Raw genomic sequence first — 230686 nt, 5'->3', positions numbered from 1 at the left:
GCGCCGGTACCAGTTGCTGGCCCCCGATGTCGTCGACCGCGACGAGTTCAGCCCGTTCTGGAAGCCCGGTGCCCATCACAGCTCCCGCCGGGCGGCCGAACGAAAGGCCAAGCGCCGCCTGCAGTTCGACATCGACCTCGAGTTCGGTCTGCAGTCCCGCACGGGCCGCACCCTCGAGCTCACCGGCAGCGTCGTCGCCGAGGTCTACCTCGGTCCCCCCGGACGCGCCGCCACCCTGGGCCGGCTTGCCGCCGCGCAGACCGAGCACCTGCAGTTGAGGCTCACCGACAGTTTCGGCGCACCGGCGCAGTCCGCGATGTTCGACGACCCACGGGGAGGGGACCAGCTCAGCTTCGCCGACGACCCCGACCTGCCGGCGGTCGACAGCCGGGCACTCCCCCGGTGGGTGCGCGGCACGGTCGAACGGATCCGCACCCAGGGCGGCATCCACCACGAGTGGCTGCGGCGCTACCTCGAGAAGAACGCCAACCGCTACCACGTCTGGGGTGGCCGGCCGCGCGGCGAGGGCATGCCCGCCTTCCCGAAAGGCCGATCCGCGCCTGCGTTTCCCGCGTCGGGCTCCGGATCCCGGTCGCTGCCGGAGGGGTTCGACACCGTCACGTCGCCGTCGTCCTGGTACGCGCGGTGGGCGTCGCGCTGCCTGGACGTCTCACCCTACGACGGGGCGTTTCTCACCAAGGCGCTGTTCGCGGTGTTGACCGAACAGCGGGTGCTCGAGACCGTCACCACGGAAACCGGAACCACGGTCTACGGGCTGCAGCCCACCACCGTGCAGGTCTCCGCCCCGAACCTCGAGGACCTCGAGGCGCGGCGGCATCTGCTGGTGTGCGAGGTGTGCCAGACGCCGGTCCCGGGCAGCGCCACCGTCGTCGGAGAGATGGAGGGCGCGCCGTGCCTGCTGGTGCGGTGCCCCGGCACGCTGCGCCGCGCGCCACGCCACGAGAACTTCTACCGTCGCCTGTACGACTCGTCGGAGATGAAACGCGTGGTGGCGCGCGAGCACACGTCGCTGCTGCCGACCGAGACCCGGCTGAAGTACGAGACGGCCTTCAAGACCGCCGGCACCGATCCGCAGGCACCGAACGTGCTGGTGGCGACCCCGACCCTGGAGATGGGCATCGACATCGGCGATCTGTCGACCGTCATGCTCGGCTCCCTCCCCCGTTCGGTGGCGTCGTACCTGCAGCGGGTCGGCCGCGCCGGACGCCTCACCGGCAACTCGCTGGTCCTCGCCTATGTGCGCGGTCGCGGCGAGCACCTACCCAAGCTGTTCGATCCGCTGTCTGTTATCCAGGGTGACGTGCGACCCCCGGCGACCTTCCTCAATGCCGAGGAGATCCTGCAGCGACAGTACGTCGCGCACATCGTGGACCGGTTCGCCCGCGATCCGGAGCGCACCGCGCCGAGGGACGCGCGCGCCGCGCTCGCCGGCTTCGACGACGGCACCTGGATGGCGGACCTCATCGCCTACGCCGATGCCCACGCCACCGCCCTGAGCAGCGCATTCCTGGACCAGTTCGGCGGGCTGCTCAGCAAGGACGCCGAGGCGGCGCTCACCGGGTGGGTCTCCCCGGGTGAGGACGAGCAGCCGAGCGGGCTCGCCCGACACCTGCGCGACACCGTGCATCGGTGGAACCGTGATCTCGCGGAACTCACATCCCGGCGCAGCGCCGTCGAGGATCGGATTCCCGAGTTGGAGCAGAAGGCGTCGTCCCCGGCGGCCACCGACGACGACCGGCGGGCGCTGCGCACCGCTCACGGTTCCCGGAAACTCCTCGGCGCACAGATCCGTTCGATCACGGACTCGTACTGGATTTCGGTCCTCGAGGCCTACGGGGTGCTGCCCAACTACACCCTGCTCGACGACTCGGTGACCCTCGACGTCGGTGTGTCGTGGATCGATCCCGACAGCTCCGCCTACATGGGCGAGTCGATGAGCTATCAGCGTGGCTCGCGCGTCGCCCTCACCGAACTCGCGCCCGGCGCCACCTTCTACGCGCAGGGCCTGGCGGTGAAGATCGACGCCGTCGACCTGGGCACCGGAGAGTCGAACGTTCAGACGTGGCAGGTGTGCCCCCAGTGCGGCTGGGTGGCCGTCACTCCGGCGGGTGCCCAGCCGAAGCCGGTCTCGACCTGCCTTCGCTGCCACAACGCGGCCATCGCCGACGTCAGTCAGCTACTGCACGTCGTCGAGATGCAGCGTGTGTCGGCGGAGGTCCGCCGGGACGAGGCCACCATCAACGACAGCCGCGACGACCGGCACCGGGAACAGTTCACCGTCGCGGTCGCCGCGGACGTCGACCCCGCCCATGTCGGCCGGGCGTGGTTCGCGCAGGGACGGGATTTCGGGGTGGAGTACCTGCGACGCCTCGACATTCGCTGGCTCAACCTCGGCAAACGCGCCTCGCAGGGCCGCAAGCGGGTCGTCGCGGGCCAGGAATCGGCCACCGGGCTCTTCCGGGTCTGCGCGTCGTGCGGTCAGCTCGACACCGCTGCGGGGCACAACAACGCCCACGAGCACCGCACGTGGTGCCGGCTGCGCACTGCCGATGCCGAGGACGTGCGGGAGATCGCCCTCGCCCGCACCCTGCGCACCCAGGGCGTCCTGCTGCATCTGCCGCCGGCCCTCGAGTACGACAACTTCGCCCACCCCAGCCTCAGCGCCGCGATCCTGCTCGGATTGCGGCAGGTGATCGGGGGTTCGCCCGAGCACCTCGACGTCGCCACCATCAGTGACGCCCTGCACGCCCCGGACCGTCGGGCCCTGCTGATCCACGACACCGTGCCCGGCGGCACCGGCTACCTCGCCGAGTTCGCCGACCCGGGCAAAGTGTGGGAGATGCTCGCCGCGGCCCGCAAGGTGGTGCGCGAATGCCCGTGCCGCGAGGAGGAGCGGCTGGCCTGCCACCGCTGTCTGCTGCCGTTCGCGCCGCCGCACGAGCTGGACAAGGTCTCCCGCACGACCGCGCTGAAGATTCTCAACGACATCCTCGACGCCGGCGCGCACTCCGAGCCCGACCTCGACGACTGGACGGCCGCGATCGTCGAGGACGCCCCGCCGCCCCCTCCGGGCAGCGACGAGTCGTTTCTCGAGAAGGACTTCTACACCGCGTTCGTCGGACGGCTGCGCGGGATGGGCGCGGCGGTGGTGGAGAAGCCGGGGACGTACGGCCCGTCCGCGACGATCACCCTGCCGGGCAAGAAGGTCCGCCGGTGGTCGGTGCTCCCCCAGGTGCTGGTGAACAACGTCAAGCCCGACTTCGTCGTCCAAACCACGGACAGTGCGATTCCACCGATCGCCGTCTTCGCCGACGGCCGCGCCTTCCACGCCTCACCGGAGTGCAACCGGGTGGCCGACGACGCCCGCAAACGCGAGGGTCTCCGCGAATCCGGGTACCTGGTGTGGTCGTTCGGGCACGAGGACCTCCAACGGTTCAAGAACGGCGACGAGCAGAACCCACCCTGGTTCGACGAGTCCGCGTCGCGGGTGGTGACCACCAACTTCCACGTCCGGCCCGGACTGCTGAAGTTGCTCGTCAAGGACCCGGTGACGCAGCTGCTCGAGTTCATGGTCGAACCCGATGTCGACGGGTGGGAGGCGTTCAGCCGGGCCATGCCGTACCTGTTCGTCCGCCGCGACAATCGGGCCAAGTCCGTCGCCGAGACCGTGCTCGAATCCGCGCTGGCGGCGCTCGACGGCTCCCCGCCGTTCGCCCGCGCCGGCTCGGACGTCTGCTGGAGCCTGGTCGACGGACCCCTCGTGGTGACCGCGGCGGTGACGTCGCCTGCGGACCGGTCCGCCACCGCCGTCCTCGCCGTCGACGACCGGGACGAAGCACTCGACAGCCCGGACGGGCGTGCCTGGAAGGAGTGGTTGCGTCTGTCGAACTGGCTCGGAATCGCGGGGCGCCATCGGATCACCACCCGCACGTTGCTCGCGGAGGCGGCGACCGCACCGGCGGGTCCGATCGCCCCGAAGGCCGAGCAGCCGCTGGCTCCGCAATGGCAGGCGGTGCTCGACGACACCGTCTCCGATGCCGAGCGGACGCTGGTGCAGGCGCTCGCCACCGAGCCGAACCTGCCCGTTCCCCGACTCGGTTACGAGACCGACGACGGCGACGTGCTCGACTTCGCATGGGAGAGTGCGCGCGTCGGAGTGGTTCTGGATGTAACCGAAACCGAGGCACATACGATGGCCGACAGGGGGTGGACATTGTGCCCGCCCGACGTGACGGAGATTGTCGCGGCGTTGAGGAAGAACGGGGTGCTGTAGGTGGCGAATCTGGTCATCGCGTCGAACAACAAGGCGATGCGCAAGCTCGACCGGTCCGTCAAGAACAAGGTGATGGACTTCTTCGAGAAGCTCAGCGCCGACGACACCGCCCCGGGCCTGCACATCGAGCCGCTCAGGGCCGCCGTCGATCCGCGGGTCCGCACCGGGCGGGTGGACCTGCACTACCGGGCCATCCTGTTCAAGGTCGAGGATCGGTTCGGTGATCCCACCTACATCTACATGGGCACCTGGCCGCACGACGAAGCCAACAGCCTTGCGGAACGTTCGACCCTGCGCGTCAACCCGATCAACGGTGCGCTCGAAGGCATCATCGGCGAGCTCGACGGCAGCGGCGACCGCACCAAGCGCGTCGTCGTGCGCGATCCGAGCGGTGAGCTCGACCGCACATTGAAGGCGTCCCCGGCCGAGGCCCAGCCCTTCCTCGTCGGCCTGGGCTTCACGCTCGAGGACCTCACCGGCAAGCTCGGTATCGACCCCGCGATCGCGGAACTTGCCATGGCAGCCCCCGACGATCAGGCGATCCTGCAGGTGGCCGAAAAGGCGCTCGAGTGGGAGGGCAGCGCCCTGCTCGAGCTGGCCACCGGGATCAGCATCGACGACATCCGCGCCCGACACGGATTCAGCGACACCCCCGTCGACACCAGCAAGGACGAGGACGCGCAGATCCTCGAAGCGCTGGAACGCCCGGCCTCGAAGATGCAGTTCGCCTACATCGAAGACAACGACGAACTGCGCCGCGTCATCGAGAGCGGGGATTTCGGTGCCTGGCGCACCTTCCTGCACCCCGAACAGCGCGAATACGTGGAGAAGGACTTCAGCGGTTCGTTCCGGCTGTCCGGTGGCGCCGGCACCGGCAAGACCGTCGTCGCGATCCACCGGGCGCGGCACCTCGCCCGGCAGAATCCCGGCGCCCGCATCGTCCTGACGACCTTCAACAAGACTCTCGCACTCGGTCTCGAAGCCGACCTGCGTTCGCTCGACCCGACGGCACCGCTCACCTCGAAACCCGGGGAGCCGGGCATCTACGTCCGCGGCATCGACGCGCTGGCCAAGGCGGTGCTGGACCAGGCCGAGGATCCCGGCCCGGCGTGCGAAGCGGTGCTCGGCGCCGCCTACCAGTTCGGCCACGCCCGTACCCGCACCGACGCTGTGTGGCGCGAGGTGATCGGTACGGTCGACAGCGGACTCGACGCGAAGCTGGCCACCCCGAACTTCCTGGACAACGAGTACGTCGCGGTCGTCCTCGCCCACAAGGTCACCACGCTCGAGCAGTACGCGAAGGTGGCACGGCCGGGACGTGGAGTGCGGTTGAGCCGTCCCCAGCGCATCGCCGTGTGGAAACTGATCGAGGCGTATCGGCGGCACAGCCGGATGGACGGCACGCTGAGCTTCGCGGAGGTCCTCGCGGTCGCGGCCGAACACCTGCGTTTGCGGAACGAGTCCGGTTCGGGGCCGCTCGTCGACCATGTCGTCGTGGACGAGGCGCAGGACCTGCATGCCACGCACTGGGCGCTGCTGCGTGCCCTGGTCGCCGAGGGGCCGAACGATCTGTTCATCGCCGAGGACTCGCACCAGCGGATCTACGGTCAGCCCGTCGTGCTCGGCCGGCTCGGCATCAAGATCGTCGGTCGGTCCCGGCGCCTGACCCTGAACTACCGCACCACCGCCCAGAATCTGCACTTCGCCGTCGGCATCCTCTCCGGCGCCGAGTACAAGGACCTCGAGCAGGGCGAGGAGTCCACCGCCGAGTACCGGTCGGCCCGCAGCGGCCCGAACCCGCGACTGGTCGAGTGCCGGGATCAGGCCGACGAGCTCGACAAGGTGACCGCCGAGGTGCGCCGGTGGATCGAAACGGACAGGGTCGCACCGGAGGCTGTCGCCGTCCTCACCCGCAGCATCGACGACCGCAGCCGGTTCGTGCGGGCCCTCGGCGAGCGTGGGATCGAGGCTCGCGCCCTCGACGACAACCCGCCCTCACCCGGTCACGTGCAAGTGCTGACCATGCATCGGGCGAAGGGCATGGAGTTCTCGCGCGTGGTTCTCGCCGGCGTCGACGAGGCGCACGTTCCGTCGATCGCGGCGCTGCGGGCCGTTCCGGACGAGGAGAAGGACCAGGCGATGCTGCAGGAGCGGTCGCTGCTGTACGTCGCGGCGAGCCGGGCGCGCGACGAGCTGGTGGTGACGTGGAGCGGTAGACGCACGTCGCTGATTCCGGCTGCGACGGGATCCTAGAGCGGCAAGGCGTCGATCGCCGACGTGCCGACCGCGAGGACGCGGTACTGCCGCATGCGCTCCGCTACTCGATCGCCGATTTCGCGACGGATCGGTCGGAAGCCCACGTGGAGTGCGCCATCCGGAAACCGAGCCTCCTTGCCAGATCGGGGTATTTCTTCTTGATCTTGGTGTAGGCCGGCTTCATCGAGACCGACCGGACGAGTTGGGTGATGAGGAGCAGTTCGAACGCAGCCGCCTCGAACCAATCCACATCGCGGGTGTAGCCGACGATCGCTTTGGCACCGGTCTTCTTACAGAAGGACTTCAGGTGCTCGCCGGGAGCCGCGAGCACCTTACACGCCGCGAAGTACAAGACCTTCCCAACGCACCGACCGGCCAAGAGCTCGGCAAGTTGGTCGAGGCTCATCTCGTCCTGCCCGAGAAGAATCGTCTCGCAACTACCGTGGAAGCCGAAGTAGCACAGGTCGTATCCGGCCGTGCCGTTCCCCTTGCCGAGCCACTTGTCCAGGTAGTACTCGAGTTCGGCGCGGGTGGCCACGTCACGGTGTGCGACCCGGACGATGCTGTTGAACTCGAGCAGACGCAACGCCGGTTCGATGCTCAGCCGGGCGCCGATCGACGGGGTCCACTCGCCCTCGAGACACAACACACCAGGAGGCGGCTTCTTGGCTGTCATCCGCGCATCATGACTGAACTCGTGTCGCCTCTGCCGTAGATCTCGATCCACGGCGGTCTTTCCATCCCCGGAGCCGACGGCCCGGAAACGGACCGGCAGCTCTATCCCGGGAGGTGGCGCCCGACCCGGGACACGTCAGTCCCGGGCAGACCCGGACTCGACCGAACCGGTGGCTACGCCCGCCAACCACAATGCGATGCACTCCGGCGAGAAGCGATCCCACTTGCACATGAAGGCGCGATCAGGAGGCGGCAGGACGCCATCTGCGGCAGCGGTACCCGCCGAACCGATTCCGAATGCGGCAGTCACCGCGGTGACGACGAGGAGCTTGCGCAGCATGAGACACCCTTCCCGAAATGCACGAATTACCCGATCTGCTACTTCGGATATCGAAGCGCCACCGTTACCGGCCACTACGCGCATACGGCGAGCGAAGGCAATGTCGAGGTGCCGTGACTGTCGCGCCCCGTCTCACCACCAGCTCGCCTTTCGGTACTGCGACAACGCCTCAGGGCATTGATCCTCGAATCCGCCAGTGCCGCCACCTCGTCGACCGCGAGCGTTGTGTCACAGGGACTTCCGCAACGTTCAGCCTCGCCGGACCCCGTAACGCCGGACCGGCCCTTCCCGATCATGAAACGAGCCGGATCGGTACCGAGCGAAGGAGACCCTGCAGTGATCGGACGAATTCTGACAGTCACGGTCGCGGCCGTGGCCGCCACCATGGCGATCGCGCCTGCGGTCGCCCTCGCTCAGGACGGCGCTCCGCGCTACGACGCGACCGAATTCTTCGTCACCCCGTTCGATCCCGGGGCGTTCGGCGAGAACGCGCACAAGGCACTGACTCTCAGCCCGTACGGCACCGGACACCGGATCGAATGCCAGTCCTTCCACGGGCAGACCGCCAACTGCATCCAGCACATCCCGGGCGGGCAGACGAACCCGCTGATCCGGCTCAGTCCCCTTCCTGCCCCCGGCCAGAGCATCCGCCAGGTATGGGCGTACAACCCCATCGCTACCGGCAGCGCCGGCTGACCCAGGACGCGCGGCGAAGTGACGATGCGCCAACACGCCCATCCGGTCTCGAGCACACCTCGAGCCGCCTCGACGCCGTACCCGCTTGTTCCGGCCTCCGGATACCCGCCGCCAAGACAGGACCGCACCATGCTGACACGATCTCCGCTGCGCACGTCGCTGCGCCGCCTTGCCACCGTCACCGCGACCGTCGCCGCCGCGACCGGGCTGACGGTGCTCACCGCCCCGACCGCGTCCGCGTCGACGTTCACCCGCACCGTCGGCGTGCACGACATTCCGGGCATCTTCATCGGAAACACCGGCTCGGTCGGCAATATCACTCCCTTCATCAACGCGGCGGTATACATGCGCACCGATCCGAGTACTCCGCCGCTGCACGGGTGGACCATGGACTTCGACTACTGCCCGTGCACGGTGCACTGGCGCAACGAGACGACCGGCGTCACTGGCACCGCCGACCCCTTCACCGACCTGCTGCCGGCACAGACCGGAGCGGGCACCATCACGGCCACGGTCACCATCGACGGAGCAAGCATCACCGTGCAGTCGGGCACCGCGACCTGGCACGCCGCGTGAACGAGCCGTGACCCCAGGGCCGGACAGCCCACGCACAGTTCCGATTCCACACACGGCGGATGTGACCGAGGGGGATGCTCCCGCCGGCGAGCGTGCCCCTTGACCTTCACACTGTGACAAGCGCTCGAATGGTCTGCGAAGGAGGTGCTTCCCATGAACACAGCCAGCTACGGCGAGCCGGATGCTCGCCTCGTCGATGCCCTCACCGGTGACGATCCGGCGACTCGTCTGCGGGCGGCGCTCGAGGCCGGCACCGTCGCCGACGAGCGGCTCACGACCATCCTCGTCGACCGGTGCGGCGTCGAACCGGACTTCTTCGTCCGCGACATGTTGACGTGGGCACTGTGCCGGCTCCCGGCCGACGTCACCGTGCCGAGACTCCTCGAGGAACTCGACTCCGGCACCGCGCAGGCCCGCAGCCAGGCCCTGCACACGCTGTCCAAGATCGGCGACCGGAAGGCCTGGCCTGCGGTGTCGACGATGCTGCACGACGGAGACGACGACGTCGCCCGCAGCGCATGGCGGGCCGCTGTCGCGCTCGTGCCGGCCGGCAGCGAGGGCCGGCTCGCCGCGGCTCTGGGGATCGCACTCGGACGAGGCGACCACGACCTGCAGCTCAGCCTCAGCCGTGCACTGGCGATGCTCGACGAGGCGGCCGTGCCGGTCCTGGAAGCTGCCACCGCGAGCTCCGACCCCGGCATCCGGGCGCATGCGGAAGCCACCGAACGGCTCCGCCTCGATCCCGACAGCGGGTTCACGCTGTCGCTGGAGCTGGCGAAACGGGTCGCCGCCACCGCACCGGACCGAGCCGGCAGGTGATGGGATGTTGATCGGTGAGGTCTCGCGGCGTTCCGGCGTGAGCACTCGCATGCTGCGCCACTACGACGGCCTGGGTCTGGTGACGCCGACGGGCCGCACGTCCGGCGGCTACCGCGAGTACACCACCGACGACATCCGCCGCCTCTTCCATGTGGAGAGTCTCAGGAGTCTGGGCTTGTCACTGCACGAAACCAAGCGCGCGCTGGACGAACTCGACTTCGCGCCGGCCGAGTTGGTGCACGACCTGATCCGGCACACCCGGGCGCGGATCGCCGCCGAGACGGAACTGCTCGCGCGACTCGAGCGGGTCGATTCGGCCGCGCCGGAGGCGTGGGAGGACGTCCTGCGCATCGTCACACTGCTGCACGCGTTCGACTCCGAGTCGGGGTCCCACCGTCAGCAGGCCGTCCTGTCGCAGCACGAGAACGCCGCGCTGCCCGTCGAAGCCCTGGCCGAGGCAGTGCTCGCAGAGGACGACCCGAACGTCGCCGGGGCGCTGCGCTGGTCGTTGGCGAGGGCCGGGGCTGCCGGGCTGGCTGAGTTGGCCGCCGGGCTGGACTCGGCAGACGCCGACGTCCGGCGGCGGGCGATCGTCGCTGTCGCGGAGATGCACCTCCCGGACGCGACCGCACTGCTGAAGAAGGCACTCGACGACAGCGACACCACCGTGCGCGACCGTGCCGCCGTGGCCCTCGGCTCCCGGGGCGCCGGGGAGGCCGTGCCGATCCTGCTGGAGATGGTCGTCGAGGGCCGGGCCGACGTCGAAGCCGCCGAGGTTCTGGGCATACTGGCCGCCGCATCGGCGTCCACGGTCGACGTCGTCCGAGCCGTGCAGGAGGTGCTCGACGGCACGCTCGACGCAGCCGCACGCTTGCGCGTCACGCAGGCGCTCGCCGAGATTCCCGGACCTGCGGCGCGGGACGTCCTCGTCGCACTGACCGGCCACCAGGACCGGGTGATCGCAACGACCGCGTCCGTGATCCTGGACAGGCGCGCGTCACCGTGAACGATGCGGGCGAGCGGTGACCGCCGGGGTGTTGCTCGATCGCTCTGTACCGGTAGGTGTCCTGATCGGCGACCCGTTCCCGGTCGAGGGTGACGGTGGCCCCGGCGGTCGGTGCTCGGTCGGCGTCCAGGAAAGCCCATGCCACCCGCGCTCGTCGAACGCCGCGAAGCGACGGCCCCCTACGAGTCGTGCCTCGACTCCCACAACCCGATCACGTTTCCCTCGGTGTCGGAGAAGTACGCCGCGAATCCCATGTCGCCGACGGGCATTCGGGCGGAGATCGTCTTCCCGCCGAGCGATTCGATCTTCTGCAGCGCGGCGTCGATGTCCTCGACGTCGACGGTCACGACGGGACTTCTCAGTTCGTCGCGCCGGAACATGCCGCCGTTGATGTACCCGGGTTCGGTGGAGGAGCCGGTCTCGTCGACGGGCCCCGTGGTGACGAGGGTGTAGTCCATGCCGGGAACGTCCGAGAGCGACCAGCCGAACGCGTCGCGGTAGAAGGACCGGGCGCGGTCACCGTCGTCGTAGGGCAGCTCGAAGTGCACGATACGTCCTGCCATGGCGTTCGCCTCCTGTGCGACCGGACGGCTTTCAGCGTAGTCCCCGCGAACGGGTGTACCCGCCCGATCGTGGCCGATCCGCGCTAAGCCGCAGCTAAGCGCCACCGGGTTTGCTCGACGGTGACGATACGGGCGAGCGAGGAAGAACGATGGACGAGAGCACGTTGGCCACGCATTTTCGGGCGGTGCTGCAGTTGACGCGGACGCAGGTCGAGGTACTGGAGGCGCGTCGTCGACGCACCTGCGACCCGGTGGAGCTCGGTGGGCTTCGCCACCGACTGGAGTACGCGCTCGGCTACCGGGACGCCCTGGAACAGGCCCTCCGGGAGGGCGGCGCGCCGCCCGAGCGCGCGTCGGTGCGGGCTGCGCGCCTGAGTCGCTGCGTGGAGCAGATCGCGACGTCCGGCGACCGGCGCCAGGTGGCGATCCTGGAACGGGTACTGCACGAGCAGCTGGTGGACCGCACCCGCGCCCTCGCCCGGCTCACCGCGGCCGGCGACCATCGCTCGGTGCACTACTGGGCACGGCGCTACCTGGCGCACTGCCGGAGCCTGGGCGACCCGCACCCGGCCGGGGTCGACGAGCGGTGGTCCGTCAGGTCACGGTGACGGTCATGCTCCGCTCGTCCGCCGACATGTGCTCGGCCCGCTGCAGCTGCAGCGACACCGGCCAGGTCCCGGCCCGCTTGGCGCGCAGGTAGAGGATGCGCTCGCTGCCGGCTCCGGGCAGCGGATTCCGGGACGGCACGAATCGCACGTCGCTGAGCAGCAGCCCCTTGCCGATGTGGGTCGGGCACCAGGTGTAGTCGCGGGAGGTGTTCTCCGGCAGGTGCAGTTCGATGGTGTCGCCCACGGCGACCTGCAGGTCCCGGGGTCCGGTGGTCACGTGCCTCATTGGACCAGCGTACGGCGGTTTTGTGATCTATGTCACTATCGAGAGCGATTCGGGGGACTCGTTCGTCGGAACACGTGTCGTGGGTCCGCGAGGCGGGTATCCGGAACACCGGCATGGGAATCGACCAGGAAGTGGGAAGGCATATGGCCGCATCGGTGTCAGACGAGTTCGAGATCGAGGCGACGCCCGAGCAGGTGATGCGCGCATTGACCGACATCGAGCGCATCCCGGAATGGTCGTCCTCTCACAAGGACGTGCAGGTCGAATCCCGACACGACGACGGCCGGCCCCGCGTCGTGCGCATGACGCTCGCCCTGTTCGGCATCTCGGACACACAGGTGATCGAGCACGAGTGGACCGAGGAGTCCACCTCGTGGACGCTGCTCGAGAGCGAGATGCAGCACTCCCAGGACGGCGAGTATCTCCTGACGCGCACCGAGCGCGGGACGTGCGTGCGGGTGACGATGTCCACCGACCCGAAGATCCCGGTGCCGGGCTTCATGCTCAGGCAGGGACAGAAGCACGCGATCAAGACCATCCGCAAGGGCCTGACCGAGTTCGTCCTGCGGCACTACGCCTGACCCGGCACAGGCCCCGGCACGCCGAGCCGCCGGCGCGTCGTGCGCGCCGGCGGCTCGTCGCTTCCCGGGATCAGCTCAGGTGGTGGACCTCCTGAAGCCCGTACACCGGCGTCGGGATCCCCTCGTGCCGGGCTTTGAGCTGCAGCGCCAGGTACAGCGAGTAGTGCCGCGACTGGTGCAGGTTGCCACCGTGGAACCACAGCCCTTCCTGCCGGGTGGGCTTCCACATGTTGCGCTGCTCACCCTCCCACGGGCCGGGGTCCTTGGTGGTGTCCGAGCCCAGGCCCCAGCACTTGCCGACCTTGTCGGCGACGTCCTGGCCGATCAGATCCGCCGCCCAGCCGTTCATCGAGCCGTAGCCGGTCGCGTAGACCACCAGGTCGGCCTCGAGCTCGGTGCCGTCCTCGAGGATCACGCTGTTCTCGGTGAGCTCGCGGACGCCGCCGTGGGCCAGCTTGATCTCGCCGTCGGCGACGAGTTCGGCGGCGCCGACGTCGATGTAGTAGCCGGACCCGCGGCGCAGGTACTTCATGAACAGCCCGGAGCCGTCGTCACCGAAGTCGAGCATGAACCCGGCCTTCTCGAGCCGGGCGTAGAAGTCGGCGTCGCGCTCACGGATCGCGTTGTAGACCGGGATCTGGAACTCGTGCATGATCCGGTACGGCAGGGACGCGAACGTCAGGTCGGCCTTGGCCGTCGTCATCCCCGCGGCCAGGGCCCGCTCGGAGTACAGATCGCCGAGGCCGAGGTCCATCAGTGAGTCGGACTTGACGATGTGCGTCGACGAGCGCTGCACCATCGTCACGTCGGCGCCGACCTCCCACAGCGCGGCGCAGATGTCGTGCGCCGAGTTGTTCGCGCCGATCACCACGGCCTTCTTGCCCGCATACGCGTCCGGTCCGGGGTGGTGACTGGAGTGGTGCTGGTCGCCGCGGAACCTGTCCATGCCGGGGAAGGTCGGGATGTTGGGCTTGCCGGACATGCCGGTGGCGAGTACCAGTTGCTTCGGCCTCAGCACGAGGGGTTCGCCGTCGCGGACCACGTTCACGGTCCACTCGCCGGTCGTCTCGTCGTAGGACGCCGAGGTGCACGTGGTCTTGGACCAGTAGGGCACCTCCATGACCTTGGTGTACATCTCGAGCCAGTCACCGATCTTGTCCTTGGGCGCGAACACCGGCCAGTTCTCGGGGAACGGCATGTACGGCAGGTGGTCGTACCAGACGGGATCGTGCAGGCACAGCGACTTGTAGCGGCCGCGCCACTGGTCGCCGGGCCGGTCGTGCTTGTCGAGCACGAGCGCGGGCACGCCCAGCTGGCGCAGACGGGCGCCGAGAGCGATGCCGCCCTGGCCGCCGCCGACGATCACGACGTACGGCTGGGTGGTGTAACCGAGTTCGCGCTCCTCGGCCTCGCGCTTCTCGGACCAGGTGACGCGGTTGCGGTCGGCGCCGTGCTGCACACCCTTGGGCCGGCGGACACCCTTGCTCTCCTCGTGCCCCTTCAGCTCCTGCATCGTGGTCAGCAGGGTCCAGGCACCCTCGTCCTTCAGCCGCAGGTGCCCGACGCCGCGGCCGACCGCGGTCTCGAAGGCGATCCAGGCGCTGACGACCCCGCCGTCCTCGGTGGGCGGCTCGGTGGTGCGGAACCCGCTCGGGTCGGTGTCGTGCAGCCGCGCGTGGAGCATGTCGGCGACGCCTTCCCGGCCCTCGACGGTCTTGAGGTTCCAGGTGAAGGCGACCAGGTCGCGCCAGAAGCTGTCGGTGGCGAACATGCCCGCGGCGGCCTCGACGTCCCGCGCGGCCAGCGCGGCCTCGAAGTCGGCCAGCCAGGCGTCGACCCGTTCCTGCGGTCCGGCGAGCGCGGCGTCGGGTGGGGTCAGTGTGTCGGTCATTGCGTGCTCCTCGTCCTGAACGGCTTGTGACTCAGAGCACACCGCACGGGGGGTGGGTGCGGCCAGCGTTGCATCGTGTTGCACACGGCCGACGGATCCGGGAACCCCGCATCGACGCGAGTCGTCTCGCATCGAGAAGCCGCAAACCCGGCGGCGGTTCGTCCGGGATGCGAGGGTGGAACGGTGAGAAGCGGACATGCTCGCCCGGCGTCGGTCGCGGCGGGTCTCGCCGTCGCGGTGTCGGCGGCCGTGGGATGCGCGCCGGCCGTCGACTGCGGCGCCGTGGTCACGCCGCTGCACGAGCCGGTGGGCGCGTGCCTGCGATTCGGTGTGAGTACGCCCGGCGGCCCGACCGCCGTCGACGAGTTCGAACGGGTCGCCGAGATCGCGGGCACTCCCCCGACCGTGGTGCTGTCGTTCTCCGACTTCGCCTCACCGCCGCCCGTCGCCGGACTCGCCGCGGTACGGCGGCTGGGCGCCGACCCGATCGTCACGTGGGAGCCGTGGCGCTGGCTCGGCGACGGACGGTACGAGCGCAGCGAGTTCACGATGGCGTCGATCGTGGCGGGCGTGCACGACGACTACCTCTACCGCTGGGCCGACGAGCTCGCCGCGTGGGGTTCGACCGTCTACCTGCGTTTCGCGCACGAGCCGAACGGCACCTGGTACCCCTGGAGTCCGACCGGGGGGACACCGCCGCACGTCTACGTCGCAGCGTGGCGTCACGTGCACGAGTTGTTCGCGTCGAAAGGGGTGGCCAACGTGAAATGGGTGTGGGCTCCGAACGTCTCGTTCGAGGGCAGCAGCGCGATCGCGGACCTGTACCCGGGGGCGGAGTACGTCGACGTGGTCGGGGTCGACGGGTACAACTGGGGCGCCACGCAGCCGTGGAGCCGCTGGACGTCGCCGCGGGAGCTGTTCGAGGAGACCCTCGACGAACTCGGCCGGATCGCGCCGGGCAAGCCGATCGCGGTCACCGAGGTGGGCAGCACCGACGTGGGCGGGTCGAAGCCGGACTGGGTCGCCGACCTGATCTCGTTTCTCGACGATCGAGCGGACGTCGCGGCGTTCGTCTGGTTCGATCACGACAAGGAGACCGACTGGCGGCTGGCGAGTACCCCGGAATCGGCGGCGGCGCTGGCGGAGGCCCTGCAGCGGAGGCAGCGCTGACATGACGACCGACACCTCGCACATCCCCGACGACCTCGAGGACGAGCGCGTGCGCGACCTCGAACGGCTCGAGGTCCTCGACACGCCGCCGGAGGACCGGTTCGACCACATCACCCGCATGGCCCGGCACGTGTTCGGGGTGCCCATGGCGAGTGTCGCGCTGCTCGACCGGGACCGGCTCTGGTTCAAGTCCCTCCAGGGGCTCGACCTCGTGCAGGTGCCGCGCGAGGAGAGCATGTGCAAGACCACGATTGCGCGCATCTACCGTCACCCCGGTGATCCGACGCTGATCGTAGAGGACGCCGCCGCCGATCCCCGGTTCGCCGGCATTCCCGGGGTCGGCGGCGACGACGGCGTCCGCTTCTACGCGGGTTACCCGTTGTACGGTCCGGCGGGTCATCCCGTCGGCACGTTCTGCATCTACGACACCGAGCCGCGGACACTCGGACCCGACCAGCTCGACGCGTTCGCCGAACTCGCCGAATGGGCGCAGCGGGAACTGCAGCGCGCCGACGAACTCGATCGCGCCGCCGCGATGCAGTCCCAGCTGCTGCCGCGACCGTTGACCGGGCTGCCCGGATACGAGGTGCAGGCTGTGTGCATTCCGGCGTTCGTGGTCGGCGGCGACTTCTACGACCACTATCTGTTGCGCGGCGGACTGGTCGTCACCGTCGCCGACGTGATGGGCAAGGGCCTCGGCGCGGCGATCCTGTCCTCGGCGGTGCGCTCCACGTTCCGCGGCGCGTCCCGGGTGATGGAGCGGTTCAGCCACGCCGAGGCATGCAGCGTCCTGGACACGGGCGCCGCGTTGAGCGCCGCGGCCGAGAACCTCACGGACGACTGCGAGCACACCGGCACCTTCGTCACCGTGTTCCATGCCGCCGTCGAGTTCGCGAGCGGGTCGGTGGACTACGTCGACGCCGGGCACGGCTTGGCCGCGATCCGCCGCACGGACGGCTCCGTGGCGCCGCTGGCGGGCACCGGGCTACCCGTCGGCGTGCTCCGCGAGACATCGTGGCAGGCGCAGTGCACGCGCCTCGAACCCGGTGACACGCTGGTGATCTGCTCCGACGGGCTGCTCGACCTGCTCGACGAGCACAGCGACCGGGCGGCCCTGTACCGGTTCGTGGCCGAACATGCGACGCCGCACGACCTGACCCGGGCGGCGCGGGCACTGGCCGAGGGGAACGCACCGATGGACGACGTCACCGTCGTCGCCGTGCGTCGCTGCGAGGACGCGTGAGTGCGGCCGGCGCGGACCGCTACCCGTCGCCGGGCCTGCGGATCCTGATCGCCGCGACGGTACTGCTCGGCCTGAACTACGTGGTGTGGCGCTGGCTGTTCTCCGTCAACTGGTCCGCGTGGTGGATCGCGGTGCCTCTCGTCGTCGCCGAGACGTACAGCCTGATCGACTCGATGCTGTTCGGGCTCACGATGTGGCGGTGGCGACGGCGCGCCGCGCCGCCGGCCGCACCGGACGGGCTGACCGTCGACGTCTTCATCACCACCTACAACGAGCCGGTCGACCTGGTGACACGGACCGCCGAGGCCGCGGCGCGCATCCGCTACCCGCACGAGACCTGGATCCTGGACGACGGTGAGCGACCCGAATTACAAAGTGCAGCAGCCGAACTCGGCGTCCGATACATGACGCGGGCGGCCAGCTGGACGAACAAGCCCCGCCACGCCAAGGCGGGCAACCTCAACAACGCCCTGCTGCACACACACGGCGAGTTCATCCTCGTCCTCGACGCAGATCAGGTGCCGGACCCGGAGATCCTGCACCGCACCCTGGGCTATTTCCAGGACGAGCGCACGGCCCTGGTGCAGACGCCGCAGTACTTCGTCAACGTGCCGGAGTCCGATCCGCTGGGCAGCCAGGCCCCGCTGTTCTACGGCCCGATCCAGCAGGGCAAGGACGGCTGGAATGCCGCATTCTTCTGCGGTTCGAACGCGATCCTGCGCCGCGAGGCGCTGATGCAGCTGGGCATCACCGGCTACGTCCGTGCCGTCGAGGAGGGCGTGGTGCGGGCGCTGCGCACGGCCGGCAAGGTGCTCGACCGGGCGCGATCCGAGCTCGGCGCGAACCAGCCGGAGGTTCTCGCCGCCCTCGATTCGGTGCGGGTGGCCGTGCGCACAGCCCGCGCGGCGGTCCGGCAGGGACAGCCGCTCGCCGAGGTGACCTACCGGTTCCAGCAGAGCGTGGACGAGGCCGCACGTGCCGTGGTCGACGCGGACGCCGGATCGATCCGCGCAGACCTGGAGGCGATCGCCGCCCTGACCGCCACCCCCGGGTCCGACGCCGACGGAGTTCTGCTCGACGAGACGACGTTGTCGCGCCTCGCCGACCGCGAGTGGTCGCCGCTCGGGGCGCTCGAGTCGATTCGCACGATGATCCGCGCCGTCGACGTCAGCCGCGACGACGAGGCGGAGCCGACGCTGGCGCTGGCGACGATCTCGGTGACCGAGGACATGGCCACGTCGATGCGCCTGCACGGGATGGGCTGGAAGTCGGTCTATCACCACGAGGTGCTGGCGCACGGTCTCGCGCCCGAGGACGTGGGCACGATGCTCACCCAGCGGCTGCGCTGGGCGCAGGGCACGATCCAGGTGATGTTGCGTGAGAATCCGCTCGTGCAGCGGGGATTGACGATCGCGCAGCGTCTGATGTACTGGGCGACGATGTGGAGCTACCTCGCGGGATTCGCGGCCCTCGCCTACATCGCCGCGCCGGTGATCTACCTGATCTTCGGAGTCCTGCCCGTGCAGGCCTACAGCTGGGACTTCTTCGGCCGGCTCGTCCCGTTCCTGCTGTTGAACCAGGTGCTGTTCGTCGTCGTCAGTCGTGGCACCCCGACCTGGCGGGGGCAGCAGTACAGTCTGGCGCTGTTCCCGGTGTGGATCCAGGCGTGCTGGACGGCGTTTCGCAACGTGTATCTGCACAAGCCCCTCGACTTCGCGGTGACCCCGAAGACGCGGCAGCGCCGTGCCGGGCCGCCCTGGGGCAAGGTGCGCTACCAGATCGCGGCGATGGTGCTGCTGGTGCTCGCGTCGGCGGTGGGCGTGGTGCGCCTGTATCTGGGTGCGAGCTCGGTGCTGGGCGTCGGCGTCAACCTGTTCTGGGTGCTGTTCGACCTGGCGATCCTCAGTGTGGTGATACCGGCGGTCCGCTACCGCGGGCCCGACACGGAAGGAAACGGATGACGCACTTCGCAACCCGCACCACCGGCTCGGACGTGGTGGTGGTGCGGCCCGAGGGCCGACTGAACATGGTCGCCGCACCACGGCTGCGGGAACAGCTGCGCGACCTCGTCGACAGCGGGTCCGCCCGGGTGGTCGTCGACCTCGCCGCCACGGAGTTCATCGACTCCTCGGGGCTCGGGGCACTGGTGTCCGGGCTCAAGGCCGCCCGGCAGGCCGGCGGTGATCTTCGGCTGGCGTCGCCTACGGCCCAGGTGCGCAGCGTGCTGTCGCTGACGAGCCTGGACCGGGTGCTGCGCACCTACGACTCCGCGGACGCCGCGTTCGATGGCGACTGACGACGGCACACGCTCCTGGACCCTGACGACCGTCACGGACGCCGACACGCTCACCCGGGTGCACGCACTGATCGAGGAGATGATGTCCGCGGGGCGTGTCGAGGACGCGGATCGCTTCCCGTTCGAGATCGCCGTCGCCGAGATCGCGGCGAACATCATCGAGCACGCCGCCCTCGGGCAGGCTGTGTCGATGAGCCTGCAGCTGCGTGCGCTCCCCGAGCGCCTCGAGGCCGAATTCACCGACGAGGGGCGGCCGGCCCGGGTGGATCTCGAGGCCGTCGAACTGCCGGATGCGCTGGCCGAGCGGGGGCGCGGGTTGGCGATCGCCATGGCGGCGCTGGACGAGTTGTCGTACCGGAGGCGCGGCGGTGTCAACCGGTGGATCCTGGTGCGGGAGCGAGCCGAGCCGCGGTAGCCGTGCGGCGGTACGGCCGCCGGGCGAAATGCCGACTTTGCCCGGACGGCGTCCGTTAACTTCCCGTTAAGTCGGCCCGCGCGCGGCCCTCCGGACCGCCGGAAAACCCCAGGCCGTGGGCGCTCATCTGCCGTTTCGTCGAGCCTCGGACCCCTCGGCTCGCCGATGTGTCCATTACGGCGCCGGACGCGGAACCTCAGACTCAGGCAGTCGAGAGGTGCATCACACTCGATACCGAACCTGGTTGTGAAGGGGATCCCATGTCGAACAGTGCCGAACCCGGACTGAGGCACACGCTCCAGAAGCGACATCTGTCGATGATCGCGATCGCGGGAGTCATCGGTGCAGGCTTGTTCGTCGGCTCGGGCGCTGCGATCCGGGAGACCGGCCCCGGCGTGCTGGTCGCCTACGCACTCGCCGGGGTCGTCGTCGTGCTCGTGATGCGCATGCTCGGCGAGATGGCGGCGGCCAATCCGCAGACCGGGTCGTTCTCGGCGTACGCCGACCGCGCCATCGGGCGGTGGGCCGGCTTCTCCATCGGATGGCTCTACGCCTGGTTCTGGATCATCGTGCTGGGCATCGAGGCGACCGCCGGCGCGGTCATCATGAACCGCTGGATGCCCGGCGTGCCCCAGTGGACGTGGGCGCTGGCGCTCATGATCGTGCTGACGCTGACCAACATCGCGTCGGTCAAATCGTTCGGCGAGTTCGAGTTCTGGTTCGCCGCGATCAAGGTGACGGCGATCGTCGCATTCCTCGTGCTCGGCGTCCTCGCGATCTGCGGCCTGCTGCCCGGCGTCGACGCGCCCGGAATGAGCAATCTCACCGGTCACGGCGGCTTCTTCCCCAACGGGACGGGTGCCGTGCTCGCCGGCGTCCTCGTCGTGGTGTTCTCGTTCTTCGGAGCCGAGATCGCGACCATCGCCGCCGGCGAGTCCGCCAACCCCGCCGAGGCGGTGCGCAAGGCGGTGCGGTCGGTCGTGTGGCGGATCCTGATCTTCTACATCGGCTCGATCGCCGTCGTCGTCACCCTGCTGCCGTGGGACGACGCCTCGGTGGCGCTGAGCCCGTACGTGGCGGTCATCGACTCCTACGGCATCCCCGCGGCCGCCACCATCATGGACGTCATCGTGCTGACGTCGGTGCTCTCGTGCCTGAATTCGGGCCTGTACACCGCCAGCCGCATGATCTTCTCCCTGTCGCGCCGCGGGGACGCCCCGCCGTCGATGGCCCGCATCGGGCGGTCCGGGGTGCCGCGCAACGCGGTTCTCGTCTCCACCGTGGTCGGATTCCTCACCGTGGGCCTGAACTACCTCTACCCCGAGACGGTGTTCCTGTTCCTGGTCAATTCCTCCGGCGCAATCGCGCTGTTCGTGTGGCTCGTCATCGCGGCATCGCAGCTGCGTATGCGGCGGTCCCTCGAGGCCCAGGGCCGGGAGCTGTCACCGAAGATGTGGCTGTTCCCCTACCTCACCTGGGTCACCATTGCCGCGATCGTCGCGCTGTGCGTGGGCATGGTCGCCCTGGAGAGCACGCGCAGTCAGATGCTGACGTCCTCGGCCCTCGCCGCCGTCGTCGTCGGTGTCGGGATCTACCGCCAGCGCCGTCGTCCCGCGCCGTCGGTGGAAGCGAACGCCGACGTCGCCGTCCGGGTCCCGGAAACCACCTGATTCAGAACAGCGTGGGATCCGCCGGTACGGTGCCCGGCCGCGGGGATGCCGCGGCCGGGCGCCGGTGCTCGGTCACGCGTGCGCCGAGTCCGTAGCGGGCCACCAGGGGATCGACGCGGCCCTTCAGCCACGTCCTGTACTCCGGCGAGACGTACGCGCCGCGGCCGTAGATCTGCCGATACCGCCGGATCAGGGCCGGATGTTCCCGGCCCAGCCACGACAGGAACCAGCCGCGGGTGGCGCCGCGCAGGTGCATCGGCAGCACCGTCACGCCGGTGGCCCCGGCGGCGGAGAGCGCGCCGAGCAGGTCGTCGAGGTGCCGGCTCGAGTCGGTGAGGCACGGGATGACGGGGGCGACCATGACGTGGCAGGGCAGGCCGGCGTCGCTGATCGCGCGGATCAGGTCCAGCCGCGCCTTCGGTGTGGGCGTGCCGGGCTCGATCTGCTGTTGCAGTTCGGGGTCGCCGATCGCGAGCGACACCGCGACCCCGACGTCGACCTGCCCGGCGGCCAGGGTGAGCAACGGCAGGTCGCGGCGCAACAGCGTGCCCTTGGTGAGGATGGAGAACGGGGTGCCGGACTCGGCGAGGGCACGGATGACACCGGGCATGAGCCGGTAGCGGCCCTCGGCCCGCTGGTACGGGTCGGTGTTGGTGCCGAGGGCGACGTGCTCGCGCTTCCACGACCGTCGGGCGAGTTCGCGGCGCAGGACCGCGGCGACATTGGTCTTGACGACGATCTGGCTGTCGAAGTCGCGGCCCGCATCGAGGTCGAGGTACTCGTGGGTCGGCCGGGCGAAGCAGTACCGGCAGGCGTGCGAGCACCCGCGAAAGGTGTTGACGGTGAAGCGGAACGGAAGCTGTGAGGCCTCGGGCGTCTTGTTCAGCGCGCTCTTGCACAGCACCTCGTGGAAGGTGATTCCGTCGAATTCGGGGGTCCGGACGCTGCGGACGAGCCCGGCCCGTTCGAGACCCGGGAGCGCGCCGTCGTCGACGTCGAGAGTCTGTGCCGCCCACCGCATGCAGACAGTCGAACATACGTGCTAATCGCAGTCAAGCGCAGGCGGCTGCGCCGCCGGTGTGCCCTTTGGGCTGTCCCAGCAGCCCAAAGGGCACACCGGCGCTATGCGCCTCCGGCCTCCCAGCGGGCACGTTCGGCGCCGAACGCCACCGACTGCACCCGCCGGAACGCGTCGATCGACGCGGCGTGGTCCGCGAGGAACCGCTCGTGCTCGGCGAGCGAGAAGGTGCCGTCGACGATCTCGACTCCCCCGCCCCGGCCGGCGGCGAGGTCGGCGCGCAGGTCCAGCAGTTCCTCCGGCTCGACGGGATACCAGGAGATCCGGTCGAAGAAGCGCAGCAACCAGGGCGTTCCCGCCTCGAACGGCCCAGCCGGCTGCGGATGCCGGTGGTTCCACACCTGCGTCGTGCGGCCGACGAACTGGTAGCCGCCCGGACCCTCCATCCCGTAGATGCACAGGTACGCCCCACCGATGCCGACGGCGTTCTCCGGCGTCCACGTCCGCGCCGGGTTGTACTTGGTCGTCACCAGCCGGTGCCGCGGGTCGAGCGGCGTCGCGACGGGCGCCCCGAGGTACACGTCACCGAGGCCGAGCACCATGTAGTCGGCGGCGAAGACGGTGTCGAACACGTCGTTCACCGAGGCGAGGCCGTTCATCCGCCGGATGAACTCGATGTTCCACGGGCACCACGGCGCATCCGCCCGCACCCCGTGCATGTACCGCTGGATGGCCTCACGAGTGGCCGGGTCGTCCCACGAGAGCGGCAGCCGCACCTGCCGGCTCGGCACCACGAGCTCGTCGCTCGCCGGGAGCTGCCCCTCCACGTCGGCGAGCAGGTCGAGCAGCGCCGGCACCGGCAGCACGTCGGGATCGACCTTGACCTGCAGCGACCGGATGCCGGGGGTGAGCTCGAGCAGACCCGCGGGGCGTTCGGCGTCGAGCCGCTGGTGCAGGGCGTGCACCCGGGCGCGCAACGCGAGATCGAGGGTCATGTCGCCGTACTCGACGAGGACGTTGTCGTCCCCGCTGCGCCGATAGGTCACCGGGGTGTCGCCGTCGCGACGGGCGAGCACGCCGTCGTCGCCGTCCCCACCGGGCGAGACCACCAGCGACAGCCCCGCCCGGCGGGCCACCCCCAGCGCCCGCCGCGACGCGGCGTGCTCGGCCCGGACCGGGACGAACCGCACCCGGTGCCCGGGGGCGAGCTGACCCAGCTTCCACCGCTCGGCCGCGACGACGGTGACGGGACAGACGAATCCGCCCAGACTCGGCCCGTCGGGCCCGAGCAGGATGGGGGTGTCGCCGGTGAAGTCGAGGGCGCCGACGGAGTAGGCGTTGTCGTGGATGTTCGACGGGTGCAGCCCCGCCTCCCCGCCGTCGGGCCGGGCCCACCGCGGCTTCGGCCCGACGAGCCGCACACCGGTGCGGTCGGAGTTGAAGTGCACCTCGTACTCGGTGGCGTAGATCGTGTCGATGTCGGTGCGGGTGAAGAACTCCGGGGCACCGTGCGGACCTTCGGTGACGGCGATGTCCCAGCGGGTGGTCATGGCCGGGACGTGCTCGGCGGGAACCGGGACCGCCGGGCCGCTCGCCGACTCCCCCACGACGAGCACGTCCCCCTCGGCGAGCGTCCTCCCCTCGTGACCACCGAACCGCCCGAGCGTGAACGTCGCTGCGCTGCCGAGGAACTCGGGGACGTCGAGACCACCCTGCACGAGTACGTACACGCGCAGCCCGGGGCCGGCGAGGGCTCCGACGTCGAGCACGCCACCGGCGGGGACGGTGACGGGGCGCCACTGCGGGACCACCGTGCCGTCCACCCGCACGGTCGCCGGGGCACCCGTGACGCACACCCGCGTGGCGTCGGTGAAGCGCAGTGCCGGCCCGGCCATGACGGATTCGAGACCGGGCGCCCCGTCGGGGTTGCCGAGCGAGGCGTTGCCGAGGCGGAACGACAGGTCGTCCATGGGGCCGGACGGCGGGACCCCGATCTGCCAGTAGCCGGTGCGTCCGGGGTAGTCCTGGACGGTGGTGAGCATGCCGGGCCGGTCGACGGTGATCTTGGTGGTCATGACGGGCAAGCCTCCGGTCGGGTGACGATCATCCGCACCTCGGTCGGGTCGAAACCGTTGCACGGGTTGTTGATCTGCGGACAGTTGGAGACGAGGACGAGCACGTCGCGGTCGGCGCGCAGTGCGAGGCGCTTGCCGGGGGCGGACAGGCCGTCGACGATGCCGAGGGTGCCGTCGGGGTCGACGGGCACGTTCATGAAGAAGTTGATGTTGGAGACGAGGTCGCGTTTGCCCAGGCCCCACCGGGCGCCTTCGGCGAGGAAGTTCTCGACGCACGCGTGCTGATGCTTCGTGTGGTGGCCGTAGCGCAGGGTGTTCGATTCCTGCGAGCAGGCGCCGCCGACGGTGTCGTGATTGCCGACCTCGTCGGCGACGAGGGTCATGAGGGCCTCGCCGTCGCCGGCGCGCAGCACGGATCCCGTGGTGAGGAACAGGTGTTGCTGGGCAGCGATCGTGGCGGGTGCGCTGTAGCGGACGGCGGTGTCGTGCGCGTCGTAGATCAGGGTGTCGACGGCCTGGTTGCCGTGCAGGTCGACGACGGTGAGCACGTCGCCGGCGGCGACGACGGCCGACCAGGGTCCGCGGGCGCCGGCGATCTCGTCGCGGATCACCGTCCCGGGCACGAGGGCGGGCAGGTCGAGGGTCGAGGTCATGATCAGTGCTCCGTTCCGGTGGCGGCGATCCAGGCGTCCTCGGTGTTGAGGACGGCGCGCCGGTATTCGGGGTCCGTGTTCGGCAGGGCGTCGAGGTCGCGCGGGGCGTGCCAGGCGAGCACTTCGAGGGTCGTGGTGGAGAAACGTGGCGCCGGGTCGAGGGGGTGGGCGGTGTTGGCGATCAGCGCGATGACCGGCAGGTGGATCAGCAGCTCGACGCAGGCTCCGGCCCCGGCGCTGCCGGTGCTGGTCAGCGCGCCGTCGCCGCCGACGTGCACGCCGTGGAAGAACGACAGCGACGGCGGGAGGTCGCGGGGGGCCAGGCCGTGCTTCGCCGCGGCGACGGTGAACAGCTCCCGACCCGCGGGCGCGTGCGAATGCAGGCTGCCCGCACCGTATTTCGTGGTGTTCCCGGCCAGGTGGGTGGTGCCGCACAGCGCGTCGTGCCGGCCGGAGGTGTCGGCGACGACGGTGGCGAGCACCCGGCCCTGGTCCGACAGCAGCGGATGTCCGACTCCGAGGTAGGCCTGCCACGGCACCTTGACGGTGTCGGCGACGTTGAGGCGCTCGTGCGGGGCGTCGGCGCGGAAGAGCAGCAGGTGGGCGCAGGCGGCGCCGTCGAGGTCGCGCAGGCGCAGCCGGGTGCCGCGGGCGAGGACCTTGGTGGTGTAGCGGCCGCCGGTCACGGTCTCGGCCCAGGTCATGGGGGCCGTGCGGCCGCCGGGTGGGGTCGGGTGCGCCGAGGCGGGGACGGTGGGCATGCCGGCGGTGACGGTGCCGGCCTGCGCTCGGGCGTGTGCCTTCGCGGCGCGGGTGGTCGCGGTGTCGGTCATGCTCGGGCTCCGATCGTGACGGGGTTCGGGTGCGCGGTGCGGCGCGGGAAGCACAGGGCGCCCAGGGCGACGACGGCGGCGACGGTGAGCGGCGCGGCCCACTGCAGCAGCGGCATGGTGCCGTCCGGGTCGAAGATCTCGGCGCGCGGCCAGGACAGGTTGATCACCATCAGCAGGCCGTACGCGACGGCGAGGACGTTGACGGGAAGACCCCATCGGCCGAGGGAGAACAGCGGGTTGCCGTCGGCGTCGGTCGTCGCGGCGTCGTGCGGCCGGCCGCGCAGCCGGCGCAGCAGCAGCGGGACGGTGACCATCAGGTAGGCGAGGTAGATGAGCACGATGCACACGCTCGACAGGGTGGCGAAGATCGCGCTGTTGCCCATGTTCACCGCGAGGATGCCGATGCACACCACACCGATCAGCACGGCCGGCGCGATGGGAGTGCCGGTACGGGCGTTGACGTGCGACAGGACCTTCGAGGCGGGCAGGCGCTCGTCACGGGCCATCGAGAAGATCAGGCGCGACGCGGCGGTCTGGATGGCCAGGGTGCAGATGAACACGGCGATGGCCACGTCGACGAGGAGCAGCGTGCCCCACGGCGAGGACAGGATGGCGCCGAGCACGTAGGGCAGGCCCTCGGCGGCGAGGCGACCGTCGGTGAGACTGGGGGCGGCCATGAGGGCGCCGAGGATCATCAGGCCACCGCCGATCGCGGAGACGGACAGGGCGAGGCGGATGGTGCGGGGGGCGACCCGCCGCGGGTTGCGGGTCTCCTCGGCGAGTTCGCCGGCCGAGCCGAAACCGACCATGACGTAGGCGGCCATGAGACCCGAGACGATCCAGGCCCAGCCGTACCCGGGGCTCGCCCCGGGCACGCCGGTGTCGAGGACGACCTGCGGGCCGCGGACGGCATGGGTGAAGAACATGCCGATCACGGCGACGACGCCGACGATCTCGCAGGTGACGCCGATGCTGTTGATCCGCGACATCCAGTTCACGCCGATGCTGTTGATGATCGTGGTGAGCACGAGCAGCACCGACCCGAGCAGGACGGCGTTGGCGGCCCCGGACGAGGAGGTCAGCGACGGGTCGTCGCCGATGATCTGGAATCCACTCCAGACGGCCGGGAGAACCACCTGCAGGGCGATCGCGGCGGCCGCGGCGGTCACCATCTGCGCGAGGATCATGAACCAGCCGGCGAACCAGCCGACCACCTCGCCGCCCATCCGGCGGGACCACTGGTAGATCGCCCCGGAGATCGGGTAGCGCGCCGCGAGTTCGGCGAAGTTCAGGGCGACCGTGAACTGGCCGGCGAACACCACCACCCACGTCCAGAAGAAGGCGGGGCCGCCGAAGCCGAAGCCGAGGCCGAACAGCTGGAAGATGGTCGTGAGGATGGAGACGAACGAGAAGCCGGCGGCGAAGGAGGCGAACCTGCCGAGGTTGCGGTGCAGCTGTTGCTGGTAGCCGAATTCGCCCAGGTCGCCCGCGTCCTGGTGCGGGGCGGCCGGTGCAGCGGCAGCCGGCCGGGTGAGCGTCAGGCTCATGGCGGTGTCCGTTTCTGTGCGCGGTGCGGCGGCCGGATGACCGTCGAAAAACTGTCGAGTGACAGTTTTCGCGAGGCCACGTCTTGTCCGAATGACCGCGGCGTAACGAGTTCGTGACCGACGTTTCCACCGTGTGACGGTCTGCTCACCGCGCGCCCGCTCGGCCGCGGTCGCCGGATCTGTGCCATCGTCGACGGCGTGACCCATGCCCGCCCCGGACGCCCTCGACTGCACGGGCCACGCCGACCCGGTGCCACCGCACGCGCCGAGATCCTCGACGCCGCAGCGGAACTGTTCACCACCCGCGGATTCGCATCCACCTCGACGCGACTCGTCGCCGAGGCCGTCGGCGTCCGGCAGGCCTCCCTGTACAACCACTTCGCCACCAAGGACGACATCCTCGCGGCGCTGCTCGAGCAGACCGTCGCCCCCACCCTGTCGTTCTGCGAGCAGCTCGGCGACGACGCGCCGGCCGAGGCACGGCTGTACGCCCTGGCACTGTTCGACACCGCACAACTCGTCACGGGACGGTGGAATCTCGGTGCGCTGTATCTGCTCCCGGAGGTCCGCACCGACCGGTTCGCACAGTTCCACGCCGCCCGGGCCGGTCTGCGCGCGTGCTACCGCCGGCTCGCGGTCACCGTCCTCGGCCCTCGCGCCGCCGGAGCCGAGGCCGACGATCCCCGGGCCGACCTGCCGTTCCGGTTGGTCGAATCCGCCATCAACACCCGGGCGGACGGGGGCAGGGACGACGTCGCCGACCTGCCGGAGGTGCTGGCGGAGGCGGCCCTGCGCGTGCTCGGGTTCACCGGCCCCACAGAGCCCGTGCGCGACGTCGCCCGCGCGCTCGTCGCCCGTGTCGCCCCCTCGAGTTAGAGTGCTGCGCACGCGAATCTGATTGGGGGGTCATCATGAGCGGTTTGTTCGACGCTGCCGGCTCGTTCTCGACGGGGGGCGGCGTCCGTGTCGTGCCCGACGGGGTGCGGGCGTTCGGCAGCACGTCCCTGCGCGCCGCGGAGGAGGTCGCCCGTGCGGGCGGAGTGGATCTGCAGGCGAATGTCTCGTCGCTGAGCCCGGCCATGGGCCTGATCGGTGCGGACTTCGTCGCCGCGTTCGCCGTCGCGCAGGGTGCACACACTCGCGCCGTCGCCCAGCTGGCGTACGTCTACGCGTCCGGCGGTGTCGCCGCGCACGACGCCGCCGCCCGGTACGAGGCGCTCGACGCGGCGACCGCCGCGGGTCTCGGCGCGGCCGTCGCGGGAATCGGGGGCGCGCGATGACGGCGCAGGGGGCGCCGGTCGCCTCGCCCACCGTCCTCGACGCGCTCCGCGCGTCCCCTGCCGGCCCGGTCCTCGACCTGCCCCTGCCCGCGCCGGCCCCGGCCCCGCCGACGTGGTCGCCGGAATCCGGGCTCGATGCACTATCCGAGGTGCTGCAGTCGATTCCGGTTCCACCGGTGCCGGGAATCGACGAATTGCTGCGTCCCCTGCGCGATCTGGGCGACCTGTTCGGCACCGGGATCGTCGAGGCGCTCGACCCGTCTGCGGTGCTGCAGCAGTCGTCGCGGGTGCTCGAGGGCGCGGCGTCGCTGACGCGCACGGCACTGCATGCACTGCCGGACTCGTGGGAGGGGGCACCCGCCGAGGCCGCGCTCGACAAGGGTCGCCAGGCACAGCTGAGCGCGGTCGAGCTGGGCGAGCGGGGCGACGAGATCGGAGCGGTCACCCGCGCCGCGACCGCCAGTGTCGAGCGCGGCAACGTCGAACTCGGCGGAATCGCGCAGTCCTTCCTGGCGTTCGCCGCGGCGACGGCGCCCGTCGCGCTGACACCACCGGGACAGGTCGCGCTGCTCACCGCCGCCGCCGAGCACGTGTCCGCGGCGCTGGCGGTGGTCGCGCGTACCCGCGGCGAACTGCTCGGCCACACCGCGGCGATGAACGCGCTCGCCACGCCGATCACCGTGCCTGCGCCCGTCGCCACGCCCGGCCTGCCCGCTCCGTCGGACGTCGCCGCGACCGCCACGAAGGCCGTGGAGATCGTCGCCGCGACCGGTGCGCCCGGCGATCTGCCCGCACAGACGCAGGCCGCGGCATTCGCAGGCGGCACCGGACCGGCGACCCCGACGCTCGCCGCCGCCACCGCCCCGGCGAGCAGCGCGAGTGGCGTCGCACCGGGCGGGGGCGGTGTCTCGCTGGGCGCGGCAGGCGCGGCGGCCCTCGGGGGCGCGGTCGGCGGTCTCGGCGGCGCCCCGTCGAACCCCCGGTCCACCGCGACTGCTCCCGTGTCCACCGTGGCTTCGACCGCCCGTCATCCGCTCGCGGCCGCCCTCCCGGCCACCGGACGCGCGGACGACGACACGCCCCGGCGGACCCGTCCGGCGATCCTGGTGTCCGCGGCGAACAGCACCGCCGTGATCGGCGAGCTCCCGCCGGCGACGGCCCCGGTGATCGGGGGCGGTGACGACTGGTGATCCCCGGGTTCCCGTCCCGCCGGGGTGTGGGGCGGGAACCGGGCCTTTCGTGACCGGCGTGGCCGTAGCGGCGGTTCGGTGCGGGCATCGCCGTCGAGGTGGCGAGGGCGCCGAGTCCTGGGCGCGACGAGCACACGGCGTCACCGAACGCGAGAACCGGGACGTGGTCGCCCCGACCGTGGTGAACTGACTGACGAACCGGTCCCCTCTCGACCGGCCCGTAGTTGTCACCGACCCGACGGAGTTCTCGAGGGATGACGATCGACCACGACCGCGTCGTCGCCTGGCGACGGGACCTGCATGCCCACCCGGAGCTGTCGTTCGCGGAGTTCCGGACGACCGCGCTGGTGCGCGATCAGCTGGTCTCGCTCGGGCTGAGCCCGGTGACCCTGCCGGGGGGCACCGGACTGTGGTGCGACGTCGGCCCGGACACGAGCGAATGCCTCGCGCTGCGGGCCGACCTCGACGCCCTGCCGCTCACCGAGACCACCGGGTTGCCGTACGCATCGACCGTGGCGGGCGTGTGCCACGCGTGCGGGCACGATGCCCACACCGCGATGCTGCTCGAGGCAGCCACCGTGCTCGCGGCGGACCCACCCCCGCAACGGGTGCGGTTGATCTTCCAGCCGGGCGAGGAGACCACGCCGGGCGGCGCCCTCGAGGTCGTCGCGGCGGGTGGTCTCGAGGGGGTGTCCCGGATCTTCGCGCTGCACTGCGCCCCGCAACTCGAGGCGGGCAAGCTCGCCACCCGCGCCGGCCCGATCACCTCGTCCGGGGCCGTGCTCACGGTCCGGTTGTCCTCCCCCGGGGGCCATTCGGCCCGTCCGCATCTGACCGGGGACCTGATCCACGCGGCGGCCGTCCTCGTCACCGGTCTGGCATCGGTGCTCGATCGACGCCTCGACGCCCGTACCGCCACCGTCCTGACCTGGGGACGGGTTCGGGCCGGGCACGTCGGCAACGCCATCCCCGAGGAAGGCGAACTGGTGGGCACGTTGCGCAGCGCGTCGCACGAGACGTGGGCGACGGTCGAGCCCCTGGTGCGACGCAGCGTCGCCGAACTGCTCGCCCCCTACGACGTGGACCACGAACTGGAGTACGTGCAGGGCGTTCCGCCGGTGGTCAACGACCCCGAGGCGGTGGCCGAGATGCTCGCCGCGATCGAGTCCGTGGTGGGCCTCGAGAACCTCGCCGAGGCGGGACAGTCCAGCGGCGGCGAGGACTTCGCGTGGTATCTCGAGCACGTCCCGGGCGCGATGGCGCGGCTGGGGGTCTGGGACGGGACGAGTCCGCGGCACGATCTTCACCAGCCCGACTTCGTACTGGACGAACGAGCCCTGGCGCACGGGGCACGCACCCTGCTGGCCCTCGCCTACGGCGGAAAGCACGAACCCCGTACCCCTGACCCGAGCGAATGAACCGTGCGGCCGGACCGAGCGAGGGAGCGACGGGCTCCGCGAGACGCGCCCGTGCGTCGCGGGGTCACCGGTGGCGGCGGACGGGTCCGGCCCGGATGGGTGGATCCGCCGCCGGGGGCGGGTCCGGACGGTGCACGGTCACGCGGACGGACCGGGTGAGCGGGCCGGCGCGGCGACGGTCGTACTCCGCGCGACGATCCGGGTCGCGCAGGACGGAATACGCCTCGACGATCCGGCGCAGTTCCTCGTCCTCGTCCGGGCCGTACGGGAGGGCCGGGTTGCGCAGGTCGGGGTGGTGCGCGCGCAGCTTGCGGCGGAAGGCTGCCGTGATGGCCGCCTGCCCGGCGGAATCGGAGACGTCCAGCGCCGCGTAGAGATCGGGTTCGCTGCCGGACACGGCTGCGCCTCCTTCGTGTCGTCGTCGGCGGATTCGCCCACGACGGACCGCTGCGGCCACAGGAGCGAACGCCCGGCGACCCACCTCGCGACGGAGAGGGTCGCCGGGCGTCGGCGATGAACGGGTGCGGCCCGCACTGGGTGTGCCGAGTACCGGCGGTGCGCCGACCGGTTCCGGCTGCGGGCCGGTGACCGGCTCGGCGCGTCGTGGTTGTCGTCCGGGCGGGCGGCACGCACGTCAGCGCCTCGCACTACTGCTGCGACGTCGCATCACCGTCCTTTCACGACGAGATTCCGGGGATCGTTTCCGGTACGACCCGGAGGAGAGCGCTGCGTGGCCACCACTTCCCCCGGGGCTCGCGTCCCGACTCGTCCGAGCGGTCCCCGGGAGCATGCCGCCTCGCGCGGAGGCCGGACTGCGGCGGCCCGGCATCCCGGGATGTCCACCGGCGATCGCGGCCGGGGCACCTCGAGCATGTCCAGCTCGAGTTCGAGCAGGAGCAGCTCGAGGTCCGCACCGTCGACGGGTTCTTCGGGCCCGACGAGCGGTTCGGCGATCAGGTCGAGTGCGTCCATGACTGTCTCCGCGGACACCGGTGGGTCAGGCGTCGATCGCCTTCTTGTCGCCCACCGCGATCTCGATCTTGCGCGGCTTGGCCTTCTCCGCCACGGGGATCGTCAGCCTCAGCACACCGGCGTCGTACGTCGCCTCGATGTTGTCGGTGTCGAGGTTCTCCCCGAGGAACAGCTGCCGGCTGAACACGCCGCGCGGACGCTCGGCCGCGACCATCTCCTGACTCTGGTCGCGCGCCGGTCGTTCTGCATGCACCGTCAGCACGTTCCGTTCGACGTCGAGGTCGAGCGAATCCTCGGCCACACCGGGCAGGTCGAACTCGACGACGAACTTGTCGCCCTCACGCCAGGCGTCCATGGGCATCACCGCGGGCCGGGCCGCCGTACCGAGAACCTGCTGCGCGAAGCGGTCGAGCTCGCGGAACGGATCGGTGCGCATCAACATCGTTTCCACCTCCACAGACTCTCTTCGTGCCGGTTGAGGAGAGCAGCCGATCTATGTCTGCCGCTACACCTTTCTTGTACCACTCACAACATACGAAGGCAAGGGTTTGTTCCCGGAACCGGCGCGAATCCCGCGTCGCCGGGCCATAATCCGCCGACGCAAAACCTCCCGTGCGCGGCTGTGTCCGGCTACGCTCGACCTACCGCATGATGCCGCGGCGGTTCCGGGATGCCCTGAGGCCTCACGGAGCACGCGGCGCCGCAGCGACGTCGCCGCCCCGGGGCAGCGCAAGGAGGCACCATGGTTGTCACCGAAACGAAGGCCGTCCGGCCGTACCCGCCGCGGTACGCGCCGAAGGGTTCGACGTTCTACCGACTCGTCACCACGACCGACCCAAAGATGCTCGGTCTGATGTACATCGTCACGTCGTTCACGTTCTTCCTCATCGGCGGCCTGATGGCACTGCTGATCCGCAGCGAGCTCGCCGTCCCGGGTCTGCAGTTCCTGTCCAACGAGCAGTACAACCAGTTGTTCACGATGCACGGCGGCATCATGCTGCTGATGTACGCGACCCCGATCGTGTTCGGGTTCGCGAACTACATCCTGCCGCTGCAGATCGGCGCGCCCGACGTCGCGTTCCCCCGTCTGAACGCGTTCAGCTACTGGCTGTACCTGTTCGGCGCAACCGTCGTCGCCGCCTCCCTCATCACTCCCGGCGGTGCACCGGACTTCGGATGGACGTCGTACATTCCGTTGGCGGACGATCTGCACACCCCCGGCATCGGCGCCAACCTCTGGTTCACCGGCCTCGCGGTGGCCGGTCTCGGCACCATCCTCGGCGGGGTCAACATGATCACCACGGTGGTGTGCCTGCGCGCCCCGGGCATGACGATGTTCCGGATGCCGATCTTCACCTGGAACATCTTCATCACGATGATCCTGATCCTGCTGATCTTCCCCCTGCTGACGGCCGCGTTCATGGGGGTGATGGTCGATCGGGTACTGGGCGGGAACATCTTCGACCCGGCCACCGGCGGGGTGCTCTTGTATCAGCATCTGTTTTGGTTCTTCGGTCACCCTGAGGTGTACGTCATCGCGCTGCCGTTCTTCGGCATCATCTCCGAGGTCATCCCGGTCTTCTCCCGGAAGCCGATCTTCGGCTACACCGGCCTGGTCTACGCGACCCTCGCGATCGGTGCCCTGTCGATGGCCGTCTGGGCGCACCACATGTATGCCACCGGCGCCGTGCTGCTGCCGTACTTCTCGTTCATGACGTTCCTGATCGCGGTGCCCACCGGCGTGAAGTTCTTCAACTGGATCGGCACCATGTGGAAGGGGCAGGTGACGTTCGAGACGCCGATGCTGTTCTCGGTCGGGTTCATCATCACCTTCCTGTTCGGTGGCCTGACCGGCGTCATCCTCGCCAGCCCGCCGCTCGACTTCCATGTCCACGACTCGTACTTCGTCGTCGCGCACTTCCACTACGTGCTCTTCGGCACCATCGTGTTCGCCACCTACGCCGGCATCTACTTCTGGTTCCCGAAGATGACCGGGCGGCTGATGGACGAGCGCCTCGGCAAGTGGCACTTCTGGCTGACCTTCGTCGGCTTCCACACCACGTTCCTGGTGCAGCACTGGCTGGGCAACGAGGGCATGCCGCGCCGCTACGCCGACTACCTGCCGTCGGACGGATTCACCACGCTCAACACCATTTCCACCATCGGGGCGTTCACCCTCGGCGTCTCGACGCTGCCGTTCCTGTGGAACGTGTTCAAGAGCTACCGGTACGGGCAGGTCGTCACCGTCGACGACCCGTGGGGCTACGGCAACTCCCTCGAGTGGGCGACCACCTGCCCGCCGCCGCGGCACAACTTCTACGAGCTGCCGCGCATCCGCTCCGAGCGGCCCGCGTTCGAGCTGCACTACCCGCACATGGTGGAGGTCATGCGGGCGGAAGCGCACGTGGGCGTCGGCAGGCGGCACGCCGCCGAGGTCGCCGAGGAACCCCACATCCGGGACACCGCCGACCGGACACCCAAGAGCACCTGACCGGTCGGCCGGATCGGTGTAACCGGGCTCCCGCCGGGGTATCTGGAGCGCACGCCCCGCACGGGCGAGCACTCGAGAACCACTTCGGCGGGAGGCCCGGTGTCCACTGACGCAATCGTGTTGTTGAAGGAAGACCACAAGGAGATCCGCGCGTTGTTCCGCGAGTTCCGCGGCGCGGACGACGACGAGGAGAAGGGTCGGATAGTCGGACGGATCATCGAACTGCTGACCGTGCACACCTACATCGAGAACGAGGGCATGTATCCCGAGGTGCGCTCGCTCCTGCCCGACCTCGAATCGGACATCCTCGAGTCGTTCGAGGAGCACCACGTCGCGGATGTGCTGGTGATGGAGCTGGCGGGGATGAAGCCCGGTGCCGAGCGGTTCGACGCGAAGACGACGGTCCTCATCGAGAACGTCGAGCACCACATCGAGGAGGAGGAAGAGGAGTGGTTCCCGAAGGTGCGGGAGGCACTCGGCCGCAAGAAGCTGCAGGAGATCGGGGCGCGGATGCTCGAACTGAAGGAGAAGGCACCCCGCTCCCCCGCGCAGCCGTCGGCCCTGAAGAAGACGATCGACGCCGTCGTCAGCTGACACGTCGCCGGACCGCTACCGGTCCGGTTCACGAAGGCCGGGGGTGTGGAGTTGCTCCGCACCCCCGGCTACTGCGCTCCGGCGCCCCAGCGGTCCGGCGCCCCAGCGGTCCGGCGCCCCAGCGGTCCGGCGTTACGGAGCGGCGGCGGAGTCGGGCAGATCGCTCCGCGCGGACCCGTCGGCCGCGCCGCGACCCGCGCGGCTGCCCTGGTAGGCGTCGCGACGGAACGACACGAGCCACCGTGGCCACAGGTCGACCGAGGCCGGGTGGTTGAGCACCGGGTCGAACGACGGTTGCGCCTCGTCGGAGGCGCGTACCTCGCTCTCGAGCGTGACGCGCCCGGCCGGCACGAGCCGCCCGCGGGCCGACGCCACGTGCAACGAGAACACCAGCGGCCCGCCGCGCCGAGCCAGTTCCCGCACAGACGTCGACGCCGGCTGCTCCCCCTCGGGGAACGCGAAGATCCACCGCGGCGCGAGATCGACGTTCGTGCGATACGCCATCAGGGAGCCGTACCGCGCCGTCGACCAGCCTCGCGCCGGCAGCAGCACCGCCCTGGTCGGCACGTGCAGCGTGGCGAGCAGGATGTCCCACGGACCGCTCTCGAGCGAGAACCGCAGCGCCAGACCGAGGATGTCGGGCACACCGTCGGGCGTGCCCACGGCACCGGACAACCGGGCGGTCACCGGTACCCGGGCCGGGACCGAGCGCGGCCACCAGCCCGGCGCCAGTTCCGCTTCCCCCTGGAAGAGCACCCCGTGCGGGTGGAACACCCGGGCGCCGCGCAACGCGGAGGCAGCCCGGAACGGCGCGGCGAACACCGCGTGCATCGAGATCATGCGCCCCGCATACCCGGGGTGCCGCCACACCAATCGGCGTGCGCTCATTCGACGAGCGAAGCCACCTCGTGATCGGTGAGCGTGGTCTGCGGCACGCGCCCGGCGTCCCGGGCCAGCAACACCGCCCGGTACAGCGGCCGTTGCTCCAGTCCCGCTTCGCGGGCCTCCGCCCGCAGCTGCTCCACCAGTACCGACGACATCGCCGCGGCCGAGGCCAGCTCACTCGCCGCGAGCGCGTCCGCGAGCCGGCGCAACGCCAGCACATCGAGCTCCCGGCAGCCGCCGTTCGCGTACAACGCCAGCGGGACCGACACGATCCGGTCGCCGTCGTTGAGCCGCAGCACCACCTGACTGACCCGCAGCGCCGACACCACCAGTTCGACCCCGGCGAGGTTGCGCAGCTGCACCCGCCGGGTGCGCAGTGCCCCCTTCGCCGTGATCGTGGTGCCGTCGATCCAGCGGCGCCGGCGCAGCACCGCCAGGGCGCCCACTGCCGGCGGCACCCCGACGATCATCCCGGACACGACCGCGACCAGCGGGCTGGCCACCAGATACACCAGCAAACCGGCCACCACGCCGATCAGGAGGGAGAACGCCGCGACCCTCCCAGCGCGGGGTGCGAGCACCCGCGCCGGGATCAGGTCCAGACGGGTCGGCGCAGGACGTCCCGACGGGTCAGGTGCCGGCAACGACGTCCCCGACCCGGGCGACCACGTCGTCGAGCGGCACGGTGTGCTGTTCGCCGGTGCGCAGGTCCTTGACCACGATTTCGCCGGCTTCGAGCTCTCGCTCCCCCAGGACCAGGGCAACGACGGCTCCGGAGCGGTCGGCGGCCTTCATCGCTCCCTTGACGCCGCGCCCTCCGTACGCCAGGTCCACCCGGATGCCGGCGGCGCGCAGCCGATGGGCGATCGGGACCAGCGTCGACTTGGCGGAGTCGCCCATCGGCACGCAGAACACCTCGCAGCGGGCGGGGCTGCCCGCGCTCTTGCCCTCGGCGGCGAGGGCGAGCACCGTGCGATCGATCCCGAGACCGAACCCGATGCCCGAGAGGGGCTGCCCGCCGAGCTGAGCCATCAGGCCGTCGTAGCGTCCGCCGCCGCCGATCCCGGACTGGGCGCCGAGGCCGTCGTGGACGAACTCGAAGGTGGTCTTCGTGTAGTAGTCGAGGCCGCGCACCATGCGCGGGTTGATCGTGTAGCGCACGCCGAGCGCGTCGAGGTGCGAGAGCACCTCGTCGAAGTGCGCCTTGGCCGTGTCGGAGAGGTGGTCGAGCATGAGCGGGGCGTCGGCCGTCATCTCCCGCACGTGGGGGCGCTTGTCGTCGAGGACCCGCAGCGGGTTGATCTCGGCGCGCCGGCGGGTCTCCTCGTCCAGGTCCAACCCGAACAGGAACTGCTGCAACAATTCCCGGTACTGGGGGCGGCACGTCTCGTCGCCGAGGGAGGTGATCTCGAGGCGGAATCCGTCGAGGCCGAGGCTGCGGAATCCGGCGTCGGCCACGGCGACGACCTCGGCGTCGAGGGCGGGGTCGTCGACGCCGATCGCCTCGACCCCCACCTGCTGCAGCTGACGGTACCGCCCGGCCTGGGGACGTTCGTACCGGAAGAAGGGGCCCGAGTAGCTCAGCTTGACGGGCAGCTGGCCACGGTCGAGGCCGTGCTCGATCACCGCCCGCATCACCCCGGCGGTCCCTTCCGGCCGCAACGTGACGGACCGGTCGCCGCGATCGGCGAAGGTGTACATCTCCTTGCTCACGACGTCCGTGGACTCGCCGACGCCGCGCGCGAACAGCCCGGTGTCCTCGAAGATCGGCAGCTCGATGTGCCCGTAGCCGGCCAGCCGCGCCGCGCGGGTCAAGCCGTCGCGCACGGCGACGAACTCCGCCGACTGCGGCGGGACGTAATCGGGTACACCCTTGGGCGCCGAGAACGTGGAGGGCTTGCTCAACTGTCGCTGCTTTCTCTCGTCGGTGGGTCGGGAGGCCGGGTCAGCGGGAGCCGGTCAGCCCGGCCAGAAAGGGGTTCGACGTCCGCTCCTGACCGATGGTGCTGGTCGGGCCGTGTCCGGGCAGGATCGCGGTGGAGTCGTCGCGCACGAGCAGTTTCGCCGCGATGGAGGCGAGCAGCTGTTCGTGGTCGCCGCCCGGCAGATCGGTGCGGCCGATCGAACCCTGGAACAGGGTGTCGCCGGTGAGGGCGATCTCGACGTCGTCGCCGTCGGCGGTCGTCGCGTGGGTGCGCAGCACCACCGAACCCTGGGTGTGCCCCGGGGTGTGATCGACGACGAACCGGATGCCGGCGTGCTCGACCTGATCGCCGTCGGCCAGTTCGATCACGGTGCGCGGCTCGGTGAATTCGGCGCCTTCGAGGAACGGCTTCAGCGTCGGGCCGATACCGCGACCGGGATCGGTCAGCATGTAGCGGTCCTCGGGATGGATGTAGGCCGGGATGTCGTAGCGGTCGGCGACGGCCTGCGCCGACCAGATGTGGTCGAGATGCCCGTGGGTGAGCAGCACCGCGCGCGGCGTCAACCCGGACCGGGTCAGAAAGTCCGCGAGGGGCTCGGCGGCATCCTGTCCGGGGTCGACGACGACGCAGTCCTCGGCGTCGTCCTGCGCGAGGATGTAACAGTTCGTCTGGAACATCCCGGCGGGGAATCCGGTGACGAGCACGGGCATCGCTCCTACGGTGTGGGCCTCGGTGTGGCTCCTACAGCCTAGGCCGGGCTCCCCGGCGACCGGCTCTCAGGTTGGGGTGGCAGACTCGATCCGGCTCGAGCCGGGGGCCAGCGGCGACGATGGATCCGGCAACGACGATCGGTTACGGGAGGACTACTGCAGTGCCGAGTAACGCACAGCGGCGCCAGGCCGCCAAACGCAAACTCGAGCGGCAGCTCGAACGACGGGCCCAGCGGGCGCGCAAGCGCCGCCAGCTCACCATCGGCCTGTCCGCGCTCGGTGTGGTCGCGGTCGTCGCGGCCGGCGTCGGTGTCTGGATGCTCACCCGCGACGACGGCGCGGACTCGACCGCGGCGTCGGAGACGACCGAGCCGGCGCCGCCGGAGTTCGGAGCGCTGCCGGCGGCCCGGTCCGAACCGTTGCCCGAATCCGTGACCTGTGCCTATCCGGCCGCCGGTGAGCCCGCCAGGCCCGTGCAGCCGCCCCGCACGGACGGCATCCTCACCACCGGGGAGGGCAACACCGACATCAGCGTCAGCGTGGAGACCACCCAGGGCAACATCGGGCTGGTCCTGCAGAACGACACCTCCCCGTGCACGGTCAACAACTTCCTGTCGCTGGCGTCGCAGGGGTACTTCGACGACACCGCCTGCCACCGCCTGACCACGTCCGACACGCTGGCCGTGCTGCAGTGCGGCGACCCCACCGGCACCGGGGCCGGCGGTCCCGGCTACCAGTTCGCCAACGAGTTCCCCACCGACCAGTACGCACCCGAGGATCCGGCGGCCACGCAGCCGTTGACCTATCCCCGCGGGACCGTCGCGATGGCCAACGCCGGCGCCGACACCAACGGCAGCCAGTTCTTCCTCGTGTACGGCGACTCGGTCCTGCCGCCGCAGTACACCGTGTTCGGCACCATCGACGAGACCGGCCTCGCGACCCTCGACAAGGTCGCCGCGGGCGGGGTCGAGGGCGGCGGCCAGGACGGCGCGCCGGCCCAGCCGATCTCGCTGACCAGTGTCAGGATGGACTGATGACTCGTACTCGATCCGTCGTCGCCCGGACGGCCGTGGCCGGAGTGGGCGTGGCGCTGCTGCTCGCGGGGTGCTCGGACGATCCGGACGGCGGGTCCGCGACCGCGACGAGCGCCGCGGCGCCGACGTCCGCCCCGTCGCTGTCCGACTTCCCCGCCTTGCCCGTCCAGCGTGCCGAGCCGCTGCCCGAGACGGTGAGCTGCGCGTACCCGTCGGACGGACGGACGGCCGCGAAGCCGGCGCAGCCGCCGCGCGCCGAGAATGTCCCCACCACCGACACCGGCGTCACCGTCACCACCACCCAGGGCGACATCGGCCTGACTCTCCGGGGCGAGCTGTCCCCGTGCACCGTCAACAGTTTCCTGTCGCTCGCGTCGCAGGGATATTTCGACGACACCGACTGCCACCGCCTGACCACCGACCCGACGCTGTCGGTGCTGCAGTGCGGCGATCCCACCGCCACGGGCACCGGTGGACCGGGCTACGAGTTCGCCAACGAGTTCCCCACCGACCAGTACGCGCCCGGAGATCCACAGGCGCAGAATCCGATGGTCTACCCGCGGGGCACGCTCGCGATGGCCAACGCCGGCCCCGGCACCAACGGCAGCCAGTTCTTCCTGGTGTACGGCGACTCGATCCTGCCGCCGCAGTACACCGTGTTCGGCACCATCGACGAGACCGGCCTGGCGACGCTCGACGAGATCGCCGCGGCCGGGGTGGACGGCGGCGGACCCGACGGCCCACCGGCCGCGACGACGACGCTGACCGCCGTCCGCACGGCCTGACCCGGCGCGTTCCGCAACGCCCCGCCCACCCGCCGGTGAGCGGGGCGTTCGCGTCCCCGCCGCGGGCAGGGGTCTGTCGGTTTGTGACGGGATCGTCTACTGTGCCGTGTCTGTGACCTCTGGTACCTCCATCGCTGTGCGTGCGGCCCTGAGCGTAGCCGTGGCACTCGCGACCGCAGCGTGTGCCGCGTCCGCGACCGCGCCCGCCCCTGCCGCGCTGCGGGCGACGACGACCGCTACGGTCGCCGGGCCCGCCGGGTTCGACCCGTCCGCCTATGCCGCTCTGCCGCCGCGTCCCGAACCGGGTGCCGCCACGGTCACCTGCACGTATCCTGCCGCCGGACCGGCGGCGCGGACGGCGACCATGCCCGGATCGACGTCCGTGCCTGCGACCGGAACGGTGGAGCTCACGCTGACGACCTCCGCGGGACCGGTCCCGTTGGTCCTCGAGCGCGCCGCAGCCCCGTGCGCGGTGCACAGCTTCGCCGGTCTCGCGCGGCAGGGCTTCTTCGACGGGACGCAGTGTCATCACGTGACGGACGAACCGGGCATGCAGATGCTCCGGTGCGGCGATCCGAGCGGATCCGGGGTGGGCGGGCCCGGCTACACGTTCGCCGACGAGTACCCCGTCACGGTCGTCCGCGGGGAGAACGGCTATCTGCCCGCCCCGGTCGTGTATCCACGCGGCACCGTCGCGATGGCAGGCGCCGGGCACCGGGACAGCAACGGCAGCCAGTTCCTGCTCGTCTTCGGCGACTCGCTGCTCCATCCGCAGTACTCGGTGTTCGGTACCGTCGCCGAACCGGGCCTGCCGGTGCTCGAGGAGGTCGCCGCGGCCGGCAACGACGGCTCGAGCCCGCTCGGCGGCGGGCGCCCCCTCGCTCCGCTCGTCATCACCGACGTGGGATGAGACGCGACCGGCGCGGCCCCGGAACCGGCCTACGCCGCGGAGGTCACCCGGTACACGTCGTAGACGCCCTCCACGTTGCGGACGACGTTGAGGACGTGGCCCAGATGCTTGGGGTCTCCCATCTCGAAGGTGAAGCGGCTCACCGCGACCCGGTCGCCCGTCGTGGTCACCGACGCCGACAGGATGTTCACCTTCTCGTCGGCGAGGGCCTTCGTGACATCCGAGAGCAGCCGGTGCCGGTCCAGCGCCTCGATCTGGATGGCCACGAGGAACACCGACGACGGCGACGGTGCCCACTCGACGTCGATGATCCGCTCGGCCTGCTGCTGCAGGGATCCGGCGTTGGTGCAGTCGGTGCGGTGCACGCTCACCGAGCCGGTACGGGTGACGAAGCCCATGATCTCGTCGCCGGGTACCGGGGTGCAGCACTTGGCCAGTTTCGACACCGTGCCCGGGGCGCCGGGCACGAGGATGCCGGAGTCGCCGCTCTGCCGGGACCGGGTCGGAATGGACGACGGCGTGGCCCGCTCCGCGAGTTCCTCCTCGACCCCACCGACCCCGCCGAGGAGCGCGACGAGACGCTGCACGACGTGGTGCGCCGAGACATGGTGCTCCCCGACCGCGGTGTAGAGCGCCGATACGTCGGCGTACCGCAGTTCCTTTGCCACCGCCTGCATCAGGTCCGCGTTCATCAGGCGCTGCAGCGGCAACCCGACGCGCTTGACCTCCTTGCCGATGGCGTCCTTGCCGGTCTCGAGCGCCTCCTCGCGGCGTTCCTTCGCGAACCACTGCCGGATCTTGGCCTTCGCACGCGGCGAGACCACGAAGGACTGCCAGTCGCGGCTCGGCCCGGCGTTGGGATCCTTGGAAGTGAAGACCTCGACGACCTCGCCGTTCTCGAGTTTGCGCTCGAGCGCGACGAGCCGGCCGTTGACCCGTGCGCCGATGCAGCGGTGCCCCACCTCGGTGTGCACGGCGTACGCGAAGTCCACCGGGGTCGACCCGGACGGCAACGTGATCACGTCCCCCTTGGGGGTGAAGACGAAGATCTCCTTCACCGCGAGGTCGTAACGCAGCGACTCGAGGAACTCGCCGGGGTCGGCGGCCTCACGCTGCCAGTCGAGCAACTGCCGCATCCACGCCATGTCGTCGAGTTCGGCGGCGTCGCCCGAGTGCTTGCCCTTGGTCTCCTTGTACCGCCAGTGCGCGGCGATGCCGAACTCGGCGGTACGGTGCATCTCCCGGGTCCGGATCTGCACCTCGAGCGGCTTGCCCTCGGGGCCGATCACCGTGGTGTGCAGCGACTGGTACACCCCGAACCGCGGCTGGGCGATGTAGTCCTTGAAGCGGCCTGCCATCGGCTGCCACAGCGAGTGCACGACACCCACTGCGGCGTAGCAGTCGCGGATCTCGTTGCACAGGATTCGCACGCCGACCAGGTCGTGGATGTCGTCGAAGTCGCGGCCCTTGACGATCATCTTCTGGTAGATCGACCAGTAGTGCTTCGGCCGGCCCTCGACGGTGGCCTCGATCCGCGACGCCGAGAGCGTCGAGTTGATCTCCGCGCGGACCTTGGCCAGGTAGGTGTCGCGCGACGGCGCCCGGGTGGCGACGAGCCGGACGATCTCTTCGTACTTCTTCGGATGCAGGATCGCGAAGGACAGGTCCTCGAGTTCCCACTTGACCGTGGCCATGCCGAGACGGTGCGCGAGCGGAGCGATCACCTCGAGGGTCTCGCGTGCCTTGCGGGCCTGCTTCTCCGGCGGCAGGAAGCGCATGGTGCGCATGTTGTGCAGTCGATCGGCGACCTTGATCACCAGGACCCGGGGGTCGCGTGCCATCGCGATGATCATCTTGCGGATGGTCTCGCCCTCGGCCGCGGTGCCGAGCACCACCTTGTCCAGTTTGGTGACACCGTCGACGAGGTGGGCGACCTCCTCGCCGAACTCGGCGGTGAGTTGTTCGAGGCTGTAGCCGGTGTCCTCGACGGTGTCGTGCAGCAGCGCCGCGATCAGCGTCGTGGTGTCCATGCCGAGTTCGGCGAGGATCGTCGCGACCGCGAGGGGGTGGGTGATGTACGGGTCACCGGACTTGCGCTTCTGCGACGCGTGCCGCTCCTCCGCCACGTCGTAGGCGCGCTGCAGCTCCGACAGGTCGGCTTTCGGGTACAGCTCGCGATGGATCGTGACCAGCGGCTCGAGCACCGGCTTGAGGTTGGTGCTGCGCTGCCCGGTGATGCGGCGCGCCAGCCTGGCCCGCACCCGGCGGGACGCCGAGGTGGACGCCGAGGTCGGGGTCGGACCGGAGTTCTGGGACCGATCAAGATTCTGGGTCATGCCCACACCTCCCGTCGCCGATGCACACCGGGCGTACCGTCGCGCATTCCTCGTCGTCCGGAACCACCGGCACCTGCGCCAACTCTAGCTCTCAGAGCCGGACCAATGACGTCACCGGGTACTTTTCCAGCCGCGCGCGCCCGCCGAGAACCTCGATCTCGGTGACCACGGCCACCGCGACGACGAGAGCGCCGGCCGCGTCGAGCAACTCCGCCGTCGCCGAGAGGGTGCCGCCGGTCGCCAGCACGTCGTCGACGACGAGTACCCGTCGGCCGCGCAGCCGAACCGAATCCTGCGGAATCTCGATCGCCGCGGTGCCGTACTCGAGCGAGTACTCGCGGGTGTTCACCGGCGGGGGCAGCTTGCCGGCCTTGCGCACCGCGAGGACGCCGGTGCCCAGTGCGTGGGCGATCCCGCCGCCGAGCAGGAAGCCGCGGGCGTCGACCCCGGCCACCAGTTCCGCATCGGGTGCGGTGGCGGCCAGCGCCGCGATCACCGCCCCGAACGCCTCGCCGTCGGCGAAGACCGGGGTCAGGTCGGCGAAGCGGACCCCGGGTGTCGGGAAGTCGTCGACCCAGCGGGTGTGGGCGGTGACCGCTGTGGCGGCACGGTCGATCAGCGCGTGCGCTCCGGCGGGAAGGCTGCTCATCGGTTGAGGATCCACCTGTCCATGTTCCAGCCCGCACCGGCGGCGCTGGCGTTGACGACGGCGGCACGAAGGCCGCCGGCGAAGGTCGTCTCCCGGGGCTGCGCGTACAGCGGCAGGGTCGGCATCTCGGTCCACAGGATCGTCTCGGCCTCGCCGACCAGGCCGGAAATCGTGGCGTCGTCGGTGGTCACGGCGAGGGCATCGAGGATCCGGTCGACTCGGGCATCGGCGAAGCGACCGACGTTGGCGCCGGCGGCGGAGTTGAGGGAACCGCGGGCGTCCTGCATGTCGGCCGTGCCGCCCGCGCCCGCGGCGGCGGCGGTCCCGGCCAGTACGGCGTCGACCTGACCCGCCGCGAGCTGCGACGGCGTGAACGTGTCGGAGGCGGCGTCGACCACCTCGATGCCGGCCTCGCGACAGGACTGGGCGATCAGTTCGACGGTGCGGGCGCGGCGCGGGTCGGGACCGAGGTACCCGATCCGCACGGTGATGCGGTCCGTCCCGGCCGCGGCGAGCTCGGCCTGCGCCGCGGTCGTGTCCGCCTCGTCGTAGCGGGCCGCGGGCCCGGACACACCCGGGTACAGGGGCGAGTCGGCGGGCAGCAGCCGCGACGAGGTGGTCCCGGAACCGAGACCGGTGGCGGGGACGTCCCCGACCCGGCCGAACTCGTCGAACAACTGCGACCGGGGCACGCACAGCGCGAACGCCCGGCGCGCGGCGGGGGCGCCGAGGCTCCCGCCCTCGGTGCCCAGCACGAGCTGTTCGACGTTGCGCGAGGCCGTGTCCGTCGTTTCCGCGTCGTCGCCGAGCGACAGGTCCAGGGCTCCGGTGGCGGCGTCGACGACGTGGACGCGGCCGTCGGAGGCGGCTGCGGCGGCGTCGGTGCCGCGCGGCCACACCACGATCCGGTCGGTGCCGGGCTTGTTGCCCCACCAGCGCTCGTTCGCGACGAGGACGAGTCCGTCCTCGACGGTGAACGACTCGATCCGGTAGGGACCCGAGGCCGGCAGCAGCGACAGATCCACCGCGCCCGGGGTCAGGTTCCATCCCGTGTTCCAGAAGTCGGCGAGCCGGCGCAGCGCCTCGACGTCGCCGCCTCCGATTGCGGCGACCACGTCGGGCACCCCCGAGACGCGGGCCGCGACGTGCGCAGGCATCAGTTCGGTGGCGCCGAACAGGGCCCGCCAGTCGGCGTAGGCGCGGCCTGCGCGGAAGACGACGGTGGCGTCCTTGGATCCGGTCTGGCAGTCGATCCGTTCGATGTCGACATAGCCCGAGCGTCGCGCGGCGGCAAACAGGTTCTCCGCTGCTCCCGACGCGTCGGGAGCGGTGAATCGCCCACTGGCGGCCGCCCAGGTCAGCACCAGGTCGTCGCACGACATCGGCACCCCGTCCGAGTACACGGAGTCCGGGGACAGCCGGTACTGGACGGTCAGCGGGTCCTGCGAGACGACGGTGGCCGCCCCGATGTCGGTGTCGGAGATCACCTGGCCGGCCGGATCGACGTAGCCGAACCCGGGCAGCACACGGGCCAGGGCCTGCCGGGCTCCCGAGGCGGCGCCGTCGACGGTGTTGGCGTTGTAGGTGGTGACCGTGTTGTCGAGTGCGTACCCGATGGAGGGCAGAGACTCCTCCGTCGTGCCGCAGGCCACGATCGTCGCGGCGAGTGCTGCTGCAGCAGCCGTCGCCGCAAGTGCCGCGCGGACCGACCGGCGGCGCCGGGTGTGCTCGGGTGCCGACATGTCAGTGCCTTCTCTTGGCGCGCTTCCCGGTGGGGCGGACCCCCGGTCTGGGGGTGCGTTCGGCCACCCGGGGAGCACCGGCACCCGCCGTCGTGGCCACCGCGCCGCGCTCGGTCACGGACATCGGTGCCGCAGCGGCGTGCGCGCCGACGGTCTTCTCACCGGACGGCACCGAACGCGACTGCGCGGCGTCGCGCTTGGCCAGCACTTTGCGGGTGTGCGCCGCCACCGGCCCGCGCCACTCCTTGAGCGTCACCAGCAGCGGCGTCGCGAAGAAGATCGACGAGTAGGCGCCGACCACGATGCCGACCAGCTGGACGAGGGCGAGGTCCTTGAGGGTGCCGACGCCGAGCAGCCACACCGCGATCACCATCAGCGCGAGCACCGGCAGCACCGAGATGACGGTGGTGTTGATCGACCGCATGAGGGTCTGGTTGACGGCGAGGTTGGCCTGCTCGGCGTAGGTCCGTCGATGCAGGTGCAGAATGCCGCGGGTGTTCTCCTCGACCTTGTCGAATACCACCACGGAGTCGTACAGCGAGAAGCCGAGGATGGTGAGCAGGCCGATGACGGTGGCCGGGGTGACCTCGAAGCCGACGAGGGAGTACACCCCCGCGGTCACGATCATGTCGAAGAACAGCGCGGCCAGCGCCGCGAGTGCCATGTCCCGCTCGTAGCGCACCGCGATGTAGATGCTGACGAGCACCAGGAACACCGCGAGTGCGATGAGGGCCTTCTGGGTGATCTGTCCGCCCCACGTCTCGCTGACGTCGGCGACGCTGATCGCGTCGCGCGACGGCACGCCGTCGGGCCCGGTGGGCTGGAACTCGTCGTAGAGCGCGTTCTGCAGCGCCCGGACCTGTTCCAGGTCGAGGGCTTCCGACCGGATCTGGATGGAGGCGCCGGCGCCGGACCCGACGGTCTGCACCGATTCGGGTTCCGCGCCGAGGGTGTCGGAGTACACCGTCTCCACCTGTTCGGTGGTGACGCCCTCGGCGGCCGGGAGCTGGATGCGGGTGCCGCCCTCGAAGTCGATGCCCCAGGTGAAACCGCGGATCAGCATGCTCAGCAGCGCCACCAGCACGATGGCGCCGGTGAGCAGATAGTAGAACTTGCGGCGGCCGACGATCTCGAACGCGCCCGTGCCGGTGTAGAGGCGCGAGAGGGTGCTGTGCCGGGGTGCGGTCGTGGTGGTGTCGGTCATCGTCACGCCTCCTTCGCCGAGGCAGCCGCGAGCTGGCGCTCACGGGCGACCTGCTGAATGGCGCCGAGACCGTTCACGCTCGGCTTGGACCAGAACTTCGACTTCGACGCGAGGTGCACCAGCGGCCAGGTCACGAGGAACACGACCACGACGTCGAGGATGGTGGTCAGACCCAGCGTGAACGCGAAGCCACGGACCTGGCCGACCGCGAGGATGTAGAGCACCGCGGCCGCGATGAAGCTCACGGCGTTGCCGGACAGGATGGTCCGGCGGGCCCGCGCCCAGCCGCGGGGCACGGCGGAGCGGAAGCTGCGTCCTTCACGGATCTCGTCCTTGATGCGTTCGAAGAAGACCACGAACGAATCGGCGGTCATGCCGATACCGATGATCAGGCCGGCGATGCCCGCGAGATCGAGGGTGAAGTTGATGTAGCGGCCGAGCAGCACCATCACCGCGTACACGGCGAGGCCGGACATCACCAGCGACAGCGCGACGAGTACCCCGAGCATGCGGTAGTACACGAGGCTGTAGATCAGCACCAGGAGCAGTCCGACGACGCCGGCGATCAGCCCGGCCTCGAGGGACGCCAGACCGAGGGTTGCGGACACCGTCTCGGCCTCCGACGCCGCGAAGGACAGGGGCAGCGAGCCGTACTTGAGGGTGTTGGCGAGCTCGGTGGCCTCGGTGTTGCTGAAGTTGCCGGTGATGGAGGTTGCGCTTCCGGCGGGGGTGGCGCCTTGGATGACGGGCGCACTGACCACCTTGGAGTCGAGGACGAACGCAGCCTGCTGGCCGATGTTGGCGGCGGTGAACTGCGCCCAGGTGCTGCTGCCCTCGGAGTCGAACGTCAGGCTGACCTCGTAGCGGGACTGCTGGGAGTTGTAGCCGGCGGACGCGTCGGTGATCTGCTGACCGTCGATGATGCTCGGGCCGAGCAGATAGACGGCGGTGCCGTCGGTGGAGCAGGCCACCAGCGGCTTGGCCGGATCGTCGTTGCCGGCAAGCGGGTCGGCGGCCGAGCAGTCCAAGTTGGCCATCGCCTCCTGCAGGACGGCCGGGTCCTCGCTCTGCCGCGTCTCCTTCGCCGCCGCGATGTCCGCGGCCGCCCGGGCCTGCGGGTCGAGGTCCTCCGCGGGAGCGGGGGCCGGGGTGTCCGTGGCGGGTGCCGGGGTGCCGGTCTCCGGGCTGTCGGGGGTCGGGGTGTCGGGGGTCGGGGTGTCGGTGGGATCCTGCGCCGGGAACGGCCGGCCTTGCGGTTCCGGTGCGGCCGGTTCCGGGGCGGGCGTCGCGGCGCCGGGTGCCGGCGTCCCGGGAACGGGAGCCGGGGAGTCCGCGGGCGCGGGCTGAGCGGAGTTCGCGCTCGCAATGGGCTGGCCGATCACGGGCCGGATGTACAGGCGCGCGGTCTGACCGAGGGTCCGGGCCTGCGAGCTGTCGTCGCCGGGCACCGTGATCACCAGGTTGTCCCCGTCGATGACGACCTCGGAACCGGACACCCCGAGACCGTTCACGCGGGTCTCGATGATCTGCTGGGCCTGCCGGAGACTGTCCTGGCTGGGCGCACTGCCGTCCGGGGTGCGGGCGGTGAGGGTTACTCGGGTGCCGCCCTGCAGGTCGATGCCGAGCTTCGGCGTCGCCGATTTGTCCCCGGTGAAGAAGATCAGTGCATACAGCGCCACCAGGATCGCCCCGAACAGGGCGAGGGAGCGAACTGGATGCACCGATCCGTTGGAAGGTGCCACGGTCTGTCAGTCTCCTCGATGCGAGTGAGTGATGCGCTGGTCACGGGGCCATCGCACCCGTCGGGCGCGGCCCCCGCCCGGCCCGCACATCGGCCGGGATGTCGACCGGGCAGAGTCCGGCCGTTCGGTGCTCGGTTCTTCGGTGCTCGGTTCTTCGGTGCTCGGTTGTTCGGTGCTCGGTTCTTCAGTGCTCGGTTCTTCAGTGCTCGGTCGGCCGCCCGGCCGGCGGCTCGGTGTCGTCGCCCTTGTCGAGCGAGAGTCCACCGGTCTCGTCCGCCGAGCCTTGATCGGTGATCCGCTCACGGACCACGACCCGGGCCCAGGTGGTCACCACGCCGGGTGCGATCTCGAGCTCCACGGTGGTGTCGGTGAGCGCGGTGATGGTGGCGTGCAGTCCCGCCGTGGTCATCACCCGGTCGCCGACCTGCAACGCATCCTGCAGTTCCGCGGTCTTCTGCATCTCCTTCTTCTGGCGCCGGATGCCGAGGAAGGTCGGCACCAGCAGGGCAAGGATCAGCAGCGGGAAGAGCAGTTCCATCGTTGAAGTCAGTCCTCGAAGTCGTCCGGCATCGGGCGCCGGTCGTCGCGGACCGGCGCAGTAGACCAGTGTGCCATTACCGGCGCGGCTGCTGTACCGGCGTCGGTGGCGGAGCGGTCAGTCGTCGTCGAACAGGCCGGGCTGCGGTTCGCGGGCCCGCACCTCGATGCCGCCGGTTGCGGCCTCCGGCGGCGGGGTCAGCCCGAGTTGCAGCCACGCCGCCTGGGTCGCGACCCGCCCGCGCGGGGTACGCGCGATCATGCCCGCCCGCACCAGAAACGGCTCGCACACCTCCTCGACGGTGCCGGGCTCCTCACCGACGGCTACCGCGAGGGTGGACACGCCCACCGGTCCGCCCCCGAAACTTCGGACGAGCGCGCCCAGCACGGCCCGGTCGAGTCGGTCCAGGCCGAGCGCATCGACGTCGTAGACGGCGAGGGCGGCCCGGGCGATCTCGCGGGTGATGACGCCGTCGGCGCGGACCTCGGCGTAGTCGCGGACCCGTCGCAGCAGCCGGTTGGCGATGCGCGGGGTGCCGCGGGAACGGCCGGCGATCTCGGCGCTCGCCTCCTCGCCCAGGTCGATGCCGAGGATGCGGGCCGAGCGGAGCAGGATCTGCTGTAGCTCCGCCGGTTCGTAGAAGTCCATGTGCGCGGTGAAGCCGAACCGGTCGCGCAACGGGCCGGTCAGCGCCCCGGAACGGGTCGTGGCTCCGACGAGGGTGAACGGGGCCACCTCGAGGGGGATCGACGTCGCACCCGGACCCTTGCCGACGACGACGTCGACGCGGAAGTCCTCCATCGCCAGGTACAGCATCTCCTCGGCGGGACGCGCGATGCGGTGGATCTCGTCGATGAACAGCACGTCCCCCTCGACGAGGTTGGACAGCATCGCGGCCAGGTCGCCGGCCCGTTCCAGGGCGGGGCCCGACGTCAGCCGCAGCGACGACCCGAGTTCGGCGGCGATGATCATGGCCATCGACGTCTTGCCCAGGCCCGGTGGGCCGGACAGCAGGATGTGGTCGGGGGTGCCGCCGCGCAGCTTCGCCCCGCGCAGCACCAGCTGCAGCTGTTCCCGCACCCGGGGCTGGCCGATGAAGTCGTCGAGATTCTTGGGCCGCAGACTCGCCTCGACGTCGCCGGCGGTGTACTCGGCGGTCATCGGAGCCTCGTCCGAGGCTCCCTCGGTGGGAAAGTCCTCGATCATCGGCTCTTGCCCAGCAGAGCCAGCGCCGACCGCAGCGCGGTCGAGGTATCGGCGTGCGGGTCACCTGCGAGAACCGTGTCGGTGGACTGTTCCGCCTGCTTGACGGGGAAACCGAGCCCGACGAGAGCCTCGACCACCTGGTCCCGCATCGGTGAGCCGACCACCGCCGTCGGGGCGGAGGCGCCGGCGTACGCCGCCACCTTGTCCCGTAGTTCGACGACCATGCGTTCGGCGCCGCGTTTGCCGATGCCCGGGACCCGGGTCAGGGCAGCGGTGTTGCCGTCGGCGAGGGCCGCACGCAACGAGTCCGGATCGAGCACCGCGAGGGTGGCCATCGCGAGTCGGGGTCCGACACCGGAGACCGTCTGCAGCAACCCGAACAGGTCCCGGGCGTCGGGATCGGGGAACCCGTACAGCGTCATCGAGTCCTCGCGCACGATCATCGCCGTGACCAGGCGGGTGTCCTCGCCACGACGGAGCGTGGCGAGGGTGGCGGGCGTGGCGTGGATCCGGTAGCCGACCCCCGCGGATTCGATGACGACGTGGTCGAGGGCGATCTCGAGCACTTCCCCGCGCACCGAGGCGATCACCGTGCACCTGCCTTCCGCGCGGCGGCCTGTTCCCGCAGCCGCGCCTCGTACCGTCGTTTCTGTTCGGCCGCGGCGGCTTCGGCGGCGGCCATGCGCGCGAGCATGGGCGCACGCCAGCAGTGGCAGATCGCCAGGGCGAGGGCGTCCGCGGCGTCCGCGGGCTTCGGGGCGGCGGCGAGGCCCAGGATCTTGGTGACCATCGCCGTGACCTGCTTCTTGTCGGCCGAGCCGTTTCCGGTCACGGCGGACTTGACCTGGCTCGGGGTGTGGAAGGCCACCGGGATGCCGCGCCGGGCGGCGGAGAGCGCCACCACTCCCCCCGCCTGGGCGGTGCCCATCGCGGTACGGACGTTGTGCTGGGAGAACACCCGCTCGACGGCGACGACCTCTGGTTCGAAGCGCTCGAGCCACTCCTCGGCAGCCGTGGAGATGCACAGCAGCCGGGACGGCAGGTCCATCTCGGGAGGTGTGCGGATGACATCCACTGCGACGGCAGCGACCTCGCGCCCGCGACCGGTGTCCACGATGCCGAAACCACATCGCGTCAGTCCCGGGTCCACACCCATCACGCGCACCCGTTCACCTCTCGACCGCTACGAACAATTGTTCGAGAGCATAGCGGCCGGGGCGGCGCGTCGCGGTACCGACACGCAGCCCCGGCCGGGAGCCGTCCGACTCAGGCGTCGAGTTCGGCGAGGACCTCGTCGGAGACGTCGACGTTGGTGTAGACGTTCTGCACGTCATCGGAATCCTCGAGCGCGTCGACGAGCTTGAACACCTTGCGGGCGCTCTCCGCGTCGACGGGCACCTCGACCGAGGCCCGGAAGTCCGGATCGGCCGATTCGTAGTCGATTCCCGCCTCGACGAGCGCGGTGCGCACGGCGATGAGGTCGCCCGCCTCGGAGACGATCTCGAAGCTGTCGCCGAGGTCGTTGATCTCCTCGGCACCGGCCTCGAGCACCACCTCGAGAATCTCGTCCTCGGTGCGGCCGTTCTTCTCGAGCACGACGACACCCTTGCGGGTGAACAGGTACGACACCGAACCGGGGTCGGCCATGTTGCCGCCGTTGCGGGTCATCGCGGTGCGGACCTCGCCCGCCGCGCGGTTGCGGTTGTCGGTGAGGCACTCGATGAGGACGGCGACGCCACTGGGGCCGTAGCCCTCGTAGGTGATCGTCTGCCAGTCCGCGCCGCCGGCTTCCTCACCGGCGCCACGCTTGCGGGCCCGCTCGATGTTGTCGTTGGGGACCGAGCTCTTCTTCGCCTTCTGGATGGCGTCGTACAGCGTCGGATTGCCCGCCGGGTCACCACCGCCGGTCCGGGCCGCCACCTCGATGTTCTTGATCAGCTTCGCGAACATCTTGCCGCGCTTGGCGTCGATGGCCGCCTTCTTGTGCTTGGTGGTGGCCCATTTGGAGTGGCCGCTCATTCGATTGGAGCCCCTTCCGGCGAGGTGAGGTCGGACCGGGTCCGACTGGTTCGGAGGGTCGATTCTACTCCGCGAGCAGTGACCCCGAACGGACGGTGTCGACGAACAGCCGGTGCACCCGGAGGTCACCGGTGACCTCCGGGTGGAACGACGTCGCCATCACGGCGCCCTGGCGCACGGCGACGACCCGTCCGGCGGCCAGCCCCTCCGGGACGGTGGCCAGAACTTCCACGCCGGGGCCGACCTCTTCCACCCAGGGGGCCCGGATGAACACCGCACGCACCGGGTCGCCCTCGATGCCCGCGACGGTGAGGTCGGCCTCGAACGAGTCGACCTGGCGACCGAAGGCGTTGCGTCGGACCGTGATGTCGAGGGCGTCGAGATGCTCGGCGTCCGGACGGGTGTCGAGGACCTGCGAGGCGAGCAGGATCATCCCGGCGCAGGATCCGTACGCGGGCAGCCCGGCCTTCAGGCGCGCACGCAGCGGCTCGAGGAGGTCGAACACCTGCAACAGCCGGCTCATGGTGGTGGACTCCCCACCGGGGATCACCAGGCCGTCGACGGCGTCGAGCTCGCCGGGCCGGCGCACGCCGATCGCGCGGGCGCCGGCCGCTTCGAGTGCGGTCAGGTGCTCGCGGACGTCGCCTTGGAGAGCGAGCACGCCGATGGTCGGAGAACTTTCCACTGTCGCCTGTTCTGTCGGGGACGGGCAACGCCCGCCCGGAACCTGGATGTCCACGCTAGCAGCCGGGCCGCGGTGCCCCGGCTCACGGACCGGGAACCGGGCACCCGCTCATCAACGCAGGTAGCGGGTCAATCCCTCTTGTACCACCGCGGCGACCATGCGCCCGTTCCGGTCGAAGATGCGTCCCTGTGTCAGGGCCCGCCCGAAGCCGGCCGACGGGGAGGTCTGGTCGTACAGCAACCAGTCGTCGGCGCGGAAGGAGCGCAGGAACCACATGGCGTGGTCGAGGGAGGCGCCCTGGGTCTTCTCGTCGGGATGCGCGACGCTCGCGGAACCGAGCAACGTCATGTCGCTCATGTACGCCAGGGTGCACACGTGCAGCACGTTGTCGTCCGGGAGCGGGTCCCGGACCCGGAACCACACCTGCTGCTGGGACACGATGCCGGTGCGCCGGAAGATGCGGTCCTCCGGCACCCGCCGCAGGTCCCACTCGGGCCATTCCCGCCTGGCCCACTCGTTTCCGGGGTCCTCCGAGTCCGCGAGGCCGGAGAGTTCCTCGGGATCCGGCACCGGGGGCATCTCGTCCTGGTGCTCGATGCCCTCGTCCTGGACGTGGAACGATGCGGACATGGTGAAGATCGCCTGCCCGTCCTGAACGGCAGTCACCCGCCGGGTGCCGAACGACCGGCCGTCGCGGATCGGGTCGACGAGATACACGATCGGCTTCGCCGGGTTACCGGGACGGACGAAGTATCCGTGCAACGAATGCACCGAGTACGCCGGATCGACGGTGCGCACCGCGGACACCAGCGCCTGCCCGGCGACCTGGCCCCCGAAGGTGCGTTGCAGCGACGTCTCCGTCGCCACGCCCCGGAAGATGTTCTTCTCGAGATGTTCGAGCGCCAGGATCTCCTCGATCTTCGCCATGCGGGCTCCTTCCCAGTCCTGCGACAGGCTAGCGGCAGGTGCCCGGAACGGAGCGACGGGAGCCTCCGACACGGTGGAGGCTCCCGTCGCACCCGGGAAAGCCGGCGGTCGTGCGGGTCACCAGCCTCGCTCGGCGAGGCGGTGCGGCACCGGGATGTCGTCGACGTTGATGCCGACCATGGCCTCGCCCAGGCCGCGCGAGACCTTCGCGAGCACGCCCGGGTCGTCGTAGAAGGTGGTGGCCTTGACGATCGCGGCGGCACGCTCGGCCGGGTTGCCGGACTTGAAGATGCCCGAACCGACGAACACGCCCTCGGCGCCGAGCTGCATCATCATCGCCGCGTCCGCCGGGGTGGCGATGCCCCCGGCCGTGAACAGGGTCACCGGCAGCTTGCCGGCCTGGGCGACCTCGACGACCAGGTCGTACGGGGCCTGCAGTTCCTTGGCCGCGACGTACAGCTCGTCCTCCGGCAGGGAGGTCAACCGCCGGATCTCCTGCCGGATCTTCCGCATGTGGGTGGTGGCGTTGGAGACGTCGCCGGTGCCGGCCTCACCCTTGGAACGGATCATCGCCGCGCCCTCGTTGATCCGGCGCAGCGCTTCACCGAGGTTGGTGGCGCCGCACACGAACGGCACGGTGAACGCGAACTTGTCGATGTGGTTCTCGTAGTCGGCGGGAGTGAGCACCTCCGACTCGTCGATGTAGTCCACGCCGAGGGCCTGCAGGATCTGTGCCTCGACGAAGTGACCGATACGCGCCTTGGCCATCACGGGGATGGACACGGCCTCGATGATGCCTTCGATCATGTCCGGGTCGGACATGCGGGACACGCCTCCCTGGGCGCGGATGTCGGCGGGGACGCGCTCGAGCGCCATGACGGCGACGGCACCCGCGTCCTCGGCGATCTTCGCCTGCTCGGGGGTGACCACGTCCATGATCACGCCGCCCTTGAGCATCTCGGCCATGCCGCGCTTGACGCGGGCGGTACCGGTGGTGGGGACGGACTCGGGGCTGCTCACAGCAACAAACTCCTGGGGTATGGCCTGCAGAGACTGGCGCGGCGGACGGATTCGGGCACGTCACGACGCCGCTCCCGATTCTAGGTGCGGCCGGACGGCCGTCCCATAGCCAGTCGCGAGGCCCTGGCCTGCCTCGCGGGCATCGACACGGCCTGCCTCGCGGGCATCGACACGGCCTGCCTCGAGCGCCGCAGCTCACCGGATGGCACGAACCTCCGGTTCCACGCGGCGTACGGCGACGTCACGCGCCTCGCCCAGCAGATCGGCGAGATCCTGTGGGTACACGGCCTCCCCGCGTCGCTGCAGGTCCCGGATCTCGTTCTCGGCGAACCAACGGTGTTCGAGGCTCATGCGGCGCTCGAGGTCCGTGAATCCGCTGCTCCCCGGTTCGAAGGCGGGCGTCTGCAGGGCGAAGAACAGCTCCTCCGAACGGATGAGTTCCCCGTTGAAGGGGAATACCGCCACTCGGCGCCACAGGGGTCCGCACAGTTGCCCGGGCGCGACCGGCAGACCGGTCTCCTCCCCCACCTCGCGGGCCGCGGCCGCGCGCAACGTCTCCCCCACCTCGACGGCGCCGCCGACGGTGAACCAGAAGTGCACGTCAGGCGTGGTCGGGTCGTGGCCGCGCAGCAGCAACACCCGCCCCTCGTGGTCGAACAGCACGACCCGCGCCGAGGTGCGCGTCTCGTCGAGCGACAGGCCCGTCGCGGCAGCCGGGCCGGTGCGCTCGGTGATCTCGAAGTAGGTGGGCAACGGCGCCGTGCCACCGAGGTGCAGCCACCGGACCGGACGGCGGGCACGCAATGCCAGGGTGTCGCGGACGGCGTCGTTGTGGAATCGGCGGGCGATCAGCACCCGCGCCTCGGCGTCGGCGAGTTCGGCCACCAGCTGCGGTCGGAGCCGCTCGGTGTCGACCGCGGCCACGGCGGCCGAGAGCGTGTTCTCCGCCGACTCCCGTTCGGCACGGTCCGCCCGCTCGGCACGGTCGGCCAGGGCGGCCAGCCGGCGGCCTTCGGCGACCGGGACGGAGGCCGCGATCCCGCGCACCACCACGGCGCGGCGAGCCAGGGCGGCGTCGAGCGCCTGCCAGGAGAGGTCCGACCGCACGTGCAGCCGGTCCAGCCGGTTGGCCGTGCCGTACGCCCACAGCCCGAGCGCGACGACGAGCGCGGTGACCAGCGCGAGGACGAGTACGGTCAGCGCGGACAGCGTCACGTCTCACTCCCCTCACGCGGCGGCGTCGCCCGGCTGCATGTCACGACCGGACCTCGCGGACCGGCCCGGCCCCGACCGTGACGGTCTCGTATACGCGCAGGATCTGCTCGGCCACCACCGGCCAGTCGTACGCGCCGACGATCTCGTTCGCCGCCTCCACGAGGGCGCGGCGCCGGGCTGCGTCGTCGAGCAGGCCGCGGATCGAAGCGGCGAGCGCCGCCGAGTCGCCCACCGGGACGAGTACGCCGGCGCGGCCGTCGCGCAGCACCCGGCGGAACGCGTCGAGTTCGCTGGCCACTACCGCGGTACCGGCGGCCATCGCCTCCACGAGCACGATGCCGAAGCTCTCCCCACCGAGGTTGGGGGCGCAGTAGACGTCGGCGCTGCGCATGGCCGAGGCCTTCTCCGCGTCGGACACCTGGCCGAGCAGCCGCAGGTGCCGTGCGTGCGGTCCGGCCTCCTTGCGCAGCCGTTCCTCGTCCCCGCGGCCGACCACGAGGACCTGCAGGTCCGGGTAGTGCTCGACGAGCAGGGGCAGCGCGCCGAGCAGCACCCCCATGCCCTTACGCGGTTCGTCGTACCGGCCGAGGAACAGCACGGTGCGGCCGGCGCGGGGATACCCGGGCAACGCGGGGGCGTGCGCGAACGACGACACGTCGACTCCGTTGGGGATCTCCACGGCGTCGGAGCCGAGGGAGGTCACCTGCCAGCGGCGGGCGAGCTCGGACACGGCGATGCGGCCGCTGATCTTCTCGAGATACGGCTGCAGCACACCTTGGAACGTGCTCAGTACCAGCGACTTGGTCGTCGAGGTGTGGAAGGTCGCGACGATGGGCCCTTCCGCGATCTTCAGGGCGAGCATCGACAGGCTCGGGGCGTTGGGCTCGTGGATGTGCAGGACGTCGAAGTCGTTGTCGTTGATCCATCGCCGGACCCGCGCGTAGGACACGGGGCCGAAGCTCAGACGTGCCACGGACCCGTTGTAGGGGATGGCGACGGCGCGTCCGGCGGAGACGACGAAGTCGGGCAGTTCCGTGCGGTCGGATGCCGGAGCGAGGACACTGACCCGGTGGCCGCGTTCGATGAGCACGGTCGCCAGGTCCACGACGTGCGCCTGCACCCCGCCCGGTACGTCGAACGAGTACGGGCACACCATGCCGATCTTCACCGCGCCTCCATCCGGGCCAGGCGGGCCTCGGAGAGGTCGTCGAGCCAGAGCGGTTGCAGCATGTGCCAGTCCGCCGGGTGTTCGGCGATGTCCGCGGCGAAGCAGTCGGCCAGCGCCTGGGTCGCCGGTCCGATCCCGCCGGTGACATCGATCTCGGGATGGACCCGGAAACCCCAGCCGTCGTCGGTGAACCAGCAGTGCACCGGCAGCAGGGGCGCCCCGGTCTCGACGGCGAGCTTCGCCGGGCCGGCGGGCATGCGGGTGGGCTCACCGAAGAACGTGACCGGCACGCCCCTGCGGGCCAGGTCGCGTTCGCCGAGCAGGCAGACGATCCGGTTCTCGCGCAACCGGGTCTCGAGCCGGTCGAACGGCGGGGTCTCACCGCCGCTGAGGGGGAAGATCTCGAAGCCGAGGCTTTCGCGGTACGCGACGAACCGCTGGTAGAGCGATTCCGGGCGCAGGCGTTCGGCCACCGTGGACAGTCCGCCGTAGGTCTGCGTGCACCACACACCGGCCATGTCCCAGTTCCCGCTGTGCGGCAGGGCGAGAATTGCACCGCGCCCGGTTGCCAGGGCCTGTTCGATGTGTTCGCGGCCCTCGACGGCGTCGTCGAGTGCCGCAGCCGTCGCGGCGAGGTCCATGGAGGGCAGCCGGAACGCCTCCCGCCAGTACCGGGCGTAGGACCGCAGGGACTGCCGGATCAGCTCGTCCGGGACCTGCGCCGCGGGCACACCCAGGACGCGGGCCAGGTTGCGGCGCAACTGCTGCGGGCCGGCGCCGCGACGGGCGGCGTATTCGGCCCCGACGTCGAACAGCCGGCGCGCAGTGGACTCGGGCAGCGCCCGCACGAGCCGCCATCCCGCGGCGTAGCCGAGGTCGGAGGCGCGTTCCGTCACGCTCATCGGGCGTCTCCGTCCGCCGGGGCCGACGACGGTGCTCCGTCGGCCGGAGTCGACGACGGCAGGGGCAGCAGCTCGCGGGCCTCCGGGGAGCGCCGCACCGCGAGCACCCGCTGGAACACGGTGATCACCGAACCGGCGGCGAGCAGCCACATTGCGGCGTGGATCGCCCACCACAGGCCGAGCCCGGTGAAGCCGGCGCCGACCAGGACGATGACGAGCCGGTCGGGACGTTCGATCAAGCCGCCGTCGGCGGACAGGCCGCTCGCTTCCGCGCGGGCCTTGGCATAGGAGATGACCTGGGAGGTGACGAGGCAGATGAGGGTGGCGACCAGCAGCGGCCGGCTCTGTTCCTCGTAGACCGCCCACCAGGCGAGCCCGGCGAAGATCGCACCGTCGGCGACCCGGTCACAGGTGGCGTCGAGGACCGCGCCGAAGCGGGTGCCGCCACCTCGGGCCCGCGCCATGGCGCCGTCGAGCATGTCGAACATCACGAACAGCCCGATCACCATCGCACCCCAGAACAACTGCCCCATCGGGAACAGCGTCACGGCGGCGGCGATCGTGGCGACGGTGCCGATCAGTGTCACCGCGTCCGGCGTGAGGCCGGTGCGGATCAGGGCCCTGCCGAGCGGCGCGGTGACCTTCGACACCGACGCACGCCCGAAGAAGCTGAGCATCCCACCGACCCCCGTCTTTCGTCACATCGTTGCGTCCGGGACACGATCCTGCCATGCCTGCGAACGGCGACAACCATACAGTCGCGGGGACGGCGTTCGGTTCGGGCCGGTGTCAGTCGTTCCAGGCCGCAGCGAGCAACGCGCGGGTGTCGCGCAGCAGCTGCGGCATGACCTTGGCGCCGCCGAGAACGGTGATGAAGTTGGCGTCGCCACCCCACCGCGGCACCACGTGCAGGTGCAGGTGCTCGGCGAGTGAGCCCCCGGCGGCGGCCCCGAGGTTGAGCCCCACGTTGAAGCCGTGCGGCCGCGAGACGCTCTTGATGACCAGGATCGCCCGCTGCGCGAACGACATCAGCTCGGTGCTCTCCTCGGGGGTGAGATCCTCGAGGTTGGCGACCCGCCGGTACGGCACGACCATCAGATGGCCGGGGTTGTAGGGATACAGGTTGAGCACCGCGTACACGTGCTCGCCGCGCGCGACGACGAGGCCCTCCTCGTCCCGCATCTTCGGGATGTCGGTGAAGGGCTCGTAGGGCGCCTCCTTGGACCGGGGCGCCTCCGCGATGTACGACATGCGGTGCGGGGACCACAGTCGCTGGAGGTGATCGGGTTCGCCGGCACCCCGATCGACGAGGGCGTCGTCGGAGCAGTCCCCGCTCATGCGGCGCCGCCGCGGTCGACGGGAGCGACGAGCTCCGCGGTGGGCGAGGCGTTCTCCCGCCGCTCGATCCACTCGGTCACCAGACGGACCGCGTCGGCCACGGGTACCCCGTTGACCTGCGTACCGTCGCGGAACCGGAAGCTGACCGCGCCGGCGGCGACGTCACGCTCGCCCGCGAGCAGCATGAACGGCACCTTCTGCGTGGTGTGGTTGCGGATCTTCTTCTGCATCCGGTCGTCGCTGGTGTCGACTTCGGCCCGCACCCCGGCGGCCTTCAACTGCCGGGTGACGTCGAACAGGTGATCCTCGAAGGCCTCCGCGACGGGAATCCCGACGACCTGGACGGGGGCGAGCCACGCCGGGAAGGCACCCGCGTAGTGCTCGGTGAGCACGCCGAAGAAGCGCTCGATCGAACCGAACAGGGCCCGGTGGATCATCACCGGCCGGTGCTTGCTGCCGTCGGGGCCGGTGTACTCGAGCTCGAATCGCTCGGGCAGGTTGAAGTCGAGCTGGATCGTCGACATCTGCCAGCTGCGCCCGAGCGCGTCCTGAACCTGGACGGAGATCTTGGGGCCGTAGAAGGCGGCACCGCCCGGATCCGGCACGAGATCGAGCCCGGAGGCCTCGCCGACCTCGCGCAGGGTCTCGGTGGCCTCCTCCCACAGGGCGTCGTCGCCGACGAACTTCTTGGGGTTCTTCGTCGACAGCTCGAGGTAGTAGTCCTCGAGGCCGTAGTCCTTGAGCAGGTCGAGGACGAAGTTCAGGGTCGTGGTCAGCTCGTCGCGCATCTGCTCGCGGGTGCAGTAGATGTGCGCGTCGTCCTGCGTCATGCCACGCACCCGGGTCAGACCGTGGACGACGCCGGACTTCTCGTACCGGTACACCGAGCCGAATTCGAACAGCCGCAGCGGCAGCTCGCGGTAGGACCGGCCGCGGGACCGGAAGACGAGGTTGTGCATCGGGCAGTTCATCGGCTTGAGGTAGTAGTCCTGGCCCGGCTTGCGCACGGTGCCGTCCTCGGCCAGTTCCTCGTCGATGTGCATCGCGGGGAACATGCCGTCGCGGTACCAGTCGAGATGGCCGGACACCTCGTAGAGGTGACCCTTCGTGATGTGCGGGGAGTACACGAACTCGTAGCCGGCCTCGACATGCCGCTTGCGGGAGTAGTTCTCCATCTCCTGGCGGATGATGCCGCCCTTGGGGTGGAACACCGGGAGGCCGGAGCCGAGCTCGTCGGGGAAGCTGAACAGGTCGAGCTCGTTGCCGAGCTTGCGGTGATCACGGCGCTCGGCCTCGGCGAGCAGCTCGAGGTAGCGCTCCTGCGCCTCCGCGGACTCCCACGCGGTGCCGTAGATGCGCTGGAGACCGGCATTGTCCTGGTCGCCGCGCCAATAGGCGGCGGAGCTGCGGGTGAGCTTGAACGCCGGGATGTACTTGGTGGTGGGGATGTGCGGACCGCGGCACAGATCGGCCCAGATCTTCTCGCCGGTGCGCGGATTGAGGTTGTCGTAGATCGTCAGTTCCTTGCCGCCGACCTCCATGATCTCGGGGTCCTCGTCCAGGGAGCTGTTTCCGGCCGACTTCTCGCTGATCAGCTCGAGCTTGAACGGCTCGTTCTTCAGTTCCTCGCGTGCGTCGTCCAGGCTCTCGACGACGCGGCGGGAGAACCGCTGCGCCCCCTTGACGATCTGCTTCATGCGCTTCTCGAGCTTCGTCAGGTCCTCGGGAGTGAAGGGGCGGTCGACCTGGAAGTCGTAGTAGAAGCCGTCCTTGATCGGGGGACCGATGCCGAGCTTGGCCTCGGGGAACTCCTGCTGCACCGCCTGGGCGAGGACGTGTGCCGCGGAGTGCCGGATGACGGAGCGGCCGTCCTCGGTGGCGGCGGCGACCGGCTCGACCTGGGTGTCCTGTTCCGGCGTCCACGACAGGTCCCGCAGCCGCCCCTCCTCGTCGCGGACCACGACGACCGCGTCGGGCCCGCTGTTGGGCAGGCCCGCCTCCCGGAGGGCGGCACCGGCAGTGGTCCCCGCGGGCACCCGGACGAGCACGGTGGGGTCTACGGATGCGGGCGTCGTCACTGTGGTGGGCTCCTCGGGCTCGTGCCGGTGATGGGTGCCGCCGACGCCGCGGGGTATGCCACGCGTCCGGCAACCAGACCATGCTATCGACACCACCCGGAACGGCAGTTCACCCGGGCACTGCCGGGCGTCGGGCGGGCTAGAGCCGACGCAGGCCGCCGAGGACCCGAGACAGCAACTGGGCGTCGGGTCCGAGTCCGTCGGCGGTGCGGTGGACGGTGAGTTCTCCCGTGGCGGCGAGATCTCCCACCAGGACACGTGCGACGCCCAGAGGCAGTCGGGCCAGGGCCGCGATCTCCATGATGGACCGCGGTTCGGCGCACAGCGCCAGGATGGTGCGGTGCTCCTCGAGACCCGCAGTTCCCTCGGCGTCGCTCACGGCGGAGACGAGGACCTCGAGCGGGAGATCCACCTCGGAGCGGGTCCGGCCCTGGCTGCGCACGAAGGGACGGACGAAGGAGGGCTGCTGCCCGATCGGTTCTTCCTCCCTCGTGGCCGCCGTGTGCCTCGGGACCGCGGGCATCGGCTGCGACGCGGGGACGGCGACGGCCGCGGAGGTCCCCGTGGTCGGGGCGTCCACCGCGGGCGTGGCCGCTCCGCGGTCGGCGGCGCCGGGTGCCGGGTGATCCTTGCGCCGGCGGCCGGCCGATCCGAATCGTGCTCCTGTGGCCCCGACCAGGGGCCAGTTGTTGTCGGCGACGCTCATCAGTCGCATCCTCCTCACACCGACCGCAATCCTGCCATCAGCGCAGCGCGGTTCGGTGAACGCGCAGGTCACCGCCGCTCCGTCGCCGACACGTTCCGGCCGGACGCGAACCGCGCCGGCCCGGAAACGACGAAGGGCACCCCGTGGGGTGCCCTTCGTCGGTGCTGTGGTCCCGGCTGGGATCGAACCAGCGACCTCCCCGGTGTGAACGGGACGCTCTTCCACTGAGCCACGGGACCGGGCCGCTTCGCAGCGGCTCGAACGAGAAGGAACATTAACACGCCCATCGGATGAACACGAATCGCCTGGTCGCCTGTGTTTTCGATACCGCGTCGGGATGCCGCGCCCCGAGGGGGCGCGAGTTCCGTGCCCCTCACCGAACGGATCGCCCAGCCGGCGCTCGCTGGCCCGACCCGCCGCCGGAACGGGCCGGGCAGGATCCACCAGGACGGCTCGTCCATGCCCTCACCTGCAGATTTGTGTGTTCTGACGATGGTCGGCTAATGTTCTCAACCGCACCACGGAGAGCACGGCGCCGGGCGGTGCGATGCGGATGTAGCGCAGCTGGTAGCGCATCACCTTGCCAAGGTGAGGGTCGCGGGTTCGAATCCCGTCATCCGCTCGAGAGGTTGGACTCGACCTTTTACGGTGGAGTGGCCGAGTGGTGAGGCAACGGCCTGCAAAGCCGTGCACACGGGTTCGATTCCCGTCTCCACCTCGCGCGATTAGCTCAGCGGGAGAGCGCTTCCCTGACACGGAAGAGGTCACTGGTTCAATCCCAGTATCGCGCACCATGATCGACCAGGTTTCACCCTGCACTTCTCGACCCGGGTCACCGGGTCGGGGAGTGCGCATGCGGATGTAGCGCAGCTGGTAGCGCATCACCTTGCCAAGGTGAGGGTCGCGGGTTCGAATCCCGTCATCCGCTCCACCCCCCGGCGCGATTAGCTCAGCGGGAGAGCGCTTCCCTGACACGGAAGAGGTCACTGGTTCGATCCCAGTATCGCGCACCACGATCCACCCTTTCCACGCTGCACTCCGTCGCCCGGTCCCTCGGGCCGGGGAGTGCGCATGCGGATGTAGCGCAGCTGGTAGCGCATCACCTTGCCAAGGTGAGGGTCGCGGGTTCGAATCCCGTCATCCGCTCCACCCCCCGGTGTGCCACCCGGACGAGGTCGCCGGTCCCGGTCGCCCACACCACTCGACAGCGAAGGCCCTCCCGGTCGGGAGGGCCTTCGTCGTGTCACCGCTCCCTCAGCGGGAAGCGTGCAGCCGGTTGGCTCCCGCGATCATCGCGCGCAGTGCCGATTCGGTTCCGGTCGCCGCGGCACCCATGCTCCAGAGCCGGCGCCCGTCCGCCTCGCACAGCAGGAATGTCGTGTGGGTGTCGCCGAGGTCGAACTGGTGGAACGAGAGAATCTCGAGCGGCATCCCGAGGGTGTGCATCATGACGGTCATGGCGGACACCGGACCGGTGGCCGTCGCCGCCGCCGTGTGGATGGTCTCTCCCACGCCGAAAGTGGCCTCGAAGTTCCGCCGACCGGCGCACGGAGCCCCGGCCGACCAGCCACCGAGACGGACCGGCCCGTGCGGTGCATAGGTCGCGGTGAACTCGGTCCAGCTCGTGCCGAGCGCCTCGGCACGCAACTCGCGCGGCAGGGATCGTCCGTAGCGGGCGGCGAACGGATCGATCGGCGCCGAGTATGCGGTCTCCGCGTCGCCGGCGGCGTAGGAGGTGCGGGGAGCGGTGGAGGTGAAGGCGTTCATCGTAGGAGGTCTTCCGCGTGAAGGGAGGACCGACAGGTAGCTCGACGACCCGCAGCGAGGGGTCGGTCCGAATCAGACCCCGCTACGGCGGTGAACTACGAGTACGCGCTTCATGAGAGCCCACAGTAGAGCGTTGCCCGGCGGAAGGCAACCACCCGGACGGCCGGCCCGTGACCCAACCGTGACCACCCCGGTTGGAACCTGAGGGATTCCTCATGTATTGTCGGAGATGCCATCCCCCCGATGGTAATGAACCCCAGCCATGACCCCCCATCCAAGGCTGGGGTTCAGCCATTTCCGGACGTCGAACGGATACCTGCCCCGACCGTCGGCGCGGTGCCCCGCCGAGTGATCTACTGGTTCCCATGTCCACTCCGTCACTCGAGGAATCGACCGCGAACGTCTCCGTCGAGCAGGCCGGCATCTGGGATGCCGAGACCATCGCCGATGTCGCAGCCACCACGTTCCCCCTGGCCTGCCCGGCCGACGCCTCCCAGGAGGACATCGCCGCGTTCATCGACGACACCCTCTCGGCGGAACGGTTCAGCGAGTACCTCACCGACCCGACCCGCATCGTGCTCAAGGCGACCGTCGGCGGCGAGATCGTGGGCTACCTCATGGCCGTCGATGCCGAACCGACGGACCCGGAAGTCCGTGAAGCCGTGACCGCGCTGCCCACCACCGAGATCAGCAAGCTCTACGTGCTGCCGGGCAAGCACGGCACCGGAGTGGCGGCGGCCCTGATGGCTGCCGTCGTCGAGCATGCCCGGGCAGCCGGCTGCCGGGGGCTGTGGCTGGGGGTCAACCAGCAGAACTCTCGGGCCCGGCGGTTCTACGCCAAGAACGAGTTCGAGGTCGTGGGAACGCGCACGTTCCAGGTCGGCTCGCAGACCCATCACGACTACGTCATGCAACGCACCCTGTGACGCGCGGACCCCGCCTGCGGCGGGGGCAGCCGGGAACCCGACTCAGCTGGCGGCGGTCTCGAACCGCGACAGCGCCAACAGGCGCGAGGTCGCACGCAGGTACTTCTTGCGGTAGCCGCCGGCGAGCATCTCGTCGGTGAAGATCTCGTCCAGCTTCGCGCCGGCGACGGTCACCGGAATGCTCGCGTCGTAGAGCCGGTCGGCGAGCACCACCAGACGCAGCGCCACGGACTGGTCGTGGGCGGCATGAACCCCGTTGAGGAAGACGGCCGCGACGCCCTCGACGAGCTTGCCGTACCGGGACGGATGCAGCGTGCTCAGGTGCGCGCACAGCTCGTCGAAGTCGTCGAGGGTGGCGCCGGGGACCGCATCGGCGCGGTCGAGCAGCTCCTCGGAGCTGATCGGGTCCGGGGCCGGCGGCAGGTCGCGATGGCGGTAGTCGGGGCCGTCCACGCGGATGGTCTCGAAGATCGAGGCGAGCTTCTTGATCTCGCGCAGGAAGTCCTGCGCCGCGAATCGCCCCTCTCCCAGCTGCCCGGGCAGGGTGTTGGACGTGGCGACGATGGACACGCCCCGCGCCGAGAGTTCGGTCAGCAGGCGGGAGACCAGCATCGTGTCGCCCGGGTCGTCGAGCTCGAACTCGTCGATGCACAGCACGCTGTGGCCGGACAGCTCCTCGACGGCCTTGTTGAAGCCGAGAGCGCCGACGACGTGGGTCAGCTCCACGAAGGTGCCGAACGCCTTCGGCGACGGCGCCGCGTGGAAGATCGAGGCCAGCAGGTGGGTCTTGCCGACGCCGAAGCCGCCGTCGAGGTAGAGACCGGCGCCGGTGGACGGCGCCTTCCGTCCGAACAGGCCGCGCCGGCCGCCACCCCGGATCTTCGCGATCTTGTGGGCGAACTCCTCCGCCGTCGCGACAGCGGTCGCCTGGCTCGGCTCGTTCGGATCGGGGATGTAGGACGCGAAGCTCACGTCGTCGAACATCGCGGGCGGAACCATCTGGGCCACCAGTTGGTCGGACGGCACCACGGGATTGCGATCGACGAGACGTTCGTGCATTTCTCCAGGGTAGGGCCGTCGCTCGAGGCGACCGGTACACCCGGGGCAGATTGCGACCTACTTCACACCACGTACACCTGATCGTCACATCCGGCGGATCGGACGATCCGGTCACGTGCGCGGGCCCGCGCACCGACCTGGCAGGCTGTGCGCATGCGCAGAACCCGTGTGCTCACCGTGGGCATCGTCGTGCTCGGAACGATGACCGCCGCGTGCGGGGCGGGCCCTTCGGTACGCCCCGACGTCGCGGTGGTGCAGGAGGCGGACGGCCGGGCCACTCCCACCGGCGAGGATCCGGCCCTCGCCCCGGAGCTACCGGTGCCGGCCCGGGACCTGGACTGGCGCGACTGCACCGCCGACACCCTCGCCGCCCAGCAGCTGCCGCCGGGACCCACCGGTCTCGTCCTCGAATGCGCCCAGCTTCCCGCTGCGATCGACGCCACAGGCACCGTGCCGGGTTCGTTTCCGCTCGACGTGCTGCGCGCCCGGCTGGCACAGACTCCCACCGATGCGGCCCCGCTCGTCATGACGACGGGCGCGGACATGCCCTCCTCGGGGGCGCTGGCCGCACTGTCGACCGGCTCGCTCGCCGAACTCGTGGCCTCCCGGCCGATCGTCGCGGTGGATCGGCGCGGCCTCGGCGCCTCCCAGCCGATCGAGTGCATCTTCGGAGCGGACCGGCGCGCCCTGGCCGACCACGGACAGTTCGGCCGCACCGGCGACGGTCCGGAGCGGGTCGCCGAACTCGGGCGGCAGGCCACCATCGCATGCACCGACTACCTGCAGCCGCAGGAACTGCTGTTCGACGCCGCCCACGCCGCCGACGATCTCGAGCAGCTGCGAACCACGTGGGGCGTCGATCGGATCGGCGTGCTCGGCATCGGCAACGGCGCCACGGTCGCCCTCGCCTACGCGTCGAAGTACCCGACCACCCTCGGCCGCCTCGTCCTCGACTCCCCCGCCGCCGCGACGGCCGACGCCGAACTGCTGGCCGAGAGCCGGGTGCGCGGCGCGGAGTCGGCGGTCGACGCGTTCGCCCGCCAGTGCGTCGCGCTGGCGTGCTCGCTGGGGCCGGACCCGCGGGCCGCGCTCGAGGACCTGCACGCCCGCGCCGCGACCGGCGCTCTTGCACCGCTCTCGTCGAACGCCCTGCTCACCGCGGTGACGTGGTTTCTGGGAACCCCCCGCAGCGACGCGCAGGCCCGGGTCCTCGAGCTGTCCGACGCTCTGTCCGCCGCCGGTGCGGGAGACGTGACGCCGATGCTCGAACTCGTCGGCGCCGCCGAGGCCGTGCTGTCGTCCGACGGGCAGTTCGTCTCCCGCTGCAGCGACGGTCAGCGATGGCCCACGACGGCCCGGGCCACCGAGCTGCAGCGAACGTGGTCGGCGAACTACCCCCTGTTCGGCGGCGACAGCGCGGTCGGTCTCACCGCGTGCAGCGCCTGGCCGAGCATGCCGACACCGCCGCTGCCGCCGGAGGTGCGCGTACCCGTGCTGGTGACGACGGGTGCCGCCGATCCGCTCGTCGGCAGCGCGGGCCTCGAGTCGGTCACCGGCGCCCTCACCGCCGTCTCGGCCCGGTGGGCGGCGCTGTCCTGGCAGGGTGCCGGATACTCCGCGGTCCTGCACTCCGGCTGCGTCCAGGCACGCCTGGCGGCCTACCTCGACACCGGTGCCCTGCCGCCGAACGGCAGCCTGTGCCCGGCGTGAATCAGCGTGCGCCGCGTCCCGGGCCCGGCGCCGTCGGGTGGGGACGGTGGGCGGCCGCTCCCGGCTCTCGGTGTACCGTGCCGTAGTGTTCCTCAGCCGCCTCGAGCCCCGCACCGCCCGCACCACCGCGGAGGTGGTCAAGTGCGTGGTGTGGCCGTTGGCCGTGCTCACGGTGCTGCACCGTGTGGTGGTCAAAGCCGTCAACGGATTCCGCACCGACGACTTCACTCCCGTCTACAACGCGGCCCTGGCGTTTCTCAACCGCCGGCCGGTGTACACGGCGAACTTCGAGTGGGTGGACCCGCACTATCTGTACCCCCCGTCCGGGACGTTGCTGATCTCCCCGATCGCGGTAATCGACCCCGAACGCTCCCGGTGGCTGTTCATCATCGCCAACGCGATCGCGATCATCGTGGCGCTGTACCTGCTGCTGCGAATGTTCGGCTACGGTCTCGACTCGGTGCTCGCCCCGATCCTCCTGTTGGCGGCGTTCAGTTCCGAGACGGTGACGAACACCCTGGTCTTCACCAACATCAACGGCCTCGTCCTGCTCGGCGAGGTCGCCTTCCTGACGCTGTTGCTGAGCCGGCGCGATCTGTGGGCGGGCGTCGCGATCGGGTTGACGTTCGCGGTCAAACCGATCCTCGCGCCCCTGCTGCTGATTCCGTTCGTGCGCCGGCAGTGGAAGGTGTTCGCCACTGCCGCGGCGGTGCCGCTCGGCCTGACGCTCGTCGCGTGGCCGCTCTCGGTGGACGCCTGGGCGTTCGTCGAGCGCACCACGCCGTACCTGTTCGAGGCACGCGACTACTTCAACAGCGCCATCGTCGGCAACGGCATGTACTACGGCCTGCCGGCGTGGCTGATCCTCGGGCTGCGCGTCGTCCTGGGCCTCATGGTCGTCGTCTCGCTGTGGCTGCTGTACCGGTACTGCCGCCACGACGAGCTCTTCTTCGTCGGCACGAGCACGGGGGTGTTGCTCACCGCGTCGTTCCTGCTCGGTTCGCTCGGCCAGATGTACTACTCGATGATGCTGTTCCCGTTGCTGATGACGGTCGTGTTGCCCAATTCGGTGATGCGGAACTGGCCGGCCTGGCTGGCGGTCTACGGCTTCATGAGCTACGACAGCTGGCTGTCGGGGCGGTGGCCGGAGGCCGGGCGCGCCGCCGAGTACATGAAGACGACGTTCGGGTGGTCGCTGCTGCTCATCGTGATCTTCGCCGTGCTGCTCGACCGCTATCTGGCCGCCCGGCGGGAGGGCCGGCTGGCGGACGGCATCGAACCGTCGTTCCTGTTGCCGGCACACGAGCCCGCACCGCAGGGCGAGCTCGTGGCGACGAACCGCGGTGACGGCTAGCGTGGAGTTCATGGCTGACGCTGTCCCGACCGAACCCGCGCCGAAGGTATCCCGCAGCGACGACGAATGGCGCGCCCGCCTCACCCCCGCGGAGTACGCGGTGCTGCGGCAGGCCGGCACCGAGCGGCCCTTCGTCGGCGAATACACCGACACGGAGACCGAGGGTGTGTACGAGTGCCGCGCCTGCGGAGCCGAACTGTTCCGCAGCACCGAGAAGTTCCATTCGCACTGCGGGTGGCCCTCGTTCTTCGACCCGGCGTCGAGTGACGCGGTGATCCTGCGCTCCGACACGTCCCTCGGCATGCGCCGGGTGGAGGTACTGTGCGCGTCCTGCCACAGCCATCTCGGGCACGTGTTCGAGGGCGAGGGGTACCCGACTCCGACGGATCAGCGGTACTGCATCAACTCGATCTCCCTGCGCCTGGTTCCGAGGGACTGAGGCCCGCCGCGAACAACGCGCGCCACAGTCCGCGGCGACGCTCGGCGGTGGGCAGCGGCTCGACGAGGGCGAAGGAGCAGCCGATGCGGCGGGCCGCACCGTCGGCTTCCTCACTGTCGCCCACCATCAGGGTGCGCTCCGGGGACACCCCGAGCGCCGCGGTCGCGTGCCGGAAGATCTCCGGCTCCGGTTTGACCGCGCCGACTTCGAAGGAAAGCACGAACTCCGACACCAGATCGTCGATACCGAGCGCCGCGAACGCCGGCCGGATGTCGAAGGCGATGTTGCTCAGCACGGCCACCGCGAGGCCCTCGCCGGCGAGCGCCTCGATCACCGGCACCGTGTCCGGGTAGACCGTCCAGCAGCGCGGATCGGTCAGCTTGGTGTACAGGCCGAGGGCCTGCCCCTCGTCGGCGACTCCGGAACGGCGCAGCACCGTCAGGTATGCGTCCCGGTGCCAGCGGGGGTCGCGGTCGCGGTTGATCCAGGCGTGATGCTCGGCGGCGTCCATCTCGACGGGCTGACCGGTGGGGGCGGTCATCCGGCGCATCAGCTCGGCCTGCCGGTGCACGTCGAAGGGCTCGCCCCGCTCGTCGGTGAGGTCGGCCAGCCAGGATTCGTCCTCCTCGAGCCGGAACAACGTGCCGGAGAAGTCGAACAGCACGGCGTCGAACGGTTGAACGTTCATGATGCGAAGGCTAACGGCTGCACCGTCGGGGTGCGGATCGAGCGCGGAGCGACGACGATCGAATCCATGTCGACGACCCGTGCGTCCAAGTCCAAGGTTTCGATCGTCGGCGCCGGCAGCGTCGGCACCGCCGTCGCCTACGCATGCCTGATCCGGGGCTCGGCGGATTCGCTGGCCCTGTTCGATCCGAACACCGACAAGGTGCGGGCCGAGGTGCTCGACCTGAACCACGGCACCCAGTTCGCCCCCGCGTGCCGCATCGACGGCGCCGACGACCTCGCCGTCACCGCCGGCTCCGATCTGATCGTCGTGACGGCGGGCGCCAAGCAGAAGCCGGGCCAGTCACGGCTCGAGCTGGCGGCAGCGAACGTGCGCATCGTCCGGGAACTCACACCGGCGCTGCTCGCGCTCTCCCCCGAGGCGGTGGTGCTGTTCGTCAGCAACCCGGTCGACGTGGTGACGTATGCGGCGATCCGCGCAACGGACGCCCCCGACGGGCAGATCCTCGGGTCCGGCACGGTCCTCGACTCGGGACGGTTGCGCTTCCTCGTCGCGCAGCACGTCGGCGTCGCGGTGGAGAACGTGCACGCCCTCATCGTCGGCGAGCACGGCGATTCGGAGATCACCCTGTGGTCGAGCGCGACGGTGGGTGGGGTTCCGGCCACCGAGTACCGCGACGAGCACGGAGCGGCGGTGTTCGACGCCGCGGTCCGCGAGCAGATCTCCACCCGGGTGATGCGCAGCGCGTACGAGATCATCCAGGGCAAAGGCGCCACCAACCTGGCCATCGGCCTGTCCACCGCCCGCATCGTGGAGGCGGTGCTGCGGGATCAGCACCGGGTGCTGCCGGTCTCGACGCTGCAGCGCGGCGTGCACGGGATCGAAGGGGTGTGCCTGTCGCTGCCGACGATCGTCGACGGCCGCGGCGCCGGCCGGGTACTCGAGATCCCCCTCTCGCCCGACGAGGCCGCCGGGTTGCGGGCGTCGGCGCAGACGTTGCGGGAGGTGCAGCGCTCGCTGGGGTTGTGACCGCCGGGCCCGGCTCCGACCGACGCATCGTCCATCTCCCGGGTAGCGACGGATACCGTCGCTCGGCCCGCAGGTACCCGGGTGGCTCGGGCAGGTACCCCGCCTCAGCGGGTGCGGATCACCGGCGGGTCGTAGGCGCGGATCGGCGGCAGGTCCCCGTCGAAGCGTTCGATCTGCACGAGCGCGTGCTGGCCCGTGCAGCCGCGGGCCAGACTCGAGGTGCCCACGTCGGCGGTGAGCACGTTGGGATTTCCGTGCACACACATCGAGCCGGGATCGGCCGGATCGAGCGGGTCGTACCAGGCGCCGGTGGCCAGCTGCACCACCCCGGGCATCAGGCCGTCGTCGAGGACGGCGCCGGCCAGGCATGCGCCGCGGTCGTTGAACACCCGCACGACGTCGCCGCCCGCCACACCGCGGGCGGCCGCATCGGCCGGATGCATGCGGATCGGTTCGCGCCCGCGGATCTTCGAGGCCTGACTGACGCCGCCGTGGTCGAGCTGGCTGTGCAGGCGGGTCTTGGGCTGGTTCGCGATCAGGTGCAGCGGGTAGTGCTGCGCGCGGGGGCCGCCGAGCCACTCCTCCGGCTCGAACCACGCAGGGTGCCCGGCGCAGTCGTCGTAGCCGAAGCCGTCGATGTCGGCGGAGAAGATCTCGATGCGCCCACTCGGGGTACGCAGGGGGTTGCGCTGGGGGTCGGCGCGGAACTCCTCGAACAGTGTCAGCTCGTCCTCGGTGCGCATCCGCACGTGTCCGCGCACCCAGAACTCGTCGAACTCCGGAGGGGATTCGACGCGGGCGTCGTCGGCGAGGACGAATCCGCGCCACTGCTCGTACAGGTGCTCGAGCCACTGCCGCGCCGTGCGGCCCTCGGTGAACCGGTCCCCGAAGCCGAGACGGTGCGCGAGCGCCGAGAACGTGTCGTAGTCGTCGCGGGCGGCGGCGAATCGCGGGGCGGCGGCGTGCATCGCGACCAGCAGCGGGTCGTTGCGGGTGCAGCTGAGATCCTCGCGTTCGAGGGATGTGGTGGACGGCACGACGATGTCGGCGTGCTTGGCCGTCGGCGTCCAGTACGGGTCGTGCACGACGATCGTGTCCGGGCGGGCCAGGGCGCGGCGCAGCCGACCCAGGTCCTGATGGTGGTGGAACGGGTTGCCGCCGGCCCAGTACACGAGCCGGATGTCGGGGTACGTCAGGCGCCGGCCGTCGAAGTCGTACTCCTGGCCCGGCCGCAGCAGCAGGTCGGAGATCGCGGCCACGGGAATCAGGTCACCGACCGGATTGTCGCCCTGGAACAGGGTCGGGAGCGGGTACGGGACGGGCGCGATGCCGGGTTCGTTCATCGAGCCGTAGCCGTGACCGAACCCGCCGCCGGGCAGCCCGATCTGGCCGAGCATCGCGGCGAGGGTCACCCCCGCCCACGGGGCCTGCTCGCCGTACCGGACCCGCTGCAGCGACCAGGTGACGGTGATCAGGGTGCGGCCGGCGGCCATGCGCCGGGCCAGCGCGGCGAGGGTCTCGGCGGACAGCCCGGACAGGGCGGCCGCCCACTGCGGTGTCTTGGCGACGCCGTCGGTGCGGCCGAGCAGATAGTCCTCGAACTTGTCGTAGCCGACGCAGTAGCGGTCGAGGAAGTCGCGGTCGGCGAGGCCCTCGGTGGCGAGCACGTAGGCGAGGGCGAGCATGATCGCGACGTCCGTCCCGGGTCGCGGCGCGAGGCGTTCGGCGGCGCCGTGCAGATCGTCGTGCAGGGGGCTGACGGACACGACCGTCCCGCCGCGGGCGCGCAGAGCGTCGAGCGCCCCCCGCGTGGGATGGTTGCTGGTGCCGCCGTCGTTGACGGCCGTGTTCTTGAGCGGCACCCCGCCGAAACACACCATCAGGTCGGTGTCGCGGGCGATGACGTCCCAGTTCGTCGCACGGGCGAACAGCTTCCAGTGCGTGCCGACCACGCGCGGCATGATCACGCCGGTCGCACCGAGCGAATAGCTGTGCACCGAGCGGGTGTAGCCGCCGAGCATCTTCAGGAAGCGATGCACCTGACTCTGCGCGTGGTGGAACCGGCCCGGCGACGACCACCCGTACGAACCGCCGAAGATCGCCCGGTTGCCGTGCGCGTCGATCACGCGCTGCAGCTCGCCGGCCAGCAGTTCGGTCAGCTCGTCCCAGGACACCGCGACGAATTCGTCGTCGCCGCGGCGATCGCTCGGCCCCGGTCCGTGCTCGAGCCAGCCCCGGCGCACCGCCGGTCCCGCGACCCGCGAGCGGTGCCGCACCGAGCCGACGGCATTGTCGAGAAACGGTGACGGATCGGCGTCGCCGCGGAAGGGATGCACGGCGCTGACATCGCCCTCGTGCGTCTCGACCTCGAACATCCCCCAGTGCGCCATGTGCTGGTACCGCACGGGCCGAGAACTCATGGTGCACAGTCTGCCAGGGGGTGCACCGCGTCCTTCCGGCGAGCCGACGGCGCCCCCGGAGTCCGCGCAAGGGCGGCGTCTCCGGGGGGTGACGGCGGGCGTCAGGGCAGCGCGGTGATCAGCGTCTCGAGGTCGACGCGCGGTCCGGTGAAGAACGGGGTCTCCTCCCGGACGTGCATGCGGGCCTCGGTGGCACGCAGGTCGCGCATGAGGTCGACGATGCGATCGAGTTCGGGGGCTTCGAATGCGAGGATCCACTCGTAGTCGCCGAGGGCGAACGCGGGCACGGTGTTGGCCCGCACGTCCGGGTAGCCGCGCGCGGCCTTGCCGTGGTCGGCGAGCATCTGGCGGCGTTCGGCGTCGGGGAGCAGGTACCACTCGTACGACCGCACGAACGGGTAGACGCAGACGTAGTTGCCGGGTTCCTCACCGGCGATGAAGGCGGGCAGGTGGCTTTTGTTGAACTCGGCCGGCCGGTGCAGGCACACGTTCGACCACACCGGGGTGGTGGTGCGGCCGAGGACGGTGGTCCGGCGGAAATCGGCGTAGAGCTTCTGCAGATCTTCGAGTCGCTCGGCGTGCGTCCAGATCATGAAGTCGGCGTCGGCGCGCACCCCGGCGACGTCGTAGATGCCGCGCACGACCAGATCGGTGCCGTCGTAGGCCGCGAAGAACTTCTGGGCGTCCTCGATCGCCGCGGAGCGGTCGTCGCCGAGGGCACCGGGCTGGACCCGGAACACCGAGAACATCGCGTAGCGCAGGGTGGAATTGAGCTTGTCGTAGTCGAGACGTGCCATACCGCTCATCCTGCCACTCGGGTTGCCAGGCGCGTCGCGGCCGTCGTGCCTGATGCGACACATGCCGGCACACCCACGCCGTGGAGCATCGCGCCGGCGACCTCGAGGCCGTCGACGGCGGCGACCGCGTCCTCGAGCGCCGCGACGATGTCGAGGTGCCCGGCCCGGTACTGCGGCAGGCCCCCGTGCCAGCGCTGGACGAACGCGGCCACGGGCTCGTCGGTGACACCGGTGACGGTGGCGAGGTCGATGCGCGCGCGGGCGATCAGCTCGTCGTCGAGTGCGTCGACGATCGCGGCCTCGCCGTAGCGGCCGAACGATGCGCGGGCCAGCGCGACGTCGCGCCCGGCCAGGTGGGGCCACTTGCGGCTCGACAGGGTGAACGCCTTGGCGGACAGATCCTCGCCGGTGGCCACGAGGATCCCCGAGTTCTGCGGCAGTGCGGCACCGTCCGGCAGTGCCAGCGCGACCACCGCCGACGATGCGAGCGGGATCCGGGCCGCCTGGGCGGCTGCCGCCGGGACGGCGTCGGTGAGCAGTTCGGCGGCGCGGTCGGCGGGCACCGCAAGGACGACGCCGTCCACGGATCCGATCGGGTCGAGGTCCCAGCGGTCGCCGCTGCGGCGCAGACCGACCGCGGTGACGTGCCGGACCTCGGCGCCGGCGGCCTTCTCGAGCGCGCCGAGCAGCGTGCCGTAGCCGTCGCGCAGGGTGCCGAACACGGGCGTGTCCGAAGGCTCCGGCAGGGCTCGGGCGACCGCCTCGCTCAGGCTCGGGGCCCCCGCGTCGAGGGCCGCGGCCAGGGTCGGCAGGGTGGCCCGCACGCCTGCGGTGTCGGAGAGTCCGGAGTAGACGCCGCCGAGGAGGGGGTCGACGGAGCGGCGCACCACCTGTTCACCGAACCGGTCGGCCACCAGGTCGGCCACCGAGACGTCGCGGGTGCGGTCCCAGCGCAGCGGGACGGTGGGCTCGGCCGCGATTCGCGCAAGGGTCTCGGTGTCGACGAGTCCGGTGAGCGACCCGGCGTCGGCGGGGATCCCCATCAGGGTGCCGGCGGGCAGCGGGTGCAGCGCGGCGCCGGCGTAGATCAGCGGCCGGGCCCCGGACGGGTGGACGATCCGGTCGCTCAGGCCCAGCTCCTCGAGCAGCGCCGGGACCTCGGGGCGGCGAGCGATGAACGCTTCCGCCCCGACGTCGACCGGATCGCCGGCGAGCGGCACGGTGTGCAGCTTTCCGCCGAGCCGCTCGGCGCCCTCGAGCAGGACGATCCGGGCGTGCGCGCCGAGCAGGCGACGCAGCCGGTACGCCGCGACGAGACCGGTGATCCCGCCCCCGACGACGGCGACGCTCGGTGCACCGCTCACAACGAGTGCACCAGGTCGACGACCGCGGTGAGGACGTCCGGGTCGGTGTCCGGGAGGACGCCGTGCCCGAGGTTGAAGATGTGCCCGGTGGCGCCCGCGGCACGCGCGCGGTCCCCCTCGGCGACGATGCGCCGCACCTCGGCCTGGACCACGTCGGGTCCGGCGAACAGGATTGCGGGATCGAGGTTGCCTTGCAATGCCTTTCCGGCCCCCACCCGGGTGGCGGCGACGTCCAGCGGTACCCGCCAGTCCACGCCGACCACGTCGGCGCCGGCCTCGCCCATCGCGCCGAGCAGCTCGCCGGTGCCGACGCCGAAGTGGATGCGCGGCACGCCCGCGGACTCGACCTCGGCGAACACCCGTTCCGAATGGGGCAGCACGAACTCGCGGTAGTCGGCCAGCGACAGCGCGCCCGCCCACGAGTCGAACAGCTGGATCGCGTCGACGCCGGCGTGCAGCTGGGCCTGCAGGAACGCGATCGTGATGTCGGCGAGCCGCCCCAGCAGGGCGTGCCACGTGCGCGGATCGGCGTGCATGAGCGCCTTGGTGCCCTCGTGGTTGCGGCTGGGACCACCCTCGACGAGGTAGGAGGCGAGGGTGAACGGCGCCCCGGCGAAACCGATGAGCGGAACGTCGCCGAGCTCGCGGGTGAGCAGCCCGACCGCCCGTGCGACGGCACCGACCTCGTCGTGCTCGAGGACCGGCAGCTTCGCGACGTCCGCCGCGGTGCGCACGGGGTCGGCGATCACCGGTCCGGTCCCGGCTACGATGTCGAGGTCGATTCCCGCGGCTTTGAGCGGAACAACGATGTCCGAGAACAGGATCGCGGCATCGACTCGATGGCGGCGCACCGGCTGCAGGGTGATCTCGCACACCAGCTCGGGATCGAAGCAGGACTCGAGCATGCCGATGTTCGCCCGGATCTCCCGATACTCGGGAAGCGAGCGACCGGCCTGCCTCATGAACCACACGGGCCGGTGTGCCGGCTCGAGTCCCCGCGCAGCGGCGAGCAGGGGCGCCTGCGGGAGCTGGCGCCGCGTCGGGTACTCCACCCGCGGGGTGGAGCCGACGTTCGTGTTCTCCAGGCCGGTCATCGATCCTCGTTCGTCCAGGGGCACAGGTCGCCGCCCATGCTGCCACGCCCGGCCACCCCGCCGGAATCGGCGCGCCTCCCGCGTGGCCCCGGTCACCCGGTCTAACGTCCGCTGTCGTGACCACCTCGCCCGCCGAGCCGGCTCAGTTCCGCGCGGCCATCGACTCGATGAACGCGGCCACCGTGCGGCCGGAGATCGAGGTGGGTCCGATCCGGCCGCCGCAGCGGCTGGCTCCGTACAGCTACGCGCTGGGCGCGGAGGTGCTTCATCCGGACACCGATCTGGTGCCCGAGCAGTCGGAGGGCGACGCGTTCGGCAGGCTGATCCTGCTGCACGATCCGGACGGCGACGAGGCCTGGAACGGCACCATGCGGCTCGTCGCCTACATCCAGGCGGACGTGGACGCCTCGCTGGCTGCCGATCCCCTGCTTCCGGAGGTGGCCTGGAGCTGGCTGGTCGATGCCCTCGACGCGCACGGCGAGCCGCTGACGGCGCTCGGCGGCACCGTGACGTCGACGAGTTCGGTGCGCTTCGGTGACATCGCCGGCCCGGCCCGAGCGCATCAGCTCGAGCTGCGGGCCTCGTGGACCGCGCAGTCCGGTGAACTCGGCCCGCACGTGGAGGCGTTCTGCGAGGTGCTCGCGTACGCGGCGGGCCTGCCCCCGGCGGGCGTGACGCAGCTTCAGCCCTGAATCGTCGGCACGGAATCGTCGGCACGGAATCGTCGCCGCCGGCGCCCGGGTTCCCGACGGGCCGGAACGGGTGTACGGGGCACGTCGCGGTCCTATGATCGAGGCATGCGGCGGCTCAGCGGGCTCGACGCCGCGCTTCTCTACACCGACACACCCGGGCAGCCGGTACAGATCGGTGGCCTCGCCCTGCTCGACGTCTCCACCGTGCCGGGGGGCTACTCCTTCGAACGGCTGGGATCCGACCTGGCGGCGCGGGTCGCGGCAGTGCCGCTGCTGCGCCGGCGAGTGGTCGATTCCCGGTTCAATCCCGGCCACCCCGCGTGGGTGGACGACCCGGGTTTCGACGTCGGCCGGCATTTGCGCCGGTTCACCGTGCCACCGCCGGGTACCGCCGCCGAACTGGCGGTGCTCTGCGGGCAGCGCTTCGCGCAGCGGTTCGACCGGTCCGGGCCACTGTGGGAGACCGCGGTGTTCGAGGGGCTGGCCGACGGCTCGGTCGCGGTGCTGACACGCATCCACCACGCCGTGGTGGACGGCCTCGCCGGAGCGACCCTGCTGGCGCAGTTGTGTGACCTCGAACCGGGGGCGCCGCCCCCGCAACCCGAGTCGCCCGGCGTCGGCGGGGGCAACCGCCTGAGCGTCGCCGCGGGCGGCATCGCCGATCTCGCCGCGCGTCCGCTGCACCTGGCCCGGGCGGTACGGTCCAGCGCGGCGCTGGTGCCCGGTTGGGTGGGCCGGGCCCGGCGGGGCGAGGCGATGGCGGTTCCGCTCACGGCCCCGCGGACGTCGTTCAACCGCCGCGTGACCGGCCGCCGCAACGTCGCATTCGTGACGCTGGATTTCACGGCCGTGAAGGCGGTCAAGCGGGCGTTCGGCGTCACCGTCAACGACGTCGTGCTCGCGCTGTGTTCCTCGGTTCTGCGCCGGTATCTCGCCGCCCGCCGTGAGCTGCCGGCCTCTCCCCTGTTGGCGGCCGTCCCGGTCTCGGTGCACGGACGCGCCCGGGGCGACGCCGGCAACCAGATCTCGGTACTGATGGGGCGGCTGCACACCGAGATCGCCGACCCGGTGGTGCGGCTGCATGCCGTGGCGGCGGACCAGACCGCGGCGAAGGCGCATCAGGCCACGTTCGACCCGGATCTGCTCGGCAGCTGGGGCCAGGTGACCCCGGGAGCGGCGTTCGGTGCGGTGCTGCGGCTGTATTCGGCGCTGCGACTGCCCGACGTGCTCCCCGTGCTCAACAACCTCGTCGTCTCCGATATCCCCGGGCCGAAGGACACGCTGTACTACCTGGGCGCGCGGATCACCGCGCTCTACCCGTTCGGGCCGATCTACCACGGCGCAGGCCTGAACATCACCGTCCTGTCGCTCGACGGCGGCCTGCACTTCGGTCTGCAGTCGTGCCCGGACCTGCTACCGGACCTGTGGCAGCTGGCCGGCGGTTTCCCGGCCGCGCTCGCGGAGCTGGCCGACCGGCTTCCCGGCACGCCGCCGGCCCCGCTCGCCACGCCGGGCTGACTGCCGCCGCGGCTGCGGACACCCGGAGAACGCCGGCCGGGGTGGGTTCGCGCACGTGGAGCGATCGTTCCCGTGCAGATTCTAGAACTCGTTCTACCATGAGGGCATGCATCGACTCAGCGGCCTCGACGCCGGATTCCTGTACCTCGAGACGCCGACGCAGCTGCTGCACGTGTGCGGACTGATCGTCCTCGACCCGACCACGATTCCGGACGGATACCGCTTCGAGACGCTCCGCGCCGGACTCGCCGTCCGCCTTCCGGCCGTGCCGTTGTTCCGGCAGAAGATCGCCGACAGCCCGTTCAATCTCGACCATCCGGTGTGGGTGGACGATCCGGACTTCGACCTCGACCGGCACCTGCACCGGGTCGCGGTCCCGGCGCCCGGGCGCCGGGAGGAACTCGCGGAACTGTGCGGGCACATCGCTGCGCAGCCGCTCGACCGCTCCCGGCCCCTGTGGGAAATGACCGTGATCGAGGGTCTCGAGGACGGGTCGGTCGCCGTCATGACGAAGATCCACCACGCGGGCGCGGACGGCGTCACCGGCGCCGAACTCGTGGCACAGCTGTGCAGTCTCGAACCCGATGCACCGCGGCCCGATCCGGTCGCCGACGGTGCCGGCGGGGGGTCGGCGCTCGAGATCGCCCTCGGCGGCCTGTTCAACGTCGCCACCCGCCCCTTGGGTCTGGTGCGGGCGCTGCCCAAGACCGTGGAACTGCTGCCCCGGTGGATCAGCCGGGCCCGCAGGGGCGAGGCCATGCCGGCGCCGTTCACCGCTCCGCGCACGTCCTTCAACGGCACCATCACCGGTCACCGCAGTGTCGGGTTCACGCAATTCGACCTGGACCGGGTCAAGGCGGTGAAGGACGCGCACGGCGTGAAGGTCAACGACGTCGTCATGGCGGTGTGCGCCGGGGCGCTGCGCCGCTACCTCACCGAGCGCGACGAACTTCCCGACTCCCCACTGATCGGCATGGTCCCGGTGTCGGTGCGCGGCACGTCGGACCGGCCCGGGCGCAATCAGGTCTCGCCGATGTTCGCGAGCCTGCACACCCACATCACGGATCCGATCGAGCGACTGCACGCGATCGCCGATGCGAACGCGTGCGCCAAAGAACACAATTCGGCACTGGGTGCGAGCCTGCTGCAGGACTGGACGCAGTTCATGGCACCGGCGGTGTTCGGCACCGCGATGCGCATGTACGCGTCGCTGCGGCTGGCGGAACGCCACCCCGTCGTGCACAACCTGGTGGTGTCGAACGTGCCGGGTCCCGCCGCGCCCCTGTACTTTCTCGGCGCACGGATCCGGGGCATGTATCCGCTGGGGCCGATCTTCCACGGTGTCGGACTCAACGTCACCGTGATGTCGCTGGACGGCGCGCTCGATGTGGGCGTACTCGCGTGCCCCGAACTGGTTCCCGACCTCTGGTCGCTCGTCGACGGTTTCCCCGCGGCGCTCGAGGAACTCGAAACGAGCCGATGATCCGCCCTGTGCCTTTCGTCACGCCGGGAATCGACGTGGGGACCGCGCGGTTGACCGGGTCGACGCCCCCGTTTCCGCCACCCGGATAGAGTCACGAAGCATGTCGGTAGCCAACGAGCACGAGCCCGCGCGGGCAGCGGTCCCGTTGCTGACCCCGCGGGACGGGGTCCCCGAGGTCGTCACCACGGCTGCCGGAGTGGCCGCGGCCGCGGAAGCACTCGCCGCGGGCCGGGGACCACTCGCCGTCGACGCGGAACGCGCCTCGGGTTTCCGGTACTCCGCGCGGGCCTACCTGGTGCAACTGCGACGGGCCGGCGCCGGCACGGTACTGCTCGACCCGATCCCGACGGCCGGGGCGCTCGCCCCGCTCGCCTCGGCGATCAACGATCTCGAGTGGGTGCTGCACTCCGCCGACCAGGACCTGCCCGGCCTCGACGAGCTGGGGCTGCGACCTGCGGTGCTCTACGACACCGAGCTGGCCGGACGGCTGGCCGGCTTCGATCGAGTGGGGCTGGCCGCCATCGTCGAACGCACCCTCGGTTTCGAACTGCGCAAGGGGCACGGGGCTGCGGACTGGTCCACCCGGCCGCTTCCCGACGCCTGGCTGAACTACGCGGCACTCGATGTCGAGATCCTCGTCGAGCTCCGGGACGCGATGGCGGACGAGCTCGAGCGGCAGGGCAAGTCGGAGTGGGCCGCGCAGGAGTTCGAGCACATCCGTCGCGCCGGGCCCCCCGCCCCCAAACCCGACCGCTGGCGCCGCACCTCCCGGATCCACACCCTCAAGGATTCGCGGCGGCTCGCGATCGTGCGCGAGTTGTGGACTGCGCGAGACGAACTCGCGGCGCGGCGCGATATCGCACCCGGACGGGTACTGCCGGACTCGGCGATCGTCGCCGCCGCGGAGGCCGCGCCCCGCACGGTCGAGGAACTGCGCGCCCTGCCGGTGTTCGGAGGCCCCCGTCAGCGCCGGTCGTCGCGGATATGGCTGGGCGCGATCGAGCGGGCCCGGGCACTGCCGAAATCGGACCTGCCCCCCGTCACGCAGCCGTTCACCGGCCCGCCGCCGGCCAACCGCTGGGCCCGGCACGACCCCGAAGCCGCGGCGCGGCTCACCGCGGCCCGGTCCGCGCTCGCCGAGCTGAGCGAGCAGGTGCAGGTGCCGGTGGAGAATCTGGTCGGCCCCGAAATGGTGCGCCGGCTGTGCTGGGAGTGGCAGGTGCCGGCGGATGCGGACGTGGTCGCGTACATCGAGGAACGGTTCGCCGCCGACGGGGCACGGCCCTGGCAGCGGGAACTGACGGTGCCGCGGCTGGCGAAGGCGCTGTCCGCGGACTGACCCCCCGGATCCCCTCCTTCGCGACGGTCGAGCTCGGCGCGCCGCGATCGTCACCGTCCGCCTCGTGCCCGAGCGCGCGCTCGCCGGTGCCCCCGAGCGCGCTCGCGCCGGTGCTGCAGCCGTCCGAAGCCGGCGACGAGAACTGCCACGGGCAGGATCGCCGGTCACGACCGTCCACGGCCGTCGGCCGCGCCGCCGGAACGGCAGCCCGCGGCGCACCCCTCCCGCCACCCCGGACACGGGTGGTAAGTTACCGGTCGGTAACACGCCGGCGTCCGGGCTCCCGTCGCCGGATGTTCCCGGAACCCTGGCCTCGCCCACGGCGGCGAGCATCGCTCCATCGGGAGGAATACGCGTGGCGTCAACCACCACAACTCAACGCACTGTCGTCTTCGTCGACGGCGTACGCACCCCGTTCGGGAAGGCGGGCCCGAAGGGCATCTACGCGGAGACCCGCGCCGACGACCTCGTCGTCAAGACCATCAGGGAACTGCTGCGCCGCAACCCTCAGCTCGACCCCGCGCGCATCGACGAGGTCGCCGTCGCCGCAACCACCCAGACCGGCGATCAGGGCCTGACCATCGGCCGCACCTCCGCGATCCTCGCCGGCCTGCCCGAGACCGTGCCGGGCTTCGCGATCGACCGGATGTGCGCGGGCGCGATGACCGCGGTCACCACCACCGCCTCCGGGATCGGCTTCGGCCAGTACGACGTCGTCGTCGCCGGCGGCGTCGAGCACATGGGCCGCCACCCGATGGGCGAGGGCGCCGATCCGAATCCCCGCTTCCTCGCCGACAAGCTCGTCGATCCCAGCGCCCTGGTGATGGGCAACACCGCGGAGAACCTGCACGACCGCTTCCCCGGCATCACCAAGGCCCGTACCGACGCCTACGCCGTCGCCAGCCAGAACAAGTACGACGCCGCGAAGAAGGCCGGCCACCTCGCCGACACCCTCGTACCCGTCGCGACGCGGTCCGCGAGCGGATGGGGCCTGGCCACCGAGGACGAGCCGCCGCGTCCGGGCACCACGCTCGAGGATCTCGCGACGCTCAAGACCCCGTTCCGTCCCGCCGGCCGCATCACCGCCGGCAATGCCGCCGGCCTCAACGACGGCGCGACGGCCTGCATCCTCGCCGGCGAGGACACCGCCCGCGAACTCGGCCTGCAGATCGGGATGCGCATGGTCGGGTTCGCCTTCCAGGGTGTCGATCCGGCCGTGATGGGCATCGGCCCGGTGCCGGCGACCGAGAAGGTCCTGGCCCGCACCGGTCTGACCATCGACGACATCGGTCTGTTCGAGATCAACGAAGCCTTCGCCGTGCAGGTCCTCGCCTTCCTCGAGCACTTCGGCATCGACGACGACGACCCGCGAGTCAACCAGTGGGGCGGTGCCATCGCCTGCGGCCACCCGCTCGCCTCGTCCGGCGTGCGTCTGATGACCCAGCTCTCCCGGCAGTTCGCGCAGCACCCCGAGGTGCGTTACGGCCTGACCACGATGTGCATCGGCCTCGGCATGGGCGGCACCGTGATCTGGGAGAACCCCAACTTCGAGGGAGACAAGTAGTCATGAGCGAGCTTTCGTCCCTGTTCGCCGACGAGGTCGTCACGAACGCCTACACCAAGATCCTCCGGGTGCCCGGCATCGACGGTCCCGTCGCGCTGATCACGCTGGACAACGGGTTCGACCACACCAAGCCGAACTCGTTCGGCCCTGCCGGCCTCGCCGCATTCGACGCCGCGCTCGACGAGGCGTTCGCCGCCGATCCTGCCGCCGTCGCCGTCACCGGCAAGCCGTTCATCTTTGCCGCGGGTGCCGATCTCAAGGGCGTGCCCGCGATCACCACCCGCGAGCAGGGCATCGAACTCGGCCGGCTCGGCCACCGGGTCTTCCGGCGGCTGCGCGAGTCGGCCGTCCCGACCTTCGCGTTCGTCAACGGGCTCGCGCTCGGCGGCGGCCTCGAGGTCGGGCTGCACTGCCACTACCGCACCTACGCCGACAACGTGCCCGCGCTCGGTCTGCCCGAGACCATGCTCGGCCTGGTTCCCGGCTGGGGCGGCACGCAGCTGCTGCCGAATCTGATCGGACCCGACGCGGCCGTCACCCTGATCCTCCAGAACCCGCTCGACAACGGCAAAGTGATCCGTGCGAAGCAGGCCGAGCAGATCGGCCTCGCCGACGCGGTGTTCGGATCGGCGGATTTCCTCGAGCAGTCCTTGGCCTGGGCCGCGAAGGTACTCGCAGGGCAGATCACCCCCGCCCGCCCCGAGATCGACCGCGGCGCAGGCTGGGACAGCGCCCTCGAGCGGGCGAAGGCGCTCGTCGCGGCGAAGACTCGCGGCTTCGCGCCCGCCCCCGCCCGGGCGATCGAGCTGCTCGATCTCGCCCGCAACACCGACATCGGTGACCCGCAGTCGCTGTCGGCCGGCTTCGCCGCCGAGGACGAGGCGCTGGCGGACCTGCTCATGTCCGACGAACTGCGAGCCGGACTGTACGCGTTCGACCTGGTCAACAAGCGCGCCAAACGTCCCGCGGGGGCCCCGGACAAGTCACTGGCCCGCAAGGTCACCGGCGTCGGCATCGTCGGCGCGGGCCTGATGGCCAGCCAGCTGGCGCTGCTGTTCGTCCGGCAGCTGAAGGTGCCGGTGATCCTCACCGACATCGACCAGGAGCGCATCGACAAGGGCGTCGGCTACGTCCATACCGAGATCGACAAGCTGCAGGGCAAGGGCCGGCTCTCGCCCGACGCGGCGAACCGCCTCAAGGCGCTGGTGTCCGGCTCGCTGGACAAGGCCGCGTTCGCGGACACCGACTTCGTCATCGAGGCCGTGTTCGAGAACATGGACGTCAAGAAGCAGGTGTTCGCCGATCTCGAGCAGCATCTCTCGCCCGAGACGATTCTCGCGACCAACACCTCGTCGCTGTCGATCACGGAGATGGCTGCGGATCTGAAGCACCCCGAGCGCGTAGTCGGCTTCCACTTCTTCAACCCCGTCGCCGTGCTCCCGTTGCTCGAGATCATCAAGGGCGCGCAGACGGACGACGCGACCCTGGCCACGGCCTTCGCCACCGCCAGGGCACTGAAGAAGTCGGCCGTACTGTGCGCGGACAAGCCGGGATTCGTGTTCAACCGCCTCGTCACCCGCACCCTCGGCGAGGTCATGACCGCCGTGGACGAGGGCACCCCGTTCGAGGTGGCGGACAACGCCGTCGGCGCGCTCGGCATGCCCATGAGCCCGTTCACCCTGCTCGCGCTCGTCGGCCCGGCCGTCGCGCTGCACACCGGCGAGACCCTGCAGGCCGCCTACCCCGAGCGCTTCGTCTCCTCCCCGGGCCTCGAGGCACTCGTCGAGGCCCGCAAGCCCGGCGTGTGGACGTACGTCGACGGCAAGCAGGTCGTCGACCCGGACGTCGCCGCGCTCTGGCCGCAGGGCGACAGGCCCTCCACCGCCGAGGAGGTGCTCGAGCGGACCCGCCGCGCGTTCGCGGAGGAGATCCGGATCATGCTCGAGGAGGGCGTCGTCGCCGCCCCCGAAGACATCGACCTGTGCCTGATCCTCGGTGGCGGCTTCGGATTCTGGAACGGGGGCATCACGCCGTACCTGGATCGCACCGGCACCTCGGAGGCCGTCAACGGCGCACGCTTCCTCGCACCGGGAGTGGCGAGCGTCTGACGTCCGGTTGCTCGTCGGGGCGGCCCGCGGTCCGCGCACTCCGCTGCGGACCGCGGGCCGCCCTCGGTGCATATCGCCCCGGCCACGGTGCCCGCCGAAGCGGCCCCCTCGGTGCACCGTCAGGCGTACCGTCCAGCCTGTGACCGACAGTTCCCACCTCCCCCATTCGAGGCTCGAACAGCAGCACACGGTGACCCGGGCGGTGCTGTTCGCCGCCGCGGCCGCACTCGGCGGATTCCTGTTCGGGTACGACACCGCCGTCATCAACGGCGCCGTCGGAGCCATCCGTGAGCGCTACGAGGTCGGTGCCGGCGCGATCGGATTGTCGGTGTCGCTGACCCTGGTCGGCGCGGCGCTGGGCGCGTGGATCGCGGGCAGCGTCGCCGACCGGCTGGGCCGGATCCGGGTCATGCAGATCGCCGCGATCCTGTTCATGATCAGCGCCCTCGGGTCGGCGTTCCCCTTCAGCATCTACGACCTGACGTTCTGGCGCACCGTCGGCGGTGTCGGCGTCGGCTTCGCCTCCGTCATCGCGCCGGCCTACATCGCCGAGATCTCGCCGGCCGCGGTGCGCGGCCGCCTCGGCTCGATGTACCAGCTCGCCATCGTCCTGGGTATCGCGATTTCCCAGCTCGTCAACTATGCGCTGGCCGCGGCCGCGGGTGGGGCCGGCGAGAACCTGCTCGGCATCCAGGCCTGGCAGTGGATGCTGGCGCTGGAGGTCGTTCCCGCCGGCTTGTATCTGCTGCTGACCTTCCCCATCCCGGAGTCGCCGCGGTTCCTCGTGCGGATCGGCCGGGAGGACGCGGCGCGGCGGATCGTCTCGGCGGTCGAGGGCGGCGACCAGGTGGCGGTCGCCGAGCGCATCGCCACCATCCGCGAGACCCTGCATCTCGAGGCGGCGCGGCCCGGCGTGCGGGACGTGTTCACCCGGCGCTTCGGCGTCGCCACACTCGTCTACGTCGGTATCGCCCTGGCCGCGCTGCAGCAGTTCGTCGGCATCAACGTGATCTTCTACTACTCGTCGACGCTGTGGCAGGCAGTCGGGTTCGGTGAGGATCGGTCCCTGCTCATCAGCGTCGTCAGCGCGCTGGTCAACATCGTCGGCACCTTCGTGGCCATCGCCGTGATCGACAAGATCGGACGCAAGCCGCTGCTGCTGGTCGGTTCGGTGGGCATGGCGCTCTCGCTGGGCACCGCGGCGGTGTGCTTCCACTCGGCGACGTTCGTCGTCGACGAGGACGGGGAGAAGGTCGCTACGCTGTCCGACACCTACGGGATGATCGCCCTGCTCGCGGCCAACGCCTTCGTGTTCTTCTTCGCCCTGTCGTGGGGGCCGGTCGTATGGGTCCTCATCAGCGAGATGTTCCCGAACCGGGTGCGCGCCGTCGCCGTCGGCATCGCGACCGCGTCCAACTGGATCGCCAACTTCCTCGTGTCTGCGACATTCCCCGCGCTGGCCGACTGGAACCTGTCGTTCACCTACGCCGGCTACGCGGCGATGGCCGCGCTGTCGCTGCTGGTGGTGATCAAGTTCGTGCCCGAAACCCGCGGACGGACGCTCGAGGAAGCCGGCTGAACGATCGGCGGGCCGACCGCAGGTGCGGTCGGCCCGCCGACAGCAGCACTCAGCGGCCGGGGTCCCGGCGGACGACGACGTCGCCCGCGGACTCCTCGCCGGCCGATCCGTCCACGGCCGGCTCTGTCTTCTGGGCGGCGCCGAGCCCGACCACCCAACCGGTGACCTGACGTGCGACGTCCTGCGCGGTCAGACCCAGCTCGCGGTGGATCTGCTCCCGCGATGCGTGATCCAGGAACCGTTGCGGCACACCGAGTTCGCGCGTGGGAACGTCCACGCCGGACGAGCGCAGTGCCGACGAGACCGCCGAACCGACGCCGCCGTGCATGCCGCCGTCCTCCACGGTGACGACGAGCCGGAAGTCCCGCGCCAGTCGGGCGAGGGCCGCCGGCACGGGCAGCACCCAGCGCGGGTCGACGACGGCGGCGGTGAGGCCGTGCTGCTCGAGTCGCTCCGCCGCGTCGAGGGCCAGGCCGGCGAACGCTCCGACCGCGACGATCAGCACGTCACCGCGGCGCCCGGACGGCATCCGCAGCACGTCGACGGTGCCGTCGATGCGCTCGACCGCGGGAATGTCGGGACCGACCGCCCCCTTCGGGAACCGGAGTACGGTCGGGCCGTCCGCGACGGCGAGCGCCTCGCCGAACTCCTCGCGCAGGGTTGCGCCGTCGCGTGGCGACGCCACCCGGATCCCCGGGATCACACCGAGCAGGGAGAAGTCCCACATGCCGTTGTGACTGGCGCCGTCGGCGCCGGTGATGCCCGCCCGGTCGAGCACGACGGTCACGGGGAGTTTCAGCAGCGCCACGTCCATCAGCAGCTGGTCGAAGGCACGGTTGAGGAACGTCGAGTACACCGCGACCACGGGGTGCATCCCGCCGAGCGCGAGGCCCGCGGCGGAGGTGACGGCGTGCTGTTCGGCGATGCCGACGTCGAACATCCGGTCGGGGTAGCGTTCGCCGAAGGCCGACAGGCCCGTGGGTCCCGGCATCGCGGCGGTGATCGCCACGACGTCCTGGCGGCGGCCGCCCTGCACGAGCAGTTCGTCGGAGAACACCGACGTCCAGTCCGGTGCCGACGCTGCCGCCGTGGCGCGGCCGGTGACCGGGTCGATGACACCGGTGGCGTGCATCTGATCGGCGACGTGGTTCTCGGCCGGTGCGTACCCGGCGCCCTTGCGGGTGACGGCGTGCACGATCACCGGCCCGCCGAACGACTTGGCCCGCCGGAAGGCCGCCTCGAGCGCGGCCTCGTCGTGCCCGTCGACCGGCCCGAGGTACTTCAGGCCGAGATCGGTGAACAGCACCTGCGGGCTGACCGCGTCCTTGATACCGACCTTCATCCCGTGCAGCACGGAGTACGCGGCCGCCCCGATCCACGGCAGCCGCTTCACGAAGCGGCGGCCGTTGTCGAGGACCCGCTCGTAGCCGGGTTGCAGCCGCAGCGCCGCGAGGTGCTCGGCGAGTCCCCCGATCGTGGGCGCGTAGGAGCGGCCGTTGTCGTTGACGACGATCACGAGCGGGCGGTCCCGTCCGGCTGCGATGTTGTTCAGCGCCTCCCAGCACATTCCGCCGGTGAGCGCGCCGTCGCCGACCACGGCGACCACGGTCCGGTCCTGCTGGTCCGACAGCTCGTAGGCCTTGGCGAGGCCGTCGGCGTAGGACAGGGCCGCCGAGGCGTGCGAGGACTCGATCCAGTCGTGCTCGCTTTCGGCGCGACAGGGATATCCCGACAGGCCGCCCTGCTTGCGCAGCGTGTCGAAGCCGTCCTTGCGGCCGGTCAGGATCTTGTGGACGTAGGCCTGATGGCCGGTGTCGAAGATGATCGGGTCGTGGGGTGAGTCGAACACCCGGTGCAGTGCGATGGTCAGTTCGACGACGCCGAGGTTGGGGCCGAGGTGTCCCCCGGTCGCCGCCACCTTCTCCACCAGGAACCGCCGGATCTCCTCGGCGAGTTCCCGGATCTCGGGTTGGCTGAGCCGGCGCAGGTCCTCGGGCGACTCGATGCGGGACAGGACACCCAACTGGTATTGCTCCCTCCGGCTCGGTCCCGCACGTTTCCGCGCGGGCGGTTCCACCCAGTCTACGGAGCGTCGGGGGTGGCCGACTCGTCACGTCGCGCCGCCGGTCCGTCTCACACCGTGTCCCTCACCTCATTATGCCGGTGCTGTGATGCTGCACACCCTTCCGACGGGGCCGGTTGCGGGATCCCTCGTCGCCGGGGGTGGGCACCACCCGCGGCCACGGCGGGCCGGTCGAATCCGACAAAACCGATTGCCGCGCCCGGCACCGTGGGCAAGGCTGGAGCCATGCCCCCTGCACTGGCCATCGAGACCTCGGGCTTGATCAAACGTTTCGGCGCGGACACCGCCGTGGACGGCATCGACCTCGCCGTGCCCGCCGGCGGCGTCTACGGCGTGCTCGGCCCGAACGGCGCCGGGAAGACGACCACGATCCGGATGCTCGCGACACTGCTTGCACCGGACGGCGGCACCGCGACCGTCCTCGGGCACGACGTGCGCCTCGAACCCGAGCGGGTTCGCCGCCGGGTCTCGCTCACCGGTCAGTTCGCCTCGCTCGACGAGGATCTGACCGGTTCCGAGAACCTGGTGCTGCTCGCGCGGCTGCTGGGATTCTCCAGGGCGGGTGCCCGGTCCCGGGCCGGACAGCTGCTGGCCGCGTTCGACCTGGAAGCGGCCGCGGGCCGTCAGGTGAAGCTGTACTCCGGAGGTATGCGGCGGCGTCTCGACATCGCCGCGAGCCTCATCGTCGCACCCGAACTGATCTTCCTGGACGAGCCGACGACGGGACTCGACCCGCGGAGCCGGAACCAGGTGTGGGAGATCGTGCGAGCCCTGGTGTCCGCCGGGACGACGGTGCTGCTGACGACGCAGTACCTCGACGAGGCGGACCAGCTCGCCGATCGGGTCGCGGTCATCGACCGGGGCCGGGTGATCGCCGAGGGCACCCCGGGCGAACTCAAGGCGTCCGTCGGGTCCGGTTCGCTGCACGTGCGGGTGGTCGATCCTGCGCGCCGGGACGATGCGGCGGCCGTGCTGGGCGCGGCGCTGGGGATGGCGGTGACGGCCGGCTCCGACCCGGCGGCGCTGACCGCGCGGGTGGACGATCCACGGGCCGCGGCGGCGGCTCTGACCGCCCTCGACACCGCGGACATCGGGGTCACGACGTTCGCCCTCGGGCAGCCGAGCCTCGACGAGGTCTTCCTCGCCCTCACCGGCCATCCCACGGAAGTTCCCGACGAAGACGAGGAGATCGCATCGTGACCTCGACCGCCGACCGACGGGCAGGCACGCCCGCCGCCGTCGTGGACGTCCTGCACGTCGCCGGACCGCCCCCGACTCCGGCGTCCGCGTTCGCCGCGTCGCTGTCGTTCGGGTGGCGGGCGCTGCTGCGGATCAAGCACGTTCCCGAGCAGCTGTTCGACGTGACCGTGTTCCCGCTGATGTTCACGCTGCTGTTCACGTTCCTGTTCGGCGGTGCGCTGGCCGGATCGACCGATGCGTACGTGCAGTTCCTCATCCCCGGGATCCTGGTCCAGACGGTGTGCACCATCACGATGTACACGGGCATGACGCTCAACCGCGACATCGAGAAGGGGGTGTTCGACCGGTTCCGGTCCATGCCGGTGTGGCGGCCCGCACCGCTCGTCGGCGCCTTGTTCGGCGATCTCGCCCGTTACACGCTGGCGTCGGTGATCGTGCTGACGCTCGGGATCGTGCTCGGGTTCCGGCCGGCGGGCGGTCCGGTCGGCGCGGCCGCGGCGGTGGCGCTCGTGCTGCTGTTCGCGTTCAGTCTCTCGTGGGTGTGGACGATGCTGGCGATGCTGCTGCGCACCGAGCAGGCGGTCATGGGTGTGTCGATGACCATCCTGTTCCCGCTCACCTTCGCGTCGAACGTGTTCGTCGATCCCGCGACGATGCCGAGCTGGCTGCAGGGCTTCGTGACGGTCAATCCCATCAGCCGCCTCGTCACAGCCGTCCGGGACCTGACGGCGGGTACGCCGGACGCCGCGCACCTCGCGATGGTGTTCGGGTGGTGCGCGGCGCTGGTGGTGCTGTTCGGCCCGGCGACGATGTGGTTGTACAACCGCCGGTCCTGATCAGCGCCCCGCCGCGGCGGGCTGCTCCTCGGTGACGATATCGATGGTCTTCCGCAGGGGACGGTTCGGGATGAACACGACCGCGGCGACGGTGACCAGCGCGATGATCGCGGCGACGAGGAACAGCAACCCGGTGGCGTCGCCGTAGGCGTGACGGATGATCTCCGCGACCGGCTCGGGCAGGGCCGCGAGGTCGAGGTTGCCGCCACCGCCGGCCGAGCCGGTGTCGATGCCGAGGGCGGCGAAGCCGTCTGCGGACAGCGTGGTCACCCGGGTGGCGAGGATCGATCCGAGCACGGACACCCCGATCGCTCCGCCGAAGGTGCGGAAGAACGCGACCGAGCTGCTCGCGGCTCCGATGTTGCGGACACTGACGGTGTTCTGCACGGCGAGCACGAGGTTCTGCATGAGCATGCCCGTGCCGAGGCCGACGATCGCGATGTACACACCGATCAGCCACATCGGGGTGGCGTGGTCGAGGAAGCCGAGCAGACCGAAGCCGACCACCTGCAGGACCGCGCCGAGCACCAGGAACGGCTTCCACCGGCCGAAGCGCGTGATGAGCTGACCGGAGACCACCGAGGCCACGAGCGAGCCGAACACCATGGGGATGGTGAGCAGGCCGGCGGCCGTCGGGCTGTAGCCGCGGGCCGTCTGGAAGTACTGGCCGAGGAAGGCGGTGGCGCCGAACATCCCGACGCCGACGGCGACCGACGCGATGATCGCGAGTGCGGTGGTGCGCTCGGTGACGATCTTCAGCGGGATGATCGGGTCGGCGACCTTGGACTCGACGACGACGGTGGCGGCGAGCAGTCCGACACCGACGCCGACGTACGCGAGGGTCTCCCACGACAGCCACCCGTAGTAGCCGGCCTTGCCCGCGAAGGACACCCAGATCAGCAGGACGCTGACACCGGCCGTCAGCAGCGTGGCGCCGAGCCAGTCGATGCTCACGTCCTGCTTGCGTTCGGTCACGATGTGCAGGGTGCGCTGCAGCAGCGCCATGGCGGCGACGGCGATCGGGATGGAGATGAAGAAGCACCAGCGCCAGCCGAGCGGGCTGTCGACGATGACGCCGCCGAGGATCGGCCCGCCCGACATGGACACGGCCATCACCGCGCCCATGTAACCGGAGTACCGGCCGCGTTCGCGGGGCGGGATGATGCTGCCGATGACCGCGACGACGAGCGCGGTGAGGCCGCCCATCCCGATGCCCTGGATCACGCGGGCGGCGAGCAGGACGGGCACGTTGGTGGCGAGGCCGGCAACGATCGAGCCTGCCACGAAGATGAGGATCGCCGTCTGGACCAGCAGCTTCTTGTTGAACAGGTCCGCGAGCTTGCCCCAGATCGGCGTCGAGGCCGCGTTGGCGAGCAGGGCGGTGGTGATGATCCACGCGAACTGGGTCTGGGATCCGTTCAGGTCCGCGATGATCGTGGGGAGCGCAACCGCCACGATGGTGCTGCTCAGCAGCGCCGTGAAGAGGGCGGCGAGCAGCCCCGCGAGAGCCTCGAGGATCTCGCGGTGCGTCATGGTGGTTTCGGCGGCGCCCGGGGCGCTCATCGAGGAGGGGGGACTGACAGCTGCGGCGCTCACAGGCAGTTCCTTCCGGTGGTGTCGTGGACGGAAAGGGTGTCGTTCAGGTGCGCGAGCGCGCCGAGGGCGGATTCGGCTTGCGCCTGGTCCCAGCCGCCGAGCAGCTCGTGCAATCGGGAGGCGCGACGGTCGCGGATCTCGCGCAGGGCTCTGTGCCCGGTCTCCGACACGCTGACGCGGTGGGCCCGCCGGTCGTCGGGGTCGCGGTGACGGTCCACCATTCCCCGTTCGACGAGTTCGCCCAGCTGCCGGCTCAACGCGGACTGGCTCATACACAGTTCCGCGGCGAGTTCGCTGGGACGGCACTCCCCCATCCGCCACAGGACGAACAGAACTCCGGTCAGGGCGTTGGGCAGCTCGTCGCCCGTCGAGTTGGCCAGGGCCGTGCGCAGCGTGCGACCGAACAGGAAGATCGCGTCGACGAGCGCGTGCGCGGTGTCGGGCTGGACGGCCACGGATCGCCTCCGAATCGATATTAATTGCTTGCAACACGCAACTATACATTTAGTTGCGTGTTGCAAGCAACCACGAAGGCGCGGGACCCTACGACGAGGGCAGCCCCGATCAGCGGGTGAACATCAGCGGGTGAACATCAGCGGGTGAACAAGGCCAGACACTCCACGTGGTGCGTCGAGGGGAACGCCGCGTAGACGCGCAGGTCGGCAAGCTCGAAGCCGTGGTCCCGGTACAGGCCGACATCGCGGCCGAAGGCCGCCGGATCGCATCCGACGTGCACGACGCGCTCCGGCCCCGCCGCCGCGACGGCCGCCACCACATCCCGCCCGGCGCCGGCCCGGGGCGGGTCGAGCACCACGACCTGCGGGGCGGGAAGCTCCGGGAGCAACTGCTCCACCCGGCCCGCATGGAACCGCACCTGTCCGAGATCCGAGAGTGCCTCGGCCCCGTCCTGCGCCGCCCGGCGGGACAGTTCCACCGCCTCGACCCGGCCGCCGGTGCCGACCTGATCGGCCAGGACGGCGGCGAACACCCCCACCCCGCCGTAGAGATCCCACGCCGTCGCGCCCGGCGACACCGCTGCCCACTCCCCCACGGTGTCCGAATAGGCCTGCGCTGCCCCGCGATGCGCCTGCCAGAAGCCGGTTGCCGCCACGTGCCATTCGCGGCCGCCGACGCGCTCGACCGCCCGCCCCGAGCCTTCGACCACCTTCTCGGCGCGGGGCGCACCGGCCGCCGCGCGGCGGGCTGCCGCTCCCCGCCGCCCCGGGCTGCGACGGCCCGTGCGGGACACGGGCGGCGGTGCGATCTCGATCACGTGCCGCGTCCCGTCCGCATCGAGGACCACCTGGACCTCGGAACCAGGTCGCCACACCCGTTCCGCCAGCCCCTCGTAGGCCCGGGCCTCGATCTGCGGGCAGGCCAGGTCGGTCTCGATCTCGTGGCTGCGGTAGCGCCGGTACCCCGCTCGGCCCGCGGCGTCGACCGCCAGGCGCACCCGGGTGCGCCACCGGGTGCCGTCGAGCGCACCACCCGGCAACTCCTCGACGAGCACGTCCCGCTCGACCCCGCCGAGACGGCGCAACTGCTCCGCGACCACCGCGGCCCCGAAGGCCCGCTGGGCCGGCACCGTCGCGTGGGACAGGTCGCAGCATCCCGATCCGCCGGGCCCGGCGATCGGGCACACCCGCTCCCTCCGGTCCGGCGAGGCCTCGAGAATGTGCACGGCGTCGGCGCGGCAGAACGAGCCGCCTCGGTCCTCCGTCACCGACGCGACGACCCGCTCGCCGGGTAGGCCGTGCCGGACGAACACGACCCGGCCCTCGTGCCGCGCGACGCAGAACCCCCCGTGCGCCGGGTTGCCCAGTGTCACCTCGAGCCGGCGTCCGGACCAGTCGACACTCATCGTTCCTCCTCGAATCCCCGCCGCACCGATCCCGGCGCGGAATCCAGACGTTCCGCGCGGGCGTGGGCGGACGAACTCAGCTGCCACGGGACGCTGGTGACCATGACACCGGGCTGGAACAACAGCCGGCTCTTCAGCCGCAGCGCGCTCTGGTTGTGCAGGATCTGCTCCCACCAGTGACCGACGACGTACTCCGGGATGAACACGGTCACCACGTCGCGCGGTGAATCCCGCCGCACCCGCCGGACGTATTCGAGGACGGGACGGGTGATCTCCCGGTACGGCGACTCGACGACCTTGAGCGGGACGGTGATGTCGCTGCGTTCCCATTCGCGCACCAGCATCCGCGTGTCGGCGTCGTCGACGTTGACCGTGACCGCTTCGAGTGTGTCCGGACGGGTCGCCCGCGCGTACGCCAGCGCTCGCAGGGTCGGCATGTGCAGCTTGGACACCAGCACGATCGAATGGGTGCGACTGGGCAACACCCCGTCCCATTCGGTGTTCTCCAGTTCCTCGGCCACGCTGTCGTAGTGACGGTGGATGGCCTTCATCACGCCGAAGATCGCGACCATCGCCACGATCGCGATCCACGCGCCCGCCGCGAACTTCGTCACCAGCACGATCACCAGCACGGACGCGGTCATGGCCAGGCCGATCGTGTTGACGATCCGCGACCGCTGCATGCGTCTGCGCTGCTCGGGATCGGTCTCGGACGCCAGATGCCTCGTCCAGTGCCGGATCATGCCGGTCTGACTGAGGGTGAACGAGACGAACACACCGACGATGTAGAGCTGGATCAGCTTCGTGACCTCCGCGTCGAAGGCCCACACGAACACGATGGCCACGCCCGAGAGGAACAGGATGCCGTTGCTGAAGGCCAGCCGGTCGCCGCGGGTGTGCAGCTGCCGGGGCAGGTAGCGGTCCTGCGCCAACACCGAGGCCAGCACCGGGAAGCCGTTGAACGCCGTGTTGGCGGCCAGCACCAGGATCAGCGCCGTCACGACGGTGATCAGCACGAAGCCGAGCGGGAAGCCCTCGAACACCGCGTGCGCCAACTGTGCGACGAGCGTCTTCTGCTGGTAGTCGTCCGGCGCGCCGCGCAGCTGGGTCTCGGGATGCTCGGCGATGACCACACCCACCTTGTTCGCGAGCAGGATCATGCCGAGAAGCAGCACGATCGCGATCCCACCGAGCATGAGCAGGGTCGTGGCAGCGTTCCGGGACTTCGGCTTGCGGAACGCGGGCACCCCGTTGCTGATGGCCTCGACCCCGGTCAGGGCCGCACACCCGGACGAGAACGCGCGGGCGATGAGGAACACGAACGCGATCGCCGTCAGACCGGACTGCTCGGCGACCAACTCGAAGCCGGCCGACTCGGCCCGGACGTCCTCGCCGAACACGAAGATGCGCACCAGCCCCCAGCCCAACATCACGAGCATGCCGATCATGAAGGCGTAGGTGGGAATCGCGAAGGCCGTGCCGGCCTCGCGGAGGCCACGCAGATTGATCGCGGTCAGCACGACGATCGCGGCGACCGCGAAGAGCACCTTGTGCTGCGCCACGAACGGGACCGCCGAGCCGATGTTCGCCGCAGCCGAGGAGATCGAGACGGCGACGGTGAGCACGTAGTCGACCATCAGGGCGCTGCCGACGGTCAGGCCGGCGGTCGGGCCCAGATTCTTGGTCGCCACCTCGTAGTCTCCGCCCCCCGACGGATAGGCGTGCACGTTCTGCCGGTAGCTCGCGACGACGACCGCGAGGACGAGCGCCACCGCGACGCCGATCCACGGGGTGAACACATACGCCGACAGACCCGCGACCGACAGGACGAGGAAGATCTCCTCCGGGGCGTACGCCACCGACGACAGCGCGTCGGATGCGAACACCGGCAGGGCGATTCGCTTGGGCAGCAACGTGTGACCGAGCGTGTCGCTGCGAAACGGCCTACCCAACAACAACCGCTTCGTGGCGGTCGAGAGCTTGGACACTCGCAAAGCCTAAGCCGTCCCGCCGGCCACCCGCCGGGCGCCCGGGGTCGTGTCCGAAATGCACCGCTGCCGGGGCACCTTCGCCGGGCACTGCACACCGGTCCTGCGCGAGCGGTACGGTTCGGTTCTGCGCGTCGCGACCGGGCGACACGGCAAGCAAGAGAATCGGAGCGAACGGTGTACGTGGTGGTCATGGGTTGCGGCCGGGTGGGTTCCTCCCTGGCTGCGGCGCTCGTCCGGCTGGGCAACGAGGTGGCCGTCATCGATCGCGACCCGAGCGCGTTCCTTCGGCTCGGCCCGGACTTCCCGGGACACACGATCGTGGGGATGGGCTTCGATCGGGACGTGCTGGTGCGGTCCGGCATCGAGCGGGCCGACGCGTTCGCCGCGGTCTCGTCCGGAGACAATTCGAACATCATCTCGGCCCGGGTGGCCCGGGAGACCTTCGGTGTCGAGCGCGTCGTCGCCCGCATCTACGATGCCAAGCGCGCCGCGGTGTACGAGCGCCTCGGGATCCCGACCGTCGCCACGGTGCCGTGGACGACCGACCGGTTCCTGCACAACCTCACCCACGAGAGCCAGACCGCCAAGTGGCGGGATCCGACGGGCACCGTCGCCGTCGCCGAGGTCTCGGTGCACGAGGACTGGATCGGCCGCAACGTCACCGACTTCGAGGCGGCGACCCATTCGCGGGTCGCGTTCGTCATCCGCTTCGGCACCGGGGTCCTACCCGACCGGAAGACGGTGCTGCAGGCCGACGACCAGGTCTACATCGCGGCCGTCTCGGGCACCGTCGCCGAGGCGATCGCCCTCGCCGAACAGCCCCCCGCGGCCGACGACTGACCGTCCGGTGCCAGCAGGCGCAGCCGAACACACGACCCGGACATCACCGAGAGGATCGCCGATGAAGGTGGCCATTGCGGGGGCGGGAGCCGTCGGGCGCTCCATCGCGCGCGAACTGATCCGCAACCACCACGACGTCATGCTGCTCGAGCGCAAGCTCGAGCACGTCGAGCCCGACTCCGTGCCCGATGCCAAGTGGGTGCACGCCGACGCCTGCGAGCTGAGCCTGCTCGAGGCCGCACAACTCGAGCAGTACGACGTGGTGATCGCCGCGACCGGCGACGACAAGGCGAACCTGGTGCTGAGCCTGCTTGCCACCACCGAGTTCGGGGTCGCGCGGGTCGTCGCGCGCGTCAACGACCCGCGCAACGAGTGGCTGTTCGACGAGTCGTGGGGGGTCGACGTCGCCGTCTCCACGCCGCGCATGCTGGCGTCGCTGGTCGAGGAGGCCGTCTCGGTCGGCGATCTGGTCCGGCTGATGACACTGCGCAAGGGCGCGAACCTGGTCGAGATCACCCTGCCGGACACCACCGCGCTGGCCGGGAAACCGGTGCGCAAACTGCAACTGCCCCGGGACGCGGCCCTGGTGACGATCCTGCGCGGGGGCCGCGTCATCGTCCCGCAGCCCGACGACCCGCTCGAAGGCGGCGACGAACTGCTGTTCGTCGCCGCGGACGAGGTGGAACAGGAACTGCGGGGAGCGCTCGGGCTCTAGCGGATCAGCGGACGTCCTGGTCGGGGCCGTCGGCGGCCCGGCCCGGCCCGGTCTCGATCGGCTCGTCGACCGTCTCGGGCGCCGGTTCGACGACCCGATCAGCGCGGCGCACGGCCCACAACGTGACCAGCAACGCCACCGCAGTCAGCGGCCATCCCATGCCGATGCGGGCCACGGCGAGCCAGCCGGTCCGGTCGGCGTCGTACAGCTCGTGTTGCACGAGGTAGCGGGCCGCGAACACGAGCGCCCACGCCGCCGTCGCGATGTCGTAGGCGCGCACGGCGACACGGTGCCGCCGCCAGGACGATCCCTGCCCGTTGAGCATGCCCCAGATCACGCCGACCAGGGGTCGCCGCACCAGGACGGACAGGACGAAGCCGGCGGCGTACAGCAGACTGGTGTAGATGCCGAAGAGGAAGTATCCCTTGGCGTCGCCGGTGCGATAGGCGATGAACGCGCACACACCCACACCGAGGAACCCTGAGACGGCGGGTTGGACGGGAGTGCGCTGGACGAGCCGCCACACGAGCACGGCGGTGGCCGCGGCGAGGGCGGCCCAGATCGCGGCGGTCAGACCCCAGATGCTGTTGACCGGAACGAACACCAGCACGGGCACGGTCGACGAGACCAACCCGCTGAGTCCACCGAGTTGTTCCAGAACCGTCTGCTGCTTCTCGCTCACTCCTACGAGGGTGCCACAGCTCAGCTCAGGGGCGGGTGGCGCCGGGTACGGGCGCGGGGCGACGACCGGGTCAGGCCCGCTCGCGCAGTTCGTAATACGGGTTGTAGAGGACCTTCGCGCCGTCGCGTTCGCCGACGCGGCCGCGCACGAGCAGCGTCTTGCCCGGCTCGATGCCCGGGATGCGGCGACGTCCGATCCACACGAGCTTGACGGCTTCGGTGCCGTCGAACAGTTCCGCCTCGACGGCGGCGCTGGCGGCCTTCGGGCACGCCTCGACACTGCGGAGGCGGCCGAACATGGTCACTTCCTCCCCGCGCGCACAGTCGCAAGCGCGGCGGGCCCCGGTCGCCTGGGCGGTTTCGGCGATCTCCTCGGCGTCGAGCTGTTCGAGATCTTCCGTGAGCCGACGGGTGAGTCGGCGGAAGTAACCGGCTGCGGCGGTTGCCATAGCGTGCTCCTGGAACGGGCGCGGCACGGGTCGCGGGCCGCGCATGGGGCTTTCCTGAGGGCCACTGTAGACCTATCGGGACAGGGCAACCACTCCGGTTCCCACCTGCGCCGACGGGTCCGGCAGGATCGGGGCATGCCCTCCGTGAACAGCTCCCCCGAACGCCACGCGACCAGGGCTGTCGTCGCCGTGATCCTGCCCGGAACAGGCTCCGACGCGCACTTCGCCGAGCGTGCGTTCGCGGGTCCGCTCGCCGCCACCGGAGTACGCACCGTCGCGGTCGACCCGGATCCGGCACGCGTGGTCGGCAGCTACGTCGATGCCCTCGACCGGGCCGCGGCCGAGGGGCCGGTGCTGGTGGGCGGCGTATCGCTCGGGGCCGCGGTCGCACTGCGATGGGCGGCCGAGAATCCCGGACGCACCGTCGGCGTGCTGGCTGCGCTGCCGGCGTGGACGGGCTCACCGGACGCCGCACCGGCGGCGGCGAGCGCCCGATGGACCGCCGGGGAGCTACGTACCCACGGGCTGGCTGCGGTGACCGCCGCGATGGTGGCGTCCAGCCCCGCGTGGCTCGGGACGGAACTGGCCCGCTCCTGGCGGTCGCAGTGGCCGGGCCTGCCGGCGGCGCTCGACGAGGCATCCCGATACTGGGCCCTGGACCTGCACGAGCTGCAGGCCGTGGAGGTGCCGGTCGGCATCGCCGCCGCCGTGGACGACGCGGTCCATCCCCTCGCGGTCGCGCAGGAATGGTGTGCCCACCTGACGCGGGCCGCGCTGGGCACCGTCACCCTCGCCGAGATCGGCGCCGACCCGTCCGTACTGGGAACGACCTGCCTGAAGGCGCTGCGGCGCGTCCGGGGCTGACGGATCGGACCGTCAGAAACCGAGCTGCTGCATCGCCGAGCCCGACTCGCCGTGCCGCGGGCGCGTCTGTGGTGCCGGCTGCTGAGGCGGTGCCGGCTGCTGAGGTGCCGGCTGCTGAGGTCCCGGCTGCTGAGGTCCCGGCTGCTGAGGTCCCGGCTGCTGGGGCGTCGGCTGCGCTGCCTGCTGCGCGGCTGCGTGCTGCTGCTGCTGTGCGGCGGCGGCTAGTTGCTCGGCAAGAGCCTTCGGCAGCACCACCGGCAACGGCGTGCGCACCGGGTGCGGATCCTGGCCGCGACGCACGACGGTTTCGGCGACGATGCTGCGTGCGGTCTCCACCAGCGGCGAATCAGCCGTCACCGAACCGGCCGGCCCGGCGACCACGCAGCGGATCATCCACCGGTAACCGTCGACCCCCAGAAAGCGCAGATCCGCGTTCGGGGTGCTGCCCTGCAGTTCCCGGCCCCACGGTCCGCTCTCGATGCTGACCGTCGCATTGTCGCGGCGCAGCGATTCGGCCAGCTCGGCAGCCACCTCCCGCCACTGCCCCGGAGACTTCGGCGCCGCGTACGCGGAGACGGTGATCCGTCCGTGCTGGGTCACCAGATGCACGGCCTGGGGTTGACCGTTCGGCGCCATCTCCACCTGGATCTGCCCACCCGGCGGCAGCGGCACGAGGACCGACCCGAGGTCGAGCCGGCCGCCGACCGCGTCCTCGCCGATGTCGTCGATGTCGTAGGGACCGCCCTGCGGCACCGGTGTCTCGTCTTCCCCGGGCATGGGCGCGAACTCAGCCTCGTCCGCGAGTCCGGGTGCTTCGGCGTCCCGGTTCTTCCGGCGTCGTCCGAACATGTCAGGAACCTTCCTTCACCAGACCTGCGTGCCCACCGCTCGATCCGTATCCTCCGGCGCCTCGGCTGGTGTCGTCGAGAGAGTCGACCTCGACGAAGTCGACGAGTTCCACCTTCTGCACGAGCAGTTGGGCGATGCGGTCGCCACGACGCAGCTCGACCGCGCGGTCGGGATCGTGGTTGATCAGGCACACCTTGATCTCGCCGCGGTAGCCCGCATCCACCGTCCCGGGGGTATTGACCACCGAGAGCCCGAACTTCGCGGCCAGGCCGGAACGCGGATGGATCAGACCCACCGTGCCGACGGGCAGGGCCACCGCGATGCCGGTCCCCACCAGCGCTCGCCGCCCGGGCTCGAGGGTCACGTCCACCGTGGTGCACAAGTCCACGCCGGCGTCGCCGGTGTGTGCGCGGGCGGGCACAGGAATCCCCGGGTCCAGACGGAGCAGAGGGACGGCTGGAAGATCGGTCACGTGCACCGAGACTACTCTGATGGACGTGTCTCGAACCTCTCGACCCGACGCGGATGCGCAGCAGACGACCGACGTGCCGGTCTACTCCGAACGGATGTGGGTGCCGCTGTGGTGGTGGCCCCTCGGCCTGGGCGTGGCCGCGCTGCTGGCCGCGGAACTGCACATGGGGGCGCCCGGTCTGCAAGCCTGGCTGCCGTACGTGCTGCTGCTGCCGTTCCCTGTCTGGGCGCTCGTGTGGCTGTCCCGTCTGCGGTTGGAGGTGACGGGCGGGGAACTGATCGTCGGCCGGGCGCACCTGCCGCTCGAGGTGATCTCCCGCGCTGTCGTGGTGCCGGCGTCGGCGAAGAGCGCCGCCCTGGGCCGCCAGCTCGACCCGGCGGCATACGTCCAGCACCGCCCGTGGATCGGGACGATGGTGCTCGTCGTGCTGGACGACCCGGACGACCCCACCCCGTACTGGCTGATCAGCACCAGGCGGCCCGCGGAGCTGCAGGCCGCCCTGGGATGCGCCGACCACTCCGGACACTGAACCGGGCGCGGCCGGTCAGCGCGATCGTCCGGGACTCAGCGTGGACAGTCCCGCCGGGACTCAGGCTGCACAGTCCCGCCGGGACTCAGGCTGCACAGTCCCGGCAGATCATCACGCCGTTCTCGTCGCTGGCGAGCCGACTGCGGTGGTGTACCAGGAAGCAGCTCGAGCAGGTGAACTCGTCGGCCTGCTTGGGCACCACCCGGACCGACAGCTCCTCGCCGGACAGATCGGCGCCGGGCAGCTCGAAGGACTCCGCGGTATCCGACTCGTCGACGTCCACGACGGCGGACTGCGCCTCGTTGCGTCGCGCCTTCAGTTCTTCGAGTGAATCCTCCGACACCTCGTCGGTTTCGGTTCGCCTCGGTGCGTCGTAGTCAGTCGCCATTTCCTCTACCTCTAGTCCTCGTGCAGGTGCCCGGCCGGAGGACACTGTTCATGTCCTTCGGCGGGGGCAACGCCCGACCGTCTCCGGAAGTTCCCGCCGACCGTGTCCGGGTCCCGGACACGACCCGGGCCTCCCGCTGTCGAAAGCCCGATCATCGAATCTTCGACGACCTGGGCCGCCGAACAATAGCGGAAGTACCCACAGAAGCCGTAACCGATACACGCGATCCGGGGAAATGTCGGTCAATTGTCACCAACACCACAGCAACTCGAGACATTCCACCGTTCGCCCGCCTTCGCGGACCCCCCCGGGATGCCCTCTACAGTGGTCGCACACACCCCTTGGAGATGCGAGAGGCAGGGCGCCGTGGTTTCCCTGATCACCGAAGGCCGGGCGCGTGACGAACGCGGCCGGCCGTTCCCCCGCCGCCGCGTCGTGCCGGCCGCGGCACTGTTCGCGATTCTGGCTACGGTCGGGATCGTGGTGTGGGCATCGGTGTTCGCCGGTTCCGACCCGGTATCCCGGACCGTGGCATGCAACGCCCCGCCGACCGTGCCGTCGGAGCCCGGAGGACCGCAACCGGCCCCCCTCGGCGAGGTGGTCGACCGGTCCGTCCTGCTCGACGTCGAGCCCGCTCCCCTGGCGGCGACGCGGGTGCGGGTGTTCAACGCCAACGGTGAACGTGGCCAGGCGACCCATGTGGCCACCCAGCTGGCCGAGTACGGCTTCGCGAGCGCACCGGACGTCCAGGCGGGCAACGACCCCGTCTACGTCGACCAGAACATGCAGTGCCACGGTCAGATCAGGTTCGGGGCCGCCGGAGCCGCAGCTGCCAGCACGGTGTGGCTGGTCGCACCGTGCGCCGAACTCGTCCGCGACGACCGTGCCGACGACACCGTCGACCTCGCCCTGGGCACCTACTCCAAGGAGATCGCGCCCAACGCCGATGCCGAGGAGGTGCTGCAGTCGCTGCGGGAGGCGCCGGTGGGTGCGGTCGCCGCGCCGCTGGACATCGACCTGCTGGCGGCGGCCCGCGACGCCCGCTGCTGAGCGCCGCGGACCGTCAGGCCGGGATCGGAGCGTCGGCGCCGAACGTGGCGAGCAGGTCCGCGAGCTGTGCTGCGACGCCGGGTGCAGCGGCGACGGTGATCTCGCCGACGTCGCCGCCACCGGTCGGTAGCCGCACCCAGGCGCCCGCCTCCGCGGCGATCAGCGCACCGGCGGCCCAGTCCCACGGTTGCAGCCCGTGTTCGTAGTGGGCATCGACCCGGCCCGAAGCCACCATGCACAGGTCCAGGGCGGCCGCGCCGATCCGGCGGATGTCCCGCACTCTCGGCAGCAGCTCCGCCACCAGAAGGCCCTGTCGTTCGCGCCGGTGCGGCGCGTAGGAGAAGCCGGTCGCGACGAGTGCGTGGGCGATGTCCCCGACCGGGTTGCAGCGCAGACGCGTCACCGATCCCCCGGCGTCGGTGCGGGTGGCCCCCTCTCCGCGCGCGGCCGAGTAGACATCTCCGGCGGCGACATCGACCACCGCTCCCGCCACGGATCTTCCACCGACCTGGGCTGCTATCGAGACCGCGTACGCGGGGATGCCGTACACGAAGTTCACCGTGCCGTCGATGGGGTCGACAACCCATCGGACACCGGTCGACCCGGCATCGGCGCCGCCCTCCTCTCCGAGGATCGCGTCGCCCGGCCGCGACCGGGTCAGCAGTCGCCGGATGAGGTCCTCGGTCTCGGTGTCCGCCATCGTCACCGGATCGGTGTCGGTGCTCTTCGATCGCACCGCGCCGGCCGTGCGAGCACCCGGGTCGGCGGCCGGGAACAGCTCGGGCCGCCGGGCGCGCACGTGGGCGGCGGCCGCCACCGCGACGTCCACGGCGATCTCCCGCAGCCGGGCCGGGTCCGTGGTGGCGTCGCGGGAAAGGGTGCAAGGGTGGGGATCCGGGGTGTCGGGCACCCGAGTATCCGAACACACTGCGCGGTACGGCACCACCCGCGTTGCCGCCGCGTTCGCATTAGGGTGACGTCACGACAGCGGTTGCCCGCGGTGACTGTTCCGGTGACGAGAGGGAGCGCGAGATGACGCAGACGACCCAGCCGGCCATGCCGGATCCGGACCTTCTGGGATTCGGTGTCGACGTCGGGGGCAGCGGCATCAAGGGCGGGGTCGTCGACATGTCCACGGGTGTTCTGGTGGGTGAGCGCATCAAGATCCTGACTCCCCAGCCGTCGACTCCGCAGGCGGTCGCGGACACCGTCGCCCGAATCGTGGAGCAGGCGCAGTGGACCGGACCGGTGGGGGTCACCCTGCCCAGTGTGGTGACCGGTGGGGTGGCGCGTACGGCCGCGAACATCGATCCGGCATGGATCGGCACCGACGCCCGGGCGTTGTTCGCTTCGGCTCTGGGGGATCGCCCAATCAGCGTGCTGAACGACGCGGATGCCGCCGGTCTCGCCGAGGACCGCTTCGGTGCGGCCAGGGACGCGTCGGGAGTGGTCGTCCTGCTCACCTTCGGAACAGGGATCGGCTCGGCGGTGCTGCACAACGGCGTTCTGTTGCCGAACACCGAGTTCGGGCACATGGAGGTCGACGGGATGGAAGCCGAGCACCGCGCGGCGTCGTCGGTCAAGGAGAGCAACGAGTGGTCGTACAAGCGGTGGGCCAAGGAGGTCTCGCTGGTGCTGTCGCGGTTCGAGGCCCTGCTGTGGCCCGACCTGTTCATCGCCGGCGGCGGCATCAGCCGCAAGCACGAGAAGTGGATCCCGCTGCTGACCAACCGCACGCCCGTCGTTCCGGCCGCGTTGCGCAACACCGCCGGCATCATCGGGGCCGCGTGGGCTGCGAAAACAGGCGTCCACCCCTGAGTCCTGCACATCGCGCACGACGGCGATCGTTACAATGGTGCACAGCCGGCTGCGAACCGGCCTGATCCCGACAGACCTCTCCGCCGGAACCCCTCTGGCGCGACGCCGCACTACCTCGTCACGAAAGGGCGTACGTGGCAGCCACCGACATCCACACGGCTGATTCCCCCAACGAATCGGCAGCCTCCGCGGACGCCGCGGAATCCGCGACCGGTACCGCACCCGCCACGAAGCGGCCGGCGAAGAAGGCCCCGGCCAAGAAGGCCCCGGCGAAGAAGGCGGCCGCCAAGAAGGCCCCGGCGAAGAAGGCCGCCGCCAAGAAGACGACGGCGAAGAAGGCCGCCGCCAAGAAGGCGGGCAAGCCGGCCGGCGACGAGTTCGAGGGCGAGGAAGCCGCGCTCGAGGACATCGACGTCGCCGAGGCCGAACTCGAAGGCGCCGAGGACGTGGTCGTGGAGGCGGCGGACGCCGACGACGAGCCCAGCGACAAGGACAAGGCGTCGGGCGACTTCGTCTGGGACGAAGAGGAGTCGGAGGCGCTGCGGCAGGCCCGCAAGGACGCCGAGCTGACCGCCTCCGCCGACTCGGTGCGCGCCTACCTCAAGCAGATCGGCAAGGTTGCCCTGCTCAACGCCGAGGAGGAGGTCGAGCTCGCCAAGCGCATCGAGGCCGGCCTGTACGCGACCTACCGGCTGCAGGAGTACGCCGACAAGGGCGAGAAGCTGCCGGTCGCGCAGCGCCGCGACCTGAACTGGATCTGCCGCGACGGCAACCGCGCCAAGAACCATCTGCTCGAGGCCAACCTGCGACTCGTCGTCTCACTCGCCAAGCGCTACACCGGCCGGGGGATGGCCTTCCTGGATCTCATCCAGGAGGGCAATCTCGGTCTGATCCGCGCGGTGGAGAAGTTCGACTACACCAAGGGTTACAAGTTCTCCACGTACGCCACCTGGTGGATCCGGCAGGCCATCACCCGCGCCATGGCGGATCAGGCCCGCACCATCCGCATCCCGGTGCACATGGTCGAGGTGATCAACAAGCTCGGCCGCATCCAGCGTGAGCTCCTCCAGGACCTCGGGCGCGAGCCCACTCCGGAGGAACTGGCCAAGGAGATGGACATCACGCCGGAGAAGGTACTGGAGATCCAGCAGTACGCCCGGGAGCCGATCTCGCTCGACCAGACCATCGGCGACGAGGGCGACAGCCAGCTCGGCGACTTCATCGAGGACAGCGAGGCCGTGGTGGCGGTGGACGCGGTGTCGTTCACGCTGCTGCAGGATCAGCTGCAGTCGGTACTCGAGACACTGTCCGAACGTGAGGCCGGGGTGGTCCGGCTGCGGTTCGGCCTGACCGACGGTCAGCCGCGGACCCTCGACGAGATCGGGCAGGTCTACGGGGTCACCCGCGAGCGGATCCGGCAGATCGAGTCGAAGACCATGTCGAAGCTGCGGCACCCGTCGCGGTCGCAGGTGCTGCGCGACTACCTCGACTGAGGATCCACCTAGAACTCCTCCGCTTCACGGCGATCGGCCGTCGGCTCCGCAGCCGGCGGCCGTTCGCGTAGCCGGGGTACCACGGCGCGGGTCGCCGGCTCGACGAACCGCGCCGCCACGGGGCCGAGCACCGCCGTGATGAGCACGTACGCCGAAGCGAGGGCTGCGAGCTCGGCGTCCACGTGACCCGAGGTGACGGCGAGTCCGGCGATGACGATGGAGAACTCACCGCGGGCGATGAGGGCGGCGCCCGCGCGAGCGCGGCCCATGGTGGCGATGCCGTGCTGTCGCGCCGCCCACCAGCCGGTGGCGACCTTCGTCAGCGCCGTGACGACGGCGAGCAGCGCCGCCCACCCCAGTACCGGAGGAATGGCGGTCGGATCGGTGTTGAGGCCGAAGAACACGAAGAAGATCGCCGCGAAGAGATCCCGCAGCGGCTCGAGGACGCGGGCCGCGTTGTGGGCGGTCGAGCCGGAGATCGCGATGCCGAGCAGAAACGCGCCGACCGCCGCCGAGACCTGCATCGCCGAGCTGACACCGGCGACCAGCAGCGCGGCGCCGAGAAGCTTGAGCAGCAGCGTCTCGCTGTCCGGGCTGTCGAGCACCGCGGAGACGTAACGCCCGTATCGCAGCACCAGCACGAGCACGACCGTGACCAGCCCCAGCGCGATCGCGACGGCCTCGAGCCCACCGATCAGGCTGACCCCTGCGAGCACCGCGGTCAGGATCGGCAGGTACACCGCCATCGCGAGGTCCTCGAAGACGAGGATCGACAGCACCACGGGAGTCTCCCGGTTACCCAGGCGACCGAGGTCGGTCAGGGTCTTGGCGATGATGCCCGAGGACGAGATGTAGGTGATGCCACCGAGGACGAACGCCCCCGTCGCGCCCCACCCGAGCAGCAGCGCGATCACCACTCCCGGCGCGGCGTTGAGTACGAGATCGAGCAGGCCTGCCGCGCGGGACCGTTTGAGCCCGGTGACGAGTTCGGAGGCCGTGTACTCCAGGCCGAGGAGCAGCAGCAGCAGGACCACGCCGATCTCACTGGCAACGTGACTGAACTCGCTGATGTCACCCAGCTGGATGAACCCACCGGTGCCGAACGCGAGACCGCCGAGGAGGTAGAACGGGATCGGCGACATGGCGAAGCGCGCGGCGAGGCGTCCGAGCACGCCGAGGGCGAAGAACACCGCCCCCAGTTCGATCAGGGCGAGCGTGGTCGAATTCATCGGTCAGCCGTTGCGCAGGATCCTGGCCGCGGCGTCCAGGCCGTCGGCCGTGCCGACGGCGACGAGGATGTCTCCCCCGGTGAGTACGAAGTCCGGCCCCGGCGAGGGCGTCACCTGCCCGGCGCGCATCACCGCGACGACGGACACACCCGTGCGGGTACGCATCGCCGTGTCCCCGAGCACTGCCCCGTCGAAACGGGAGCTGTCGTGGATGTGCAGCTGCCGGGTGATGATCCCGGGCAGTTCCCGGTGGTCCTCCTGGAGCTGGGCGACGAGTTGCGGCGCGCCGAGCAGGTTGCTCAGGGTGGCGGCCTCCTCGACGGTCAGCGGCAGGGAGGCCGCACAGGCATCGGGATCGTCCGCCTTCGAGACGATGAGGTCCGAATGGCCGTCCCGATGCGTGATGACCCCGATCCGCCGACCCGACGCCAGCTCGAAGTCCTTGCGCACGCCGATTCCGGGAAGCGGCGTCACTTCGACGTTCATGCCGCCAGAGTAGGACTCACAGTCCACCCGGGTGACGGCGCACCCTCAGGGATCCCCGAAAAGTCCGTTTCCCCCGGGGCGATAGTCCACCACCGCGGTGACCGCAGCGACCGGCAGCGGGCCGTAGAGGTGCGGAAACGTCATCCCCTCCGGATCGTCCGGGAGGCCCGGCTCCCATCGCACTTCGTCCGCGAGCCGCGCCGGGTCGAGATGCAGCAGCACCAGGTCCGTGCGGCCGGCGAACAACCGGTTCGCCGGCAGGTGCACCTGTTCCGGGGTCGACAGGTGCACGAACCCGTGCGTGGCGAGCGAGTCGGGGGCAAGCTCTCCTTGGCGCTGCGCCCGCTCCCAGTCGGCTCGCGCGCAGATGTGTACCAGCCGATTCGTCACCGCAGCCTCTCCCGGTGGCCGTTCCGGGCCCGCGACACCGCCGAGGGCTCTGCGCTGTGAGCGAACACCCGCAGCCCCGAAACCGCACGTCGTGGGCGTTCGGGGGGGTCGGGGGTGAAACTCGACACGATTTTCGGAGGATTGGAACAACGCGTGAACGGGAATCGTCTGACACAGTAGTTCCACCGCGCCGGCCCGGTGCGGCGGACCAGACCCCAGGCAACCGACGACAGTGGTGGCCAGTTTGGAGGAGTCATGCCCGGAACGTTGACCAGCCCGAAGTTGACCGCCGCAGACCGCTGCGATCGGTGCAGTGCAGCCGCTCGCGTCCGTGCCGTCCTTGCCACCGGTGGCGAGCTGCTCTTCTGCGGCCACCACGCCAAGGAGCACACCGACCGGCTGCGTGAACTCGGCGCCACGATCGAGTCCGACGCCGAAGCCGCCGTCTGATCCACCGTTCCGGAGCCGGACGACTCCGAGACCCGAGCCGAAACGGGCGACCACCGCGGGTGGTCGCCCGTTTCGCCGTTTCGGGGGTGCGTCGGCAGTGGGTTCACCACTGGCGCAGCAGCGCGATGCGGTCGCCGAGTTGCTCGGCCGTGGCGATCGCGGTCGGCGGACCCCCGCACTGCCGTCGCAACTCCCCGTGGATGACCCCGTGCGGCTTACCGGTCCGGTGGTGGTGCATCGCGACGAGCGAGTTCAGTTCCTTGCGCAGCCGGGCCAGCGAGTCGGCGGTCGCCACCCGCTCGGCCACCTGCGGCGGCGGAGCGGGTGCGGGGACCGGCGTCGGCTTGTCCAGCTGCTCCTGCTGCCGGCGACGAAGCAGCGCCCGCATCTGTTCGGCGTCGAGCAGCCCGGGCAGACCCAGGTAGTCGGCCTCTTCCTCGCTGCCGGAGAACGTCGCCGTGCCGAACGAGGAGCCGTCGTAGATCACCTGGTCGAGTTCGGCCTCCGCGCCGAGCGCGGTGAACGCCTTCTCCTCCTCGCCCGGTTCGTCCTTGGTCCGGTTGGCGTCGGCAAGCAGGTCGTCGTCGAAGCCCTCCTTCACGCGGTGCGGCTTACCGAGCACGTGGTCCCGCTGCGCCTCGAGCTGGCTGGCCAGGTCGAGAAGCACCGGCACGGACGGCAGGAACACGCTCGCGGTCTCGCCCTTGCGTCGCGACCGCACGAAACGGCCGATGGCCTGGGCGAAGAACAGCGGCGTCGAGGCGCTGGTGGCGTACACGCCCACCGCGAGCCGAGGGACGTCGACGCCCTCGGACACCATGCGCACCGCCACCATCCAGCGCTGCGTGCTCGCGTCGAACTCCGAGATGCGCCGCGACGCGGTCGGGTCGTCGGACAGGACGAGGGCGGGCGTCTCACCGGTGAGCTGCTCGAGGATCTTGGCGTACGCGCGGGCCACCGTCTGGTCGCTGGCGATGACCAGTCCGCCCGCATCGGGCATCCCGCCCTGGCGCAGTTGCTCGAGCCGCGTGTTGGCGGCGGTGAGGACGGCCGGGATCCAGTCGCCGGCCGGATCGAGAGCGGTCCGCCACGCGCGTGCGGTCTGCTCGGCGCTGAGCGGCTCACCGAGTCGTGCCGAGTACTCCTCCCCCGCGTTGTTGCGCCATCGGGCTTCGCCGGAGTAGGCGAGGAAGACCACCGGACGCACGACACCGTCCGCGAGGGCGTCGGCGTAGCCGTACGCATGGTCGGCCCTGGACTGCATGAAGCCGTCGGTGTTCGGTTCGTATGTCACGAACGGGATGGCGCTGTCGTCGCTGCGGAACGGGGTACCGGTCAGGGCGAGCCGGCGGGTGGCGTCGCCGAACGCCTCCCGGATTCCCTCACCCCAGCTCTTGGCGTCGCCGCCGTGGTGGATCTCGTCGAGGATCACCAGGGTGCGGCGGGCCTCGGTGCGGACGCGGTGTTTGAACGGGTGCGAGGCCACCTGCGCGTAGGTCACCACGACGCCGTGGAAGTCGCTCGACGTCTGGCCGGTGGAGTTGGTGAAGTTCGAGTCCAGGGCGATGCCGGAGCGCGCGGCCGAAGCGGCCCACTGGTGCTTGAGATGCTCGGTGGGGGCGACGACCGTCACCTGGTCGACGGTGCGGTCGCGCAGCAGTTCGCCCGCGACTCGAAGCGCGAACGTGGTCTTACCGGCGCCGGGGGTCGCGACGGCGAGAAAGTCCCGCGGGCTCGTCGCGAGGTACTTCGTCAGGGCTCGGCGCTGCCAGGCGCGCAGCTGTCCGGCCGGGGCGGAGGGCGCTGTTCCGACGGTCTCGGTGCTCACCGGCTACTCGTGCTCCTTCTCCGGTCGTGCGGGTGGTCTCGCTCTGCGGCCCGCCGTCGGGCGGACGGACACCGCCGTGCGGTCGCCGGACGGACGACGGCCGTCGAGCAGCCTATCCCGGTCCGCCGGCCCCGCCCGCATCCGAGCCGCCGGCCGTGACGCGGGCGACAGGAGACGATCATGTCAGAATTCGCGGTGTCGTCGGCCCGCCGCCGCGCACTGCGGCGTGTCGTCAGGAATGCTGGAAGTACCCATGAGCGACACACCTCCTCCGGCCGGATCGACCGCCGCACCGCGCCCGCGGCGGCGGCCGGTGCATCGCGGGCTGCAGGTGCTCGCCCGGACGGCGGTCAAGGCATGGGACGACTCCATCTTCAGCAAGGCCGCGGCGGCCGCCTTCTGGCAGACGCTGTCGCTGCCCCCGCTGCTGCTGGGGCTGCTGGGCAGTCTCGGCTACGTCGCCGGGTGGTTCGGACCCGATACGGTGGAGATCATCCAGTCCAAGATCGTGACGTTCTCCCGCACCATGTTCAGCGAGAACGTGGTCGACGACATCATCGGGCCCACGGTGCAGGACGTGCTGCTGCGGGGCCGCGCCGACGTGATGTCCCTCGGATTCCTGCTGTCGCTGTGGGCGGGTTCGTCGGCGATCTCCACGTTCGTCGACTCCATCGACGAGGCACACGACCAGCACGACCACCGTCATCCCGTCTGGCAGCGGTTCTTCGCCCTGCTGCTGTACGTGGTGTTCCTCGTCCTGGCGGTGTTCACGCTGCCGCTCGTCGCGCTCGGGCCGACCATGATCGGACGGGCACTGCCGGAGGCGTGGTACGACGTCGGGTCCCGGTTGCTGGACACCTTCTACTATCCCGGGGTGGGCCTGCTGCTGCTCGTGGGCCTGACGACGCTGTACAAGGTGGCGTTGCCGAGGTCCCTGCCGTGGCACCGCCTGCTGGGTGGTGCGATCCTGGCGGGCACGTTCTTCATGGCATCGAGCGCGGCGCTGCGCTGGTACCTGCGATGGGTCTCCGGGACCGGATACACCTACGGAGCGCTCGCCACCCCGATCGCGTTCCTGCTGTTCACCTTCTTCCTCGGCTTCGCCGTCGTGCTGGGCGCCGAGTTCAACGCGACGGTGCAGGAGTTCTGGCCGGCGCGCGAGACCCGCATCGAACAGATGCGCCGGTGGCTCGCCGAGCGGGCGGCCGCAGCGCCCGCACCGGCCGCGGTGACCGGCCTGACCCGGCGGCTGGGGACGGCACCGATCCCGATCCGGCTACCGGACATCATGCGGCCGGGGCAGCGGGAACCCGAGTCGTGCCCCGTGGACGCGCCGCACCCACGCGCAGCGGAGGGCATCGTCGGCGAACCCGCGCCGGCGGCCCCGGACGAGACGGTCGATCAGTCGCCCTTGCGCAGACCCTCGTAGACCTTCTTGCATTCCGGGCACACCGGTGACCCCGGCTTCGGGGAGCGCGTCACCGGGAAGACTTCGCCGCACAGCGCGACGACATGGGTACCCATGACCGCACTCTCGGCGATCTTGTCCTTCTTGACGTAGTGGAAGAACTTGGGAGTGTCGTCGTCGGTGGTTTCGTCGGTGGTGGTATCCGGCCGTTCCTTGATGTCGGTGCTCACCGTTACATGATGCCGCACCCCGGGTGCGGATGTGTATGTGCATTCCGTGGACGCGAGTGGGACAGTAGAAGGATGTCGAGAACTCCGGGTTTCCATGGGGACTACGACGACGGGTCACCCGAGAAACCGGTTCTGATCACCGAGGCGGCGTCGTCGCTGGAGGAGCAGCACCGAGCGAGGGTCCGCAAGTACCTGACGCTCATGTCCTTCCGCATCCCCGCCATGATCCTCGCTGCGCTCGCGTACGCGGCGTTCGCCAATCCGTGGCTCTCGGTGGGCATCCTCGCTCTGTCGGTCCCCCTTCCCTGGGTGGCGGTGCTCATCGCCAACGATCGCCCACCGCGGTCGAAGGACGAGCCCAGCCGTTGGGACGGCCGCGCCGACGACACCACGGCGCTCGAGGGCCCACAGCCGCGCATCATCGAGGGCTGACCCGGTTCCCCGGCCCGGGGCGCGGCACCAGGGTGCTGCCACAATGCGTGGATGGACCGCGACCTGCTGCTTTCGATCTGTCCCGCGCTGCGCACGGCACTCACTCGCGCACGGTTCGACACCGACACGATGCTCGAGCTGCTCGGTCCCGACGCGCACGCCGCGCTGGGACGCGGCGAACCCGTGCCGGTGCGACGGGCCGCGGCGGGCGGCGGTGATCTCGGCACCCTCGTGCGCCTGTTCCTCGTGTGCGACACGCTTCCCGCCGACGAGGTGGGCGACGCGCTCGCACCACTCGACGTGGCGACGGCGATCGCGTCCGGGCTGCTCGAACGCGACGGCGACGGTGTGCGCGCAGCGCTGGATCTGCGACCGCTCGACGCCGGCACCGGGACGCGCTGGATGCTGTCGGACCTCGACGGGGCGATGCGTCCCCGGCGCGCCCGCGAGGATCATGTGCTCGGCGTCGGACACGCGTCGCTGTCGCTGCTGCAGGCCATGCCCACCGATCCGGTCGGCTCGGTGCTGGACCTGGGCACCGGCTGCGGCGTGCAGGCTGTACGCGCGACCGATTTCGCCGACACTGTCACCGCCACCGACGTCAATGCCCGGGCACTGGTTCTGGCCGCCGCCACGGCCGCGCTCAACGAGGTCGAGATCGAACTGCTCGAGGGGTCGTGGTTCGAGCCGGTGGCCGGCCGTCGCTTCGACCGGATCGTCGCGAACCCGCCGTTCGTGGTGAGTACGGGACGGGTCGAGCACACCTACCGGGACTCGGGCCTGGACCTCGACGGCGCGAGCGAACTGATGATCTCGCGCGCCGCCGAGCACCTGAACCCGGGCGGGACCGCGGCGATGCTGGCTTCGTGGGTGCACCTCGAAGGCGAGGACTGGCGCCGCCGGATCGCGTCCTGGCTGCCCGCCCACGGCGTCGACGCGTGGATCGTGCAGCGCGACGTCGCCGACCCCGCCTTCTACGTGGGCACGTGGCTGCGCGACGGCGACGCCGACCCGCGGGATCCGGCGGTGGCGGCACGCGCCGAGGCCTGGCTCGACCACTTCGCGCGGCACGGGGTCGAGGGCATCGGCTTCGGATTCGTCTACCTGCGGCGCACCGACGCGCCGAGCGACGTCCTCGCCGAGGACCTGCGGCACGGCTTCACGGACCCGCTCGGGGCGGAGGCCGTCGCGTACTTCGACCGGCTGGCCTGGCTGCGTGACCACGACGTCCTGGAGGCGCGGTTCGTCGTCCGGCCCGACACCGCCCTCGAACGGGTGTACCTCCCCGGGGAGGACGGCTGGCGGCAGGTGGTGACGCGCGTGCACCGCGGCGGGGGCCCGAACTGGCAGCACGAGGTGGACGAGCCGGCGGCAGCGCTGCTGGCGGGGATGCGGGCCGACGGCCTGCCGCTGGCGGACCTGGTTGCGCTGCTCGCCGTCGCGCACGGCGAGGACGAACAGGCGCTGACCGAACGGGCGGTGGCTCTGGTACAGGCGCTCGTGCGGCACGGGCTCGTCGAGCCGGTCCGGTAGGGCGTTCCGGGCGGGCCGAAAGTTACCGGCCGGTTCCCCCGGTGGTGTGTTCTCAGCAACTTCTCAGGACCTCCGTGCCGTTTGCGCAGGTCAGAGCAGTTCCGGCAATGGAACCTCGGGAACTTTCCCAGGGGCCTGGCGCGTTGAACGCTTCGAGACACCACCGATGAGGAGGCACGTCATGGCACGCCCCGATACCACCGCCCGCGTCGATTCCGACCTCGACAGCCAGAGCCCGGCCGCAGACCTGGTCCGCGTCTATCTGAACGGGATCGGCCGCACGGCCCTGCTGAGCGCTGCGGACGAGGTGGAACTGGCCAAGCGGATCGAGGCCGGCCTGTACGCCCAGCACCTGCTGGAGACCAAGAAGCGGCTCACCGCAGCGAAGAAGCGCGACCTCGCGATCCTGGTGCGCGACGGACAGGCCGCTCGCAGCCATCTGCTCGAGGCGAACCTGCGTCTGGTCGTGTCCCTGGCCAAGCGTTACACCGGCCGTGGCATGCCGCTGCTGGACCTGATCCAGGAGGGCAACCTCGGACTGATCCGCGCCATGGAGAAGTTCGACTACGCCAAGGGCTTCAAGTTCTCGACCTACGCCACCTGGTGGATCCGTCAGGCCATCACCCGCGGTATGGCCGACCAGAGCCGCACGATCCGGCTCCCCGTCCATCTCGTCGAGCAGGTCAACAAGCTGGCCCGGATCAAGCGGGAACTGCACCAGCAGCTCGGCCGGGAGGCCACCGACGACGAACTGTCCGCGGAGTCCGGCATCCCGGTCGAGAAGATCGGTGACCTGCTGGACCACAGCCGCGACCCGGTGAGCCTGGACATGCCGGTCGGCAACGACGAGGAGGCCCCGCTCGGCGACTTCATCGAGGATGCCGAGGCGACGTCCGCGGAGAACGCGGTGATCGCCGGGCTGTTGCACAGCGACGTGCGCAGCGTCCTGGCCACCCTGGACGAGCGCGAGCAGCAGGTGATCCGTCTGCGTTACGGCCTCGACGACGGCCAGCCGCGCACCCTCGACCAGATCGGCAAGCTCTTCGGCCTCTCCCGTGAGCGAGTCCGCCAGATCGAACGCGAGGTGATGGGCAAGCTCCGCGAGGGCGACCGCGCCGAACGTCTGCGCGCCTACGCCAGCTGACCGGGCAGTCGGCCGGACGATCCCCGAGAACCGGGCTGGGTTCTCGGGGATCTTTGTCTCTGTGGCCGGTCCAGCGCAGCCGGCGGGACCGGCGTGGCCCGTCTGGCAGAGCCGGCCGGACCGCCGTGGTCCGTTCAACGCAGCCGGCGCGGGCCGAGGTCGAGTGGGTGCGGCTCGGGACCGATCCGCAGGTGCGCGTCGGTGAGCTCGGCGCCGGTGGGGGACGCGAGGACCGGTTCGCACGCGATCTCCCGTACCTCCGGTAGGTCGTCGGCAAGGGCGGAGATGCGCTGGACCAGGTCGACGAGTGCCGCCTTGCTGACCGGTTCGGTGTTGCGGTAGCCGGACAGCAGTGGCGCCGCCTTGGGGGCGTCGATCAGCTCGACGGCCTCGTCCTCGGTGACCGGCAGGACCCGGAAGGCGCGGTCGCCGAGCAGGTCGGAGATGACTCCGGCCAGACCGAACGAGATCAGCGACCCGAACGACGGGTCGTCCTGGACCTGCACGACGCATCCGATGCCCTTGGTGGCCATCTTCTGCACGTGCAGCAACGGCTCCCCCGAGACCGCGGCGAGGTCTCGGTACGCGATCCGCACCGCCTCGGGTCCGAGCAGATCCAGCCGCACACCGCTCAGGTCCGGCCGGTGCCGCCAGTGGGCGCCGGTGGCCTTCACCGCGACGGGAAACCCGATCTCCTCCGCGGCGGCGACGGCTTCCTCGGCAGTGGTCACCGCCCGGAACTCCGCGATGTGCACGCCGTAGCACGCGAGCAGGAGTGCGGCCTCGGTGTCCGAGAGCCAGCGCCCCTCCGGCGACGTCGCGAGCCACCCCTCGACGAGGGTGCGGGCCTTCTCTGCGTCGATGCCCGCCGGGCGGACGACCTGGGAGGCGGGACGGCTGCGCCACTTGGCATACCGCCATGCCCGGGCCAGCGCGAGGGCCGCCCGCTCGGGACCCGGATACGAGGGCACCGAACCTCGGGTGGGGTGACCGTCGGGTCCGCGCACCGCGAGGACGTCGGGCAGGCCCTCGGTGGCGAGGAACGTCGTGAGCACCGGCTTGTCGGTGCCGGCAACGGCGTCGCGCAGGGCCTGCGCGTACGGCTCGACCGTCACGGCGACCGGCGGTACGAACACTGCGATCACCGCGTCGACATCGGTGGATTCGAGTGCGTGGGTGACGGCCGCCGCGAACTGCTGTGGGGACGCCGCGGCCCCCAGATCGACGGGTTCGCCGACGTGCAGGCCCTCACTCCGGGCGGCGTCGACGGCGAGCACACCCAGCGCCGTGGAGTTGCCCACCACCGCGACGCGCGGGCCGGCCGGCAGCGGCTGATAGCCGAACAACAGGGCCGAATCGAACAACTGGGAGATCGAACCCACCTGCACGACCCCGGCCTGCTCGAACAGGTCCCGCACGATGGTGTCGTCCATTTCCCCCGTCCGGGCGGCCAGGACGGGGGGCACGGCGTGCCGACCGCTCTTGACGGCGACGATCGGCTTGCTGCGAGCCACGCGCCGGGCGATGCGCGAGAACTTGCGCGGATTGCCGAAGCTCTCGAGGTACAGCAGCACCACCTCGGTGGCCGGATCGGTGTCCCAGTACTGCAGCAGGTCGTTGCCCGACAGGTCGGCGCGGTTGCCGGCGGAGACGAACGAGGACAGGCCGACGCCGGTCTTGGCGGCCTCGTCGAGGATCGCGATGCCCAGCGCGCCGGACTGGCAGAAGAAGCCGACGTTGCCGGCCGCGGGCAGCACGGGCGCGAGGGTGGCGTTGAGACGGACCTCGGGGTCGTTGTTGGCGACACCGAGGGCGTTCGGACCGATCAGCCGCATGCCGTGTGCCCGTGCCGCGTGCGCGAGGCGGCGTTCCGCGGCCCGGCCTTCCGGTCCGGTCTCGCCGAAGCCGGACGACACGACGAGCAGCGCCTTGACGCCCTTGGCGAGGCAGTCGTCGAGCACCGCGTCGATGGCCTCGGCCGGGACCGCCGCGATCGCGAGGTCGATGTCGTCGGGGATGTCGCGGACGGTCGGATAGGCCCGCACGCCGCGCACCGAGCGGTGCTCGGCGTTGACCGGATAGACCGGGCCGGTGAAGCCGCTGCGCAGCATGTTGACCAGGACCGCGTTACCGACCTTGCGACTGTCGGTGGACGCGCCGATGACGGCGGCGCTGCCCGGGCTGAGCAGGTTGCGGACGCTCCGCGCCTCGGCGGCCCGTTCGCGGGCATTGCGTACCGACACCAGCGCCTCGGTGGGGTCGATGGCGAATTCGAGCCGCACCACGCCGCCCTCGAAACTACGGCTGACCTGGTATCCGGCCTCGCGGAACACCGTGACCATGTTGCGGTTCTCGGCGAGTACCTCCGCGACGAAGGTGTGGATGCCGTTCTCGGCGGCGGCGCCTGCCAGGTGCTCGAGCAGGATGGGGCCGAGACCGCGGCCCTGATGCGCGTCGGCGACGGTGAAGGCGACCTCGGCGGACAGGCCGTCGCCCTCGGGCAGTCCCTCGTAGCGGCCGACCGCGATGATCTCCCCGCCGAGCAGGGCCACGAAGGCGACCCGGCGGTGGTGGTCGACCACGGTGAAGTTGAACAGGTCCCGTTTCGACATCGTCGGGTAGGGACCGAAGTAGCGAAGGTAGCGGGTGCGCTCCGAGAGTTTGCTGTGGAAATCCACGAGCAGGTCCGCGTCCTCGGGGACGATGGGCCGCAGGTGCACGGCCTTCCCGTCGGAGGCCAGGACGTCCGCCACCCAGTGCTTGGGGTAGTTCCGCGCGACGGCGAGTGCCCGCTCCCGGGCGGCGTCCTTCTCCGCCTGGGCGCGCGCTGCGGCGTCGGCCTGCGTGCCGGCGGGTGCGTCGCCGTCGGGCGTCTGTCCCGCGGGGCCGTGAGGCGTGCCCTCGGATGCGGTGCTCTCGGATGCTGTGCTCTCGGATGCTGTGCTCTCGGATGCTGTGCTCTCGGATTCAGTCACGCGGGTCCTCCGGGTCCAGGCCGAGCAGCGGGAAGCAGGCCCGACGGGTGGCGACGATGGCCGAGTCGACTCGGCTGAGGGCACGATCGAACGAGGCGACGCCGGTCTCGGGGGTGCCGCCGGGACCGTCCCACGGCAGATACGCCACGTCGCCGCCCTCCCCCATCACGGTCGGCAGATCGACCCCCGGTGCCATCGCAGCGACCCGCTCCCGCCATTCGCCGGGAATCGGCGTAGCGGGGTCGATCTCGCGGTCGAGCACGGCGGCGATCAGGTGGGTCCACGATCGCGGTACCACCCGCACCAGCCCGTAGCCACCCCCTCCGACGGCGAGCCACCGGCCCTCGCAGTGCCGGTCCGCGAGTTCACGCATCGCCAGGTACGCCGCGCGTTGACCGTCGACGGTCAACGAGAGGTCGGCCAGCGGATCCTCCCGGTGGCTGTCGGCGCCGCACTGGCTGATGATGATCTGCGGCCGGAACGCGGCGACCGCCGCGGGGACGACGGCGTGGAACGCGCGCAGCCACAGGGCGTCGACGGTGCCGGGCAGGACCGGCAGGTTGACCGCGGTGCCCTCGGCGGCACCGGTACCGATCTCGCTGGACCAGCCGGTGTTCGGCCACAGCGTCGCGGGGTGCTGGTGGACGGAGACGGTGAGCACCCGGGGATCGCCGAGGAACGCGTGCTGCACTCCGTCGCCGTGGTGGGCGTCGACATCGAGGTAGGCGATCCGGTCGAAGCCGTTGTCGAGGAGCCACGAGATCGCGATGGCGGCGTCGTTGTAGACGCAGAATCCGGCGGCCCAGTCGGCCATCGCGTGGTGCATCCCGCCGCCGATGCTCACCGCCCGCCGGGTGCGGCCGGCCGAGATCTCGCGCGCGGCCGCGAGGGTGCCGCCCGCGAGGACGGCGCTCGCCTCGTGCATGCGCGGGAAGATCGGGTTGTCCTCGGTGCCGAGACCGTGCGGGGCCTCCGGTCCGGCGGTCGAGCCGGGAGGCAGGTTGCCGGCGTGCTTGACGGCCTCGACGTAGGCGGGGGTGTGGATGCGCAGCAGATCGGCGTCGGTCGCGGCCGGCGGGCGCAGGGTCTCCACCCCCTCGAGCAGGCCGAGACCCCGGGACAACGCCATCGTGAGATCGAGCCGGGTGGGGTTCATCGGGTGGGACGGACCCCACCGGTAGTCGAGGTAGTCCGGACTCCACACCACCACTCGGTCGCCGCTCGGATGTGTCGGATCGCCCGTCGCGGCGGAGGTCGTGGTCATGGCCACAAAGCTACTGCGCCGCTCCGGGTGACGCGAGTGCCCGAAGACCTCGGCGTGCCCACCGCCCGCCGCGCCGGGCGGGGCCGCTCGGGGTTCACCCGCCGGGGGTTTCGCCCGGTTAGAATCGGCCGCAGACGAAGGGGTGTGAGAGTGAAGGACCTGGTCGATACCACGGAGATGTACCTCCGGACGATCTACGACTTGGAGGAAGAGGGCGTCGTGCCGCTGCGTGCGCGCATCGCCGAACGCCTGGAGCAGAGCGGCCCGACTGTGAGTCAGACCGTCGCCCGGATGGAGCGGGACGGGCTGCTGCGGGTGGCGGGCGACCGGCACCTCGAGCTGACCGAGAAGGGCCGCGATCTGGCGGTGTCGGTCATGCGCAAGCATCGGCTCGCCGAGCGGCTGCTCGTGGACGTGATCGGCCTCGACTGGGAGAACGTGCACGCCGAGGCCTGCCGCTGGGAACACGTGATGAGCGAGGAGGTCGAGCGCCGCCTCGTCGAGGTGCTGCACAACCCCACGACGTCGCCGTACGGCAACCCCATCCCCGGACTGGACCAGCTCGGCCTGGACCGGCCGGTGGCGGCGGACGAGCCGCTGGTCCGGCTCACCGAGATTCCGCCGGGTAAGCCGACCGCCGTGGTCGTGCGACGGCTCGCCGAATACGTGCAGTCCGATCACGAGGTGATCGGCCGGCTGCGGGAGGCGGGGATCGTGCCCGACGCACGCGTTACAGTCGAGACGAAGCCTGGGTCGGTGGTCATCAACGTGCCCGGCCACGACGGCTTCGAACTTTCCGACGAAATGGCCCACGCGGTGCAGGTGAAGCAGGTCTGAGGCAGGCCCGTTCGCCGGCCCTGCGCGGGCCGGCGAAGAAGGGGCGCACAGCGTGAGGCTTCTGGTGACCGGCGGCGCCGGGTATGTGGGCAGCGTCTGCAGCACGGTGCTGCTCGAGCAGGGACACGAGGTGGTGGTCCTCGACGATCTGTCCACCGGCAACGCCGACGCCGTGCCGGCCGGCGCGGAGTTCGTCGAGGGCGACATCGCCACCGCCGCCGCGACGGTGCTCGGCGACGGCGCTCGGCCCCGATTCGACGGTGTGCTGCATTTCGCGGCGCAGTCGCTGGTCGGCGAGTCCGTCGAACAGCCGGACAAGTACTGGCACGGCAACGTCGTCGCGACCCTCGCCCTGCTCGACGCGATCCGGCGATCGGGAACTCCGCGGCTGGTGTTCTCGTCGACGGCGGCGACGTACGGCGAACCGGAGCAGGTCCCGATCACCGAGGACGCCCCCGCCCGTCCCACCAACCCGTACGGCGCCACGAAACTCGCCATCGACCATGCGATCTCGTCCTACACGCGGGCCTACGGGCTGGCCGCGACGAGCCTGCGTTACTTCAACGTCGCGGGTGCGTACCACGGCGCCGGGGAGAACCGCGTGGTCGAGACCCACCTGATTCCGCTCGTGCTGCAGGTGGCCCTCGGCCAGCGCGAGCACATCTCGGTGTTCGGCACCGACTGGCCGACCAAGGACGGTACGGCGGTGCGGGACTACATCCATGTCAAGGACCTCGCCGACGCCCATCTTCTGGCACTGGAGTCCGCCCGTCCCGGCGAACACGCCGTCTACAACCTCGGCAGCGGTGAGGGTTTCACCGTCCGGGAGGTCATCGAGGCGTGTCGCCGGGTGACGGGGCTGCCTATCACGGTCGTCGACGCCGCCCGGCGTGCCGGGGACCCGGCCGTGCTGATCGCCTCGAGCCGCCGCGCCGTCGAGGAACTGGGCTGGAAGCCGCAGCACACGAGCCTCGACGAGATCGTCACCGACGCGTGGGCCTACCTGCAGGGGCTCGGCGACCGGTCGCACGCGGCACGGCGCTGAGCGGCCGAGGTCACGCCGCCGGCTCCGGCGGGGGCATTCGCACCCCGAGCCGCGCGGCGATCTCGTAGCCGGTGTCGGCGAGACCGCGCACGGTGTGCGGCCGCAACCCGGCCTGCAGGGCCTGGTCGAGAAGGTCGGCCAGCCGGTGCCGCGGATTCGATTCGAGTGCGACACCCAAAGCGACCCCGGCGAGCGGCCCGTCGCCACGTACGTATGCGCTGTAGCCGACGAGAGCGGCGGCCTCGGCTCGTTCCGGGTCCGGGAGACGCCGGGTGAGCGCGATCCACAATCGTTCGGCAGTGTCGGACTCGGCACCCGTCGCGAGGGCCATCACCGCGTCCCGCACGGTCGAGTTCGACAGCAGGACTGCGAGTTCGGCGAGTTCGGGGGCGAGCAGTTCGGCGCCGTCGCCGTGCCGGGCGATGTGACTCAGGACGGCCTCGAGTTCCTGACGGTCGGCGCGCTCGCGGCCGCCGGCACGGACGGCGAGTTCGTAGGCGAGGTCGCGGGTGTCGATCGCCTCGTCGATGTGGTCGGCGACCTGCAGCCGTCCGGGCATCGGCACGGGGGCCAGCAGGTCGGCGAGTTCGGCGCGCGACCGTCGGATGGCTCCGCCCTCGAAGACCCGAGCGGCGGCGACGGGTGAGGCCTGCGGGTCCGGCACCGTCCCGTGCACGCCGCCGACGAGCGCGAACCATGTCTTGCCACAGGCGACTTCGGAGACGGCGTGGGCGCCGGCGATGCGGATCCCGTGACGATCGAGACGGACGGCGAAGTCGTCGAGCAAGCGGCAGGCTGCGGCGACGGCGGGGGCGTCCGGATGGTCGAGGCGGTCGTCGACGAGGACGACGAGCACGGCGTCGGCGCCCTCCCGGTCGCAGAGCGCACCGAACCGCTCGAAGACGTCACGCATCGCGGCCGGTACCGGATCGTCCTCGCCGGGAGGCAGCATCAGGTCGTGGCGCATGACGGCGCCGACGGCCGCGGACCGGGCGCCGTCGCGTCCGCCACCCGCGTCGGACGCGAGACTCAGCACGATCAGCGACCGCGCGGGAAGGAAGCCGAGCATGGCCGGCACGGCGGCGATCAGTTCACCCGGATCGGTGAGTCGCAGCGGGCGGGGCGAGGAAGTCGATGTGGTCATGGCCCGACTGTCCCCGACGGTCCGCGCCCCCGGAGACCGTGCGACCCGGATTCGCCGAATCTGGGGACGAACGCCCCGGTTGTGGACAACTACGGCGGTTGCGGGAGTCCGGACCGCCCGTTGTCGGCGGGCGCTGGTAGCGTGCCGCGCTCGAGCGACTGCACTCAGGCGGCGCGAACACGCTCCACGCTCGCGTCGAAGACCCGGGTGAGGCCGCCGGTGTCGGCGGGCCCGGCACCGAAGGACATGTAGGTCACCAGCACCCGCACGTCGCCGAGCTGGGCGATGCGGCTGGTCATCGACTGGGTGACCACCTCCCGGCCCTCCCCCGACCGGACGGTCCGGGTGAAGGCGAGGGTCTCGACCCCCGGGGGCGCCGGGGGCGCCGACGGGTCGAGCGTGGTGGTCACGGTGGCGGTGACGCCCCGGCGGGTCGCCGCGACGACGGGGCATTCGACGAGATGCTCGCGGTAGGCGGCCAGCTCGTCGGTGACGGCGACGAGTTCCACCGAGATGGTGGCCCGGCTGTCGTTGTCCGTGCCGACCACCATCGCGGTCCCGTCCGGGCCGAAATTCTGCGGCGGTGGCAGGCAGCCGGGTGGATCCACCTTGGCACCCTCGGGCACGCCCGTGAGATCGGGAGCGGCCTGGGCGACCGCCTGCGGCGGGAGTACCACCGCGTCGTACGGCTCGGGGAACTCCTCGGGGGGCAGCAGCAGTTCGGCGAGGGGGCGGCTCGCGGTCGCGGCGTCGCCCGTGGTGGCCAGCGCGGCCGGCTCGGGCTGGGGTGTCCCGCCGACGGTCGACGAGCACCCGGCGGCGAGCAGCAGCACCGCGCCGAACGCGGTGGCGCCCAGCCGGCGGCCGGGGGCCGGGGGGCGGCGCGACGGCCGGACGTCGTCTCCTGCGCTGTGGGGTGCCACCGGACCTCCGCTGTCGCGTTCCGCCGGGTCGCGCCCCGGCGGAAGCTGATCATCAGTTCAACTAGACTCGAACTCCACCATGCCACGCCGGGGACCCGGCGGTATCACGGCGCCCCGGATCGAACGGAGGATGTTCGCATGGACGACCAGTCCCGCATGTACGAGCTCGAGTTCCCTGCGCCCCGGTTGACGTCCGCGGACGGCGAGGGCCCCGTCCTGGTGCACGGCCTCGAAGGGTTCGCCGACGCGGGGCATGCGGTACGGCTCGCCACCACACACCTGCGGGAGAGCCTCGAAAGCGAGCTCGTCGCGTCGTTCGCCGTGGACGAGCTGATCGACTACCGGTCCCGGCGCCCGACCATGACGTTCAAGGCCGATCACTTCTCGGATTACGCCGCCCCGGAACTCAACCTGTACGCCCTGATCGACACCGCCGGTACTCCCTTCCTGCTTCTCGCCGGCGCGGAGCCCGACCTGAAATGGGAGCGGTTCATCACCGCGGTGCGCCTGCTGGCCGAGCAGTTCGGCGTCCGGCGCACGATCGGGATCAGCGCGATCCCGATGGCGATTCCCCACACCCGCCCACTGGGCGTGACCGCGCACTCGACGAACAAGGACCTGATCGCCGATCACCATCGCTGGACGGGCGAACTGCAGGTGCCGGCGGGGGTGTCGTCACTGCTCGAGCTGCGGATGGCGCAGCACGGTCACGAGTCGGTGGGGTTCTCGGTCCACGTGCCGCACTACCTGGCACAGACCGACTATCCGGGTGCCGCCGAGACGCTGCTCGAGAACGTCGCCGAAGCCGGGGGCCTCGGGCTGCCCCTGGCCGCGCTCGGCGAAGCCGCCGCGCGCGTGCGCGAGCAGATCGACGAGCACATCGCCCAGAACGAGGAAGTGCGGGCGGTGGTCCGGGGACTCGAGCGGCAGTACGACAGCTATGTCGCCGCGCAGGAGCAGCAGGCTGCCCAGCTGCCGACGGACGAGAATCTGCCGACCGGCGAGGAGATCGGCGCCGAGTTCGAACGTTTCCTCGCCGAGTACGAGGATCGCGGCGGAAACGGGCCGGGTGAGGCGGAACCGCCCGCCTGACCGGGTTCGAATCGCCGCCGGTCCGACCCCTGATCATTACTCTCTCGTTACCTTTGACGTTGTGCAGGTCACATACAGTCAGTACGCTCGGTTCGACGAGTTGAGCGGAAGGGTCGGGCCGGCGACGGTCCGGCGCCTCGGACGACACAGGTCGACGAGGATCCGGCGGTCAGGAGACGCACATGGGTTCATCACGCACACGCACGCTCCGGCCGGTACCGGATGCGGAGACTCGGGTGGTCTTCCGGACCATCCACGGTTACCGCCGCGCGTTCCGGCTCGCCGGCGACGGGCCCGCGCTGCTGCTGATCCACGGGATCGGCGACAACTCCTCGACCTGGCAGGAAGTCATCCCGCACCTGGCCCGTAAGTACACCGTCATCGCCCCGGACCTGCTCGGCCACGGCCGCTCCGACAAGCCCCGCGCCGACTATTCGGTCGCCGCGTACGCCAACGGGGTCCGAGATCTGCTGTCGGTCCTGGGTATCGAGCACGTCACGGTGGTCGGGCATTCCCTCGGCGGCGGCGTCGCGATGCAGTTCGCGTACCAGTTCCCGCAGATGGTGGACCGGCTCATCCTGGTCTCGGCAGGCGGCGTCACCAAGGACGTCCATCCCGCCCTGCGCCTGCTGTCCATGCCGGGCCTGAGCGAGGTCCTCAAGCTGCTCCGGCTGCCGGGCGCGATGCCCGCGGTACGCGTCGCCGGCGGCCTGCTGGGGCAGTTGCACGACACGCCGCTGCGGCCGGGAGTCTTCCTGCACGACACGTCGGATCTGATCCGCGTCCTGAGCGGATTGCCCGATCCCACCGCCTACGAGGCGTTCCTGCGCACACTGCGGGCCGTCGTGGACTGGCGCGGGCAGGTGGTGACGATGCTCGACCGCTGTTACCTGACCGAGAACCTGCCCGTGCAGCTGATCTGGGGAGATCACGACAGCGTGATCCCGGTGAGCCACGGTTACCTGGCGCATTCGGCGATGCCGAATTCCCGGCTCGACGTCTTCCGCGGCGCCGGTCACTTCCCGTTCCGCGACGACCCCATCCGGTTCCTGCGGGTGGTCGAGGAGTTCCTCGACTCGACCGCGCCTCTCGTGTTCGACGAGGAGCGCTGGCGTGAGTTGCTGATCAACGGCGTCAGCGAGAGCCAGATCACCGGCGGCCCGGCCACCCGGCAGGCCGTGCTCGGTGCGATGGGCGCCGACGAGCGCAGCGCCACCTGAGCGCCCCGCCCACCGTGGCGAGCGGCGGACTCGACGGGGACGGGCGCCGCGGTCCGCGGCCGGCCGGCGCGTCGGCGCGGTCCCGCCGGCAACAACTAGCCTGGAGCGGTGCTGCTTCCGGAACTGATCCCCGACATCGTCGACGAGGACTCGTTGTTCGACGCCTTCACCGCCTTCACGACCGGGCGCGGCCTCTCGCTGTATCCGGCGCAGGAGGAGGCGCTGCTCGAACTGGTCTCCGGGTCGAACGTCATCCTCGCGACGCCCACCGGGTCGGGCAAGTCGATGGTCGCACTCGGTGCGCACTTCTTCGCCCTGGCCACCGGTAAGCGCACGTTCTACACGGCCCCGATCAAGGCCCTGGTCAGTGAGAAGTTCTTCGCGCTGTGCGAGGTGTTCGGCGCCGATCGGGTCGGGATGATGACCGGTGACGCCTCGGTGAACCCCGGCGCCCCGATCGTCTGCGCCACCGCCGAGATCGTCGCCAATCTGGCGCTGCGCGAGGGCGCCGACTCGGACATCGGCCAGGTGGTGATGGACGAGTTCCACTTCTACTCCGAGCCGGACCGTGGCTGGGCCTGGCAGGTGCCCCTCGTCGAGCTGCCCCGTGCGCAGTTCCTGTTGATGTCGGCGACCCTCGGCGACGTCACGTTCCTGCAGAAGGACCTGACCCGTCGCACCGGCCGCCCCACCACCGAGGTCTCCGGCTCCGAGCGGCCGGTGCCGCTGTCGTTCACCTATTCCCAGAAGCCGATCGGCGAAGAGATCGAGGAACTGGTCACCACCCATCAGGCCCCCGTCTACGTCGTCCACTTCACCCAGGCCGCCGCCCTGGAACGAGCGCAGGCCCTGACCAGCGTCAGCATGTGCTCCCGCGAGGAGAAGGAGGCGATCGCCGAGGCGATCGGCGCGTTCCGGTTCTCCACCGGTTTCGGCAGGACGCTCTCGCGGTTGGTGCGGCACGGTATCGGCGTGCACCACGCCGGGATGTTGCCGAAGTACCGGCGACTCGTCGAGCGGCTGGCCCAAGACGGCCTGCTCAAGGTCATCTGCGGCACCGACACGCTGGGCGTGGGCATCAACGTGCCCATCCGGACGGTGCTGCTGACCGGCCTGACGAAATTCGACGGCACCCGGACCCGGCAGCTCAAGGCCCGCGAGTTCCATCAGATCGCCGGCCGCGCCGGCCGCGCCGGGTTCGACACGATGGGCACCGTCGTGGTGCAGGCACCCGAGCACGAGATCGAGAACGTGCGGGCCCTCGCCAAGGCCGGTGACGACCCGAAGAAGCGCCGCAAGGTGCAGCGTAAGAAGGCTCCCGAAGGGTTCGTCTCGTGGGGCGAGGGCACGTTCGACAAGCTCGTCGCCGCCTCCCCCGAGCCCCTCACCTCGCGCTTCTCCGTGAGCAATTCCATGTTGCTGAACGTGATCGCCCGTCCGGGCAGCTGCTTCGAGGCGATGCGTCACCTGCTCGAGGACAACCACGAGACGCGCCCCGCCCAGCGCCGGCACATCCTCAAGGCGATCTCGCTGTATCGGGGGCTCGTGCAGGCCGGCGTGGTGCAGCAGCTCGACGAGCCCGACGAGTTCGGCCGGACGGCGCGACTGACGGTGGACCTGCAACGCGACTTCGCGCTGAACCAGCCCCTGTCGCCGTTCGCGCTCGCCGCGATCGAGCTGCTCGACATCGACTCCCCCACCTACGCGCTGGACGTGGTGTCCGTGATCGAGTCGACGCTCGACGATCCGCGGCAGATCCTCATGGCCCAGCAGCACGCCGCCCGAGGCGAGGCCGTGCAGCAGATGAAGGCCGACGGCATCGAATACGAGGAGCGGATGGAGCTCCTCGAGGAGATCACCTGGCCGAAGCCGCTCGCGGACCTGCTCGAGCCGGCCTTCGAGACGTACCGCACGGGGCACCCGTGGGTCTCGGAGTTCCCCCTGTCCCCCAAGTCGGTCGTGCGGGACATGGTCGAGCACACCATGACGTTCGCCGAACTGGTCGGCCACTACGGGCTGGCCCGCTCGGAGGGGCTGGTGCTGCGCTACCTCGCGGACGCCTACCGGGCCCTGCGCCAGACGGTTCCCGACGCGGCCCGCACCGAGGAACTCGAAGACCTCACCGAGTGGCTGGGCGAGCTGATCCGCCAGGTCGATTCGAGCCTGCTCGACGAGTGGGAGTCGCTGACCAATCCCGGCATCGAATCCGACGATCAGCAGGTGGCCTTCGGTGCGGACGTGCCCAAACCGATCTCGGCGAACCCACGGGCGTTCAAGGTGATGGTGCGCAACGCGATGTTCAAGCGGGTGGAACTGGCGTCGCGACGACGCTGGGACGCACTCGCCGGCCTCGGTGACGGACTCGAAGCGCAGGACTGGGCCGATCTCCTCGAACTGTACTTCGAGGAGTACGACGAGATCGGCACCGGTCCCGACGCGCGGGGCCCGCAGCTGTTCACCGTCGTCGAGGAGAAGGACCTGTGGCGGGTCCGGCAGACCCTGGCCGACCCCGAAGGCGACCACGGCTGGGCGCTGCTCGGCGAGGTGAACCTCGCCGAATCCGACGCGGCCGGCGAGGTCGTGTTCGACGAGTTCGAGATCGTCGAAGGCTGAGCCGTGCCGCCGCACCTCGTCCTGCGCAATGCCCGCACCGCCCCCGGCGCCGACCCGGTCGACCTGCCGATCACCGGCGACCGCGTCGTCTCCGATCCCGCGGGCGGCGCCGAGACCGTCGACGTCGGCGGACGACTGGTACTGCCGGGACTGTGGGACGCGCACGTGCACTTCGACCAGTGGGCCCTCACGCACGCCGCGCTCGACCTGTCGGGCGCGACGTCGGCCGCGCACGCGGTCGCGCTGGTGGCCGCCCGCCTGGTCGTCGACCCCGCTCCCGTCGTGGTCGCGCGCGGCTTTCGCGACGGGCTGTGGCCGGACGCACCCACCGCAGCGGTGCTCGATGCGATCGCCCCCGCCCGGCCGGTCGTCGCGCTCAGCGCGGACCTGCACTGCGCCTGGTTCAATACTTCTGCGCTACAACACTTCTCGCTGCACCCACATCCCACGGGATTGCTGCGCGAGAGCGAGTTCATGCCGCTGATGAACGACATCCAGCGCATGGACGCCGAGGTGCGCGACCGGCTCGTGGACGCCGCGGCCCGAGCGGCCGCGGCCCGGGGTGTCGTCGGGGTCGTCGACTTCGAGATCGCCGACAATCTGGCCGCCTGGTCACGCCGCATCGGCGCCGGGACGCGGTACCTGCGTGTCCGGTGCGGCATCTGGCCCCGGTGGCTCGGTGCCGCGATCGCGGCGGGAATGCGGACCGGCGACCCGGTGCCCGGCACGGCGGGTCTGGCGACGGTCGGTCCCGTGAAGGTGATCGTCGACGGGTCGCTCGGTACCCGCACCGCCTACTGCCACGAGCCGTATCCCGACGGCGAGCACGGGGTGCTGACGGTGCCTCCGGAACAACTCGAGCCGCTGATGCGCCACGCCCACGACCACGGGTTCGAGAGCGCAGTCCACGCGATCGGCGACCACGCGTGTGCGCACGTGCTCGACGCGTTCGCCGCCACCGGGGCACACGGCAGCGTGGAACACGCTCAGCTCGTGGCCGAGCGCGACGTCCCACGCTTCGCGCGGTCCGGTATCGCGGCGAGCATCCAGCCGGCGCACGTGTACGACGACGTGGACCTGGCCGAGCGGTACTGGCCCGGCCGGACGCACCGCTCGTTTCCGTACGCGACGCTCCACGCGGCGGGCGCGCGCCTCGTCCTCGGCTCCGACGCACCGGTCGCACCCCTCGATCCGTGGCGGACCCTGGCCGCCGCGATCGACCGCACCCTGCCCGACGGCCGCGTCTGGCACCGCGAGCAGGAACTGGATCTGCAGGTGGCGCTCGCAGCGTCCACCGGCGGCCGGACCCGCGTCACCGCCGGTGACGTCGCCGACCTCGTGGTGCTCGACGCGGACACGCTGCCCCGCTCCGGCGCGGAGCTGGCCGCGACGGCGGTGTGGGGCACGATGCTCGGCGGCCGTTGGACGCACGGGCCGCTAGCCTGAGCGGGTGAGCGAAGAGTCCGCCCCGGCGTTCCGGCTGGGCTACGTCCCCGGTGTCACCCCCGGGAAATGGGCGCGGGTGTGGGCGGAACGGATACCCGACGTCCCCCTGGAACTGGTACCGGTGGCGGCCGCGGCCGGCGAGAGCGCGGTGCGCGACGGCACGGTCGACGCCGCGGTGCTGCGATTGCCGCTGCCTCGCGACGGACTGTCGGTGATCAATCTCTACACCGAGACGTCGGTGGTGGTCGTGCCCGAAGACCATGCGGTCGCGGCAGTCGACGAACTGGACGTCGCGGATCTCGCGGAGGAAACGGTGCTGCACCCGCGCGACGACGTGCTGGACTGGGCGCGCCTGCCGGGACAGGAGGCGTTCGAGCGGCCGGCTACGACGGAGGCGGCCGTGTCGTACGTCGCCTCGGAGGTGGGGGTGCTGGTCGTGCCGCAGTCGTTGGCGCGGCTGTACCACCGCAAGGATCTGACGTATCGGCCGGTGACCGACGCCCCGCAGTCCCAGGTGGGACTGGTGTGGCCGTCGGAGCGGACCACCGAGCTGGTCGAGGAGTTCGTCGGGATCGTGCGGGGCCGCACCGCCAACAGCTCGCGGGGCCGGCAGGACGAATCCCAGCCGAAGCAGAAGCGGCGCGGGGAACGCCAGGGTTCGCAACCGAGGAAGGTCGTCGGCGACAAGAAGCCGAAGACCCGCCGCGGCAATGCGGGACGCCCGAAGAGCGCCGGACGTGCGCGGCGGCGTCGATAGCGGGTCCGGCGCGGTGACCGGTCTCGGAGCGGGGAGGCTGCAGGACACCGCGCGCAGAGCCCGGCGTATCCGGCGGCTCACCCCGAACGCACGAGGCAGAACACGTGGCCGCCCGGATCACGGTAGGTACGAAAGGTAGGGCTGGGATTGGGACCCGCGACGCGGGTCGCACCGTGCCGCAGGGCCCACGCCTCCGCGGCCTCGAGGTCGTCCACCTCGAGGTCCAGGTGCGCCTGCAACCGCACCCCGCCGTCCGGCCACGTCGACGGGGTGAATTCGGGTGCCAGCTGGAACGCCAGGCCCCCACCGGCAGGGGCACGCAACTGGACCCAGTCGTCGTCGGTGGCGGCGTCGTCGATGTCCCAGCCGAGCAGCGCGGCATAGAACGAGGCCAGCCCGGACGGATCCGGTGTGTCGAGGACGTAGACCTGCAGTGCGATGGCGGGGCGCGACATGGGCTCATGATCCCGCGAAGTCACCGGCCGGGGCCGGGGAACGCGGCCATTCGACGGCGCGGGCTCCCGTCGACGGCACAGCCCGTGCGGGCTCTACCCGGCCCCAGGGGGCACGACCTCGATCTCGCGTCCCCACGAGACACCGGGAGCGGCGGGCAGCCGGTCTCCGCTCCAGAACCGTCCGGGGTCGTACCAGTTGCTGCCGCGTCCGCGCTGCTCGAGCAGGCCCATCGCCTCGAGGGTCGCGCCCACCACCTCGGCGCAGTACGCGCGCTCGAGGCCCGCGTCCGCCGGACGTGTGCGCCACGGCAGCCGGCCCGCGAACCAGCGCCCCGCCAGCCGGCTCGTCGAGGGGAACGGCGTGCCGTCCAGCCGGGCGACGGTGCGCAGCAGCTGATCCTCCTGCGCCGGCGTCACCTCGACGCCGAGCTGGCGCAGCCAACCGCGCTGGCCGTACCGCGCGCTCCACACCTGCACCGCCTCGCGCAGGTCGTGCAGCTGCACACCGCGGTGGTGCCGGCCGGTCCACATGTCGGGCAGGCTCCTGCCCAGCTCGGCGTGCCACATCAGTGGGGGCAGGTCGTCGAGCACCACTGCCAGGCCGACGTGGTTGACGGGGGCGTTGGTCAGCGTCTGGATCGCGCGGTCGGCGTGGCTGCTGCCGCGAAAGATCCAGAGATCACCGGTGCGGGTCACCGCCACCGCGTCGTCGAGGGTGATCCGGGCCTGCGCTGAGCGCCGCTGCTGCATGATCGACAGCCTCTCACGCGGGGAGGTAGCGGGATCAGGCGCCGGATCGCGGCAGCGGCCGACCCGCCGGCGCCACCCCGCATCGATACGCCTCGCCCGAGGTTGACAGTGCGGCAGACGGCGCTACGGTGCAGGGATGGACCACGAGGTCCGGTACGCCGCCGGCGGAGATGTCAGCATCGCATACCAGGTGCTGGGCAGAGCGGGACCCGACCTCGTCTTCGTTCCGGGATTCGTCTCACACCTCGACCTCGCCTGGGAAGAGCGGTTCTTCGCGCGTTTCCTGCGCAGCCTGGGGTCGTTCACCCGGCTGATCTGGTTCGACAAGCGGGGAACCGGCCTGTCGGACGTGCCACGGGAGGAGGTGTCCATGGACGCCTGCGTCGAGGACGTCCGGGTCGTGATGGACGCCGCCGGGTCCCGGCGGGCGACCCTGTTCGGGGTCGCCGTCGGCGCCGGGATCTGCACCTCGTTCGCATTGAAGTACCCCGACCGCACACGTTCGATGATCCTGTGGGACGCGCATGCCCGGCTCCTGGAGGACGACGGGTATGCGGCGGGGTGGAGCGAGGAGTTCTTCTCGTCGGTCCTGGCCGGCATCGACGAGGGGTGGGCGACGGGCTCCGGTATCGCGTCGATGAATCCGACACTGGCCGGGGACGAGCGGTATCGATCCTGGTTCGCGCGTCACGCCCGGGCGGCGGCGGGCCCGGCGCAGGCACGGGAACTGTTCCGGCTCTGCGCCGCGACCGATCTTCGTCCGAGGCTGCACGAGATCCGAGTTCCGACGCTTCTGCTCCACCACGTCGACGATCCGTGGCTGTCGGTCGAACACTCCCGCTACGTCGCGGCGCGCATCCCGGGCGCGACGCTCGTCGAACTACCCGGGATCGATCACTGGCCCTGGATCGGCGACATGGACGCGGTGCTGATCGAGATCGAGGCCTTCCTGACGGGGGTACGGCGGGGCCGCCGGAACCGCCCGGCGTGGGGGCCGGAGGCCCTGACCACCCGGGAACGAGAGGTGGGCGCGCTGGCCGTCGCCGGACTCAGCTCCCTGGAGATCGGCCGGCGCCTGTTCATCGGCGAGCGGACGGTCGAGACCCACCTCGCCAACATCTACGCGAAGCTCGGCATCAACTCGAGGGTGGAGCTGGTGCGGCGAGCGGTCGACTTCGGTCTGTGAGCCGGCCTCCGGCACCGCCGGGACGGCGCGCGACGTCCGTACTGGTACCGATGCACTCATCTCTGGTGAGCGCATACCGTTCTCTTCGAAAGCGGTTGCAGGAGGTGCATCATGAACAGGCACGCCGAACTCGGCCACCGGCAGTCGATCCACGATCTGATCCCTCGCCTGCGACAGGCGTCCACACTGCGCGACGGACCGGAGTCGGTCCGTGCGGTTCTGGCCGCGGCAGTCGCCGACGACAGCGACTGGCTGGACCCGCAGTACCAGGAGCGTCCCGAGACGCGGGACTGGGTGCTGTACCCCGTCCACCGGGCCTCGGACGGGCACCTGTCGATCCTGGTGGCGGTGTTCAGGGCCGGAGTGAGCACTCCGGTCCACAATCACGGTGCGTGGGCGGTGGTCGGCGTGTACCGGGGCCGGGAACGTGAGACGTGGTATCGCCGGCTCGACGACGGGCGTGTGCCGGGCAGAGCCCGGCTCCAGGTTGCCGACACCTTCGTGAACCCGCGGGGCACGGTGACCGTCGTACCCGACGGAACGATCCACTCGGTGGAAGCGCTCGACGGGACCGATGCGATCTCGATCCACGTCTACGGCACGGACATTCTCACGCAGAACCGCAGCACGTTCGATCTGCGAACGGGGAGCGAGGCGCCCTTCCGTCCCGACTTCACCGACCTCGGATCCGAGCGCTGACGGCCCGGCGCCGACGGCTGTTTCACCGTATCCACCGGAAGGAGGAGGGGTGACGACGAGAGCGGAGACCCGCGATCGACGATCCGCCGGACAGCTGCCGGAGCGGGACCCGGTACGGGTGGAGCTCCGGCCGGTCGACGCGGTCGATGTGACGACGCTGGTGGACAACTCCTCCGATGTGCTTCTGCCCGACGTGGGGCCCGTCCGCCGCTGGGGGCTGGCCGGATCGGCAGGTCCGCTCCCGATCGTCCCCAGCGATCTGGCGGTCGGATTCCGGACTGTCGACCTCCTCCGTGCGGAGCACGGGTTCTCCGTACTGATCGAGATCCGGGTCGGCGAAACCACGCACCGCGTCCTCTACGACGCGGGGGCCGCGCCGGACGGGCTGATGGCGAACCTCGATCGGCTGGCGATCTCCCCGGACGGCATCGAGGCGATCGTGTTCAGCCACGGCCACTTCGACCACGTCATGGGTCTGCAGGGCCTCGCCCGCCGGCTCGGCTCCCGGCGCCTGCCGATCCTCGTGCACCCCGATTTCTGGACGCGCCGGCGCATCGTCGGTCCCGGCGGCGCCTTCGAGCTACCGACACCGAGCCGCGCGGCGATCGAGGGCGCGGGGTTCGTCGTCGTCGAGAACCGGCGCCCCTCCTTCCTGCTCGACGGAATGCTCCTGGTGACCGGCCGGATCGCGCGGACCACCGGGTACGAGACCGGCATGCCGGGCCATCAAGTCCACCGGGACGGCCGCTGGCGGCCCGACCCGCTGATCCACGACGACCAGGCCGTCGTCCTGCACCTCCGCGAGCGGGGACTCGTCGTTCTCACCGGATGCGGGCACGCCGGGCTGATCAACATCCTCGAGCATGCCGAGCGGCTCACCGGGGTCGGTCGGCTCCACGCCGTCCTCGGCGGGTTCCATCTCCGCGACGGTCCGATCGTCCCTCGGACGGTGACCGCCCTCGCGGCGGCGGACCCGGCCGTGGTCGTGCCCGCCCACTGCACGTCCTGGAAGGCGCAGCACGCGCTGTTCACCGCCCTCCCGGACGCGTTCCACCCCAATGCCGTCGGTAGTCGATTCGAGTTCCGGACACGCCCGCAGCCGGATACGACCGGGACGCAACGGATCACCGGACAGGCCCTGAAACACACTGTCCGGCCGGAGCGTCCGGGAGATCGCGCCGGTCGGCGGTGACGAGCATCGGTCACAGGTGAGCGCGACCCCGGCCCGACCCCTGCCGTCTAGGCTCGCGCGCATGGCATTGAAGGGCAGGCAGTGGTGGAAACTCGTCGGACTCGCCGGAGCGGTCGGCGTCGCCGCGACGGGCGCAGTCGTGATGCGCGACGAGCGCAGGCGGCGTGCGTACACCCCCGACGAGGTACGCACGAAGCTGCACGACCGCTACGCCCGCGTCGCCGCCGCGCACGACACGCAGAGCGCGGTGCCCCTGGACGAGGTGACCACGGGACTGTGCACGCGGATCCGCACCGGGTTCCGGGGGATCCGGATCCGCCGCTGAGGCGACCCGCCCGGCCGGGCGGCTGCGCCGGCCGCCGATCACCCCAGGGCGGAGGCGAACCCGTCCGCGAGGTCCTGCACCTGCTCGTCCGTCATCACGAACGACGGCGAGATCTGCAGTGCACCCTGTCCCGCGGCCCGGCTCGAAATCCCGTGCTGCCGAAGCGTCTTCACGAACTGCAGCGCCTCGGACGCGTCGGCGAGCTGCACTGCGGCCACGGCACCGAGACCGCTGCGGACCTCCGCGACGCGCGGGTGCTCGGCCAGCGGGGACAGCTTCTCGTGCAGGGTCCGCTCCAGCCGCGCCGACTCGGCGAACAGGTTCTCGCGCTCGAGGATGTCCAGGTTCGCCAGGGCCGCCGCCGCGGCACCGGCATGCCCGCCGTAGGTGTAGCCGTGCCGCCACCACACCCCGCCGGCGAAGAACGGTTCGGCCACCTTGGGCGACACGAACACCGCGCCCATCGGCACGTACCCGGAGGTGAGCCCCTTCGCCGTGGTCATCAGGTCCGGTTCCAGACCGAGCCGGTCCGAGGCGAACCACGAGCCGCCGATGCGGCCGAAGCCGGTGACCACCTCGTCGACCACGAAGAGCACGTCGTGCTCACGGCAGATGTCGCGGACCTCGGCGAGATAGCCCTCCGGCGGCAGGTACACGCCGCCCGCGCCGATGATCGGCTCGCAGAAGAACGCCGCGATCCGGTCGGCCCCGACCCGTTCGATGAGGGCGAGCAGCGACTTCGCGTCGTCCCACGACACCTTGGCGGCGTCGTCCCAGAGGTCGCCGTACCCCTCGGCGTTGACCGGGATTCCGGCGAGGGACGTGCCCCCGACGTGCATGCCGTGATAGGCCTTCTCCCGGCTGACGACGAGGGTCTTCTCCGGCCGTCCCAGCTCCTGCCAGTAGCGGCGCGTCAGCTTGGCCGCCGTGTCGATCGAATCCGAACCGCCGGAGGTGAAGAAGATCTTGCTGCCGGGAACGGGTGCGATCGTGGCGAGCCGTTCCGCCAGTTCGACGGTCGGCTCCGCGGCCAGGTCGCCGAAGTTGGAGTAGTGCGCCACCTTCGCCAGTTGCGCTGCCACCGCGTCACCGATCTCGGAGCGGCCGTGACCGACGTTCGCGAACCAGAGGCCGGCGGTGGCATCGAGATACCTGGTGCCGGCCCGGTCCCAGATGTAGGCGCCCTCGCCGCGCGCGACGACGAACGCACCGTCCCGTTCGACGGCACCCATGTCTGCGAACCCGTGCCACAACGCGCCCACGATCTGCTCCTGTTCCACGAACGGCGATGAAACCGCCATCCTATGCGCCGGGCGGCGCGCAGCGAGAACGCGCGCTTCGCTAGGCTGTACACCCAGCATGTCCACCTCACGCGAGACTCCGCACTCCCCCGCCCCGCCCGGGCCGACACGCCGTGACCTGAAGTCGGCCCTCACCGACGTGTCGCTGCGCGACGAGCATCGCCTTCGCCGGCGGCTCGACCGGGCCCGCCGGCCCGGGGACCTGGCGAAGATCGCCGCCGAGATCGAGCAGGCCCGACTGCGGCTCGCCGCGCGGGTGGCCGCCGCGCCGACCGTCACCTATCCCGAGAACCTCCCGGTCTCGCAGCGCAAGGACGACATCGCCGCCGCCATCCGCGACCACCAGGTCGTCATTGTCGCCGGGGAAACCGGGTCCGGCAAGACCACCCAGATCCCGAAGATCTGCCTCGAACTGGGGCGCGGGGTGCGCGGCCTGATCGGGCACACGCAGCCGCGCCGCATCGCCGCCCGCGCGGTCGCCGAGCGCATCGCCGAGGAACTCGACTCCGAGCTCGGCGACACCGTCGGCTACACCGTCCGGTTCACCGACCAGGTGTCGGACGCAACCCTGATCAAGCTGATGACCGACGGCATCCTCCTCGCCGAGATCCAGCGCGATCGGCTGCTGCGCCGATACGACACCCTCATCATCGACGAGGCACACGAACGCAGCCTCAACATCGACTTCATCCTCGGCTACCTCAAGGAACTGCTGCCCCGGCGACCGGACCTGAAGGTGATCATCACCTCGGCGACGATCGACCCCGAGCGGTTCGCGAACCACTTCGCAGCAGCCGACGGCACGCCCGCACCCATCGTCGAAGTCTCGGGCCGCACCTATCCGGTCGAAGTCCGCTACCGGCCCCTGACGATCGAGGTGGGCGACACACTCGTCGACCGCGACCCGGTCGACGCCGTCTGTGAGGCGGTCGAGGAACTCGCCGCAGAAGGCGACGGGGACATCCTCGTCTTTCTCTCCGGTGAACGCGAGATCCGGGACACCGCCGATGCCCTGCGCGACCGCAGACTCCGGGGCACCGAGATCCTGCCCCTGTATGCACGGCTGTCGGCCGCCGAGCAGCACCGGGTGTTCACCCCGCACACCGGCCGGCGAGTGGTGTTGTCCACCAACGTCGCCGAGACCTCGCTCACCGTCCCGGGCATCCGCTACGTCGTCGACCCCGGCACCGCGCGGATCTCCCGCTACTCGGTGCGCACCAAGGTCCAGCGACTGCCGATCGAGGAGATCTCGCAGGCCTCGGCCAGGCAGCGGTCCGGGCGCTGCGGTCGTGTCGCCGACGGCATCTGTATCCGGCTGTACTCGGAGGAGGACTTCGAGGCCCGCCCCGAGTTCACCGAGCCGGAAATTCTGCGCACCAACCTCGCCTCGGTCGTGCTGCAGATGACGGCGCTCGGACTCGGGGACATCGCCTCGTTCCCCTTCGTCGAAGCCCCCGACCCGCGCGCCGTCCGCGACGGCATCGCGCTGCTCGAGGAGCTCGGGGCGCTCGAGCGGGCCGCGAAGGACGAACTGCCCCGGCTCACCGGGACCGGGCGCGAACTCGCGCTGCTGCCGGTCGATCCGCGGATGGCACGGATGATCGTGGAGGGGCACCGCAACGGATGCCTGCGCGAGGTCCTGATCATCGTCGCGGCCCTGTCGATCCAGGACGTGCGCGAGCGACCGGCCGAGTTCCAGCAGGCGGCCGACGAGAAACACGCCCGGTTCGCCGTGGAGGGCTCGGACTTCCTCGCGTACCTGCAGTTGTGGGACTACCTCAAGCAGCAGCGGAAGGAACTGTCGTCCAGCAGGTTCCGCAAGATGTGCCGCGACGAGTTCCTGCACTGGCTGCGGATCCGGGAATGGCAGGACCTGCAGGGCCAGCTCCGTCAGATCACCCTGAATCTCGGCTGGGAGACCCGGCACCAGGACGTCGGGCCCGACTCGATCCACCAGTCGCTGCTGGCGGGGCTGCTCTCGCACGTCGGCCTGCGCGAGGGCGAGAAGCGGGACTTCCTCGGCGCGCGCGGAACCCGGTTCGCGATCTTCCCCGGTTCGTCGCTGGCCAGGAAGCCGCCGCGCTGGGTGATGGCGGCCGAGCTCGTCGAGACGTCGCGGCTGTGGGCCCGGACGGCGGCGCGCATCGAACCCGAGTGGGCCGAGAAGCTCGCGCCGCACCTGGTCAAACGCACCTATTCCGAACCGCACTGGTCGACCAAGCGCGAGGCGGCCATGGCCTACGAGCGGGTCACGCTCTACGGCATCCCCCTGGTGGCGCAACGGCCGGTGCAGTACGGGGCGATCGACCGGGAGACCTCCCGCGAGCTGTTCATCCGGCACGCCCTCGTCCAGGGCGAGTGGCGGACGCGCCACAAGTTCTTCCATGCCAATCGCGCGCTGCTGGACGGCGTCGAGGCGCTCGAGCACCGGGCCCGCCGGCGCGACATCCTCGTCGACGACGAGACCCTGTTCGACTTCTACGACCAGCGCGTCGGACCGGAAGTCGTGTCGGCGCGGCACTTCGACACGTGGTGGAAGAAGGAGCGGCAGAAGAACCCCGAACTGCTCACCTTCACCCCGGACACGGTGGTCAACCAGGACGCCGCCGCGGTCCTCGGCGGCGACTACCCCGACGCGTGGCGGCAGGGCGATCTGCAGTTCCCCCTCACCTACCAGTTCGAGCCGGGCACGGAGGAGGACGGCGTCACCGTCCGCATTCCCGTCGCGCTGCTCGCCGGGGTCCGGCCCGTCGGCTTCGACTGGTCGGTGCCCGGCATGCGGGTCGACCTGGTCACCGCTCTCATCAAGACGCTCCCCAAACATCTTCGCCGCCAAGTGGTTCCGGCACCGGACTTCGCCGCGGCGGCCCTCGCGTCGGTCCGGCCCCGGTCCGAGCCGCTCGTCAACGCGATGGCCCGGGAACTGTCGCGGCTCGGGGCGACACGGATCGAGCCGAGCGACTTCGAGCCGACCGCGCTGCCGGACCACCTGCGGATGACGTTCGCCGCCGTCGACGAACAAGGATCGGTTCTCGCGCGCAGCAAGAGCCTGACCGATCTGCGGAGGCGGCTGGGAACCCGCGTCGAGGCCGAAGTCTCGCGGGCGGCGTCGAGCACCGAACGGGAGCCGGCACTGGTCTGGACAGCCGAGACCCTCGGCACCCTCGAACCGACGGTGACACGCACCGTGGCCGGACAACGCGTGACGGGATATCCGACGCTGGTCTCCGAGGATCGTGGTGTGGCGGTCCGGGTGCTCAGCACCTCGCAGGCGCAGCAGGCCGCGATGCGCACCGGGTTGCGGGCACTGCTCCTCGAGGCAGTCCCCATGCAGGCGCGCGCTGCTGCGTCGGGCCTGAGCAACAGCGAGCGGCTGGCGCTCGGACGCAACCCCGACGGCTCCTTCGAGGATCTGCTCGAGGACTGCCGGGCCTGCGCGGTGGACGAGTCGATCGTCCGGCACGGCAAGCCGGTACGCACACCCGACGAGTTCAGCGCGTTGGCGAAGGTGGTGCGCGCCGAGTTGCCGGGCCGGGTCGCGGCGCTGCTGAAACTCGTCGTGCCCGCCCTGGCGCGCGCGCACGACGTGGAAGTCCTGCTCGAGAAGGTGCGCGGCGAGGCTGCCGAGGACGTGCGGGAACAGCTGGCCTCGCTGCTGTTCCGCGGATTCGTCACCGAACTCGGCAGTGCCCGGCTCGCCGATCTGCCCCGCTACCTGGCCGCGGCGGCGCATCGGCTCGAAGCGCTGCCGGCGAGCGCGCACCGCGATCGGCAAGGCATGGACGTGCTGGACCGGGTCTACGCCGAGTACGACCGCCTGCTCGCACGGCTGCCGCAGGAGCGGGCCACCGCCGCCGAGGTGGTGGCGATCTCGTGGATGATCGAGGAGCTACGGGTCAGCCTGTTCGCCCAGCATCTCGGAACCCGTGGGCCGATCTCGGAGCAGCGGATCCTCAAGGCCGTCGCGGCGATTCGCTGAGCGGCGACGCGTCCCGCCGGGCGCTCAGTTCTCGGATCCGGTCTCGCGCCGGTGCTGGTGCTCGCGCAGCTCCTTGATCTCGCGTTCGAAATCCTCTGCGGAGCTGAAGGACCGGTAGACGGACGCGAACCGCAGGTACGCCACCTCGTCCAGGTCGCGCAGGGGTCCGAGGATGGCCAGACCGACCTCGTTGCTCGGAATCTCCGGGGACCCCTTGGCCCGCACCGCGTCCTCGACCTGCTGGGCGAGGAGGTTGAGGGCATCGTTGTCGACGTCGCGTCCCTGACAGGCGCGAGCTACGCCGCGCACCACCTTCTCCCGGCTGAACGGTTCGGTGACGCCGCTGCGTTTGACGACCGACAGCACCGCCGTCTCGACCGTGGTGAACCGTCTTCCGCACTGGGGGCATGCCCTCCGGCGCCGGATCGCGGCCCCCTCGTCGGCTTCACGGGAATCGACGACGCGGGAATCGGGGTGCCGGCAATACGGGCAGTACATGTCGATTCCTTCGTCGTAGCCGTGCTGGCCGCGACGTCGGCGTCGAACCGATGCCGTCCTCCCGAGACCGGACCCACCGGCAGGCGAATCGCTCTCGGCGCGACCACACGAGGTGGTGTCACTGACAAGAGTCGACAATACCTGCATACCCGGGTCGTCGGCCGAACCCGGTGCCTGCCCGCCCATGCCTGTTCACCGCGGCGCGGAGGCCGGAACGAGCAGGGTCTGGCCGGTGCGGAGGCGACCGTCCGGCATGGCATTGAGGTCGAGGATCCGCTCGATCGCCTCGGACCGGGACAGACCCGGAGCCACCCGGGCCGCGACGTCGCCGAGCGATTCGCCCGCCTGCACGACGGTGACGTCGGTGCGTGCGGCGCCGGCCGCGACCTGACTGGTGCGCAGGTGCGCGATGCCGAGCAGTCCCGCAGTCACGAGCGCGGTCAGCAGCGCCGTCGCCAGTATCGTGCCCGGGCGGGTGTGTGCGACCTCGGCCGGCCGGTGCGGGACGCGTGAGACCCGGACCGGAGCGCGCCGGTAGTCCACGATCCCCCCGTCCGGACGGACGGGAAGCCGGCGGGCGGGCGCCTCGTGGGGGCGCCGCACGAGATGCGTCGTCCCTGCCCGGCGTACCCGGTCCTCGGTGTCCTGCGGCCCGGTGTCCTGCGGCCCGGTGTCGTGCGGCCCGGTGTCGTGCGGCCCGGTGTCGTGCGGCCCGGTGTCGTGCGGCCCGGTGTCGTCGAACTGCCGGTGGTTCCGTTCGGTTCGGCGCACTGCTGATGTCCTCATCGAGGCCTCCGTGTCACTCGCCCGCGGGACGGTGCCCGCGACGTGTCGCTCGTCCGCGGGACAGGACCCGCAGCGGAACTTCGGTCATCGCTCGATCGACGGCCGTTCGATCACCTGTTCGAAGGAACGTATGTTCGATATGTACCACGTCGCTCCGACAAAGTCAGCACAACGGGCGGAAAACGTCGAACAGATGTTTGATAACCGGGCCGCGGAGAGCTAGATTCGATCCATCACATCCAGCACATCCGACACACGACGCACGGAGGTCACGACATGACGGACGGCCATCCCCCGGCGGGGCGGAGCCGGACGACCACCGCGGATCCGGCCGTCGGCCTCACGGAACGCCAGCGCCGCGTCCTCGAGGTGATCCGCGAATCGGTCACCCAGCGCGGCTACCCTCCGAGCATCCGCGAGATCGGCGACGCAGTGGGCCTCAACTCCACCTCGTCGGTGGCGCACCAGTTGCGGACCCTCGAGCGCAAGGGTTTCCTCCGGCGCGATCCGAACCGTCCCCGCGCGGTGGACGTGCGCGGGCTCGAGGATTCGCAGCCGCCGGCGCCGCAGGCGCAGCCGGTGGACGGGGTCGATGTCGCCGCCGAGTCGGCCACGGCGGCTGCCATGGTCCCCGTGCTGGGCAGGATCGCCGCGGGCGGGCCGATCCTGGCGGAGGAGTCCGTCGAGGACGTGTTCCCGCTCCCGAGAGAACTGGTGGGTCAGGGTTCGCTGTTCCTGCTCAAGGTGGTCGGCGAGTCGATGGTCGACGCGGCCATCTGCGACGGCGACTGGGTCGTGGTGCGCCAGCAGAACGTCGCGGACAACGGGGACATCGTCGCCGCGATGCTCGACGGTGAAGCGACCGTGAAGACGTTCAAGCGCGTACACAACGACGTGTGGCTGATGCCGCACAACCCGATGTTCGAACCGATCCCGGGCAACGACGCGGTGATTCTCGGCAAGGTCGTGACCGTGATCCGCAAGATCTGACCTCGCCACTTCCGCCGAACGTGCACGGGCGGCGCCGCGATCCGCGGCGCCGCCCTGCTCGTTCCGGGTGGGATCAGAGATTCAGGCCGCGGCCGATGATGTCCTTCATGATTTCGTTCGTCCCGCCGTAGATCTTCTGCACGCGGGCGTCGAGATACGCCTTCGCGACCGGGTATTCACGCATGTAGCCGTATCCGCCGTGCAGCTGCAGGCACCGATCGATCAGCTCGACCTGCTTGTCGGTGGTCCAGAACTTGGCCATCGCCGCCTCCTGCACGCTCAGGGTGCCGGCATTGAGCTGCTCGATGCACTTGTCCACGAACACGCGTGCAAGGGTGGTCTCGGTGGCCAGCTCGGCCAGCTCGAAACGGGTGTTCTGGAAGCTGCCGATCGACTTGCCGAATGCCTTGCGGTCCCGGCAGTACTGCATCGTGTCCTCGAGCACGGCTTCCATCGCCGCCGCCGCCACCACCGCGATCGACAGACGTTCCTGCGGCAGGTTCTGCATCAGGTAGATGAAGCCCATGCCCTCCTCACCGAGGAGATTGGCGGCAGGCACCCGCACGTCGGTGAAGTGCAGTTCGGCGGTGTCCTGCGCCGCGAGGCCGATCTTGTCGAGGTTGCGGCCCCGCTCGAAGCCCGCCATCCCGCGCTCGACGACGAGGAGCGAGAAGCCCTGCGCGCCCTTCTCCGGGTCGGTGCAGGCGACGACGATCACCAGGTCCGCGTTGATGCCGTTGGTGATGAAGGTCTTGGAACCGTTGAGGATCCACTCGTCGCCGTCGCGCACCGCGCGGGTCTTGATGCCCTGCAGGTCGCTGCCCGTACCGGGCTCGGTCATCGCGATCGCAGTGATGATCTCGCCGGAACAGAATCCCGGCAGCCAGCGCTGCTTCTGCTCCTCGTTCGCCAGCTTCAGCAGGTATGGGGCCACGACGTCGTTGTGCAGCATGAAACCGATGCCGCTGAACCCTCCGCGGGTGGTTTCCTCGGTGACGATCGTGTTGTAGCGGAAGTCCTCGACACCGCCGCCGCCGTACTCCTCGGGCACGGCCATGCCCAGGAAACCCTGCGCGCCGGCCTTCTTCCAGATCTCGCGGTCGACGATCTTGTCCTGCTCCCACTGCTCGTGGAAGGGAGCCACCTCCTGCTCGAGGAACTTCCGGTACGACTCCCGGAAGAGTTCGTGCTCGGGCTCGAAGAGGGTGCGTTCCATGTGCGCTCCTGTATCCGATGACGTACGTCACGCTCACGGTAGACATCGGAAGGCCCGTCTGACGCTGACAGGAACGAGCGTTATTTGTGACCGGACACGCCGGGCGCTCGACGGCGCAGGTCCGCCGCGCGGCGCAGGAGCGGGTAGGCGATCAGGATGCCGATCGAACCCCACGCGATGCCGCCGAGCTCGACGGAGCCCACGGTGAGGGTGAGGTCGCCGATCCCGGCCACCAGCGCGGCGGCGGCCACCATGAGGTTGACCGGATCGGTGAAGTCGACCTTCGCCTCCATCCAGATCCGCACGCCGAGAATGCCGATCAGGCCGTACAGGACCAGGGTGGCGCCGCCGAGCACCCCGTCGGGGACGGTGAAGACGAGGGCCCCGAACTTCGGCGAGAAGGCGAGGACCACGGCGGTCGCGGCAGCCACCCAGTACGCCGCGGTCGAGTACACCCGCGTCGCGGCCATCACGCCGATGTTCTCCGCGTAGGTGGTGGTGCCCGAGCCGCCGCCGACCCCGGCGAGCGTCGTGGCCAGGCCGTCGGCGAGCAGCGCGTCGCCCGCGACGTCGTCGAGGTTGCGGCCGGTCATCGCCGCCACGGCCTTGACGTGGCCGACGTTCTCGGCGACGAGAACCACCACGACGGGCAGCGCCAGCAGCACCACGGAGAGCTCGAACGCCGGGGCGCGCAGTTCGGGCAGGCCGAACCATGCGGCGTCACGCAGGGCCGTGACGCGTTCCTCGGCGAGTCCGCCGGTGACGGCGGCGAATACCCAGCCGACGACGACGCCGACGAGAATGCCGAGACGGCCGACGAGTCCGGGGCCCAACACGGTGACGAGCAGGATGGCGGTCAGCGTGATCGCCGCGACGAGCGGCTGGGCTTCGAAGGACCCGACCGCGACCGGCGCGAGATTCAACCCGATGAGCGCGACGATCGCGCCGGTCACCACGGGGGGCATCAGTGCGTCGACGACGCGGGATCCCAGCGCCCTGACGACGAGTCCGACGAGGACGAGGGCGAGGCCCACGGCGACGATGCCGCCGAGCTGGGCGGCGGGGCCCTCCGCGGCCGAGGCCGTCAGCGGTGCGATGAACGCGAACGACGAGCCGAGGTAGCTCGGTACCCGGCCGCGGGTGATCAGCAGAAACAGGGCGGTGCCGACGCCGGAGAAGAGCAGCGTCGTGGTGACCGGGAAGCCGGTGATCGTCGGCACGAGCAGCGTCGCGCCGAACATGGCGACGACGTGCTGCATGCCGATGCCCACGGTGCGGGGCCAGGACAGTCGTTCGTCCGGGGCGACGACCTCGCCGTCGGCAACGCGACGCCCGTCGCCGTGCAGGGTCCAGCCCAACCCGGCCGTCCGTGTCCTCAGTTGTTCCTTCACAACGGGGAATGGTAGGCGCCCGCCCCGGTCCGGTCGCATCGGCTGCTCCCGGCGGCGATCGCGTCCGTCAGGCGAGTACGCGGGCCGCCGCGTCGCGGGCTTCCCCGGGGTCGACGGCGCGGAGCACCTCGTCCGCGGCCTCGCGGCAGCGGTCGAGGGTCACCGCGGCGAGTCGGGACCCGACACCGGCGACGGCCGCGGCCGCACACGACAGCGAGGTGACCCCCATGCCGGCCAGGACACAGCCGAGCAACGGGTCGGCGGCCGCCTCCCCGCACACCCCGACTCGCTTGCCGGCGGCGCGTCCGGCGGCGGCGGTGCGGGCGACCAGGGCCAGCACAGCCGGCTGCCACGGATCGGTGAGGGATGCGAGGTGGGGCGACATGCGGTCCGCGGCCATCGTGTACTGCGCGAGGTCGTTGGTGCCGATCGACAGGAAGTCGACGTGTTCGAGGAGACGTTCGGCGAGCAGCGCGGCGGCCGGCACCTCCACCATCACGCCGGGCACGAGCCCGCGGGCGCGGACGGCAGCGGCGAAGTGTGCGGTCTCGGCGACGGTCGCGATCATCGGTGCCATCACCCAGGGCTCGGTGCCCGTGCGCGCGGCCGCGGCGGCGACGGCGTCGAGCTGCCGGTCGAGCAGTCCCTCGGTGGCGTTCGCAATCCGGATGCCGCGCAACCCGAGTGCCGGGTTGTGCTCGTCGGGATGGTCGACGAAGCGCAGGGGCTTGTCGGAGCCCGCGTCGAGGGTCCGCAGGACGACCTTGCGGCCGGCGAAGGCGCTGAACACCTCGGCGTAGATCTCCGCCTGCTCCTCGACGGTGGGTTCGGTTTCCCGGTCCAGGAAGCACAGCTCGGTCCGGAACAGGCCGACTCCCTCTGCGGGGGTCGCGCGGGCCGCGCGGGCACCGGCGCCGTCCTGAACGTTGGCGAGGATCTCGACGCGATGCCCGTCCTCGGTGGCGCCCGGGCCGGCCCACGACGCGATGCGCGCCTGCTCGCTGCGGGCCGCGGCGACCGCAGCGGCCGCCTCTTCGGGGTCGGGATCGAGGCGGAGCTCACCGGCCGCGCCGTCGAGCAGGACGCGGACGCCGGCCGGGACGGTGTCGAGGTCGGCCGCCGCGACCACGCAGGGGATGCCGAGCTGGCGGGCGATGATCGCGGTGTGACTGGTGGGCCCGCCGAGGGTGGTGGCGAGTCCGATCACCCGGCTCGGGTCGAGGCCGGCGGTGTCGGCGGGGGCGAGGTCCTCCGCGAGCAGGATGGACGGCTCGTCGGGCAGGTCGAGGCCGGGTTCGGGATGGCCGGCGAGTTCGGCGATCACCCGGTCGCGGATGTCGAGAAGATCGGTGACGCGCTCGGCCATCAGCCCGCCGAGCTTGGTGAACATGTCCGCGAACTGGTCGGTGGCGCCGACTGCGGCCTCGATCGCGCCGGATCCGCTGCGGATCTTCGCGGCGACGGCGCCGAGCCACCCGCGGTCCTCGGCGAGCTGGGCGTTGGCGAGCAGAACCTCGGCGGCGGCGCCCGAGGCTCGCCCGGCGCGACTGCGCAGCCGCTCCGCGACCGCGCCGGCGGCGGCCCGGAAACGCTCGGCCTCGGCGTCGCGTGCGGTGTCCGGGATGCGCTCGAACGTGGTGGGGATCTGTGGCCGCGGGGCGGGGCGTACGACGGGCCCGTAGGCAACCCCGGGCACGACCGGCGTGCCCCGCACGATCGAGATCTCCGCCGCTGCGGGGATCGCCTTCTCCATGTCTCCTCCTCGCCGCCCGGTGTGTCGGGATGAGCCTCCGGGGTAATTCTGTGATCGAGATTACTCCGAACCATTGACATGTCAACACATACGGGCGTAAAACAACATGAAACAACATTCAGCGGCAAGGAGCCCGGCGTGTACGCAGAGGAACGGCAGCAGGCGATCGCCGAGTTGATCGGCCGGCGGGGACGGATGTCCGTCGCCGACCTGGCCACCCGCTTCCGCGTCACCACCGAGACCGTCCGCCGGGATCTGGCCCTGCTCGAACGGCTGGGACATGTGCGCCGTGTGCACGGCGGCGCCATCCCCACCGCTGCACTCACCGTCACCGAACCCGCACTGAACGAGCGCGAACACACCCACGCCGCGCAGAAGGACCGGATCGCAGCCGCGGCGGCCCGGTATCTCCCCGCCGCCGGCGGCAGCGTGGTGTTCGACGCCGGCACCACCACCGGCCGCCTGGTGGCGGCCCTGCCCGCCGACGTGGACCTCGAGGTGGTCACGAACTCGGTTCCCATCGCCGCGCGGCTCGCCGGACTCGGATCGGTGCGTCTGCACATGCTCGGCGGCCGGGTCCGCGGGATCACGCAGGCCACGGTCGGCGAGGATGCGCTGCGGTTCCTCCGCGCGCTGCACGTCGACGTCGCCTTCATCGGCACGAATGCACTCAGTGTCGGCCACGGCCTGTCCACTCCCGACCCGGACGAGGCCGCCGTCAAACGCGCGATGGTGCGCTGCGCCGACCGGGTCGTGGTCCTCGCCGACTCCTCCAAGATCGGCCGGCAGCACCTCATCAGCTTCGCCCCCGTCGACGCCGTGGACGTTCTCGTCACCGACACCGAGCTCGACGACACCGACTGCAAAGAACTCACCGACAACGGAATCGAGGTGGTGACGGCATGATCGTCACGCTGACCGCCAATCCGAGCCTGGACCGGACGGTGGCGCTGACGGGCCCCCTCGTCCGCGGCGCCGTGCACCGCGCCGCCGCCACCCGCGTGGACCCGGGTGGCAAGGGCGTCAACGTCGCCCGGGTGCTCCGCGCGGCCGGACGCCCGGTCCTGGCGGTCCTGCCGGGGAACACCGGCGACCCGCTGCTCACCGCGCTCGACGACCACGGCATCGGCTACCGCGCCGTGCCGACCGGGGGTCCCGCCCGCAGCAACATCACCGTCGCCGAGCCCGACGGCACCACCACCAAGTTCAACGAACCCGGGCCGGCGTACACGCAAGGCACCCTGGAGTCGCTGCGCCGGACCGTCGTGGACGCCGCCGCCGCCGCCCACTGGCTGGTGATGTCCGGATCCTTGCCACCCGGTGTGCCGACCGACTGGTACGCCGACCTCGTCCGCGCCGTCCGCGCCGCCGTTGACGGGTCCGCCTGCCGAATCGCCGTGGACACCTCCGAGTCGCCCCTGCTGGCGCTCGCGGCCGGGTTCCCGGACGCCGCACCCGATCTGCTCAAGCCGAACTCGGACGAGCTCGCACAGCTCACCGGCGCGGACGCCACCACCCTGGAATCGGCGGCGGCCGCCGGCGACACCGAACCCGTCGTCGCGGCAGGACGACGACTGGTCGAACGTGGCGTCGGGGCGGTACTGGCCACACTCGGCGCGGCGGGCGCGGTCCTGGTCACCGACGAGGGTGCGTGGCACGCAGTCCCCGGCCCCGTGACCGCGCGCAGCACCGTCGGCGCCGGCGACTCCTCCCTCGCCGGCTATCTCGTCGCGGAGCTGGCCGGACTCGATCCCGCCGAACGGCTCCGCCACGCCGTCGCATACGGCTCGGCAGCCGTGGCCCTGCCCGGCACCACGCTGCCCGGACCCGACGACGTCGCCACCGGCGCTGTCGAGGTCACCCCGATCCGTCCCCGCCCCCTCGGCACCCCCTCCCCGGTCCTCCCTCACCCCCAGTAAGGACACGCCATGCCAGACCTCGCCTCCGGCCCCGCCTCCGGACCCGCGATCATCGACGACGGCCTGATCGCACTCGACGCAGACCTCGGCGCCGACAAGGAGTCGGTCATCGCCGCGCTCGCCGCGCGGCTCGCCGACGCCGGCCGCGCCACCGACGCGGCGGCACTGACGGCCGCCGCCCTGGACCGGGAGGCCAAGTCGGCCACCGGCCTGCCGGGTGGGATCGCCATCCCGCACTGCCGCGCGGACGCCGTCGCCACCGCATCGCTCGGCTTCGCGCGGCTGTCCCCCAAGGTGGACTTCGGCGCCCCCGACGGACCCGCGGACCTCGTGTTCCTGATCGCCGCCCCGGAGGGGGCCGGTGCCGAGCACATGAAGCTGCTCTCCTCGCTCGCCCGGGCGCTCGTGCGGCCGGACTTCGTCGGTTCGCTGCGCGAGGCCGCCACCGCTGCGGACGTGGTCGCGCTGGTCGAGGGAGTGCTTCCGAAGCCGGCGCCGGCTACCGCTGCGGCCGCCGAGCCCACGCCGCCCGCCACCGAACCCACGCCGGCCCCCGCGACCGCCGAGCGCACCATCGTCGCCGTCACCGCCTGCCCGACGGGGATCGCCCACACCTACATGGCCGCCGACGCCCTCAAAGCCGCGGGTGAGCGCGCCGGAGTCACGGTGCGGGTCGAGACCCAGGGCTCGAGCGGCAGCACACCGCTGCCGGCGTCCGTGATCGCCGGCGCCGACGCCGTCATCTTCGCCACGGACGTCGGCGTGAAGAACCGGGAACGGTTCGCGGGCAAACCGCTCGTCGCCTCGGGTGTCAAACGAGCCATCAACGAGCCCGACGTGATGGTCGCCGAGGCGGTCCGCGCGGCGAAGGATCCGTCCGCGAGCACCGTCGACGCGGCCGCCGTCGCTGCCGCCGCCGACGAATCCTCGTCCGGCGAGGTGGGCTGGGGAGTTCGGTTACGGCAGATCCTGCTGACCGGCGTGAGCTACATGATTCCCTTCGTCGCGGCGGGCGGCCTGCTGATCGCTCTCGGCTTCCTGCTCGGCGGGTACGAGATCACCGAGCCCGCTGCCGACATCGTGGTGAACAACTCGCTCACCGACCTGCCGGACGGCGGCCTGCCCACCTACCTCGGCGCGGTGCTCTTCCAGCTCGGCTCGCTCGCGTTCTCGTTCCTGGTGCCCGCACTCGCCGGCTACATCGCCTTCGCGATCGCCGACCGGCCCGGTCTGGCACCCGGCTTCACCGCCGGCGCGGTCGCCGTGTTCGTCGGCGCCGGGTTCATCGGCGGCCTCGTCGGCGGCATCATCGCCGGCTTCGCCGCGCTGTGGGTGGGCCGCATCCCCGTCCCGGTGTGGGCGCGCGGCCTGATGCCGGTGGTGATCATTCCGCTGTTCGCGACCCTCGCCGTCGGCGCCCTGATGTTCCTCGTCCTCGGCAAGCCCCTCGCCGCGATCACCTCGGGCCTGACGAACTGGCTCAACGGCCTGTCCGGGAGCTCGGTCGTCATCCTGGGCGTGATCCTCGGCCTGATGATGTGCTTCGACCTCGGCGGCCCGGTCAACAAGGCCGCCTATGCGTTCGCCGTCGCCGGACTCGACGTCTCGAACAACGCATCGCTGCAGATCATGGCCGCCGTGATGGCCGCGGGCATGGTGCCGCCGCTGGCGATGGCGCTGTCGTCGACCCTGCGACCGGGGATCTACAGCACCGCCGAGCGGGAGAACGGCAAGGCCGCATGGCTGCTCGGGGCCTCGTTCATCTCCGAGGGCGCAATCCCGTTCGCGGCGGCGGACCCGCTGCGGGTTATCCCGTCCATGATGGCCGGCGGCGCCGTCACCGGCGCCCTGGTGATGGCGACCGGGACGACCCTCAGCGCCCCGCACGGCGGCATCTTCGTGTTCTTCGCCATCGGCAATCTGCTGTGGTTCCTCGTCGCCCTCGCCGCCGGCACCGTCGTGGGTGCGCTCTGCGTGACCCTGGCCAAGGAGGTGCACCGACCCGCCCACCTGCGCAGCAGCGACACCGCGGCCCAGCCTGCCGTCGCCTGATCCGATCGACGACCGTCCCTACCCCGAAGGAGTTCTCATGCCCAGCACCACCGTCACCGTCGGCTCGTCCATCGGCCTGCATGCCCGGCCTGCCGGCATCATCGCCGAAGCCGTGGTCGCCGCCGGAGTCCCGGTGACCCTCGCCGTGGACGGCGGCGAACCCGTCGACGCGGGCTCGGCGCTGCTCGTCATGACGCTCGGCGCCACCCAGGGCACCGAGGTCACCGTCACCAGCGACGACGCCGACGTGCTCGCCCGCATCGCCGAACTGGTGGCCGCGGACCTCGACGCCTGACCTCAGCCGCGGCGGCGGCGCGACGACCGTCGCCACAGCCCGCCCGCAGCGGCGGCGACCACCACGATGCCCGCGGCGATCGCCGCGGGCATCGCGCCGCGCGGGGTCCGCACCGGCTCCGGCGCGGCCACGGGCCGGAAGAGGGTCACCACGTCACGCCACACCCGCGCGGGCGGCAGGGCACCACCGGCGGATTCGGACGCGGTCAGCAGGTCCCCGTCCGCGGTGAAGGCCACCGCCTCGCCCTGTGGTTCGCCGGGCACCGGCACCCGCAGGGACGGTCCCGCCGCGAGCGCGGCCGCGACGTCGCCGTCGGGGGCATGGAAGAGGTGGACATCGGTGTACGTGCGTACCGCGGCGACGGTGCCGTCGGGACTGATCGCGCCGCCGGTGATCAACGTCGAGGACGCCCCGCCGACGGGGCCACCGGGGGTGTCCGTGGGACCGAGGGTGACGGTCCCGATGCGTTCGAGAGGGACCGGACCCGGCTCGGGCAGCTCGTCCACGCTTCGTCCGCCGGCCGGCCGGTAAAGGCCGGCGCTGCCGAACAGGGGCTTGGAGACGATCAGCGGCACCCCGTCGCGGGGGACGAGCAGCGTCTCCGCATCGCGTGGGCCGTCGGGGTAGGCGAGCCGGTGCAGACTCCCCGCGCCGGTCTGCGGGTCGACCGAGATCAACGCGACGGTGTCGCGTGCGGCGCGATTGTCGCCGAGGTCGCCGAGCCAGAGCCGGCCGTCCGGACCCGCGGCCAGGTCCTCCACGTCGTACGGGTCGACGGCCGGCGGGATGCGTCGCAGCACCGCACAGTCGTCCCCCAGCTCGAAGACCGCCTCGTCGGCACCGGCGTCCGGCACCGCGAACAGTCGCCCCCCGGCGACGGCCAGGCCCGACAGTTCCGCGAGGGCAGGATCGGCGGGGGTGCACAACACTTTCCCGTCGACCTCGGCGGCCGGGGCGGTGGTCTGCGCCGCGGCGACCGGGGCGGTGGTCTGCGCCGCGGCGGCCGGCGACGACACCGTCGCGACCACCAGGGCGACGAGAGCGCCGCGCACTAGGCGGCGTACTCGACCAGGGCCGACGCGAGGGCCCGCGGCACGCGGGCGTGCACGCGCGTACCGTCCACCTCGTGCGCGGAGGTCAGGACCTGCCCGTCCGAGTGGATCCGCGCGAGCAGGTCCCCTCGTGTGTACGGCAGCAGCACCTTCACCTCGACGTCCGGGTGTTCGAGCAGCGCGGCGAGGTGCTCGCGCAGATCGTCGAGTCCCGCGCCGCTGCGCGCCGAGACGAACACCGCGTCGGGGAGCAGGGCACGCAGTTCGGCGACGGTCAGCGGGTCTGCGGCGTCGACCTTGTTCACCACGATGAGCTCGGGCGGCGGCGGCGCGTCGGACTCGCGCAGCACGTCGGTGATCACCTCGCGCACCGCCTTGATCTGGTCGGTCGGCAGCGGGTCGGACCCGTCGACGACGTGCAGCAGCAGGTCCGCGTCCGTGACCTCCTCGAGGGTCGACCGGAACGCCTCGACGAGCTGGGTCGGCAGGTGCCGCACGAACCCGACGGTGTCGGTGAGCACGTACTCGCGCCCGTCCGGGAGTTCGGCCCGGCGGGTGGTCGGATCGAGCGTCGCGAACAACGCGTTCTGCACCAGCACACCGGAACCGGTGAGCTTGTTGAGCAGGCTCGACTTGCCGGCATTGGTGTAGCCGACGATCGCGACCGACGGGATGCGGTTGCGCATCCGCCGGGTGCGTTTGGTGTCGCGAACGGACTTCATCGCCTTGATCTCGCGGCGCAGCTTGGCCATCCGCTCGCGGATACGGCGACGGTCCGTCTCGATCTTCGTCTCGCCGGGACCACGCAGGCCCACGCCCCCGTTGCTGCCGGCACGGCCACCGGCCTGCCGCGACATCGATTCGCCCCAGCCTCGCAGCCGCGGCAGCATGTACTCCATCTGCGCGAGCGATACCTGCGCCTTGCCCTCGCGGGAGGTCGCGTGCTGGGCGAAGATGTCGAGGATCAGCGCGGTGCGGTCGATGACCTTCACCTTGACGATCTTCTCCAGGGCGGTCAGCTGCGCGGGGGTGAGCTCGCCGTCGCAGATGACGGTGTCGGCGCCGGTGGCCAGAACCACCTGGCGCAGTTCCTCGGCCTTGCCGGAACCGATGTAGGTCGCGGCGTCGGGACGGTCCCGGCGCTGGATCAGGCCCTCGAGCACCTGGGAACCGGCGGTCTCGGCCAGGGCGGCGAGCTCGGCGAGACTCGCCTCGGCCTGAACCGCGGTGCCTCCGGTCCAGACCCCGACGAGCACGACCCGTTCGAGGCGCAGCTGCCGGTACTCGACCTCGGTGATGTCCTCGAGTTCGGTGGACAACCCAGCGACGCGGCGCAGGGCGCTGCGGTCCTCGAGTTGCATCTCGCCGACCGACGGGTCGGCGGCGGCCCAGCCGGGGACGCGGTCCGTGTCGCCGGTGGCCGATTCGTTTCGTCGTGTGTTCGTCATACACGACCATCGTCCCACTTCGGGCGCGCGGACGCATGCGACTTTCCCGGTGTCCGCGCAGGGCGAAACCGTGCGACGACGCGGCGTCGCCGTGACAGTCAGTCCAGGCCGTCCCACCAGTGATCGCCGATCGTGCCCGACGCGACCAGCACCGAGGGGCCACGCAGCGCGGCCCGGCCGTCCTCGAGGCGCACCTGCACCGCCCCGCCGGGGACGTGCACCCGGACGGTGCCGGAGTCGGCGCCGTCGAAGCGCAGCGCCGCCGCGGCGGCGGCGACCGTGCCGGTGCCGCAGGACCGGGTCTCGCCCACCCCCCGCTCGTACACCCGCATGTCCACCGCGCCCGCGGCGATCGGGGTGAGGAACTCGATGTTGACGCCCTGGGGAAAGAAGCCGGGGTCGAAACCCGGACCGGACAGGTCGAGGGCGGCCAGGGTCGCCGCGGTCAGGTGCGGATCGACGCAGGCCAGATGCGGGTTCCCGACGTCGATGCCCAGACCGCGGTACACCCGGCCTTCGATGGTCGCGGTCGACTCCCCCAGCTCGCGCACCACGCCCATGTCGACGGTGACCTCGCCGTGCGTCGCGTCGGCGCTGTGCACCTGCACCGGCTTGCCGCCGGCGCGACTGCCGACGACGAACGCGTCACGCGATTCGAACCCGCCGGCGGTGACGAAGTGCGCGAACACCCGCACCCCGTTGCCGCACATCTCCGCGATCGACCCGTCGGCGTTGCGATAGTCCATGAACCAGTCGTCGGCGGCCGTCCCCTCCGGCAACGCGGGCAGGACCCCCGCGTCGACGAGCGCCCCGGCCCGCGCCACCCGCAGGACCCCGTCGGCGCCGAGACCACGACGACGGTCGCACAACGCCGCCACCCGCTTCGGCTCGAGGGAAATCCGCACCTCCGGATCGGGAAGGATCACGAAGTCGTTCTCGGTGCCGTGGCCCTTGCTGAAGTCCATGCCGCCACCTTAACGACGGTCCGCCCCGGCGAGAACTCGAAGCGCCGCGTCCCGCAGCGCAGGATCGGCGCCGTCGATCCAGTGCACCCGTGGGTCCCGGCGGAACCACGAGCGTTGCCGGCGCACATAGCGCCGGGTGCCGATGAAGGTGCGCTCCCGCGCGTGTGCGAGGTCGCACTCCCCGGCCAGGTACTCGAGTACCTGCGCGTACCCGATCGCCCGGCGAGCCGTGACCCCCTCGCGCAGCCCCCGTTCGCACAGCGCCGCGACCTCGTCGACCAACCCCTGCTCGAACATCCGGTCCGTGCGCCGCGCGATCCGGTCGTCGAGCGCCGCGGTGTCCCGGTCCACCCCGAGCACGACCGTCCCCCATCTGGGTTCGCCGATCTGCGGCTGCGACGCCGCGAACGGCGCCCCGGTGAGTTCGACGACCTCGAGTGCGCGGACCATGCGGCGACCGTCGGTGGGCAGGATCGTCGCCGCGGCCACCGGGTCGGCCCGGCGGAGCGCGTCGTGCACCGCGGCCACCCCCTCGTCGGCGAGCAGCGCCTCCCACTTGGCGCGGACCTGCGGATCCGTCGCGGGGAACTGCCACTCGTCGAGGAGCGCCTGGACGTACATCATCGAGCCGCCGACGATGATCGGCACGACGCCGCGCGACCGGATCGCCTCCACGTCGGCGGTCGCGGCCTGTTGATACCGCGCGACCGTGGCAGTCTCGGTGACGTCGAGGACGTCGAGCTGATGATGGGCGATGCCGCGGCGCTCGCCGACGGCGAGCTTGGCGGTGCCGATGTCCATGCCGCGGTACTGCTGCATCGCGTCGATGTTGACGATCTCCCCGCCGAGTTCCTCGGCGAGATCCAGGCCCAGGTCGGACTTTCCGGTGGCCGTCGGGCCGACGACGGCGACCGGGCGGACGGGGTCGACGCTCACGGCCGCCACATCCCCACGTGGTATCCGACCCCGTACGGCGCGCTGCTGTGGGTCGTGGCGGCCGACGCCGGTCCCTCGGGACCGAACACCGCGGCCAGCACCTGCCAGGCCGCGCGGCCGTCGCAGACCGTTTCGGCGCAGAGTGCCGGGTCGAGCGCGGCGAGGGCGGCGACGTCGCCGACCGCGAGGGCGACGCCGAGCGCCTCGTCCAGGTTCTGCGCCTCGGGACGGTAGGAGCCGGGAGACTTCGCGGTGAGCGTGGCGGGACCGTCGGCCACCACGAGCAGTGCCGTCGGGGTGCGGTCCGCGTCCAGGGTGCTGCGCAGCTGCCGCCCGAGCCGGGCGCAGTCCTGCGGGGTCGTCCCGGCCGGCACGACGTGCGTGGTGGCGCGCACGACCGGTGCGGTCCGGTCGCGCAGCCAGCCCGCGATCAGCGCCGGCAGCGGCAGCTGCGGATCGGGGGTCCCCGTGGCCGCCGGCCCGAGCGCGACGACCAGGTCGACGCCGAAGCCACGGAACGTTCCGACGGCGGTGTCCGGGACGTCCGTGGCGTCCGTGCCCGCACCGACGACGACCCACCGTGCCGCGGCACGCAGCTCCGTCCCGACGGCGAGCACGGCGGCGCGCAGGTCGGCGGTCTCGGCGGCCGCGGAGCCGGTCAGCTCGGGAACGAGCAGGGGCGGGGACGGCACGAACGCCGCGGCGATCAACACACGGGCCACCGTAGTCGACCCGACCCGCCGACTCGCGGCCGTGCGACCTGTTTCAATAGTGGGCGGGCGTGGTCTCGGAGCGACCTCCGCGGCCCGACCACGCGAACCAATGCGACCAGGCAGCCGTGCCGCGCGGCAGAGATGAGGACCGATGACCGACCCGAACGCAACCCAGGAATCCCGCGCTCCGAAGCCGGGCGCCCCCAAACCGGGTCGGCAGCGGCCGGCCGCCGAGACCTCGGCTCCCAAACCGCACCCGGCTGCCCATCCCCACCCGCAGCCCACCGTTCCGGCCAGCGATCCGAGCCGGTGGGGCCGCGTCGACGAGGACGGCACGGCGTGGGTGAAGACCGCCGAGGGCGAGCGGTGCATCGGGTCCTGGCAGGCGGGCGACGCCGCCGAAGGTCTGGCTCACTTCGGCCGCCGGTACGACGACCTTGCGACCGAGGTGGCGATCCTCGAGTCGCGTCTGAGCTCGGGCACCGGCGATGCGAAGAAGACCCGGGCGGCCGCCCAGTCGCTCGCCGAGTCCCTTCCCACCGCCGCCGTGATCGGTGACCTCGACACCCTCGCCGCACGGCTTGCGGCGATCGTGGCGGACTCCGAGAAGGCGGCCGTCGCCGCGAAGCAGGAGAAGGAGCATCAGCGGGCAGCGGCCACCGCCCGTAAGGAGGCGCTCGCGGCGGAGGCCGAGCAGATCGGCGCCGAGTCGACGCAGTGGAAGGCCGCCGGTGACCGGTTGCGCGAAATCCTCGAGGAGTGGAAGACGATCCGCGGCGTGGACCGCAAGGTCGACGACGCCCTGTGGCGGCGCTATTCGAAGGCCCGGGAGGCGTTCAACCGCCGGCGGGGCGCGCACTTCGCCGAACTGGACCGTGAGCGTGCCGCGGCCCGGACCCGCAAGGAGGAACTCGTGGCGCGGGCCGAGGAACTGCAGGACTCGACGGACTGGGGCGCGACGGCGGCCGCCTTCCGTGAACTGCTGTCGGAGTGGAAGGCGGCCGGCCGCGCCCCGCGCGAGGCCGACGATCAGCTGTGGAAGCGGTTCAAGGGCGCCCAGGACGTGTTCTTCGCCGCCCGCAACGCCGCCGCCTCGGAGCGGGACGCCGAGTTCGAGGAGAACGCACGGGCGAAGGAGGCGCTGCTGCAGTCGGCGGCGTCGATCGATCCGTCGGCGGACATCGACGCCGCCCGGGCCCGGCTTCGCGAACTGCAGGACCGGTGGGAGGAGATCGGCAAGGTCCCGCGGGAACGCATGCACGACCTCGAGGGCCGGCTGCGGGCGATCGAGAAGCGGGTCCGCGAGGCCGCCGAGTCCGAGTGGCGGCGTACCGACCCGGAGGCACTGGCCCGGGCCGCCCAGTTCCGGGAGCGTGTGCGCCAGTTCGAGGAGCAGGCGGCCAAGGCCACCGCGGCGGGCCGCCCGAAGGACGCCGAGAGCGCGCTCGCGCAGGCGCAGCAGTGGCGGGAATGGGCCGACGCCGCGGAGGGCGCCGTCGGGGAGCGGTGAACCCCGGACACGACTGAACCCCGGACACGACGGTGCCCCGGCTCGTTCGAGCCGGGGCACCGTCGGATGCCGGGGGACGGTCAGTCGTCGAGCAGGCCCTTGTTCTCCTGCCGGGCCGCCGCGTCACGCAGTTCCGCCTCGGCGGCGAGCTGGAGCGAAGTGCGCGTCCACACCACCTTCGCCCAGTGGAAGGTGAGCACCATGAGGGCGAACCAGCCCAGGATCAGGCCGATGCCCGGTCCGGCTCCCTGGTCGCCGACGGGCAGGGTCTGCCTCGTCCAGATCGAGAGCATGCCGAACACGATCGACACCGCGGAGCCGGCCAGCGCCAGCCACGCCAGCACCCATCGGCGGGTGACGAGCGCCAGGATGGCGAAGATCGCGCCGAAGACCAGGGCGAGCCACACGAAGATGCGGGACGGCAGGGCGATGGACTCGGCGGTCGCATCGGGGGCGAAGGACAGCACCTCCCACGCGTTCGCTGCCCCGGCGTGGGGCAGGCTGAACGAGCCGAGCAGCACGAGCACCGCGACCGCGACGACGAGCGCCCGGGCGCCCGGGTCGATCTCACCGGCGATCTTGCGTTCCGCCGCTTCGAGGTCGGCACGGACTTCGTCCATCGGATCCCTTCCGTCGTTCCCGGCGCCGTCGCCGGGGGTTCTGCCCTCGTCGGGGCCGCCCGCCGTCATGCGCCGCATCCCGTCGGGGCCGGCAGCGGTTCGGGCGCACCGATCTGCGGGAGGCCGAGCCCGACACCGATGGGCGGTGTCTTGGGTGTGCGGCCCTGCTCGAACCGGTCGCCCGCGCGGGTGCGCCGGTGGGCCAGGATCGGGGTGTCCGCGACGAGATGATGGGGAGCCGCGTCGCTGACGACGACGGTGACGATGTCCCCGGGGCGGACCGCACGGTCGACGTTCCCCGCGGGCCGGAAGTGTACGAGCCGGCCGTCACGGGCGCGACCGCTCATGCGGGCGGTCTCGGCGTCCTTGCGGCCTTCCCCGGCGGCGACGAGCAGTTCGACCTCCGCACCCACGAGTGCGTGGTTTCCCTCGAGGGTGATCCGCTCCTGCAGGGCGATGAGCCGTTCGTACCGTTCCTGGACCACGGCCTTGGGCAGCTGGCCGTCCATCTCCGCGGCGGGGGTGCCGGGGCGCTTGGAGTACTGGAACGTGAAGGCGCTGGTGAATCGGGCCTTCTCGACGACGTCGAGGGTTTCCTGGAAGTCGTCCTCGGTCTCGCCGGGGAATCCGACGATGATGTCGGTGGTGATCGCCGCGTGCGGCATGGCCGCACGCACCTTCTCGATGATCCCGAGGAACCGCTCCTTGCGGTACGACCGTCGCATTGCGCGCAGGACGCGGTCCGAACCCGACTGCAGCGGCATGTGCAGCTGCGGGCACACGTTGGGGGTCTCGGCCATCGCCTCGATGACGTCGTCGGTGAACTCCGCGGGGTGCGGGGAGGTGAACCGGACCCGTTCGAGGCCCTCGATGTCGCCGCACGCGCGCAGCAGCGCGGCGAACGCGCCGCGGTCACGGGGCTGTTCGGGGTCCGCGAACGAGCGGCCGTAGGAGTTGACGTTCTGCCCGAGCAGGGTCACCTCGAGCACACCTTCGTCGACGAGCGCACGGACCTCGGCGAGGATGTCACCGGGCCGGCGGTCCACCTCCTTGCCACGCAGCGACGGGACGATGCAGAAGGTGCAGGTGTTGTTGCAGCCGACGGAGATCGACACCCACCCGGCGTAGCTGGACTCGCGTCGGGCGGGCAGGGTCGAGGGGAATGCCTCGAGGGATTCGAGGATCTCCACTTCGGCGCGGCGGTTGTGCCGGGCACGGTCGAGTAGTGCCGGCAGACTGCCGATGTTGTGCGTGCCGAACACGACGTCGACCCACGGCGCCTTCTTCACGACGACCTCGCGGTCCTTCTGGGCGAGGCACCCGCCGACGGCGATCTGCATGTTCGGATTGGCGTCCTTGACCGGCCGCAGATGGCTCAGGTTGCCGTAGAGCTTGTTGTCGGCATTCTCACGTACCGCGCAGGTGTTGAAGACCACGAGGTCGGCGGCCGCACCCGGCCCGGCCTTGACGAATCCGGAGTCCTCGAGCAAGCCGGACAGGCGCTCGGAGTCGTGCACGTTCATCTGGCAGCCATAGGTGCGCACCTCGTAGGTGCGGGCGCCGGCCTCGACGGTCGCGTCGAGGGCGGCCGGGGCGCTGGGTTCACGGTCGATCGATGACACGTCTCAGCCTAGCTCACGGGCCGGGCCGGGCCCGAAATGGGCCGAGGGAAACAACGCCAAGGGAAACAACTTAGTCCATCGCCGGTCGCCGCGGGGCGAACCGGCTCCGGCCTTTCGGCGCCGACCGTAAATTTTCCATTACGCAGTCCGAACTCGGCTTCCGAAAGTTGCTGCACGGCGGCACGGGCAGCATAGGGTTCTGTCCATGACACCAGCGGCGGTCGAATCCGAGAAGCCCTCCGGCTCGGCGGGCGGCGCACCCCCGATGATCTCGATGTCGGAGGTGCAGAAGCACTTCGGAGCCCTGCACGTGCTGCAGGACATCAATCTGGAGGTACCTGCGGGGCAGGTCGTGATCGTGGTCGGGCCGTCCGGGTCGGGCAAGTCCACCCTGTGCCGGACCATCAACCGGCTCGAGCCGATCGACTCGGGCGAGATCCGGGTGGACGGGAAGGTGCTTCCCGCGGAAGGCAAGGCGCTCGCGGCGCTGCGAGCCGACGTGGGCATGGTGTTCCAGTCGTTCAACCTGTTCGCGCACAAGACGATCCTCGAGAACGTCATGCTCGCCCCGGTGAAGGTGCGGCGCAAGGGCAAGAACGATGCCAAGGAGCAGGCCCTGCAGCTTCTCGACCGCGTCGGCATCGCCAACCAGGCGGAGAAGTATCCCGCCCAGCTCTCGGGCGGGCAGCAGCAGCGTGTCGCGATCGCGCGGGCCCTGGCGATGAGCCCGAAGGTCATGCTGTTCGACGAACCGACGTCGGCGCTGGATCCCGAGATGGTCCAGGAGGTGCTCGACGTCATGACGTCGCTGGCCCGGGAGGGCATGACGATGCTCGTCGTCACCCACGAGATGGGTTTCGCCCGCAAGGCCGGCAACCGCGTGCTGTTCATGGCGGACGGGCAGATCGTCGAGGACACCGATCCCGACACGTTCTTCACCGCACCCAAGTCCGCCCGCGCCCAGGATTTCCTCGGCAAGATCCTCAGTCACTGACCCGGCGTCGCAGCTGCACCCGATCCGGGGCGGCACCACCCACAACACGGAGGTACTCGATGAGAATCACCCGCTCGGTTCGCCTGGGCATCGGCGCTGTCGCCGTCGCTGTGCTCGCCACCGCGTGTGGCGGAGACGAGCAGCGCAGTGTGTCGCAGTCCGCCGAGAGCGGCTCCCTCGTCGTCGGCATCAAGTTCGACCAGCCCGGACTCGGGTTGCGCAACCCCGACGGCACCTTCAGCGGGTTCGATGTCGAGGTCGCGAAGTACGTCGGGCAGCAGCTGGGGGTGGCGCCGGAGAACATCGAGTTCAAGGAGGCTCCGTCCCCGCAGCGCGAGACCCTCATCGAGAACGGTGAGGTCGACTACATCGTCGCCACCTACTCGATCACCGACGCGCGCAAGGAGAAGGTCGACTTCGCCGGGCCGTACTTCATCGCAGGCCAGTCGCTGCTCGTGCGGGCCGACAACACCGACATCACCGGACCGGAGTCGCTCAGCGGTGGTAAGCGGCTGTGCTCGGTGGCCGGTTCCACTCCCGCCCAGAACGTCAAGGACACCTACGCGCAGGATGTGCAGCTGCAGGAGTTCGACACGTACTCCGCTTGCGTGGAGGCGCTGCGCAACGGCGCGGTCGACGCCGTGACCACCGACGACATCATCCTCGCCGGTTACGCGGCGCAGTACCCGGGCCAGCTGAAGGTCGTGGGCGAGCCGTTCACCGAGGAGCGCTACGGCATCGGCCTGGCCAAGGGTGACACCGAGTCCCGCAATCAGCTCAACGACGCGATCGAAGAGATGATCGCGAGCGGTGCCTGGCAGGCGGCCCTCGAGTCCACGGTCGGTCCGTCCGGCTACCCGTTGCCGGAGCCGCCGCAGGTCGACCGCTACTGACCGTCCCATGCCGTCCGGCCGGCCCGTGCGACGACTCGTCGCGGGCCGGCCGGATCCCAGTCCCCGATCGGTGGAGTTGACCTGTGGATCTGTTGAGCAAGTACGGCGACGAGTTGATCGACGCCTTCTGGACCACCGTGCAGTTGACGGTGCTCTCGGCGATCGGCGCGCTGATCCTCGGAACGGTCCTCGCCGGGATGCGCGTGTCCCCCGTGCCGGTGGCGCGGGCGGTCGGCACCGTGTACGTGGGGATCTTCCGCAACACCCCCCTGACGCTGATCATCATCTTCTGTCTCTTCGGTTTGTCGCAGACGCTCGGCATCAGCCTGGCGCCGCAGTCGTCGCCGACCTTCCTGGTGGACAACAATTTCCGGCTCGCCGTGCTGGGATTGAGCGTGTACACCGCGGCGTTCGTCTGCGAGTCGCTGCGCTCGGGCATCAATACCGTGAACGTGGGGCAGGCCGAGGCGGGCCGTTCCCTCGGGTTGACCTTCGGCCAGAATCTGCGCCTGATCGTGTTGCCCCAGGCGTTTCGTGCGGTGATCGCCCCTCTCGGCAGCGTGCTGATCGCCTTGACCAAGAATTCGACGATCGCGTCCGTCATCGGCGTCTCGGAGGCCTCCCTGCTGATGAAGACCATGATCGAGAACGAGGCGCAGATCTTCCTCATCGGCGGTATCTTCGCCCTCGGCTTCGTGATCCTGACCCTGCCCACGGGCCTGCTGTTCGGCTGGCTGAGCACGCGATTCGAGGTGTCCCGGTGAGCACCGGCCGCGCAACCGTCCTCTACGACGCTCCCGGTCCCCGGGCGCGAACCCTCTACCACATCGCCTCGGCGGCGGTGGCCGTGCTGCTCGTCGCCGTCGGCTACTTCGTCTACCGGGCTCTCGACGAGAAGGGGCAGCTCACCAGCGAGAAGTGGGACCCGTTCCTCGAATCGAGTTCGTGGACCACGTACCTGATCCCCGGCATCCGCGGCACCCTCGTCGCCGCGGCGATATCGATCGTGCTCGCCCTGATCCTCGGGGCCGCACTGGGGATCGGCCGGCTCTCCGATCACCGGCCCGTGCGCGCGGTGTGCGGGTTCGTCGTCGAACTGTTCCGGGCCATCCCGGTGCTGATCCTGATGATCTTCGCCTACCAGCTGTTCGCCGAGTACCAGGTCTTCCAGTCGAAGTATCTGGCACTGGCTGCGGTGGTCACCGGTCTGACCCTCTACAACGGCTCGGTGATCGCCGAGATCGTGCGTGCCGGCATCCGGTCCCTGCCCCGCGGGCAGACCGAGGCCGCCGCGGCGCTGGGCATGCGCAAGAGCCAGATCATGCGTCTGATCCTGCTACCGCAGGCCGTCACCGCGATGCTGCCGGCGATCGTCTCGCAGATGGTGGTGGCCCTGAAGGACTCCGCACTCGGTTATCTCATCGGCTACGTCGAAGTCGTGCGGTCCGGTCAGCAGCTCGGCGCGTTCTTCGGCAACTACCTGCCGTCGCTGCTCGTGGTGGCCGCGATCATGATCGTGCTCAACGGCGCGTTGACGGTCCTCGCGACCCGGCTCGAGCGTCGCCTGCGGACCGGGCGCAAGAACCGGGCCGCCATGCCGGAGGCCGACGAGAACGCGCCCGACAACGTCCTGTCCGGCATGACCGTGCCCGGGGTGGACATCACCGGCGAGCACGACAAGCGCCGGTAACGCGTCAGTCGGTGGCGAACTCGCCGGGCCCGGGATCGTGCCCGGCGAGTTCGTTGCGCACCACCTCGAAGGCCAGGCCCTGCGGGTACCCCCGGCGGGCGAGCATGCCGACCAGCCGTCGCACTACCCTGTCCCGCTCCGCGGCGATCTCGCGCCGGTCGCCCTCCGTGGGCAGCGGAGGTTGGGTGCGCAGCTTCTTGCGCACCAGTTCGGTGGCGCGGGCGCGTTCGTCGTCGCCGTCGATCTGCTCGAGCGCCTCCGCGGCCTCGAACTGCCCGATTCCCTTGCGGCGCAGTTCCAGGGCCAGGGCGCGTTTGCCCTTCCCGGCGTACAGGTGGCGGGAGCGCACCCACTGCTGGGCGAACTCGGCGTCGTCGACGAGACCGACCTCCGTCAACCGGTCGAGGGTCCGCTCGGCGACGTCCGCGGCGAAACCCTTCTGTTCGAGTTTCGCGGCGAGTTCGGCGCGGCTGCGAGCCCGGTCGGTCAGCAGACGGAGGCACAGGTCTTTGGCCTGTGCCTCCGTTCCGCCACCGGGCCGGTCGCCGCCGCGCCGGTCACCGCGACGGGAGTCGCCGTCCAATGCCCGACTCAGAAGTCGGCGGGCTCGTCGGCGGGCTCGGCGGTGACGTCCGCCCCGATACCGAGCTTCTCCTTGATCTTCTTCTCGATCTCGTCCCGGATGTCGGTGTTCTCCAGCAGGAACTTGCGGGCGTTCTCCTTGCCCTGACCGAGCTGGTCGCCCTCGTAGGTGTACCAGGAGCCGGACTTGCGGATGAAGCCCTGCTCGACACCCATGTCGATGAGCGAGCCCTCCTTGCTGATGCCCTGGCCGTAGAGGATGTCGAACTCGGCCTGCTTGAAGGGCGGCGACACCTTGTTCTTGACGACCTTGACGCGGGTGCGGTTGCCCACCGCGTCGGAGCCGTCCTTGAGGGTCTCGATGCGCCGCACGTCCAGTCGCACCGAGGCGTAGAACTTCAGAGCCTTACCGCCGGTGGTCGTTTCGGGCGAGCCGAACATGACGCCGATCTTCTCGCGCAGCTGGTTGATGAAGATCGCGGTGGTGCCGGAGTTGTTGAGCGCGCCGGTCATCTTGCGCAGCGCCTGGCTCATCAACCGGGCCTGCAGGCCGACGTGGCTGTCGCCCATCTCGCCCTCGATCTCGGCGCGCGGCACCAGCGCCGCCACCGAGTCGACCACAATGATGTCGAGTGCGCCGGAACGGATCAGCATGTCCGCGATCTCGAGTGCCTGCTCACCGGTATCCGGCTGCGACACGAGCAGGGCGTCGGTGTCGACGCCGAGCTTGCGGGCGTACTCCGGATCGAGAGCGTGCTCGGCGTCGATGAAGGCGGCGATGCCGCCGGCGGCCTGGGCGTTGGCGACTGCGTGCAGCGCGACCGTCGTCTTACCCGAGGATTCCGGGCCGTAGATCTCGACGACCCGTCCGCGCGGGAGGCCACCGATGCCGAGCGCGACGTCGAGTGCGATCGAGCCGGTCGGGATCACGGCGATGGGCTGGCGGGACTCCTCCCCCAGGCGCATCACCGAGCCCTTGCCGAAGCTCTTGTCGATCTGCGCGAGCGCCAGTTCGAGCGCCTTGTCGCGATCGTGTGCCTGTGGTGCCATCGTGGTCCCCTTTTCGAGTCTCGTCTTACTTGCCGATGACGTTAGAGTCCGGCACCGACAAGTTCGCCGTCCCGACCGGCGAGCGGCCGGATCTGTGGATGAATCGGACGCCTGTGGACTACTTCTCCACCACCCGCGCCCCAGCATAGGCGAACAATTGTTCGAACGGAACGGTGCGGTTCACCGCCGCGCGGGCGGGACGTCGAATTCGTCGCACAGGGCCCGCCACACCTCGCGAGGTTCCTGCCCGGCCTCGATGGCCTCGGCCGCGGTACACCCGCCGAGGGAGAGCAGTACGTGGTCACGGAGCAGGGCATCGCCACGCATCTGCCCGAACTCGTTGCGGACACACTCGTGGAATTCGGTCAATCGCACCTGTGCCACGGTAGTCGCTTCCGGCACCTGCCCCGGCCCCGGCGCAGCGCCCCCGGCCCCGGCCCCTGTCGCCGCGCCGATGTCCCCGCGCCCATGTCACCGCGCCCATGTCACCGCGCCCATGTCACCGCGCCGACCGCACGACGCCGCGGCAGACCTTCACCGGGTCCTCGACCTGCGCTGCCGTCGCGGCGGCCAGGCGCGCCGCCCGGGCGAAGCGCGGCTCGGCCAGCACGGTGTCCACGGCCGCCCGCAGCGCGCCGGGGTCGAGCGGCCGCACGACGACCGCGCTGCCCTGCCGGGCGGCCCGATTGGCCAGTTCCCACTGGTCGCCGCCGCCCGGCACCACCACCGCGGGCACCCCGGCACCCAGCGCCTTGGCGAGCATCCCGTGCCCGCCGCCGCACACCACCACGTCGGCCTGCTCGAGCAGTAGATCCTGCCGGCCGTGCCCCGCCACGACCCCGTCCGGCCAGGTCCGCTCGGGCGGCTCGAGCATCGCGACGACGATCCGAATCCCGGAGCCGCCGAGACCCGTACACACGGCGTCGAGCAGGCCGGGCACCCCGGTGGCCGCGGTGGACGGCGCCACCATCACCAGAGGTCCGTCACCGGAGGGCGGCTCCAGGACCTCGCGGGTGGGTTCCCACAACAGCGGACCCACGACGTGCGCCTGCACGGGCCAGTCCGGTCGCGGCACCTCGAGGGCCGGCAGGGTGGCGACGAGCCGGGCTGCCGGCCCCGGGTCCCGCGCGGCCAGGCCGATCCCGACGCGGGCCTGCGCCCGTTCGCGCTCCCCCTGCCGGATCGAGCGGGCGGTCGCCGCCCGCAGCACAGCGTCCCGCGCCCGGCCGCGCAGGCCGGTGCCGGGGGCGAGACCGCTGCCGACGGGCGGCAACCCCCGCGAGGGCAGATACAGCGGATGGGGCGACAACTCCACCCAGGGGATGCCGAGACGTTCCGCGGCCATGCCGCCGCCGGCGGTGAGGACGTCGGAGACGACGAGGTCGGGTAGCAGGGCGCTGAGCCCGGGCAGCATCTCCGACGCGATGTGCGCGGCGCGGGCATGGATGCGGGCACCGGCATCGGCGTCGTCGTCCTCCGGACGCGGCGCCAGGCCGGCGAGCGGCGCGAGGGTCACGCCGTCGAGGTCCAGGCCCAGCCACCGCTCGCCGGTGAACAGGACCGGGTCGTCGCCCGCCTCGGCCAGCCGCAAGCTCAGGGCTATCGCGGGGATCGCATGCCCGGCGTCCGGCCCGGCAACCACTGCCACTCGCATCGATTCAGACTGCCACACCGGGTTCTCGCACTCTGCGAGCGGCGAAGGGTCGGCCCGGGCGACCGAGGGCGTCACCGGCGGCGGGGGCGCCCTCGGGCGCCGGGCCGATCCCGTCGTCCCGGGCGGCCGTCAGGGATACGCCGACCAGAACTGGAGCACCTGTTCGCGGGTGGTGACCGTTCCGTTCTCGATGATCAGCAGTTCGTTCCGGTCGAACGTGTACCGCACGGGTCCCGAGACGACCGTGAATCCGGTGGCATCCGGGACGGCATCGGCCAGCTCGATGTCGGCGCCGTCGCTGAGCCGTAGACCCTTGTAGTACAGGTCGTCGAACCCGTTGCGGCACACCAGCACCCGCGACTCCGAGGTGCGCGCCACCGCGACCGCCTCGTCGGCAGCGTTGCAGCGCGGCCCGATGTCGTCGTCGAAGCCCCGGATACCTGCCTGCGCGACGGGGATGCGGTCCGGCCGGCTCTGCGGCACGGCGGTGGTCGTCGGTGCGAGGGCGGAGGTCGTGAGGTCGGTGATCTCCGCCGTGGCGGGAGCGGACGCGGAAGGAGGCGTGGCCGGCCCGGGAGTGGCGGCCTGTCCGGTGGCCGAGACGCCGGCCCGTACGTCCGCGTCCGGCGAGCCGTCGCGGGCGAGCAGAATCCCGGTCAGTGCCCCGGCCAGCGCGACAGCCGCCACCACGCCCAGCAGCACGAACAACGGCCGCCGGGAACGCGCCGTCGGAGGTTCGGACGCGGCAGTGGGCCCGGGATGCAGCGAGGCGGGGGTCGATGCGGCGGCGACCGTCCGCGTCGGCTCGGTGACCGGCTCGTCGAGAGCGGCGCGCGCGGCGGCGGCCAGCGCGCCGCACGTGGGGAAGCGGTCCTCGGGTCGCTTGGCCATCGCACGGGCAATCACCGCGTCGAGCGCGGGTGGCAGCTCCGGCCTCGCCACGGTGGGACGCGGCGGGGGCAAGTGCAGATGTGCGTGAACCAGATGCGCCGCCTCGGTTCCCGGGAAGGGGGGCCGGGTCGTGAGCAGCTGATAGAGCGTGCAGCCCAGGGCGTAGACGTCGGTGCGAGGGCCGGGCGGCCGTCCCTCGATCTGTTCCGGGGAGGCGTACTGCAGGCTGGCGACGAGGATGCCGGTCTCGGTGACCGCCGTGCTGCCGAGACCCTTGGCGATCCCGAAGTCCGCGAGCAGGACGCGCTCCGGTTCACTGCCACTACTCGGGGCGAGCAGGATGTTCGCGGGCTTGACGTCGCGGTGCAGCACACCGTGCGCGTGCGCGTGATCGAGTGCCCGAGCGGTCTCGGACACGATGTGCACGGCGCGCGCCGGACGCATCGGACCCTCTCGCAGCGCACCCACCGCATCGGTGCCGTCCACGTACTGCATCGCAATCCACAACTGGTCGCCGACGTTGCCGCGGTCGTACACGGTGACGATGTTGGGATGCTCGAGCCGCGCCACGTGGTCGGCCTCCCGGAGGAACCGGCTGCGGTTGCCGGGGTTCGCGGTCGCCGACAGGTCGAGCAGCTTCAGTGCGACGAAACGCGGCAGATTGGGATGCCGCGCCAGGTAGACGCTGCCCATCCCCCCGGTCGCGAGGCGGCGTTCGATGCGGTACCCGGCGAACACGGAACCGGGCTGCAATTCTCCCACGGTGTCGTCCACTCCCGAGTCCGTCGCGGGCGCCCGCCCGACTGCCGCCTCAGACTATCGCGCACCGACGTAGGCCCCGCAGCCGAATGCTCCGAATCGGATCGAGGCGCGAGCCGACGTCGTCCGAGGCGCGGGAGGATCGCACGCACCCCGGCGCCGGAGGCCTGGTCGGCGGCAGGTGACCACGAGGCGCGCGGCCACCCGGCCGGCTCTGCCCGGCTGCCGGAGCCGGGCAGAGCCGCGGTGTTCAGCCCGCGTGCAGGAAGGGGTAGTCGGTGTAGCCCTCGGCGCCCGACGAGTAGAACAACGCCGGCTGCGGCTGGTTCTCCGGGTGCTCCCCCGCCCAGCGCTCGACCAGGTCCGGGTTGGCGAGGACCGCCCGGCCCACGGCCACGGCGTCGGCATGGGCGGCCTCGATCAGCTCCACCGCTTCGTCCCGGGTGGTCGGCGAGCCGAAGCCGCTGTTGCCGATCAGCTTGCCGCCGAACCGCCGGCGCAGCTCCTGCACCAGCTCGCCGGCCGGATCCTTGTGCAGCACGGAGAGGTATGCCAGGCCCAGTGGACGGAGCCGGTCGAGGAGGGCGCCGTAGGTGGCGAGGACGTCGTCGCGATCGGTCTCGTAGGCATCCTGGATGTTGTGCTCGGGCGAGATCCGCAGTCCGACCCGGCCGGGGCCGATGGCCGACGCCACCGCCGTGACCACCTCGACGACGAAGCGAGCCCGGTTCTCCGGAGAGCCGCCGTACTCGTCCGTGCGCTGATTGGCGGCGGGCGATAGGAACTCGTGCAGCAGGTAGCCGTTGGCGCTGTGGATCTCCACGCCGTCCAGCCCGGCCTCGATCGCCCGGCGCGCCGCGGCGACGAACTCCTCGACGATCCCCCGCGCTTCGTCGGCGCTCAGCGCGTGCGGTACCGGATACGGCTGCTTGCCCTTCTCGGTGTGCCCCACGCCGTCGATCGCGATCGCGCTCGGAGCGACGACCCGCCGGCCGCCGTTCACGTCGGGGTGGGTCACACGTCCGCCGTGCATCACCTGCATCACGATGCGGCCGCCGCGGGCGTGCACCGCCTCGGCCACCCTTCGCCAACCGGCCACCTGCGCGGCGGTGACGATTCCCGGCTGGCCGACGAAGGCCTGCGACTCGTGGTTCAGGTAGGTGCCTTCGGTGATGATCAGCCCGACACTCGCCCGCTGCCGGTAGTGCTCGACCACCAGGTCGCCGGGAACACCGGACGGTCCGGACCGCAGCCGGGTCAGCGGGGCCATGACGACCCGGTTGGCGAGCTCGAGATCTCCGAGAGTGACGGGTGTGAACAAGTCCATGGCAGGGGCAACGGGCGCGGGCACACCTGCGATTCCCGATCGGCGGGAGTGCGGCGGGCGTCACACCGGTCGCCGCCGGGGTCAGTCCGGTACGTCGCTCAGCACGTCACCGGCGGCGGGGAGCGCCCGGGCCCGGTCACCGGGTACGAGTCCGATCCGGGTGCGGCGGTCGAGGAGGTCGTCGACATCGAGGGCGCCCTCGTGGGTGACCGCGAACTCGAGTTCCGCACGGCTGACGTCGAGTCCGGGGGCGATCGGTTCGAGTGCATGCGGGCCCACGGCGAGCCGCGCAGCTTCGGTGCCGTAGCGCCGCACCAGGTTCGGCGGGGCCGCGACGGTGCGCAGCACGCCGGGCGGGGCCGCGCCGACGAGGGCGAGCCGGGTGGTGCGGCACGGCCCGGCACGCAGCCCGGCCGTCTCGACGGCCGCGTCGACGGCGTCCTGCGCCATCCGCCGGTAGGTGGTGAGCTTGCCCCCGACGATGCCGATCGGACCGGCTTCGGACCGCACGACTGCGTGCCGGCGTGACAGGTCCGCGGTGGCATCCCCGGTCTCGGTGCCCGGTGCAGACGAGTCGAGCAGCGGCCGCAGTCCCGCGAAGGTCCCGAGGACGTCGTTGCGGGTCAGGGGCGTGGCGAGGGCCGTGTTGGCGGTGTCGAGGAGGAAATCGATCTCGCTGTCGGTGGCCTGCGGGACGTCCGGCAGCGGACCGGGCGCCGCCTCGTCTGTCAGACCCAGGTAGATCCGGCCCGACTGCGCGGGCAGCGCGAAGACGAATCGGTTGGTGGCGCCGGGAATCGGCACGGTGAGCGCGGCGGTCGGGTTGCCGAGGGCGGCGGCGTCGAGGACGAGGTGCGTGCCGCGGCTGGGTCGCAGCCGGATCGAAGGATCCACCTGTCCGGCCCACACGCCGGCCGCATTGATCACGGCAGCGGCCGTCACCCGCATCTCGGTGCCGGTGAGCGTGTCACGCAGGACGGCACCGCCGGCGGTGACCGAATGCGCGTCGACGCGGGTGAGGATGCGGGCACCGTGCGAGGCGGCGGTGCGGGCGAGAGCGACGACGAGCCGGGCGTCGTCGACGAGCTGGCCGTCGTAGGCGAGCAGTCCCCCGCGCAACCCGTCGCGCCGGACGGCGGGCACCAGGTCGGCGACGCGTCCCGCGCCGATGCGACGCGAGCGCGGCAGCACCGCGGACGACGTGTGCGCGGAGACGCGCAGGGCGTCGCCGGCGAGGAACCCGGTGCGCACGAGTGCAGCCTCGCCGCGGCCCACCGACGGCAGCAGCGGTACCAGCTGCGGCATCGCCCGCACCAGGTGCGGCGCCGTATGGGTCATCAGGATGCCCCGCTCGACGGCGCTCTCGCGGGCGATGCCGATGTTCCCGGTGGCGAGGTAGCGCAGTCCGCCGTGGACGAGCTTCGAGCTCCACCGGCTCGTGCCGAAGGCGAGATCGTGACGTTCGACGAGGACGACGCTCAGGCCGCGTGCCGCCGCGTCGAGGGCGGCGCCCGTGCCGGTGACCCCACCGCCGACGACGAGCACGTCGACGGAGGGGTGGGCGGCGAGGTCGTCGAGTTCCCGCCGTCTGCGGGCGGCGTCGAGGGCGCTGGAGGCAGGTCCGGTCACGGTCGATCCTCTCCGGCAGGGGCCAGGTAGGTGTCCACGGCGTGCGCCAGCTCGGTCAGCAGCGCCTCCCGGTCGACCACCTCGGCGATCATTCCGGCGGACTGTACGACCGACTGGGCGGTGAGCAGTACGAACGCGGCGAGCGTACGGGCGTCCCCGGCGCGGACGGTGCCGTCGCGCTGACCGCGGGTGAGCGCACCGGTCAGCACCTCGAGCACCGCGTGCTGGCTGGTGCCGAGCCGATCCACGATGTACGTCATGAGCAGGTCCGGATCCGACCGCAGGATCTTCTCGAACAGCGGGTGCGTGCCGATCTCGTCGACGGCCGTCACGACGGCCCGCACGATCCGCGGGCGGACGGGTCCCTCGCCGCCGAGATCCGGCAGGACGGCGCGGATTTCCCGGGTGAGCAGGTCCGCGACCAAGGTACGGGTGTCGGGCCAGCGGCGATAGACCGTGGGGCGGCTGACACCGGCGCGGCGCGCCACCTCGGCGAGGGTGGTGCGCCGCAGCCCGAAGTCGAGCAGGCAGGAGCGGGTGGCGTCGAGGATCTGATTCTCGACGGTCGTCGCCGGCGCGCCCGACGACCGGAATTCCTCGTTACGGATAGACATTATGTGTAACACTGTAACGCATGACTGCGAGCTTCACACCCCGACATCCGTCCGCTGCCACCGAGATGGAGTGGGACGCGTGGGGTATGGCGGATCGCCGGAAGGAACTCGGCGAAGGCGTCCGCGCCCTGCTGCAACAGGCCCTCGGCGTGGACACCCGCCGGACCCCGTCCCTGCCCGAAACCGCGGTGCGGCTCCTCCCCTCCCGGCTGGACACCCGGCACCGCCACAGCCTCGAACGCATCGTCGGTCCCGGGCAGGTCGCCGACGACGACGCGGCCCGGCTCCGCCACGCCGGCGGCAAGAGCACCCTCGACCTGCTGCGACGACAGGACCCCGGTCCGCAGGAAGCCCCCGACGCGGTGGTGCGCCCCGGCAGCCACGACGAGGTACTCGCCGTACTCGACTACTGCGCCGGCGAGGCGATCGCCGTCGTTCCGTTCGGCGGCGGCACCAGCGTCGTCGGCGGACTGGACCCGGTGCGCGGCGGATTCGACACCGTCGTCGCAGTGGACCTGCGACGAATGAACGCGCTCACCGATCTCGATCCGGTCTCCGGTCTGGCGACGCTGCAGGCCGGCGCGACCGGACCACAGGCCGAGGAACTGCTCGGCGCCCACGGCTTCTCGCTCGGGCACTTCCCGCAGAGTTTCCGCCACGCGACCGTCGGCGGATTCGCCGTGACCCGGTCCTCCGGCCAGGCGTCTGCGGGCTACGGCCGATTCGACGACATGGTCGAGCATCTCGTCGTCGCCACGCCGAGCGGTACCGTGCGGGCAGGCCGCGCCCCGGCCTCGGCCGCCGGGCCGGACCTGCGGCAGTTGTTCCTCGGCTCCGAGGGACTGTTCGGCATCGTCACCGAGGTCGGCGTGCGCATCCACCCGATCCCCACCGCGGTCGCCCGTCGCGCCTGGTCCTTCCCGGACTTCGCCACGGGTGCAGACGCGTTGCGCACCCTGGTGCAGACCGGCGCCGTCCCCACCGTGCTGCGTCTGTCGGACGAGTCCGAGACCGCGGTCAACCTCGCGATGCACGAACACATCGGTTCGACCGCCCCTACCGGCTGCCTGGCCGTGACCACCGTCGAGGGCACCGCCGACCACGTGCGGGCCCGCGCCGCCGAGATCGATGCGCTGCTTGCAGCCACCGGCGGCACCGACCTCGGCGAGGAACCGGCCCGGACCTGGGAGCACGGCAGATTCGACGCACCGCACCTGCGCGACGCGCTGCTGCGGGCGGGGGCACTCGCCGAGACCCTCGAAACCGCCACCACCTGGAGCAATCTGGGGCGGTTGCGGACCGCGGTGACCGACGCGCTCACCGCTTCACTGCAGGACCAGGGCACCCCACCGCTAGTGCTGTGTCACATCTCGCACACCTACCCCACCGGAGCATCCCTGTACTTCACCGTCGTGTGCGCACAGGCGGACGATCCCCTCACGCAGTGGTCGGCAGCCAAGCGTGCCGCGACGGACGCGATCGTGACGGCCGGCGGAACGGTCACCCACCATCACGCCGTGGGCCGGGACCACCGGCCCTGGATGGCAGAGGAGATCGGCACACTCGGCACCGGCCTGCTGCGTGCGGTCAAGGACGCAATCGACCCCCGAGGCATCCTCAACCCTGGAAAGCTGCTGCCGTGATCGAATCCGTCACCGTCCTGACGAATCCGGCCGCGGGTCCGCGTACCGCGCGCGCGACGAGGGCTGCCACGGCCCGGTTGCGCGAACGGGGCCTGCACGTCACCGAGATCGCGGGCGACACCCCGGATCACTCGCTCGAACTGGTACGGCACACCGTGGCCGCCGATACCGGGGCACTCGTCGCGGTCGGCGGGGACGGGCTCGTCTGGCTCGCTTGGCAGGCACTCGCGCAGACCGGCATACCGCTCGGCATCGTCCCGGCCGGAACCGGCAACGATCTGGCCCGCGTCCTGCATCTGCCGTCGGATCCGGTGGCCGCGGCCGACGTGGTCGCCGACGGGTCCACGCGGACGATCGATCTCGGCCGGGTCCGGGCCGCCGGCCGGCCGGACTACTGGTTCGGCACCGTGCTCGCCAGCGGCTTCGACTCACTGGTCACTGACCGCGCCAACCGGATGCGGCGGCCGCGCGGCCGGCTGCGCTACAACGTCGCGATGGTCGCGGAACTGGCACATCTGCGCTTGCTCCCGTACCGCATCACGCTGGACGACGACGACCTCGAGGTGGCGGCGACGATGGTGGCCGTGGGCAACGCCTCGACCTACGGGGGCGGCATGCGCATCGCCCCGGACGCACGTCTCGACGACGGCCTCCTCGACATCGTGATCGTGACCTCGGCCAACAGGACCCGCCTGCTGCGCCTGTTCCCGACCGTCTATCGCGGCACCCATGTCGAGCTGGACGAGGTGACCGTACGCCGCACCCGGCGAGTCCGGCTCGAATGTCCCGGCATCTCCGCCTACGCGGACGGCGAGCCGCTCGGCCCGCTGCCCGTCGACGTGGAGGCCGTACCCGGAGCCGGAGTCGTCCTCGTGCCCGGTGCTCAGCCCCCGAACGTGTAGAGCTCGAAACCGGCGGCCTGGTCGAAGCCGGGCAGCGCCGCGGTGGCCGACTCCACCTGCGCCCGGGCCTGGTCGATCACCGGGTCGGCCGCGAGCGCCTCGAGGTAGCGGCGATGCTCGGCGAGGGACGCGACGCCGGCCTCGACCGTGTCGGTGACGTCCACCGCGTGAGTCGGAGACGTCGTGTTCACCGCGACCCACCGCACCCCGGGCCACGGCGGCAGCCCCTGCTCGGCCAGCTCCGGGAAGATCCATTCGTTCGCCGCGTCGGCGACCGCGTCGAGCACGCTCAGTCCCAGGGCCCGATGGTCGGCACTGTTGAGGACACCGGGAAACCACGTGAGCCCGAAGTGGCCGGTCACCACCATCTCGGGACGGTGCCGCCGGATCGCCGCCGCAAGATCGCGACGCAGGTCCGGCCCGGCCACCAGGCGGCCGTCCGGGTGCCCGAGGAACTCCACCACCTCGACTCCGACGACGCGAGCCGACGCCCGCTCCTCCTGCTCACGCAGCGGCCCGCACTCGGCCGGCGGCAGACCCGCGATGCCGGCCTCACCGCTGGTCGCCAGCACGTACCGCACGTCCTTGCCCTGGCGGGTCCACCGCGCCACCGCCGAGGCCGCACCGTACTCGATGTCGTCCGGGTGCGCGGCGATCACGAGCGCACGCTGCCAGTCCTCGGGTACCGGTTCCATTCCTCTACTATCGCCGATCCCGGTGCGCCGGTGGGAGCCTCGCGCATACTGGATGTCGTGTCGTGGTCCGGACTCGTCGAAGCAGCGCTCGACGTGCATCTGACCACGACGGCTGCCGCCGTGGTGTTTGTCGTCCTCGCCGTCGGCGGTTTCACCGCGCTCGTCGCACGCCGTAGCCGCCGATGGCTCGTCGTGTGGGTTCCCGTGGCCGTCGTGTCCACGGTTGTGCTCGTGCTCGCGGCGGCCGTGCTCGTCGAGCAGGTGTGGCGACCGTTTCCGGACCGACTGCCGCGCTCGGTGTACGTGTGGTCCGGCCTGGCCGTCCTGGCAATCGCGCTCGGCGCCGGCCGCTGGGTCGTCCGGCACCGGGACCGGCGACCGCTGGCCGCGGCCGGTCTCGTCGTGGCCGTCGTAGCGGTGGTGGTGGTCGCCGCGGGGCAGGTCAACGCGGTGTACGACGCCTACCCGACGGTGCGTGCGGCTCTGGGTCTGAGCAACTACCGCACGGTGCCGCTCGCCGAGGCCTTGGGCTCGGCGGCGGCGACGATCGACCGGCGACCTCTGTCGGAGAACTGGACACCGCGCGGCGACCTGCCGGAAACCGGGGCGGTGACGACCGCACGGATACCGGGCGCTGTCTCCGGATTCCGTGCGCGGGACGCACGAATCTACCTCCCCCCGGCGTACTTCGCCGACCCGCGACCCGAACTGCCCGTGCTGGTGCTGCTGGCCGGCCAGCCCGGTGGCACCGAAGACTGGCTCGTCGGCGGACGGTTGACGCAGATCATGGATGCCTACGCGGCGGAGCACGACGGCCTCGCACCCGTCGTCGTGCTGGCCGACGGAACCGGCGGGCAGTTCGACAACCCGCTGTGCGTCGACTCGCATCTCGGCAACGTCGCGACGTACCTGACCGTCGATGTGCCGGCCTGGGTGCGCAGGCAACTGCAGGTCGACCCGGATCCGTCCGGATGGGCGATCGGCGGCTTCTCCTACGGCGGGACGTGCGCCCTGCAACTGGCGACCACCCGGCCCGACGTCTACCCGACCTTCCTCGACCTGTCGGGGCAGGCGGAACCCACCATCGGAGACCGGGACCGCACCGTCCGGGAGGTATTCGGCGGCGACGCGGCCGCCTTCGCGCGCAACAACCCGGCCGAGTTGCTGACGCGTAACCGGTACCCCGGATCGGCGGGTGTCTTCGTCGTCGGTCTCGACGACCGCGAATATCGCTCCGGGCTGGAGCAGCTGACGACAGCGGCCGCGGCCGCCGGAATGGACGTCCACCTGACGGAGCTTCCCGGCGCACACAGCTTCGCGGTGTGGTCCGCCGGATTGGAGAAGGAGTTGCCGTGGCTCAGCCGACGACTCGGCCTCGTCGCTCGATGACGGCGCGTGCCGGTGGGGTGCTGCGCCGGGCTCCGGTGTCCCTGACCCTGCTCGCGGTGTTCTGGGTGGCCGGACTCGTCACTGGTTCGGTGCTGCACGGCCCGTCGCGCGAGTTGGCCCTCCAGATCTCGCTGGGTACCGGCAGCATCGGCGAAGGCCGCGTATGGGTGCTGTGGACCTCCGGGCTGTTCGCCTCCGGTCTCGGCGAGTACATTCTGGCGACTGCGGCGATCCTTGCGGTGGCCGTGCCCGTCGAGAACCGGATCGGTGCCGGCAGGTTCGCGGTGGCCGCCGTGGTCTCGCAGGGCGCAGGTGCCACGCTCGCGCTCGTCGTGGCGCTGCTCGCGTCCTCCGTACCGAACTCGTGGGGATTCGAACTGCACGGTCACCTGATCGAGGACCCACTGCCGTGGATCCTGGGCGCCCTGCTCGCGGCCACCGCGGGGATGGGCACTCTGTGGCGTCGCCGTATTCGCACACTGGTGCTGGTGTTCCTCGTCACGACCGCGCTGTTCGCCGGCCACCTGCAGGACGTCACGCGCCTCTGCGCGGCGCTGACGGGGTTTTTCCTCGGTCCGGTGCTGTTCGGGCGGGCCGCCCGCGGTCCGGCACTCGGCGGCACGGTGCGGGAGCGCCGCACCCTGGTGGCGCTCGTCGTGGCGGCGAGCGTCCTCGGGCCCGTCCTCGCGGCGTTCTCGCCACACGCCATCGGCCCGCTGTCCGCGCTGCGCGAGCTGTTCGACCAGGTCCCCTATACCGCACGGGAGCTGGTCGACGTCTGCGCGGACCCGGCTCTGCGTGACGAGTGCCGCAAGGGGCAGCAGGCGCTGCGCTTGTCGGGCATCGGGCCCCTGGTGATGAACCTCATGCCGTCGGCGGTGCTACTGGTCGGGGCGGAGGGTCTGCGTCGCGGGCGCCGCGTCGCCTGGCTCCTGTCGGTATGGGGACACGTCGCACTGATCGCCGTGGCCGCAGTGAGCGTGATCGTGCAGATCACCGAGCAGGACGAGACCCGCTCACTGCTGTACGGCGCGCGCCGCAGCAGCTCGGTCTCCATGGAACTCGCACCGCTGCTCGCCCTTGTCGCGGTGCTCGTGCTGCTGCTGGCGACCCGGCGGTTGTTCGGCGTGCAGGCACCGCGCGGCACCTATCCCCGCGTGTGGCTGGGCACCGGGGCCGCCGCAGGCGTCGCCCTCGTCACCTATGTGGCGCTGGGAACGCTGCTCTCCGACGACTTCGACCGCGATCCGGGCATCGGCACGCTGCTGCGCGACGCGCCGCGACGGCTCGTGCCGCCTGTGTACCTGCAGTTGTTCGAACCCCCCGTACTGCCGCTGACGTCACCCGCCACACTGCTGTTCGAGTGGGTCGGAGTGCTCGTGTGGGTCACATTCTGCATGCTGATGCTCCGCAGCTTCGTGGTCCCCGCCGTCGGGCACGATCCCCGCGACGAGCTTCGCGTCCGTGCGCTGCTGCACCGCCCGGGGGGTAGTTCCCTGTCCTGGATGACCACGTGGAGCGGCAACCGGTACTGGTTCACCGCCGACGGCCGGCACGCCGTCGCCTACCGGGTGCACTCGGGTGTCGCGCTGACCACCGGTGACCCCGTGGGCAATCCGGCCGACCTCGAGCGGGCGGTCGACGAGTTCGCCACGTACTGTCTCGGCAACGGCTGGACCCCGTGCTTCTACTCGGTCGGGGAGGACACCGCCGCAATCGGCCGGGGTCACGGCTGGAGCTGCCTGCGGGTAGCCGAGGAGACGGTCGTGGCATTACCCGGCCTCGCCTTCAAGGGCAAAAAGTTCCAGGACGTGCGCACCGCCCTCAACCGCGCCGTCAAGGACGGAGTGCAGGCACGGTGGACGACGTTCGCCGAGGCTCCGCTGGCGGTGACGGAACAGATCGTGGCGATCTCCGAGGAGTGGGTCGCCGACAAGGGCCTCCCCGAGATGGGCTTCACCCTCGGCGGCCTCGAAGAACTGCGCGACCCGGAGGTGCGACTGCTCCTGGCGATCGACGCGGACGACCGCGTGCACGCGGTGACGTCGTGGCTGCCGGTCTACCGGGACGGCGCCCTGATCGGTCTGACGCTGGACTTCATGCGCCGCCGCTCGGAGGGATTCCGTCCCGCAATGGAATTTCTCATCGCCTCCGCCGCGATGTCCGCGCAGGAGGAGGGTCTCGAGTTCCTCAGCTTGTCGGGCGCGCCGCTCGCCGGAACCGACCCGGCGGCCGACGCACTCGACCGCGGCGCACTCGACGCGCTGCTCGATCTGCTGGGCCGCACCCTCGAGCCGGTCTACGGATTCCGGTCCCTACTCGCCTTCAAAACGAAGTTCCAGCCGCAGCACCGGCCCATGTACATGGTCTTCCCCGACGCCGCAGCACTGCCCACGATCGGACTCGCCGTCGGGCATGCGTATCTGCCCGACGTGTCGCTCGGGCAGGGACGCCGGCTGGTCGCGCAGTTGCTGCGCCGATGAGCCGGCGTGACCTCACACCCGGGTGATGTGATCGTCCTTGCTGCCGCTCACGGCCTTGTACACCATGTAGCCGCCGAAGATCAGCGCACTCACCACGAGAATTCCGAACAGGTGCTCCGCGAGCGCCCCGATCACCACGAGAGCGATCCACACCAGCGCCACCACACCCACGATCTTCCAGAACATCGTCCACTCCTTGCCTCGTTGCCGTCGAGGTCGATCCTGACACTCCCCGCACCGAAAAACACCAGGTCAACGCAGAGATCAGGGAAAGATGGGTGGTTACCCGGAGACCGGAGCCGCACTGCTGGGGGCCCGGCCCGGAGCGGGGTGGTGACAGGGAGCACGCCGCGGCGACATACCCTCGACAGGTTCGGTCCCCTCGTCAGAAGGCTGAGAATCGTGTCCTCGACCCGCAGCACGCCCGCCCGCGACCTGGCACAGATCGCCGTGTTCGCCGCCCTGATCATCGCCCTGGGCCTGCCCGGACAGATCACCGTGGGCTCGTCGGGCGTGCCGATCACGCTGCAGACGCTGGGCGTCATGCTTGCCGGCGCCCTGCTCGGCGTCCGCAGGGGCGTGCTGTCGGTGGCGACGGTGATCGTGCTGGGCCTGGCGCTGCCGGTGCTCGCGGGGGGACGCACCACGCTCACGGCGCTGGCCGGGCCCACGGTCGGCTTCCTGCTCGGCTGGCTGCCCGCCGTGGCGGTGATCGGCTGGCTCTCGGCGCGCATGCTGCCCCGCTACCGGGTGCTGCCGGGCATCGCCGTCAACGTGCTCGGCGGCATCGTCGTGCTCTACGCGTTCGGGATCGCCGGCATGCTCGCGCGCACCGATCTCACGCTGTGGGCGGCCCTGAGCGCGAACGCCACCTTCCTGCCCGGTGACCTGCTCAAGGCCGTCGTGGCGGCGGTCGTCGCCGCGCAGGTGCACCGCGCCTACCCCGCCCTGTCGAGTCCGAGCGCACCGGCGCGCCCGGCCGCCGATCCCGCGCACTGAACGTCGCGCCGGACACGACCGCATGAGCGAGATCCGCTTCCGGCAGGTGGGGCACGCCTACGGGGAGCGCACCGTCCTCGACGGCATCGACGTGACCCTCACCGAACGCCGCGTCGGGATCGTCGGTGCCAACGGCAGCGGCAAGTCCACCCTGGCGCGGATGATCAACGGACTGGTGGTCCCGACCTCCGGCACCGTCACGGTGGACGGCCTCGACACCGCCCGCAAGGCCCGCGAGGTGCGCCGGCGCGTGGGATTCGTGTTCACCGATCCCGATCATCAGATCGTGATGCCCACTGTCGCGGAGGACGTCGCCTTCTCCCTGCGCCGCAGCGGACTCGGCAAGGACGAGCGCGCGGAACGGGTACGGCGGGTGCTCGCCGACTTCGGGCTGGCCGGGCACCACGACCACCCGAGTCACCTGCTCTCCGGTGGGCAGAAGCAACTCCTCGCCCTCGCGGCGATCATGGTCACCGAGCCGCACGTACTGGTGGCGGACGAGCCGACGACGCTGCTGGACCTGCGCAACGCCCGGCTGATCGCCCGGACCTTCGCCGCCCTCGAGCAGCAACTGGTCGTGGTCACCCACCATCTGGATCTACTGGCGGGCTTCGATCGGGTGCTCGTCGTCGACGGCGGCCGCGTCGTCGCCGACGATGCGCCGGGCCCGGCGATCGACTTCTACCGCAAGCTGGTCTCGTGAGCACCCTGGGGCTGTACCACCGCGCGTCGTCGCCGGTGCACCGGGCACCGGCGGGACCGAAGCTGCTCGTCACGGCCGCGCTCATCGTGGCGCTCACGGTGTGGATGCGGCAACCGTGGCAGGTGCCGGCCGCCTCGGCACTCGTGCTCGGGCTCTACCTGCTGGCCCGGATCCCGCCCCGTCCCGCGCTGCGACAGCTTCGGCCGCTGCTGTGGATGCTCGTGGTGATCGCGGCGTTCCAGGTGCTGCTCGCCGGCTGGGAACGGGCGGTGGTGGTGTGCGGCCAGCTGCTGGTCGCGGTGGCCCTGGCCGCGCTGGTCACGCTGACGACCCGGGTGAGCGACATGCTCGACGCGATCGTGACGGGACTTCGTCCGCTCCGCCGGGTCGGCGTCGACCCGGAGCGGGTGGGTCTCGTCCTGGTGATGACCGTCCGGGCGGTCCCGATGCTCGGAGCGATCGTCGCGCAGGTCACCGAGGCGCGGAAAGCCCGCGGCCTCGGCTTCTCGCTGCGGGCCCTGGCGGTGCCCGTCGTGGTGGGGGCGCTGCTGACCGCCGAGGCGATGGGTGAGGCCCTCGTGGCCCGCGGCCTGGACGACTAGTCGCCGGCGCGCCGTCAGTTCCGGTAGCGGCTCTCGATCTGCTGGATCTCCCGCCACGACTGGGCCCAGCCCTCGAGTCGATCCGACGCCGAGATCAGCTCGGCGCGCTGACGGTCGAGCAGATCCATCGAACGGGTCCCGTCCGGGGCCGCCGCGAGCCGGGCCGCGGCGGCGACGAGTTCCTCGAACTGGTCGACGCCCGTGTCGAGCCGCTTCCCGGCGGCCGCGACGGCCGGACCGAGGTGGGCTTGGGCGGCGGCGCTGTCGCGGGCCGCGGCTTCGAGTGCGACCACGTCGACCGCGACTGCTTCGAGGGCGCCGGCGGCGTCTCGGGCGGCCGACGCGATCTCCTCCAGATCGTCGGCGGCGACGGTGCGGGACCGGGCCAGCACCGTCAGCAGCTGGGCGAGACTCTGTTCGTCGCTGGCGAGCCGGGCCATCGGGGACCGCGCGACGGAACCCGACGGCGGCAGGGCCCGGCGGGCGGGCGCCGGCGGCGGCAGCGCCACGGCGTCGAGACGCCGGAAGGTACGGAACGCGAGTGCGGCGGGCACGACGAGCGCGGCCGTCGTGCCGCCGGTGGCGACGACGGTCCAGTCGGGAGCCGACGCTGCCACCAGGGTCGCGGTGCCGACCCCACCCATTCCGGAGGCAGTGCCGAAGATGCGGGCACGGCGACGCGCGCGACGCTTCTTGCGCCGCAGCCGGGCCGCGGGGTCGTTCCAGCGGCGCGCCGCCTCGACCACGTTGCCGGTCATGTCCCGGAGCGCGGCCGCGGCCGGACCGGGAAACTGTCCGGTCCGGCCGCGTGCGGGAATGTTCATGACGATGTCGCGTTTCTGCAGTCGGTGATCGACGCCGGCGCTACTGAGAGCCGGCGCTACCCGCCGCCGAGGGCGGTTCCTTGGTCGGGTTGACCGCGGGGGTCGCGGGCGCCGCGGCGCCGGGCAGCGCCTCGCCCTTCATGGAGGCGCGGATCTGCTCGAGACGGCTGTGGCCGGCCATCTGGACGGTGGCCTGCTGGACCTCGAGCATCCGGCCGTGCACCGAGTTCTGGGCGAGCTCGGCCGACCCGAGCGCGGTGGCGTAGCGACGCTCGATCTTCTCGCGGACCGCGTCCAGGCTCGGCGTGGTGCCCGGCGCGGCGAGCGTCGAGTCCATCGAGCGCAGGGACTCGCTCACGCGCTCCTGCATCTTGGCCTGCTCGAGCTGGCTGAGCAGCTTGGTGCGCTCGGCCACCTTCTGCTGCAGCGCCATCGCGTTCTGCTCGACGGCCTTCTTCGCCTGTGCCGCAGCCTGCAGCGACTGGTCGTGCAGGACCTTCAGATCCTCGACGGACTGCTCGGCGGTGACCAGCTGGGCAGCGAAGGCCTCTGCGGCGTTCGTGTACTGGATGGCCTTCTCGGTGTCGCCGGCCGCGTTGGCCTGGTCGGCCATGAGCACGGCCTGCCGCGCGCTCGCGTTCAGCTTCTCGACCTCGTCCAGCTGCCGGTTGAGCTTCATCTCCAGCTGACGCTGGTTGCCGATGACGGACGCGGCCTGCTGGGACAGCGCCTGGTGCTGACGCTGCGCATCCTCGATCGCCTGCTGAATCTGGACCTTCGGATCGGCCTTCTCATCGATCTTGGAGTTGAACAGTGCCATCAGGTACTTCCAACCCTTGACGAACGGATTAGCCATGGGTGTGATCCTGCCTCCATCTGGTACGCCGCGGCGAACGCGACCCGATGCACGGCCCTCGCGCACCGTTTCCGGACGGTCCCGGGAGCCCCGCATACCCGGCCGTCGTGTGTCCCGAGCCACCCCCCGGTGGTGACCCGGAGTGTGTCGCTTTCGTCCGCGTCCGGCCAGGCCGTCGCGGTCCGACCTCCATGTTATGCGGCAGCCAGCGCGCGTGCCGCCGGCGGCGGGATCACCACCCGCGTGTCCTGCGCCACGAGTGCCGCGTGCTCGGCGGCGAGGGCCTCCGAGTCGCGGGGAGCCGGCTCGGCTCCGACGACCGCCGCTCCCACCGGGGTCCGGCCGCGGGCGGGAACCGCATCGGCGAGCGACTCGCTGACGTCGAAGAGCACGTCGGACAAGGGCACGTCGAGGGCGTCGCAGATCGCGGCGAGCAGTTCGCTCGACGCCTCCTTGCGTCCGCGTTCGATCTCGGAGAGGTAACCGAGGCTGACCCGGGCGCTGCTGGAGACCTCACGCAGGGTGCGGCTCTGCGAAACGCGGGTGCGCCGAAGGCTGTCACCGATTGCCTCACGCAACAACAGCGCCATCCCATCCTCCTTCGTCCGTCGTCGCTCAACCCGTCAACGCACGACGCACGTCGCCGGGTTCCCGGCTCCCCGCCCGGGCACGAAAACCCCTGCCGGGCGCGGCTCCGCACGGGTCCGGTTGCCACCGGTACCGCGGTGTCAAGACACTACATCCCCGCGGCGGCGTGCACGCGGGTGAGTAGGCCCGACACGGCGGCGTGGGTGGCACCGGACCGGATGTCCCACCGGTCTCCGGACACCGACGGACAAGTGACCACCGTGCCTCCCGGTCCGGCGATCCCGAGGTACAGCGTGCCCGGCGGATGCCCGTCCTGCGGATCCGGCCCGGCCACGCCGGTGACGCCCACGCCCCACGTCGCGGCGCAGCGCGCCGCGGCGCCCTCGGCCAGGGCCGCGGCGGTCGACTCGGAGACCGGCCCGTCCGCCGCGAGGCGCCCCGCATCCACCCCCGCCAGGGTGGACTTGAGGTCGGTGGCGTAGACGATCAGCCCGCCGCGCAGCACCACGCTTGCACCGGGTACCCCGGCGATCGTCGCCGCAATCAGCCCGGCCGTGAGAGATTCGGCCGTCGCCACCGTCTGCCGCTGCGCGGCCAGGGCCGCGACCAGCTCCGCGGCCGCGGTACCGGCAACGAGGGGGTCGGGCACCATCCCACTCACTGCCCGTGCTGTTGCTCGACGCGGTGCACGCCGGCGCGTAGCCGCACCGCCTGGACGACGTAGTCGATGCCGGTGCCGACCGTCAGGATCACTGCCAGCGCCATCAGCGCGACCGCGAACGGCGTCGCCGCCGCCGGCAACGGCAGCAGGTACAGCACGATCGCGAGGGACTGGAACAGGGTCTTGGCCTTGCCGCCGCGGCTCGCGGGGATCACCGCGTGCCGCAACACGAAGAAGCGCAGTGCGGTGACGCCGAGTTCGCGCGCCGCGATGATGCCGGTCACCCACCACGACAGGTCACCGAGCAGCGACAGGCCCACGAGGGCGGCGCCGATGAGGGCCTTGTCGGCGATCGGATCGGCGAGCTTGCCGAAATCCGTCACGAGTCCGTGCTTGCGCGCGAGCTGGCCGTCGATCCGGTCCGTGATCGCCGCGACGGCGAACACGGCCGTGGCGGCGAGGCGCCACGCGGCATCGTGGCCGTCGCCGGCGAACAACACCAGCAGGAACACCGGCACCAGAGCGATCCGCACCATGGTGAGGATGTTGGCGATGTTCCACAGCGGCACCGGCTCCGCGGCCGCGGGCGCGTGCGGCCCGGGGGCCGCCGCGGCCCCACCGGTCCCGGCCACCTCGGGATGCGGCGCGCTCACACCGGCCTCCCTGCCGCGGACGGCGCCGGGGGACGACGCGGACCCGGGTCCGCCGGGGCGACACGTGAGCATGGAGATCCGACCGGCACACGGACACAATATCGGTAGAGCGACCGGCTACTGTTCACCACTATGAATTCGCGGACGACGGACCCGGAACCCCACGACCGCATAGTCGTGCGACGGGCGCGAACCGGCGACATTCCGGAGATCAAGCGACTGGTCGACATCTATGCGGGCAAGATCCTCCTCGAGAAGAATCTCGTCACGCTGTACGAGTCCGTGCAGGAGTTCTGGGTGGCCGAGACGGCGGGCACCGTCGTCGGCTGCGGGGCCCTGCACGTGCTGTGGTCCGACCTGGGCGAGATCCGCACCGTCGCGGTGGATCCGCGGGTCAAGGGCCGCGGAGTCGGCCACCTGGTCGTCTCCCACCTGATCGACGTCGCCCGCGACCTCGAACTGGAGCGGCTGTTCGTACTCACCTTCGAGGTCGAGTTCTTCGGCCGGCACGGATTCACCGAGATCGACGGCACTCCCGTCACCGCGGAGGTGTACGCGGAGATGTGCCGTTCCTACGACACCGGTGTGGCCGAGTTCCTGGACCTGAGCTACGTCAAGCCGAACACCCTCGGAAACACCCGGATGCTGCTCTCCCTCTGAGCCTCTTCCCCCACCACGAATGCGAGGATCCATGCCGCTGTTCGCTGTCGAGTACACCTACTCCGAGGCCACCGCCGACGGCCGCGACGAGCACCGGCCCGCCCACCGGGGCTGGCTCGGAGCACTCGTCGACGCCGGGACGGTACGCGCGACCGGCCCGTGGGCCGACGGGTCGGGCGCGCTGATCGTCGTCGAGGCTGCGGACGAGCCGGCCGTGCGCGAGGTCATGGCGCAGGATCCCTTCGCGCGTCGCGGCCTGGTCGACGACGTCCGGATCACGGAGTGGCTCCCGGTGATGGGCGTCTTCAACGACTGACGCCCCTCACCGGTGCCGCGAGGTCAGGTGAGGTCGGCCTTCTCGCTGCGCGTCTTGAGCAGACTCGCCACGGTCGTCACCACGAGCACACCGACGATCACGCCCAGCGACAACCACGTCGAGATCTCCGGCACCGCGACGTGCTCCCCGCCGTTGACGAACGACAGCGTGTTCTCGTGCAGCGCGTGGAGCACCAGTTTGATCCCGATGAACCCGAGGATCACGGACAGGCCGTAGGACAGGTAGACCAACCGTTCGAGCAGGCCGCCGATGAGGAAGAACAGCTGTCGCAGGCCCATCAGAGCGAACGCGTTGGCGGTGAACACCAGGTAGGGCTCGCTGGTGAGGCCGTAGATCGCGGGGATCGAGTCGAGCGCGAACAGGATGTCGGTGAAGCCGATGGCGGCCAGGGCGAGCAGCATCGGGGTCGCGAACCGCTTGCCGTCGATCCGGGTGAACAGCTTGTCGCCGTGGTACTCGTCGGTGGTCGGGTACACCTTGCGGACCAGGGAGACGATCCGGTTCTCCCGCTCCTTCTCGTGCTCGACCTCCTCACCGTGCTCGCGGATCAGCTTGATCGCGGTGTAGATGAGGAATGCGCCGAAGAGGTAGAACACCCAGCTGTAGGTGTTGATGGCCGCGGCACCGACGGCGATGAACGCCCCGCGCATCACGAGTGCCAGGACGATGCCGATGGTGAGTACCTTCTGCTGGTACTCGCGCGGCACCGCGAAGGTCGACATGATGATCACGAAGACGAACAGGTTGTCGACGCTGAGAGCCTTCTCGGTGACGTACCCGGCGAAGTACTCACCGCCGTACGTCGGTCCCCAGACGGCGAACACCACGACGCCGAACACCACGGCGAGGCCGATGAACACCGCCGACCAGAAGCCCGACTCGCGCAACGTGGGCGCGTGCGGTTTGCGGACGTGCGCGTAGAAGTCGAAGACGAACAGTCCCAGGATCACCAGGATGGTGACGATCCAGACGAGCGGGGTGACATGCATCTGCAGGCATTCCTCCGGTAGGCACAGCAAACCACCGGAGGTCTCTCCCACCTCGACTCACGGCTCCGAGGAGCGGCTTCGAGGTCGACAGCCCCGGGACGACATCGGTGTCGCACGTGTTGACGGAACTGCCGCGAGTTAGGGGATACTCCCCTCCACTTCGTCCATTCAACCACATGCGGGAAGCGGCATCGATCCGTGCCGCCCCTACTCCGCCGGTGCCGGCGCGTCCGCGTCCCCGCCGCCCCGGATGGAGAGCAGCAGGCCGTCGAGTTCGTCCGGCTTGACCAGGACCTCCCGCGCCTTGGAGCCTTCGCTGGGACCGACGACCCCGCGGGTCTCCATCAGATCCATCAGGCGCCCCGCCTTCGCGAACCCGACCCGCAGCTTGCGCTGCAGCATCGACGTCGACCCGAACTGACTCGACACCACCAGCTCGACCGCCTGCAGGAACACGTCGAGATCGTCACCGATGTCGGGGTCGACATCCTTCTTCTCGCCGGGCTTCGCGGTGGTGACACCCTCGGTGTACTCCGGTTCCTTCTGGTTCTTGGCGAAGTCGACGACGGCCGCGATCTCCTCGTCGGTGATGAACGCGCCCTGCATTCGGATCGGCTTGCCGGCACCCATCGGCAGGAACAGGCCGTCACCCATGCCGATGAGCTTCTCGGCACCGGGCTGGTCGAGGATGACTCGGGAGTCCGTCAGCGACGAGGTGGCGAACGCGAGTCGCGACGGCACGTTCGTCTTGATCAGACCGGTCACCACGTCGACGGAGGGCCGCTGGGTGGCGAGCACCAGATGGATGCCGGCGGCCCGGGCCTTCTGCGTGATCCGCACGATGGCGTCCTCGACGTCACGGGGGGCCGTCATCATCAGGTCGGCGAGTTCGTCGACGATCGCGAGGATGTAGGGGTACGGCCGGTAGACCCGCTCGCTGCCGAGCGGCGCGGTGATCTCGCCGGACCGGACCTTGGTATTGAAGTCGTCGATGTGCCGGACCCGGTTGGCCTGCATGTCCTGGTAGCGCTGCTCCATCTCCTCCACCAGCCACGCGAGAGCGGCGGCTGCCTTCTTCGGCTGGGTGATGATGGGCGTGATCAGGTGCGGGATGCCCTCGTACGGCGTGAGCTCGACCATTTTCGGGTCGATGAGGATCATCCGGACCTCGTCCGGGGTGGCCCGCACGAGCAGCGACACGAGCATCGAGTTGACGAAACTGGACTTGCCGGAGCCGGTGGAGCCGGCGACGAGCAGATGCGGCATCTTGGCCAGGTTCGCGCAGACGAAGTCGCCCTCGATGTCCTTGCCGAGCCCGATCACCAGCGGATGGTGATCCTTGCGTGTCGACGGAGCGGCGAGCACGTCGGCCAGACGCACCAGTTCGCGGTCCGAGTTCGGGACCTCGATGCCGACCGCGGACTTGCCGGGGATCGGCGCGAGCAGGCGCACGTTGTCGGTGGCCACGGCGTAGGCGATGTTGCGGGCGAGCGCGGTGATCTTCTCGACCTTCACGCCGGGTCCGAGTTCCACCTCGTACCGTGTGACCGTCGGGCCGCGGGTGAAGCCCGTGACCGCGGCGTCGATCTTGAACTGTTCGAGCACCTCGGTGATGGCCTCGATCATCTGGTCGTTCGCCGAACTGTGCTTCTTGGGCGGATCGCCCTCGAGCAGCAGCCCGAGCGACGGCAGAGCGTAGTCGCCCTCCACCACCCGGTCGGGAACGAGCGGCTCGAGCTTGCCGTCGTCGGAGGGTTCCTCGACCGGCGGGACCGGCGCGGGAGCCTTCTTGGACCGGGCGCGGGCGCGCGGCGGCTCGGGTGCCGGTTCCGGTGCGGGTTCCGGCGCCGGAGGCGCGGCGGGCGCCGGCTCCGGATCCCACACCGGCAGCACCTCGGTGCGGGCGTCGCCGTCGAATTCGTCCGTCGGGTAGTTCTCGACGGGGGTACGCCGCCGGCCCCGGGTACGCCGCTCGACCAGGTAGCCGTCGGCGTCGAACAGAGTCGGGTCGTGCTCCGGGTCGTAGTCGTCGGCGTGGTCCGGGTCGTACGCGCCGTACTCGTCGTCGGCCCGATAGTGCAGGCCGAAGTACTCGCGGAACATCCCGGGCAGTTCCCGGATCGTCGTGCCGGTGAGCAGCAGGATCCCGAACCCGGCTGCCATCAGCAGCAACGGCACCGACAACCACACCGTCAGACCGTCGGTGAGGGGCCCGCCCACCAGATATCCGAGGAAGCCGGCGCCCCCTGCCCGGCCCGCGCCGTCGGTGGGCATGCCCGAGGCGATGTGCCACAGGCCGAGCGCGGGGAGGGCGACGAGTATCGACCCCAGGACGAGCCGGGGCCGGATCTCCGGCCGCGGCTCGGTGCGCATGAGGACGACCGCGATCACGAGACCGGTCAGCGGCAGCACGGCGCTGGCGCCGCCGACGAGCGCGCGGACCGCGGCCTCGATCCAGCCGCCGAGCGGGCCGCCGACGGCGAACCAGACGCTGCCGGCGACGACGACGCTCGCGGCGATGAGCCCGAGGGCGATGCCGTCGCGGCGGTGGCCGTGCTCGACCTCCGTCACCCTGCCCACCGTGCGGGTGGTGGCACCCACCCCGCGGGCGATCATCGTCCAGCCGGTGCCGATCCCGCGGCCGAGCGTCTGCAGGACGCCCGGCCGTGACGAACGAGAGGGCGCCTTGCGCCGGGGGCCGGCGGTGCTGCGAGCCGGGCGTCGTGCGGCGGGTTGCCGGCGGGTCGTCGTGGCGGGCTTGCGGGTGCTGCCCTTCGCCCGCGACGCGCCCGAGGCCCCGGACGAGCCGCGCGCCCCCGACCTCGACCGTGAGGTCGTCGACGACGATCCGCGGGCACCCGACTTTCCTGCCATACCCGTCAGGTTAGTCGCAATGTCCACAACCGAACCATCCGCAACACCGGCATCAGCCGCGCGCGGTGGTCACACGGGCGGATCAGATGCCGCGACCGGACGCGGCAACCTCCGCGACGTCGGCGGCCGGCCCGGTGGTCTCGACGCGCACCTCGTCACGGCCGAAGGCGTGCAGCAACAACTCGGACGGTTCGCCGCGCAGGATCACGGTGCGCGGACCGCGCCGACGGACCGTCGCGCGGGTGCCGTCGGGGCGCTCGAACACCACGGTGACGTCGGTGCCGCGGTAACCGCGCCGGCCGATCTGCCGGGCCATCTGCCACAGGCGGTCCTGGGTCGGTGCGTCGAGCGGTCGCGGCTGCCACCCGGGCGCGGCGCGGCGCACGTCCTCGTGGTGGACGAACATCTCCGCGGCATTGGCGATCCCGTCGACGAGGTACAACGGCGACCAGACCGGCGGGCCGGACTCGATGTCGGCGAGCAACTGCTCCCACGGTCGGTCCGCCGCCCCGGCGCGCACCCGCTCGGTGTGCCCGGCCAGCGGAGGCAGGACGATGCCCGGCATCGTGTCGATCCGGCGTTCGCGGACCACGAGATGGGCGGCCAGGTCCCGGGTGGTCCAGTCCCCGCACAGGGTGGGGGCGTCGGGACCGGTCTGCGTCATGGTGCGGACGAGTGCGTGTCGTTCGTCACGGGCGAGGCTCACACGGCCCACTGTAGCGTCGGACCACCGCTGCCGCCGGACCGTCCGCGCCGTGGAGTGCCGCTACGCCGGACCCGGAACGGTGATCACCGTCGGCACGATCATCGGCCGGCGACGGTAGGTGTCGGACACCCAGCGCCCGACGACGCGGCGGATCGCCTGGGCGATGCGGTGGGCGTCGTCGATGCCCTCGGCAGCGAGTTCGTTGAGGACCTTGTCCACGAGCTGCGCGGCCTCGGACAGTGCCCCCGGGTCGTCGGAGAACCCGCGGCCGGACACCCCCGGCGTGCTCACGGCGCGGCCGTTCTCGTCGACGGCGACGGAGATGGAGATGAAGCCGCCCTCGCCGAGGATCAGCCGGTCCGACAGGGTGGATTCGCCGACGTCGCCGACCGACAGGCCGTCGACGTAGACGTGGCCGACGGGTACCTGCCCGACGATCTCCGCGAGCCCGTCGACGAGGTCGACGACCACGCCGTCCTCCGCCAGCACGATCCGCTCCCGCGGAACCCCGGTCGCCTCGGCGAGCGCCGCGTTGGCCCGCAGGTGCCGCCATTCACCGTGCACCGGCATCGCGTTCGTCGGGCGCACCGCGTTGTACAGGTACAGCAGTTCGCCCGCGGAGGCGTGGCCGGAGACGTGCACCTTCGCGTTCTGCTGGGTGACGACGGTGGCGCCACGCTTGGCGAGGCCGTTGACGACCGCGAACACCGAGTTCTCGTTGCCCGGGATCAGCGAGGACGCCAGGACGACGAGGTCGTCGGCCCGGATGTTGATCTGCCGGTGTTCGCCCCGCGCCATCCGGGAGAGCGCGGACAGCGGTTCCCCCTGGGAGCCGGTGGAGATCAGCACGAGCCGGTTGTCGGGCAACGTCGCCGCGGTGTCGAGATCGACGACGAGCCCGTCCGGCACCCGCAGGTAACCGAGGTCCTGCGCGATCTGCATGTTGCGCACCATCGACCGCCCGACGAAGGCGATGCGGCGGTTGTACCGCTCGGCGACGTCGACGACCTGCTGGATGCGATGCACGTGGCTGGCGAAGGACGCGACGATCACGCGCTGGGTGGCCTTGCCGATGACATTGTCCAGCACGCCGCCGATTTCGCGTTCCGGCATCACGAAGCCGGGAACCTCGGCATTGGTGGAGTCGACGAGGAACAGGTCGACGCCCTCGTCACCGAGCCGGGAGAAGCCGGCGAGGTCGGTGAGGCGGCCGTCGAGCGGCAACTGGTCGAGTTTGATGTCGCCGGTGTGCAGCACGAGGCCGGCCTCGGTACGGACGGCGACGGCGAGCGCGTCCGGGATCGAGTGGTTGACGGCGAAGTACTCGCACTCGAACGGCCCGTGCGTGGTCCTGTCCCCCTCGACGACCTCGACGAGGTTGGGACGCAGCCGGTGCTCGCGGCATTTCGCGGCGACGAGTGCGAGGGTGAACTTCGAACCCACGACCGGGATGTCGGGACGCAGCCGCAGCAGGAACGGCACCGCCCCGATGTGGTCCTCGTGCCCGTGGGTGAGGACGACGGCTTCGACGTCGTCCATGCGGTCCTCGATGTGCCGGAAGTCCGGCAGGATGAGGTCGACGCCGGGCTGCTGATCCTCGGGGAAGAGCACGCCGCAGTCGATGACGAGGAGCTTGCCCTGGTGCTCGAAGACCGTCATGTTGCGGCCGATCTCGCCGATGCCGCCGAGCGCGACGACGCGCAGACCCTTGCGCGGTGCCTTCGGCGGGGTGCCCAGACGCACCGACATGTCCGCGACCTTGCGCGGGTCGGGCCGCTGGGTGTCGGCCGAATTCTGCACGGTCCGGCGGACGGGCCGGGTGCTGGGCGGTCCGGCGTTGCGGGTGGCGCGGCCCCGGCCGCGCGACGGGCGGCTCATGCGAGCACCCCTGCGGCGTGCAGGTCGGCGGCCAGTGCGTCGATCTGCAGGGAGGTCGGCGCCACCTGCGGCAGGCGGGGCTCGCCGACGTCGAGGCCCATCAACCGCAGCCCCGCCTTCGACGCGCTCACCCCACCGAGGCGGGAGACGGCACGCAGGATCGGCATGAGGCTCAGGTTGATCGCGCGAGCGCGGACGAGATCACCGGCCTGGAAGGCGTCGTACAGCTCCCGCAGGCGGCCGGGCACGAGATGACCGATGACACTGACGAATCCGACGGCACCGACCGACAGCCACGGGAGGTTGAGCGGGTCGTCTCCGGAGTAGAACTTCAGGTCGGTGGTGCCGATGAGCTCGGCGCCGGCGTTGAGGTCGCCCTTGGCGTCCTTGACCGCCACGATGCGGGGGTGCTCGGCGAGCCGGCGCAGCGTCTCCGTTTCGATCGGCACGACCGAGCGCGGCGGTATGTCGTAGAGCATGACGGGCAGGTCGGTGGCGTTCGCGACGGCCGTGAAGTGGGCGTAGAGCCCGGCCTGCGGCGGCCGGGAATAGTAGGGGGTGACGACGAGCAGTCCGTGGGCGCCGGCTCGCGCGGCGTCGCGGGCCAGTTCGACGCTGTGGGCGGTGTCGTTGCTGCCGGCGCCGGCGATGATCTTCGCGCGGTCCCCCACCGCGGCGAGCACGGCGCGCATCAGCTCGAGCTTCTCGTTCTCGGTGGTGGTCGGCGATTCACCGGTGGTACCCGCGAGGACCAGCGCATCGCAGCCGCCGTCGACCAGATAGGCGGCAAGACGCACACCCGCGTCCACGTCGAGCTTGCCGTCGGCGGTGAACGGGGTCACCATCGCTGTGGCGATGGTGCCGAACGGAAGCTCGACAGCAGAAGCGGAATCACCGTTGGTCATGGTCAGAAGGCTACCGCGTGACCCGGGCTCTTCCACACACACCTGCCGGTCAGGTCTCGGTCGCGAAGGCACCGGCGGCAACCTCGGAACCGTCGGGCAGACGGGTGATAGTGAAGTCGCCGAAGATGTTCGGCGCGGCGTCCTGCAGCTGGCGCAGGCACTCGACGGCGAGGCGGCGGATCTCGACGTCGGCGTGCTCGGTCGCACGCATCGCCACGAAGTGCCGCCAGGATCGATAGTTGCCGGTGACGACGACGCGGGTCTCGGTGGCGTTGGGCAGTACCGATCGCGCGGCCTCGCGGGCCTGCTTCGCACGGATCGGCCCCTCGGGCAGATGGGACAGCTTCTCGTCGAGCGCGTCGAGCAGTTCGATGTACGCGGCCCGGCTGGACTCGGTGGCGGCGAGGAACAGGTCCTCGAGTCGCGGGTCCCCGGCCACGGCCGGCGGGACCACGACCGGAGCGTCGCTGCCGCGGACGAACCGCTGGGACAGCTGCGAGTAGGAGAAGTGGCGGTGCCGGATGAGTTCGTGGGTGCAGGACCGGGAGATGCCGGTGATGTAGAAGCTCACCGAACCGTGCTCGAGCACGGACAGGTGCCCGACCGTGAGCAGGTGGCGCAGGTATCCGGCATTGGTGGCCGTGCGGGGGTTCGGCTTGGACCAGCTCTGGTAGCACGCCCGGCCTGCGAACTCGGCGAGTGCCTCTCCGCCGTCGGCGTCGGTCTCCCAGGGCACGTCGGCGGGCGGGACGAACTCGGTCTTGGCCACCAGCCTGACCTTGAGCGTGACTGGCTCGGGCGCCATCGGTTCTCCTCCAGGTTGTCGATCCAGTCGACCGTAGCGCCGCGCGGGGCGGCACCCGACCGCGGGCTGCATTCCGACGCCTTGACTGACATCACATATGACGTCATGATGGCGTCATGCGCCTCGATCCGTATCTGGATGCGATCACCGATTCCCTCGTCGCCGCCGCGGAACTCGGCGACGAACAGACCCGCCGGACCGCGGCGGCCCTCGCCGCAGCGGTCGCTGCGCCCGCCCGCCTGGCCGTGCTGCAGGCACTGTCGGACATGGCGGCGGAGATCTCGGGCGAACTCGGCGACCGGGTGGTCACCGTACGTCTGGACGGCGACGACGCCGTACTCGAGGTGCGGTCGGAGATGTCCGCCGAAACCCCCAGCCCTGCCCAGACTTTCGAGGACGTCACCGGAGACATCAGCCGGGTGACCCTGCGCCTGGTCGAGCAGATCAAGGCCCGCGCCGAGGAGGCGGCGGCCCAGAACGGCGTGTCGCTGAACTCGTGGGTGTCGCAGGCCGTCCAGGGGGCGCTGCGCGAACAGATGCGATACCAGCGCCGCGCCGACGAGCGCGCCACGAGGCGCCCCGCCGACGAAACCGGAGCGGGTCCGTCCGAAACCTCCGAGCGCGAGGACGGTTGAGCGGGAGGCGGTGCGGTACATTGCCGACGCACGTCACCCGAAAGCCGAGGAAGTGAGCGCATGGCCGTCAGCAGTTCCAGCAGTTTCGAGATCAAGGCCGACCCGAGTCGCGTGATGGCGGGCATCGCCGCGGTCGATCGACTGCCGGAGTGGTCCGGTCCGCACAAGACCGTCGTCGTCGAGACCACCCACCCGGACGGCCGCCCCCACCGCGTCCGGATGACCGTGTCCATCATCGGAATTCACGACGAACAGGTGGTGGACTACTTCTGGAACGGCGACGAGTCGATGTCCTGGACCCTGATCGAGAGCCACCAGCAGCATCAGCAGGACGGCACCTACACCCTCACCGCCACCGAGAGCGGCACCCGGGTGGACTTCACCCTCACGATCGACCCGAAGATCCCGCTGCCCGGCTTCATGGTGAAGAAGGCGCAGAGGATGGCGATGGAGACCGCCGAGAAGGGTCTGACGAAGTTCGTCGAGAAGCTGCTCTGACGCGCCGCGCGGTGTCCGCGCGGTCAGACCTCCGGTGACACGGACACCGCGACGGTCGCCCCGAGCTCGTAGCAGCGCTCCCGGACCTTCGCGTCGATCGGACCGGTGATCTCGAGGTCCTGCGTGACCTGCGCCAGGGCGAGGCCCGTGACGAGTTTCCGCACGGAGGCAACGGCGCCCGCGGTGTCGTTGTTGCCGTGCACCCACAGCCCGTACGGCCGCCCTGCGACCGCGTCGAGGCACGGGTAGTAGACGGTGTCGAAGAAGTGCTTCAGGGCCCCCGACATGTACCCGAAGTTCGCGGTGGTGCCGAACACGTAGCCGTCGGCGGCGAGCACATCCGGCACCGTCGCACCGAGCGCGGGCACCGTCCGCACCCGCACCCCGGCGATGTCGGGGTCGTGCGCCCCGGCGAGCACCGCCTCGAGCAACTCGCGGGTCGACGGGGACGGGGTGTGGTGGACGACGAGCAGCGTGCGCTCGCCGTCGGCAGGAGCCTCGGTCACACCCTGCAGGGTACGTCGCCGGCCGCGCGGTGTCCGTGCCCCGCAACGGCACCCGCCACCCGCGCCGGGCCGGGTGCGGGTGCCGCCGACGTGGATCGAGCGCATGTACCGCCCGCGACTGCCGAGGAGAGGACCGATACATTCGCTCGGCGCGGGATCAGTCGGGGGACTGTGTGCGTTCGAGCTTCTCGAGGGCGACCGCCCGGCGCATGGTCTCCCGGGCCCGGCCGCGGTCACCGGCGTAGTCGTAGGCGCGGGCCAGCCGGTACGAGTGGCGCCAGTTGTCCGGGTCGGCCTCCCACTCCTCCTTGACCTGCTCGAACAGGGCGTCGGCGGCGTCGCGGTCGACCCGTCCCGAGGGCCGGCGTGGCAGATCGCTCACGTCGAGTTCGAGGCCCTCGTCGTGGATCCGCCGGGCCAGGTGCTGGTGCTGGAGACCGGCCCGCAGGGTGGCGTAGACGATCCACACACCCACCAACGGCAGCAGCAGCACGCCGATACCGAGGCCGACGGCCGCAGCCTCGCCCGAGCGCACCAGTTCGAGCCCACGCCCGCCGAGGAGCACGAAGTAGAACCCCAGCGCGAGAACGATGAAGACGATCGGCGCCAGGACCTTGACCAGGTCGCGTCTCACAGGTCGAGGAGCGGGTCGATGCCGACGGTGAGGCCGGGCCGGCCGCCGATCTCGCGTACGCCGAGCAGCACGCCGGGTGCGAAGGAGGAGCGGTCGATCGAGTCGTGGCGGATGGTCAGGGTCTCGCCCTGGGTGCCGAGCAGGACCTCCTGGTGGGCGACGAGACCGGCCAGACGCACGGAGTGCACCCGCACCCCCGCCACGTCGGCGCCGCGGGCACCGTCGAGTTCGGTGGTCGTGGCGTCCGGGCTGCGGCCCACGCCGGCCGCGGCGCGGGCTTCGGCGATGAGCGCCGCGGTGCGGTACGCCGTGCCCGAGGGCGCGTCCGCCTTGTTGGGGTGGTGCAACTCGATGACCTCGACGGAGTCGAAGAACCGAGCTGCGGCCTGCGCGAAGCGCATCGACAGCACGGCACCGATCGCGAAGTTCGGCGCGATCAGGACGCCGACCTCAGGTTTCGCGGCCAGCCAGGCGCGGACCCGGTCGAGCCGTGCCTCGTCGAATCCGGTGGTGCCGACGACCGCGTGGATGCCGTGCTCGACGAGGAACTGCAGATTGCCCATCACCACGTCGGGATGGGTGAAGTCCACCACCACCTGCGCCCGGGAGGTGACGAAGTCCTCGAGGCTGTCGTCCCGGTCGACCGCGGCGACGAGCTCGAGGTCGGTGGCCGCCTCGACGGCCGCGCAGATCGCCTGTCCGACCTTGCCCTTGGCGCCGAGCACACCCACCCGGATTGCTGCTGCGTTCACTTGACTCTCCACGCTTCCTCGTCCGATCTCCGTCCCGCAGCAGCCTACGCAACCGGACGTCCCTGTCCGTGGTCAGGCCGCGGTCACGCGACGAGGGCGCGCACCGACGCGGGCAGGTCCCGGGGCCGCCGGTACGGCCCGGCGACGGCCGCAGCGAACGGCCGGTGCAGCAGTTCGGCGGCGACCTCTCGGACCTCCGCCGCGCTCACCGACGAGATCCGCTCGAGTGTCTCGGTGACGCTCCAGTGGGTGCCGTAGCTCAGTTCGCTGCGGCCGATCCGATTCATCCGGGCCCCGGTGTCCTCGAGGCCGAGCACCAGGGCGCCGCGCAGCGAGCCCTTGGCACGGGCGCACTCCGCCTCGGTGACGCCGTTGTCGGCGACGTCGGTGAGCACCTCGCGGACGAGGGCGGCCACCTCGCCGAGGTTCTCGGGCTGGCACCCGGCGTAGACGGAGAACGCCCCGGTGTCGGCGAAGGTGTCCACGCCCGAGTACACCGAGTAGGCGAGCCCGCGCTGCTCCCGGATCTCCTGGAACAACCGTGAGCTCAAGCCGCCACCGACCGCGGCGTTGAGCACCGACAGCGCCCAGCGCCGGGAGTCGTGGCGGCCGAAGGACCGCACACCGACCGCCAGGTGGGCCTGCTCGCCGTCGCGGTCGGTGATGCTCAGCGTCGGCGCCGTACGCAGGCGGAGACTGCCCTCCCGCCGGGGGGCGGCGGTCGCGGCGGGGTCGAGGTGCCCGGCGAAGGCACGACGGACCAGTTCCACGGTGTGGTCGTGGTCGACGTTGCCGGCGACGGCGACGACCATGCGGTCCGGCGTGTACCGCCGCACGTGGAACGAGTGCAACTGGGTGCGGGTCATCGCCTCGATCGACTCGACCGAGCCGATGATGGGCCGGCCGATCGGGTGGTCGCCGTACAGCGCGGTGAGGAAGGCGTCCCCGAGCAGATCCTCCGGATCGTCGTCGCGCATCGCGATCTCCTCGAGGACGACCTGTCGTTCCAGGTCGACGTCGGCGCTGCGGCATCGGCCGCGCAGCACGACGTCGGCGACGAGGTCGACGGCCAGGGACAGGTCGTCGTCGAGCACGTGGGCGTAGAAGCAGGTGTGCTCCTTCGCGGTGAACGCGTTGAGTTCACCGCCGACTCCGTCGACGAGTTCGGCGATGTCGAGCGCCGTCCGGGTGGGGGTGGCCTTGAACAGCAGGTGCTCGAGGAAGTGGGCGGCACCGGCGACGGAGGGCTGCTCGTCGCGGGAGCCGACGCCCACCCAGACACCGACGGCGGCCGACCGCACGCCGGGCACGTGCTCGGTGACGACGCGGAGCCCCCCGGGCAGGAGGGTGCGCCGAACCCCGGCGTCGGGTTCGGTGGGCGCCGAGGTGGATGCGGCGACGGACGGGGCGGCGGAGCGGCGGGTGGCAGCCATGAAGATGTTCGACGGTCCTACAGGCGAGTGGGTGTGCTGGACTGAACGACTCACACTACACGCGGCGCCGTGCACCCGATCCGGTCACCACCCGCGGCGGCGAGGCTGCGACCCGACGAGCTGTCCCTTCGCGGCGACGTCCCGGCTCCGGTAGACCACATACGGCCGGAACAGGTATCCGACGGGCGCGCTGAAGGCGTGCACCAGGCGGGTGAACGGCCACAGCGCGAACAGGGTCAAGGCGATCAGCGCGTGCAGCTGGAACGACAGGGGTGCCTGCACCATCAGATCGCCGCGCGGCTGCAGGATCCAGATGGATCGGAACCACGGCGAGACGGTCTCGCGATAGTTGTGCTCCTCCCCCACGACACCCGAGCCCATCAGAGTCGTGGCGAGTCCCGCGACGATCGCGGCGACGAGGACGACGTACATGAGCTTGTCGTTGGCCGTCGTCGCCATGAACACCGGACCACGGGTGCGGCGACGGTAGATCAGCAACAGGATCCCGACGAGGGTGGCGATCCCGGCGATGGTGCCCAGCGTCACCGCCTGCACGTGATACGCGTGCTGGCTCAGGCCGACCGCCTCGGTCCAGGACTGGGGAATGAGCAGACCGATCACGTGGCCCACGATCACCACGAGGATCCCGAAGTGGAACATCGGGCTGGCGATGCGCAGCAGCCGGCTCTCGTAGAGCTGAGACGAACGCGTGGTCCAGCCGAACTTGTCGTAACGGTAGCGCCACCACGTACCTACGACGACCACGGCGATCGTGACGTACGGCGCGACATCCCAGAAGATCTCCCCTGCGGACATGGTCAGCCGGCTCCTTCGACTCGGGTCTGCGCCGCGGCGGGTGCGGTCCGGCGCGGCGGGACCGTGAGGGTGAACGGTTCGAGACCGATCGCCTCGGCGGGTGGACCGGCCTCGGCGAGGTGCCGGGCGCGGTGCACTTCCTGATCGCCGACCGGAGGCAACGTCGCACACACCGCCCCGATCGTCGCCGCATAGCAGGAATTGCGTTCCTCGAGTGCGATGCGGAGCACGTCGATCGGGACCCGGTGCGCGGCGAGCAGTCGCTCCCCCGCATCCGGGTCGACGGTCGCGGCGAATTCGAGCACCACCGGCAGATGATCGGGCGCCTCGCCGGTCGGTGGCTCGACGCCGGCCTCCCGGTAGGCCTGCGCGAACGCGTGGATTGCCGTGCCGCGGTTGCGGGTGTCACCGCCGGTCCAGTACGTGAGATACATCGTCGACCGCCGGCGCATGTCGAAGGTGTCGACGTAGTCGGCCTGCGCAGCAAACGGATCGGCGTCGCGCAGGGCGGCGAGAGTCCGGCTCAACAGCTGCGCCGGTGCCCCGGTGATGTGCCCGAGAAGACCGTCGACCGTCGCGAGGCGCGACCGCAGCCCGTCGTCGGGGTATGCCAGCAGCAGCGAAGCCGCCTGCCGGATCAGCCGGTGCTGCAGTTGCCGCGACGCGGTGTCGCGCCCCCGGCGTATCCGCGCCCTCATTGCCCACTCCCCCGGTCGTCGACACGATGCCCGGCCGGGAACAACCCCTGGGGCACGCCCTTACCGTCCCAGTTGAGCAGGTTCACGCGGGAGGGATTCGACGCGTTCGCCGCCATTCCCTCGGAGGTCTGTCGCTGCCGGAGCGCGTGGAAGGTCTCCACCGCGACCGGGACCGGGCCTCCGCTGGCCTCGCCGAACGGCCCGGAGTCGTACATGCCCGGGCCGCCGTCGTACGACAGGGCGCAGTCGGTGGCGGATTCCTCGAGCCGGTGCCCCTCGGCGGCGTAGGCGGTCGGGATCACGTACCGCTCGTCGTACTTGGCCAGGGCGAGCAGGCGGTACATCTCGTACATCTGCTCCTCGGTCATGCCGACGGCGTCGGGGATCTCCGGTCGCGTGTCCCGGCCCAGGTTGATGTCCCGCATGTACGACCGCATCGCGGCGAGCCGGTGCAGCACTGCTTCGACGGCATCGGTGTCGCCCGCGGTGAACAGTCCCGCCAGATACTCGATCGGGATGCGCAGCGATTCGAGGGCACCGAACAGATTGCCCATGTCCTCGCCGTCGTGACCGTCGCGCGAGACCGCGTCGACCACCGGGGACAGCGGCGGCACGTACCAGACCATCGGCATCGTGCGGTACTCCGGGTGCAGGGGCAACGCGACCCGGTACGTGTTGATCAACGCGTACACGGGTGACCGCTGGGCGGCCTCGATCCATTCGTCGGAGATGCCCTCGGCGCGGGCGCCGGCGATCACCTCCGGGTCTGCAGGGTCGAGCAGCACCTGTCGCAGTGCGTCGTAGAGGTCCTTCTCGTCCTCGACGGACGCGGCCTCGAGCACCCGGTCGGCGTCGTAGAGCACGAGGCCGATGTAGCGCAGCCGGCCCACGCAGGTCTCGGAGCACACGGTCGGCAGGCCCACCTCCACGCGCGGATAGCAGAACGTGCACTTCTCGGCCTTGCCGGTCTTGTGGTTGAAATACACCTTCTTGTACGGACATCCGGACACGCACATCCGCCAGCCGCGACAGCGGTCCTGGTCGACGAGAACGATGCCGTCCTCGACGCGCTTGTACATCGCTCCCGACGGGCACGACGAGACGCACGACGGGTTCAGGCAGTGCTCGCAGATGCGAGGCAGATAGAACATGAAGGTCTGCTCGAGTTCGAGCCGGACCTGCTCGCCGACCTTCTTCAGGACCGGATCGTCGGGCACGATCTCCGGGGAGCCGCCGAGGTCGTCGTCCCAGTTCGCCGACCATTCGACCTTCATCGGCTTGCCGCTGATCAGACTTCGCGGCGGCGCCACCGGGATCTGGTCGCCGAGCGGCGCGGTGGTGAGGTTCTCGTAGTCGTAGGTCCACGGCTCGTAGTAGTCGTCGATCGCCGGCATCTTCGGATTCGAGAAGATCCGGAAGAGCTTGTTCCACCGGCCGCCGTCCCGCAGCCGCAGCCGCCCGTTGCGGTCGCGGATCCATCCGCCCCGCCAGCGTTCCTGGTCCTCGTAGGTGCGCGGGTATCCCTGGCCGGGGCGGGTCTCGACGTTGTTGAACCACACGTACTCGGTGCCGGATCGGTTGGTCCAGGCCTGCTTACAGGTGACCGAGCAGGTATGGCAGCCGATGCACTTGTCGAGGTTCATCACCATCGCCATCTGGGCCATCACCTTCATGCCGGCCTCGCTTCGCTGGTCGTGGTCGTGGGCATCGACATCAGTACCTGACCTCCTGCGACCGGCGGCGTACGACCGTCACCTCGTCGCGTTGATTTCCGGTGGGCCCGAGGTAGTTGAACGCGAAGGCGGTCTGCGCGTAGCCACCCGCCATGTGGGTGGGTTTGATCAGGATCTTCGTGAGCGAGTTGTGGATGCCGCCGCGGGTACCGGTGGTCTCGGTGAGCGGCACATCGATGGTGCGCTCCTGCACGTGGTAGACGTACACGACACCCTCGGGCATGCGGTGCGAGACGATCGCGCGGCACACCACGACGCCGTTGCGGTTGACGGCCTCGACCCAGTCGTTGTCCCGCACCGAGATCTTCGCCGCGTCCGCCGGACTCATCCACATGGTCGGTCCGCCGCGCGAGAGCGAGAGCATGAACAGGTTGTCCTGGTACTCGGAGTGGATCGACCACTTCGAGTGCGGGGTCAGGTACCGCACGGTCAGTCCGACGCCGTCGCCGCTGCCGACGGCCGGTTCACTGCCGCTGCCGCTGCCGACGGCCGGTTCACCGAACAGGCGCGACATGTCCAGCGGCGGGCGGTAGGTGGGGAGTTGTTCGCCGAGTTCCTCGATCCAGTCGTGATCGACGTAGAAGTGCATGCGGCCGGTGAGCGTGTGGAACGGTTTGAGTTCCTCGATGTTCACCGTGAACGGGGCGTAGCGGCGCCCACCGGTCTCGCTGCCGGACCATTCCGGGCTGGTGATCACGGGGACCGGGCGGGACTGGGTGTCGGCGTAGGTGATACGGCGTTCCTCACTGCCCTCGGCGAGGTGCACGAGCCGGCGGCCGGTACGCTTCTCGAGTTCGCGGAAGCCCTCGACCGCGAGCCGTCCGTTCGAGGTGCCCGACAGCGCGAGGATGACGTCGGCCATGCGTTCGGCGCTGGTGACCGCCGGGCGGCCCTCGCCCGCACCGGAATTCATCACGCCGAACTTCTCGGCGAGTTCCGCGACCTCCTGCACCGGGTGCGTCGTGACGCCCTTGGTGGTCAGGCCGAGGGTGTCGACGAGCGGCCCGAGGGTCGACCACTTGTCGGCGATCGCCCCGTAGTCCCGTTCGACGACCGCGAGCGGGCCCATGGTCCTGCCCGGGACCGGCACCTCCCCGGTCACGCGCCAGTTGTTCTCCGTGCCCGACGGATACGCCATCGCCCCCGGGGTGTCGTGCTGCAGAGTGCCGAGCACGATGTCGGTGCGGGTGCCGAGGTGCTTCGACGCCAGCGCGCTGAACACCTTCGCGACGGCGCCGAATGCCTCGTAGTCGGAACGGGTCTCCCACGGCGGGTCGATCGCGGGACTGAACGCGTGGATATAGGGATGCATGTCGGTGCTCGACAGGTCGCCCTTCTCGTACCATGTCGCGGCGGGCAGCACCACGTCGGAGAACAGGGTGGTCGACGTCATCCGGAAGTCGATCGACATCAGCAGGTCGAGTTTGCCTTCGGGCACCTCGTCCGGACCTTCGACGTCGTGTGGACGCTGGTCCGGGCCGGTGGGGGCGCCCTGGATGTTGGCGTCGGTCCCGAGCAGGTGCCGCAGGAAGTACTCGTTGCCCTTGCTGGACGAGCCGAGCAGGTTGGACCGCCACACGTTCAGCACCCGCGGCCAGTTGCGCGGGTTGTCCGGGTCGGTGACCGACAGCTTCACCTCGCCGCTCGCGAGTTTCCGGGCGACGTACGCGGGGATGTCCTCGCCTGCTGCTCGCGCCTCGTCGGCGAGGTCGTGCGTGTTGCGATCGAACTGCGGGTAGAACGGAGTCCACCCCATCGCGACGGCGGAGACCATCACGTCCATCGTGTGCTTGTCGCGGAACCGGCCCCGCCCGAGCGGGCTCGCGAGCGCGTCGGCGCGGTACCCGTCGTAGCGCCACTGGTCCGTGTGGACGTACCAGTAGGAGGTTCCCGCCATCTGCCGAGGCGGGCGGGACCAGTCCGTTCCCATGGCCATCGCGGCCCACCCGGTGACCGGACGGCACTTCTCCTGACCCACGTAGTGTGCCCAGCCGCCGCCGTTGCGGCCCATGGAACCGGTGAGCATCAGCAAGGCGAGAATTGCCCGGTAGGTGGTGTCGCCGTGGAACCACTGGCAGATGCCGGCACCCATGATGATCATGGACCGGCCGCCGGATTCCTCCGCGTTGCGGGCGAACTCGCGCGCGATCCGGACGGCCTGTGCGGCGGAGACCCCGGTGATCGGCTCCTGCCAGGCGGGGGTGTACGGCGAGGCCGGGTCGTCGTACCCGCTGGGCCAGTGTCCGGGCAGTCCCGGACGCGCGACGCCGTACTGGGCCAGCATGAGGTCGAACACCGTGCACACCAGATGTCCGCCCACCCGCCGCACGGGGACGCCGCGTTCGACGGTCTCGCCGTGGCCGTCGACGGTGTCGAAACCGGGCAGATGGACGAGCGCGGTCTCGTCCGCGGCGTCGTCCCGATGCGCGACGGTCAGCGCCGGCACGAGATCGCCCAGGTCCAGGTTCCATTTTCCGGCTCCGTCGTCGCCGTAGCGGAACCCGAGGGAGCCGTGCGGCACCGCGACCGTGTCGGTGGCACCGTCGAGCAGCACCGGCTTGAACGCCGCGTTCTCCACGTCCTGGCCGAGGTCGGCGGCGGTGAGGTTCTTGCCGGGCACCAGCCTGCCGTCGCGTTCCTCGAGCCGGACCAGGAACGGCAGGTCGGTGTACCGGCGGACGTAGTCGACGAAGAACGGCACCCGCCGTCGCACGAAGCACTCGGTGAGCACGACGTGCCCCATCGCCATGGCCAGCGCCCCGTCGGTGCCCGCCGCGCACGGCATCCACTCGTCGGCGAACTTCGTGTTGTCGGCGTAGTCGGGGCTGACGACGACGACCTTGGTGCCGCGGTAACGGACCTCGGTCATCCAGTGCGCGTCCGGTGTCCGGGTGACGGGGACGTTCGATCCCCACATCATCAGGTACGCCGCGTCCCACCAGTCGCCGGACTCCGGCACGTCGGTCTGGTCGCCGAACACCTGGGGCGATGCGACGGGCAGGTCGGCGTACCAGTCGTAGAAGGAGGTCATGACGCCGCCGATCAACTCGACGAACCGGGAACCGGCCGCGAACGACACCATCGACATCGCCGGGATGGGCGAGAATCCGGCCACCCGGTCGGGGCCGTACTCCTTGACGGTGTGCACGTGCGCGGCGGCGATCATCTCGGTGGCCTCGGCCCACGTGACCCGGACCAGACCGCCCTTGCCGCGGGCCCGCTGGTACCGGCGGCGTCGCTGCGGGTCGTTCTGGATGTCGGCCCAGGCCAGCACGGGGTCACCGAGCCGGGCCCTGGCCTCGCGGAACATCTCGACGAGCACGCCGCGGGCGTAGGGATAGCGCACCCGCGTCGGCGAGTAGGTGTACCACGAGAACGCCGCCCCGCGCGGGCAGCCGCGGGGTTCGTACTCGGGACGGTCCGGTCCCACCGTGGGATAGTCCGTCTCCTGCGTCTCCCAGGTGATGATCCCGTCCTTGACGTAGATCTTCCACGAGCACGACCCGGTGCAGTTGACGCCGTGGGTGGAGCGAACCACCTTGTCGTGACTCCAGCGGTCACGGTAGAAGACGTCACCTTCGCGGCCGCCGCGGCGGGTGATCGTACGACCGTCCGCGGAGATCTCCCCCGAGGTGAAGAAACGTCCGCTGCTGCGCAGCAACTCTTCGGCGGCACCGCCGGTGTGGTGGATGGTCACATGCACTCCTTCGGGACGGAATCGTCAGCGGCTGTCGGCCTGCACGGGCTCGTGCGCGTGCAGCTTCACCGCGGTGTAGACGAGCGCGACGAGCGCGGTCGCCACGAGCAGCAGCAGACCGATGGTGTAGTCGTTGTCGGCGGAGTCGTAGGTGGCGCCCATGACGAGCGGCGGAAAGTACCCGCCGAGCCCGCCGGCGGCCGCGACGAGGCCGGTGACCGATCCCACGGACGTGGCGGGTGCGCGACGCGCCACCCACGCGAAGACGCCACCGGTGCCGATGCCGAGGAAGATCGCGAGCAGGATGAACGTCGCCGCGGACCACACGTCCGGGGGCGGCTGGGCGATCGCAATCGCGGCCATCGCTGCCGTCCCGGCGAACGACACGAGCACGACGTACTTCGGGGCGATGCGGTCGGACAGGGCACCCCCGATCGGCCGGGCCAGCACTGCGGCCAGAGCGAACGCCGCTGTCCGCGCGCCGGCGTCGACAGCGGAGAAGCCGTAGATCGTCTTGATGTAGGTGGGAAGGTAGTTGCTGAAGGCCACGAAGCCACCGAAGACGACCGCGTAGAGGAACGACATCTCCCAGGTCACGCGGAGTTTCAGCGCAGCGGCAAGCTTCGGGACGACCGCGTCGGTGTTCGGGCGGAACTGCGGCGAATCACGCATCACGAGGAAGCACACCCCTGCCGTGACGGCAAGCGCCGCGGCGACGATGACGTGGGTTACCAGCAGCCCGAACCACTCTGCGAACCGCGGAGTGAAGAACGCGGACAGGGCCGTCCCCACCATGCCGGCTCCGAAGACGCCGGTCGCGAAGCCCCGCCTGGACGCCTCGTACCAGTTGTTGGCGAACGGGATACCCACTGCGAAGATCGTTCCGGCGATACCGAGGAAGAAGCCGAAGACGAGCAACAGAGGGTAGGAGCCGACGCTGCCGGCCACACCGACGGCGAGCACCGGGACGATCGAGGCCAGCGAGATCGCGATGAACATGACGCGGCCGCCGTAACGATCCGTGAGCGAGCCCACCACGATGCGCCCCAGGGATCCTACGAGAATGGGCGTCGCGACGAGGATCGAGGCCTGTGTACTGCTGAGCGAGAGGTCGCCCGCATACGTCGTGGACAAGGGGCCGATCATGTTCCATGCCCAGAAATTGATTGCCGAGACCCACGTTGCCAGCGCGAGGTTCGAGCTCCGCCGCGCCTCTGTAACACCTACCGAAGCCGTCACGGATCCAGCGAATCATCGATACGCGCACGCGGGGTGAATTCGAGGAAAATACCGACGGTCCGTTCCGCCCCGGAGCCGCGGCAGGGGCGGGTGCTCCTCCTGTTCGAGGCCGGGTGTTCACCCTCGGGCTGCGGTTTCGGGCTGCGGTTTCGGCCTGCGGTTTCACCCTCCAGGGGTGAGGCGCCGCACAGGGGTACGACCTACCGTCGGAATCGACCGCGGATTCACTCGCGGCCGAAAGGCGCACCCGCGTCCCGATCGAACGAAGTGGATCGACGATGACCGCACCCACTCACTCCACCGTCCGTACCCGCGCGCAGAACGCGACGTCACGCAGGGGCGGTGCGTCCCGCCACGACATGCCCTGGTCGCTGCCGATTCCGGCCATCGTCCTCGGCGCCGCAGCGGCCGCCGCGGCACCCGTGGGGGCGTACACCGGCTCCGTTCTCGCCGGCGTCGTCACTGCGGCGGCAACGACCGCGGCCGTGGCGTCCGCCGCGTTGATGATCCGGGCCTGACCCTCAGCCCTCGACGATCCCTACCGGAAACTCCCGAAGGACCCCATGAGGAGACGACAGACCGCGGGTGGCCTCACCCCGACGGCCACGATGACGACCGAAGAGATCAAGACCCGGATCACCGCGATGTTCGACTACGGGAACGACACTGTTCCCGGGTCCGACCGCGCCGCGGAGGAACGGTCGCAGGCGCCGGAGCGCGGTCGATCCGTCACCGGCTCGCCGGGCACGTGACCCGACTTCCGATCCGCCTCCGTTCACCGCGGATCACCGAACCCGTCCCATGACGAGGGCACCGGCCGCCGCACAGGACTACTCTCGTCGCATGACGGGGCCACCGGCCGGCGCGCAGGACGAGTATGCTCCCGCGTTGTCGATGGTGCGTTCCCTCGTGCCTCGGCTTCCCGGCCGAGTGGTGCGGCGCGCGCGTCTCGAACGCATCCTCGAAGACGGGGTGAACGCCGGCACCGTGCTCGTGTCGGCACCGGCCGGGTCGGGTAAGACGCTGTTGCTGGCCTCCTGGGCAGCGGCACATCCCGGGCCGGTGGCATGGCTCTCGGTGGAACGTGAGGACGCCGAACCGACGCAGTTCTGGAGCCGGGTCCTGGACTCGCTCCGCGCCGTCGGCGGGTTCCCCGCCGGGTCGTTGCTGGCGACGATGCAGGTCCCACCCAGCTTCGACCCCCGATTCGTCTCCGTGTTCGCCGATGCGTGTGGCCGGCTTCCCCATCCCGTCGTCCTGGTGCTGGACGACATGCACCTGCTCGCGGGGACGCCGGCCGTGGAGTCGCTCGCGGCAGCCGTCCGCAGGGGGCTCGGCAACGTGCGACTGGTGATCGCCACTCGCAGCGATCCCGCGTTGCCCCTGCAACGACTCCGCCTGAGCGGTCAGCTGACCGAGATCCGCGCGGAAGCGTTGCGGTTCGATGCCGCCGAGGCGAAACAGCTCCTGGCCGACCACGATGTCCTCCTCGAACCCGCGCAGATGCAGACCCTCCTCACCAAGACCGAGGGATGGGCGGCCGGCCTGCGGCTCGCGGCCCTGTCGCTCCGGACCTCGAACGATGTGGAGGCCACCGTGGAGTCGCTTGCGGGGGACGAACGGTCGGTCGCCGACTACTTCGCGGAAGAGGTTCTGGCCAACCAGGATCCGGCACTGGGCCGGTTCCTGCTCGACACGTGCGTCGTAGGGCGGATTTCCGCCGAACTGGCCGACGTCCTGACGGGGCGTACCGACGGCCAGCAGTTTCTGATTCGGCTCGAACGGGACAACCTGTTCGTCGTCGCGTTGAACCACCGGCGGGAGTGGTACCGCTATCACCAACTGTTCGGGGACCTGCTGCGACACCGACTCAAGTCCCAGGATCCCGAGCGCCGCCGCGTGTTGCACCGGCGTGCCGCCCGGTGGTTCGCGGACCACGGCGAACTCCTCGAGGCGGCCCGCCACCTGCGCGCCGCCGAGGACTGGCTCGGACTTGCCCGGTTCGTCCTGCGAGCGGCGGGAGCAGAAATCCTGGGTCCGGAACGTCCGGCGCTGGTGGCACTGCTGCGGGACGCACCCGCCGAGCTGGTCGGGGGGCATGCCGAGGTGGCGGCGGCCGCCGCGGTCGCCGCGTATGCGGAGTACGATCCGGTCGGCGTCGCCACCCACATGGCCCGCGCCCGCGAGCTGCTCGACCCTCTCCCGACCGCCGACGCGCGGCTCACCGGGACGGTCCTGGTCACTCTCGATGCGGTGCTCGCCTGGATGAAGGCAGATCCGTCGCGGCAGGTCAGCGCCGCACGAGAAGCGATCCGCCAACTCGAGGGGATCTCGCCGGCGGACATGCCGGCCTCTCCCGTATACCGAATCGCCGCCGGCACCGTCCTCGCGATGGGCAAGCTGTGGTCCGGAGAACTCGATGCCGCCGAGGCGATGCTCGCGTCCACGACTTCGGCGCTGGCCGCCGGATCGGCGATGACACCGGTACTCGCGCTGCACCTGCACGGCAACACAGCTGTGCTCATGGCGATGGCCGGCCGGTTGCGGGCGGCACGCAGAGAGGTCGATCTCGGACTGGCTGTCGCCGACGAGCTGGGATGGACCTTCCTGCCGCCGTCGGCCACGGCGCTGCTGGCCGAGTCCATGATCCGCCTGCTCGAGGCGGACATCGAGGCCTGTTCCGTTGCGGTCGAGCGGGGGCACACGAGCCTGGGCGAGTTCCGCGACCGCTACATCGAAACCAGCTTCGGGCTCGTACAGGCACGGCTCGCGCTCTCGGCGGACAACCCGGCGGCGGCACGGGCGCACCTGGGGCGATTGCGGCAGCGCATGTCCGACTGGGTCATCCCGCGCTTCCTTGCCGAGTGGTACGAACTCGTCGAGGCGGAGATCCTGCTTGCCGAAGGACGGGCCCACGAGGTTGCGGCGCTACTGTCCGCCGAGAAGGGACGAGCGGATCTCGCGCGCCCCGGCGCGCACCGTGTGGTCCTCGTGGCGCGGTCGTACCTGGCGACCGACGAACCGCGCCGATGCCTGCAACTGGTGGCACCGCTGCTCGGGGGAGAACCGATCGACAACGGGCCGACCGTCGATGCCTGGCTGCTCACCGCACTCGCACACGACCGGCTGCATGCGGATGGCGAAGCCGAGATTGCCCTGGCACATGCCCTCGTCGTGGCCGCGCCCGAAGGAATCGCGCGGCCGTTCCTCCTGGCCGGTGGCCGAGTCCGAGCACTGCTGGAACGACACAACCGCCTCGACGACGCCCACCGCGAGTTCGTCTCGATGCTGATCGGCAGGATGGGCGGGACCGCCGGCCGGTCCGAGGCCCCGCAACTGCTCGAGCCGTTGACCAGTCGCGAACGGGCTGTCCTTCTGCTCCTGCCCACCATGATGAGCAATGCCGAGATCGCCGACGAGCTCTTCGTGTCAGTGAACACCGTCAAGGCACATCTGAAGTCTCTGTACCGCAAGTTCGGTGCCACGAGTCGCCGCCAGGCGGTGGTGCGGGCGCGGGAACTCGGACTGCTGTCGAGCGCAGGCGCCCCGACTACCTCCCAGGGGCCGTAGCAGGCGCCGCGCCGGCGGGAGAACACGCGACCGCCCGCGTCTCCGTCCGTCCCAGGGACAGACGGAGACGCGGGCGGCCGGGATCCGAGTGTCAGCTCTCGGCGGTGTCGCCGGACTCGGCCGGAACCGCGGGTGTCGCGCCCGAAGCGCCGGCGGTGTCCTCGTCGGGCACCGGCACCAGGCTGATCTTGCCCCGGTTGTCGATGTCGGCGATCTCGACGCGGATCTTCGAGCCGACGTTGACGACGTCCTCGACCTTGGCGATGCGCTTGCCGTTGCCGAGCTTGCTGATGTGCACCAAGCCGTCGCGGCCCGGCAGCAGCGAGACGAACGCACCGAACGCCGTGGTCTTGACCACGGTCCCCAGGAACCGCTCGCCCACCTTCGGCAGCTGCGGGTTCGCGATGGCGTTGATCTTGTCGATCGCGGCCTGGGCGGACGGGCCGTCGGCGGCGCCGACGTACACCGTGCCGTCGTCCTCGATGGAGATGTTCGCGCCGGTCTCCTCGGTGATCGAGTTGATCATCTTGCCCTTGGGGCCGATGACCTCGCCGATCTTGTCCACCGGGACCTTGATGGTGGTGATCCGCGGAGCGAACGGGCTCATCTCGTCCGGGGTCTCGATGGCCTCGGCCATCACCTCGAGGATGGTGGCGCGGGCGTCGCGAGCCTGCGCCAGCGCGCCGGCGAGCACCTGGGACGGGATCCCGTCGAGCTTGGTGTCGAGCTGCAGCGCGGTGACGAAGTCCTTCGTGCCGGCCACCTTGAAGTCCATGTCACCGAACGCGTCCTCGGCGCCGAGGATGTCGGTCAGTGCGACGTAACGGGTCTCACCGTCGACCTCGTCGGAGACCAGGCCCATCGCGATACCGGCGACGGGCGCCTTGAGGGGCACGCCGGCGTTCAGCAGCGAGAGCGTGGAGGCACACACCGAGCCCATCGAGGTGGATCCGTTCGAGCTGAGCGCCTCGGAGACCTGACGGATCGCGTAGGGGAACTCCTCCTGGCTGGGCAGGACCGGGATCAGGGCCCGCTCGGCGAGGGCGCCGTGGCCGATCTCGCGGCGCTTCGGGGAGCCGACGCGGCCGGTCTCACCGGTGGAGTACGGCGGGAAGTTGTAGTGGTGCATGTACCGCTTGCTGGTCTCGGGACCGAGCGAGTCGATCTGCTGCGCCATCTTCACCATGTCCAGCGTGGTGACACCCATGATCTGGGTCTCGCCGCGTTCGAACAGCGCCGAGCCGTGCGCGCGCGGCACCACCGCGACCTCGGCGGACAGGGCACGGATATCCGTGACACCGCGGCCGTCGATGCGGAACTGGTCCCGCAGGATCCGCTGGCGGACCAGCTTCTTCGTCAGGGAACGGAACGCCGCGCCGATCTCCTTCTCGCGGCCCTCGAAGTTGGGGGCCACCTGCTCGAGGACCTCGACCTTGACCTCGTCGGTCCGCTCGTCGCGCTCCTGCTTGCCGGCGATGGTCAGCGCCTCGGACAGCTTGGCCGACGCGGCGGCCTCGACGGCCTCGTACACGTCTGCCTCGTAGGCCGGGAACACCGGGAAGTCACCGGTGGGCTTCGCCGCGGCGGCGGCGAGCTGCTGCTGGGCGATGCACAGCCGCGCGATGAACGGCTTGGCGGCCTCGAGGCCCTCGGCGACGACGGTCTCGGTCGGTGCCTGCGCCCCGCCGGCCACCAGCTCGACGACGTTCCCGGTGGCCTCGGCCTCGACCATCATGATCGCGACGTCGGCGGTCTCGGGGTTGTCGCCGCCACCCACGATGCGGCCCGCGACGACCATGTCGAACACGGCGTTCTCGAGCTGCTCGACCGTGGGGAACGCGACCCACTGGCCGGTCTTGTTCTCCTCCGAGGTGATCAGCGCGACCCGCACGCCACCGACGGGTCCGGAGAACGGCAGGCCGGCGATCTGCGTGGATGCCGACGCGGCGTTGATGGCGACGACGTCGTACAGGTCGTTCGGGTTCAGGCTGAGCACCGTCACCACGACCTGGATCTCGTTGCGCAGGCCGTCGACGAACGACGGGCGCAGCGGCCGGTCGATGAGACGGCAGGTCAGGATCGCGTCGGTCGAGGGCCGGCCCTCACGACGGAAGAACGAGCCGGGGATGCGTCCCGCGGCGTACATGCGCTCCTCGACGTCCACCGTCAGCGGGAAGAAGTCGAAGTGCTCCTTGGGCTGCTTGGAGGCGCTCGTCGCCGACAGCAGCATGGTCTCGTCGTCGAGGTACGCGACGACGGAGCCGGCGGCCTGCTGGGCGAGGCGGCCGGTCTCGAAACGAATCTGACGGGTGCCGAAGGACCCGTTGTCGAGGACCGCGACGGACTCGAACACGCCCTCGTCGACCTCGACTGCGGAATTGCTGGTCATCTCTACTCTTCTCTTCCCTCTCGTCTTCGCCGTACCCGCGCGGGCGCCACAACCCTCGTGGCTGCAGCTGCGCACCGATCGCCCGTACCCGCGTCTCACGGGCCGAGCGTGCGGAGGCGGTCGTCGATCGAAACCGTCCGGACCGGGTCCGGAAGGTCACTACCGAAGACCGACACCGTCGGTGCATACGGTTCCGCGGGCGGTGTCGCCGTCCGCGGGTGCCGCTGCCGGTGTCCGACGGGCACGTAGCCCGTCTCCGACCGCACAGCGGCCAAACACCGATAGCCAACGAGGCTCAGTCTAAGCATTGCCTCGTTGGCTATCGGAAAGATCAGCGAACGCAGATCGCGTCGTCGCTTCGTCGCGCTCCTATCGACGCAGACCCAGACGCTGGATCAGCGAACGGTAGCGGTTGACGTCGACCTTCTCGACGTACTTGAGCAGCCGGCGACGACGACCGACCAGCAGCAGCAGGCCGCGGCGGGAGTGGTGGTCGTGCTTGTGCTGCTTCAGGTGCTCGGTCAGGTCCTGGATGCGCTTGGTGAGCATCGCGACCTGCGCCTCGGGCGATCCGGTGTCGGTCTCGTGGAGGCCGTACTCGCCGAGGATCTGCTTCTTCTGCTCGGTGGTCAATGCCACTGGTGATACTCCTGATCGATGACGTCCGCGCGCTTCGTGAAACGGGCCGGAACCCGTCGGTGCGGCCACCGCGAACCACAGCACACACCAGCGGATGAGCGTACCAGAGGGGTGCGCACCCGCTTCGGTCACCCTCGCCCCCGGGGGCCGGTGCCGGATCGCCGGCCGCCGGTGGCCTCGATCACCTCGGCGAACCCCTCCTCGAGGAGGGTCGCGTACCGATCGAGGTCCGGCATCAGCAGCGGGGAGCTCATGACGGTGACGGCGAACGAATCGCCGGCCCGGCTGAAGGAGTGCACCAGACCCATCCCCGGACGCAGAGACTGGATGCCGGCGACGAATCGGAATGCCGCGCCGCCGTAGGTCCAGTCGGCCTCGCCGCCACAGTCGACACTGGTGACCGCCGTCTGGGCCGGGCCCGGGGCTCCACCTGCCGACGCCGCGCGGTCGTGCCGGTCCGTCACCCGGCGGTACACCGGATACGGCACCGCACCCGCGCCCGCGAGGCGGTCCAACACCTCGGGAGACGTCGCGATCCGCCGCTCGTGGGCGAGCGCGTCGGCCACGGCCGCCACCCGGTCGCGGGGATCGGCGACCTCGGTGCACAACGGAACGATCGCGGCAGTCAGCCGGTTGACGCCCAGCGCGACACCGGCCGCGCCCACCGCGACCGGAACCGCGACGCGTACATCGACGACGGGCGCGCAGTGCTCGCCGAGGTAGCGCTGCAGCGCCAGGGATACCGCCGCCAGGCCCATGGCTGTCACGGTGTAGGTCCGGCCCACGAGACTGCCCAGGTCCGGACGCACGATCCGGATCGCCCGGTCGCGCCCGGGGGCGCGGGCGAGCATCGGCCGCGCCGCCGGCGACGGGACCGCCGGGGTGTCCGCGGACCGCGCCGATGCCGCCCGCCGCACCAGGACCGCGCCGAGCCCCAGGTACCAGCGAGCGAAGCGTGCCACCCCCGACACCGCTGCGGCGGCGTGGTGCGGGCGCGTCGCGGCCGGCGCCAGACCGGGAACGCGCAGTGGCTGCCCGTCCGCGCCGAACAGTGTGCCGAGGAAGGCACCCAACGCCGAACCGACCATCCCGGCGTGGCTGACCTGCAGCACGACGACCGTCACGGTCGCCGTCGGGTCGTCGGGGTCGGACACTCCGGCGAAGACGTGCAGGCACCACGCACGCCGCCGGACGTCCAGCGGGTCCGCGCAGAGGTCGGCGATGGCGTCGATGCAGTCCGTGAACGAGCCGCCGGCCCACTCGCGGTACTCGATACGTTGCTCGGGCGGGAGTTGCGCCCGCACCCAGTACGGGTAGTCCAGCCGGCCGGGCGCCTCGACGATCCGCCGGTCCAGCGCCGTCAGCAGATGCGTCCGGGAACGCAGGTGAGCGAGCGCGTCCCCGGGGCCGCGAACGGTCCCGTCCTGCTCATCGAACACGACGAATGCGGACCAGTCGGTCGGCCGGCCCGGTTTCGACTCGTAGTAGTTCGCGGCATCTGCCCAGGTCAGGCGCGCGTGCCGCCACTGACGTATCGACACACCGGGAATTGTCCCCGATCGGGGCGCGATCCCGGGCCGGAACGGCCCCTAGCCGCGAGCGCGCTCGAGCACTTCGCGTGCCCGCTCGGCGTCACGGTGCATCGCCGAGACGAGGGCCTCCACCGATTCGAACCGCTCCATCCCGCGCAGCCGCTCGACGAAGTCGACCGCGACGTGCTGGCCGTACAGGTCGGCCTCCTCGTCGAGGACGAACGCCTCGACCGTGCGGGTACGCCCGGAGAAGGTCGGGTTGGTGCCCACCGATACGGCCGCGAGGTACCGCTCCCCCGGGGTGACGGTGCCGAGTCCACCGCTACCCGGACCGAGGACGGTGAACCAGCACGCGTAGACGCCGTCCGCGGGAATGGCCGAGTACATGGGCGGCGCGACGTTCGCGGTGGGGAAGCCGAGATCGCGGCCCCGGCCGTCGCCGTGCACCACGACGCCCTCGACGCGGTGGGGGCGGCCCAGCGCGTCGGCCGCGGCGGCGACGTCGCCGGCGTCCACGCACGAGCGGATATAGGTGGACGAGAACGTCACCGCATGTTCGCTGAGCAGGGTCAGGCCCTGGACGGCGAAGCCGAAACGCTCGCCGATGGTGCGCAGCAGATCCACATTGCCGGCGGCCTTCTTGCCGAAGGTGAAGTTCTCGCCGACGACGACCTCGGCGACATGGAGCCGCTCGACGAGGATCTCGTGGGCGTACCGCTCGGGGGACAACTTCATGAACTCGGGCGTGAACGGCATGACGCAGAAGACGTCGATGCCGAGTTCCTCGGCCAGTTCGGCACGTCGCGCCAGGGTCGTGAGCTGCGCCGGGTGGCTGCCCGGCCGGACGACCTCCATCGGGTGCGGATCGAACGTCATCAGGGCGCTGGCCGTGCCGCGTTCCTTCGCCGACTTCACCGCCCGCGCGATCAGTTGCTGATGCCCGCGGTGCACACCGTCGAACACCCCGATCGTCAGGACACAACGACCCCAATCCGCAGGAATTTCGTCGAGACCTCGCCATCTCTGCACACGCTGCAGCCTACGACCCGGCGGCCGGGCGGTCATCTCCGGCTCGCCCGGAGCGCCTCATGGACAACTCCGCCAGTGTCCCGCCATAATTTCGGCATGCCGAACATTTTCGTTGGACTACGCAAAATCGTGGTGGTCGTCGCGGCCACGACGGTCCTGGCGGGCTGTGCCGCGGCGCAGAGTTCCGACGACGACCGGCCCCTGGTACTGACCACTTTCACCGTGCTCGCGGACATGGCCCGCAACGTCGCCGGGGAGCACCTGCGGGTCGAGTCGATCACCAAGGTCGGCGCCGAGGTCCACGGTTACGAACCCACCCCGGGCGACCTGCGTTACGCCTCCCGCGCCGACCTCGTCCTCGACAACGGCCTCGGCCTCGAGCGCTGGTTCGAGCAGTTCCTCGCCGATACCGACGCGGCCCACGCCGTGCTCAGCGACGGGGTTCCGCCGCTGCCGATCGGCGAGGACGCCTACGCGGGGCGGCACAACCCGCACGCGTGGATGTCCCCGTTGGCGGCCCAGACCTACGTCGACAACATCGCCGCCGCCTTCACCGACCTCGACCCCGAGCACGCCGCGGACTACGCCGCCAACGCCGCGGCGTACCGCACCGAACTACAGGCGCTGCACGAAGAACTCGTCGCCGATCTGGCCGTGCTGCCGCCGAACCACCGGGCGCTGGTCACCTGCGAGGGGGCCTTCAGCTACCTGGCCCGCGACGCCGGCCTGAGCGAGGCCTACCTGTGGGCGGTCAACGCCGACCAGCAGGGCACCCCGCAGCAGATCGCCCGCACCGTCGACTTCGTCCGGACCAACGCCGTGCCTGCCGTGTTCTGCGAGTCCACCGTCTCGGACAAGGCCCAGCGGCAGGTCGCCGAGGACACCGGAGCCCGGTTCGGCGGAACCCTGTATGTCGACTCGCTCTCCGAGCCGGACGGTCCCGTGCCCACCTACCTCGACCTGCTCCGGCACGACGTCCGCACCATCACCGAAGGGCTGCGTCCATGACCGCGACACCCACCCCCGCCCTGGCCGTCTCGCGGCTCAGCGTGCACTATCGCACCGTCACGGCGCTCGACGGCGTCGACCTGACGCTCATCCCCGGCCGGGTGTGCGGGCTCGTCGGTACCAACGGCTCGGGCAAGTCCACCCTCTTCAAGGCGATCATGGGCATCGTGCGACCGAGCACCGGCACCGTGTCCATCGGCGGGACCGACACCGTCACCGCCCGGAAGGCCGGTGCCGTCGCGTACGTGCCGCAGAGCGAGGCCGTCGACTGGGACTTCCCCATCAGCGTGGGCGAAGTCGTGATGACGGGCCGCTACGGCCGGCAGAACTGGCTGCGCCGGCCGCGGCCCGCCGACCACGCCGCCGTCCGGGCCGCGCTCGAACGCGTCGACATGGCCGGCTACGTGCAGCGGCAGATCGGCCAGCTCTCCGGGGGTCAGCGCAAGCGTGTCTTCGTCGCCCGTGCCATCGCCCAGGGCGCTCCCCTGCTCCTGCTCGACGAGCCGTTCGCCGGCGTGGACAAGCGCACCGAGGCTGCCCTGACGGAGGTGATCCGGGACCTTGCCGGTTCGGGGCACACGATCCTCGTCGCCACCCATGACCTCGCCGGACTGTCGCTGCTGTGCGACGAGGCCGCGCTGCTGCAGCGGCGCATCCTCGTCCACGGCGCCCCGGACGAGGTGCTGCGGCCGGAGAACCTCGCGCGCGCCTTCGGCGTCGACCCCCTGCTGCCGGCCCCCCACGTCGCCCAGGAGGCACGGTGAACCTCGTCGAACTGATCGTCGAACCTCTGCAGTACGGCTTCATGCAGCGCGCCCTCGTCGTCGCGGTGGCCGCCACGATCGTGTGTGCCCTGCTCAGCTGCTGGCTCGTACTCATCGGGTGGTCGCTGATGGGCGACGCCGTCTCCCATGCCGTGCTGCCCGGCGTGGTGCTGGCCTACCTGGTGGGAGCGCCGTTCGCGGTGGGCGCGCTGCTGTTCGCCGGGGCCGCCGTCGCTCTGATCGGGCTCGTCCGCAACACCACCAAGGTCAAGGAGGACGCCGCGATCGGCGTGGTCTTCACGACGTTGTTCGCCCTCGGTGTCGTGCTGATCTCGAAGAACCCGAGCCAGGTGGACCTGCACCATGTGCTGTTCGGCAACCTGCTGGGCCTGGCCACCGCGGACATGTGGCAGGTCACCGCGCTCGCAGTGGTGGTGCTCGTCGTGTTGATCGCCAAGCGCCGCGACCTGACCCTGTTCGCGTTCGACCGGGGGCAGGCCCACGCCCTCGGGATCTCCCCGGCCCGGCTGTCCGCGCTGCTGCTCGCGCTGCTGGCGGTCACCATCGTCGCCGCCATCCAGGCCGTCGGGGTCATCCTCGTCGTGGCGATGCTGATCATCCCCGGTGCGACGGCGTACCTGCTCACCGAACGGCTGTCGCGGATGCTGGTGCTCGCTCCCACCCTGGCTGCACTGACGTCGGCGACCGGCGTATACGTCAGCTACTACACCGATGCCTCCACCGGCGGCGTCGTCGTTCTGGCCCAAGCGGTCGTGTTCACGATGGCCTATCTGTTCTCGCCCCACCAGGGACTCGTCACCGGAGCCCTGCGACGGCGCACTCGGCTGCGCGAGCCGGATGATTCGACGGTGAGAGTTGCCTAAGCTGTCCCCGTGGGCGACAGGAGCGGGGCGACCGAGGTGGCGGCGACGGACATGCTGACGCCGGTCGCGCAGGACTATCTCAAGATCATCTGGACCGTCCGGGAATGGTCGGGTGAGAAGGTCTCGACGAAGCTGCTCGCCGAGAAGCTCGGAGTGTCGGCCTCGACCGTCTCCGAGGCCGTCCGCAAGCTCGCCGAGCAGGGTCTCGTCGACCACGCACGCTACGGCGCGATCTCGCTCACCGAGGCCGGGCGCGCGGCGGCCGTGGCCATGGTCCGCAAGCACCGCCTGCTCGAGACGTATCTGGTCCGGGAACTCGGCTACGGCTGGGACGAGGTGCACGACGAGGCCGAGGTGCTCGAGCACGCCGTCTCCGACCGGCTCGTCGCCGCGATCGACGCCAAGCTCGGCCATCCGGAACGGGACCCGCACGGAGATCCGATCCCGGCGGTCGACGGCACGATCCCCACGCCGCCGGCCCGCCAGCTCAGCGCGTTCGTCGACGGTGAGCACGGCCGGGTCGCCCGCATCTCCGACGCCGACCCGGCAATGCTGCGCTACTTCGACGACGTGGGCATCGCCCTCGACACCGACATCCGCGTCGTCGAACGCCGCGACTTCGCAGGCACCGTCGCGGTTCGCATCGGCGGCGACGCCGGCAGCACGGTCGACCTGGGACATCCCGCCGCCGACGCGATCTGGCTGGTGTAGGCGGCTCCGCCGCTACCGGGATGTGGGTCAGTGCGCCGCCGTTCACGGCGGTGGTGAAGGCCCGCGCGGGAAGGGCCGCCAGGGCCGAGCCGTGCCCTGGACCGGACGGTTCTGCTGCTCGATGTACTGGCGCACGATGCTCAGCGGCGCGCCGCCGACGGACCCGGCGAAGTAGGACCCGGACCACAGCCGTTGCGCGCGCCAGTAGTGCCGGACCAGCTCGGGGAACTCCTGGCGCAGACGACGGGAGGAGACGCCTTTCAGGCTGTTGACCAGCTTCGAGACGGCGACCTTGGGCGGGTAGTGGACCAGCAGGTGTACGTGGTCGGCCTCGCCGTGGAACTCGACCAGCTCGGCCTCGAAGTCCGTGCACACCGCGCGCATGATCTCTTCCATCCGGTTCAGGTGCCGGTCACCGAACACCTGGCGCCGGTACTTCGTGACGAAAACCAAGTGCACATGCATGAGGAACGTGCAGTGTCTGCCAGTGCGGATGTCGTCGTCATCGCCCATAAACCAATACGGTACAGTGGTCTGTGTGCAGCTCCGGTACGCCTACCGGCTCGACCCGACCCCGGCCCAGCGCCGAGTGTTGGCGCGGGTGTTCGGCTGCGCCCGGGTGGTGTTCAACGACGCCATCGCCGCTCGGCGGGCGGCGCACGAGGCGGGGGCGCCGTTCCCGACCGACGCGGCGCTGTCGAAGGCGCTGACCGCGGCGAAACGGACCCCGGAACGGGCATGGCTGGCCGAGGTGTCCGCCGTCGTCCTGCAACAGGCCCTCGCCGACGCCTGCGCCGCCTACCGGAACTTCTTCGCCTCCCTCGACGGCACCCGGAAGGGTCGCAAGCTCGGCGCGCCCCGGTTCCGGTCACGGACGGACCGGGCCCAGTCGATCCGGTTCACCAAGGCCGCCCGGTTTCCGGGTGCTCCCGAACGGGCGGCTGCGGCTGCCGGGGGTCGGGGACGTCCCGGTGCGCTGGTCGCGCGACCTGCCCTCGGCGCCGTCGAGCGTGACGGTGACGATGGACGCGGCCGGGCGGTACCACGCCTCGTTCGTCGTCGACGTCCCCGACCAGCCGTTGCCCCTCGTGCCGCACGAGGTGGGGATCGACCTGGGGCTGACACACTTCGCGGTACTGTCGGACGGCACGAAGGTCGACGCCCCCCGCCTCGCCCGCAAGGCGCAGGCCAAGCTGCGGACCGCGCAGAAGGAACTCGCCCGGCGGCAGAAGGGCTCGGCCCGCCGGGAGCGTGCGCGCCGAAAGGTGGCGCGCTGCCACGCCCGGGTCGGGAACACCCGCCGGGACTGGCTCCACAAGCTCTCCTCCACGATCGTCCGCGAGAACCAAGCGGTGTACGTGGAGGACCTCGCCGTGTCCGGGCTGGCCCGGACGAAGCTCGCCCGCTCGGTGCACGATGCCGGGTGGTCGACGTTCACGGCGATGCTCGAGTACAAGGCACGGCGGCACGGGCGCACCTTCGCCCGGGTCGACCGGTGGTTCCCCTCCACGCGGGCGTGCTCGGTGTGCGGGGCCATCGGGGAGGCCAAGCCCCTGCACGTCCGGTCGTGGACCTGCCCGTGTGGCGCGGTCCACGACCGAGATGTGAACGCCGCGAAGAACATCCTGGCCGCGGGACGCGCGGACAGCCCAACGCTCGTGGAGCCGGTGTCAGCCGGGACCCCGGTCCCGCACCCGGCCGTGAAGCGAGAACCCGCCGGGAGCACCGCATGAGCGGCGCAGACCGGAATCCCCGCTGTTCACGACGGGGAGGACGTCAAATGGTGGCCGGGCGCACGACGAACACCGCCGAGGCCCGCGTGCCCTTCTCCTGGAGCAGCGCCGCGGCGCGGCCGGACGGATCGATCGCCGCGTACACGCCGGGGATCCCCACCGGGTCCAGCCACCGGCCGTTCGCGAGCAGTGCCGCCTCCGCGGCGGTGACGTCCCGGCACGGGAACGCCGTCCGGATCGCGGCGTCGATGTCCAGGCTCACGGTCGGGTCGTCCTCGAGCTGGGCGAGCGTGCGAGCGTGCTCGAGCCCGAACGGGCCGACCCGGGTGCGGCGGAGCGCGGTCAGGTGCGCGCCGACACCCAGCGCGGACCCCAGGTCGCGGGCGAGCGCCCGGATGTAGGTGCCCGACGAGCACTCCACCTCGACGTCGAGGTCGACGAAACACCCGCGGTCCGCGCGCACCTCACGCCGGGCGAGTACCGCGAAACGGGAGACCGTGACCGGGCGGGCCGCCAGCTCGACGGCCTCCCCGTCGCGCATCCGGGCGTAGGCACGCTTGCCGTCCACCTTGATCGCGCTGACGCTGGCGGGCACCTGGGAGATGTCCCCCGTGAGCGCGGCGACGGCCGTAGCGATCGCCTCGTCCGTGACCGCGGCGGCGTCGGTGGTCGCGAGCACCTCGCCGTCGGCGTCGTCGGTGACGGTGCTCTGGCCGAGCCGGATCGTCGCCGCGTACGCCTTGGTGGTGAGGGCGAGCAGACCGAGGATCTTCGTCGCGCGCTCCACCCCGAGGACGAGCACGCCCGTCGCCATCGGATCCAGGGTGCCGGCGTGACCGACCTTGCGAGTGCCGAGCAGTCGCCGGCAGCGGGCCACCACGTCGTGGCTCGTCATGCCCGCGTCCTTGTCGACGACGAGCAGACCGGCACGGGTGAGGGCGGGGTTCTCGGAGGCAGACACGGGGCCCGATTCTGCCACGTCGACTGCGACGTCAGCGCACGACGATCGCCGTGAGCATCAGCCCGTCGGCGATCAGCCACCGCCCGTCGAACGCGGCCAGGGGGGCACCCGTCCGGGTGTCTCCGGGGACGAGCAGGTCGGAGCGAAACGTGCCCGACGCGACTGCGCCCGGTGCGGCCGCGCCGTCGCGCTCGAACGTGATGTGGGCGTCCTCGAAGCCGAGCCAGCGTCCGGTGAGCGGGAACCACGCCTTGTAGGTGGCCTCCTTGGCGCAGAAGAGCAGGCGGTCCCAGTGCAGACTCGGATCGGTGCCCGCGAGCCAGGTGCGCTCCTGGGGCAGGGAGACCGCTTCGAGCACCCCGTCGGGGAGAGGTCCGTGCGGCTCGGCGTCGATCCCCAGCGACCGCACCTGCAACGCATAGGCCAGAACAGCTCCGCGGTATCCGTCGCAGTGGGTGAGGCTGCCGACCACCCCTCGCGGCCAGACCGGTGCCCCTTTGTCGCCCTTGAGCACCGGGCCGGGTTCCATCCCGAGCTGCCGCATGGCCAGCCGGGCGCAGTGCCGTGCCCCGGCGAACTCCCGCCGGCGCTTGTCCACCGCGCGGGCGACCAGCGGCTCTTCCTGCGGGTGCGGTCGCAGACCGGGCGGGTCCTCGAACAACTCCGCGGCGGCGATCCCGTCGGGCAGGATCCGGCTGATCAGCCCGGTGCGGGTCGCGGTGGTCGGGTCGGTCATCGCAACTCCCCTTCGCGCCCCGCGCGCATGCTCTGTGCAGTGCGCCCTGCACGCATCTTCTCGACTTCGGCTTCCATCTCGGGCGTGACCCGGAAGTGTCCGCCCCATTTGTTCAACGATCCCGGCGGGTACTCCGGCACGGGCAGGATCTGGCGTAACAGTCGATCCGGCAGGCCCCGGCGCTGCCATTCCCGCGGATAGCCGAGAGAGACCTCCTCGAAGCGGACACCGTCGTAGTACGTGGTACGCGGGATGTGCAGGTGCCCGTACACGGCGCAGAGGGCGCGGTAGCGCAGGTGCCAGTCGGCGGTCTCGGTCGTGCCGCACCACAGGGAGAACTCCGGATAGAACAACATCCGGGTGGGCTCGCGCACCAGCGGGAAGTGGTTGATCAGCACCGTCGGCAGCGATGGATCGAGGGCGTCGAGACGCTTGCGGGTCTCGTCGAGCCGTACGCGGCACCACACGTCCCGAGTGACGTACGGGTCGGGCGCGAGCAGGAATTCGTCGGTGGCGACGACGTTGCGTTCACGGGCCAGCGCCAGGCCCTCGGCCTTCGTCGCGGTGCCCTCGGGAAGGAAGGAGTAGTCGTAGAGCAGGAACATCGGCACGAGCGTCACCGGTCCGCCCTCGCCGTGCCACACGGGGTACGGGTCCTCCGGGGTGAGCACGTCGAGTTCGCGGCACATCGTCACCAGGTAGTCGTACCGGGCGGCGCCGTGCATCTGAACCGGGTCCTTGGCGGTGGTCCACAGTTCGTGGTTGCCGGGAACCCAGATCACCTTCGCGAAACGGCTGCGCAGCAGCGACAGTGCCCAGCGGATGTCGTCGGACTTCTCGGCGACGTCGCCGGCGACGATCAGCCAGTCGTCCGGCGATTCCGGGTACAGATCCTCGGTGACGGGGCGATTGCCTCGATGCCCGACGTGGATGTCGCTGACCGCCCACAGTTTCCCCGTCACCGGCTCTCCTTCTTCGTCTCGTCGCGCGCCGTCTCGTGCGGGGGCCGAGCCTGCCGGTCCGCACCGGTCACCGCCCACCGCCCCGACCGCGTCCGCCACACGACGGCCACCATCCGGAACACGATGAACACCGTAAGCCCAGTCCAGATACCCGCGAGACCCCAGTCCCACACGAGCGAACACCACACGAGGGGCAGGAATCCGAACAGTGCGGACGCGAGCGTGGCGGTGCGGAGGAAGGCGGCGTCGCCGGCGCCGAGCAGCACGCCGTCGAGCGCGAACACGACACCGGCGACGGGTAGGAGCGCGACGAAGAACCACCAGGCGACGTCGATCTGCTCGAGCACCCCGGGATCGCTGGTGAACAGCGCCGGAATCGCGTCGCCGCCCCCGAGGAACACCAGCGCCAGGCCGGTGGCGAACACCGTGGACCACGCGGTGATCCGCCACGCCAGGCGCTTCGCATCGGAGCGGGCTCCTCCCCCCAGGGCCGCGCCCACCAGCGCCTGGGCGGCGACGGCGAGCGAGTCGAGGGTGAGCGAGACGAAGTTCCACAACTGCAGCACCACCTGGTGTGCTGCGACGGCGGCCGCCCCGAACCGGGCGGCGACCGCGGCCGCGGACAGGAAGCACGCCTGGAAGGCCAGGCTGCGGGCGATCAGGTCGCGGCCGAGCCGCACCTGCGCGGCGATCACCGTCCGTTGTGGTCGTAGCGGCACACCGGACCGGAGCAGTGCCCCGACGAACAGCGCTGCGGACACACTCTGGCCGGCGACGTTGGCGACGGCGGAGCCGACGAGTTCCCAGCGGGGGGCTCCGGCCAGGCCGTGCACGAGCAGCGGGCACAGCACCGCCGAGAGCGCGAGCCCGGCGAGCACGTACCGCAGGGGGCGGGCGGTGTCCTGCACACCGCGCATCCAGCCGTTGCCGGCGAGGCCGACGAGGATCAGCGGTGCGCCGAACAGGGCGACGCGCAGCCACGACACCGCGGCCTCGGCGATCTGCTCGTCGCCGGCGATCAGCGCGGCCACCGGTTCGGCCAGGAGCTGGCCGACGATCAGGATCGCCGTCCCGACGGCGAGTGCGAGCCAGGTGGCCTGCACCCCCTCGGCGACGGCGGCGTCCCGCCGTCCGGCGCCGTGGAATCTGGCGGCCCGGGCGGTGGTGCCGTAGGACAGGAAGGTCAACTGGGTGCTGACCTGGGCGAGGACGAGGCCGCCGATGGCCAGTCCGGCCAAGGCCAGGGCGCCGAGCCGGCCGACGACGGCGATGTCGAACAGAAGGTACAGGGGTTCGGCGGCGAGTACTCCGAGTGCCGGCACCGCGAGCCCGAAGATGCGTCCTGCGGTGGCCTCGGGGACGAGGTGGGACGCGGCGTCCGGTTCCGGGCCGGCGGTGTCCTGCGGCGCCGGCATCGTCAGTCCAGTGCCGCGCGCAGTGCCGCGACGACCAGGTCGCGGTCGCCGTACGCGGTGTAGCCGGATGCGAACCGGTGCCCGCCTCCCCCGAGCGCGGCGGCGGTCGCGGAAACGTCGATGTGCCGCTTCGATCGCAGCGACACCGTCCACACGTCCGGCCCGCACTCCTTGAATACGGCGGCGACCTCCGCCTCTGCCGTCGTTCGAACGATGTCGATGACGCTCTCGATCTCCTCGGCTCCCAGATGCGCGGAGTCCGCGCGGCGCACTGTCGCGTGGACGAGTCCGCGACCGCCGGCGGCATCGGGGACGAGCGTCGCCGAGGCGAGCACCATCGACAGCATGGGCAGCCACCCGAACGGGTGGGTGTCGAGAAGCCGGCGGGTGATCGCGGCGCCGTCGATCCCGGTCGCCAGCAGCCGTTCCGCGAGGCGGTGCGAGCCCGCACGCCCCCAGCGGAACGATCCGGTGTCGGTGACCAGCCCCGCGTACAGACAGTGGGCGAGGTCCGCGTCGATCTGCACGCCCCACTCGTCGAACAGATCGGCGAGCACGGCGGTGGTGGATTCGGCGGCCTCGTCGATCAGATTGTGGGTGCCGAACCGCGTGTTGGAGCGGTGGTGGTCGATCACCAGGATGCGCTTCGCTCCGGCCAGGCGGCCCGCGAGTTGCCCGAGTCGGCCGACCGTGCCGCAGTCCACGGTGACGAGGAGATCCACCTCGTGACGGACCTGCCCGGCGGGCACCCGTAGGTGACCGCCGGGCAGGTCGCGCATCGAGGCCGGAACGGCAGCCGGAGACGCGAATGCCACCTGCACCGGAGTGCCACGCCGCTCGAGCACCGTGCCGAGGGCCAGGCCGGAGGCGAAGGTGTCGGCGTCGGGCTGGACATGGCAGAGGATCGTCACCGACGTCGCGTCCTCGAGGAGCGCGACGGCGTCGCGGAGATCGACCGCCGGGGCGGCCTGCGTCGATTCGGCCATCGGTGCGCTACAGATCGTCACCGTCGTCGGGACGCGACAGATCGTCACCGTCGTCGGGACGCGACAGATCGTCACCGTCGTCGGGACGCGACAGATCGTCACCGTCGTCGGGACGCGACAGATCGTCACCGTCGGGACGGGTCCGGGGCTCCTTGTATGGGTCGGGCTCGCCGGCGGGTGCGGCTCCCTCCCGGGCCTTGGCCAGCTCCTCGTCGGCAGCCCGTGCGCGCTCGAGAAGTTCCTCCATGTGCCGGGCGGTGTCCGGCACGGTGTCGGTGACGAAGGTCAGCGTGGGGGTGAATCGCACTCCGGTTCCCGCTCCGACCTTCGAGCGCAGCACACCCTTGGCCTTCTCCAGGCCGGCGGCAGCCGCGGCCAGGTCGGGTTCGGCGTCCAGATTCTCGCCGCGGACCGTGTAGTAGACGGTGGCGTCGTGCAGATCGGCGGTGACCTTCGCGTCGGTCACCGTGACGAACGCCAGCCTCGGATCCTTGATCTCGTGATCGATGGCCGTGGCGACGATCGTGGCGATGCGCTTGGCCAGTCGGCGTGCCCGTGCTGGATCGGCCATGTCAGTCGGTTCCTCTCCCCGGCCGCCGACGGCGACCACATGTTGTTCGACCGGTCCGGTCAGTCCTCCGGACCGAAAATTCTTCGCCGCACGGAGAGCAGCTGCAACTCCGGGCGTTCGGCGACGAGCCGCTCGCACGTGTCGAGCACCTCGTTGAGGTACGGCACCGCGGACGCGGCCACCGCCACCCCGATCTCGGCGCGGCGGTAGAGGTCCTGGTCACCGGTCTCGGCGGCACTGACCGTCATCCGCCGCAGCTCGGCGAGCACAGGACGGATCACGGACCGCTTCTGCTTGAGCGAGCGCACGTCGCCGAGCAGAACGTCCAGTTCCAGAGCCCCGAGATACATCCGTCCTCCGATGTCGTGCGGTGCCGATCTCCGGCACGCCGACGGCGGCGGGCGATCATCTCGCCCACCGCCGCCGACGAGACCGTCGGGTGTATCCGGCCGCGTCAGTCGCGCGGCTTCTCGCGCAGCTCGTACGCCTCGATCACGTCACCGATCTTGATGTCGGAGTAGGTGACCGTCAGACCGCACTCGAAGCCTTCCCGCACCTCGGTCACATCGTCCTTCTCGCGCCGCAGCGAGGAGATGGTGACCGTCTCGGCGACGACGTTGTTGTCGCGGAGCAGACGGGCCTTCGCGTTGCGCTTGACGATGCCGGACTGGACCATGCAGCCCGCGATGTTGCCGACCTTGGACGACTTGAAGATCGCCCGGATCTCGGCGCGGCCGAGCTCGACCTCCTCGTAGATGGGCTTGAGCATGCCCTTGAGCGCCTTCTCCACCTCGTCGATCGCCTGGTAGATGATCGAGTAGTAGCGGATGTCGACACCCTCGCGGTTGGCGAGCTCGGTGGCCTTGCCCTCCGCGCGGACGTTGAAGCCGATGATCACAGCGTTGGACGCGGCAGCCAGGTTGACGTTGGTCTCGGTCACACCACCGACACCGCGGTCGATGACTCGCAGCCGCACCTCGTCCCCGACCTCGATACCCATGAGGGCCTCCTCGAGGGCTTCGACCGTACCGGCGTTGTCGCCCTTGAGGATGAGGTTGAGCTCGTTGTGCTCCTTGAGCGCGGCATCGAGGTCCTCGAGGCTGATCCGCTTGCGGCTCTTGGCGGCCAGCGCGTTGCGCTTGCGCGCATTGCGGCGGTCCGCGATCTGCCGTGCGATGCGGTCCTCCTCGACGACGACGAGGTTGTCACCGGCGCCGGGCACCGACGTGAAGCCGATGACCTGGACCGGCCGCGAGGGCGACGCCTCGAGGACGTCGTCGCCGTGCTCGTCCACCATGCGGCGGACCCGGCCGTACGCGTCACCCGCGACGATCGAGTCGCCGACCCGCAGCGTGCCGCGCTGGACCAGGACGGTGGCCACGGGGCCGCGGCCACGGTCGAGGTGCGCCTCGATCGCGACGCCCTGCGCCTCCATGTCCGGGTTGGCCCGCAGATCGAGGGACGCGTCCGCGGTGAGCAGCACGGCCTCGAGCAGCTGGTCGATGTTCAGGCCCTGCTTCGCCGAGATGTCGACGAACATGGTGTCGCCGCCGTACTCCTCGGTGACCAGGCCGTATTCGGTGAGCTGCTGGCGGATCTTCTGAGGGTTCGCACCCTCCTTGTCGATCTTGTTCACCGCGACCACGATCGGCACGTCCGCAGCCTGAGCGTGGTTGATCGCCTCCACCGTCTGCGGCATGACGCCGTCGTCGGCCGCGACCACGAGGATCGCGATGTCGGTCGACTTCGCGCCACGGGCACGCATGGCGGTGAACGCCTCGTGACCCGGGGTGTCGATGAAGGTGATCAGCCGGTCTTCGCCGTTGAGGTGGGTCATCACCTGGTAGGCACCGATGTGCTGGGTGATGCCGCCGGCCTCGCCCTCGCGGACGTTGGCCTTGCGGATCGTGTCGAGCAGGCGGGTCTTGCCGTGGTCGACGTGACCCATGACGGTCACCACCGGCGGGCGCTGCACGAGGTCTTCCTCGGTGCCCTC

At 70.7% G+C, this 230686-nt stretch carries 212 protein-coding genes, 7 tRNA genes and 1 pseudogene (2 of these 220 only partly in view); 97 read left to right on the top strand and 123 right to left on the bottom strand.

Annotated elements, in window-relative coordinates; genetic code table 11:
* Together F1734_RS13175 and F1734_RS13170 are read left to right on the top strand one after the other, a co-directional pair.
* Positions 1 to 4294: the 3' portion of a DEAD/DEAH box helicase gene (locus F1734_RS13175; RefSeq protein WP_203010662.1), read on the top strand. 2156 nt of this gene lie to the left of the window's left edge; only the last 4294 of its 6450 coding nucleotides appear in the window; its start codon lies beyond the left edge, outside the window; it ends in the stop codon at positions 4292 to 4294.
* Positions 4295 to 6547, top strand: coding sequence for a 3'-5' exonuclease (locus tag F1734_RS13170; RefSeq protein ID WP_203010661.1), 2253 nt, complete (start codon positions 4295 to 4297; stop codon positions 6545 to 6547). It abuts the gene before it with no gap.
* Positions 6548 to 6611: 64 nt separating this feature from the next.
* Here the strand turns inward: F1734_RS13170 and F1734_RS13165 are convergent, their stop codons facing one another.
* A complete protein-coding gene (locus F1734_RS13165) occupies positions 6612 to 7226 on the bottom strand; it encodes a DUF6642 family protein (protein WP_140188572.1) in 615 nt (204 codons plus the stop codon).
* Positions 7227 to 7361: 135 nt separating this feature from the next.
* Entirely contained in the window at positions 7362 to 7565 is a 204-nt protein-coding gene (locus F1734_RS13160; protein ID WP_124258438.1) for a hypothetical protein, read from the bottom strand.
* A 336-nt stretch (positions 7566 to 7901) separates the two neighbouring features.
* On the opposite strand from F1734_RS13160, the gene F1734_RS13155 reads away from it, so the two are divergent.
* From F1734_RS13155 to F1734_RS13140, 4 genes are all read left to right on the top strand, one after another.
* The gene (locus F1734_RS13155) at positions 7902 to 8261 is read left to right on the top strand and encodes a hypothetical protein (RefSeq protein WP_203010660.1); all 360 of its coding nucleotides are present in this window, start codon (positions 7902 to 7904) and stop codon (positions 8259 to 8261) included.
* Positions 8262 to 8390: 129 nt separating this feature from the next.
* Complete coding sequence (locus F1734_RS13150) at positions 8391 to 8837, top strand: hypothetical protein (protein ID WP_010595197.1); 447 nt, start codon at positions 8391 to 8393, stop codon at positions 8835 to 8837.
* 153 nt (positions 8838 to 8990) lie between these two features.
* Complete coding sequence (locus F1734_RS13145; RefSeq protein ID WP_010595198.1) at positions 8991 to 9656, top strand: HEAT repeat domain-containing protein; 666 nt, start codon at positions 8991 to 8993, stop codon at positions 9654 to 9656.
* A gap of 4 nt (positions 9657 to 9660) precedes the next feature.
* Entirely contained in the window at positions 9661 to 10662 is a 1002-nt protein-coding gene (locus F1734_RS13140) for a MerR family transcriptional regulator (RefSeq protein ID WP_203010659.1), read from the top strand.
* 179 nt (positions 10663 to 10841) lie between these two features.
* Here the strand turns inward: F1734_RS13140 and F1734_RS13135 are convergent, their stop codons facing one another.
* Positions 10842 to 11225 (bottom strand): VOC family protein, encoded by a 384-nt coding sequence (locus tag F1734_RS13135; RefSeq protein WP_017681686.1) that lies wholly within the window; start codon positions 11223 to 11225, stop codon positions 10842 to 10844.
* Positions 11226 to 11374: 149 nt separating this feature from the next.
* Here F1734_RS13135 and F1734_RS13130 point away from each other — a divergent pair, with 149 nt between their 5' ends.
* Positions 11375 to 11833, top strand: a complete 459-nt coding sequence (locus tag F1734_RS13130; RefSeq protein ID WP_017681687.1) for a hypothetical protein — start codon at positions 11375 to 11377, stop codon at positions 11831 to 11833.
* Here the strand turns inward: F1734_RS13130 and F1734_RS13125 are convergent.
* A complete protein-coding gene (locus F1734_RS13125; RefSeq protein WP_017681688.1) occupies positions 11820 to 12119 on the bottom strand; it encodes a protease inhibitor I42 family protein in 300 nt (99 codons plus the stop codon). The genes F1734_RS13130 and F1734_RS13125 overlap by 14 nt on opposite strands.
* Positions 12120 to 12262: 143 nt before the next feature.
* Here F1734_RS13125 and F1734_RS13120 point away from each other — a divergent pair, with 143 nt between their 5' ends.
* A complete protein-coding gene (locus tag F1734_RS13120; protein WP_017681689.1) occupies positions 12263 to 12700 on the top strand; it encodes an SRPBCC family protein in 438 nt (145 codons plus the stop codon).
* 70 nt (positions 12701 to 12770) lie between these two features.
* Here the strand turns inward: F1734_RS13120 and F1734_RS13115 are convergent, their stop codons facing one another.
* Positions 12771 to 14591 (bottom strand): NAD(P)/FAD-dependent oxidoreductase, encoded by a 1821-nt coding sequence (locus F1734_RS13115; protein WP_017681690.1) that lies wholly within the window; start codon positions 14589 to 14591, stop codon positions 12771 to 12773.
* Positions 14592 to 14774: 183 nt separating this feature from the next.
* Here F1734_RS13115 and F1734_RS13110 point away from each other — a divergent pair, with 183 nt between their 5' ends.
* The 6 genes from F1734_RS13110 to F1734_RS13085 all read left to right on the top strand — a co-directional run bounded on the left by F1734_RS13110 (position 14775) and on the right by F1734_RS13085 (position 21385).
* On the top strand, positions 14775 to 15761 hold the full coding sequence (locus F1734_RS13110) for a glycoside hydrolase family 26 protein (protein ID WP_017681691.1): 987 nt from the start codon (positions 14775 to 14777) through the stop codon (positions 15759 to 15761).
* 1 nt (position 15762) lies between these two features.
* On the top strand, positions 15763 to 17004 hold the full coding sequence (locus F1734_RS13105; RefSeq protein ID WP_010595207.1) for a PP2C family protein-serine/threonine phosphatase: 1242 nt from the start codon (positions 15763 to 15765) through the stop codon (positions 17002 to 17004).
* Entirely contained in the window at positions 17001 to 18965 is a 1965-nt protein-coding gene (locus F1734_RS13100; protein WP_010595208.1) for a glycosyltransferase, read from the top strand. Before F1734_RS13105 ends, F1734_RS13100 begins: the two co-directional genes overlap by 4 nt.
* Entirely contained in the window at positions 18962 to 19300 is a 339-nt protein-coding gene (locus F1734_RS13095; protein WP_010595209.1) for an STAS domain-containing protein, read from the top strand. Before F1734_RS13100 ends, F1734_RS13095 begins: the two co-directional genes overlap by 4 nt.
* A complete protein-coding gene (locus tag F1734_RS13090; protein WP_010595210.1) occupies positions 19290 to 19715 on the top strand; it encodes an ATP-binding protein in 426 nt (141 codons plus the stop codon). Before F1734_RS13095 ends, F1734_RS13090 begins: the two co-directional genes overlap by 11 nt.
* A 260-nt stretch (positions 19716 to 19975) precedes the next feature.
* On the top strand, positions 19976 to 21385 hold the full coding sequence (locus tag F1734_RS13085) for an amino acid permease (protein ID WP_119699746.1): 1410 nt from the start codon (positions 19976 to 19978) through the stop codon (positions 21383 to 21385).
* A 1-nt stretch (position 21386) separates the two neighbouring features.
* On the opposite strand, the gene F1734_RS13080 is transcribed toward F1734_RS13085, so the two are convergent.
* From F1734_RS13080 to F1734_RS13060, 5 genes are all read right to left on the bottom strand, one after another.
* Positions 21387 to 22406, bottom strand: a complete 1020-nt coding sequence (locus F1734_RS13080) for an Rv2578c family radical SAM protein (RefSeq protein ID WP_017681693.1) — start codon at positions 22404 to 22406, stop codon at positions 21387 to 21389.
* A 101-nt stretch (positions 22407 to 22507) separates the two neighbouring features.
* Positions 22508 to 24478, bottom strand: a complete 1971-nt coding sequence (locus tag F1734_RS13075) for a 5-oxoprolinase/urea amidolyase family protein (protein ID WP_010595213.1) — start codon at positions 24476 to 24478, stop codon at positions 22508 to 22510.
* Positions 24475 to 25131 (bottom strand): urea amidolyase associated protein UAAP2, encoded by a 657-nt coding sequence (locus tag F1734_RS13070; protein WP_010595214.1) that lies wholly within the window; start codon positions 25129 to 25131, stop codon positions 24475 to 24477. The genes F1734_RS13075 and F1734_RS13070 overlap by 4 nt, the downstream gene beginning before the upstream one ends.
* Before the next feature lie 2 nt (positions 25132 to 25133).
* Positions 25134 to 25964: an urea amidolyase associated protein UAAP1 gene (locus tag F1734_RS13065; protein ID WP_203010658.1), complete on the bottom strand. Its 831-nt coding sequence runs from the start codon at positions 25962 to 25964 to the stop codon at positions 25134 to 25136.
* A complete protein-coding gene (locus F1734_RS13060) occupies positions 25961 to 27511 on the bottom strand; it encodes an amino acid permease (protein ID WP_010595216.1) in 1551 nt (516 codons plus the stop codon). The genes F1734_RS13065 and F1734_RS13060 overlap by 4 nt, the downstream gene beginning before the upstream one ends.
* 198 nt (positions 27512 to 27709) lie before the next feature.
* Here F1734_RS13060 and F1734_RS13055 point away from each other — a divergent pair, with 198 nt between their 5' ends.
* The 4 genes from F1734_RS13055 to F1734_RS13040 all read left to right on the top strand — a co-directional run bounded on the left by F1734_RS13055 (position 27710) and on the right by F1734_RS13040 (position 31399).
* Positions 27710 to 28387, top strand: coding sequence for a TetR/AcrR family transcriptional regulator (locus F1734_RS13055; protein WP_010595217.1), 678 nt, complete (start codon positions 27710 to 27712; stop codon positions 28385 to 28387).
* Positions 28388 to 28422: 35 nt separating this feature from the next.
* On the top strand, positions 28423 to 28791 hold the full coding sequence (locus F1734_RS13050) for a type VII secretion target (RefSeq protein WP_010595218.1): 369 nt from the start codon (positions 28423 to 28425) through the stop codon (positions 28789 to 28791).
* The gene (locus F1734_RS13045) at positions 28788 to 29981 is read left to right on the top strand and encodes a hypothetical protein (RefSeq protein ID WP_040271196.1); all 1194 of its coding nucleotides are present in this window, start codon (positions 28788 to 28790) and stop codon (positions 29979 to 29981) included. The genes F1734_RS13050 and F1734_RS13045 overlap by 4 nt, the downstream gene beginning before the upstream one ends.
* A gap of 254 nt (positions 29982 to 30235) precedes the next feature.
* Positions 30236 to 31399, top strand: a complete 1164-nt coding sequence (locus tag F1734_RS13040; RefSeq protein ID WP_017681341.1) for an amidohydrolase — start codon at positions 30236 to 30238, stop codon at positions 31397 to 31399.
* A gap of 64 nt (positions 31400 to 31463) precedes the next feature.
* On the opposite strand, the gene F1734_RS13035 is transcribed toward F1734_RS13040, so the two are convergent.
* From F1734_RS13035 to F1734_RS13025, 3 genes are all read right to left on the bottom strand, one after another.
* Positions 31464 to 31796, bottom strand: coding sequence for a DnaJ domain-containing protein (locus F1734_RS13035; RefSeq protein ID WP_017681342.1), 333 nt, complete (start codon positions 31794 to 31796; stop codon positions 31464 to 31466).
* Between the two features lie 269 nt (positions 31797 to 32065).
* Positions 32066 to 32371 (bottom strand): hypothetical protein, encoded by a 306-nt coding sequence (locus F1734_RS13030; RefSeq protein WP_010595222.1) that lies wholly within the window; start codon positions 32369 to 32371, stop codon positions 32066 to 32068.
* 25 nt (positions 32372 to 32396) lie between these two features.
* Positions 32397 to 32813: an Hsp20/alpha crystallin family protein gene (locus F1734_RS13025; protein ID WP_010595223.1), complete on the bottom strand. Its 417-nt coding sequence runs from the start codon at positions 32811 to 32813 to the stop codon at positions 32397 to 32399.
* A 300-nt stretch (positions 32814 to 33113) separates the two neighbouring features.
* On the opposite strand from F1734_RS13025, the gene ctaD reads away from it, so the two are divergent.
* Both ctaD and F1734_RS13015 read left to right on the top strand, forming a co-directional pair.
* A complete protein-coding gene (gene ctaD, locus F1734_RS13020; RefSeq protein WP_017681344.1) occupies positions 33114 to 34862 on the top strand; it encodes an aa3-type cytochrome oxidase subunit I in 1749 nt (582 codons plus the stop codon).
* 99 nt (positions 34863 to 34961) lie between these two features.
* A complete protein-coding gene (locus F1734_RS13015) occupies positions 34962 to 35456 on the top strand; it encodes a hemerythrin domain-containing protein (protein ID WP_017681345.1) in 495 nt (164 codons plus the stop codon).
* Positions 35457 to 35588: 132 nt separating this feature from the next.
* Here F1734_RS13015 and F1734_RS13010 read toward each other — a convergent pair whose 3' ends face one another.
* Genes F1734_RS13010 through F1734_RS12995 form a run of 4 tightly spaced genes read right to left on the bottom strand, consistent with a single transcriptional unit; the run spans position 35589 to position 38970 of the window.
* A complete protein-coding gene (locus F1734_RS13010; RefSeq protein ID WP_010596860.1) occupies positions 35589 to 36296 on the bottom strand; it encodes a hypothetical protein in 708 nt (235 codons plus the stop codon).
* 44 nt (positions 36297 to 36340) lie between these two features.
* A complete protein-coding gene (locus F1734_RS13005; protein WP_010596859.1) occupies positions 36341 to 36922 on the bottom strand; it encodes a hypothetical protein in 582 nt (193 codons plus the stop codon).
* Between the two features lie 49 nt (positions 36923 to 36971).
* Positions 36972 to 38246 carry a histidine--tRNA ligase gene (hisS, locus tag F1734_RS13000; protein ID WP_017681347.1) on the bottom strand — a complete coding sequence of 425 codons (1275 nt, stop codon included), beginning with the start codon at positions 38244 to 38246 and terminating at the stop codon, positions 36972 to 36974.
* Positions 38247 to 38286: 40 nt separating this feature from the next.
* Entirely contained in the window at positions 38287 to 38970 is a 684-nt protein-coding gene (locus F1734_RS12995) for an MBL fold metallo-hydrolase (RefSeq protein ID WP_026137910.1), read from the bottom strand.
* 167 nt (positions 38971 to 39137) lie between these two features.
* On the opposite strand from F1734_RS12995, the gene F1734_RS12990 reads away from it, so the two are divergent.
* The 3 genes from F1734_RS12990 (at position 39138) to F1734_RS12980 (ending at position 41705) form a co-directional block, all read left to right on the top strand.
* Positions 39138 to 40010, top strand: coding sequence for a peptidylprolyl isomerase (locus tag F1734_RS12990; protein ID WP_010596856.1), 873 nt, complete (start codon positions 39138 to 39140; stop codon positions 40008 to 40010).
* Entirely contained in the window at positions 40010 to 40795 is a 786-nt protein-coding gene (locus F1734_RS12985; protein ID WP_010596855.1) for a peptidylprolyl isomerase, read from the top strand. The genes F1734_RS12990 and F1734_RS12985 overlap by 1 nt, the downstream gene beginning before the upstream one ends.
* A gap of 136 nt (positions 40796 to 40931) precedes the next feature.
* Positions 40932 to 41705, top strand: a complete 774-nt coding sequence (locus tag F1734_RS12980) for a peptidylprolyl isomerase (protein WP_010596854.1) — start codon at positions 40932 to 40934, stop codon at positions 41703 to 41705.
* A gap of 29 nt (positions 41706 to 41734) precedes the next feature.
* Here the strand turns inward: F1734_RS12980 and F1734_RS12975 are convergent, their stop codons facing one another.
* The 21 genes from F1734_RS12975 to F1734_RS12870 all read right to left on the bottom strand — a co-directional run bounded on the left by F1734_RS12975 (position 41735) and on the right by F1734_RS12870 (position 63419).
* The gene (locus tag F1734_RS12975; RefSeq protein WP_026137911.1) at positions 41735 to 44041 is read right to left on the bottom strand and encodes a RelA/SpoT family protein; all 2307 of its coding nucleotides are present in this window, start codon (positions 44039 to 44041) and stop codon (positions 41735 to 41737) included.
* 91 nt (positions 44042 to 44132) lie between these two features.
* Positions 44133 to 44660: an adenine phosphoribosyltransferase gene (locus tag F1734_RS12970; protein ID WP_395704521.1), complete on the bottom strand. Its 528-nt coding sequence runs from the start codon at positions 44658 to 44660 to the stop codon at positions 44133 to 44135.
* 26 nt (positions 44661 to 44686) lie between these two features.
* Positions 44687 to 46432 carry an ABC transporter substrate-binding protein gene (locus F1734_RS12965; protein ID WP_203010657.1) on the bottom strand — a complete coding sequence of 582 codons (1746 nt, stop codon included), beginning with the start codon at positions 46430 to 46432 and terminating at the stop codon, positions 44687 to 44689.
* Position 46433: 1 nt separating this feature from the next.
* A complete protein-coding gene (gene secF, locus F1734_RS12960) occupies positions 46434 to 47636 on the bottom strand; it encodes a protein translocase subunit SecF (RefSeq protein ID WP_225223261.1) in 1203 nt (400 codons plus the stop codon).
* A 2-nt stretch (positions 47637 to 47638) separates the two neighbouring features.
* On the bottom strand, positions 47639 to 49378 hold the full coding sequence (gene secD, locus F1734_RS12955; RefSeq protein ID WP_010596848.1) for a protein translocase subunit SecD: 1740 nt from the start codon (positions 49376 to 49378) through the stop codon (positions 47639 to 47641).
* Positions 49379 to 49577: 199 nt separating this feature from the next.
* Positions 49578 to 49916 (bottom strand): preprotein translocase subunit YajC, encoded by a 339-nt coding sequence (gene yajC, locus F1734_RS12945; RefSeq protein WP_010596847.1) that lies wholly within the window; start codon positions 49914 to 49916, stop codon positions 49578 to 49580.
* A 117-nt stretch (positions 49917 to 50033) separates the two neighbouring features.
* Positions 50034 to 51077: a Holliday junction branch migration DNA helicase RuvB gene (gene ruvB / locus F1734_RS12940; RefSeq protein WP_420803886.1), complete on the bottom strand. Its 1044-nt coding sequence runs from the start codon at positions 51075 to 51077 to the stop codon at positions 50034 to 50036.
* A 41-nt stretch (positions 51078 to 51118) separates the two neighbouring features.
* Positions 51119 to 51712 carry a Holliday junction branch migration protein RuvA gene (ruvA, locus tag F1734_RS12935; RefSeq protein ID WP_010596845.1) on the bottom strand — a complete coding sequence of 198 codons (594 nt, stop codon included), beginning with the start codon at positions 51710 to 51712 and terminating at the stop codon, positions 51119 to 51121.
* Positions 51709 to 52287 carry a crossover junction endodeoxyribonuclease RuvC gene (gene ruvC / locus F1734_RS12930; protein ID WP_203010655.1) on the bottom strand — a complete coding sequence of 193 codons (579 nt, stop codon included), beginning with the start codon at positions 52285 to 52287 and terminating at the stop codon, positions 51709 to 51711. Before ruvC ends, ruvA begins: the two co-directional genes overlap by 4 nt.
* Positions 52288 to 52388: 101 nt before the next feature.
* Complete coding sequence (locus F1734_RS12925) at positions 52389 to 53141, bottom strand: YebC/PmpR family DNA-binding transcriptional regulator (protein WP_010596843.1); 753 nt, start codon at positions 53139 to 53141, stop codon at positions 52389 to 52391.
* A gap of 64 nt (positions 53142 to 53205) precedes the next feature.
* Complete coding sequence (pdxT, locus tag F1734_RS12920; protein WP_203010654.1) at positions 53206 to 53826, bottom strand: pyridoxal 5'-phosphate synthase glutaminase subunit PdxT; 621 nt, start codon at positions 53824 to 53826, stop codon at positions 53206 to 53208.
* A 111-nt stretch (positions 53827 to 53937) separates the two neighbouring features.
* Positions 53938 to 54753 (bottom strand): acyl-CoA thioesterase, encoded by an 816-nt coding sequence (locus F1734_RS12915; RefSeq protein ID WP_010596841.1) that lies wholly within the window; start codon positions 54751 to 54753, stop codon positions 53938 to 53940.
* Between the two features lie 117 nt (positions 54754 to 54870).
* On the bottom strand, positions 54871 to 55773 hold the full coding sequence (pdxS, locus tag F1734_RS12910) for a pyridoxal 5'-phosphate synthase lyase subunit PdxS (RefSeq protein WP_010596840.1): 903 nt from the start codon (positions 55771 to 55773) through the stop codon (positions 54871 to 54873).
* Positions 55774 to 55968: 195 nt separating this feature from the next.
* Positions 55969 to 56988: an NUDIX hydrolase gene (locus tag F1734_RS12905; protein WP_010596839.1), complete on the bottom strand. Its 1020-nt coding sequence runs from the start codon at positions 56986 to 56988 to the stop codon at positions 55969 to 55971.
* 40 nt (positions 56989 to 57028) lie between these two features.
* Positions 57029 to 58156: a glycosyltransferase family 4 protein gene (locus F1734_RS12900; RefSeq protein WP_010596838.1), complete on the bottom strand. Its 1128-nt coding sequence runs from the start codon at positions 58154 to 58156 to the stop codon at positions 57029 to 57031.
* Positions 58153 to 59058 carry a phosphatidylinositol mannoside acyltransferase gene (locus F1734_RS12895; RefSeq protein ID WP_010596837.1) on the bottom strand — a complete coding sequence of 302 codons (906 nt, stop codon included), beginning with the start codon at positions 59056 to 59058 and terminating at the stop codon, positions 58153 to 58155. Before F1734_RS12895 ends, F1734_RS12900 begins: the two co-directional genes overlap by 4 nt.
* The gene (pgsA, locus tag F1734_RS12890; protein WP_010596836.1) at positions 59055 to 59735 is read right to left on the bottom strand and encodes a phosphatidylinositol phosphate synthase; all 681 of its coding nucleotides are present in this window, start codon (positions 59733 to 59735) and stop codon (positions 59055 to 59057) included. Before pgsA (F1734_RS12890) ends, F1734_RS12895 begins: the two co-directional genes overlap by 4 nt.
* A 112-nt stretch (positions 59736 to 59847) precedes the next feature.
* Positions 59848 to 60396, bottom strand: coding sequence for an ATP adenylyltransferase (locus F1734_RS12885; protein ID WP_010596835.1), 549 nt, complete (start codon positions 60394 to 60396; stop codon positions 59848 to 59850).
* The gene (gene thrS, locus F1734_RS12880; protein ID WP_010596834.1) at positions 60393 to 62474 is read right to left on the bottom strand and encodes a threonine--tRNA ligase; all 2082 of its coding nucleotides are present in this window, start codon (positions 62472 to 62474) and stop codon (positions 60393 to 60395) included. Before thrS ends, F1734_RS12885 begins: the two co-directional genes overlap by 4 nt.
* A gap of 139 nt (positions 62475 to 62613) precedes the next feature.
* Positions 62614 to 63180: a DUF742 domain-containing protein gene (locus F1734_RS12875; protein ID WP_010596833.1), complete on the bottom strand. Its 567-nt coding sequence runs from the start codon at positions 63178 to 63180 to the stop codon at positions 62614 to 62616.
* Between the two features lie 167 nt (positions 63181 to 63347).
* A tRNA-Val gene (locus F1734_RS12870) sits at positions 63348 to 63419 on the bottom strand.
* A gap of 310 nt (positions 63420 to 63729) precedes the next feature.
* Between F1734_RS12870 and F1734_RS12865 the strand changes: the two genes are divergently transcribed.
* The 6 genes from F1734_RS12865 to F1734_RS12840 all read left to right on the top strand — a co-directional run bounded on the left by F1734_RS12865 (position 63730) and on the right by F1734_RS12840 (position 64329).
* Positions 63730 to 63802, top strand: a tRNA-Gly gene (locus F1734_RS12865).
* A gap of 25 nt (positions 63803 to 63827) precedes the next feature.
* Positions 63828 to 63898 (top strand) — tRNA-Cys (locus F1734_RS12860).
* A gap of 1 nt (position 63899) precedes the next feature.
* Positions 63900 to 63974: transfer RNA gene (locus F1734_RS12855), tRNA-Val, on the top strand.
* 61 nt (positions 63975 to 64035) lie between these two features.
* Positions 64036 to 64111, top strand: a tRNA-Gly gene (locus tag F1734_RS12850).
* A 7-nt stretch (positions 64112 to 64118) separates the two neighbouring features.
* Positions 64119 to 64193 (top strand) — tRNA-Val (locus F1734_RS12845).
* 60 nt (positions 64194 to 64253) lie between these two features.
* Positions 64254 to 64329 (top strand) — tRNA-Gly (locus F1734_RS12840).
* 105 nt (positions 64330 to 64434) lie between these two features.
* Here the strand turns inward: F1734_RS12840 and F1734_RS12835 are convergent.
* Positions 64435 to 64947 carry a 2-isopropylmalate synthase gene (locus F1734_RS12835; RefSeq protein ID WP_010592556.1) on the bottom strand — a complete coding sequence of 171 codons (513 nt, stop codon included), beginning with the start codon at positions 64945 to 64947 and terminating at the stop codon, positions 64435 to 64437.
* Positions 64948 to 65312: 365 nt separating this feature from the next.
* Here F1734_RS12835 and F1734_RS12830 point away from each other — a divergent pair, with 365 nt between their 5' ends.
* The gene (locus tag F1734_RS12830) at positions 65313 to 65873 is read left to right on the top strand and encodes a GNAT family N-acetyltransferase (protein ID WP_010592557.1); all 561 of its coding nucleotides are present in this window, start codon (positions 65313 to 65315) and stop codon (positions 65871 to 65873) included.
* A 42-nt stretch (positions 65874 to 65915) separates the two neighbouring features.
* On the opposite strand, the gene zapE is transcribed toward F1734_RS12830, so the two are convergent.
* Positions 65916 to 66932: a cell division protein ZapE gene (gene zapE / locus F1734_RS12825; RefSeq protein WP_010592558.1), complete on the bottom strand. Its 1017-nt coding sequence runs from the start codon at positions 66930 to 66932 to the stop codon at positions 65916 to 65918.
* Between the two features lie 153 nt (positions 66933 to 67085).
* On the opposite strand from zapE, the gene F1734_RS12820 reads away from it, so the two are divergent.
* Genes F1734_RS12820 through msrB form a run of 3 tightly spaced genes read left to right on the top strand, consistent with a single transcriptional unit; the run spans position 67086 to position 70435 of the window.
* Positions 67086 to 68642, top strand: coding sequence for an alpha/beta hydrolase (locus F1734_RS12820; RefSeq protein WP_172603574.1), 1557 nt, complete (start codon positions 67086 to 67088; stop codon positions 68640 to 68642).
* A 46-nt stretch (positions 68643 to 68688) separates the two neighbouring features.
* Positions 68689 to 69996 carry a glycosyltransferase family 87 protein gene (locus F1734_RS12815; RefSeq protein WP_010592560.1) on the top strand — a complete coding sequence of 436 codons (1308 nt, stop codon included), beginning with the start codon at positions 68689 to 68691 and terminating at the stop codon, positions 69994 to 69996.
* 10 nt (positions 69997 to 70006) lie between these two features.
* Positions 70007 to 70435: a peptide-methionine (R)-S-oxide reductase MsrB gene (msrB, locus tag F1734_RS12810; protein WP_040271349.1), complete on the top strand. Its 429-nt coding sequence runs from the start codon at positions 70007 to 70009 to the stop codon at positions 70433 to 70435.
* On the opposite strand, the gene F1734_RS12805 is transcribed toward msrB, so the two are convergent.
* On the bottom strand, positions 70398 to 71123 hold the full coding sequence (locus tag F1734_RS12805) for an HAD family hydrolase (protein WP_010592562.1): 726 nt from the start codon (positions 71121 to 71123) through the stop codon (positions 70398 to 70400). The genes msrB and F1734_RS12805 overlap by 38 nt on opposite strands.
* 66 nt (positions 71124 to 71189) lie before the next feature.
* Here F1734_RS12805 and F1734_RS12800 point away from each other — a divergent pair, with 66 nt between their 5' ends.
* Entirely contained in the window at positions 71190 to 72152 is a 963-nt protein-coding gene (locus F1734_RS12800; protein WP_026137915.1) for an L-lactate dehydrogenase, read from the top strand.
* A gap of 104 nt (positions 72153 to 72256) precedes the next feature.
* Here F1734_RS12800 and F1734_RS12795 read toward each other — a convergent pair whose 3' ends face one another.
* The 4 genes from F1734_RS12795 to hemE all read right to left on the bottom strand — a co-directional run bounded on the left by F1734_RS12795 (position 72257) and on the right by hemE (position 77827).
* Positions 72257 to 74572 carry a molybdopterin-dependent oxidoreductase gene (locus F1734_RS12795; protein WP_040271159.1) on the bottom strand — a complete coding sequence of 772 codons (2316 nt, stop codon included), beginning with the start codon at positions 74570 to 74572 and terminating at the stop codon, positions 72257 to 72259.
* Positions 74573 to 74673: 101 nt separating this feature from the next.
* On the bottom strand, positions 74674 to 75369 hold the full coding sequence (hemQ, locus tag F1734_RS12790; protein ID WP_010592565.1) for a hydrogen peroxide-dependent heme synthase: 696 nt from the start codon (positions 75367 to 75369) through the stop codon (positions 74674 to 74676).
* Between the two features lie 5 nt (positions 75370 to 75374).
* Complete coding sequence (locus F1734_RS12785; protein WP_203011756.1) at positions 75375 to 76733, bottom strand: protoporphyrinogen oxidase; 1359 nt, start codon at positions 76731 to 76733, stop codon at positions 75375 to 75377.
* Positions 76730 to 77827, bottom strand: coding sequence for a uroporphyrinogen decarboxylase (hemE, locus tag F1734_RS12780; RefSeq protein WP_203011755.1), 1098 nt, complete (start codon positions 77825 to 77827; stop codon positions 76730 to 76732). The genes F1734_RS12785 and hemE overlap by 4 nt, the downstream gene beginning before the upstream one ends.
* 116 nt (positions 77828 to 77943) lie before the next feature.
* Between hemE and F1734_RS12775 the strand changes: the two genes are divergently transcribed.
* The 7 genes from F1734_RS12775 to F1734_RS12745 all read left to right on the top strand — a co-directional run bounded on the left by F1734_RS12775 (position 77944) and on the right by F1734_RS12745 (position 88110).
* Positions 77944 to 78519 (top strand): DUF3000 domain-containing protein, encoded by a 576-nt coding sequence (locus F1734_RS12775; protein WP_017681358.1) that lies wholly within the window; start codon positions 77944 to 77946, stop codon positions 78517 to 78519.
* Positions 78520 to 78624: 105 nt separating this feature from the next.
* Positions 78625 to 80037, top strand: a complete 1413-nt coding sequence (locus tag F1734_RS12770) for a WS/DGAT/MGAT family O-acyltransferase (RefSeq protein ID WP_010592569.1) — start codon at positions 78625 to 78627, stop codon at positions 80035 to 80037.
* 106 nt (positions 80038 to 80143) lie between these two features.
* Entirely contained in the window at positions 80144 to 81520 is a 1377-nt protein-coding gene (locus F1734_RS12765; protein WP_010592570.1) for a WS/DGAT/MGAT family O-acyltransferase, read from the top strand.
* A gap of 100 nt (positions 81521 to 81620) precedes the next feature.
* Positions 81621 to 82859, top strand: coding sequence for an HRDC domain-containing protein (locus tag F1734_RS12760; protein ID WP_010592571.1), 1239 nt, complete (start codon positions 81621 to 81623; stop codon positions 82857 to 82859).
* Positions 82860 to 83214: 355 nt separating this feature from the next.
* A complete protein-coding gene (locus tag F1734_RS12755; RefSeq protein WP_010592572.1) occupies positions 83215 to 84423 on the top strand; it encodes a thiolase family protein in 1209 nt (402 codons plus the stop codon).
* A 2-nt stretch (positions 84424 to 84425) separates the two neighbouring features.
* Complete coding sequence (locus tag F1734_RS12750) at positions 84426 to 86531, top strand: 3-hydroxyacyl-CoA dehydrogenase NAD-binding domain-containing protein (protein ID WP_064066486.1); 2106 nt, start codon at positions 84426 to 84428, stop codon at positions 86529 to 86531.
* 139 nt (positions 86532 to 86670) lie between these two features.
* Positions 86671 to 88110: a sugar porter family MFS transporter gene (locus F1734_RS12745; protein WP_010592574.1), complete on the top strand. Its 1440-nt coding sequence runs from the start codon at positions 86671 to 86673 to the stop codon at positions 88108 to 88110.
* 49 nt (positions 88111 to 88159) lie between these two features.
* Here F1734_RS12745 and dxs read toward each other — a convergent pair whose 3' ends face one another.
* On the bottom strand, positions 88160 to 90133 hold the full coding sequence (gene dxs / locus F1734_RS12740; protein ID WP_017681362.1) for a 1-deoxy-D-xylulose-5-phosphate synthase: 1974 nt from the start codon (positions 90131 to 90133) through the stop codon (positions 88160 to 88162).
* Between the two features lie 285 nt (positions 90134 to 90418).
* On the opposite strand from dxs, the gene F1734_RS12735 reads away from it, so the two are divergent.
* Both F1734_RS12735 and F1734_RS12730 read left to right on the top strand, forming a co-directional pair.
* Entirely contained in the window at positions 90419 to 91393 is a 975-nt protein-coding gene (locus tag F1734_RS12735; protein ID WP_010592576.1) for a daunorubicin resistance protein DrrA family ABC transporter ATP-binding protein, read from the top strand.
* A complete protein-coding gene (locus F1734_RS12730; RefSeq protein WP_017681363.1) occupies positions 91390 to 92229 on the top strand; it encodes an ABC transporter permease in 840 nt (279 codons plus the stop codon). Before F1734_RS12735 ends, F1734_RS12730 begins: the two co-directional genes overlap by 4 nt.
* On the opposite strand, the gene F1734_RS12725 is transcribed toward F1734_RS12730, so the two are convergent.
* The 4 genes from F1734_RS12725 to F1734_RS12710 all read right to left on the bottom strand — a co-directional run bounded on the left by F1734_RS12725 (position 92230) and on the right by F1734_RS12710 (position 97674).
* On the bottom strand, positions 92230 to 93762 hold the full coding sequence (locus tag F1734_RS12725; RefSeq protein ID WP_010592578.1) for an MDR family MFS transporter: 1533 nt from the start codon (positions 93760 to 93762) through the stop codon (positions 92230 to 92232).
* 59 nt (positions 93763 to 93821) lie between these two features.
* A complete protein-coding gene (locus F1734_RS12720) occupies positions 93822 to 94280 on the bottom strand; it encodes a MarR family winged helix-turn-helix transcriptional regulator (protein WP_010592579.1) in 459 nt (152 codons plus the stop codon).
* A 137-nt stretch (positions 94281 to 94417) separates the two neighbouring features.
* Complete coding sequence (locus tag F1734_RS12715) at positions 94418 to 95686, bottom strand: class I SAM-dependent RNA methyltransferase (protein WP_048772839.1); 1269 nt, start codon at positions 95684 to 95686, stop codon at positions 94418 to 94420.
* On the bottom strand, positions 95683 to 97674 hold the full coding sequence (locus F1734_RS12710; RefSeq protein ID WP_010592582.1) for an APC family permease: 1992 nt from the start codon (positions 97672 to 97674) through the stop codon (positions 95683 to 95685). The genes F1734_RS12715 and F1734_RS12710 overlap by 4 nt, the downstream gene beginning before the upstream one ends.
* Before the next feature lie 177 nt (positions 97675 to 97851).
* On the opposite strand from F1734_RS12710, the gene F1734_RS12705 reads away from it, so the two are divergent.
* Positions 97852 to 98517, top strand: coding sequence for a potassium channel family protein (locus F1734_RS12705; RefSeq protein WP_017682082.1), 666 nt, complete (start codon positions 97852 to 97854; stop codon positions 98515 to 98517).
* A gap of 61 nt (positions 98518 to 98578) precedes the next feature.
* The gene (locus F1734_RS12700; protein ID WP_010592585.1) at positions 98579 to 99232 is read left to right on the top strand and encodes a potassium channel family protein; all 654 of its coding nucleotides are present in this window, start codon (positions 98579 to 98581) and stop codon (positions 99230 to 99232) included.
* Positions 99233 to 99236: 4 nt separating this feature from the next.
* Here F1734_RS12700 and F1734_RS12695 read toward each other — a convergent pair whose 3' ends face one another.
* Together F1734_RS12695 and F1734_RS12690 are read right to left on the bottom strand one after the other, a co-directional pair.
* Positions 99237 to 99914, bottom strand: coding sequence for a DUF3159 domain-containing protein (locus F1734_RS12695; RefSeq protein WP_017682083.1), 678 nt, complete (start codon positions 99912 to 99914; stop codon positions 99237 to 99239).
* Between the two features lie 70 nt (positions 99915 to 99984).
* Positions 99985 to 100362, bottom strand: a complete 378-nt coding sequence (locus F1734_RS12690; RefSeq protein WP_003935573.1) for an OB-fold nucleic acid binding domain-containing protein — start codon at positions 100360 to 100362, stop codon at positions 99985 to 99987.
* 135 nt (positions 100363 to 100497) lie between these two features.
* Here F1734_RS12690 and F1734_RS12685 point away from each other — a divergent pair, with 135 nt between their 5' ends.
* Positions 100498 to 101226, top strand: a complete 729-nt coding sequence (locus tag F1734_RS12685; protein ID WP_119699737.1) for an alpha/beta fold hydrolase — start codon at positions 100498 to 100500, stop codon at positions 101224 to 101226.
* A 12-nt stretch (positions 101227 to 101238) separates the two neighbouring features.
* Here the strand turns inward: F1734_RS12685 and F1734_RS12680 are convergent, their stop codons facing one another.
* Together F1734_RS12680 and dut are read right to left on the bottom strand one after the other, a co-directional pair.
* Entirely contained in the window at positions 101239 to 102075 is an 837-nt protein-coding gene (locus F1734_RS12680; protein ID WP_017682084.1) for a DUF3710 domain-containing protein, read from the bottom strand.
* A gap of 1 nt (position 102076) precedes the next feature.
* Entirely contained in the window at positions 102077 to 102547 is a 471-nt protein-coding gene (gene dut / locus F1734_RS12675; RefSeq protein WP_082061237.1) for a dUTP diphosphatase, read from the bottom strand.
* Positions 102548 to 102566: 19 nt separating this feature from the next.
* On the opposite strand from dut, the gene F1734_RS12670 reads away from it, so the two are divergent.
* Entirely contained in the window at positions 102567 to 103076 is a 510-nt protein-coding gene (locus F1734_RS12670; protein WP_010592591.1) for a DUF3093 domain-containing protein, read from the top strand.
* Between the two features lie 85 nt (positions 103077 to 103161).
* Here F1734_RS12670 and F1734_RS12665 read toward each other — a convergent pair whose 3' ends face one another.
* Positions 103162 to 103464 (bottom strand): DUF4193 domain-containing protein, encoded by a 303-nt coding sequence (locus F1734_RS12665; RefSeq protein ID WP_003935578.1) that lies wholly within the window; start codon positions 103462 to 103464, stop codon positions 103162 to 103164.
* Between the two features lie 366 nt (positions 103465 to 103830).
* Between F1734_RS12665 and cei the strand changes: the two genes are divergently transcribed.
* A complete protein-coding gene (gene cei / locus F1734_RS12660; protein ID WP_119699736.1) occupies positions 103831 to 104514 on the top strand; it encodes an envelope integrity protein Cei in 684 nt (227 codons plus the stop codon).
* Between the two features lie 13 nt (positions 104515 to 104527).
* Here the strand turns inward: cei and F1734_RS12655 are convergent, their stop codons facing one another.
* Complete coding sequence (locus tag F1734_RS12655) at positions 104528 to 105424, bottom strand: inositol monophosphatase family protein (RefSeq protein ID WP_010592593.1); 897 nt, start codon at positions 105422 to 105424, stop codon at positions 104528 to 104530.
* A 122-nt stretch (positions 105425 to 105546) separates the two neighbouring features.
* On the opposite strand from F1734_RS12655, the gene ppgK reads away from it, so the two are divergent.
* Together ppgK and F1734_RS12645 are read left to right on the top strand one after the other, a co-directional pair.
* On the top strand, positions 105547 to 106332 hold the full coding sequence (gene ppgK / locus F1734_RS12650) for a polyphosphate--glucose phosphotransferase (RefSeq protein ID WP_010592594.1): 786 nt from the start codon (positions 105547 to 105549) through the stop codon (positions 106330 to 106332).
* 134 nt (positions 106333 to 106466) lie between these two features.
* Positions 106467 to 107825, top strand: coding sequence for an RNA polymerase sigma factor (locus F1734_RS12645; RefSeq protein WP_010592595.1), 1359 nt, complete (start codon positions 106467 to 106469; stop codon positions 107823 to 107825).
* 8 nt (positions 107826 to 107833) lie between these two features.
* Here F1734_RS12645 and F1734_RS12640 read toward each other — a convergent pair whose 3' ends face one another.
* Genes F1734_RS12640 through F1734_RS12630 form a run of 3 tightly spaced genes read right to left on the bottom strand, consistent with a single transcriptional unit; the run spans position 107834 to position 109930 of the window.
* Positions 107834 to 109054, bottom strand: a complete 1221-nt coding sequence (locus tag F1734_RS12640) for a cation:proton antiporter (protein ID WP_010592596.1) — start codon at positions 109052 to 109054, stop codon at positions 107834 to 107836.
* A 3-nt stretch (positions 109055 to 109057) separates the two neighbouring features.
* Positions 109058 to 109540: a cation:proton antiporter regulatory subunit gene (locus tag F1734_RS12635; RefSeq protein ID WP_010592597.1), complete on the bottom strand. Its 483-nt coding sequence runs from the start codon at positions 109538 to 109540 to the stop codon at positions 109058 to 109060.
* Between the two features lie 45 nt (positions 109541 to 109585).
* Complete coding sequence (locus F1734_RS12630) at positions 109586 to 109930, bottom strand: DUF952 domain-containing protein (RefSeq protein ID WP_010592598.1); 345 nt, start codon at positions 109928 to 109930, stop codon at positions 109586 to 109588.
* Between the two features lie 255 nt (positions 109931 to 110185).
* Between F1734_RS12630 and F1734_RS12625 the strand changes: the two genes are divergently transcribed.
* A complete protein-coding gene (locus F1734_RS12625) occupies positions 110186 to 110380 on the top strand; it encodes a DUF7455 domain-containing protein (RefSeq protein ID WP_010592599.1) in 195 nt (64 codons plus the stop codon).
* A 103-nt stretch (positions 110381 to 110483) separates the two neighbouring features.
* On the opposite strand, the gene F1734_RS12620 is transcribed toward F1734_RS12625, so the two are convergent.
* The gene (locus F1734_RS12620; RefSeq protein WP_010592600.1) at positions 110484 to 112208 is read right to left on the bottom strand and encodes a DEAD/DEAH box helicase; all 1725 of its coding nucleotides are present in this window, start codon (positions 112206 to 112208) and stop codon (positions 110484 to 110486) included.
* Between the two features lie 253 nt (positions 112209 to 112461).
* Between F1734_RS12620 and F1734_RS12615 the strand changes: the two genes are divergently transcribed.
* A complete protein-coding gene (locus tag F1734_RS12615; protein ID WP_102030747.1) occupies positions 112462 to 113637 on the top strand; it encodes a YihY/virulence factor BrkB family protein in 1176 nt (391 codons plus the stop codon).
* On the opposite strand, the gene F1734_RS12610 is transcribed toward F1734_RS12615, so the two are convergent.
* Positions 113610 to 113846, bottom strand: coding sequence for a DUF3039 domain-containing protein (locus F1734_RS12610; RefSeq protein WP_003935590.1), 237 nt, complete (start codon positions 113844 to 113846; stop codon positions 113610 to 113612). The genes F1734_RS12615 and F1734_RS12610 overlap by 28 nt on opposite strands.
* 72 nt (positions 113847 to 113918) lie before the next feature.
* Between F1734_RS12610 and F1734_RS12605 the strand changes: the two genes are divergently transcribed.
* The 3 genes from F1734_RS12605 to F1734_RS12595 all read left to right on the top strand — a co-directional run bounded on the left by F1734_RS12605 (position 113919) and on the right by F1734_RS12595 (position 116955).
* Positions 113919 to 114278, top strand: coding sequence for a DUF3099 domain-containing protein (locus tag F1734_RS12605; protein ID WP_003935591.1), 360 nt, complete (start codon positions 113919 to 113921; stop codon positions 114276 to 114278).
* A gap of 51 nt (positions 114279 to 114329) precedes the next feature.
* The gene (locus F1734_RS12600; RefSeq protein WP_017682087.1) at positions 114330 to 115811 is read left to right on the top strand and encodes a DUF7782 domain-containing protein; all 1482 of its coding nucleotides are present in this window, start codon (positions 114330 to 114332) and stop codon (positions 115809 to 115811) included.
* A gap of 181 nt (positions 115812 to 115992) precedes the next feature.
* On the top strand, positions 115993 to 116955 hold the full coding sequence (locus tag F1734_RS12595) for a sigma-70 family RNA polymerase sigma factor (RefSeq protein WP_003935593.1): 963 nt from the start codon (positions 115993 to 115995) through the stop codon (positions 116953 to 116955).
* Between the two features lie 134 nt (positions 116956 to 117089).
* Here the strand turns inward: F1734_RS12595 and F1734_RS12590 are convergent, their stop codons facing one another.
* Together F1734_RS12590 and F1734_RS12585 are read right to left on the bottom strand one after the other, a co-directional pair.
* Entirely contained in the window at positions 117090 to 119708 is a 2619-nt protein-coding gene (locus F1734_RS12590) for a bifunctional acetate--CoA ligase family protein/GNAT family N-acetyltransferase (protein ID WP_228287205.1), read from the bottom strand.
* A gap of 214 nt (positions 119709 to 119922) precedes the next feature.
* A complete protein-coding gene (locus F1734_RS12585; RefSeq protein ID WP_203011754.1) occupies positions 119923 to 121194 on the bottom strand; it encodes an acetoin utilization protein AcuC in 1272 nt (423 codons plus the stop codon).
* Positions 121195 to 121344: 150 nt separating this feature from the next.
* Here F1734_RS12585 and F1734_RS12580 point away from each other — a divergent pair, with 150 nt between their 5' ends.
* Both F1734_RS12580 and galE read left to right on the top strand, forming a co-directional pair.
* Entirely contained in the window at positions 121345 to 122031 is a 687-nt protein-coding gene (locus F1734_RS12580; RefSeq protein ID WP_010592606.1) for an iron-dependent transcriptional repressor DtxR, read from the top strand.
* A 52-nt stretch (positions 122032 to 122083) separates the two neighbouring features.
* The gene (gene galE, locus F1734_RS12575) at positions 122084 to 123076 is read left to right on the top strand and encodes a UDP-glucose 4-epimerase GalE (RefSeq protein ID WP_026137735.1); all 993 of its coding nucleotides are present in this window, start codon (positions 122084 to 122086) and stop codon (positions 123074 to 123076) included.
* A 10-nt stretch (positions 123077 to 123086) separates the two neighbouring features.
* Here the strand turns inward: galE and F1734_RS12570 are convergent, their stop codons facing one another.
* Together F1734_RS12570 and F1734_RS12565 are read right to left on the bottom strand one after the other, a co-directional pair.
* The gene (locus F1734_RS12570; protein WP_040271114.1) at positions 123087 to 124220 is read right to left on the bottom strand and encodes a DUF4192 domain-containing protein; all 1134 of its coding nucleotides are present in this window, start codon (positions 124218 to 124220) and stop codon (positions 123087 to 123089) included.
* A 164-nt stretch (positions 124221 to 124384) separates the two neighbouring features.
* The gene (locus F1734_RS12565; RefSeq protein WP_203011753.1) at positions 124385 to 125143 is read right to left on the bottom strand and encodes a sensor domain-containing protein; all 759 of its coding nucleotides are present in this window, start codon (positions 125141 to 125143) and stop codon (positions 124385 to 124387) included.
* Positions 125144 to 125281: 138 nt separating this feature from the next.
* Between F1734_RS12565 and F1734_RS12560 the strand changes: the two genes are divergently transcribed.
* From F1734_RS12560 to F1734_RS12540, 5 genes are all read left to right on the top strand, one after another.
* Positions 125282 to 126235, top strand: coding sequence for a proteasome assembly chaperone family protein (locus F1734_RS12560; protein WP_140188555.1), 954 nt, complete (start codon positions 125282 to 125284; stop codon positions 126233 to 126235).
* Positions 126236 to 126417: 182 nt separating this feature from the next.
* Positions 126418 to 127455: an alpha/beta fold hydrolase gene (locus F1734_RS12555; protein ID WP_010592612.1), complete on the top strand. Its 1038-nt coding sequence runs from the start codon at positions 126418 to 126420 to the stop codon at positions 127453 to 127455.
* A 108-nt stretch (positions 127456 to 127563) separates the two neighbouring features.
* A complete protein-coding gene (locus F1734_RS12550) occupies positions 127564 to 130068 on the top strand; it encodes a DEAD/DEAH box helicase (protein WP_017680653.1) in 2505 nt (834 codons plus the stop codon).
* A 3-nt stretch (positions 130069 to 130071) separates the two neighbouring features.
* On the top strand, positions 130072 to 131514 hold the full coding sequence (locus F1734_RS12545) for an amidohydrolase (RefSeq protein WP_017680654.1): 1443 nt from the start codon (positions 130072 to 130074) through the stop codon (positions 131512 to 131514).
* A gap of 4 nt (positions 131515 to 131518) precedes the next feature.
* Positions 131519 to 132271, top strand: coding sequence for a LysR family substrate-binding domain-containing protein (locus F1734_RS12540; RefSeq protein WP_017680655.1), 753 nt, complete (start codon positions 131519 to 131521; stop codon positions 132269 to 132271).
* 77 nt (positions 132272 to 132348) lie between these two features.
* Here F1734_RS12540 and F1734_RS12535 read toward each other — a convergent pair whose 3' ends face one another.
* Both F1734_RS12535 and F1734_RS12530 read right to left on the bottom strand, forming a co-directional pair.
* Positions 132349 to 132726: a VOC family protein gene (locus F1734_RS12535; RefSeq protein ID WP_040271111.1), complete on the bottom strand. Its 378-nt coding sequence runs from the start codon at positions 132724 to 132726 to the stop codon at positions 132349 to 132351.
* Positions 132727 to 132819: 93 nt separating this feature from the next.
* The gene (locus F1734_RS12530) at positions 132820 to 133476 is read right to left on the bottom strand and encodes a hypothetical protein (RefSeq protein ID WP_203011752.1); all 657 of its coding nucleotides are present in this window, start codon (positions 133474 to 133476) and stop codon (positions 132820 to 132822) included.
* Between the two features lie 136 nt (positions 133477 to 133612).
* Here F1734_RS12530 and F1734_RS12525 point away from each other — a divergent pair, with 136 nt between their 5' ends.
* From F1734_RS12525 to F1734_RS12510, 4 genes are all read left to right on the top strand, one after another.
* Positions 133613 to 134662, top strand: a complete 1050-nt coding sequence (locus tag F1734_RS12525; RefSeq protein ID WP_064066336.1) for an alpha/beta fold hydrolase — start codon at positions 133613 to 133615, stop codon at positions 134660 to 134662.
* Positions 134663 to 134773: 111 nt separating this feature from the next.
* On the top strand, positions 134774 to 135361 hold the full coding sequence (locus tag F1734_RS12520; RefSeq protein WP_010592619.1) for a cysteine dioxygenase family protein: 588 nt from the start codon (positions 134774 to 134776) through the stop codon (positions 135359 to 135361).
* Between the two features lie 49 nt (positions 135362 to 135410).
* Positions 135411 to 136553, top strand: coding sequence for an MBL fold metallo-hydrolase (locus F1734_RS12515; RefSeq protein WP_203011751.1), 1143 nt, complete (start codon positions 135411 to 135413; stop codon positions 136551 to 136553).
* A 61-nt stretch (positions 136554 to 136614) separates the two neighbouring features.
* Positions 136615 to 136878: a hypothetical protein gene (locus F1734_RS12510; RefSeq protein WP_010592622.1), complete on the top strand. Its 264-nt coding sequence runs from the start codon at positions 136615 to 136617 to the stop codon at positions 136876 to 136878.
* 38 nt (positions 136879 to 136916) lie between these two features.
* On the opposite strand, the gene F1734_RS12505 is transcribed toward F1734_RS12510, so the two are convergent.
* Entirely contained in the window at positions 136917 to 138179 is a 1263-nt protein-coding gene (locus tag F1734_RS12505) for an aminotransferase family protein (protein ID WP_203011750.1), read from the bottom strand.
* Positions 138180 to 138237: 58 nt separating this feature from the next.
* Between F1734_RS12505 and hrpA the strand changes: the two genes are divergently transcribed.
* Positions 138238 to 142158 carry an ATP-dependent RNA helicase HrpA gene (hrpA, locus tag F1734_RS12500; protein ID WP_203011748.1) on the top strand — a complete coding sequence of 1307 codons (3921 nt, stop codon included), beginning with the start codon at positions 138238 to 138240 and terminating at the stop codon, positions 142156 to 142158.
* A 24-nt stretch (positions 142159 to 142182) separates the two neighbouring features.
* On the opposite strand, the gene nrdR is transcribed toward hrpA, so the two are convergent.
* A complete protein-coding gene (nrdR, locus tag F1734_RS12495; protein WP_010592625.1) occupies positions 142183 to 142656 on the bottom strand; it encodes a transcriptional regulator NrdR in 474 nt (157 codons plus the stop codon).
* A 192-nt stretch (positions 142657 to 142848) separates the two neighbouring features.
* Complete coding sequence (locus F1734_RS12490) at positions 142849 to 143442, bottom strand: LysM peptidoglycan-binding domain-containing protein (protein WP_238424152.1); 594 nt, start codon at positions 143440 to 143442, stop codon at positions 142849 to 142851.
* A gap of 276 nt (positions 143443 to 143718) precedes the next feature.
* On the opposite strand from F1734_RS12490, the gene lexA reads away from it, so the two are divergent.
* A complete protein-coding gene (gene lexA, locus F1734_RS12485; protein WP_010592627.1) occupies positions 143719 to 144432 on the top strand; it encodes a transcriptional repressor LexA in 714 nt (237 codons plus the stop codon).
* A 73-nt stretch (positions 144433 to 144505) separates the two neighbouring features.
* Here lexA and F1734_RS12480 read toward each other — a convergent pair whose 3' ends face one another.
* From F1734_RS12480 to ptsP, 3 genes are all read right to left on the bottom strand, one after another.
* Positions 144506 to 145648: an acyl-CoA dehydrogenase family protein gene (locus F1734_RS12480; protein WP_017680664.1), complete on the bottom strand. Its 1143-nt coding sequence runs from the start codon at positions 145646 to 145648 to the stop codon at positions 144506 to 144508.
* 80 nt (positions 145649 to 145728) lie between these two features.
* Positions 145729 to 147078, bottom strand: a complete 1350-nt coding sequence (locus F1734_RS12475; protein ID WP_411741183.1) for a uracil-xanthine permease family protein — start codon at positions 147076 to 147078, stop codon at positions 145729 to 145731.
* 28 nt (positions 147079 to 147106) lie between these two features.
* Positions 147107 to 148792 (bottom strand): phosphoenolpyruvate--protein phosphotransferase, encoded by a 1686-nt coding sequence (gene ptsP, locus F1734_RS12470; protein ID WP_010592631.1) that lies wholly within the window; start codon positions 148790 to 148792, stop codon positions 147107 to 147109.
* Between the two features lie 138 nt (positions 148793 to 148930).
* Here ptsP and F1734_RS12465 point away from each other — a divergent pair, with 138 nt between their 5' ends.
* Genes F1734_RS12465 through F1734_RS12450 form a run of 4 tightly spaced genes read left to right on the top strand, consistent with a single transcriptional unit; the run spans position 148931 to position 153058 of the window.
* Complete coding sequence (locus tag F1734_RS12465; RefSeq protein WP_010592632.1) at positions 148931 to 149698, top strand: DeoR/GlpR family DNA-binding transcription regulator; 768 nt, start codon at positions 148931 to 148933, stop codon at positions 149696 to 149698.
* Entirely contained in the window at positions 149695 to 150711 is a 1017-nt protein-coding gene (locus F1734_RS12460) for a 1-phosphofructokinase family hexose kinase (protein ID WP_040271897.1), read from the top strand. Before F1734_RS12465 ends, F1734_RS12460 begins: the two co-directional genes overlap by 4 nt.
* A gap of 9 nt (positions 150712 to 150720) precedes the next feature.
* Positions 150721 to 152763: a PTS fructose transporter subunit IIABC gene (locus F1734_RS12455; RefSeq protein WP_010592635.1), complete on the top strand. Its 2043-nt coding sequence runs from the start codon at positions 150721 to 150723 to the stop codon at positions 152761 to 152763.
* Positions 152764 to 152800: 37 nt separating this feature from the next.
* Positions 152801 to 153058 (top strand): HPr family phosphocarrier protein, encoded by a 258-nt coding sequence (locus F1734_RS12450; protein ID WP_010592636.1) that lies wholly within the window; start codon positions 152801 to 152803, stop codon positions 153056 to 153058.
* A 2-nt stretch (positions 153059 to 153060) separates the two neighbouring features.
* Here F1734_RS12450 and F1734_RS12445 read toward each other — a convergent pair whose 3' ends face one another.
* From F1734_RS12445 to F1734_RS12425, 5 genes are all read right to left on the bottom strand, one after another.
* Positions 153061 to 154110: a hypothetical protein gene (locus tag F1734_RS12445; protein ID WP_203011747.1), complete on the bottom strand. Its 1050-nt coding sequence runs from the start codon at positions 154108 to 154110 to the stop codon at positions 153061 to 153063.
* Entirely contained in the window at positions 154110 to 155558 is a 1449-nt protein-coding gene (gene hflX / locus F1734_RS12440; protein ID WP_010592638.1) for a GTPase HflX, read from the bottom strand. Before hflX ends, F1734_RS12445 begins: the two co-directional genes overlap by 1 nt.
* 98 nt (positions 155559 to 155656) lie before the next feature.
* The gene (gene dapF / locus F1734_RS12435) at positions 155657 to 156523 is read right to left on the bottom strand and encodes a diaminopimelate epimerase (RefSeq protein ID WP_203011746.1); all 867 of its coding nucleotides are present in this window, start codon (positions 156521 to 156523) and stop codon (positions 155657 to 155659) included.
* A gap of 9 nt (positions 156524 to 156532) precedes the next feature.
* Positions 156533 to 157468 carry a tRNA (adenosine(37)-N6)-dimethylallyltransferase MiaA gene (gene miaA, locus F1734_RS12430; protein ID WP_010592640.1) on the bottom strand — a complete coding sequence of 312 codons (936 nt, stop codon included), beginning with the start codon at positions 157466 to 157468 and terminating at the stop codon, positions 156533 to 156535.
* Positions 157456 to 158172 (bottom strand): class III extradiol ring-cleavage dioxygenase family protein, encoded by a 717-nt coding sequence (locus tag F1734_RS12425; RefSeq protein WP_010592641.1) that lies wholly within the window; start codon positions 158170 to 158172, stop codon positions 157456 to 157458. Before F1734_RS12425 ends, miaA begins: the two co-directional genes overlap by 13 nt.
* Before the next feature lie 151 nt (positions 158173 to 158323).
* Between F1734_RS12425 and F1734_RS12420 the strand changes: the two genes are divergently transcribed.
* Positions 158324 to 159682 carry a DUF349 domain-containing protein gene (locus F1734_RS12420; protein WP_203011744.1) on the top strand — a complete coding sequence of 453 codons (1359 nt, stop codon included), beginning with the start codon at positions 158324 to 158326 and terminating at the stop codon, positions 159680 to 159682.
* A gap of 80 nt (positions 159683 to 159762) precedes the next feature.
* Here the strand turns inward: F1734_RS12420 and F1734_RS12415 are convergent, their stop codons facing one another.
* The gene (locus F1734_RS12415) at positions 159763 to 160371 is read right to left on the bottom strand and encodes an Rv2732c family membrane protein (RefSeq protein ID WP_040781726.1); all 609 of its coding nucleotides are present in this window, start codon (positions 160369 to 160371) and stop codon (positions 159763 to 159765) included.
* Positions 160368 to 161915, bottom strand: a complete 1548-nt coding sequence (gene miaB, locus F1734_RS12410) for a tRNA (N6-isopentenyl adenosine(37)-C2)-methylthiotransferase MiaB (protein WP_203011862.1) — start codon at positions 161913 to 161915, stop codon at positions 160368 to 160370. The genes F1734_RS12415 and miaB overlap by 4 nt, the downstream gene beginning before the upstream one ends.
* A 274-nt stretch (positions 161916 to 162189) precedes the next feature.
* Here miaB and F1734_RS12405 point away from each other — a divergent pair, with 274 nt between their 5' ends.
* The 4 genes from F1734_RS12405 (at position 162190) to F1734_RS12390 (ending at position 165501) form a co-directional block, all read left to right on the top strand.
* Complete coding sequence (locus tag F1734_RS12405; protein ID WP_203011861.1) at positions 162190 to 162918, top strand: amino acid ABC transporter ATP-binding protein; 729 nt, start codon at positions 162190 to 162192, stop codon at positions 162916 to 162918.
* Positions 162919 to 162977: 59 nt separating this feature from the next.
* Positions 162978 to 163811, top strand: coding sequence for a glutamate ABC transporter substrate-binding protein (locus F1734_RS12400; protein WP_003935629.1), 834 nt, complete (start codon positions 162978 to 162980; stop codon positions 163809 to 163811).
* 83 nt (positions 163812 to 163894) lie between these two features.
* Positions 163895 to 164575 carry an amino acid ABC transporter permease gene (locus F1734_RS12395; RefSeq protein ID WP_203011742.1) on the top strand — a complete coding sequence of 227 codons (681 nt, stop codon included), beginning with the start codon at positions 163895 to 163897 and terminating at the stop codon, positions 164573 to 164575.
* Positions 164572 to 165501, top strand: coding sequence for an amino acid ABC transporter permease (locus F1734_RS12390; protein WP_003935631.1), 930 nt, complete (start codon positions 164572 to 164574; stop codon positions 165499 to 165501). The genes F1734_RS12395 and F1734_RS12390 overlap by 4 nt, the downstream gene beginning before the upstream one ends.
* Before the next feature lie 4 nt (positions 165502 to 165505).
* Here the strand turns inward: F1734_RS12390 and recX are convergent, their stop codons facing one another.
* The 8 genes from recX to F1734_RS12350 form a co-directional block, all read right to left on the bottom strand.
* Positions 165506 to 166084 (bottom strand): recombination regulator RecX, encoded by a 579-nt coding sequence (gene recX, locus F1734_RS12385; protein WP_003935632.1) that lies wholly within the window; start codon positions 166082 to 166084, stop codon positions 165506 to 165508.
* A gap of 8 nt (positions 166085 to 166092) precedes the next feature.
* Positions 166093 to 167133, bottom strand: a complete 1041-nt coding sequence (gene recA / locus F1734_RS12380) for a recombinase RecA (RefSeq protein ID WP_003935633.1) — start codon at positions 167131 to 167133, stop codon at positions 166093 to 166095.
* 180 nt (positions 167134 to 167313) lie between these two features.
* The gene (locus tag F1734_RS12375) at positions 167314 to 167508 is read right to left on the bottom strand and encodes a DUF3046 domain-containing protein (protein WP_054373281.1); all 195 of its coding nucleotides are present in this window, start codon (positions 167506 to 167508) and stop codon (positions 167314 to 167316) included.
* A 124-nt stretch (positions 167509 to 167632) separates the two neighbouring features.
* Positions 167633 to 168787 carry a glycosyltransferase gene (locus tag F1734_RS12370; RefSeq protein WP_040781729.1) on the bottom strand — a complete coding sequence of 385 codons (1155 nt, stop codon included), beginning with the start codon at positions 168785 to 168787 and terminating at the stop codon, positions 167633 to 167635.
* A 129-nt stretch (positions 168788 to 168916) separates the two neighbouring features.
* Positions 168917 to 170452: a serine/threonine-protein kinase gene (locus F1734_RS12365; protein WP_203011741.1), complete on the bottom strand. Its 1536-nt coding sequence runs from the start codon at positions 170450 to 170452 to the stop codon at positions 168917 to 168919.
* A gap of 235 nt (positions 170453 to 170687) precedes the next feature.
* A complete protein-coding gene (locus F1734_RS12360; RefSeq protein ID WP_203011739.1) occupies positions 170688 to 171764 on the bottom strand; it encodes an alkene reductase in 1077 nt (358 codons plus the stop codon).
* Between the two features lie 81 nt (positions 171765 to 171845).
* The gene (locus F1734_RS12355; protein WP_203011737.1) at positions 171846 to 173393 is read right to left on the bottom strand and encodes a glycerol-3-phosphate dehydrogenase/oxidase; all 1548 of its coding nucleotides are present in this window, start codon (positions 173391 to 173393) and stop codon (positions 171846 to 171848) included.
* Positions 173390 to 174007, bottom strand: a complete 618-nt coding sequence (locus F1734_RS12350; protein ID WP_003935639.1) for a TetR/AcrR family transcriptional regulator — start codon at positions 174005 to 174007, stop codon at positions 173390 to 173392. Before F1734_RS12350 ends, F1734_RS12355 begins: the two co-directional genes overlap by 4 nt.
* 20 nt (positions 174008 to 174027) lie before the next feature.
* Between F1734_RS12350 and F1734_RS12345 the strand changes: the two genes are divergently transcribed.
* Positions 174028 to 175650, top strand: coding sequence for an FAD-binding oxidoreductase (locus F1734_RS12345; protein ID WP_203011736.1), 1623 nt, complete (start codon positions 174028 to 174030; stop codon positions 175648 to 175650).
* On the top strand, positions 175647 to 176552 hold the full coding sequence (locus F1734_RS12340) for a diacylglycerol kinase (protein WP_003935641.1): 906 nt from the start codon (positions 175647 to 175649) through the stop codon (positions 176550 to 176552). The genes F1734_RS12345 and F1734_RS12340 overlap by 4 nt, the downstream gene beginning before the upstream one ends.
* On the opposite strand, the gene F1734_RS12335 is transcribed toward F1734_RS12340, so the two are convergent.
* On the bottom strand, positions 176534 to 177247 hold the full coding sequence (locus F1734_RS12335) for a PIG-L deacetylase family protein (RefSeq protein WP_119699719.1): 714 nt from the start codon (positions 177245 to 177247) through the stop codon (positions 176534 to 176536). The two genes, F1734_RS12340 and F1734_RS12335, sit on opposite strands and share 19 nt — an antisense overlap.
* Positions 177248 to 177304: 57 nt before the next feature.
* Here F1734_RS12335 and F1734_RS12330 point away from each other — a divergent pair, with 57 nt between their 5' ends.
* Complete coding sequence (locus F1734_RS12330) at positions 177305 to 178636, top strand: alpha/beta hydrolase (RefSeq protein ID WP_203011735.1); 1332 nt, start codon at positions 177305 to 177307, stop codon at positions 178634 to 178636.
* A complete protein-coding gene (locus F1734_RS12325) occupies positions 178633 to 181119 on the top strand; it encodes a DUF2156 domain-containing protein (protein ID WP_010592661.1) in 2487 nt (828 codons plus the stop codon). The genes F1734_RS12330 and F1734_RS12325 overlap by 4 nt, the downstream gene beginning before the upstream one ends.
* A 12-nt stretch (positions 181120 to 181131) precedes the next feature.
* On the opposite strand, the gene F1734_RS12320 is transcribed toward F1734_RS12325, so the two are convergent.
* Complete coding sequence (locus tag F1734_RS12320) at positions 181132 to 181305, bottom strand: hypothetical protein (protein ID WP_003935645.1); 174 nt, start codon at positions 181303 to 181305, stop codon at positions 181132 to 181134.
* 216 nt (positions 181306 to 181521) lie between these two features.
* On the opposite strand from F1734_RS12320, the gene F1734_RS12315 reads away from it, so the two are divergent.
* Genes F1734_RS12315 through F1734_RS12305 form a run of 3 tightly spaced genes read left to right on the top strand, consistent with a single transcriptional unit; the run spans position 181522 to position 183423 of the window.
* A complete protein-coding gene (locus F1734_RS12315) occupies positions 181522 to 182118 on the top strand; it encodes a biotin transporter BioY (RefSeq protein ID WP_010592662.1) in 597 nt (198 codons plus the stop codon).
* Between the two features lie 22 nt (positions 182119 to 182140).
* Positions 182141 to 182821, top strand: coding sequence for an energy-coupling factor ABC transporter ATP-binding protein (locus tag F1734_RS12310; protein ID WP_010592663.1), 681 nt, complete (start codon positions 182141 to 182143; stop codon positions 182819 to 182821).
* A complete protein-coding gene (locus F1734_RS12305; RefSeq protein WP_010592664.1) occupies positions 182818 to 183423 on the top strand; it encodes an energy-coupling factor transporter transmembrane component T family protein in 606 nt (201 codons plus the stop codon). Before F1734_RS12310 ends, F1734_RS12305 begins: the two co-directional genes overlap by 4 nt.
* 14 nt (positions 183424 to 183437) lie before the next feature.
* Here the strand turns inward: F1734_RS12305 and pspM are convergent, their stop codons facing one another.
* The 5 genes from pspM to pgsA (F1734_RS12280) form a co-directional block, all read right to left on the bottom strand.
* Complete coding sequence (gene pspM, locus F1734_RS12300) at positions 183438 to 184247, bottom strand: phage shock envelope stress response protein PspM (RefSeq protein WP_010592665.1); 810 nt, start codon at positions 184245 to 184247, stop codon at positions 183438 to 183440.
* A 40-nt stretch (positions 184248 to 184287) separates the two neighbouring features.
* Complete coding sequence (locus F1734_RS12295; protein ID WP_003935651.1) at positions 184288 to 185103, bottom strand: PspA/IM30 family protein; 816 nt, start codon at positions 185101 to 185103, stop codon at positions 184288 to 184290.
* A gap of 194 nt (positions 185104 to 185297) precedes the next feature.
* A complete protein-coding gene (locus F1734_RS12290) occupies positions 185298 to 185693 on the bottom strand; it encodes a helix-turn-helix domain-containing protein (protein ID WP_010592666.1) in 396 nt (131 codons plus the stop codon).
* A gap of 146 nt (positions 185694 to 185839) precedes the next feature.
* On the bottom strand, positions 185840 to 186340 hold the full coding sequence (locus F1734_RS12285; RefSeq protein ID WP_026137742.1) for a CinA family protein: 501 nt from the start codon (positions 186338 to 186340) through the stop codon (positions 185840 to 185842).
* A gap of 8 nt (positions 186341 to 186348) precedes the next feature.
* Entirely contained in the window at positions 186349 to 187005 is a 657-nt protein-coding gene (gene pgsA / locus F1734_RS12280) for a CDP-diacylglycerol--glycerol-3-phosphate 3-phosphatidyltransferase (RefSeq protein WP_010592668.1), read from the bottom strand.
* A gap of 132 nt (positions 187006 to 187137) precedes the next feature.
* Here pgsA (F1734_RS12280) and F1734_RS12275 point away from each other — a divergent pair, with 132 nt between their 5' ends.
* A complete protein-coding gene (locus F1734_RS12275; RefSeq protein WP_082061259.1) occupies positions 187138 to 187665 on the top strand; it encodes an amino-acid N-acetyltransferase in 528 nt (175 codons plus the stop codon).
* A gap of 31 nt (positions 187666 to 187696) precedes the next feature.
* Positions 187697 to 187981 carry a YciI family protein gene (locus F1734_RS12270; protein WP_010592670.1) on the top strand — a complete coding sequence of 95 codons (285 nt, stop codon included), beginning with the start codon at positions 187697 to 187699 and terminating at the stop codon, positions 187979 to 187981.
* A gap of 23 nt (positions 187982 to 188004) precedes the next feature.
* Here F1734_RS12270 and F1734_RS12265 read toward each other — a convergent pair whose 3' ends face one another.
* The 6 genes from F1734_RS12265 to thyX form a co-directional block, all read right to left on the bottom strand.
* The gene (locus tag F1734_RS12265; protein ID WP_010592671.1) at positions 188005 to 188991 is read right to left on the bottom strand and encodes a TerC family protein; all 987 of its coding nucleotides are present in this window, start codon (positions 188989 to 188991) and stop codon (positions 188005 to 188007) included.
* Positions 188992 to 189198: 207 nt separating this feature from the next.
* A complete protein-coding gene (locus F1734_RS12260) occupies positions 189199 to 191865 on the bottom strand; it encodes an FtsK/SpoIIIE family DNA translocase (RefSeq protein WP_192811058.1) in 2667 nt (888 codons plus the stop codon).
* 82 nt (positions 191866 to 191947) lie between these two features.
* Positions 191948 to 192571, bottom strand: a complete 624-nt coding sequence (locus tag F1734_RS12255) for a TIGR03085 family metal-binding protein (RefSeq protein WP_026137743.1) — start codon at positions 192569 to 192571, stop codon at positions 191948 to 191950.
* 60 nt (positions 192572 to 192631) lie between these two features.
* The gene (locus F1734_RS12250; protein ID WP_017680686.1) at positions 192632 to 194449 is read right to left on the bottom strand and encodes a ribonuclease J; all 1818 of its coding nucleotides are present in this window, start codon (positions 194447 to 194449) and stop codon (positions 192632 to 192634) included.
* Positions 194446 to 195354 (bottom strand): 4-hydroxy-tetrahydrodipicolinate synthase, encoded by a 909-nt coding sequence (gene dapA, locus F1734_RS12245; protein ID WP_010592676.1) that lies wholly within the window; start codon positions 195352 to 195354, stop codon positions 194446 to 194448. The genes F1734_RS12250 and dapA overlap by 4 nt, the downstream gene beginning before the upstream one ends.
* Before the next feature lie 49 nt (positions 195355 to 195403).
* On the bottom strand, positions 195404 to 196159 hold the full coding sequence (gene thyX / locus F1734_RS12240) for an FAD-dependent thymidylate synthase (protein ID WP_010592677.1): 756 nt from the start codon (positions 196157 to 196159) through the stop codon (positions 195404 to 195406).
* A gap of 116 nt (positions 196160 to 196275) precedes the next feature.
* Between thyX and F1734_RS12235 the strand changes: the two genes are divergently transcribed.
* Together F1734_RS12235 and F1734_RS12230 are read left to right on the top strand one after the other, a co-directional pair.
* The gene (locus F1734_RS12235) at positions 196276 to 196794 is read left to right on the top strand and encodes a toxin-antitoxin system HicB family antitoxin (RefSeq protein ID WP_010592678.1); all 519 of its coding nucleotides are present in this window, start codon (positions 196276 to 196278) and stop codon (positions 196792 to 196794) included.
* Between the two features lie 60 nt (positions 196795 to 196854).
* Positions 196855 to 197292, top strand: coding sequence for an SRPBCC family protein (locus F1734_RS12230; RefSeq protein ID WP_010592679.1), 438 nt, complete (start codon positions 196855 to 196857; stop codon positions 197290 to 197292).
* Positions 197293 to 197315: 23 nt separating this feature from the next.
* Here F1734_RS12230 and F1734_RS12225 read toward each other — a convergent pair whose 3' ends face one another.
* The 9 genes from F1734_RS12225 to F1734_RS12185 all read right to left on the bottom strand — a co-directional run bounded on the left by F1734_RS12225 (position 197316) and on the right by F1734_RS12185 (position 208800).
* Positions 197316 to 197798, bottom strand: a complete 483-nt coding sequence (locus F1734_RS12225) for a flavodoxin family protein (RefSeq protein ID WP_010592680.1) — start codon at positions 197796 to 197798, stop codon at positions 197316 to 197318.
* 157 nt (positions 197799 to 197955) lie between these two features.
* Positions 197956 to 198432, bottom strand: coding sequence for a hypothetical protein (locus tag F1734_RS12220; RefSeq protein WP_010592681.1), 477 nt, complete (start codon positions 198430 to 198432; stop codon positions 197956 to 197958).
* Positions 198429 to 199184 carry a 4-hydroxy-tetrahydrodipicolinate reductase gene (dapB, locus tag F1734_RS12215; protein WP_010592682.1) on the bottom strand — a complete coding sequence of 252 codons (756 nt, stop codon included), beginning with the start codon at positions 199182 to 199184 and terminating at the stop codon, positions 198429 to 198431. The genes F1734_RS12220 and dapB overlap by 4 nt, the downstream gene beginning before the upstream one ends.
* Positions 199185 to 199267: 83 nt before the next feature.
* Entirely contained in the window at positions 199268 to 200617 is a 1350-nt protein-coding gene (locus F1734_RS12210; RefSeq protein ID WP_010592683.1) for a M16 family metallopeptidase, read from the bottom strand.
* Positions 200618 to 200701: 84 nt separating this feature from the next.
* A complete protein-coding gene (gene narI, locus F1734_RS12205) occupies positions 200702 to 201433 on the bottom strand; it encodes a respiratory nitrate reductase subunit gamma (protein ID WP_203011734.1) in 732 nt (243 codons plus the stop codon).
* A gap of 2 nt (positions 201434 to 201435) precedes the next feature.
* The gene (narJ, locus tag F1734_RS12200; RefSeq protein ID WP_010592685.1) at positions 201436 to 202131 is read right to left on the bottom strand and encodes a nitrate reductase molybdenum cofactor assembly chaperone; all 696 of its coding nucleotides are present in this window, start codon (positions 202129 to 202131) and stop codon (positions 201436 to 201438) included.
* Positions 202128 to 203804, bottom strand: a complete 1677-nt coding sequence (narH, locus tag F1734_RS12195) for a nitrate reductase subunit beta (RefSeq protein WP_010592686.1) — start codon at positions 203802 to 203804, stop codon at positions 202128 to 202130. Before narH ends, narJ begins: the two co-directional genes overlap by 4 nt.
* 40 nt (positions 203805 to 203844) lie before the next feature.
* Positions 203845 to 207561 (bottom strand): nitrate reductase subunit alpha, encoded by a 3717-nt coding sequence (locus tag F1734_RS12190; protein ID WP_203011733.1) that lies wholly within the window; start codon positions 207559 to 207561, stop codon positions 203845 to 203847.
* 24 nt (positions 207562 to 207585) lie between these two features.
* Positions 207586 to 208800: a nitrate/nitrite transporter gene (locus F1734_RS12185; RefSeq protein WP_072786443.1), complete on the bottom strand. Its 1215-nt coding sequence runs from the start codon at positions 208798 to 208800 to the stop codon at positions 207586 to 207588.
* A 278-nt stretch (positions 208801 to 209078) separates the two neighbouring features.
* Here F1734_RS12185 and F1734_RS12180 point away from each other — a divergent pair, with 278 nt between their 5' ends.
* The 3 genes from F1734_RS12180 (at position 209079) to F1734_RS12170 (ending at position 212370) form a co-directional block, all read left to right on the top strand.
* The gene (locus F1734_RS12180; RefSeq protein WP_010592689.1) at positions 209079 to 209318 is read left to right on the top strand and encodes a hypothetical protein; all 240 of its coding nucleotides are present in this window, start codon (positions 209079 to 209081) and stop codon (positions 209316 to 209318) included.
* Between the two features lie 45 nt (positions 209319 to 209363).
* Positions 209364 to 209552, top strand: coding sequence for a hypothetical protein (locus tag F1734_RS12175; protein WP_124258794.1), 189 nt, complete (start codon positions 209364 to 209366; stop codon positions 209550 to 209552).
* A gap of 91 nt (positions 209553 to 209643) precedes the next feature.
* A complete protein-coding gene (locus F1734_RS12170) occupies positions 209644 to 212370 on the top strand; it encodes a winged helix-turn-helix domain-containing protein (protein ID WP_203011732.1) in 2727 nt (908 codons plus the stop codon).
* Positions 212371 to 212461: 91 nt separating this feature from the next.
* Here the strand turns inward: F1734_RS12170 and F1734_RS12165 are convergent, their stop codons facing one another.
* From F1734_RS12165 to F1734_RS12150, 4 genes are all read right to left on the bottom strand, one after another.
* A complete protein-coding gene (locus tag F1734_RS12165; protein ID WP_203011731.1) occupies positions 212462 to 214759 on the bottom strand; it encodes a polyribonucleotide nucleotidyltransferase in 2298 nt (765 codons plus the stop codon).
* 369 nt (positions 214760 to 215128) lie between these two features.
* Positions 215129 to 215398 carry a 30S ribosomal protein S15 gene (rpsO, locus tag F1734_RS12160; RefSeq protein ID WP_003935677.1) on the bottom strand — a complete coding sequence of 90 codons (270 nt, stop codon included), beginning with the start codon at positions 215396 to 215398 and terminating at the stop codon, positions 215129 to 215131.
* Positions 215399 to 215526: 128 nt separating this feature from the next.
* On the bottom strand, positions 215527 to 216939 hold the full coding sequence (locus F1734_RS12155; protein WP_203011730.1) for a wax ester/triacylglycerol synthase domain-containing protein: 1413 nt from the start codon (positions 216937 to 216939) through the stop codon (positions 215527 to 215529).
* 48 nt (positions 216940 to 216987) lie between these two features.
* Positions 216988 to 217959 carry a bifunctional riboflavin kinase/FAD synthetase gene (locus F1734_RS12150; RefSeq protein ID WP_026137746.1) on the bottom strand — a complete coding sequence of 324 codons (972 nt, stop codon included), beginning with the start codon at positions 217957 to 217959 and terminating at the stop codon, positions 216988 to 216990.
* A gap of 96 nt (positions 217960 to 218055) precedes the next feature.
* On the opposite strand from F1734_RS12150, the gene F1734_RS12145 reads away from it, so the two are divergent.
* Genes F1734_RS12145 through F1734_RS12130 form a run of 4 tightly spaced genes read left to right on the top strand, consistent with a single transcriptional unit; the run spans position 218056 to position 221326 of the window.
* Complete coding sequence (locus F1734_RS12145) at positions 218056 to 218967, top strand: metal ABC transporter substrate-binding protein (RefSeq protein WP_072786447.1); 912 nt, start codon at positions 218056 to 218058, stop codon at positions 218965 to 218967.
* On the top strand, positions 218964 to 219731 hold the full coding sequence (locus F1734_RS12140) for a metal ABC transporter ATP-binding protein (RefSeq protein WP_010592695.1): 768 nt from the start codon (positions 218964 to 218966) through the stop codon (positions 219729 to 219731). Before F1734_RS12145 ends, F1734_RS12140 begins: the two co-directional genes overlap by 4 nt.
* Positions 219728 to 220615: a metal ABC transporter permease gene (locus tag F1734_RS12135; protein ID WP_010592696.1), complete on the top strand. Its 888-nt coding sequence runs from the start codon at positions 219728 to 219730 to the stop codon at positions 220613 to 220615. The genes F1734_RS12140 and F1734_RS12135 overlap by 4 nt, the downstream gene beginning before the upstream one ends.
* A 51-nt stretch (positions 220616 to 220666) precedes the next feature.
* Entirely contained in the window at positions 220667 to 221326 is a 660-nt protein-coding gene (locus F1734_RS12130) for a metal-dependent transcriptional regulator (RefSeq protein ID WP_040271917.1), read from the top strand.
* A gap of 42 nt (positions 221327 to 221368) precedes the next feature.
* On the opposite strand, the gene tnpA is transcribed toward F1734_RS12130, so the two are convergent.
* Positions 221369 to 221839 (bottom strand): IS200/IS605 family transposase, encoded by a 471-nt coding sequence (gene tnpA, locus F1734_RS12125; protein WP_017680694.1) that lies wholly within the window; start codon positions 221837 to 221839, stop codon positions 221369 to 221371.
* Here tnpA and F1734_RS26265 point away from each other — a divergent pair.
* Both F1734_RS26265 and F1734_RS12120 read left to right on the top strand, forming a co-directional pair.
* A pseudogene (locus F1734_RS26265) lies at positions 221790 to 221936 on the top strand (helix-turn-helix domain-containing protein); the annotation flags it as partial. The gene tnpA and the pseudogene F1734_RS26265 overlap by 50 nt on opposite strands.
* 313 nt (positions 221937 to 222249) lie before the next feature.
* A complete protein-coding gene (locus F1734_RS12120) occupies positions 222250 to 223059 on the top strand; it encodes an RNA-guided endonuclease InsQ/TnpB family protein (RefSeq protein WP_064066489.1) in 810 nt (269 codons plus the stop codon).
* Between the two features lie 43 nt (positions 223060 to 223102).
* Here the strand turns inward: F1734_RS12120 and truB are convergent, their stop codons facing one another.
* The 8 genes from truB to infB all read right to left on the bottom strand — a co-directional run.
* Entirely contained in the window at positions 223103 to 224020 is a 918-nt protein-coding gene (gene truB, locus F1734_RS12115) for a tRNA pseudouridine(55) synthase TruB (protein ID WP_017680695.1), read from the bottom strand.
* Positions 224021 to 224051: 31 nt separating this feature from the next.
* Positions 224052 to 224756 carry a 4'-phosphopantetheinyl transferase Npt gene (gene npt / locus F1734_RS12110; RefSeq protein ID WP_203011728.1) on the bottom strand — a complete coding sequence of 235 codons (705 nt, stop codon included), beginning with the start codon at positions 224754 to 224756 and terminating at the stop codon, positions 224052 to 224054.
* A complete protein-coding gene (locus tag F1734_RS12105) occupies positions 224753 to 225718 on the bottom strand; it encodes a metallophosphoesterase family protein (RefSeq protein ID WP_017680696.1) in 966 nt (321 codons plus the stop codon). Before F1734_RS12105 ends, npt begins: the two co-directional genes overlap by 4 nt.
* On the bottom strand, positions 225715 to 227133 hold the full coding sequence (locus F1734_RS12100) for an MATE family efflux transporter (protein WP_102030768.1): 1419 nt from the start codon (positions 227131 to 227133) through the stop codon (positions 225715 to 225717). The genes F1734_RS12105 and F1734_RS12100 overlap by 4 nt, the downstream gene beginning before the upstream one ends.
* Before the next feature lie 2 nt (positions 227134 to 227135).
* Positions 227136 to 228119 (bottom strand): DHH family phosphoesterase, encoded by a 984-nt coding sequence (locus tag F1734_RS12095; RefSeq protein ID WP_010592704.1) that lies wholly within the window; start codon positions 228117 to 228119, stop codon positions 227136 to 227138.
* Between the two features lie 7 nt (positions 228120 to 228126).
* The gene (gene rbfA / locus F1734_RS12090) at positions 228127 to 228690 is read right to left on the bottom strand and encodes a 30S ribosome-binding factor RbfA (RefSeq protein WP_064066762.1); all 564 of its coding nucleotides are present in this window, start codon (positions 228688 to 228690) and stop codon (positions 228127 to 228129) included.
* A gap of 59 nt (positions 228691 to 228749) precedes the next feature.
* Positions 228750 to 229040 carry a DUF503 domain-containing protein gene (locus F1734_RS12085; RefSeq protein ID WP_003935690.1) on the bottom strand — a complete coding sequence of 97 codons (291 nt, stop codon included), beginning with the start codon at positions 229038 to 229040 and terminating at the stop codon, positions 228750 to 228752.
* Positions 229041 to 229144: 104 nt separating this feature from the next.
* Positions 229145 to 230686 carry the 3' portion of a translation initiation factor IF-2 gene (gene infB / locus F1734_RS12080; RefSeq protein ID WP_082061257.1) on the bottom strand. It continues 1359 nt past the right edge of the window, so the window shows 1542 of its 2901 coding nt (coding positions 1360-2901); its start codon lies beyond the right edge, outside the window; the stop codon is at positions 229145 to 229147.

Origin of the sequence: Rhodococcus ruber, from assembly GCF_016804345.1 — a bacterium.
Taxonomy (GTDB): domain Bacteria; phylum Actinomycetota; class Actinomycetes; order Mycobacteriales; family Mycobacteriaceae; genus Rhodococcus; species Rhodococcus ruber.
This window is presented reverse-complemented; position numbering and strand designations above follow the sequence as displayed.

Excerpts from the sequence above, each read along its gene's own strand:
- F1734_RS13165 (WP_140188572.1), bottom strand. The coding sequence starts at position 7,226 with ATGACAGCCAAGAAGCCGCCTCCTGGTGTGTTGTGTCTCGAGGGCGAG.
- F1734_RS13160 (WP_124258438.1), bottom strand. The coding sequence starts at position 7,565 with ATGCTGCGCAAGCTCCTCGTCGTCACCGCGGTGACTGCCGCATTCGGA.
- F1734_RS13150 (WP_010595197.1), top strand. The coding sequence starts at position 8,391 with ATGCTGACACGATCTCCGCTGCGCACGTCGCTGCGCCGCCTTGCCACC.
- F1734_RS13145 (WP_010595198.1), top strand. The coding sequence starts at position 8,991 with ATGAACACAGCCAGCTACGGCGAGCCGGATGCTCGCCTCGTCGATGCC.
- F1734_RS13140 (WP_203010659.1), top strand. The coding sequence starts at position 9,661 with ATGTTGATCGGTGAGGTCTCGCGGCGTTCCGGCGTGAGCACTCGCATG.
- F1734_RS13135 (WP_017681686.1), bottom strand. The coding sequence starts at position 11,225 with ATGGCAGGACGTATCGTGCACTTCGAGCTGCCCTACGACGACGGTGAC.
- F1734_RS13130 (WP_017681687.1), top strand. The coding sequence starts at position 11,375 with ATGGACGAGAGCACGTTGGCCACGCATTTTCGGGCGGTGCTGCAGTTG.
- F1734_RS13125 (WP_017681688.1), bottom strand. The coding sequence starts at position 12,119 with ATGAGGCACGTGACCACCGGACCCCGGGACCTGCAGGTCGCCGTGGGC.
- F1734_RS13120 (WP_017681689.1), top strand. The coding sequence starts at position 12,263 with ATGGCCGCATCGGTGTCAGACGAGTTCGAGATCGAGGCGACGCCCGAG.
- F1734_RS13115 (WP_017681690.1), bottom strand. The coding sequence starts at position 14,591 with ATGACCGACACACTGACCCCACCCGACGCCGCGCTCGCCGGACCGCAG.
- F1734_RS13105 (WP_010595207.1), top strand. The coding sequence starts at position 15,763 with ATGACGACCGACACCTCGCACATCCCCGACGACCTCGAGGACGAGCGC.
- F1734_RS13095 (WP_010595209.1), top strand. The coding sequence starts at position 18,962 with ATGACGCACTTCGCAACCCGCACCACCGGCTCGGACGTGGTGGTGGTG.
- F1734_RS13090 (WP_010595210.1), top strand. The coding sequence starts at position 19,290 with ATGGCGACTGACGACGGCACACGCTCCTGGACCCTGACGACCGTCACG.
- F1734_RS13085 (WP_119699746.1), top strand. The coding sequence starts at position 19,976 with ATGTCGAACAGTGCCGAACCCGGACTGAGGCACACGCTCCAGAAGCGA.
- F1734_RS13080 (WP_017681693.1), bottom strand. The coding sequence starts at position 22,406 with ATGCGGTGGGCGGCACAGACTCTCGACGTCGACGACGGCGCGCTCCCG.
- F1734_RS13075 (WP_010595213.1), bottom strand. The coding sequence starts at position 24,478 with ATGACCACCAAGATCACCGTCGACCGGCCCGGCATGCTCACCACCGTC.
- F1734_RS13070 (WP_010595214.1), bottom strand. The coding sequence starts at position 25,131 with ATGACCTCGACCCTCGACCTGCCCGCCCTCGTGCCCGGGACGGTGATC.
- F1734_RS13065 (WP_203010658.1), bottom strand. The coding sequence starts at position 25,964 with ATGACCGACACCGCGACCACCCGCGCCGCGAAGGCACACGCCCGAGCG.
- F1734_RS13060 (WP_010595216.1), bottom strand. The coding sequence starts at position 27,511 with ATGAGCCTGACGCTCACCCGGCCGGCTGCCGCTGCACCGGCCGCCCCG.
- F1734_RS13050 (WP_010595218.1), top strand. The coding sequence starts at position 28,423 with ATGAGCGGTTTGTTCGACGCTGCCGGCTCGTTCTCGACGGGGGGCGGC.
- F1734_RS13045 (WP_040271196.1), top strand. The coding sequence starts at position 28,788 with ATGACGGCGCAGGGGGCGCCGGTCGCCTCGCCCACCGTCCTCGACGCG.
- F1734_RS13040 (WP_017681341.1), top strand. The coding sequence starts at position 30,236 with ATGACGATCGACCACGACCGCGTCGTCGCCTGGCGACGGGACCTGCAT.
- F1734_RS13030 (WP_010595222.1), bottom strand. The coding sequence starts at position 32,371 with ATGGACGCACTCGACCTGATCGCCGAACCGCTCGTCGGGCCCGAAGAA.
- F1734_RS13025 (WP_010595223.1), bottom strand. The coding sequence starts at position 32,813 with ATGTTGATGCGCACCGATCCGTTCCGCGAGCTCGACCGCTTCGCGCAG.
- ctaD (WP_017681344.1), top strand. The coding sequence starts at position 33,114 with ATGGTTGTCACCGAAACGAAGGCCGTCCGGCCGTACCCGCCGCGGTAC.
- F1734_RS13010 (WP_010596860.1), bottom strand. The coding sequence starts at position 36,296 with ATGATCTCGATGCACGCGGTGTTCGCCGCGCCGTTCCGGGCTGCCTCC.
- F1734_RS12985 (WP_010596855.1), top strand. The coding sequence starts at position 40,010 with ATGACTCGTACTCGATCCGTCGTCGCCCGGACGGCCGTGGCCGGAGTG.
- F1734_RS12975 (WP_026137911.1), bottom strand. The coding sequence starts at position 44,041 with ATGACCCAGAATCTTGATCGGTCCCAGAACTCCGGTCCGACCCCGACC.
- F1734_RS12965 (WP_203010657.1), bottom strand. The coding sequence starts at position 46,432 with ATGTCGGCACCCGAGCACACCCGGCGCCGCCGGTCGGTCCGCGCGGCA.
- secF (WP_225223261.1), bottom strand. The coding sequence starts at position 47,636 with ATGACCGACACCACCACGACCGCACCCCGGCACAGCACCCTCTCGCGC.
- yajC (WP_010596847.1), bottom strand. The coding sequence starts at position 49,916 with ATGGAACTGCTCTTCCCGCTGCTGATCCTTGCCCTGCTGGTGCCGACC.
- ruvB (WP_420803886.1), bottom strand. The coding sequence starts at position 51,077 with ATGACCGCCGAGTACACCGCCGGCGACGTCGAGGCGAGTCTGCGGCCC.
- F1734_RS12925 (WP_010596843.1), bottom strand. The coding sequence starts at position 53,141 with ATGAGCGGCCACTCCAAATGGGCCACCACCAAGCACAAGAAGGCGGCC.
- F1734_RS12915 (WP_010596841.1), bottom strand. The coding sequence starts at position 54,753 with ATGGCGAAGATCGAGGAGATCCTGGCGCTCGAACATCTCGAGAAGAAC.
- F1734_RS12895 (WP_010596837.1), bottom strand. The coding sequence starts at position 59,058 with ATGAGCGTGACGGAACGCGCCTCCGACCTCGGCTACGCCGCGGGATGG.
- pgsA (WP_010596836.1), bottom strand. The coding sequence starts at position 59,735 with ATGCTCAGCTTCTTCGGGCGTGCGTCGGTGTCGAAGGTCACCGCGCCG.
- F1734_RS12885 (WP_010596835.1), bottom strand. The coding sequence starts at position 60,396 with ATGAGCGGGGACTGCTCCGACGACGCCCTCGTCGATCGGGGTGCCGGC.
- F1734_RS12875 (WP_010596833.1), bottom strand. The coding sequence starts at position 63,180 with ATGAGCGTCGCCGACAACAACTGGCCCCTGGTCGGGGCCACAGGAGCA.
- F1734_RS12835 (WP_010592556.1), bottom strand. The coding sequence starts at position 64,947 with ATGAACGCCTTCACCTCCACCGCTCCCCGCACCTCCTACGCCGCCGGC.
- F1734_RS12830 (WP_010592557.1), top strand. The coding sequence starts at position 65,313 with ATGTCCACTCCGTCACTCGAGGAATCGACCGCGAACGTCTCCGTCGAG.
- zapE (WP_010592558.1), bottom strand. The coding sequence starts at position 66,932 with ATGCACGAACGTCTCGTCGATCGCAATCCCGTGGTGCCGTCCGACCAA.
- F1734_RS12820 (WP_172603574.1), top strand. The coding sequence starts at position 67,086 with ATGCGCAGAACCCGTGTGCTCACCGTGGGCATCGTCGTGCTCGGAACG.
- msrB (WP_040271349.1), top strand. The coding sequence starts at position 70,007 with ATGGCTGACGCTGTCCCGACCGAACCCGCGCCGAAGGTATCCCGCAGC.
- F1734_RS12805 (WP_010592562.1), bottom strand. The coding sequence starts at position 71,123 with ATGAACGTTCAACCGTTCGACGCCGTGCTGTTCGACTTCTCCGGCACG.
- F1734_RS12800 (WP_026137915.1), top strand. The coding sequence starts at position 71,190 with ATGTCGACGACCCGTGCGTCCAAGTCCAAGGTTTCGATCGTCGGCGCC.
- F1734_RS12795 (WP_040271159.1), bottom strand. The coding sequence starts at position 74,572 with ATGAGTTCTCGGCCCGTGCGGTACCAGCACATGGCGCACTGGGGGATG.
- hemQ (WP_010592565.1), bottom strand. The coding sequence starts at position 75,369 with ATGGCACGTCTCGACTACGACAAGCTCAATTCCACCCTGCGCTACGCG.
- hemE (WP_203011755.1), bottom strand. The coding sequence starts at position 77,827 with ATGACCGGCCTGGAGAACACGAACGTCGGCTCCACCCCGCGGGTGGAG.
- F1734_RS12770 (WP_010592569.1), top strand. The coding sequence starts at position 78,625 with ATGCGGCGGCTCAGCGGGCTCGACGCCGCGCTTCTCTACACCGACACA.
- F1734_RS12765 (WP_010592570.1), top strand. The coding sequence starts at position 80,144 with ATGCATCGACTCAGCGGCCTCGACGCCGGATTCCTGTACCTCGAGACG.
- F1734_RS12760 (WP_010592571.1), top strand. The coding sequence starts at position 81,621 with ATGTCGGTAGCCAACGAGCACGAGCCCGCGCGGGCAGCGGTCCCGTTG.
- F1734_RS12750 (WP_064066486.1), top strand. The coding sequence starts at position 84,426 with ATGAGCGAGCTTTCGTCCCTGTTCGCCGACGAGGTCGTCACGAACGCC.
- F1734_RS12735 (WP_010592576.1), top strand. The coding sequence starts at position 90,419 with ATGCCCCCTGCACTGGCCATCGAGACCTCGGGCTTGATCAAACGTTTC.
- F1734_RS12725 (WP_010592578.1), bottom strand. The coding sequence starts at position 93,762 with ATGACGCACCGCGAGATCCTCGAGGCTCTCGCGGGGCTGCTCGCCGCC.
- F1734_RS12715 (WP_048772839.1), bottom strand. The coding sequence starts at position 95,686 with ATGAGTGTCGACTGGTCCGGACGCCGGCTCGAGGTGACACTGGGCAAC.
- F1734_RS12700 (WP_010592585.1), top strand. The coding sequence starts at position 98,579 with ATGAAGGTGGCCATTGCGGGGGCGGGAGCCGTCGGGCGCTCCATCGCG.
- F1734_RS12690 (WP_003935573.1), bottom strand. The coding sequence starts at position 100,362 with ATGGCAACCGCCGCAGCCGGTTACTTCCGCCGACTCACCCGTCGGCTC.
- F1734_RS12685 (WP_119699737.1), top strand. The coding sequence starts at position 100,498 with ATGCCCTCCGTGAACAGCTCCCCCGAACGCCACGCGACCAGGGCTGTC.
- F1734_RS12680 (WP_017682084.1), bottom strand. The coding sequence starts at position 102,075 with ATGTTCGGACGACGCCGGAAGAACCGGGACGCCGAAGCACCCGGACTC.
- F1734_RS12670 (WP_010592591.1), top strand. The coding sequence starts at position 102,567 with ATGGACGTGTCTCGAACCTCTCGACCCGACGCGGATGCGCAGCAGACG.
- F1734_RS12665 (WP_003935578.1), bottom strand. The coding sequence starts at position 103,464 with ATGGCGACTGACTACGACGCACCGAGGCGAACCGAAACCGACGAGGTG.
- ppgK (WP_010592594.1), top strand. The coding sequence starts at position 105,547 with ATGACGCAGACGACCCAGCCGGCCATGCCGGATCCGGACCTTCTGGGA.
- F1734_RS12640 (WP_010592596.1), bottom strand. The coding sequence starts at position 109,054 with ATGAATTCGACCACGCTCGCCCTGATCGAACTGGGGGCGGTGTTCTTC.
- F1734_RS12635 (WP_010592597.1), bottom strand. The coding sequence starts at position 109,540 with ATGAACGTCGAAGTGACGCCGCTTCCCGGAATCGGCGTGCGCAAGGAC.
- F1734_RS12625 (WP_010592599.1), top strand. The coding sequence starts at position 110,186 with ATGCCCGGAACGTTGACCAGCCCGAAGTTGACCGCCGCAGACCGCTGC.
- F1734_RS12615 (WP_102030747.1), top strand. The coding sequence starts at position 112,462 with ATGAGCGACACACCTCCTCCGGCCGGATCGACCGCCGCACCGCGCCCG.
- F1734_RS12605 (WP_003935591.1), top strand. The coding sequence starts at position 113,919 with ATGTCGAGAACTCCGGGTTTCCATGGGGACTACGACGACGGGTCACCC.
- F1734_RS12600 (WP_017682087.1), top strand. The coding sequence starts at position 114,330 with ATGGACCGCGACCTGCTGCTTTCGATCTGTCCCGCGCTGCGCACGGCA.
- F1734_RS12595 (WP_003935593.1), top strand. The coding sequence starts at position 115,993 with ATGGCACGCCCCGATACCACCGCCCGCGTCGATTCCGACCTCGACAGC.
- F1734_RS12585 (WP_203011754.1), bottom strand. The coding sequence starts at position 121,194 with ATGACCACGACCTCCGCCGCGACGGGCGATCCGACACATCCGAGCGGC.
- F1734_RS12570 (WP_040271114.1), bottom strand. The coding sequence starts at position 124,220 with ATGACCACATCGACTTCCTCGCCCCGCCCGCTGCGACTCACCGATCCG.
- F1734_RS12560 (WP_140188555.1), top strand. The coding sequence starts at position 125,282 with ATGGACGACCAGTCCCGCATGTACGAGCTCGAGTTCCCTGCGCCCCGG.
- F1734_RS12555 (WP_010592612.1), top strand. The coding sequence starts at position 126,418 with ATGGGTTCATCACGCACACGCACGCTCCGGCCGGTACCGGATGCGGAG.
- F1734_RS12535 (WP_040271111.1), bottom strand. The coding sequence starts at position 132,726 with ATGTCGCGCCCCGCCATCGCACTGCAGGTCTACGTCCTCGACACACCG.
- F1734_RS12530 (WP_203011752.1), bottom strand. The coding sequence starts at position 133,476 with ATGCAGCAGCGGCGCTCAGCGCAGGCCCGGATCACCCTCGACGACGCG.
- F1734_RS12525 (WP_064066336.1), top strand. The coding sequence starts at position 133,613 with ATGGACCACGAGGTCCGGTACGCCGCCGGCGGAGATGTCAGCATCGCA.
- F1734_RS12520 (WP_010592619.1), top strand. The coding sequence starts at position 134,774 with ATGAACAGGCACGCCGAACTCGGCCACCGGCAGTCGATCCACGATCTG.
- F1734_RS12510 (WP_010592622.1), top strand. The coding sequence starts at position 136,615 with ATGGCATTGAAGGGCAGGCAGTGGTGGAAACTCGTCGGACTCGCCGGA.
- F1734_RS12505 (WP_203011750.1), bottom strand. The coding sequence starts at position 138,179 with ATGGCGGTTTCATCGCCGTTCGTGGAACAGGAGCAGATCGTGGGCGCG.
- hrpA (WP_203011748.1), top strand. The coding sequence starts at position 138,238 with ATGTCCACCTCACGCGAGACTCCGCACTCCCCCGCCCCGCCCGGGCCG.
- nrdR (WP_010592625.1), bottom strand. The coding sequence starts at position 142,656 with ATGTACTGCCCGTATTGCCGGCACCCCGATTCCCGCGTCGTCGATTCC.
- F1734_RS12490 (WP_238424152.1), bottom strand. The coding sequence starts at position 143,442 with ATGAGGACATCAGCAGTGCGCCGAACCGAACGGAACCACCGGCAGTTC.
- lexA (WP_010592627.1), top strand. The coding sequence starts at position 143,719 with ATGACGGACGGCCATCCCCCGGCGGGGCGGAGCCGGACGACCACCGCG.
- F1734_RS12480 (WP_017680664.1), bottom strand. The coding sequence starts at position 145,648 with ATGGAACGCACCCTCTTCGAGCCCGAGCACGAACTCTTCCGGGAGTCG.
- F1734_RS12475 (WP_411741183.1), bottom strand. The coding sequence starts at position 147,078 with ATGCGACCGGACCGGGGCGGGCGCCTACCATTCCCCGTTGTGAAGGAA.
- ptsP (WP_010592631.1), bottom strand. The coding sequence starts at position 148,792 with ATGGAGAAGGCGATCCCCGCAGCGGCGGAGATCTCGATCGTGCGGGGC.
- F1734_RS12460 (WP_040271897.1), top strand. The coding sequence starts at position 149,695 with ATGATCGTCACGCTGACCGCCAATCCGAGCCTGGACCGGACGGTGGCG.
- F1734_RS12455 (WP_010592635.1), top strand. The coding sequence starts at position 150,721 with ATGCCAGACCTCGCCTCCGGCCCCGCCTCCGGACCCGCGATCATCGAC.
- F1734_RS12450 (WP_010592636.1), top strand. The coding sequence starts at position 152,801 with ATGCCCAGCACCACCGTCACCGTCGGCTCGTCCATCGGCCTGCATGCC.
- hflX (WP_010592638.1), bottom strand. The coding sequence starts at position 155,558 with ATGACGAACACACGACGAAACGAATCGGCCACCGGCGACACGGACCGC.
- dapF (WP_203011746.1), bottom strand. The coding sequence starts at position 156,523 with ATGGACTTCAGCAAGGGCCACGGCACCGAGAACGACTTCGTGATCCTT.
- F1734_RS12420 (WP_203011744.1), top strand. The coding sequence starts at position 158,324 with ATGACCGACCCGAACGCAACCCAGGAATCCCGCGCTCCGAAGCCGGGC.
- F1734_RS12415 (WP_040781726.1), bottom strand. The coding sequence starts at position 160,371 with ATGACGGCGGGCGGCCCCGACGAGGGCAGAACCCCCGGCGACGGCGCC.
- F1734_RS12405 (WP_203011861.1), top strand. The coding sequence starts at position 162,190 with ATGATCTCGATGTCGGAGGTGCAGAAGCACTTCGGAGCCCTGCACGTG.
- F1734_RS12400 (WP_003935629.1), top strand. The coding sequence starts at position 162,978 with ATGAGAATCACCCGCTCGGTTCGCCTGGGCATCGGCGCTGTCGCCGTC.
- recA (WP_003935633.1), bottom strand. The coding sequence starts at position 167,133 with ATGGCACCACAGGCACACGATCGCGACAAGGCGCTCGAACTGGCGCTC.
- F1734_RS12370 (WP_040781729.1), bottom strand. The coding sequence starts at position 168,787 with ATGCGAGTGGCAGTGGTTGCCGGGCCGGACGCCGGGCATGCGATCCCC.
- F1734_RS12360 (WP_203011739.1), bottom strand. The coding sequence starts at position 171,764 with ATGGACTTGTTCACACCCGTCACTCTCGGAGATCTCGAGCTCGCCAAC.
- F1734_RS12350 (WP_003935639.1), bottom strand. The coding sequence starts at position 174,007 with ATGTCTATCCGTAACGAGGAATTCCGGTCGTCGGGCGCGCCGGCGACG.
- F1734_RS12345 (WP_203011736.1), top strand. The coding sequence starts at position 174,028 with ATGACTGCGAGCTTCACACCCCGACATCCGTCCGCTGCCACCGAGATG.
- F1734_RS12335 (WP_119699719.1), bottom strand. The coding sequence starts at position 177,247 with ATGGAACCGGTACCCGAGGACTGGCAGCGTGCGCTCGTGATCGCCGCG.
- F1734_RS12325 (WP_010592661.1), top strand. The coding sequence starts at position 178,633 with ATGACGGCGCGTGCCGGTGGGGTGCTGCGCCGGGCTCCGGTGTCCCTG.
- F1734_RS12320 (WP_003935645.1), bottom strand. The coding sequence starts at position 181,305 with ATGTTCTGGAAGATCGTGGGTGTGGTGGCGCTGGTGTGGATCGCTCTC.
- F1734_RS12310 (WP_010592663.1), top strand. The coding sequence starts at position 182,141 with ATGAGCGAGATCCGCTTCCGGCAGGTGGGGCACGCCTACGGGGAGCGC.
- pspM (WP_010592665.1), bottom strand. The coding sequence starts at position 184,247 with ATGAACATTCCCGCACGCGGCCGGACCGGACAGTTTCCCGGTCCGGCC.
- F1734_RS12295 (WP_003935651.1), bottom strand. The coding sequence starts at position 185,103 with ATGGCTAATCCGTTCGTCAAGGGTTGGAAGTACCTGATGGCACTGTTC.
- F1734_RS12290 (WP_010592666.1), bottom strand. The coding sequence starts at position 185,693 with ATGGCGCTGTTGTTGCGTGAGGCAATCGGTGACAGCCTTCGGCGCACC.
- F1734_RS12275 (WP_082061259.1), top strand. The coding sequence starts at position 187,138 with ATGAATTCGCGGACGACGGACCCGGAACCCCACGACCGCATAGTCGTG.
- F1734_RS12270 (WP_010592670.1), top strand. The coding sequence starts at position 187,697 with ATGCCGCTGTTCGCTGTCGAGTACACCTACTCCGAGGCCACCGCCGAC.
- F1734_RS12265 (WP_010592671.1), bottom strand. The coding sequence starts at position 188,991 with ATGCATGTCACCCCGCTCGTCTGGATCGTCACCATCCTGGTGATCCTG.
- F1734_RS12260 (WP_192811058.1), bottom strand. The coding sequence starts at position 191,865 with ATGGCAGGAAAGTCGGGTGCCCGCGGATCGTCGTCGACGACCTCACGG.
- F1734_RS12250 (WP_017680686.1), bottom strand. The coding sequence starts at position 194,449 with ATGAGCCGCCCGTCGCGCGGCCGGGGCCGCGCCACCCGCAACGCCGGA.
- dapA (WP_010592676.1), bottom strand. The coding sequence starts at position 195,354 with ATGACCAACGGTGATTCCGCTTCTGCTGTCGAGCTTCCGTTCGGCACC.
- thyX (WP_010592677.1), bottom strand. The coding sequence starts at position 196,159 with ATGGCGCCCGAGCCAGTCACGCTCAAGGTCAGGCTGGTGGCCAAGACC.
- F1734_RS12235 (WP_010592678.1), top strand. The coding sequence starts at position 196,276 with ATGCGCCTCGATCCGTATCTGGATGCGATCACCGATTCCCTCGTCGCC.
- F1734_RS12230 (WP_010592679.1), top strand. The coding sequence starts at position 196,855 with ATGGCCGTCAGCAGTTCCAGCAGTTTCGAGATCAAGGCCGACCCGAGT.
- F1734_RS12210 (WP_010592683.1), bottom strand. The coding sequence starts at position 200,617 with ATGGCTGCCACCCGCCGCTCCGCCGCCCCGTCCGTCGCCGCATCCACC.
- narI (WP_203011734.1), bottom strand. The coding sequence starts at position 201,433 with ATGTCCGCAGGGGAGATCTTCTGGGATGTCGCGCCGTACGTCACGATC.
- narJ (WP_010592685.1), bottom strand. The coding sequence starts at position 202,131 with ATGAGGGCGCGGATACGCCGGGGGCGCGACACCGCGTCGCGGCAACTG.
- narH (WP_010592686.1), bottom strand. The coding sequence starts at position 203,804 with ATGAAGGTGATGGCCCAGATGGCGATGGTGATGAACCTCGACAAGTGC.
- F1734_RS12180 (WP_010592689.1), top strand. The coding sequence starts at position 209,079 with ATGACCGCACCCACTCACTCCACCGTCCGTACCCGCGCGCAGAACGCG.
- F1734_RS12175 (WP_124258794.1), top strand. The coding sequence starts at position 209,364 with ATGAGGAGACGACAGACCGCGGGTGGCCTCACCCCGACGGCCACGATG.
- F1734_RS12170 (WP_203011732.1), top strand. The coding sequence starts at position 209,644 with ATGACGGGGCCACCGGCCGGCGCGCAGGACGAGTATGCTCCCGCGTTG.
- F1734_RS12165 (WP_203011731.1), bottom strand. The coding sequence starts at position 214,759 with ATGACCAGCAATTCCGCAGTCGAGGTCGACGAGGGCGTGTTCGAGTCC.
- F1734_RS12145 (WP_072786447.1), top strand. The coding sequence starts at position 218,056 with ATGCCGAACATTTTCGTTGGACTACGCAAAATCGTGGTGGTCGTCGCG.
- F1734_RS12140 (WP_010592695.1), top strand. The coding sequence starts at position 218,964 with ATGACCGCGACACCCACCCCCGCCCTGGCCGTCTCGCGGCTCAGCGTG.
- F1734_RS12130 (WP_040271917.1), top strand. The coding sequence starts at position 220,667 with ATGCTGACGCCGGTCGCGCAGGACTATCTCAAGATCATCTGGACCGTC.
- tnpA (WP_017680694.1), bottom strand. The coding sequence starts at position 221,839 with ATGGGCGATGACGACGACATCCGCACTGGCAGACACTGCACGTTCCTC.
- npt (WP_203011728.1), bottom strand. The coding sequence starts at position 224,756 with ATGACCGACCCGACCACCGCGACCCGCACCGGGCTGATCAGCCGGATC.
- F1734_RS12100 (WP_102030768.1), bottom strand. The coding sequence starts at position 227,133 with ATGCCGGCGCCGCAGGACACCGCCGGCCCGGAACCGGACGCCGCGTCC.
- F1734_RS12095 (WP_010592704.1), bottom strand. The coding sequence starts at position 228,119 with ATGGCCGAATCGACGCAGGCCGCCCCGGCGGTCGATCTCCGCGACGCC.
- rbfA (WP_064066762.1), bottom strand. The coding sequence starts at position 228,690 with ATGGCCGATCCAGCACGGGCACGCCGACTGGCCAAGCGCATCGCCACG.
- F1734_RS12085 (WP_003935690.1), bottom strand. The coding sequence starts at position 229,040 with ATGTATCTCGGGGCTCTGGAACTGGACGTTCTGCTCGGCGACGTGCGC.